The organism is Achromobacter sp. GW823-FHT04E03 (assembly GCF_058796095.1).
Genome location: NZ_JBXAIJ010000005.1, coordinates 1 through 224,466 on the forward strand (window position 1 = coordinate 1; position 224,466 = coordinate 224,466).

Sequence of the window (224,466 nt, forward strand, 5' to 3'; positions counted from 1 at the left end):
CACAAAATTTATGACACTCCCAGAGCCATCGGGCCGCAGCGCCAGCCAGCGTCGCCCTGCATCCGTCAGCCGGTATCGTTGTTTGCTGCTGCGCGGCTTGTCGGGCAGGGTCATTTCGACCAGTCCTGATGCAAGGGCCGGGAGCAGGTAGGCCTTGCGGAAATGATCCTCGTGCTTGAGCGCCAACCCCTCCTGCAACTGCTGCCGGGACATCTCTCCGGCCAGAATGCGTAGCAGGCGCTCAACTTCCCCGGTGACTTCCCCGGTGACTTCCGGGGTCGGAACAAGCGCCAGCGGATGCCTCGGCAGTCGGATCACGAACGAAAGCCGATCATCATCCGTCTCGAACAGTGGTGCGGGCGAGCCGTTGGCCGCCATTTCCTTCAGGATTTTCGGAATGCCGGTGGAGCGCCCCTCGGTCATGTCCAGCTCTTTGAGGAACTCGCCGATGCGGCCGGTTGCGGTAGCGCCGGCTGACCGCACGGCCCGCCTTCAGATCTTCCATCCGGATCGACCGATCCGGGCCTGGGATGCTGAGGACAGTTAGTTCATCGTTGCTGATGCGCACCTCGATGGGCTCGCGCTCCTCGTAGGAACGGTGATAGACCGCGTTGACCACGGCCTCTTCGATGGCGGCGAACGGGAAATTCCAGACCCGCGTGGCCTCGGCACGGTCGGGATGCTTGATGACCGTCTCGCGCAGAAAGTTGCGCTGGATGTAGCCCAGCGCCTCGCGCGTCATCCGCGCCACCGGCCCCTTGAAGATCTTCTCGTCGAAGCGGTCGCCGCCCGCGCCTTCGGGGAACCAGACCACGTCGATCTGCAAGCTGGGGAAGAAGCGCTCCGGCGTTTCGTTGAAAAACAGCAGACCCACGTTCTTTGGCCAGGGCGATTCAGTAGGGCCGCCCGCCACGTTCATCTGACGTGCCAGCGCCTCGACGGAAAGCCCCGGTGCATCCGCCGCCAGTGCGCTGCCAACTTCCTGCAAGAACTCTTGCATCAAGGGTTTGGCAAGATCATCGACGCGCGCGAATTGATTGAAGCGGTCGTCGAATGGCACCTTGGCCGCCAGGCTCAACAATTCCTGTTCGGTGTCGCTCTTGGCCTCGACCGTGCTGCTGTAGCGACGGATGTAGTAGCGCCAAGTTTTCTTGTTGGCGGTGACGGCTTCGGGTGCCTTGTACGGTCGGGTCTGCCCGCCCGGCGCTTGCAGCACGATCAGGTTGCGACCTTCGACCACTTCGATGCTCAACACCGGGAAATACGGCGGCTGGATCAATTGGCAGTGCGCCAGCAGTTCACGCTGGATTTTGTCGAGCTGGTTGTCGGGCAGGCCAACCGGCGGAAAGACGGGCTGGCCGTTGGCATCGCAGTCCTGCCCGATCACCACATAGCCGCCGCCCAGGTTCTCGAAGTCATTGGCGAAGGCGCATAGGGTGCGGATGATCGCGTCCGGGTTCCAGCCGGCCTTGTACTCGATGCGTTCGCCCTCGACCGTGCGTTGGCGCAGCAGGTCGTCAAGGTTGATGGGGAGTTTGTTCATTTCAACCGCTCACCCGACCAGTCTGGAAAGTTGTGGATCATTGCGCACCAGCAGGCACCAGCGAGCGACCGCTGACAGCTCTGCAGCTGGATTCGTCATCTTGCGCACCTTCGTGCGAACCTCGGCTAGTTTTGCCTTGGCTGCTGGGTTATTGCCTGCGCCACATCGGGCCTTGGCTTTTGTAAAGTCGTCGATCAACCTATCCACTTGTTGCCATACCTTGCGGCGCGCTTCTGCCAACGGAGCATGCTCATTGAGTTTGAGCCGCTTAACTGTTTCGATGACACGCTCTTGTTCCCACGCAGAGGAACCTGGAATGGGAATAACCTTGCCCTCTTCGTCGAAAGCAATTAGCGCAACGTCATCATCATCAATCGGGTCGAGCAGATAGCGTGTTTCCGATTCCTCACAGCGAGCGGCGGCGGTGGAGCACAAAGAGCCGTCCTTGAGCGGAAACCATCCGCCTTTTTTGCGGTTACCGACATTGCCGCAGACGCGGAAGTTCATGTAGTCGAAGGCCAGCCACCAATAGCCATCGCGCAGGCTGGCATCCAGTGCCTTGGCTTCTTTCTTGGGACGAAAGTGTTCAACGTCATAGTGCGAGTACAACTCACGCACTTCCGAAAACCAGCATTTTCCCGCCGACAGAGCCAACAGCCATTCCTTCAAAGCGCCCCAGTGCGCACTATTCGCATCAATCAGTGCGTTGCGCTCGTCGCACTTGCCAGCTGTGTCCAGCGCAGCCAAATTCTCCACCAATTGGGCGGATTTCGCCATCCAGGCATCCCACTGCGCTTGAGTCCACGGTGTCCAGTTTGGGATGTCGGTATCGGTCGGCAACTTGTTTTCCAGATCAATGAAGATCACCGGCTATCCTCCTCGCGCAAGATTTCGTCGATGATGGAATCGGCAATTGCATCCTGCTCGGCCTGCTCCTGTGGCGTAAGGGTTGGTTTGCGGAAGCGGCGGTGCTGCGCCATTTTGCGTACAAAGAGCGCGTAGTCCGGGTCGCGGAAATCAGCGGTCGAAAATCCTAGATCAGCCAATTCAGCAGACAAACGACTCAGCTCCGCATCCTCCTCCGCAGTGCGTGGAGACTTCACGAATAGCTCATTGCGGCGGAACAAGCGCCGCTCGGTTTCTATGTCCAGTGTGGATGAAAGGCCGAACAGTTCGCTCTTAAGCAGCCCTGTCACGCCCATGCCTTGTGGGTGCTCATCGGGCACATCCACCACCGTGCGAGCACCATCGCGGCGCAAAATGTGAACCTGCTCGCGCTTGAGGCTGCCCACCATCATCGGGTCGTGGGTGGTGATGAGAATTTGCGATTGCCCAGCCGAGGCATCAAAGGCACTGCGATCAAACGCATCGCTATCGAATTCACCTTCACGAGCATCGCTCAGCACGCCTTCGATGTCGTCGAAATAGCGCAGCTTCCAGATCGGATTCAGGTGGGTGTCCGGCTCATCGAGCAAGAACAAGCAGTGGTCTTCGCGAGTGATGCGCATCAAGCCCAGAACGGTGAGCATTTGTAGCTCACCTTCCGACAAATGCGTGAAGCTCATCTTGCCGCCATGCTCATCGCGTTTCTTCACTGTGATGCGCACCTCGTCGATCAAGTCACCGATGTAGGCGCCTTCGGCGTAGCGGAAAAAACTGTCGGTGCTGCCGACCAGTTCGCCAAGTTGCTTGAGCTTGTCCTGATTCGGCACGAACAGATAAAGCTGCTTCTGCTTTTCGGTTCGGCCACGGAAGTCGATCTGTGTGGTGGCTTCCTGCTCGATCGGAGCCCAGGATACCTGCCAGAGCTTGTCGAGAAACTCGCTCACCACATTGCCGCGCGCGTACCAGAAACGCGGGTCGCCTTCGTTGAGTTCGTTTTCGTCAAACCTGCCACTCCGGCGCTTTTCGCGCAGGCGATGCGGCTCTTTCAATACAAACAAGGCGGATTCCAACGACTCAATATGCAGGTTCTTCAGCACCTTTTGAAACACCGGGTCGTCGGACAGCAAACACGCCAGCAGCACCAACTGGCTGTGGCCGCCTCGGCAGTAGAACAGACGGCGCAGGCGGTCGTCGCCGGCTTGCTTCAAGCGCGCTTCTCGGCGGCGTTTGGCTTCTTCCACCGCGCGGATATCTGCATCCGAGCCGGTAAAGTTTTCCAGAAGTTGTTCGGGGAGCACCTCGTCGGTGGTGATTTCCTGGCGTTGGTTGAATCGGCGCTGATGCTCTTGAAACAGCGCCTCGATGCGTTCATTGCGGCCAGAGTAATAGGCAAAAATGTGCGCGGGCAGCAGTTCGCGGTTCTTCAGCAAATAGCCCTGCGATTCGGTCTTGCCGTCCACCCACACATAGGGGCGCTTCTGCTTGGCGGTATCAGCTTCGATGCGCACCGTATGGTCACGGATGCTGTACTCCAGCGTGTAATCGAAGGCCGCTTCGCGATCCAGATCCACGTCGCGAAAGATGGTGATCAGCGCCTCGATCAGATTCGATTTTCCGGTGCCGTTTTGACCGATCAGCGCGTGGCTGCGAATGGGCTTGCGCGGCGCATCCGATGCTGCACCGGTAGCAGGTGGCAAGTGCGAGTCAAACGCAATGTCGAGATCGCGCAGGTTGCGAAAGGCGGGAATACGGATGCGCAGCAGTTGCATATCAGGCGCTCACCGTGTCGGCGGGCTTCTCGCGCACTTTGGCGGGCGCGGGTTCCTGAATCCAGCCATGTGCCACTTCGATTTTCAGTTGCGCGTAAAAAGCATCAATCTCGCCGCCGTAGCGCTGCCACAAGTCCTTTGCGCTCATTTCGCCACGGTGACGGACCAGAATGGTTGCCAGCGGAGCTTGCGCTTTGATGTCGGGGGTGGTGCCCAAGCGCAGCGGGGCAATCAACTCGGTTTGCGGGGCTTTCATGGGTTCCTCTTCTTGTTCGATGGCGATTCCGGTGAGACTGGCAACCGCGCTAGCAGCAAGATTGGTCGCTATGCGCTGTTTTCGGGAAAGTTGATCTGCGTAGTGATCACACATGCGGAAAAGCCCATCGACGATTGCAACAATTCGATCTTGTTCTGCCTTGGGTGGAACCGGAAGCACTAGATTTTCGACATCACCAACATTTATGTGCTTCACCGTCATGCCGATGGCCGATGCCTGCAATCGTTTTTGAAAGCTCGGGCTTTGAATTACGTAAATGAGGAATCTGTTGCTAAACAACTCGGTAAAAAGCCTGATGAGCATGAGCCGCTGGCCAAGGCAGACAACATGCCCATTAGGAACTATTGCAGCCTCACCCATCGGGGCTTCGCGCGTGAAAAATATGTCCCCAGCCTGCGGAGTTAATCGTCGCGAACGAGCAAGATAGCTTTCCCTGGAAACCTTTTTTGTGGCATCAAGCCGCATTTCACCATTGCGAATGTCAGTAGTGCGAATAAGGTGAATTCCGCTGTCAGAGTAGGCTGGTGTCTTGTGGTCACAGTCAATAATGACTTGTGAAACCTCAAGCAGTGACGCCCATGCCCAGTGCTCGGGCAATCGATCTTCTGGAATATTTACTTGCTGAATACGGAGCTTTTTCAGCATCGCTAAAGATTCTTTCTTCTCTTGTCCCTCTGGTTCCCGTGACCATTCAATGCGCTTCGCTGCGATGGCGTCGAGCAAGTTGGCACCCGTAGCAGCATGGCGATGCTCAACGTTCAGTAATTCGCCACTCACTGCTAAGTCAAGGACCAAGCCCTTGAACGTCGCCACATCCTCCGGTGCATGAAACAGTCCCCCGAAATTGTCGGCTAGGCGCGCCCAATTAGTTTGCAGCTCATGCGGGCTTTGGCTGTTAGCGACGGCTTGCAGGGTGAACTGGCGCAGCGCGTTTTGCAGTTTGCGGCGGGCTTGCTGTTGCGCTTCCAGCTTGTCGCACAGGGCCATCAGCTCATCGACTTTGGCGACGATGCGGGTTTGTTCTTTGACTGGCGGCAACACAGCGGGCAACGCCAATAACTGATCCTGCTTGATACCAGAAACTGTTGTTCCAGTGCCTGTTACCTGACGAGTCCGATAAAGAATCAAGAAGAAATCGGCGTTTACTTCCTTCGGCAATTCCAATGCCTTCAGGTCTTGGTTGATTGCAATTGCAACACGGTTAATTGCAACCTTGCCAAGACCCATACGCGTGCAAACGATTACTCGGCCAGGTGGAATCAGGTTTGAAGAGCTGTTCTCTAGCCCTTCTTTCGTGATGTGGTCTTCTGTGTCATCCAGGAACTTCAGCTCCTTCAAATCCTTCACGCTCGCCCAAGGAATATCCCCCCCCCAATAAGCGGGGTTATTTTTGGACGGTGTTCCACCACCAGTTACAGTCAATGCCAAGTCGCCCAAGCGGCAAACAGCCCAGTGGGGCGGAGCTTTGACAACCTCACGCGAAATAGAAGATTGCTTTGAAATGACTTTTTTCTTTTCCCTGTGACCTTGTTTCTGCCTTGCAATAGAGTCGAGTAAAGGTGCTGCATCAACGGGTGATTCCGTAACTGTCAGATCGCCTGATACAGCAAGATGCAGCACCAACTCCCGCAACCTCTCTACGCCCCCCGGCGCATTGGCAATATGCCCGAACTCCGCCAAAAACTGCTGCGCATCCATCAGGCATCCTCACTGACGAAGTGATGCGCCAGTGCGGCAGCCAGTTCGCTTTTGAGTTGGTTTTCGGTCTCTTCGATTTCACCCAGCAGTTTTTTGTACTTCTCCAGCAGCAGGTCCGGGTCGTGGGTTTCTTCTTCCGGCGCATTCGGGTTTTTCAGATCGAGATTGAAAATAGGCCAGTAGAGGCGATCACCTGCCGCCTGCGCATCGCGTGCTTGCAGGCGCAGGGATTCGGCTTGGGTGCGCAGATCGGCAATCTGCGCCTCGACTTTTTCGCGGTAGGCTGCGTCGGTGCTACCGATCAGACTACTGCGCAACTCCTTGGTCTCGGCCTCCAGTGCAACAGCCTGGTTGTTCAGTTCTTCGGCGCGTTGCCAATGCGGTTGTGCAGCGGCTTCAGCCTGTTCACGCTTGGCCTTGAAATCGACCTTCCAGGCGAATTCGTTTTCCACCCGGTCGGCGAAGTCGTTTGCCTCATCTCCCCACCAGTCTTGCTCGGACTTGAATTCCTCCAGCCGGATGGGCTTGGTTTTGGAGTAGCTCTTGTAGCCCGGTGGGTAGGGGTGCTCGTAGAACCAAATGGTGTCGGTGTGGAAGTGCTCGGTACCGTCATCCACCGTGCTGCCCTTGGTAAAGAACAGCAGGTTGGTCTTAATGGTGGTGTACGGCGCGAACACGCCCTTGGGCAGGCGGATGATGGTGTGCAGCTTGCAGTCACGCAGCAGCAGTTTTTTGAGCGTACCTTTGATGCCATCACCAAACAAAAAGCCATCTGGCAGCACCACGGCAGCGCGGCCATTTGCTTTCAGCAGCTTTTTGATGATGAGCGCCATAAACATGTCGGCTGTTTCGCGGGTGCGCAGGTCCGCCGGGTAGTCACTACCGACGCCATCGTCCTCATAACCGCCAAACGGCGGATTGGTGACGATGCAATCGACCTTGTCGTTGGCGCTCCATTCGTTCCAGCCGATGCCCAGCGTGTTTTTGTGCTCAATCTGGCTGGGCACGTCGATGCCATGCAACAACATGTTGGTGGTGCACAGCAGGTGGGGCAACTGCTTCTTCTCGATGCCGTGGATCAGGTCTTCAATGGCACGCTTGTCTTCGGCGCTGGACTTGGTGGTGAGCTGGTTGCGAAAGTGGTCGATGGCGGCGGTCAAAAAGCCGCCCGTGCCGCAGGCGGGGTCCATCACGGTTTCGCGCTTGTCCAGGCGTGGGTTGACGCGACCAGCCATGAAGGCGGTGATGGCGCGTGGGGTGTAGAACTCGCCCGCATTGCCCGCGCCGCGCAGGTCGTTGAGCATTTGCTCGTAGACATCGCCCAGGTTGGCGCGGGTTTTGAAGTCGTGGAAGTTGATGGCGTCTTCCAGCTTTTCGATCACGGCCAGCATTTGCGGGCCGGATTTCATGTAGTTGTTGGCATCGCGGAACACTTCGCGGATGACCTTGTGCTGGGGGCTGCGGTCAGCGTCGATCTGGTCTTTGAGTGCGGGAAACAGGTCGTTATTGACGAAGCTGATCAACTCGCTGCCTGCAATCTGCGGCTTTTTCTTGCCATCGGCATCGGCTTTGTATGCCGCCCAGTTGCGCCAGCGGAAGCGCTCGGGCAGCGGCGACTGGTAGTCGGCATTGTCGTCTTCCCATTCTTCTTCGCGTTGGTCGAATACCTTGAGGAAGAGCATCCAGGTGAGCTGGCCGAGGCGTTGGGCGTCGCCGTCAACGCCATCATCCTTGCGCATGATGTCCTGAATGGATTTGATGGTGCTGCTGAGATTCATCTTGTCGTTCTCGATGTACGTGGCCTGAGGCGCGATCAGGCTTGTTTCAATTCGTTCTGGTCGTAGAGCGCGTGCTCAAGTTCTTGCACGGCTTGGGTGTATTGCTCGATGCTGCCGAAAATGCCACGCCGGATCTGGGTTTTGCTGCCGAACTGGTCAAACGGCGGCAACTCCAGCACCTTGGCGTCTTCGATGTCTTGCACGCCGTGGTCGGCGAATTTGTCGAGCAGGGCATCGAGCACGGCGCGGGCCTGTTCGCCGTATTTGCCGAACACATCACGCTTTTTGACGTTGTTGGCGCGTTCGCGGCGGGTGAGGGGTTTTTGGTCGAAAGCGACGTGGACCACCAGATCGAATACATCTAGTTCGCTGCCGTTGGCCACGGCCTGCTGCAGGATTTCGAGCGGCACGCCGTGATCTGCAAGTTCTTCCAAGACGGCCTGCTTGCGTTCGGCACTGTTCCAGCGGCGCAGGAAGTCGGTCATGCTACCGAATTCTGCCTGCAGCGCTTTCTTGATGTCGTCTTTCAGCAATACGCGGTAGTCCTCAGTGATGAGTTTGCCGTCGGCGTCCAGATACTGGGAGCGCTCTACCGCCACGCGCACGTTGACGTCGTCGATCACATATTTGACGCGGCCTTCACCACCACCTCCGCCACCTCCCGTATCGCCACCAGATGGCGTGTCGTCACCACCGGTTGGGTCCGAGCCATAAGGTGGCGGTTCGGGTTCGCCAATGCCTGGCGGGTTGGCGCCTTCTGGCAGCTCGGTGTCGGGCGGTACCACAGGCTCGTCAGGGTTGGGCTCGTAAATCACCACGGGTTCGCCATCGAAGTCAGGATCGGCGAACAGGCGCGTGGCACCCTTGAAATCCATGATGGTGAAGTACAGCTTCTGGTAGTCCTCACGCAGACGGGTGCCACGACCGATGATCTGCTTGAACTCGGTCATCGAATTGATGTTCTGGTCTAGCACAATGAGCTTGCAAGTCTTTGCATCCACGCCGGTGGTGAGCAGCTTGGACGTGGTGGCGATGACCGGATAGGGTTCGTCGTTGTCGATGAAGTAGGAAAGCTGCGCCTTGCCTTCGTTGTCATCACCTGTGATGCGCATGACATAGCGGCGGTTGCTCGCAGCGGCTGGAATGAGCTTGACCAACTCTTGGCGCATGCGTTCGGCGTGATCCTGATCGTCACAAAAAACGATGGTTTTGGCCATTGGGTCGGTTGCCCTGAGGTATTCCCATACCTTGCTGGCGACGAGCTTGGTGCGTTTTTCCAGCACCAGATTGCGGTCGAAATCCTTGGTGTTGTACTGGCGCTGTTCCACCGTTTGGCCCAACTTGTCGACCTTGCCCTTCTCTGGGGTGTAGCCCACGGCATCGACATCGGTGGCGATGCGGATCACCTTGTAGGGTGCGAGGAAGCCGTCTTCAATGCCTTGCTTCAGTGAGTAGGTATAGACCGGATCGCCAAAATAGGTGATGTTGCTGACGTCCTTGGTTTCCTTCGGCGTAGCGGTCAAGCCCAGGTGCGTAGCACTGCTGAAATAGTCGAGCACATCGCGCCAGGCGGAATCATCGGCGGCACTGCCTCGATGGCATTCGTCGATCACAACCAAGTCGAAAAAATCCGCAGGGAACTGGCGGTAGATCTGCTTCCACTCCTCACGACCTGTCACTGCCTGATAGAGCGCCAGATAGATTTCGTAATTCTTCTTCACCTCTCGGTTGGTGACCTTGTGCATCACTTCGCCGAACGGCGCGAAATCTTGCTGCATGGTCTGATCAACAAGGATGTTGCGGTCGGCCAGGAAAAGGATGCGTTTTTTAGCCTTGGCCTTCCATAAGCGCCAGATGATCTGGAAAGCGGTGTAGGTTTTGCCAGTGCCGGTGGCCATGACCAGAAGTACGCGCTGCTGCCCTTTGGCGATTGCTTCAATGGCGCGGTTGATGGCGACGCGCTGGTAATAGCGCGGCTCTTTGCCACTGCCATCGGAATAGAACGGCTGTTCAACCAGTTTTACGGCGGAGGCTTCGGCCAAGCCTTTCCACTGCTGGTACAGCGGCCACAAGTCGTTCAGCGTGGGAAACTCGGTGAGCGGGAGCTCGCGCTCAATGCGCTGTGTCAAACCCGTGCGGTCATGCAGCAGAAAGCCATCGCCGTTGCTGCTGATGGCGAATGGGGCATCGAGCATTTCGGCGTAGGCCAGCGCCTGTTGCATCCCGTGGCCGACCGAGAACTTGGCTTGTTTGGCTTCTACGACGGCAATGGGAACGTTGGGGCGGCCGTAAAGTACGAAGTCAGCCCGCTTGGGGCCACCTTTGGCATCGGGATTCTTGATACGAGACGCCAGCTTGCCACGCACCATCACGCGGCCATCGGTGAGGCTCACCTCTTCACGGAACTGGTGCTGTTGCCACCCCGCCTGCTGAATAGCCGGTGTGATGAACTTAGTGCAGATGTCGCGCTCGCTGAGCTGGTATTTGTCCATTGGCCCCTCTTAACTGCGGCGCGAGGTTGCTGATTTTTCGTATTGTGCGGCACCTTCATCCGCACCCCCGGCGCGCACCCATTCGTCCACCTCCGACACCTGGAACTTCCACAGCCGCCCCACGCGATGCGCAGGCAGGCTCTTGCGGTCGATCCAGCGATAGATGGAATCGCGCGTCACGCCCAAGTGTTCGGCGACCTGTTCAACGGATACCCAAGGCTCGGTCACGGCTGCTCCAGCGCCAATGAAGTGGCGGCACAAAGTCGTATTAAATCGCAAAGACGCAATCTAGCATGTAAATATAGAGCTGGCCATGGAATGCTTGGCTTCCGCCCCGAACAGCTTGCTGCCCGTGGCAGGCACGCACTTTCGTCAATGCCCACGCGGCATTTCGTGCCCTCGCAGCACGATGCCCCGGTTTGAGCGTGCCGCACCAACCCCATGTGCAGACCCGCTTTCCTCGCGGCGACGTGCCGCGACCTTTTATCTTGTCTTCCGCCGCCTTGTGCCTGACGGCACGCAGTTGGCGGCGCAGCGCCCTCGGGCGCTGATGGTGGACGGAACATAGCCTGGCACGAGTTGGACATGGGGGATGGCATCGCCCGGTGCAGCGGCATTGCATCGGACATTGCACGGATTCGTGCAACCAGGCCGTCGTGCTTTATGCACGCCCGCGTGCATAAAGCACGGCGGAACCCATGCGCAACGCTGTGCAATGGCGGTGCCGTAGCGTGACGGTTGGAGGTGACGGGTTTTGATGTAGCTCGGCAACAGAGTATGCGCACGGTACATAACTCTATCTGCCACCCCTGCGTACAATCGGATTTAGCCACGGATGCAGCTGGCCATGTGATGTTTAGACTGGCCGAAAGGTCAACACATCCGCGCCGATGCTGGTTGCAAACTCGATGCCAAGCACGTAGCCGGGCAGGGATTGCTTAGCGACCAGGACGCGCAGATCGGCTGCAAAATCATAGTAGCGAGCGATGCTGCCCGATTTGCGATAAAGCTGCGCGAACGTGAACCGCCAGCCGTCGGGCTGATGACCGCCGTGCTTGCGTATCACGCGGTATAGCCAGCGCTCGATGCCGCCGCTGAGCCGGAAGTATGCTGGGTCAATCGTGAGCACCAGACCGGCGTCGAGTACGACCGCATAAAACCACTCGGGCAGGATTAACTCGATGCCTTGCGGGATGCCGCGCGCATCGCTGACGGCATGCCATTCGCTGATCCACGAAAAGCGTTGTAATCGCCCGCCCGTTGCACAGCGGAGGGATGTTTCGATGGTCGTCGATTGCAGGCGATCGAGCGCGGCTTTCAGCCGCTGATAGTCACGCTGCGAGACACCGCGCCCGATGAAACGCAGAATCTCGTAAGGCGTGCCCTGGATCAGGCGCGAGGGAGATAGGCCTGCATCGCGGGCGGCAACGATCTGTGACGCCGCCCAGATCAAAATGTCCGCATCCCAGATGGTCGCGATGCCGTACTTGTGCGTACCTTCGACGTTGACCGAGACATCGCCACTGCGAAAGTCGATGGGTGCGGTGCGCCGGGATTTGGAGAGCGAGAAAAAGGGATACGCCATCAGGTCCTGCGCATCGCGCGGAGCCATGTCGCTGGGCAGTGCCCGAACAGCGCCAGTTGCATGCGCTCGGACGGTGCTGCGGCTGCCGGCACACGCGTTGGTTCCACCACCATCGACGCGATGCCGATAGGCGCAGACGGCGGTCGTCGCGACGGCTGTGGCGCGGGCAGGCGGTTGGCGTGATCGGGGTGCGCCATGAGGCGTGACGGCGCAAGTCTGAGCCGCCCTGGACTCCGGTTGCAGGACTACCTGCCAGGGTCGCGGCGCACACGCCGACACACAACCCGCCTCAGCGCGCCAGGGCGCAGCCGGTGGGATTGAGCGGGAATTTCTGCTGAAAATTGCCTGGGGATGCGGCCTGTCTGCCCATATCAAGGGATCGGACTGGATCGGAAAGCTGTCCACACGGCCTGTGCATAACCCTGTGGATATACTGTGAATAGACTCGTGCTATCAGGCAACTCCGGTATCGTGCTGTCAGGCAACGAACTATCGTGCTATCAGGCAACAAAATCGGCCGCAGAGCCAGTATTCATGCGGGTCGGCATCCTCCGTAACTTATTAACTTAAATTCTTAACTTAGTTATAAGAGAACGCCGATTCTGGGGATAACTGGCCAAACCCAGGGAAATCAAGGCAAACCCGGGTTCAGCAATAGTCATCAGCCGGTCGCCGCCCGGTCTTCGTGGTAACGGGGAGATTTGCCCTGAACCACCGATTTGCGCCGCAAAGCCACGACCTCGGCGGCCTGGCGAACCGGATCATCTTCGGTATGCACGTAGCGCATGAACATCGCCACGGTCTTGTGCGCCGTCAACGCCATGCCCACCTTGATCGGAATGCCCGAATTGGCAATGTCGGTCGCGGAGCGATGCCGAATGCCGTGGGTGCCCACGTGAACGGCACCAGCGGCCTTCAACGCCCGGCACCAGCCACCGTAGTATTCGCCCTCGGTCAGATGCTGGCCTTCGTGCATGGGCGACGGCAGGACGTAGGGACAACCTTCCCGCCTGGGCGGGGTCGAAAGCAGCCGGTACGCCTCCTCGCTCATGGGTTTGGACATACCGCCCGTTTTGCTGTCAGGCCAGACCACGCGGCGGTTTTCCAGATCGACCCAATCCCATTGCAGGGTAATGATTTCCGAGCGGCGGGCGGCAAACTCGAACTGCAAACGGATCGCCAGGGGAATGACGTAGTTCTCCAGCCCTTCGGCCTCGATGGTCGCCAGGTGCCGGAACAGCTTGCCCATGTCCTCGTCGCTGATGAGGTGGGTGGATTTGCCATTGGGGTACATCGGCACATGGCGGCACGGATTGGTGCCGTCGGGCCGGTAGCCCCAGACTTCGGCCATGTTGAACATCTTGTGCATGACGCCGAACGTGCGATTGGCCTCGGCGGGCTTATAGGCCATTTTCTTCATCATGGCCGCGATATCCGCGCGTTTGACGTCCTGCACCTTGATGCGGCCCAACATCGGGATGATGTTGCGGTTGATGTTCCCCAGGTAGCCCCGCTGCGTGCTGGGCTTGTTGCGCAGCTTGGAGTAGTCCTCCATGAACTTCTTGCACAGTTCGCTGACCGTGGGGGCCTTGCGAGCGGCCGCCTTGTCGGCGGCGGGGTCGCCACCCCGGCGAACCTGGGCCAGCCACTCCTGCGCGAGCGAACGGGCCTGCTCGACGGTCAGTTCGCCATACTGCCCCAGGGCCGGTTTGCGGCGCTCGCCCGCGTTGGTGCGGTACTGGAGCATGAACACCTTGCGCCCGGCTGGGGTAACCTTGCACAAGAAACCGGGCACCAGCGTATCGCGCAACTCGACGGCCTGCGCCTGGGCTTGCGCGGCATCCACCGCGCTCTTGGTCAATTTGATCTTGGCCACGATGACTCCTCGGAAAGACCCGGATTCCAAGAGCCAGCCAGGGGCCACCAGAGAGAGAACCGGGTCAGGGTTGAGAAAGCACCGTCATATGCTGAACTCGCCTAAGTGATTGATAAACCTGCTATATCGGGTTTGAGCAAAGTGCAGCGGAGGACGGTGTGGATGTCATCGTGAAATAAAAAACCCGCCGTGATTGCGGCGGGTTTGTCTTCAAGCGGAAACGGATCAGGCGGCTTCGCCTTCCTCGCCTTCCTTCTTGACCGGCTTGACCAGGTCTTCGCGCTTGACGCCCAGCCACATGGCCAGGGCCGCGGCTACGAACACCGACGAGTAGATGCCGAACCAGATGCCGATGGTCAGGGCCATGGCGAAGTAGTGCAGGGTGGGGCCGCCGAAGAACAGCATGGCCAGCACCATCATCTGCGTGGAACCGTGGGTGATGATGGTCCGGGAGATGGTCTGCGTGATGGCGCTGTTGATGACTTCATGCACGTCCGCCTTGCGGTACTTGCGGAAGTTCTCGCGGATCCGGTCCATGATGACCACGGATTCGTTCACGGAGTAGCCCAGCACCGCCAGCACGCCCGCCAGCACCGACAGCGAAAATTCCCACTGGAAGAAGGCGAAGAAGCCCAGGATGATCACCACGTCGTGCAGGTTGGCGATCACGCCGGCGACGGCGAACTTCCATTCGAAGCGGAAGCCCAGGTAGACCATGATGCCGATGACCACGACCAGCAGGGCCATCAGGCCGTTGTGCAGCAGCTCCTGGCCCACCTGCGGGCCCACGAACTCGACGCGGCGCAGTTCGACGCCGGAGTCGGCGGTCTTCAGCGCGGCCATGACGGTTTCGCTCTGCGTGGCCGAGGTCTGGCCTTCCTGCAACGGCAGGCGGATCATGACGTCGTGCGAGGTGCCGAAGTTCTGCACCTGGAAGTCGGTGTAGCCCAGCTTGGAGACCACGCCGCGCACGTTTTCAAGCTGCGCCGTCTGGGCGTAGTTGACTTCCATGACCGTGCCGCCGGTGAATTCGATCGACAGGTGGAAGCCGCGCGTGACGATGAAGAAAACAGCCGCCAGGAATGTGACGAGGCTGATGATGTTCAGCACCAGCGCGTGGCGCATGAACGGGATGGTGCGGTGAATACGGAAAAATTCCATTTTTCGCCTTAGGCTTTATCTGTGGCGGGCGGCCGGGCCGCCCGCGCTCATGTTCAGTTGGTCTTCGGTTTCCAGACTTCACCGATGGAGATCGACGTGAGCTTCTTCTTGCGGCCGTACCAGAGGTTGGCCAGCGCGCGCACACCCACCACCGACGAGAACATCGAGGTCAGGATGCCCAGCACGTGCACCACGGCGAAGCCCCGGATCGGGCCGGAACCGAAGGCCAGCAGCGCCAGGCCCACGATCAGCGTGGTGAGGTTCGAGTCGAGAATGGTGCCCCAGGCGCGTTCGAAGCCGTGATGGATGGCTTGCTGCGGACTTGCGCCTGCGCGCAGTTCCTCGCGTATCCGCTCGTTGATCAGCACGTTCGAGTCGATGGCCATGCCCAGCGTCAGCGCGATTGCCGCGATGCCCGGCAGGGTCAGCGTGGCCTGCAGCATGGACAGCAGCGCCAGCAGCAGCAGCACGTTCATGGTCAGGCCGATCGTGGAGAACACGCCGAACAGGTGGTAGTACAGGATGATGAAGGCAGCGATGGCCAGGAAGCCGTACAGCGTCGAGTAGAAGCCCTTGGCGATGTTGTCCGCGCCCAGGCTCGGGCCGATGGTGCGTTCCTCGATGATGGACATGGGCGCAGCCAGGGCGCCGGCGCGCAGCAGCAGCGCGGTGTCGGCGGCCTCTTCGGAGCTCATGCTGCCCGAGATCTGCACCTGGCCGCCGGCGATTTCGCCGCGGATGACCGGGGCCGTGACCACTTCGCCCTTGCCGTTTTCGAACAACAGGATGGCCATGCGCTTGCCGATGTTGTCGCGGGTGACGTCGCGGAAAATGCGGGCGCCCTTGGAGTCCAGGGTCAGGTGGACGGCGGCCTGCTGGGTCTGCGAGTCGCGGCCGGGCTGGGCGTCCTGCAGGTTTTCACCGGTCAGGATGACCTGGCGGCGGACCAGGATGGGACGGCCGTCGCGGTCGTTGTAGCGTTCAAGGCCGAAAGGCACGCTGCCGCCTAGCAACGCGGCCTGCGCGGCGGGGGAGTCGTCGACCATGCGGATTTCCAGCGTGGCGGTGCGGCCCAGCAGTTCCTTGGCCTTGGCCACGTCCTGCACGCCGGGCAGCTGTACCACGATGCGGTCGGCGCCTTGCTGCTGGATGACCGGTTCGGCCACGCCCAGTTCGTTGATCCGGTTGTGCAGCGTGTTGATGTTCTGCTTGAGCGCGGAATCCTGCACGCGGGTGACGGCGGCCGGGTTCAGCGCAGCCATCAGCAGCGGCTTGCCGTTTTCCATGCGCTCGGTGAATTCCAGGTCGGGCAGGCGGCTGCGCAGCGTGGAAATGGCGCGGTCGCGGTCATCCGTATTGGCGAAGGTGGCGGCAATGGCCATGCCCGAGCGTTCGACGCCGGCCACGTTGACCTTCTGGTCGCGCAGCACGGAGCGCACGTCGGCGGCCAGGGAGTCGTAGCGGGCGGTCAGGGCGCCCTGCATGTCCACTTGCAGCAGGAAGTGCACGCCGCCGCGCAGGTCCAGGCCCAGGTACATCGGCTTGGGCGCGAACCAGCCCAGCGCGCGCATCCAGGCGGGCGAAGCGGGCAGCAGGTTCAGCGCGACCGTGTAGTGGGGGTCGCCGGCGACGGTGTTGAGGGATTTGTCGATCAGGTCGCGCGCCTGCAGCTGCAGGTCGGTCGACGTGAAGCGGGCGCGCACGGTGCCGAGCGTGCCGTTCTGTTCGTAATAGACCCCTTCATTGGGGATCTTGGCGTCGGTCAGGATCTGTTCGACCCGGCTCAGCATGGCGGGATCGACCTTGATCGTGGCCTTGGCGCTGGAAACCTGGACGGCCGGGGATTCGCCGTAGAAGTTGGGAAGCGTGTACAGCAGGCCGATGATGACCGCGACCAGGACCGTAATGTACTTCCAAAGGGGATAGCGGTTCATTGCCGGCTACTTCATGTAAAAGTGATGAAAGGGCCGCCCGGGCGGCAAGCGCGGCGGGCGGCGACAGGGCCATCAAGCAACAGGAGCCCGATGGGGGCTCCTGTGGGACGCTTACAGGGCCTTGATGGTTCCCTTGGGCAGCACGGTCGAGACCGAGGACTTCTGCATGATCACTTCGACCGGCTTGTCGGCCAGTTCGGAGACTTCGACGGTGACGTAGCTGTCGTTGACCTTGGTGACCTTGCCGAGCATGCCGCCGGCGGTGACCACTTCGTCGCCCTTGGCCAGGGCGGCGATCAGGTTGCGGTGTTCCTTCTGGCGCTTCATCTGGGGACGGATCATCAGGAAGTAGAGGATCACGAACATCAGGATGATGGGCAGCATGCCCATCAGCGCGTTACCCTCGGGGGCGGCGGCCTGAGCCACGACGAGGCTGGCGGTATCGATAACGGACATTGAATTCTCCTGCGTTTAGTCTGTTTGGGTGTTTGTATCTAGTGTTTTTCTGCGCCCATCCCCGCGCGAGCCATGGATAGGGCAAGCCGACTATTGTATATAGGTCCTGAAATTCTAATCCACCCCCCGCGCCCGGTCTGCCGCGAACTGCGCGCGCCAGGCGTCGAAGCGGCCTTCGGCTATGGCTTCGCGCATTTCCTTCATGATGGTCAGATAGAAATGCAGGTTGTGCAGGGTGTTCAGGCGCGCCCCGGTGATTTCGTTGGCGCGCTGCAGGTGGTGCAGGTAGGCCCGCGAGAAATTCGCGCAGGTATGGCAGCTGCAGCTGGGGTCCAGCGGTCGGGTGTCGTCGCGGTACTTGGCGTTGCGGATCTTGACGTCGCCAAAGCGCGTGAACAACCAGCCATTGCGGGCGTTGCGGGTCGGCATGACGCAGTCGAACATGTCGACGCCGCGGCTCACGCCTTCGACCAGGTCTTCCGGCGTGCCCACGCCCATCAGGTAGCGCGGCGCCTGGGCCGGCAGCTTGGGCGTGACATGCGCCAGGATGCGCATCATGTCTTCCTTGGGCTCGCCGACCGACAGGCCGCCGATGGCGTACCCGTGGAAGCCGATCTCCTGCAGCCCGGCCAGGGATTCGTCGCGCAGGGCTTCGTACATGCCGCCCTGGACGATGCCGAACAGGGCGTTGGGGTTCTGCAGGCGGTCGAACTCCTCGCGTGAGCGGCGCGCCCAGCGCAGCGACATGCGCATGGAGCGGGCGGCCTCTTCGACGGTGGCGGGGCGGCCGTCGATTTCATAGGGCGTGCACTCGTCGAACACCATGACGATGTCGGAATTCAGCGAGCGCTGGATGCGCATGGATTCTTCCGGCGTCAGGAACAGCCGCGCGCCGTCGATCGGGGACGCGAACTTGACGCCTTCCTCGGTGATCTTGCGCATGCCTTGCAGGCTGAACACCTGGAAGCCGCCGGAATCGGTCAGGATGGGCTTGTCCCACTGCATGAAGCCATGCAGGCCGCCATGCTTTTCCATGATTTCCGTGCCCGGGCGCAGCCACAGGTGGAAAGTGTTGCCCAGCACGATCTGCGAGCCGATCTCTTTCAGTTCGTGCGGCATCATGGCCTTGACGCTGCCATAGGTGCCCACAGGCATGAAGATGGGCGTCTCGACCACGCCGTGGTTCAGCGTGATGCGGCCGCGGCGGGCGCCGCCGTCGGTGGCGAGCAGTTCGAAATTCAGTCCGGTCATGGGGCGGGGGACTCGATAAACATGGCGTCGCCATAGCTGAAGAAGCGGTAGCGCTCGGCAACGGCGTGGGCGTAGGCGCGGCGTATCGGTTCTACGCCGGCCAGCGCCGACACCAGCATCAGCAGGGTCGACTGGGGCAGGTGGAAGTTGGTGACCAGGGCGTCGATGACGCGGTACCGGTAACCGGGGGTGATGAAGAGGCGGGTATCGCCCTGGGCGGCGGCCAGCGGCAGGCCGGGGGCGGTGCGCCCTTCGGTCTGGGCGGCGGCGGATTCCAGGGCGCGTACGCTGGTGGTGCCGACGGCGATGACCCGGCCGCCGCGGCTGCGGGCGGCGGCGATCGCGTCGACCGTGGCTTGCGGCACGGTGAACCATTCGGCGTGCATGACGTGGTCGGCCAGGTTGTCCACGCGCACCGGCTGGAAGGTGCCCGCGCCCACGTGCAGCGTGACGAAGGCGCGTTCCACGCCCATCGCGGCCAGGCGGTCCAGCGTGGGTTGGTCGAAATGCAGGCCGGCGGTGGGCGCGGCCACGGCGCCGGGCTCGCGGGCGTAGACCGTTTGGTAGCGCTCGTCGTCGCCGGTGTCGGCTTCGTGCGTGATGTAGGGCGGCAGCGGGGTGGCGCCGTGCGCGTCCAGCAGGTCCAGCACGGGGCCTGGGAAGCGGATGTCGAAGAGTTCGCCTTCGCGGCCCAGCACGGTGGCTTCGAAGGCGTCGGCCAGGCGCAGCACCATGCCCGGACCGGGCGACTTGCTGGCGCGCACATGGGCCAGGACGCGGTCGGGTTCGGTGATGCGTTCGACCAGCACCTCGATCTTGCCGCCGGTGATCTTGTGGCCGTTCAGCCGCGCCTTGATGACGCGGGTGTCGTTGAAGATAAGCAGGTCTTGCGGGCGCAGCAGCGAGGCCAGGTCGGCGAACTGCCGGTCGTGCAGCTGGCCCGCGCCGTCCAGGTGCAGCAGGCGGCTGCCGGTGCGTTCGGCGGCGGGCGCCTGGGCGATGAGCTCGGGCGGCAGTTCGTAATTGAAATCGGCGACGGTGAGGGGCTGGGACACGCGGCTATCCGTCCGGCAAGGGCGGCAAAAAGAGGGCGGAAACGGGCCAGGCAGGCCCGGGGCAACCCTGTATTGTAAAGCGCCCGCAAGATCGGGCTGCCGGTCCTGGGGACGGATGGGCCTCCCGGCTGGGTTCAGCGCGCCGGGCTCCAGCCCAGCCGGCGCGAGCAATCCGCGGCCGCCGCCGTCAGCGCCCGCACAGGTTCGCCGTCGGCCGACAGGTCGAATCCCCCGTGCAGTCCCAGGCTGGTGATGGCGCCGGCCAGATGACCCTGGGCATCCAGCACCGGCACCGAGGCCGAATTGATGCCGTGCAGCAGGTGACCGCTGACGCTGGCGTAGCCTCGCTTGCGGGTCGCCTGCCACTGGCGGCGCAGCGCGGCGGCGAGATCGGCGGGCGGTTCAGTCGCATCCAGCTTGCGGGCGGCCTCGGGATCATGCGCCTGCAGCGCCTCCCATTCGGACAGCGCCCGCGGCAGGGCCAGGGCTTCGGGCAGCCACGCGGCGAAGACCCGGCCGGTGGCGCTGTTGAGCAGCGGCAGCACCGAGCCCACCCGCACGTTGACGGTCACCGGCAGCCGCGCGTCGCGCCATTGCACGATGGTGGGACCGTGCTGGCCCCAGACCGAGATGAACACGGTCTGGCCGATGGCGGCGCTCAGGCCGTCCAGGCTGCCGGCCGCCAGCTTCACGAAATCCACTTCGGCCAGCGCCGCCAGTCCGGTGTGCAGCGCCTGCGGGCCCAGCCGGTAGCGGGCGCTGGCCGCGTCCTGCTCCACATAGCCGCGCCGCTCCAGCGACACCAGGTAACGGTGCACCTTGGCGCGCGGCATGTCCAGGCTGCGGCCGAGCTCGGACACGGACAGGGCGCCGCCCAATTCGGCCAGCCGCGTCAGCACGTCCAGGGCGATTTCGGCTGATTGGATCCCCGTGCTGCTATCTGTTGACATGAGTTTGTCTCTTATTAGAATACGTGTATCACTAAAAAATACAGCGCTTGCCAGTCACTGGCAACGTGGAGACCAGCAAGAACGCAGCCGCGCCGCGCTGCGAGGCCGTTCGGACAAACCCGCAGCGGGCCACCGAGGCGCCCGCCAGCCGGGTTCCCCGCCGTATAAACAGAGTTCCACGCCGTAGCGGATCGGCGCAAAGCATAAGACATCCGCGTATCCAAGGAGACTCCGCATGACCCCTCGTCGTACCCTCATGGCCGCCGCGCTGGCCGCCCTGCTGGCAGCGGGTGCCGCGCCCGCGCTGGCCCAGGTGAAAATCGGCGCCACCCTGTCCACCACCGGTCCCCAGGCCTCGCTGGGCATCCCCGAACGCAACACGATCAGCCTGCTGCCCACCGAGATCGGGGGCGTCAAGGTCGAGTACGTGGTGCTGGACGACGCTTCCGACACCACTCGCGCCGTCAGCAATTCCCACAAGCTGATCTCGGAGAACAAGGTGGACCTGATCGTCGGGTCCACCACCACGCCCAACACCATGGCCATGCTGGACACCGTGGCCAGCGGCGCCACGCCGGTGATTACGCTGGCCTCGTCGGCGCGGCTGATCGAGCCCATGGACGACAAGCGCCGCTGGGTGTTCAAGACTCCGCACTCCGATTCGCTGATGGCCGAGGGCATCGCGCGGCATGCGGCGGCCAACGGCGTGAAGAAGCTGGCCTTCATCGGTTTCAACAACGCGCTGGGCGAAACCTTCTGGGTGGAAATCGAGAAGGCGGCCAAGAAGCATGGCATCGAGGTGGTGGGCAAGGAAGCCTTCGCGCCCACCGACACGTCCGCCGTGGCCCAGACCCTGAAGGTGATCGGCGCGGCGCCTGACGCCGTGGTGGTCGGCGCCTCCGGCACGCCCGCCGCGATGCCGGCGCGGGCGCTGCGCGAACGCGGCTACAAGGGCAAGATCTATTTCAACCACGGCGTGGCCAACAACGACTTCCTGCGGGTCTGCGGCGATGCCTGCGAGGGCGCCTGGGTGCCGGTGGGACCGGTGATGGTGGCCGACCTGCTGCCGGATACCAACCCCGTCAAGTCCGCCGCCCAGGCCTTCGCCAAGAAGTATGAAGCGGCCAACGGCGCGGGCAGCGTGTCCCTGTTCGCCGCCTATACCTGGGACGTCGGCCTCTTGCTGCAGCAGGCCATCCCGGTGGCACTGAAGACCGCGAAGCCCGGCACGCCCGAATTCAGGGCGGCGCTGCGCGATGCGCTGGAGAACGTCAAGAACCTGCCCACCGCGACCGGCGTGGTCAACATGAGTCCCACCGACCACAACGGGTTGGATGAGCGGGCGCTGGTGATGGCGACCGTGGCTTCCGGCAAGTGGAGGCTGCAGAAATAAGGAGGAAGGCCCCGGCGTTGCGCATGCAATATGTATCTGCCGCGTCCTCAAGAGGCCTTTTTTGCTTGTTCGGGGCTGACGGTGGGAGGGCCTCCCACGCCGCAATTCGTCCAGGTTTTGTATGCTCTCGGTTTTGCAGGACGAGCAACCGGGTGGGCGTGGCATGACGGGACAAGCGTATAAGCGTAGGGGCGGGCTGAAGCGATGGCTGGCCGGCGGGCTGCTGGCCGCGGTGGCGGGCGCGGCCTGGGCGCAGGTGCCCGGCCTGCCGCCCAACGTGGTGAACGCCTGGAAAGCCAGCAAGCTGCCCGACAGTTCCCTGTCCCTGGTGGTGCAGGAGGTGGGCGGGCCGCGCCTGGTGGCGCTGAACGCCAAGGAGTCGCGCAATCCCGCCTCGGTGATGAAGCTGGTCACGACCTGGGCCGCGTTGTCCGAGCTGGGGCCCAACTACGTCTGGCGCACCGAATTCATGACGGCGCCGGGCGCGCGTCCCGACGCCAAGGGTGTGCTGAGCGGCCCGCTGTACCTGCGGGCTGGCGGCGATCCGCAATTCCTGCTGCAGGACCTGTGGGTGCTGCTGCGCGAACTGCGCCTGCGCGGCGTCAAGCAGATCAATGACCTGGTCATCGACCGCAGCATCTTCGGCCAGGTCGCGACCGACCCGGGTGCCTTCGACGGCGCCCCGGACCGGGCCTACAACGCCAGTCCGGACGCCCTGATGGTGGGTTTTGGCGCGATGCGGCTGCTCTTCACGCCGGACCCCGCCGCCAATAAATGGGTGCCACTGATCGATCCGCCGCTGCCGGGCCTGAAGATCGAGGGCCGCGTCGAATGGAGCGATGCCCGGTGCCCGGGCCCCCCGGTGGTGACGACCGAGCCGGTGATCACCCAGCAGGGCGTGACCATCCGCGTGAACGGCAAGGTGGCCGGCTCCTGCGGCGAATTCAGCCTGTATCGCCTGGCGCTGTCCCAGCCCGAGTACGCCACCGAAGTGTTCCGCATGCTCTGGAAGGAGCTGGGCGGCACGTTCAAGGGCCAGGTCCGTTCCGGCATGGTGCCGCCCGACGCGGTGGTGCTGGCCTCGCATGATTCGCCCACGCTGGCCGAGGCGATCCGCCAGATCAACAAGCGCAGCAACAACGTCATGGCGCGCACCTTGCTGCTGACCTTGGGCGCCGAGCGCGGCCGCCGGCCCGCCACGGTCTCCAGCAGCGAAGCCGTGGCCAAGGGGCTGCTGGCCAGGCAGGGCCTGGACATGCCCGAGCTGGTCATCGACAACGGCGCCGGCCTGTCGCGCGACGCGCGGGTGTCGGCCGACAGCCTGGCGTCGATGCTGACCGTGGCCTGGAACTCGCCGGTCATGCCCGAGTACATTTCATCCTTTGCAATCGCGGGAGTGGATGGCACGGTACGTCGTCGCCTCAAGGGCGACGGCACGGCGGGCATGGCCCACCTGAAGACAGGCTCGCTGCGCGACGTGCGTTCCATCGCGGGCTACGTGCTGGGCGCCAGCGGCAAGCGCTATGTGGTGGTCAGCATCGTCAACCATGAACAGGCGGGCGCCGTGCGGGCCTTCGACGACGCCCTGATCGCCTGGCTCACTGAACAATAAACATGCCTCCGCCTCGCCGGCGAGTATCTTCGGATCATCCTGCGGGCGGTCAATAACAATTCCCTTCCAAACCGATTACGATCCTCAAATGTGGCTCGACGGCTGGGCGATGCAAAGCGCGCCGCGCCGTCATGGTTCCGCCTGAGGCGAATACCCTGTCTATCAATACTCTGGAGAGTTACGCACATGCCCGTGCACGAAATCCGCCATCCGCTGATCCGCCACAAGCTCGGGATCATGCGCCGCGCCGACCTCAGCACCAAGAGCTTCCGTGAGCTGTCCCAGGAAGTGGGCGCGCTGCTCACTTATGAAGCGTCCAAGGACCTGCCGCTGGCGCCGGCCACCGTCGAAGGTTGGTGCGGTTCGGTGCAAGTCGAAAAGATCGCAGGCAAGAAAGTCACCGTGGTGCCCATCCTGCGCGCCGGCATCGGCATGCTGGACGGCGTGCTCAGCCTGATTCCAGGCGCCAAGGTCAGCGTGGTGGGCGTGGCCCGCAATGAAGAAACGCTGGAAGCGCATACCTACCTGGAACGCCTGGTGGGCGAACTGGACCAGCGCCTGGCGCTGATCGTCGACCCGATGCTGGCCACCGGCGGCTCGATGGTCGCCGCGATTGACCTGCTCAAGCGCGCGGGCTGCAAGGAAATCCGCGCCCTGGTGCTGGTCGCCGCGCCCGTGGGCATCGATACCGTGCTGGCCAAGCACCCCGACGTGCACATCTACACCGCGTCGATCGACGACGGCCTGAATGAACACGGCTACATCATGCCTGGCCTGGGCGACGCCGGCGACCGCATCTTCGGCACCACGCAGAAGACGGAATAGCGGCCGGGGTACGGCCACGAACAAAAACGCCAGCCCGCAGGCTGGCGTTTTGCATTGGGCCCCCGGCCCCTCAGGCTGCCAGACGCTCCAGGCGTCCGTCCAGGTGCTGGCCGAACCACTGCAATTGCGAAGCCAATCCCGCCACTTCGCCCACGATCAAGAGCGCGGGTGAGCGGATCGCGTGTTCGGCGGCCAGGGCCGGCAGCTGTTCCAGCGTGCCCGAGAGCACGCGTTGCTCGGGCCGGCTGCCGTTCTCGATCAGCGCGAACGGCGTGTCGGGCGAACGGCCGTGGGCCAGCAGGCGGCCGGTCAGCAGATCCAGTTGCCCCACGCCCATGTAGAAAGCCAGGGTTTGCTTTTCACGGGCCAGGGCAGGCCAATCCAGGTTGTCCTCGTCTTCGCGGCAATGCGCGGTGACCAGGCGGACGGACTGGGCGTGTTCCCGGTGCGTCAGCGGGATGCCGGCATAGGCCGCACAGGCCAGCGCGGCGGTGATGCCGGGCACCACTTCATAACGCACGCCGTGCGCGCGCAGGTATTCCAGTTCCTCTCCGCCCCGGCCGAAGATGAAGGCGTCGCCGCCCTTGAGCCGCACCACGCGGCGGCCGGCGCGCGCGTGCTCGACCATCAGCCTGTGGATGCGGGCCTGGGTGGCGTTATGGTCTTCGCCGGGCAGCTTGCCGACCGATACGCGCTCGGCGTCGCGGCGCGCCAGCGACATGACGTCGGCGCTGACCAGACGGTCGTGCAGGACGACGTCGGCCTCGTTCAGCGCGCGCAATGCCTTCAGCGTCAGCAGGCCGGGGTCGCCGGGGCCGGCGCCCACCAGCACTACGCTGCCGGCGTCGGGCGTTCGCGGCGCCTCCAAGGCCCCCGCCAACGCGGCTTCGGCCTGGGCCGGCTGCTGCTGGCGCAGCAAGCCGGCCACCGGGCCGTCCAGCAGCCAGTCGTAGAAGCGGCGGCGCGCGCCCAGGTCGGGATGGCTGGCGCGGATGCGCTTGCGGTAGCTGGCGGCCAGTCCGGCCAACTGGCCCAGGGTATGGTCGAACAGCGATTCGATGCGTTCCCGGATGCGCCGCGCCAGCACCGGCGCCACGCCGGACGAGGAAATGGCGACGATCACGGGCGAGCGGTCGACGATGGAGGGCACCTGGAAGGACGACAGCTCAGGATCGTCCACCACGTTGCTGAAGATGCGCCGGGCGCCGGCAGCCTCCGAGACGGCGGCGTTGGTCTCGCGGTCGTCGGTGGCGGCGACCGCCAGCCAGACTTCGTCGAGCCAGGCGGGATCGAATCGGCCGGACAAATGGCGGATGCGGCCTTCGGCGGCCAGCGCGGCCAGGGTGGGCGTCAGTTCCGGCGCTCCCACCAGCACGTCGGCGGAGGCTTCCAGCAGGGACAGCGTCTTGCGTTCGGCGACGGCGCCGCCGCCCACCACCAGGACCAGCCTGTCTTTCAAATCGGCAAAAATCGGGAAAAGCTTCATGAATGCCAGCCTCGGGCGTACCCGGCATAGTGTCGTTGGATCATAGGAAGGGGGCTTCATCCCCACAACTTTTGATTTCTTTGTTCCATATAACCAAAGCTTATTAAGTGGCCTTGCCCAGCCACGCGCTCATTTCCACGACCTCCCGCGCGACTTCGCCCAGCCGCTTCTGGCTTTGCATGGCGCGCTGGCGCAACAGGCCGTGGGCCTCATCCTCGGAAATCGCCCGCGCCTTCATCAGGATGCCCTTGGCCTTTTCCACCCATTGGCGGTCGGCCAGGCGCAATTGCGCTTCGCGCAGTTCTTCGCGCCGCGACTTCTCCATGGCGAAGCGCTCGATCGCCACCGTCAGCAGCGGCTCGATGCGTCCGGCAGGCACGTCGCCGACCACGTAGGCCGCGACGCCTGCGCGCAAGGCGCTGCGTATGGTTTCGCGATTGCCGTTGTCGGTGAACATCACGACCGGGCGGTCGCTGTGTTCGCTGGCCACGCATACGTTCTCCAGCGTGTCGCGGCCGGGGGCGTCGCTGTCTATCAACACCACATCGGGTGCAGCTTGGGCGATGGCGGCGGCCAGATCCATGTCCGGCGCCATTTCGGCCACGACATGTACGCCCGCTGCGGCCAGCGTTTGCCGCAGCGACGCCGCGCGTCCCTCGCCATCGTTGAGCAGCATGACCTTGAGCATGAGATTCCCCCTGATGCTTTCAGTCATGCAAGTTCCATGCCATCGTGTTGCGCCGCGCGGGCCGCCAGTCGCGCACAGCCGCGGAGCGCACTCCGCACGCGGATGGTGCACTGCCGCAACCGGAGGTGCACCAAGTTGGGTCGCACCCTGTTTTCCGTCAACGCGGAGCGCGCGCCGATTGGCGAGGCAGCCTCAGCGGGGGCGCGGGCTGGCGGCCTTTCAGGCCATGTTTTTTTCTTTCTGGCACAGCGTTTGCTTCAGTGAAAGCGGGCGGCCAACGAAGGTTGCCCGACGCAACGCGCCGCGACCTGCGGCAAGGGACAACGACGTTCCGCAGCGCCACCGGATGGGAATCCGGGGCGCGCGGGACGTTTTTTTTTGCCAGGAGCCATGCATGACGCCATCGACCCGTAGCCCCTCCACAGAAGCCGCCGCGGCCGGGGATCTCAGCGCCAACGCCGCACGCCGTAAATGGCTTTGCGGCACGGCGCGCGCGGTGGCCGGCGCCAGCCTGCTGTCGCTGGTCGATCCGCTGGTGCGTGCCGGCGCCTGGGCCGCCGGCACCGACGCGCCCGAGAAGACCGAGGTCAAGATCGGCTTCATTCCGCTGACCGACTGCGCCTCGGTCGTGATGGCTTCGGTGCTGGGCCTGGACAAGAAGCACGGCGTGACGATCACGCCGTCCAAGGAAGCGTCCTGGGCTGCCGTGCGCGACAAGCTCATGAACGGCGAGCTGGACATGGCCCACGTGCTGTACGGCCTGGTCTACGGCGTGCACCTGGGCATAGGCGGGCCGAAGAAGGGCATGGCCGTGCTGATGAGCCTGAACCAGAACGGCCAGGCCATCACGCTGTCGAACAAGCTGCTGGCGGCGGGTGTGCGCGACGGCGAATCGCTGGCCAAGCTGATGGCGTCCGACAAGCGCGAGTACACGTTTGCGCAGACCTTTCCCACCGGCACGCACGCGATGTGGCTTTACTACTGGCTGGCGACCTACGGCATCCATCCCATGAAGGACGCCAAGGTCATCACCGTGCCGCCGCCGCAGATGGTCGCCAACATGCGCGTGGGCAACATGGACGGCTACTGCGTGGGCGAACCCTGGGGGGCGCGCGCCATCCTGGACAAGATCGGCTACACCGCCGTCACTTCGCAGGGCATCTGGACCGACCATCCCGAAAAGGTGCTGGGCACGAGCGCGGACTTCGTGTCGCGCCACCCGAACACCGCGCGCGCAGTCACGGCCGCCATCCTGGAGGCCAGCAAATGGATCGACGCCTCGCCCGCCAACCGCCAGAAAACCGCCGAGACCATCGCGGCCAAGTCCTATGTCAACACGGACGCGAGCGGCATCGTCGATCGCATGCTGGGCCGCTATGACGATGGGCTGGGGAAAAGCTGGACGGACGAGCACGCCATGCGCTTCTACGCCGACGGCGCCGCCAATTTCCCGTACCTGAGCGACGGCATGTGGTTCCTGACGCAGCACAAGCGCTGGGGGTTGCTGAAGGAGCATCCCGATTATCTGGCGATGGCGAAACAGATCAACCGGATAGACCTCTACAAGCAGGCCGCGCAGGCCGCTGGCGCGGCGTTGCCGGCCAGCGAGATGCGCAGTTCGAAACTCATCGACGGCGTGGTCTGGGACGGCAGCAACCCTGCCGCCTACGCCGACGGATTCAAGGTCAAGGCCTGAGCGCCGATACGAAAGGGGCATGCAATGTCTGACGCAACGAGTATGAGCCGCGGCGATGAACTCCTCGCCCTCTGGCGCGAGCGCCTGGAATCCGCGTTGCGGGCCGTGGTGGGGCCCGTGGCGGGCTTCGCGCTGTTTGTGCTGGTGTGGCAGGTGGTGGCGATGCGGATACCGGAGATTCCCACGCCAGGCGTGACCTGGCGCGCCGCCGTCGAGCTGTTTTCCGATCCGTTCTACGACAACGGCCCCAATGACAAAGGCATAGGCTGGAACCTGCTGGCATCGTTGCAGCGCGTGGCGGTGGGCTTCGGCCTGGCCGCGCTGGTCGGCATCCCCGCGGGTTTCGCCATCGGCCGCTATGCGGCGGTGCGGGCAATGTTCTCGCCCATCGTCAGCCTGCTGCGGCCGGTGTCGCCGCTGGCCTGGCTGCCTCTGGGGCTGCTGCTGTTCAAGGCGGCCAACCCGGCCGCCATCTGGGCCATCTTCATCTGTTCGATCTGGCCGATGATCATCAACACCGCGGTCGGCGTGGCGCGCGTGCCGCAGGATTACCTGAACGTGGCGCGGGTGCTGAACCTGTCCGAATGGAAGGTGACCACCAAGGTGCTGCTGCCCGCCGTGCTGCCCTACATGCTGACCGGCGTGCGCCTGTCGATCGGCACCGCGTGGCTGGTGATCGTGGCGGCGGAAATGTTGACCGGCGGCACGGGCATCGGCTTCTGGCTTTGGGACGAATGGAACAACCTGAAGGTGGAGCACATCGTCATCGCCATTTTCGTGATCGGCATCGTCGGGCTGCTGCTGGAAACCCTGCTGGTCGCCCTGGCCCGCCGCTACACCTATACCGAGGAATAGCGCCATGAAGAAATACGTACGCATCGAGCGCGTGGGCCAGACGTTCAACACCCGCAAGGGCGCTTTCGTGGCACTGCGCGACATCGACCTGACCGTGGAGCAGGGCGAGTTCATTACGCTGATCGGCCATTCCGGTTGCGGCAAATCGACCTTGCTCAATCTCATCGCCGGCCTGACCCGCCCCACCAGCGGCGTGCTGCTGTGCGCGGAGCGCGAGATCACGGGCCCCGGCCCGGACCGCGCCGTGGTGTTCCAGAACCATTCGCTGCTGCCCTGGCTGAGCTGCTTCCAGAACGTGTACCTGGCGGTGGAGCGGGTGTTCGGCGGCCAGGAGAAGCGCCCGCAGCTGGTCGAGCGCACACGCGCGGCGCTGGACCTGGTGGGCCTGCTGCCAGCGCAGAACAAGCTGCCGCGCGAGATTTCCGGCGGCATGAAGCAGCGCGTCGGCATCGCGCGTGCGCTGGCGATCGAGCCGGGCGTGCTGCTGATGGACGAGCCCTTTGGCGCGCTCGACGCGCTGACCCGTGCGCACCTGCAGGACGAATTGCTGAAGATCGTCGCCAAGACGCACACCACCACCGTCATGGTCACGCACGACGTCGACGAAGCCGTACTGTTGTCCGACCGCATCGTGATGCTGACCAACGGCCCGGCCGCGACCATCGGCGAAATCCTGCCTGTGCCTTTGTCCCGCCCGCGCGACCGCGTACGGCTGGCCAATGACGCGGCCTATCTGGCGTGCCGGGCCGCGGTGGTCGACTTCCTGCATCGCCGCCATGGCAATCCCGAGCGCTCGCAGGCGGCGCTCCAGGCCAACGCGGCGCTGGATGCGGACCCGCAGCCGCTGGCCGAGGCCGGGGCGTCGCGCGCCGCCGCGTAGGGACCGCCATGGATGCGAAGCAGAAGCTGGTGGTGGTCGGCAACGGCATGGCGGGCATACGCACGCTGGAAGAGCTGCTGAAGCTGACGCCCGACCTGTACGAGATCACGGTATTCGGCGCCGAGCCGCATCCCAACTACAACCGCATCCTGCTGTCGCCGGTGCTGACCGGCGAACAGAGCTTGCGGGATATCGTGCTCAACGATGAGGACTGGTACGTCCGCCACGGCATCCGCCTGTTGTTGAACCGCAAGGTCGTGGGCGTCAACCGCGCCCGTCGTACCGTGCTGGCGGACGATGGGTCAGAGACGCCCTATGACCGGCTGTTGCTGGCCACGGGCTCGAATCCGTTCATTCTGCCGGTGCCCGGTAGTGATCTGGACGGCGTCGTCGCCTTTCGCGATATTGGCGACGTGAACCGGATGATAGAGGCGTCCTCGCGCTACCGGCACGCAGTGGTGATAGGAGGCGGCCTGCTGGGCCTGGAGGCCGCCAACGGCCTGGCCGCGCGCGGCATGGACGTGGCCGTGGTGCATCTGGGGGAAGCGCTGCTGGACAGGCAGCTGGACGGCGGCGCCGCGGCCATGCTGCGCCGCGGCCTGGAGGCGCGCGGCCTGAAGTTCCTGCTGGGGCGCCAGACCCGCGAGATCCTGGGCGGGGCCGACGGGCGGGTGCGTGCGCTGCGCTTCGCGGACGGCGCAGAAATTCCGGCGGACCTGGTGGTGATGGCGGTGGGCGTCAGACCCAACACGGAACTGGCCGAACGTTGCGGGCTGCATGTGAACCGCGGCGTGGTGGTCAGCGACACCTTGCAGACCTATGACCCGCGCATTTACGCGGTGGGTGAGTGCGTGAGCCATCGCGGCACCGCCTATGGGTTGGTCGCGCCGTTGTATGAGCAGGCGAAGGTGGCGGCCAACCATCTGGCGCTGCACGGCATTGGCCGCTACGAAGGCAGCGTGACGTCGACCCGGCTCAAGGTCACCGGCATCGACCTGTTTTCCGCCGGCGATTTCGCCGGAGGGCAACAGACCGAGTCGATCACGCTGGCCGATACGCCTGGCGGCGTCTACAAGAAACTGGTGATCCGCGACGACAAGCTGGTGGGCGCCTGCCTGTACGGCGACACGGCGGATAGCGCCTGGTATGTGCGCTTGATCCGCGAGGGCCGGCGCATCGGCGCATTGCGCGAGCGGCTCATGCACGGCGAAGGCGCGGCGGAGGAATAAGGGATGGACGCGCCCATGATTCGCCGGATCGATATCGCGGACGCAGCGCCGCAAGGCGTGCGCGAAGTGGCGTCGGTATGCTGCTATTGCGGCACCGGCTGCGGCGTGCGGGTGCAAGCGCGCGATGGCGCGGTGCTGCGCGTGCGCGGCGACGAGCAGCATCCCGCCAACCATGGCCGGCTCTGCAGCAAGGGCCTGGCGCTGGCGGAAACGGTGCGGCGCGATGGCGCGCGTGTGCTGTCGGCGCAATGGCGCGAGACGCGTGCCCACCCCCGGCGCGCCATCGCGCTGGACCGGGCGCTGGATATCGCCGCGGCCAGGCTGGCCGACGCCATCGCGCAGCATGGCCCGGACGCGGTGGGCTTCTACCTGTCGGGGCAGTTGCTGACCGAGGATTACGCGGTCTTCAACAAGCTGGCTCGCGCGCTGGCCGGCACCAACAACATCGACACCAATTCGCGCCTGTGCATGTCCAGCGCGGTCTCGGGCTACAAGCGCACGCTCGGCGCGGATGCGCCACCGGCCTGCTACGAGGACCTGGACCTGGCGGACACGGTGCTGATCGCCGGCTCCAACATGGCCTATGCGCATCCCGTGCTGTTCCGGCGGCTGGAGGCCGCGCGGGCGCGGCGTCCTGGCATCAAGGTGATCGTCGCGGATCCGCGGCGCACCGATACCGCGGCCTTCGCCGATCTGCACCTGCAGCTGGCGCCGGGTACGGATGTGGCCTTGTTCCACGCCATGCTCAATGTCATGGAGCAGGAGGGGTTGCTGGACCACGGCTACATCCAGCGGCATACGGAAGGCTTCGAGCCTTTGATGGCGCGCGCGCGGCGGTACACGCCGCAAGCGGCGCAAGAGATCTGCGGCGTGCCGGCGGAGGACATCGTCCAGGCGGCGCGCTGGTTCGGCACGGCCGGCGCGGCGCTGTCGCTCTACACCATGGGCTTGAACCAGTCGACCAGCGGCACCGACAAGAACGCCGCCCTGATACATCTGCATCTGGCGACCGGGCAGATCGGCAAGCCGGGGGCGGGGCCGTTTTCGCTGACGGGGCAGCCCAACGCGATGGGCGGGCGCGAGGCGGGCGGCATGGCCACGCTGCTGCCGGGCCACCGCGATCCCGCGTCGGCGGCCGACCGTGAGGCGACGGCCGCACTGTGGGGCGTGGACGCCTTGCCGCAGGCGCCGGGCGTCACCGCGCTGGAGATGTTCGACGCGGCGCTGGATGGGCGCATCAAGGTGCTGTGGATCGCGGCCACCAACCCGGCGCAGTCCCTGCCGGACCAGGCCCGGGTGCGCGCGGCGCTGGAGCGCGCCGACTTCGTCATCGTGCAGGAGGCGTATGCAGGCACCGAGACCCTGGCCTACGCCGACCTGGTGCTGCCCGCCGCGACCTGGCCCGAGAAGTCCGGCACCGTGACCAATTCGGAACGGCGCATCAGCCGGGTGCACGCCGCGATCGATCCGCCTGGCGACGCGCTGCCGGACTGGCGGCTGGCACAGGAGGTCGCGCTGCGCCTGGCCGCCCGCATGGCCCCGCCCAAGGCGGCGCTATTCGCCTATCGGGATGAAAGCGAGGTCTTTGCCGAACATGCCCGCACAACCGCGGGCCGGGACCTGGATTACAGCGGGCTGGATTACGCGGCGCTGCATGCGCACGGACCGCAGCAATGGCCGTATCGGCAAGGGCAGGGTACTGCGCGCCTGTATGCCGATGGCATGTTCCCCACCGCCAGCGGACGCGCCCGTTTCTGCGATGTGGATTACCGCCCTGTCGCCGAAGCCGCTACGCCGGAATATCCGCTGCGGCTCACCACCGGCCGCTTGCGCGACCACTGGCACACCATGGCGCGCACATCCCTGGCCCGCGCGCTGACGCAGCATGTCGAGGAACCCTGGGTGTCCATGCATCCCGAGGACATGCGCCGGCTCAAGCTCGAAGCCGGCGCGCTGGCCAGGCTGGCATCGCGCCGGGGTAGTGTGGTGCTACCCGTGCAGGAAGACGACTCGCTGGCAGAGGGACTGGTGTTCCTGCCCATGCATTGGGGCAGCGCCTACATGGCGGGACATGGGGTCAACGCGCTGACCAATCCGGCTGCCGATCCCCTGTCGCGCCAGCCGGAACTCAAGCACAGCGCCGTGTCCGCCGAACCGGCCGGCCTGGCGTGGCAGGCTGCGGGCTGGCTGCAGGGCGACAGCGTCGTGTTGCGCGCGCGGCTGGCGCCCTGGCTGCGGCGCTTCGACTACGCGGTCGTGCTGCCGGCGGGCGCGGGTGGCGTGCGGATGCGTCTGGCAGCCCCCGCCGCGCCGTCGGCAGAGGTCCTGGATGCGATGGCGGATGCGCTGGACCTGCGCCTGCCCGACGTGGCTTTCGACGATCCCGCGCGCGGCCAGATGCGCAGGGTGAAGGTGGAGCAAGGCGCCTTGCGCGGCTTTCTGCTGGCAGGCGATCTGCGGGCGCAGGATGCGCTGTTGTCCTGGGCCGGCGGCGGCGATGCGCCGGCCAGCGTGGCGGCGCTGCTGACCGGACGGATTGCGGGCGCGGTCCGCTCGCGCACGGTCTGTGTCTGCAATGGCGTGAGCGAGGCCGCGATCCTTGCCGGCATCGCCCGGGGCTGCGATCTGGCGGCCTTGAAGACTGCGCTGGGTTGCGGCACCGGCTGCGGTTCCTGCGTGCCGGAGATCCAGGCCCTGATCGGCCGCGCCGCGCGCGCCGCCGCACCGGCATAGCCGCCGCCAGCTTGGCTGCGGCCGACACGTTCCGACACGCGCCGCGTCTCGCAACCGGTGTAGTATCAAGCCAGCCATGCGCCAGGCGCGGGCGGTTTTTATCCGGATTCATGGAGTGGCTTGTGACGATGCGAAAAATGGCATCCCTGGTTTTTACGGTGGGCGCGCTGGGCGCGGCCGCTGCGGCGCAGGCCGGCGTGTGCGATGCGCAGTTCATGCATGACGGCGGCGCGGTGCAACTGACCGGCAGCGGCAATCTGGCGCTGGGCGCCGACCTTACTTTCGCCGAAGTTACAAAAAGCAATGGCGACAACTGCCGCGCGCGCGTGCAGGGCGTGGCCACGTTCAGCTATGCGGGCCTGCCCCCGGGCAAGTCCAAGCTGGATTACCTGATGACGGTCAAGGGCGGCCAGGCTACCTTCCTGCGCTATGCCTCCGCGGGCGAAGCGCCCAAGCCTTCCGAAGGCCAGTTCGACCTGCGCATGCTGGGTCTCTTCGCCTATGACGGCAAACTCAGCGCCGGCCAGAAATTGCCTGGCTCGTCGTTCCGCCTGAAGATTGGCAAGGAGGCGCCCGTCGGCGGCCAGCCCAGCACCACGGTGCGCATCGGCGAGAAAACCGTGGGGCAGAAGACTTCGGTGAGCACCGCGCTGGGCGCGCAGTCCTGCCATCCGATTACCTACACCCGCAATTCGGATCCCACCATGGCCACGTTCCAGGGCCTGACCATTCCCATCCCCGGCATGAACACCACCGTGACGGACTGGTACTGTCCGGCGATCAATCTGGTGATGAAGCAGGACATCGATCAGGGCGGCGTCAAATCCGCCGTTGAGATTACGCAAATCAAGTAGCACACCGTAGCAAGCGCGCCGTGTCTCCCGCATGGCGGCTGGTATGATGGTTCCGTCATTGACACACAACAGGAGCTCAAATAATGGCCACGAGAAAATCCGAAGAAGTCGCAAAAGAAAAACTCATCGACAGTGTCAAGTCCAGCCTGAATGACGCCGAAAGCCTGCTGCGCGAAGCTGCCAGCAGCACGGGCGACAAGGCCAACGAATTGCGCGACCGTGCGCTGACGTCCCTGAAGCGCACGCGTGAAGCCCTGTACGAAGCGCAGGACGCCGTGCTGGAACGCGGCCGCAAGGCTGCCCGCGCGACCGATGACTACGTGCACGACAATCCCTGGCAAGCCATCGGCATCGCAGGCGTGACCGGCCTGCTGCTCGGCTTGCTGATCAGCCGCCGCTGATAGGGCAGGACGTCCGGGCGGGCGGCGCGGGCGCAAGGCCGCGCTTCCCGCCCGGCGTCCTTCTCAGCCATGGGTCTACGAAAATCTGTTTTCGGCGTTGCCTCCAGCGTGGTCGGGCTGTTGCGCACGCGCCTGGAATTGCTGGCTCTGGAAGCAGCGGACGAAAAGGCGCGCCTGCTCAAGCTCTTGGGCATGGCGTTTGCTGCGCTGCTGTTCCTGACGCTGGCGGTGCTGGTCTTCACCGTCACGGTCGCGGTGGCGTTCTGGCCCACTGAAGACCGCTATCTGGCCCTGGGCCTGTTGGCGGGTTTCTACGGTCTGGTTGGCGTGGCCTTGCTGGTGGCGGTGCGCCGCGGGCTGGTCTACGGCGCGCCGCCGTTCGCGGCCACGCTCGAAGAGCTTGGGCGCGACGCTGAATTGCTGGATCGGGTGCGCGACGCGCAGGACGACGACGAAGCGCAGGCGCGCCGGCGCGAGGAGGGCTGAAGCATGACGAAAAGGTCTCCCACCGTCGACCGCGCCGTGCGCATCGAACTGCTGCGCGCCCGCGCCGCCATCGAACGCGAATCGCTGGCGCAGAGCATCGCGTCCACCGGACGCAAGCTGGAACCGGCCGCGCTCCTCAAGGGGCTGCTGCCGGGTCTGGCTTCCGGAGGCGCATCGCGCTGGGCCTTGCAGGCAATCAGCCTGGCGCGTCGCTATCCCATCGTCAGTTCATCGCTGTCCGCCATGATCATGCGCGGCGGCAAGCGCTCCAAGCTTCTGAAGATCGCCGGCGGCGCCTTTGTCGGCTGGCAATTGTTCAAGGCCTGGCAGAACTCGCGCCGTGATGATGATCTGGACGCTGGCAAGCGCTGAGGCTGCGGCTTCGCCCAACAAAAAAACCCGCCATTGTTTTTGGCGGGTTTTTTTATGCTGGGGCTGGCGCAACGTTCTGCTTGCCGATTCGGGCCAGCCAGAAAGCAAAAGCCCCGGCTCCAGGCCGGGGTGGGTATCAGGTCTTACATGATGGGTCGTAGGCTTGCGCCCATTGGAAGCCATCACCAACCTTACGAAGATTGTATGTATTTCCATCGGCCACCGTCAACGGCGACGGCCTGACCCTTCTTCCAGGTTCGGCGATATGCCCCATACATTGCAGTACCGTCCACTGCTGATCGATACGCTCATCACCAACGAACGCATCGGCAGCTATCAGAGCGTATTCCAGCCGGCGAATGACATGGAGCTGGTGGGGGCGTATCTATGGAATGCGCATGCCTGCGGTGCCCTGTACCCCCTGATGGGCGCGGTAGAGGTCACCCTGCGCAACGCCATCGACCAGGCGCTGGTGGCCGACCTGGGAGTTTCTGCTGGACGGGGAGTTCATGGGGCGCGGACTGATCTGGCCCAAGCATTTGTCCGCCGTGTTTCGTGGAAAATGGCCGCTACGCCAGGCTGGCGCGATGCTTGCTCATGTGCACGATCTGGTCGCCACGCTGCGCGACTTCCGCAATCGCCTGTTTCACCATGAGCCGGCTTGGAAGCGCTACGGCGTGCTGACCGAGACGGATGCCGTGCAGCACTTGGAGGAAAAGGCGGCAAAGGCAGAAAGTCTGCTGGAACTGATCCACCCGGAAAACCTGCGGCTATTGCAGGCCAATGGCCTATTGCGGAATGCGCGACGGGCTTGCTCGTCGGCTGAAATCAGACGCTTTCAGCATCTGGCGCAGACGCATCGGGTCAATTCGTTGGCCGTGCTGACGGGATTGGTTGCGCGCAGTGCGCAGGAGAACAGTGCCTTGGTCGCCCGGCTGGATCCAGGGCAGGATCAGCATTTTCTGATCCTGCCCCGCTGAAATCCAGGTTGCATATCGGAGGGGCGCTGCGCCCGCCCGCTGTTTACAGCCCCAGCTGCCCCCACATCTCATCCACCCGCTTCTTGACGTCCGCATCCATGGTGATGGGGGTGCCCCATTCCCGATTGGTCTCGCCGGGCCATTTGTTGGTGGCGTCCATGCCCATCTTGCCACCCAGGCCGGAGACCGGCGAGGCGAAGTCCAGGTAGTCGATGGGCGTGTTTTCCACCAGCAAGGTGTCGCGCACCGGGTCCATGCGGGTGGTCATCGCCCAGACCACTTCCTTCCAGTCGCGCGGATTGATGTCCTCGTCCACCACCACGATGAACTTGGTGTACATGAACTGGCGCAGGATGCTCCACAGGCCGAACATGACGCGCTTGGCGTGGCCGGCATACTGCTTGCGGATCGACACCACTGCCAGGCGGTAGCTGCAGCCTTCCGGCGGCAGGTAGAAGTCCACGATCTCGGGCAACTGGCGGCGCAGCAGCGGCACGAAGACCTCGTTGAGCGCCACGCCCAGCACGGCGGGCTCGTCGGGCGGCTTGCCGGTGTAGGTGGAGTGGTAGATGGGATTGCGCCGCATCGTGATCCGCTCCACCGTGAAGACGGGGAACCAGTCCTGCTCGTTGTAGTAGCCGGTGTGGTCGCCGTAGGGACCTTCCAGCGCCATTTCGTAATCGGTGTTCGGCGGCGGGTTGACGCCTTCGGGCACGACGGGCGCGATGGCGCGCGGGTCGGATGACGGCAGCAGGTGGCCTTCCAGCACGATCTCGGCCCAGGCCGGCACGGACAGGTCGCTGCCCAGCGCCTTGGCAACCTCGGTGCGGGATCCGCGCAAGAGGCCGGCGAACTGATATTCGGACAGGCTGTCGGGCACCGGCGTGACCGCGCCCAGCGTGGTGGCCGGGTCGGCGCCCAGGGCCACGGCGATGGGGAAGGGCGTGCCGGGATGCGCCAGGGCGTGGTCGCGGAAATCCAGCGCCCCGCCGCGGTGCGACAGCCAGCGCATGATCAGCTTGTTGGGGCCCAGCAATTGCTGCCGGTAGATGCCCAGGTTCTGGCGGCGGGCGTTGGGGCCACGCGTGATCACCAGGCCCCAGGTCAACAGCGGCGCCACGTCGCCGGGCCAGCAGGTCTGGATCGGCAGGCGGTTCAGGTCGACGTCCTTGCCTTCCCAGACGATTTCCTGGCAGGCGGGGCTTTTGACGTTCTTGGGGCTCATGTCCCACAGCGCGGACTTCAGCATCGAGACCTTGGCCAACGCATCGCGCAGGCCCTTGGGCGCTTCGGGCTCGCGCAGCGAAGCGAGCAGTTCGCCAATGTCGCGCAGGGCGCTGACGTCGTCGGCGCCCATGCCGCGGGCGACGCGGGCCGGGGTGCCGAACAGGTTGGCCAGCACCGGCATCTGCGCCGTCTGGCCATTGTGCTGCGCGTTTTCGAACAGCAGGGCAGGGCCCTCCGCACGCAGGACGCGGTCGGATATTTCAGTCATTTCCAGCCGGGTGGACACCGGCGCAGCGATGCGTCTGAGCTCGCCCATGCGTTCAAGTTGGGCGATGAAGTCTCTAAGGTCGCGGTATTTCACTACAGATCCCAGCTATTTGGTTACATATTGGGTAGACAGAGAGGTTAACATTGACTCCCTCTTTTTAACGCAGGAGGTTTTATGCCCGATGCGTCAGTGGCCAGCCTGTTCCGAAGCCTGGCCCAAGGAGTGCACCAATATCTTGCCGAGTCCCTGCGCATTTGCTCCGTTTATCTGGGCATTGCGGTCATTGTGACGGTAAGCATGGGATTCGCCCTGCCTGGTTTGCGCGACCAGGCATTGCAAGTGCACAAAGCCTTGTTGACCGCCCTAGCGCCTACATCCATGCAAACCGGCACCGAATCCGAAGCCGGTTCCGAACTGGGTTCCGACATGTCGTCGGCAATTGCCATGGCCGTTCCTTCTGCTCCCGCCAGCAATGCCACCGGCATGCTGGGGCCCGCCCGTGTCGCGCCTGCGGCGCCCAAGCCCGTTGCGATGAGCGCCACTGGCCCGCAGGCAGAAGCCTTGCGCAACTATATTTCGCGCAAGTACAAGGTCGCGTATGACGCCACCGGCCCGCTGCTGAATACCGTGTACAAGGTAAGCCGCGAAAAGAAGCTGGACCCGCTGCTGGTGCTGGCCGTGATCGCCATCGAGTCCCGCTACAACCCGCTGGCCGAAAGCCACGTGGGCGCCCAGGGACTGATGCAGGTGATGACCAGCGTGCACCAGGACAAATTCGACGCGGTCGGCAAGACCGCGCTGGACCCGGCCGCAAATATTGGGGTCGGAGCCACGATCCTGCGCGATTGCATCAATCGCCGCGGCTCGGTCGATGGCGGCCTGGCATGCTACGTCGGCGCCACGGGACCGGACGACAACGGCTACGGCGCCAAGGTGCAGGCGGAACGCCGCCGCCTGGCGCTGGCCTCCGGGATCGCGCTGGCGCGCGACTGATTCCCGTCCTGGCCTGAATGCAAAGCGCGTCCCTAGGGACGCGCTTTGTTTTTCGCGGTTTGGCTGTCGGACTCAGCCCTGCAGCAGCCGGCCGATGCGGGCGACGGCCTCTTCCAGACGGTCCAGGCCCGTGGCATAGGAAAAGCGCATGGTGTGCTTGCCGTGGGCCGGACCGAAGTCCAGGCCCGGCACCGCGGCCACGCCGGCCTCCAGCAGCAGGCGCTGTGAGAACGCGGCGCTATCCATGCCCAGGTTGGCGATGTCGGCATAAATATAGAAGGCGCCGTCGGGCTTCACCGGCACCTGGATCCCCATGCGCTCGAATTCCGGCAGCAGGTAGTCGCGGCGCTGCTTGAAGGCCTCGCGGCGGTGTTCGAAGGTCTTCATTGCTCCTGGCTGGAAGCAGGCCAGCGCGGCATGCTGGGCCAGCGTGGGCGCGCAGATCGCCAGGCTGGCGGCGATTTTCTCCACCGGCGCCACCATGTCCTCGGGCACGATCATCCAGCCCAGGCGCCAGCCCGTCATGTGGAAGTACTTCGAGAAGCTGTTGATGACGATGACGTCGTCGTCCAGCGTCAGGGCCGAGCGCGGCTGGCCTTCATAGGACAGTCCCAGGTAGATTTCATCGACGATGGCGAAGCCGTCGCGGGCGCGGACCTGCGCCAGCAGCTCGGCCAGCTCGCCATGGTCGATGGAGGTGCCGGTAGGGTTGCTGGGCGAGGCGACCAGCACGCCCTGGGTGGCGGGCGTCCAGTGGCTGGCCACGTCCTGCGCCGACAGCTGGAAGCGCTTGGCCGCCGTGCTGGGGATCAGGCGCGGCACGCCGCCCGCCGCCAGCACGAAATTGCTGTTTGCGGGGTAGGACGGATCCGGCATCAGCACTTCTCCGCCCTGGTTGACGAGCGCCGCGCAGGCCAGCGTCAGGGCGCCGGAGGCGCCCGCGGTGACGATCACGCGAGCCGGGTTGATCCTGGCGCCGAACTGCTCGTGGTAGAACTGGGCAATGGCCTCGCGCAGCGGCGTCAGGCCGGCCGAGGGGCTGTAGCCGCTGAGGCCGGCGCGCGCCGCGCGCTCCAGCGCTTCCACGACCTGGGGGGGCGCGGTAAAGTCCGGTTCGCCGATGCCCAGGCTGATAATGTCCTTGCCGGCCGCCTGCAGCGCTTGCGCCTGCTTGAATAGTTCCATTACCTGGAAGGTCAGGAAGTCATTGGTGCGATGGGCAAGGCGGGGCATCGGATTCTCGAAGGCGTTTGTAGCGAAAAAGGAATTGTAGTCATGCAGCCATCCCGGCGCGCTTTCCTCCTGGGCCGTCGTCCGGCCCGCAGCCCGTGGTCGGCCTTCATGGAGCGGTTGAGCCTGCTCTGTCAGGGATCTGTCCGAGACTCGGGCGAGGCGGGAGAGGGCGGCCCGCGGGGCCTGCTGACGCCGGCGCGCGACGCGGATGTGGCGCACGCGCGCACGCTGTGCGCCGAGTACCGCGTGACGCTGGCGCTGGCGGGCGCCGAAGGGCCTTTCGAGACCGTCCATGGTCCGCTCCTCACGGTGGACCCGTCCGCCATGACCGGCCTGGTGCGCCTGTCCGGCGAAACCGGGCGCTGGCGCGCGCAGCCGGGCACGCCGCTGGCGATGTTGGCGCAGGCCGGGCTGCGCCAGTTCGCCGGCCTGCCCGGGGGCTTGACGCTGGCTGCATGGCTGGCGGCCAAGGCCCACTGGCCCGCCGGGCGCTGCGCCGACTCCGGCGTGGTGGCGCTGGAGGTGATGCTGGCTGACGGCATAGAGGAAACGTTGGGGCCGTTCGGCGAGTCGGACGTCCAGCCCTTGCGTTCCGCCACCGTGCAGCGCCTGGTGCCGGCGCTGTTCCAGCTGGCGTCGGGGGGGGACGCCTTCGCCACCCGGGACGGCGAGCATTGGCTGGGCCGCTACCGGCTGGACGCGCTCAAGCCGGAAGCGCCCGCCACCGTCAACCTGGCGCATCTGCTACTGGGGCATGGCGGCACGCTGGCCTGGGTGCAGTCGGTGACACTGGCAGACGCCGGGCCGGCGCCGCACGCTCCTGCCTGCCCGAACGAGCCGCCGGGGCTGGCTACCACCCGCCTGGACTCTCGGGTGAAGGCCCTGTTCGATCCCGATGGACGTTTTCTCTCATTCCACATCGCGGAATAGCGACAATTTGTAAGCCAGCGCTAACATGGGACGAGCCCGCTTATCCAAGGGGCAGGCGGGCATTGCCGAGGTATCGCGGCGCCCGCCATCGGAATAGAATTCCCCCCTTTCGTGTCACACACTCTAGCCAGTAGCCGCCCCTATGGATGCCAATCTCCGCAAAGCCGCCCTTGAATATCATGAGCTTGGACGCCCCGGCAAAATCTCGGTCACGCCGACCAAGCAGCTCACCAACCAGCGGGACCTGGCCCTGGCGTACTCGCCTGGCGTGGCGGCGGCCTGCGAAGAAATCGTGGCCGATCCGGCCAATGTGTACCGCTACACGGCGCGCGGCAACCTGGTGGGCGTGATCACCAACGGCACCGCGGTGCTGGGCCTGGGCAACATCGGCGCATTGGCTTCCAAGCCGGTGATGGAAGGCAAGGCGGTGCTGTTCAAGAAGTTCGCCGGCCTGGACGTCTTCGATATCGAAATCAATGAGACCGACCCGGACAAGCTGGTCGAGATCATCGCGGGCCTGGAAGCCACCTTCGGCGGCATCAACCTCGAAGACATCAAGGCCCCGGAGTGCTTCACCGTCGAGCGCAAGCTGCGCGAGCGCATGAAGATCCCCGTCTTCCACGACGACCAGCACGGCACCGCGATCTGTGTGTCCGCCGCCTTCATCAACGGCCTGAAGGTCGTGGGCAAGGACATCAAGCAGGTGAAGGTGGTGACCTCGGGCGCAGGCGCCGCCGCGCTGGCCTGCCTGGACCTGATGGTGGACCTGGGCCTGCCGCTGGAAAACATCTGGGTCACCGACATCGAAGGCGTGGTCTACGAAGGCCGCACGGTGCTGATGGATCCGGACAAGGCGCGCTTCGCGCAAAAGACCGACGCCCGCAAGCTGGCCGAAGTGATCCAGGGCGCCGACGTGTTCCTGGGCCTGTCGGCGGGCGGCGTGCTCAAGCCGGAAATGGTCGCGGCCATGGGTCCGCGCCCGCTGATCCTGGCGCTGGCCAATCCCACGCCCGAGATCCTGCCGGAACTGGCGCAATCGGTGCGCGACGACGTGGTCATGGCGACCGGCCGTTCGGACTATCCGAACCAGGTCAACAACGTGCTGTGCTTCCCGTACATTTTCCGCGGCGCGCTGGACGTGGGCGCCACCACCATCACCCGTGAAATGGAAAAGGCGGCGGTGTACGCCATCGCCGAGCTGGCGGAAGAAGAACAGAACGAAGTCGTGGCCGCGGCCTACGGCACCTTCGATATTTCGTTCGGCCCTGAATACCTGATCCCCAAGCCTTTCGATCCGCGCCTGATCGTGCGCATTGCGCCGGCGGTGGCCAAGGCCGCGATGGAAGGCGGCGTGGCCACGCGTCCGCTGGCGGACCTGGAAGCCTACGAAGAGCAGCTGCAGCAGTTCGTGTACCACTCGGGCGCCTTCATGAAGCCGCTGTTCTCGGCGTCCAAGCGCATCGTGCGCGAGGGCGGCCCAGCGCGCATCGTGTTCGCTGAAGGCGAAGACGAGCGCGTGCTGCGCGCGGTGCAGGTGATCGTCGATGAAGGCCTGGCCCGTCCCATCCTGGTGGGCCGTCCGTCGGTACTGCTGACCCGCATCGAAAAGCTGGGCCTGCGGTTGCGCCTCGGAGAAGACGTCGAAGTCACCAATCCCGAATACGATGAACGCTTCCACCAGTACTGGACCACGTACTGGGAGCTGATGTGCCGCCGCGGCATCACCAAGGAAATGGCGCGTGTGGAAATGCGCCGCCGCATGACCTTGATCGGCGCCATGATGGTGCGCCTGGGCGACGCCGACGGCATGGTCTGCGGTTCGGTCGGCGCCTACCATGATCACCTGCGCTTCGTGGACGAGGTCATCGGCCGCCGCCCCGGCCACAACGTGTATGCCGCCATGAACATCCTGCTGCTCAACGAGCGCACGGTGGTGCTGGTGGACACGCACGTCAACGATGAACCTTCGGCCGAGCAGATCGCCGAATTCACCATCGCCGCCGCCAACGAGATGCGCCGCATGTACCTGGCGCCCAAGGTCGCGCTGCTGTCGCGCTCGAACTTCGGTTCGGGCAGTTCGGCCTCGGGCGCGAAGATGCGCCGCGCGCTGGAACTGGTGCGCCAGGCCGCGCCGGAACTCGAGATCGACGGTGAAATGCACGGCGACTGCGCGCTGGACGAAGCGCTGCGCATGCGCATCCTGCCGTCGTCCACGCTCAAGGGTCAGGCCAATCTGCTGGTGTGCCCGAACGTGGACTCGGGCAACATCGCCTACAACCTGTTGAAGACCGCCGCAGGCAGCAACGTTGCGGTGGGTCCGTTCCTGCTGGGCGCCAACGCACCGGTGCACATCCTGACCTCCAGCTCCACCGTGCGCCGCATCGTCAACATGACCGCGATGACGGTGGTCGATGTCAATACGCCGCGTTGACGTGACGCCACCCGGTCCGGCGTGCCCGCGCACGCCGACCGGCCTGGTCCTGACCGGAGGCGGCGCTCGCGCCGCCTATCAGGTGGGCGTGCTCAGCGCCATCATGGAATTGCTGGATCCGGACTGGCATTCGCGTTTCCAGAATCCCTTTCACATCATCTGCGGCACGTCCGCCGGCGCCATCAATGCCGCCGCGCTGGCCTGCCGCGCCGACCGGCCCCATCTGGGCGTGCGCCGCATCCGCCGGCTGTGGTCTTCCCTGAATACCGACATGATCTACCGGGCCGACGCGCCCGGCCTGATCCGTACCGGCGTGCGCTGGCTGGGCCTGCTGTCGCTGGGGTGGATGTACTCGGGCCTGACGCGCAAGCGGCCCCATTCGCTGCTGGACAACAGTCCCATGCAGGCTCTGCTGGAGCGGGTGCTGGACTTCCAGCATCTGCGCACCAACCTGGAAACCGGCGCGCTGTCGGCGTTGGCGATCACGGCCTCGGGCTACACCAGTGGCGAGCACCTGACCTTCTACCAGGCGCACACGCCCATCGAGCCCTGGCACCGCTATCTGCGCCTGGCGTTGCCCACGCCCATCGGCATCGATCACCTGATGGCTTCGTCCGCCATCCCCTTCGTCTTTCCGGCCCGGCAGGTGCAGGTGCACGGCAAGGGGGAGTGGTGCGGCGACGGTTCGATGCGCCAGCTCGCGCCCATCAGTCCGGCCATTCACCTGGGCGCGCATCGCGTGCTGGTGATCGGCACGGGTTTCCGCGACGAAACCCACCCGGAAAACCGCGAAGACTCGCCGCCTTACCCGTCGCTGGCCCAGGTCGGCGGGCATGCGCTGGCCAGCATCTTCCTGGACGGCCTGTCGGCCGACGTCGAGCGCCTGGAGCGCATCAACTTCCTGATGGATCAGTCCGGCCCGGAAGGCGCGCAGCACGGGCATGCGCGCCGCATCGAGGTCCTGACGATCACGCCCAGCCAGTCGCTGGACGTCATGGCGCTGGAACATTTGCAGGATATGCCGGCCCAGGCCCGTGCTCTTTTCCGCGTACTCGGTGTATCGTCCGATCCAGACCGTCCCGGCGGCGGTTCGCTGATGTCCTACCTCTTATTTGAATCCAGCTACACCAAGCGATTGATTGAACTGGGTTATGCCGATACGATGCAGCGTAACGACGAAGTGATCGCCTTTTTCAAGGGGGCTCAGGCATGACGCGCAATGGCCAATCTACTCTGCAGCGGCAACTGATGCGCGGCGGTGCGCTGGCCCATGACGGGCTGGACAAGAAGGCCGTGGTGGACGCCGCCCATGAGCTTGGCCTGGCCCTGTTCGTCGCCAATTGCGATCCTGCCCGCAGCCGTTCCGCGGTGCTGCGCGCCATCGTCAAGGCAGTGGATTTCCCCGAATACTTCGGCGGCAACCTGGACGCCCTCTACGACTGCCTGTGCGATACCGTGCTGGACCACAAGACCGGCGTGGTGCTGTGGCTGTACAAGCTGCATTCGGGCGATCCGGCACTGGAAGAAGACTCGGGCCGCATCGAAACCGTCTGCTCCGACGCGGCCGATTTCGCCCGCGAAAACGGCCGCGTTTTTTCGTATGTCATCGAACACGCCGGACGCCATCCGGACCCCGAGCCCGGGGTAGCGGCAGCGCCCTACGGCGAAGACCACTGACCCGGCCGTTCTACCAGGCCATTAGCGCGCTGGCCGCTGACAGCAGCGCCAGCCCCGCGGTTTCGGTGCGCAGCACCCGGGGGCCGAATCGCACCGCCTGCACGCCCGCCTCGCGGGCCTGGGCCAATTCCTTGTCCGACCATCCTCCTTCCGGCCCCACCAGCAGGGTCAGCGCCTGCAGGCCGGGGGCGGCCCGCAGCGCGCCGGCAAGATCGTCCTGCGCTTCCGGGTGGCACAGCAGGCGCAGGCCCTCGGCGGGCTGTTGCAGCCATTCGGCCAGGGTCAGCGGCGCGTCCACCGTCATCAGCCGGTTGCGGCCGCATTGTTCGCTGGCGGACTGCGCGATGCGCTGCCAATGCGCCACGCGCTTGTCGAGCCGGGCGCCCGACAGCTGCAGCACGCTGCGTTGGGCGGCGATGGGGCTGACGCGCGCGGCGCCCAGCTCCACGGCCTTTTCCACCACCCAGTCCATCTTGTCCCCGGAAGGCAGGCCCTGCACCAGGGTGACGCGTCCGTCCAGTTCGGCCTCGCGCGGCAGGAATTCACCCAACTGGGCAAAACCAGCCTTGCCTTCGACTTCGAGCGTGGCGGGATACTCGCCGCCCTGGCCGTTGAACAGCGCGACGGCCTCGCCCGCGCGCAGGCGCAGCACGCGCAGCGCGTGGTGCGCCAGGGCTTCGGGAAGCGCCACGCGGGCGCCGGTACTCAGGGGGATATCGCAGAAGAAGCGGGGGGCTGACATGGACATCTATGGTTCTTTTATTCAGAAAGGAAGCCTAGCACGGGCCGCCTTATGGCCGATGGCGTCGGGGAAACCCCTGGATGCTAAAATCCCATGCTTCGCAACCTACTCAACTGGCCCCTATTTTGACCGTAGGCCCGCCAGCTTCAAAGAGCCTTCCGAATGAGCAATCCGACCGCCCCTAAACTTGCCTTGGCGGATGCCATCCGCGCCCTCGCGATGGACGCCGTGCAACAAGCGAACTCCGGGCACCCGGGTGCTCCCATGGGCATGGCGGAAATCGCCCAAGCCCTGTGGGCCGGCAACCTGCGTCACAATCCCAAGGATCCCGCCTGGGCCAACCGCGACCGCTTCGTGCTGTCCAACGGCCACGGCTCGATGCTGATCTACGCCTTGCTGCACCTGACCGGCTACGACCTGCCGATCGAAGAACTGAAGAATTTCCGCCAGCTGCATTCCAAGACGCCGGGCCACCCCGAAGTGGGCATCACCCCGGGCGTGGAAACGACCACCGGTCCGCTGGGCCAGGGCCTGGGCAATGCCGTGGGCATGGCGCTGGCCGAAGCGCTGCTGGCTGCTGAATTCAACAAGCCCGGCCACACCATCGTCGACCACCACACCTACGCCTTCACCGGCGACGGCTGCCTGATGGAAGGCATCTCGCACGAAGTCTGCTCGCTGGCTGGCACGCTGAAGCTGGGCAAGCTGGTCGTGCTGTATGACGACAACGGCATTTCCATCGACGGCCACGTGGAACACTGGTTTGCCGACGACACCGCCAAGCGCTTCGAAGGCTACGGCTGGAACGTGATCCGCGGCATCGACGGCCATGACGTCGCCGCCGTGGACGCCGCCATCAAGGCCGCGCGTTCGCAATCGGAAAAACCCACGCTGATCGTCTGCCGCACCGTCATCGGCAAGGGTTCGCCCAACATGGCCGGCACGCACAACGTGCACGGCGCGCCGCTGGGCAAGGACGAGATCGCCGCCACCCGCGCCGCGCTGGGCTGGTCGTCGGAACCGTTCCAGATTCCGCAAGACATCTACGACGGCTGGGATGGCCGCAAGCAGGGCGCCGCCGCCCAGGCTGAATGGCAGTCGGCGTTCGACGCCTACGCCGCCGAATTCCCCGCCGAAGCCGCTGAATTCAAGCGCCGCATGAAGGGCGAAATGCCCGCCGGCTACGCCGAACAGTTCAAGGCGTTCCTGGACGCCACGCTGGAAAAGGCCGAAACCGTCGCCACCCGCAAGGCGTCGCAGTTCGCCATCACCGCGCTGGCGCCGCTGCTGCCGGAAATGCTGGGCGGCTCGGCCGACCTGACCGGTTCCAACTTCACCGACTGGAAGGGCGTTGCCGCCGTCCGCGCCGGCGACAAGGGCATCCAGTTCGGCCGCCACATCAACTACGGCGTGCGCGAATTCGGCATGGCCGCCATCATGAACGGCGTGGCCCTGCACGGCGGCTACCTGCCGTTCGGCGGCACGTTCCTGACGTTCTCCGACTACTCGCGCAACGCCATCCGCATGGCCGCGCTGATGAAGCAGCGCGTGGTCCACGTGTTCACCCACGATTCCATCGGCCTGGGCGAAGACGGCCCGACCCACCAGTCGATCGAACACGCAGCCAGCCTGCGCCTGATCCCCAACCTGTCGCTGTGGCGTCCTTGCGATACGGCTGAAACCGCCGTGGCCTGGAACGCGGCCGTGACGCGCCCGACCAGCATCGGCATGGACGTGCACGACGGCGGCCCGACGGCCCTGTTGCTGTCGCGCCAGAACCTGCCGTTCGTGCAGCGCGACGCCGCCACCGTCGAGGCCATCGCCCGCGGCGGCTATGTGCTGCGCGATGCCGAAGGCGCCCGCGCAGTCATCATTGCCACCGGCTCGGAAGTCGCCATCGCGCTGGACGCGCAGGCGCAGCTGGCCAAGGACGGCATCGCCGTGCGCGTGGTCTCCATGCCCAGCACCGACGTGTTCGACCGCCAGGACGCCGCCTGGAAGCAATCCGTGCTGCCCAAGGGCCTGCCGCGGGTGGCCGTCGAAGCCGGGGTTACCGCCTTCTGGCACAAGTACGTGGGCCTGGAAGGCGCCGTCGTCGGCATCGACCGCTACGGTGAATCCGCGCCGGCCGGCGCACTGTTCAAGTTCTTCGGGCTGACCGCCGACAAGGTGGCCGAGACCGTCAAGCAAGTTTTGTAAAAAGGAGCTTAGTCATGACCATTCGCGTCGCCATCAACGGTTACGGTCGCATCGGCCGCAACATCCTGCGTGCCCACTACGAAGGTGGCAAGAAGCACGATATCGAAATCGTCGCCATCAATGACCTGGGCGATCCCAAGACCAACGCGCACCTGACGCGCTACGACACCGCCCACGGCAAGTTCCCGGGCACCGTCGAAGTCGACGGCGACTTCATGGTCGTCAACGGCGACAAGATCCGCGTGCTGGCCAACCGCAACCCGGCCGAGCTGCCCTGGGGCGAGCTGAAGGTCGACGTGGTGCTGGAGTGCACGGGCTTCTTCACGACCAAGGAAAAGGCCGGCGCGCACATCAAGGGCGGCGCCAAGAAAGTCATCATCTCGGCCCCCGGCGGCAAGGACGTTGACGCCACCATCGTGTACGGCGTGAACCACGGCGTGCTGAAGGCCACCGACACCGTCATCTCCAACGCTTCGTGCACCACCAACTGCCTGGCCCCCCTGGTCAAGCCGCTGAACGACAAGCTGGGCCTGGAAAACGGCCTGATGACCACCGTCCACGCCTACACCAACGACCAGGTCCTGACCGACGTCTACCACGAAGACCTGCGCCGCGCGCGTTCGGCCACCATGAGCATGATCCCCACGAAGACCGGCGCTGCCGCCGCCGTGGGCCTGGTGCTGCCGGAACTGAACGGCAAGCTGGACGGCTACGCCATCCGCGTCCCGACCATCAACGTGTCGCTGGTCGACCTGTCGTTCGTGGCCAGCCGCGACACGACCGCCGAAGAAGTGAACGGCATCCTGAAGGCCGCCTCGGAAGGCGAGCTCAAGGGCATCCTGGACTACAACACCGAGCCCCTGGTTTCGGTCGACTACAACCACAACCCGGCCTCCAGCACCGTTGACGCGTCGCTGACCAAGGTTTCGGGCCGCCTGGTCAAGGTCTCGTCCTGGTACGACAACGAGTGGGGCTTCTCGAACCGCATGCTCGACACCACCGTCGCGCTGATGTCGGCCAAGTAAGCAACACGGCTAGATAGAGGGGACGGATTTGTTTTCCGCGTATGCGGAAAATGGGTTCGTCCCCTTTGTACGCCCATCGTAGGAATCCAAATATGTCCAAGGTCAACACTCTGTCCGCGCTGGCCAAGTCCGGCGCCCTGTCCGGCAAGCGCGTGTTCATCCGCGCCGATCTCAACGTGCCGTTCGACGACGCCGGCCGCATCAGCGAAGACACCCGCATCCGCGCCTCGGTGCCCGGCATCCGCATGGCGCTGGACGCCGGCGCCGCCGTCATGGTCACCTCCCACCTGGGCCGTCCCAAGGAAGGCGTGCTGACCGAAGCCGATTCGCTGGCCAAGGTCGGCCAGCGCCTGTCCGAACTGCTGGGCATGCCTGTGCAGCTGGTGCGCGACTGGGTCGACGGCGTCCAGGTCGATCACGGCCAGGTCGTGCTGCTGGAAAACTGCCGCGTCAACGTCGGCGAAAAGAAAGACGACGAAACGCTGTCCAAGAAGATGGCCGCGCTGTGCGACGTCTACGTCAACGATGCGTTCGGCACCGCCCACCGCGCCGAAGCCACCACCCACGGCATCGCGCGTTTCGCACCCGTGGCCTGCGCCGGCCCGCTGCTGGCCGCCGAACTGGAAGCCCTGGGCCGCGCGTTGCACGAGCCCAAGCGTCCGCTGGTCGCCATCGTGGGCGGCTCCAAGGTGTCGACCAAGCTGTCGATCCTGCAATCGCTGGCCGACAAGGTCGACCAGCTGGTCGTGGGCGGCGGCATCGCCAACACCTTCATGCTGGCTGCCGGCCTGTCCATCGGCAAGTCGCTGGCTGAACCCGATCAGGTCGACCAGGCGCGCGCCGTGATCGACATCATGAAGCAGCGCGGCGCGGCCGTGCCGATTCCGGTGGACGTGGTGTGCGCCAAGTCCTTTGGCGCCGACGCCGAAGCCACCGTCAAGGCGGCCGAAGACGTAGCCGACGACGACATGATCCTGGACATCGGTCCCAAGACCGCGGCGCAACTGGCCGAGATCCTGAAGCAGGCCGGCACGATCGTGTGGAACGGCCCGGTCGGCGTGTTCGAATTCGACCAGTTCGCCAACGGCACCGAAGTGGTGGCGCGGGCGATCGCCGAATCGGAAGGCTTCTCGATCGCCGGCGGCGGCGACACCCTGGCCGCCATTGCCAAGTACGGCATCGGCGAGCAGGTGGGCTATATCTCGACCGGCGGCGGCGCTTTCCTGGAATTCCTGGAAGGCAAGACCCTGCCTGCCGTGGCCGTGCTGGAAGCCCGCTACGCCAAGTAATACGTCTTGCCATGCAAGGCCGAAGCCGCCCCGATGGGGCGGCTTTTTTTATGCCGGCGCCTTGATCCAGGCTGCCCAGGTTTGGCTGGCTTGGTGTAGCCTTGGCGCAAACCGGCGCGCCCCGGGCTCGCTTCATCCCCGATTTCTCCGCAGCACCATGAACCTACGCTTCATTCCCGGCCTCAACAATTTCCGCGGCATCACCCGGGAATCGGCGCGGCGTGACATCACCGCCGGCCTGAGCGTGGCGGCGGTGGCGCTCCCGGTGGGCCTGGCCTATGCCGCCATGATGGGCGTGCCGCCGGTGGCGGGCCTGTGGGCGGCGATCGCCGGGATGCTGGGCTATGCCTTGTTCGGCTCGTCGCGCACCTTGATCGTCGGGCCCGATACTGCCACCTGCACCCTGATCGCCGCCACCCTGACCGGCATGGCGCTGACCACGCCGGAAGACCGGCTGGTGGCCGCCACTGGCATCGCCCTGACGGTGGGGGTGGGCTGCCTGATCGCGCGCGCCCTGCGGCTGGGCGTGCTGGCCAACCTGCTGTCGCGGCCAGTGCTGATCGGTTACATGGCGGGCGTGGCGATCACGCTGGCGTTGTCGCAGTTGAGCGGCCTGACTGGCGTGGGCCTGCGCAACAGCGGACTGGTGCATCCGTTCCTGGAGCTGTCGCGGCGCCTGCCGGAAATCCAGATTCCCACCCTGATCCTGGGCCTGACGTCCTGCGCCTTGCTGGTGGCGGTCAAGCGCTGGCGGCCGAACTGGCCCGGCCCCATCCTGCTGGTGGTGCTGGCCTGCGTGCTGTCCTGGCTGTTCAACTTCCCCGGCCTGGGCATCGCCGTCGTGGGAGAAGTGCCTGCCGGCTTGCCGGCCCTGAGCCTGCCGGTGCGCCTGGAGGGCGTGGACGGCATCCTGCTGGGCGCGGCGGGTGTGCTGGTGGTGAGCTTCTCCAGCGGCATCGTGACGGCGCGCAGCTTCGCCGCACGCACGGGCGAACACGTGGATCCCAACCGCGAGCTGGTGGGCTTTGGCGCGGCCAATATGGCGGCGGGCCTGTTCCAGGGCTTCGTGGTGACGGGCGCGGACTCGCGCACGGCGGTGGGACTGGTGGCTGGTGGTTCTTCGCCGCTGGTCAGCGTCACCGCGGCGCTGGCGCTGGCGGTGGTGGTGAGCCTTTTGAGCGGGCCGCTGTTCTGGCTGCCGCAGGCCGTGCTGTCGGCCATCCTGCTGCTGGCCGCCATCAGCTTGTTCGATGGGCACGCCTTCATGCGCCTGGCGCGCATCTCGCGCATCGAGCTGGCGTTCGGCATCCTTGCCGCGGTGGGCGTGGTGGGCTTTGGCGTGTTGCAGGGCGTGGCCGTGTCGGTGGGCGCCACGCTGCTGTATGCGATGTACGTGTCGGGCAATCCGCGCGACGCCTTGCTGGGCCGTTTGCCCGGCGAAACGGTGTTGGGCAAGCTGCACCTGAATCCCGAGGCCCAGCCGGTACCGGGCACGGTGATCTGGCTGTTCGAGTCTTCGGTGTGGTTCTTCAACGCCGACGCCTTCCGCCGGCGTGCGCGCGAGGTCATCGAGCAGGCAGGCGACGTGCGCTGGTTCGTGCTGGACGCCGAAGCCATGACCCAGGCCGATGCCGACGCAGTCGAGGCGCTGTATGAACTGAAGCATGTGCTGGACGAGCGCGGCATCACGCTGCTGGTGGCGGGCGGACACGGCCAGTTCCGCACCGCGCTGGAACGCTCCGGCCTGGTCAAGAAGATCGGCCGCGACAAGATCTTCGGCAGCCCCGAGCAGGCCGTGGAAGCGATCGAACGCTGGCGCCAGGCACCGCCCGCGGCGCTGGGCTAAGGCGCCCCGGCTGGGCGCCTTGGCTTAATCGATGATGTGGTAGCCGCCGTCGATGTATATCGTCTGCCCCGTCATGCGGCGGGCGGCGTCGGTCGCGAGCCAGGCGGTGGCTTCGCCCACGTCGTCGATGGACACCAGGCTGCGCGCGGGAGCCTTGGACTGGGCGCGGTCCAGCAGCGTATCGAATTCGGCGATGCCCGAGGCGGCGCGCGTCTTCAGCGGCCCTGGTGATATCGCGTGCACGCGTATGCCCTGCGGGCCCAGTTCCGCCGCCAGGTAGCGGGTGGCGGACTCCAGCGCGGCCTTTACCGGCCCCATCATGTTGTAGTGCTCGACCACCATCTGCGACCCGTAGTAGCTCATGCAGAACAACGCGCCGCCGTTGCGCATCAGCGGCTCGGCCAGCTTGGCCATGCGGATGAAGGACCAGCAGGACACATCCATGGCCTGCAAAAAGCCCTCGCGCGAGCAGTCGGCCACGCGGCCATGCAGGTCGTCGCGCGGGGCGAAGGCGATGGAATGCAGCACGAAATCCAGCTGGCCCCATTCGGCGGCGACGCTGTCGAACACGGCTTCGAGCTGGCCCTCGCGCATCAGGTCCAGCGGCAAGAGCAGCGGCGCCTCCACCTGGCGGGCCAGCGGCTCCACGTGGCGCAGGGCCTTGTCGTTCAGGTAGGTCACGGCCAGCTCCGCGCCCAGGGCGCGGAAGGCCTTGGCGCAGCCCCAGGCGATCGAATCCGCATTCGCGATGCCCGTCACCAGGCCGCGCTTGCCCGCCAGCGGCAGCAGCGCGCTCATCGCTGCCTCACCAGTTCCAGCGTGTGCTGGGCGATGATCAGTTCTTCGTTGGTGCGCACCACGTAGACGCCGATGCGGCTGTCGTCGGCCGAGATGCGGGGGCCATGGCGGGCGTTGCGTTCGGGATCCAGCTTGATGCCCAGCCAGCCCCAGTGCTCGCTGATGGCCTGGCGGATCTCGGCGGAATTCTCGCCCACGCCGGCGGTGAAGACGATGCCGTCCACGCCGTTCATGGCGCAGGCCAGGCCTATCATGCCTTCGGCCACGCGCCAGGCGAAGTACTGCAGCGCCAGCTTGGCCGAGGGCGCGTCGCTGGCCAGCAGTTCGCGCATGTCGTTGCTGATGCCGGACAGGCCCTTCATGCCGCAGTCGTGATAGAGCAGGTGCTCGATCTCGTCATGGGTCATGCCGCGTTCCATCATCCACAGCACCACGCCCGGATCCAGGCGGCCGGGGCGGGTGCCCATGGGCAGGCCTTCCAGCGCGGTGAAGCCCATGGTGCTGTCCACGCTCTTGCCGTGATGCATGGCGCAGGCGGAAACGCCCGAGCCCAGATGGGCCGCAATGATCTTGCCGTCGGCGATGTCCGGCAGCGCTTTCTTCAGGCGCTGCGCGATGTACTCGTAGGACAGGCCATGGAAGCCGTAGCGGCGCACGCCTTCCTGGTACAGCCGTTCCGGCAGCGCGTAGCGGTCGGCCACGTCGGAGTGGCTGCGGTGGAACGCGGTGTCGAAGCAGGCGACCTGCGGAATCCAGGGCCGGCGCTCGCGGATCACGCGGATGGGCGCCAGGTTGTTCGGCTGGTGCAGCGGCGCCAGCGGCGTGAAGGTGTCGAGCTTGGCCAGGATGGCGTCGTCGATCAGCACCGGCTCGGACAGCTCGGGGCCGCCGTGCACCACGCGGTGGCCTACCGCCAGCGGGGCGCCGCCCAGGTGGCCGCTGAGCCAGGTGCCGACGACTTCCTGGCCGTTGGGCACGTCGGGCGCGTGGCTGGGCGCGATTTCGCGTTCGACCAGGGTCTGGCCGGCGGCGTCGCGCACCTTCAGCTTCGGGTGCGAGGTGCCTATGCCTTCGAGCTGGCCGCCCAGGCGCGGGGCCAGCTCCTGCGCCCCGTCGATGTCGTACAGGTAGAACTTGATGCTGGAACTGCCGGCGTTGATGACGAGGATGGTGTCGGTCATGGCGCTGTGATTCCGGATTCCGAGGGGCGCTTCAAGCGAGCGGGCGGGCCTGTTGCTGGGCCAAGTGGTGGGCGTAGATGGCGGCCACCGCGCAGGACGCGAGGCGCGAGCGCGGGCTGTCGGCGCGGCTGGTCAGGATGATGGGCACGCGCGCGCCCAGCACGATGCCGGCTGCCTCGGCATTGGCCAGGAAGGTCAGGTTCTTGGCCAGCATGTTGCCGGCTTCCAGGTCGGGCACCACCAGCACCTGGGCCACGCCGGCCACCGGCGAGCGTATGCCCTTGATGCGCGCGGCGTCGGGGCTGATGGCGTTGTCCAGCGCCAGCGGGCCGTCCAGCAGGCCGCCCTCGATCTGGCCGCGGTCGGCCATCTTGCACAGCGCCGCGGCTTCGATGGTGCTGGGGATGCTGGGGTTGACCTGTTCGACCGCCGACAGGATCGCCACGCGCGGCTCGCCGAGGCCCAGGCCGTGGTGCAGGTCGATCACGTTGCGGATGATGTCGGCCTTGGTTTCCAGGTCCGGAAAGATGTTGATCGCCGCATCGGTGATGAAGAGCGGTTCGGCGTAGGTCGGCACTTCCATGATGAAGACGTGGCTGATGCGCCGGCTGCTGCGCAGCCCGGTGTTGCGCGCCACCACTTCGTGCATGAGTTCGTCCGTGTGCAGGCTGCCCTTCATCAGCAGTTCGGCTTCGCCGCTGCGCACCAGGGCGACCGCGCATTCGGCTGCCGCGTGGCTGTGCGGCGCGTCGACGATGCGCGCATCGCCCAGGTCGAACTTGTGCTCGGCAGCGACGGCGCGGATCTTCTGCTCGGGGCCCACCAGGATGGGCTTGAGCAGGCCCAGGTCGCGGGCTTCGAGCGCGGCCGACAGCGAGGGTTCGTCGCAGGGGTGGGCGATGGCGCAATGCGCCGGCGCCAGCGTCTGCGCGCGCGCGATGAGCCTGTCGTAGTGGGAGGTGGGAGGCAGCGTCATGCGGATTTCGCCTTGGCGGATTTGCGCGCGGGACGCGCGGCGGGTTTGGCGGAGGCGCTACGCTTCTTGGCGCGCACCGGGACGGCAGGCTCGGCCGCGGCCGAGGCCGCTTCGGGCCTGGCCGCCGCAGCGCGCACCGATTTGCGTGCAACGGTCGCCGTTTTCCTGGGCGCCGGCTGTTGAGCCTCCTCACGCTTCTGCGCACGGCGTTCGGCGTACTCGAAGATGCGTTCCATTTCGTCCAGGCTGATGCGGGCGGCCTCGCTCAGGGGCTCGGCGGCTTCCAGCACATGCTTCATGGTGTCCAGCGTTTCGCGGATTGCGGCGGCGGGCGCGTTGTCCAGCAGGTGCGGTATGGCCTGGATGGCGCCGGCGGCGTCCAGGGTCATCATCAACGCCTGGTCGCGGATGATGTCCTTGAATTCCTGCAACGACAGCGCGGTGTCCGATTCGGCGCGCATCTTGCGGATCAGCGCGTAGCTGCGTTCGTCCAGGCCGCCTTCGGCGCCCGACACATACAGCAGCATGCGGATCGCGGCAACGCGCAGGCCGCCTTCCAGCATCAGCGAACGCAGCTCGGCGGCGCGCTCTTCCATGAAGCGGCGGTGCTCGGGCGACACGCCCGGATGCTTGCGCGGCGGGCCGGAGCGCGCGCCCAGGCCGGCCAGGTCCTGCACCAGCGGCGAACCGTAAACGCCCATGAAGGTGCGTTCGTCGGCGGAATCGCGCAGTTCCTGCCAGATGTTCAGGCTGGTCTCGATCAGGTTCGAGAACATTTCCTGGGCCATCAGGAAGGGGTTGTCGGCCGACACCGGCTGGCGGTGTTCGCGCACCTGTTCGGCGACTTGGGCAATCGGCGCGATGGCCGGATTGCGGTCGGAGATCAGTTCATAGGGCAGGCGCAGCGGATGCAGGCGCTGCGACCATTCCGCCGATTGCGGCGTCACCAGGGCGCGCAGCCAGGGTTGCATGAAGCTGCGGTACATGCCGAGGTTGATGTCGGAAATGCGGGCGACGGCGGCGAAGCGGCGGTCGTCCTCTTCGTTGCGCTCGACGATGGCGCGCACGTCATCCAGCGTGCGCTGCTCGAACGACAGCACGTAGTTGCCATAGGCCAGGTCGGCGTTGGGCGTGTCGGGCGTCTTGTCGGCGATCTCCGCCTGGTAGATGCCCGGCGGCAGCACGTCGATCATGTCGATGTTGGACGTGAATTCCTGGTGCTCCTTGCGCGCCACGCTGCCGGACACGAAGATGCCCAGATGGCCGATGCTTTCGTGCACCGCATAGACGATGGTCTGGCCGTGCGCCAGCACTTCGGATTCGTCCTGGTACAGATCGGGGATCCAGCCCAGCGCCTGCGGCGGGGGCGTGATGTTGTCGCCCTTGGAGCAGAACACCACGATGGGCGAGCGGATGTTGCGCAGGTCGATGCGGATGCCGTCCGAGGTCACCAGGCCGGCGGTGGCCAGGCGGTTGCCGACGAACAGGTTGTCGACGATGTACTGGATTTCCGGGCCGTTCAGGAAGACGTGGCCGCCCCACCATTTTTCGAAGCTGAGGTAGCGCTTGGCCTCGGTGTCGACGTTGGAGTACAGGTTGTACTGCTTGGACCACAGGGTGTTGGCCGGATTCAGGTTCTCGAAGTTCTGCACCAGCCAGGCGCCATCGAACTTGCCGTCGCCCAGGTCGCTGGTCAGGGCGGTGAGCCAGCTGCCGCCCAGCAGGCCGCCGGCATAGCGCATGGGATTCATGCCGCGCCAGCCCGCCCAGTAGGACAGCGGCGCGCCCGCCACGATGATGGGGCCGAACAGTTCGGGACGGACCGCGGCGGTCATCATGATCTGCCAGCCGGCCTGGCAATTGGCGACCACCACCGGCTTGCCTTCGGCGTTGGGGTGCAGCGCGATGATCTCTTCCAGGAAGCGCGCCTCGGCCATCATCACGTCCTCGACGGTCTGGGTCGGCATGGGCTGCGGCAGGAAGGTGGCGAAGTAGCAGGGGTGGCCGGCGCGCAGCGCCACGCCGATCTCGCTTTCAGGCTTGAAGCCGCCGATGCCGGGGCCGTGCCCGGCGCGCGGATCGACCACCAGGAAGGGCCGTTTGATGGGGTCGGTTTCCACGCCTTCCGGCGGCTTGATGCGCAGCAGGCCGTAATTGACGGGGCGCGGCAGACAGCGGCCGTCCATGACCAGTTCGGACTCCATGCTCAGCACGTTGGGCGCGCGCTTGGCCATGTGCTCGTGGTACTGGTTGCCACGCTGGCGCATCACATCGGCGTACAGCACGCCGCGCTGCCAGGCGTCCACCGCGTATTCGTAGGCGGCAGTCCAGGGGTTGAAGGGCGGGGCGGGTACGCGATCGTTGCCAGATCCGGCCATGGCGATCTCCTGTAGGTTGCTTGCGGCGGCGGGCCGCCGCGCCGATTCAGAGTGGAACCGGCCGAGTTGACCTCCCCATTACACCGCAACTGATGTTGCGGTGCAACATCAAGTGTCTTGATGCAGGTCAAGCAGTGGCCGATATATCCGTCCCCTTTAGGACTGGTCAGCCGGGCAGCGGTTCAGTCAGGGTCGTGGCACACCGCTTCGATGCGGTTGCCGGAAGGGTCCAGCAGGAAGGCCGCGTAATACTGCGGGTGGTAGTGCTCGCGCAAGCCCGGGGCGCCGTCGTCGCGTCCGCCGTGGGCCATGCCGCCGGCATGGAAAGCGTCGACGGCGGCGCGGCTGGGCGCCTTGAAGCACCAGTGCCGGCGCGCCGCGGGGGCGGCTGCGTCATCGGCGAACACGGAGAGATAGCTGTGCTGGCTGCTGCCTGCCCGGCAGCGCTCGCCGTAGCCTAGCGCGTCGGGGCGGTCATAGACCTTGGCCGCGCCCAAGGCCTGCATGACGGCGTCATAGAAAGGGCGGGCGGCGTCCAGGCGGGAAACGGTGATGGAGACGTGATCCAGCAGTTGCATCGCGGCTCCCGGGCGGTTCAGGCGCGCGCGGCGGCGTTGTGCTCCAGCCATTTCTGGACGGAGGGGCGCTGCCACTGGGCGTCGGCGTAGGCGCGCAGGGCGTCGGGCAGGTCGTCCTGGAACAAGCGCTTGATCATGACCGCGAGGTCGGTATCGGCGATGCACCATTCATCGAACAGCGAGGTCCGGTCCGCGCCCAGCAGATGGGCGCCCACGTGGATGAGCTTGGCCGCGGCGGCATGGGCGGCGTCCGACAACGGCAGGCCGGCGGCGCCGTAGAACACGGTTTCCGTGGGGCGTTCCTGACGCAGCGCTCCCAGGTCGCTGCGCAGCCAGGCCTGCAGTTGGCGGGCGCGGGCGCGCTGGCGCAGGTCGCGCGGATACAGCGCCGGGTGCTCGGGGGCGGGGAAGGCGTCTTCCAGGTATTCGGTGATGGCGCTGGATTCGGTCAGGCTGAAATCCGCGTGGGTCAATGCCGGCACCCGCGAGGTCAGCGCGCGGCTTTGGTAGGGCTGCATGCGCTGCTCGCCCGCTTCCAGATCGATGGGGCGCACCTCGAACGGCAGCTGTTTTTCAGTCAGCGCCACATAGGCCGACATGGCGTAGGGGCTGAGGAACAGGGAATCGACGAATAGCGTAAGCGGGGCGCCCAAAATCTAGTCTCCGGTTTGACGGGTAACGGCATGTGCCGCGGCGGCGGGCCGCGGATACGTCAAAGCGTAACGCATCTGCGGCCGGGCTGTCGCGCCGGGGGGCTTCAGTCGACGATGAAGAGCTTGGCGCCGGTCGCGGTGGATGAGCGGTGCGGTTCGGCCTGGTCGGCGACCTGGTAGCTCATGCCCGGCGTCAGCACGAATTGCCGGCCGTCTTCCAGCTCGGTGTGCAGTTCGCCTTCCAGACAGAACAGGATGTGGCCCTTGCTGCACCAGTGGTCGGCCAGGTAGCCGGCCGTGTACTCGACCATGCGCACGCGCAGGTCGCCGAACTGCCGGGTGCGCCAATAGGCCATGCCGGTCTCGCCAGCGTGTTCGGTGCGCTCGACCTCGGACCAGTCGGTGGTGCCGAAGGGGATGTTGCTCATCTTCATGGTGATTCCTGCGTTGTGACGCGGACGCAATGGCGTCCGCCAAAGAATGGAGACTACGCCAGCGCGGGCAGTTTCTTGTGCCAGAACATCGCGCGGCCGGTGGTATCGTCCAGGGCATAGCCTTCGAAACCGAGCTTGCGGTACAGCCCCTGGGCGACCGCGTTGCCTTCCAGCACTTCCAGGGTGATCTTGCAGCAGCCCAGGTCACGCGCCCGCTCTTCCAGCGCCGACAGCAGGGCCTTGCCCACGCCGCGGCCCTGGAATTTTTCCGCGACGCCCAGGTCGTGCAGATTGAGCAGCGGGCGACAGGCGAAGGTGGAGAAGCCTTCGAGATAGACCGCGACGCCGGCGGCTTCGCCGTCGATGCGGGCCAGCAGCGCCCGCGCCGTCGGGCGGCGGGCCAGTTCGGCGATCAGGTTCTGCTGTGCGTAGGCGGGCAGGGGAGCGTTGCCCCCCATGGGGCCGCTGGCGTACTCGTTCAGCATGGCCAGCACCTGGCGGCCGTGTTCGGGATTGTTGAAGTCTGCGTCGATGATTTCCAGCACGATCTGTTCCTGTGGGCCTGTCGTGGTCGGGGCTGGCGCATCCGGGCGCCAACCGGACATTATGCGCGATGCCCGACGCCTGACAAGGCGCATTGAAAAATCGCCCCATAACCCCTATCTTCTTGATATCCCAGGCCGGACCCGGCGCAACCGGAAGCGGCCGCAACGCTTTGCCAAGGGCTGCACATGGAGTTCAAGGACTACTACAGCATGCTGGGCGTGGAGCGGGACGCCTCCGAAGACGACATCCGGCGCGCCTACCGCAAGCTCGCCCGCAAATACCATCCCGACGTCAGCAAGGAAAGCGACGCCGAAACGCGCATGCGCGACGTCAACGAAGCCTATGACGTGCTGCGCGACAAGGAAAAGCGCCAGGCCTACGACAATCTGGCCGCAGGCGTCTCGCCCGAGGGCAGCTTCCAGCCGCCGCCCGGCTGGGACGAAGGCTTCGAGTTCCACCGCGGCGCCGCGCCCGGCGACGAGGCCCAGTTCAGCGAGTTCTTCTCTTCGCTGTTCGGCGGCCGCAACCGGCGCGGCGGGGCGCAGCAGCAACAGGAATTCCGCGCGCGCGGCGAGGACCACCACGCCGCGATCGAGGTGGACCTCGAAGACGCGCTCAAGGGCGCCACGCGCGACATCAGCCTGCGTTCCATGCAGATGGACGAGCAGGGCCGCCCCCACATGCAGACCCGCACGCTCAGCGTGCGCATCCCCGCCGGCGTGCGCGAAGGCCAGTACATCCGGCTGGCCGGGCAGGGCATGCCCGGCTACGGCGGCGGCGAGAACGGCGATCTCTATCTGGAAGTCCGCTTCAAGCCGCATCCGCGCTACCGCGCCGACGGCCGCGACCTCTACATGACGCTGCCGGTGGCGCCGTGGGAAGCGGCACTCGGCGCCAGCGTGCATGCGCCCACGCCGGGCGGCACGGTCGAAGTGTCGATCCCCGCGGGGTCCGCCAACGGCCGCAAGCTGCGCCTGCGCGGCCGCGGCATTCCGGGCGATCCGCCCGGAGACCTCTACCTGGTGCTGGACCTGGTGTTGCCGCCCGCCGATAGCGAAGCGGCCAAGGAGGCCTACCGCAAGCTGCAGCAGGACCTGCCCTTCAATCCGCGGCGCCACCTGGGGGTATGACCATGAAAAAAATAGTCGTCACCACCGCCACGGTCGTGGGCAAGTCCCGGCCGCTTTCCGCCGACGACCTGGCCCGCGCCTGCGGCGAGGAGGTCGAATGGGTCGTCAGGCTGGTCGAGGTCGGCATCGTCAATGCCAGCGGTCCCAGGCCCGCCGAATGGCGCTTCTACAGCGCCGACCTGCAACGCGCGCTGGACGCCCGCCGCCTGGTGCGGGATTACGGCGCCGGCCTGGACGCTGCGGCGCTGATCCTGGACCTGAGCCAGGAAGTCCGTCGCCTGAAGGCGCAACTGCGCGCGCTGGGCCTGGAGGACAAGTAGGCCGTGCGCGGGTGGGTAAACTAGCTGGTTGTTGAAGAGACCAGCGGAACACCTTGCAGACCCCTCCAGCCCATGCGCCCGCTCTGGCGGGCAGCGCCCGCATCGACGGCCTGAAATCCTGCCTGCCCGTCATGATCGGCTACTTCCCGGTGGCCGTGACCTTCGGCATCGCGGGCGTGGCCGCGGGCCTGTCTCCGCTGCAGGTGGTGCTGATTTCCGTGCTGGTCTATGCCGGCGCCAGCCAGTTCCTGCTGCTCGCTTCCATCAAGGCCGGCACCCCGTGGCTGTGGGTGGTGGCGCTGTGCTCGCTGCTCAACGCCCGCCATCTGCTGTACGGCCCGCTGTTGTCGCGGTTCCTGCCGGCGGGACTGAATGAGCGCCTGAAGGTCGCCTTCCTGCTCACCGATGAAGTCTTCGCCACGGCTTTCAATCGTTTGCAGACCGTGGAGCCCGCGGGCCGCCAGCGCTGGATGATCGCGCTGGGGCTGGGCGCTTGGCTGACCTGGATCGCCGGCACGGCCGTCGGCGTCTATGCGGGAGACGGCCTGGAGCGCCACTACCCCATGCTGTCACAGGTGATGCGCTTTGCGCTGCCGGCGCTGTTCATGGCCCTGGTGTGCCAGAGCGCGAAGCGCGGCATGGGCCTGCCCATCGTTGCGGCGGTGGCCGGAGCCGGGGCCGTGGCCGCGCTGGGCCATACCAGCCTGGCCATCCTGGCCGGCGCGATCATCGGCTGCGTGGCGTATCGAATGAGGAGGCCCGCATGAACACCGACGGACTGGGTTTCTGGGGCGCGGTGATCGCCATGGCGGCCATCACCTATCTGACGCGCGCCTTGCCCTTCATGCTGTCCGAGCGCAGCCGCCTGCTGCGCCACCTGTCGCGCGAAGGCTCGGCGCTGGCCGCCCTGGGGCCGTCGCTGCTGGCTGGGATCGCGGCGGCGGTGATCGTGCCCGACCTGCTGGCCGCCGGCGACCAGGCGGCGAACCTCGGCCCCTACGCAGGCGGCCTGGTCGTGACCGCCGTGGCGGCCCGCCTGGTCAGCAATGCCGGCGTCGCGGTGCTGCTGGGCATGGCGGGATACGGGGTGTTGCTGGCCTTGGCGGCGTAAGACCCGCGGGGCAAAATGGTCGGACTTCCACGGAGACCGACCATGCTTACGCTTTATCATGCGCCGCGTTCGCGCTCGTTCCGGATACTTTGGCTGCTCGAGGAACTAGGCGTGCCTTACGACACCGAAATGGTGTCCATCCGCGGCACCGACAGCGCGGGCCACATGCCCTCGGACTACATCGACATCCACCCGCATCGCAAGGTGCCGGCCCTGGTGCACGACGGCGTGCCCGTGTTCGAGACGCCGGCAATCGCCCTTTACCTGACCGACCTGTTCCCCCAAGCGGGGCTGGGTCCGGTGGTGGGCGACCCGCTGCGCGGGCCCTACCTGACCTGGCTGGCCTATTCCACCGGCGTGTTCGAACCGGCCATGGCCGAGCGCGCCTTCAAGACGCCGCATCCGGGCGGCGCGCTGGGCTGGGGTTCGGCCGAGGAGGTCGAGCAGGTGCTGACCCGGGTCTTGCAGGCGCGGCCGTTCTTCCTGGGCGACAAGTTCTCGGCCGCGGACATCGTGCTGGGCGGCACCCTGCAATACATGATGCAGGTGAAGGTTCTGCCCGAGACCCCTGTGTTCACCGCTTACGCGGAGCGGCTGGGCGACCGTCCGGCCATGCACCGCGCCTTGCAGCGCGACGGGGACATCGAGGAAGCCTGACGCGGGGGGCCGCCTTCAAGCGCGGCCGATGCGCGCGCCGAGGTCCGCCTGCCATTCCTGCGGACGGCCCAGGTAGCGGCTGGGCTCCAGCATCTCGTAGACGCCATCTCGCTCCAGTGCCAGGGTGGGAAAACCGCTGCCGCCGACCTGCGCCAGCAGCCTGCGGCTGGCGGCGATGTGCGTGGCGGTTTCGGCGCCCTGGGCTGCGTCATAGGCCGCGCGGAAGGCTGCCGGGTCCAGGCCGATGTCGGCCGCCAGGGAGGCCAGTACGGCCGGATCGGCGATGCGCAGCCCCTGTACGTAGTGGGCGCGCTGGATGCGCTTGAGCAGGTCGAGGCCTCGACCGGCCAGCGTCTGCGCGGCCAGGATGGCAGTGGTGGGCGGCTCGGAATCGAACACCGCGCCCTCATCGCGCAACAGGCCGTTGAAATAGTCTTCGCCGAAGGGCTGGCCGGTCAGGCCGGCGATGCGCTCGTCATGCGGCATGACGTAGCGGCGCAGTCTGTCGGTGACCGGCTGGCGGTTGCCGCCCGTCATCATGCCGCCGCCATGCAGCGCGATGTCCAGCCCGGAGACGGCTCGAGCCGCCTCCACCAGCGGCGCGGCGCCATAGCACCAGCCGCAGAGCGGGTCGAAAATGTAATGCAGGGTGGGATTTGAGGTAGCCATGGCGCCATGGTAGACGCGGGCACGGCTGGCAGGAAGCCTGGCGGGATAGCCAGAGTGTTGCATCGGCCGTGCAGATTGCCTGCACGGCCGCGAATCATCAGCCGGCGATCTGCACGCCGATCCAGAACAGGCCGGCGGCCAGCAGCATCGAGGCGGGCAGGGTCAGCACCCAGGCCATCAGGATGTTGCGTACGGTGCTGCCTTGCAGGCCGCTCTTGTTGGCGATCATGGTCCCGGCCACGCCCGAGGACAGCACGTGGGTGGTGGAAACAGGCAGGCTGAAGACGTTGGCGATGCCGATGGCGCCCATGGCGGTGACTTGTGCGGACATGCCCTGCGCATAGGTCATGCCCTGCTTGCCGATCTTCTCGCCCACCGTCAGCACCACGCGGCGCCAGCCGACCATGGTGCCCGCGCCCAGCGCCAGGGCGACTGCCACGATCACCCAGAAGGGGGCGTATTCGGTGGTGGCTGTCAGGTCGGCGCGCAGGCGTTGCAGGTCGGCGCGTTCGCGGGCCGGCAGCCCTTCGATGCGCGCGACCTTCTTGGCCGTGTCGTCCAGGCAGAGCAGGTAGCGGCGCACGGAGATGCGCTTCTCGGCCGACAGGTCGGCGTAGTTGGACACGCCGTGCAGATCGGCCTGCAGCGCGGCGATGGTCGGCATGGTCAGTTCGGGGTCGCAGCGGAAGTTGCGCGGCAGTTCGGTGGTCGCGTCCACGCGCTTGAGCGCCAGGTATTCGCCCAGCATGGCTTCATTGCGCTGGTAGAACACGTTCAGGTGGTTGGCGGCGTCGCGGGTGCGCTCGATCTGGTAGGTGGTGCTGTTGGTGTCCAGCACGAAGTTGGCGGGCACGATGCCGATCAGCACCAGCATGATCAGGCCAATCCCTTTCTGTCCGTCGTTGGAGCCGTGCACGAAGCTCACGCCCATGGCGGACAGCACCAGCACCAGGCGGTTCCAGAAGGGCGGATGCTTTTTATTGTCGATGGCGCGGCGCTGTTCCGGCGTCTTGTGCATCTTGGACAGCGGCAGCCAGCGCTTGAGCGCCAGCAGCAGGCCGCCCGCCACCAGGAAGCCGGCCACCGGCGACACCACCAGCGACAGGCCGATGTCGATGGCCTTGCCCCAGTTGACGCCGTCCGCCAGCGGCAGGTCGGTGATCAGCGCGTTGGCCAGGCCCACGCCCAGGATCGAGCCGATCAGCGTGTGCGAGCTGGACGCCGGAATGCCGAAGTACCAAGTGCCCAGGTTCCAGGCGATGGCCGCGGCCAGCATGGCGAACACCATGGCCAGCCCGCGGCCCGTGTCCACGTTGATCAGCAGCTCCACCGGCAGCAGGTGCACGATGGCATAGGCCACGCCCACCCCGCCCAGCAGCACGCCCAGGAAGTTGAATATGCCGGAAAGCACCACCGCCAGATGCGGCGGCATGGCCTTGGTGTAGATGACCGTGGCCACGGCGTTCGCCGTGTCATGGAATCCGTTGATGAATTCGAAGGCCAGGACGAATGTCAGGGCCAGCGCAAGGCTGAGGCCGACCCAGAGGTCTAGGCCGTGGAAGAGGTCGAACATGGAGGCGGGGGAGGTTCCGGCGAGAGGAGCCGATTATTGCAGATTTGTGACCTGTCACTGGTTGCTTGCGGCTACCAAGTGCGGCCAGCCGACCCCGCCCGGGGTCAGAATTTCGAATACTGGAACTCGATTTCCATCGGTTTGCCCAGGTTCGCCGAGGTATCCGCCTGGATCACCATCACCGCCAGGACGCCCAGGTAGAGCAGGCACAGCCACAGGGTTCGTTTCATTGCCGGCCATCCTTCATGGGTAGAACACTTCAGCGATCTTCTGGTTCACGCGCAGCCAGCCCAGTTCCCCCAGGTGCTGTACGTCCCGCAGCATCCCCACCTCGAAGGGGGCGCTGTACATGTCCATGCAGCGCATGGCATAGCGCTGGCACAGCGCCGCGACTTCCCGCTGCACCGGCCCGAAGCGGTCCAGGTCCTTGAACACCAGCGGATGCAGCGGCTGCATGACGAACAGGGCATTGACGCCGCGCTGCCGCAGCAGCGCCATCAGCGCGTCCAGTTCGCGCAGCTCGTCCCGGCCGGTCAGCGGCTGGGGCAGATAGGCGGTCTTGCCGCCCTCGGGAATGCTGCGCAGGTATTTATTGAAGAATTCATCGCGCACGGCGTAGCGGTTGCCGCCCATCAGGGCCTGTTCTGCGCCCTGGGCGTCGGCAGCCAGCGCCTCCCAGTCCACCACCCGGGCGGCCGCGGGCGGCCCCTCGCGCTCGCGCTCGGGGGCAGGCGCTGCGTGGACGGGCGCCCACAGGTTGACCAGCCGCTGGCGGAAGACGTAGGCCTGCTCGGCCGCCATGGACCAGGCGACGCCCGCGTCGCCCTTGGCCTGCAGCCAGCGGACCACCTCCGCCCGGCCCTCGGGCTGCCGCAGCAGGCGGGGCAGCAGCGGATTGGCGTGTTCCTTGAATTCGTCCGGACCCAGCCCGCCGTCGCCGTCGAACCAGCCCGGCGACAGCATCACCACCACGCGCGAGGCCGGCGACAGGTCCTCGGCCATCGCCGCCAGCACCAGCTGCATGCCCAGAGACTGGAATCCTGAATGGCCATAGGCCAGCACCGGCATCTGCAATTCGTCGGCCAGGTAGCGGTACGGCACGAAGCGCAGGTCGTTGCTGGTCAGCTCCGACGAACCCAGGATCACCAGCCTGTCGCCCGTGCGCAAGGCCTGGCTCATGCGGGACAGGTTGCGCGTCTGTTCCTCCAGCGTATTGCCCAGGTTGGGGATGTAGATGCCCGGAGCGGCCGCCGGCACGGGTTCCGTCTTCAGCGCCAGGGAGTGCAGGGCGCCCCATCCGGCGGCCGCCGCCGCGGCCAGGGCCAGCGCCGCCGCCAGCGCATGCTGCCGTAGTGTGCGTTTGAACATGGGGAACCAATGCCGCTCGGGGCCCTCTTTATTGGGATAGGTTTGTTAGCGGATGTTATCGAGCGGACATGTCCGGAACAAGCGCGGGAAAGCGGGGCCAAAGCCGATTCGCCTTTTTGCGACAGGGGCCGCCGCCGGCGCGCTGCCTGCTGACGCGATTCCCGCAGGGAAGGAATGCGATAGCATCGCTCTGGCGGGCCTCTTCTGGATTTCCATGATTGACCTCGCCCACGGCCGCATCCGCGCCGCCCGACAGTTTCTTACCAAGATTGCGCAGCCCATGACCGCCACTACCCGTATCGCCCGCAAGCATCCCGACGAACTGATCGTGGGCCTGGTGTCCATTTCCGATCGCGCCTCCAGCGGCACCTATCAGGACCTGGGGCTGCCCGCGCTGCGCGAATGGCTGGGCGGCGCCCTGGCCTCGCCCTGGCAGGCGGTGGACCGCCTGATCCCCGACGAACCCGCACGCATTTCCCAGACGCTGATCGAACTGGTGGACGGCTGCGGCTGCGACCTGGTCCTGACCACCGGCGGCACCGGTCCGGCGCGCCGCGACGTCACGCCCGAGGCCACGCTCGCCGTCGGCACCAAGGAAATGCCCGGCTTCGGCGAACAGATGCGCCAGATCAGCCTGCGCTTCGTGCCCACGGCCATCCTGTCGCGCCAGGTGGCGGTCATCCGGGAAACGCCCGCGCACGCCGCCCTTATCGTGAACCTGCCCGGCCAGCCGAAATCCATCCGCGAAACGCTGGAAGGACTGAAGGGCGAGGACGGCGCCGTGCTGGTGCCGGGGATTTTCGCCGCCATTCCCTATTGCATCGATCTTATCGGCGGCCCATACGCCGAAACCCGGCCGGAAGTCATTGCGGCCTTCCGTCCCAAATCGGCCCGGCGCGCGCCGCAGGCTTGACCTGGCGCTGCGTTATATTGGCCGCCCCATCCACCTCCAACCGCTCGAGAGTTCCATCGCCATGAAGGTCCGCACCGCTTTGTCCCTTACTGTCCTGGCAGCCTTGTCGGCCTGCGCCAACGTCAAAGACGTGCGCGACCGCGATCCGGTCTTCTACGGTTCCACCCAACGTACGCCCGAGGACTACACGGCTTGCGTCGCCGAATCCTGGAAGAACCTGGGCATCAATTTCCAGCAGAAGGCGGTGCGCAACGGCTTTGAATTGATCCAGGAGGACAGCCTGGGTGTCGAAGCCGTGCTGACGACCACGCACTGGAAGGGCAAGACCGAAGCGCGCCTGTCCACGCGCATCGCCCGCCGCGACCAAAGCATCATCGAACCCGCCAACCTGTGCCTGTGAACGCCATGCAGCATCGTCGCGACGTCCTGCGGCTGGGCCTGGCCGCGGCCGCCCTTTGCCTGGGCCTGCCGGCCCGCGCGCAGCAGCAGAGCGGTTTCATCAGCCGCAAGCTCAACGTTCCCGTGCCTGGCGGCGTCGCCGTCCTGGGCCTGGGCAATGCCGAACGCGCGCCCGAGGTCAGCTTCCTGGGCCGGCGCGTGCTGGTCGTGCGTGAAGAAGGCAAGCAGTGGATCGCCGTGGTCGGCATCCCGCTCAGCGTGAAGCCGGGCGAGCAGCAGGTGGATATCAAGGACGCGCAAGGCAAGCGTTCAGTGTCCTTCAAGGTCGGCGCCAAGGAATACAAGGCCCAGCACATCACGCTGAAGAATCCGCGCCAGGTCAATCCGGATCCGGACGACATGAAGCGCATCGAACGCGAGCAGGCCGAGCAGGCCGCCGCCAACCGCGCCTACCGCGCTGGCATCACGCCCAGCAACCTGCTGCTGGATCGCCCGGTGAACGGCGGCCGCCTGTCCAGTCCCTTCGGCCTGCGCCGCTTCTTCAATGGCGAAGAGCGCAATCCGCATTCGGGCCTGGATTTCGCCGTGCCCTCGGGCACGCCGATCAAGGCGCCGGCCGCTGGCGTGGTCGTGCTGGTGGGGGATTACTTCTTCAATGGCAAGACGGTGTTCCTGGACCATGGCCAGGGCTTCGTCAGCATGTTCTGCCACATGTCGGCGATCGACGTGAAGGTCGGCGACGAAGTGCCGCGCGGCGGATTGGTGGGCAAGGTGGGCGCCACCGGCCGCGCCACTGGCCCGCACCTGCACTGGAACGTCAGCCTGAACGACGCGCGCGTCGATCCGGCCATCTTCATCGGGGCGTTCAAGCCCTGATCCTGTCCCGGGATGGGGGCGCGGACCCGCGCCCTCAGGCCGTTGCGGCCTGCTGCGCGATCAGTTGCAGCACGTGCTGATGCACGCGCTCGGCATAGTCCATCTGCTGCCGCACTTCGAGCTGCTCGGCTTCCTGCTCGTCCAGGCAGTTGTCGTACTTGGTCTTGGCCTCGGCGTAGGTCAGGCCGGTATTGCGCAGGCTGTTGATGAAGGCCTCGCGCGACTGATGCAGCAGGCGCAGGCCTTCCTCGCCCTTGACGAATTTTCTTCGCGCCAGGGCAAGCTGGTCAGCGGCGGCTTGCAGATCTTGTGTCAGGTCCATCTTGCTTCATGCTCATCCTGCCGGGCGTCGCGCCGGGCAGAGGGCGCCATTCTTTCATGAACGGGCGCTCCACGCATTACGGCATCGCGCGGCCCAGGTTTAAGGCTGGCGCGAAAAGGGAGCCGGCGCGGGGCCGGCCCTGTCGCCCTGGCTTAGCGGCGGAATTGCTGGGGACGCTGCGGCGCGGGACCGCGCTCGTCCTTGTGGCGGAAGTTGATGCGGCCCTTGGTCAGGTCATACGGCGACATTTCCAGGGTGACGCGGTCGCCGGCCAGGATGCGGATGCGGTGCTTGCGGATGCGGCCGGAGGCGTAGGCGCCGACTTCGATGCCGTTGTCCAGCTTCACACGGTAGCGGCTATCGGGCAGCACTTCGTCAACGATGCCGTCCAGTTCGATGAGTTCTTCTTTAGCCATTCTTTTCTCCTATCAAAACGCGCAGCCATACCGACGGCATGGCGCGCCGCGCGAGGCGGCAAGCGCGTCGGACCCGAACGGGCGGGTCCAGCGGTTTGAACGTAAAACGTCCGGGCAAGCGCGGGTAAGGGCCACGGCATCCGAAGCGGATGTCTGAAATGACGGATACTCGCGCCGCGTGGGCAGTGTGCGCGCGGTGCGCGGCTTGGTCGCGGCGGCGCGTTTTGCGCAAATCGCCGGAAGAAGCGGGGTGGAGCTTGTGCTGCCAGGCCGCGCAACTATGGAGGTGGAGGCGCGCCCGGTGGCGGAGGGGTTTTTCCGGAAAAATCAGGCACGTCCTGGGTTGCCCCGGAGCATTGCCCGCAGGCGGTACAGGTTGGCACGCAGAGTGACCGAAGCCCGGTTTTTGCGGAAAAATCACGGACTTATGGTACTGCAAAGCGCAATATTTAGCCAGTATTTATCTGTAGCCGCGCTGCGATAGTTGCTGTTCAACGACTCTAGCGAGCCGGGATCCGTTCACGGTATTCGGCTTCCACCCGGTTAAGCACGGACCAGAACGGACCGGGGGCACGGCCGGCCAGGCGAGCTTCGAGCACGCCCAGGTGCACATGCCAGCCGCCAGCTACGTCCACCATGCCGTCACGCGAGGACAGCTTGCGGTGGGTCAGCACCAGGCGCGTTTCCTCGCCCTGAGGCGACAGCTCGAAGGTGACCTCGGAAGGATGGCCGGGGGAGCCGCCCCAGGTGAAAGCCAGCAAATGCGGCGGTTCGCAGCGGGTGATGACGCCTTGCGTGGTGACGCCGCCTTCGTACGGCTTGTAGGCGTCAGGCACCGGTTCTGCCACCGAGGACAGGTCCGCATGCACGAAGCGCAGCGTCACGCCGCCGCCTTCGCGCAGTTCCATGTCGCCGGATGCCAGCCAGCGCCCGCGTTTTTCGGATTCGGTGAGAAAAGCCCAGACCTCGTCGACGCTGGCGGGCAGTATCCGCGTGAAGCGGATGGAGGTGGGGTCCAGAACGACGCCGTGATCACTCATGTGGTTCTCCAGAAGACGCGGCCGGGGACCGGCTGGCGGCGAGCGCGGCTTCCAGCGCGCCCAGCTTGCCCGACCAGAATTGCTCATAGAAGCGCAGCCACTGCATGGCCTCGGCCATGGGTTCGGGATTGAGGCTGCATACGTGCGTGCGGCCGCGGATGGAGCGCCGCACCAGACCGGCGCGTTCCAGGGCCTGCACATGCTTGGAGGCGCCCGCGAAACTCATGCTGTGGGGCGCCGCCAGTTCGCCGATGGTCTGCTCGCCACCGGCCAGGCTGCGCAGCATGTCGCGGCGCGTGGGGTCGGCCAGCGCGCGAAAGACGGCATCGAGGACGGGGGAGGGAATAGATTCAACCATGAGGTTGAATATAGTCTGGCCTCGCCAAAAAATTCAACTACTCGGTTGAATTTTTATGTAACCGCCTGCGGATGGTCTTCTTCCATCGCCCCATACGCATCGGGGTACTGCGGCAGGCCGTCGGTGATGTCGAACCAGGGCGCCTTGCTGGCCACGTGGCAGTGGGCTGCCGGCTTGATGCCCGGGTCGTCGTCCAGCGGACCTAGAGGCAGGCCGTAGACGTCCGGCGTCTGGTCGAAGCGGGTCAGGAGGGGCGTGCCGCAGGCTTCGCAAAAGCCGCGGTAGCTGCCCGGGGACGAGCAGTACCAGGTGACGTGGTTTTCTCCGCGGGTCCAGGCGAAGTCCTTGACCTGGACCGTCGCCCGGCTGCGGAATGCCGCGCCATGCGCCTTGCGGCAGATCGTGCAATGGCAGTTGAGGGCGTCGGTGAGCGGACCCGTGATCTCGTAGGCGACGCGGCTGCACAGGCAGGAACCTTTGATCATGATGAACGCCAGGCTGGTGGGGAATATCCCCAATATACCTGCGGCGCGCCGGGCCGGAGACGGCCTTTGTGACGAACGTCTTTCAGATCGTTCCAGTGTCCCTATTTTCAGCCAAATGAATCGATTCCCAGGTCATCGTGCTGTCATGCCGCGAAAACAGAATGCCGCCATGAACACATCCAAGGGGATTCAACGATGACCTACGCCATCGAAGTACAAGGGCTCAGCAAGAGCTTCCACGCCGGCGCCAAGGCGCTGGACGCCGTGAACCTGCAAGTGGCCGACGGCGAGATGGTGGCCTTGCTCGGCGCCTCGGGTTCGGGCAAGTCGACGCTGCTGCGCCATCTGTCGGGTTTCGTGGCCGGCGACTCGGGCAGCGTGGCCGTAAACGGCCGCATGATCCAGCGCGATGGCCGCCTGAGCCGCGACGTGCGCTCCGCGCGCGCCGGCATCGGTTTCGTGTTCCAGCAATTCAATCTGGTCGGTCGCCTGCCGGTCATCACCAACGTGCTGACCGGGCTGCTGCCGCGCGTGCCGTTGTGGCGCAGCCTGACGCGCTGGTTCCTGCGCGGCGAAGTGCAGCAAGGCCTCGAAGCGCTTGCCCAGGTTGGTATAGACGACTACGCATTTCAGCGCGCCTCGACGCTGTCCGGCGGCCAGCAGCAGCGCGCGGCCATCGCCCGCACGCTGGTGCAGAACGCCCGCGTCATCCTGGCCGACGAACCCATCGCCTCGCTGGATCCGGAATCCTCGCGCCGCGTGATGGACACGCTGGCCCAGATCAACCGCGGCCGCAAGGTGGCCGTAGTGGTGTCGCTGCACCAGGTGGACGTGGCCCTGCGCTACTGCCCGCGGGTGGTGGCGCTGCGCCATGGCAAGGTCGTCTATGACGGCCCCTCCGCCGCGCTCACGCCTTCGATGCTGAGCGACCTGTATGGCTCCGAATTGAGCGAACTCCTTCCCGAATATGCGCCGCAAGCGCCGGCCATGCCCGGCATGGCGCCGCTGTCCCGCCTGGCGCAAGCCGCCTGATATCCCGACCCATTTCCCCCCGGAGCCTTCCATGCTACGCAGAACCTTTGTCACCCTGATCGCCGCCGCGGCCCTGTCCGCGCAGGCCTACGCGCAAGACGCCAAGACCCTGAACTTCGGCATCATCTCGACGGAATCGTCGACCAACCTGAAGTCCGTATGGCAGCCGGTCATCGACGACCTGAGCCGCGCGATCGGCGTACCGGTCAAGCCCTTCTTCGCGTCCGACTATGCCGGCATCATCGAAGGCATGCGCTTCAACAAGGTGCAGATGGGCTGGTTCGGCAACAAGTCCGCAATCGAGGCGGTGGACCGCGCCAAGGGCGAGGTGTTCGCCTCCGTCATCGACAAGGACGGCAACCCCGGCTACTGGTCGCTGCTGATCGTCAACAAGGACAGCAACCTGAAGACCCTGGACGACGTGCTCAAGCGCGGCGGCACGCTGAGCTACGGCGCGGGCGATCCCAATTCGACCTCGGGTACGGCTGTGCCCGGCTACTACCTGTGGGCCGCCAACAAGATCGAACCCAAGACCTTCTTCAAGACGGTGCGCGCCAGCAACCACGAAACCAATCTGCTGTCGGTCATCAACAAGCAGGTCGACGTGGCCGTCAACAACACCGAGGCGCTGGAGCGCTATCGCCTGAACACGGGCAAGGATGCCAACGACAGCGTGCGCGTGCTGTGGAAGTCGCCGCTGATCCCCGCCGATCCGCTGGTCATGCGCACCGACCTGCCGGCAGACCTGAAGGTCCGCATCCGCGACTTCTTCGTCAACTATGGCAAGGGCAAGGACGCCGAGCGCGAATTGGCCAACCTGAAGGCGCTGACCTACCAGGGCTTCCGCGCCTCCGACAACCAGCAGCTGGTGCCGATCCGCCAGATCGAACTGGCGCGCGAGAAGGCCAAGGTCGAAGCCGACGCCACGCTGGGCCAGGCCGAAAAGCAGAAACAGCTGGCCGAGCTGGACAGCAAGCTGGCCAGCCTGGGCCAGCCCGCCGCCAAGCAATAAGCCTGCAAGCGGCAAGCCGGCGCGCCGCGGGGCGCGCCGGCTTGCCCGCAACTGAAACCCAACTAGCGGATCGCCTTTTCTATGAACGTAGCCATGCAGACCTCCCGCCTTTCCGCCGCGCCGCGCTCCTCGCTGCCAGTCCTGCTCGTATGGGCCGTCGTGCTGGCGTTGCTGGTCATGTCGTGGAAGGGCGCCGACATGCGGCCCCTGGACCTGCTGCGCGATTCGGGCAATATGGCCCAGTTCGCCGCCGACTTCTTTCCGCCCAATTTCCGCGACTGGCGCATGTACCTGGACGAGATGATCGTCACCGTGCAGATCGCGGTCTGGGGCACCTTCCTGGCCATCGTGGTCGCCGTGCCGCTGGGGCTGCTGTGCTCGTCGAACATGGTGCCGGCCTGGGTGTACCAGCCCATGCGACGCCTGATGGACGCGTGCCGCGCCATCAACGAAATGGTGTTCGCCATGCTGTTCATCGTGGCGGTCGGGCTGGGCCCGTTCGCCGGCGTGCTGGCGCTGTGGGTGCACACCACCGGCGTGCTGGCCAAGCTGTTCTCGGAAGCCGTCGAGGCTATCGATCCGCGTCCGGTGGAAGGCGTGCGCGCCACCGGCGCGAACGCGCTGGAGGAAATCGTCTACGGCGTGATTCCGCAGGTGCTGCCGCTGTGGATCTCGTATTCGCTGTACCGCTTCGAATCCAACGTGCGTTCGGCCTCGGTGGTCGGCATCGTCGGCGCGGGCGGCATCGGCACCGTGCTGTGGGAGATCATCCGCAGTTTCCGCTACGCCGAAACCTGCGCCGTGATGATCATCATCGTGGCTTTCGTGGTCATCATCGACATGGCGTCGGCGCGCATCCGGCGCGCGCTCATCTGAGCATGCGCGGGGCCCGGGCGGGCCCCGCGGCCTCAGGCCTGCGGAAGCAGCGCCTGGAACGCAGGCAGCGCCAGCAGGCCCGCCAGCTGCGCGGCCTGCACATCGGCATCCGAAACCGCCGCGCGCGGCATCAGGAAGTTGACGGTGCCCAGGCAGACCCCGCCGTACACGACCGGCACATTGATGACCGAGCGCAGGCCCAGACGCTGGATCGCGTCATGGTCGTCGAAGAATGCGCGGATCGCGTCCTCGCCTTCGCCGACGAACAGCTTTTGCTCCAGCAGGACGTGGCGGCCCCAGGCGGTGCCGCTCTTGTCCTTGCTGCCGCCGGGCGGATAGGCCTCGGGGTTGGAGCTATACAGCCGCAGCACCCGCATGGCCTGCGCGTCATAGCGGTTGACCGTGCACAGCGTGTGCGCCAGCGCGGCGTGCGCATGGGCGTCGATGGCGCGCAAGGCCGCGACCGGATCGGCGGCCGCGTAGGCCCGGGCGATGGCGGCCACGCCGGCCTGTGCCGGCGCGGTGGATTGGATGCTCACGGTCATTCGGCGGTGATTCCCAGTTCTTTGATCAGCTTGCCGTACTTGTCGGCGTCGCGCGCCAGGATCTGGCCGAATTGCTCCGGCGTGGTCTCGGTCAGCAGCACGCCCATGTCGCCCATTTTCTTGATGACTTCGGGACGCTTGAGGATCAGGTTGATCTCGCGGTTCAGGCGTGCGGTCAGTTCGGGCGGCATGCCTGCCGGGCCGAAGGCGCCGTACCAGACCGACAGCTCGTAGCCCGGCAAGGTCTCGGCTACCGTGGGCACCTCGGGCAACAGCGGCGAACGCGCTTCCTCGGTGACGGCCAGCAGCTTCAGCTTGTTGTTCTGCACATGCGGCAGGGTCTGCGTGCCGGCGCTGAACAGCACCTGCGTGCGGCCGGCCACGGTGTCCAGCACCGCGGGCGCGCCGCCGCGATAGGGGATGTGCATCATCTTCACGCCGGCGGCCTTCTCGAACAGCGCGGCGCTCAGATGGTTGGTGGAGCCCTGGCCGGCGGAGGCATAGGCCACGGTGCCGGGATTGGCCTTCAGGTAGGCGATGAACTCCTTCACGTTGGACGCGGGGACCGACGGGTTCACCACCAGGGTGTTGGTGACCAGCGCGAGCTCGGCGATGGGCGTGAAGTCCTTCACACCGTCGAACGGCATGCTGGAGTAGAGCGCCTGGTTCATCGTGTGCGTGCTCATCGAGCCCACCAGCAAGGTGTAGCCGTCCGGCTTGGCGCGCGCCACGAAGGTGGTGCCGATGTTGCCGGACGCGCCCGAGCGGTTTTCCACGATGACGGGCTGGCCCAGCGACTGGGTCAATCCTTCGGACAGCACGCGCGCCAGGATGTCGGTGGAGCCGCCCGCAGCCCACGGCACGATCAGCGTGATGGGTTTTTCGGGCCACGCGGCGTGGGTGAGCGCGGGCGCGGCCAGCGCCAACCCCAGCGCGAACGAGCGCAGCAGTCGTTTGAATTGCAGTTTCATGGTGTTTACCCCTTTGCTTGATATCCGGTCTGCATGCCGGTTGAATGAAACAGGTTCAGCGGCCGGCGGCATAGCCCTGCATGCCGCGCGGGTTGGCGCCGGCGCGCAGCAGCAGGCCGCCGCCCGCGGCAGGCTCGCGGGTGCAGGCGCTGATGCGGCCTTCGGACCAGTCCGGCCCCACCTTGACCTCGTGGCCCGCCGCGCGCAGCGCCTCCAGCGTGGCGGCCGGCATGCGCGATTCCACGGTCAGCCGGTTCAAGGTAAGGCTGCGCGGCCAGAACGAGCCCGGGAAGTGATCGATATGCCAGGAGGGCGCTTCGATCGCCTCCTGCAGATTCATGCCCATGACATGGCGCAGGAAGAATGCCACCGTCCATTGGTCCTGCTGGTCGCCGCCCGGCGTGCCGAATGCCATGTAAGGCTGCCCGTCGCGCAGCGCGAGGCCGGGCGACAGCGTAGTGCAGGGACGCTTGCCCGGTTGCAGTTGGCCCGGCACGCCTTCGTCCAGCCAGGTCATCTGCAGGCGCGTGGTCAGCGGGAAGCCCAGGCCGGGCACGACGGGGCTGGACGACAGCCAGCCGCCCGACGGCGTGGCGGCCACCATATTGCCGTCGCGGTCGATGACGTCGATCTGGCAGGTATCGCCCACGAAGATCTCGCGCGCCGCCCATTCGGCTACCGGCGGCAGTGCGGCGAAGGTCGGTTCGCCCACGCCGAAGCGGGTGTCGGAGGCAGCCAGGGTGCGCACGGCTGCGTCCAGGTCGGGCAGGCGCGGTGTCTGGCCGCCTGGGCTGCCCGGCAGGAACTCGGACGAAGCGTGCGCGCCGATGCCTGCCGCGCGGGAGCGGGCGTACTCATCGCTGAGCAAAGCGGCCAGCGGCACCTGCGTGCAGGCAGGGTCGCCGTACCAGGCGGTGCGGTCGGCGAAGGCCAGCTTGGCCGCCTCGGCCACGTAGTGCACGAATTGCGGCGAGGTCGGCTCCAGCCCGTCCAGGCCCAGGTGCCGCAGTATCGCCAGTTGCTGCAGGTGGACCGGGCCTTGCGACCAGACCCCGCACTTGGCCACGGTGTAGCGGCCGTATTGGACAGTCAGAGGCTCGTCGTAGGTGGCGCGCCAATCGGCCAGATCGGATTTGCGCAGCAGGCCGCGGTTGCGCTGGCCCGTGGTATCGCGTACCTCGGCCTGCGTGTAATAGTCGTCGATCGCGTCGGCCACGAAACCGCGGTACCAGACCTCCAGCGCAGCGTCGATGCGGCCGCGCCGGTCGGTGCTGCGGGCGTGCGCCTCGTCCAGGATGCGGGTATAGGTGGCGGCGATGGCGGGCGTGCGGAACAGCGCGTCGGGCGCAGGTACGCGGCCGTCCGGCAGCCAGACCTCGCGCGAACTGGTCCATTCGTCGCGGAACAGCGCCTGCACCGCCAGAATGGCCTGCGAAATGCGCGGCACCAGCGGAAAGCCGTTGCGCGCATAGTCGATCGCCGGGCGCAGCACATCGGCCAGTTCGCAGGTGCCGTAGTCGCGCAGCAGGGTCAGCCAGGCGCCGAAGGCGCCGGGCACCGTGGCGGGCAGCAGGCCGATGCCGGGCACCAGGTCCAGGCCCAGGCCGCGGAAATAGGCGGGCGTGGCCAGCGCGGGCGCGGGGCCCTGGCCGCAGAGCGCGCGCATGCGCTGTTCCCGTTCGCTCCAGAGCAGGATGGGCACTTCGCCGCCCGGACCGTTCAGGTGCGGTTCCACGATCTGCAGCGCGAAGCCGCCCGCGACCGCCGCGTCATAGGCATTGCCGCCGCGCTCCAGCACGCTCATGGCCACTTGCGAGGCCAGCCAATGGGTGGAAGAGACCACGCCGAAAGTGCCGCGTATTTCGGGGCGGGTGGTGAAGGATGCGCTCATGAGGCCGGTCCGGGCAGCAGGGGATGCTTGCAGTATAGGGTCATGAAATAACTGATTTTTCCTTTGTTGGCATAATTGAATAACCAATTGGTTATAGGAAAGATCGTGACCTGGGATGCCGCCCGTCTCGCCAACCGTCTCAAGCATCGCCACCTGGCGCTGCTGATCGAAATCGCCAGGCACGGCTCGCTCACGCGCGTGGCCGCCGCGGCCGGCATCAGCCAGCCCGCCGTCACCAAGGCGCTCACGGAGATCGAGGACATCTTCGGCGCGCCGCTGTTCACGCGCACCGGTCGCGGCCTGCAACCCACGCCGCTGGGCGACCTGGCCCTGGTGCGCGCGCGCCACATGCTCAGCGACCTGGACCTGTGGGCGCGCGAGGTCGAGGCCCTGCACGCCGGCCGTTCCGCGCATCTGCAGGTGGGCGTGGTGCCCTACGTGTCCAGCGCCTTGCTGACGGCGGCCATCAGCCGCCTGCACCAGCGCCACGGCGTGACGCTCAGCCTGCACCGCGCCACCACCGACCATCTGGTGCCCATGCTGCGCCGGCACGAACTGGACTGCATCATCAGCCGCGCCACCTCGACCGTGGCGCCGGAGGATCTGATCCACCGCGTGCTGTACCGCCAGCGGCCGCGCCTGATCGCGCATGGCCGGCTTGCGCAGCGGCTGGCGCGGCGCAAGCCGGACTGGGCCGCTGTGGCGGCGATGGACTGGGTGCTGCCGGCGGCCAACACGCCGACGCGGCAACTGATCGTGGAGCATTTCATCCGCGCCGAATTGCAGCCGCCATCGCCGGTGCTGGAGGCGTACTCCACCGACGTGATCGAAGGCATGCTGACGATGAACGAGACCCTCATCTCCGTGGTGCCGGAAGACATCGCGCGCGAACTCTGCCAGCGCGGCAAGCTGGGCATGGTGCCCTGGGACTTCGGCTGGGAACTGCCGCCGATCAACCTGATACGGCGCAAGCGCGAACAGCCGCTCGCAGCGGAGGAATGCTTTTCGGAGATCCTGCTGGATCTGTGCGGAGACGCCGCCGCGCCCTGGGGCCAGGGCGACCCGCGTTGAACGGCGGCGCTAGGCGTTGAGCTTGTCGCGGGCGATGTTCAACAGTGCGGCGGCAGCGGTTTCCGGGGCGGCATCGTTGCTGACGCGCAGCAAGCGGCATTGTGGCGGTACGGGGAATGCCTGCGTCGCCCGCGCCAGGCGCTGCGCGATCTGTTCCGCGCTTTCCCGTCCGCGTCCCGCCAGGCGACTGACGAGCTGGCCGGGATCAACCGTGACTTCCACGGCGGTCAAGGCCGGGTAGCGCGAGTGCGCCTGTTCCAGGTGCGCGCGCGAGCCGTTGATGATGACCGCGGCGCCGCATGACAGCCAGGCGTCTATTTCGATGCCGATGCCGTAGTGCAGGCCGTGGCTGGCCCAGCGCAGGGCAAAGCAGCCCAGGGCGGCGCGGCGTCCGAACTCGTCTTCGGTCAGGCTTAGCGCGTCTTCGGTGGCGCCGCTGTCGCGGGTGATGTAGCGATGCGCGACCAGCACGGGCTCATCGCCGCGCAGCTCGGCGCGCAGCAGGCGCAGCAAGGTGTCCTTGCCGCTGCCCGAAGCGCCCATCAGGTAGATCAGCCTGGCGCCGTCGGCGGGAACCGAGGCGCTCATGCCGCCGCCGGTCCTTGCAGATAGCCGGCTCCGGCCGCATCGATGCTGGAACCATCAAAACCGTAGTGCCTCGCCGCGACGAAGTCCGCGCCCGGCGCGGGCTGCACGTAGACGCTGACTCCGGGCACGGCCATGGGCTGCCCGCGCAAGGGATCGGCGAACGCGGCGATTTCGGCCTGCGCTTGCGACAGCGCCTCGCCTTGCAGCTTGCCGGTCAACGTAATGTGGAAGACGTAGGTATCGAATACGTACGGATAGCCCCAGCGCGCCAGCATGGTTTGCTGCGCCGGACTGAGCGATTGCGGTTGGCGGCGCGCGGTTTCCTCGGGCGTGGGCGGCGCGCGCAAGGGATCCAGGTCGCGCACGGCGGCTTCGGCCAGGGCCTGGATCCGCACGCGTCCCTGCGTGTCGGACGCAGCGATGCGCCAGGCCAGGAAGCCGCGCAGCGGTTCGCATTCCAGTTCCAACGAGAACGGCGTGCCGCCTGCGGCCAACTGGCGGGCGGCCGCGTCGACCTGTTCGGGGCTTGCGCCCGGGTTCAGGCGGAAGGGCGGCTTCAGCGTGGCGTGCAAGCCATAGTGGCGCGGCGCTTCGGTCCAGTTACGCGCTTCCGCGTTCTGGCCCGGCCGCGGCGGCAGCGCCAGGCCGGTGTCGGCGCAACGGCCCAGCCAGCGGCTGCCGTGTTCGCGCCAGGGGCCGGTGGGCGCCAGGTACAGGGCGTAGCGATGGGCGAGGGGCATGGTCAGGCCGCCATGCGCTGGCTGTGGCTGTCGTCGAAGGCGCGCGTGGCGTAACGCAGTTCGCCGCCCACGATCGCGGCGCAGACGCGGGGCAGCCCCGGCACCTGGTCATCCACCACGATGGCGTCGGCGATCAGTCCGGGCGCGAGCGCGCCGCGATCCTTCAGGCCGGCGGCGCGGGCCGGATTCAAGGACACCAGATCCCAGGCTTGCGCCAGCGGCAGCACGCCGTCGTTGGCCAGCTTCATCACCGCGGCCAGCGGGGCGGGGTAGTAATAGTCGGACGTCAGGATGTCGCACAGGCCCGCGCGGACCATTTCGGTGGCGTTGGGCGCGCCGGTGTGGCTGCCCCCGCGCACGACGTTGGGCGCGCCGAAGACCACGGAATCGCCCAGGTCGCGGGCCACGCCGGCGGCCTCGCGGGTCAGCGGAAACTCCGCCACGCCGCAGCCCAGCTGGTGGTAGTAGCGGCGGGTGGCGGCGTCCGGATCGTCGTGCGAGGCCACCTTCAAGCCCGCTTCCTGCGCGCAGCCGGTCAGCTCGCGCATGGCGTCCGCCACCGAATCGGCGGCTGCCATGGCGGCGCGGATCCGGTCCTGGAAGACGTCGAGGTCGCACTCGGCGCGGTTGGCGTACTGCATCAGTTTGCGCTCGTCGCCCAGGCGGCGCGCCATGCTGGGCAGGTGGTCGTTCAGCGCCAGGAAGCGCACGCGGCCGTCGCGTATCCATTGCTGGGCAATATCCAGGCCGCCCACGTGATGGGTTTCGAAGCGCAGGTGCACATAGTGCCGCGCGCCCATGAGATAGCGCATTCTTTCCAGCGCGTCGAACATGCGTTCGGCGTAAGCCTCGCCGCGCAGCCCGCCTTCCCAGGACAGGGTCACGCCATGGAACTCGGTGGTGATGCCGTTGGCCAGCAGCTGGCGGTCCACGTCGAACAGGGCGCTGTCGTACGGAAAGGTCACGCTGGGCCGCGGCATGACTGCGCGCTCGAAGGCGTCGCCGTGCAGGTCCACGATGCCGGGCAACACCAGCAGATCGCCGGCGTCGAACCAGGGCGCGCCCCGCGGCGCCGCGGAGGCGGAGCCTTCGATCAGTCCGCCATGGAACCGCAGGCTGGCCTGTTCGACGCCGCGCGGCGTCAGGATGCGTTGGCCTGTGACACCGGCCAAGGGCGAGGGGGCGTGCGTGTGTGTGTTCATGGCGTGACGTTAGCGGGATTGCATTACAACCAGATGTCTAGATGAGTTAATCCGTTGGCCGGAGTCTTCCGCGCCGCCTGCGCGCGCAGGCGGCGGCCTTGCGTCAGCTGTCGTCCGTCACCATCAGCTGGACCATGTCGCCCACGAAGCGCGCCACGCTATATTGCAGCGGCGAGCCTTCCTGGTCCACATTCAAGGCCTCCACCTGAAGAATGGGGCGGGTCTTGGGCTGGCCCAGCAGGCGGGCGATTTCGGGCGTGGGCAGGGCGGCGGTGATGCGCGACCACTTGCGCGTGTAGTCGCCGATGCCATAGTGGGCATAGACCTTGGAGATCGAGCGCAGCGACGCCAGGCGGTCGGCGAAGTCGGGGAAGCGCTTTTCGTCGAAGAAATGTTCCGAGACGCTGATCGGGCGGTTCTCGGCTTTGCCTACGATCTGCACGCGCAACAGCGGCGCGGTACGCGTCAGGCCCAGGTGCTTGGCGATGTCGCCGGCGCGCAGGCTCTGGCTGCCCAGGACTTCCTGGTGGCCCAGCATGCCCTGGCTGCGCAGGTTCTCGGAAAAGCGCGTGCGCTTGCCGATGGCGTAGTCGATCGCGTGTTCCTGGACGAAGGTGCCGCGGCCTTGTTCGATGCGGACCAGGCCGCCTTGTTCGAGTTCGCCCATCGCGCGGCGGATGGTGTGGCGGTTGACGGAAAACTTGGCGGCCAGCTCGGGCTCGGACGGCAGCTGTTCGCCTGCCGCATAGAGCTTGTTGCGGATATCGTCCGCCAGCGCTTCGCCGATTTGCCGCCAGACGGCGATGCCGGAACCTCTTTCGACCATAGGGTGTGCTCGTGCTGTCACATCAGCTTCATGAAGAATGGCAGTGATTGTGCACCATGCGGCGGCGGCCGCAAAGGCGCTGCGGACGCGCTGCAACTGTCATCAAAAATTCACGCCAGGCTGTTGAACTTCCATTTCGGAGCGATCATACTCCATCCGGTCGTCTAGACGTTTAGAGGAAAAAGATGGATCACCCCAAGACAGGGCAGGATGCGGCGGGCGCGCAACGCGCCGCCTGGATGCGCGTGCTGGCGCTGGCCGATCCGGCCGCGCTGGATGGCGCTTTTTGCGCGCTGGCGGGCAAGCCGGAACACCAGACGTTGCGCCCCGCGCAAACCGGCATGGCCATGGTGCGCGCCCGCAGCGGCGGCACTGGGGCCCGCTTCAACCTGGGCGAAATGAGCGTGACACGTTGCGCGGTGACGATGGGCGAGGGCGTGGTGGGCGTGGCTTATGTGCAGGGCCGCTCGCAGCGCCATGCCGAGCAGGCCGCCGTGGCCGACGCCCTGCTGCAACTGCCGGAATGGCATGACACGGTGCAGGCCCAGCTGATCCAGCCGCTGGCCCGCCTGCATGCCGAACGGGTCGAGCGCCAGGCCCGCGTGGCGGCGCAGACCAAGGTGGAATTCTTCACGATGGTGCGAGGCGAGGACTGACATGCAGCAACAGATACAAGCCGCCGCGGCCTCGGGCCGGGCGCTGCTCCCCGGATTCGCGGATCCCGTCGGCGACGCGCAGGCCACGTTCCGCGCCGCGCTGGACGCTATGGCCCACCCGGGCCGCATCCATGAAATCCTGATCGAAACCGACGTGCCGGCGGGCCTGTCGCCTGCCATGACCGCGCTGCTGCTGACGTTGGTGGACGTGGACACGCCGCTCTGGCTGCCTGAAACCGTCAGCGCGGACGCGATCGCGTTTCTGCGATTTCATTGCGCCTGCCCCATCGTGCCATCGCCCTCGCTCGCGCGTTTTGCCGCGGTGCCGGCTGGCAGCAAGGCGCCGGCGCTTTCGGCTTGCCACCAGGGCGATCCGGCCTATCCCGATCTGTCTACTACCTTGCTGATCGAGGTCGAATCCTTGTCGGGCGGGGAACCCGCCATCCTCAGCGGCCCGGGTATCAAGAGCCAGCAGCTGCTGCATGCGGCAGGGCTGCCCGAGGGTTTCTGGCGCGAGTGGCGTCTCAATCATCAACGGTTTCCGCTCGGTGTCGACGTGTTCCTGACGCACGAGCGCCGGATCTGCGCACTGCCGCGCAGCACGCGCAAGGAGAACTGACATGTACGTAGCCGTAAAAGGAGGCGAACGCGCCATCCTCAATTCCTACCGCATGCTGGACGACTACCGGCGCGGCGACCGCGAAGTGCCCGAGCTGAGCCTGGACCAGATCCGCGAACAGATGCCGCTGGCGGTATCGCGGGTCATGGCGGAGGGCTCGCTCTACGATCCGCAACTGGCGGCGCTGGCCATCAAGCAGGCCGCGGGCGACCTGATCGAAGCGGTGTTCCTGCTGCGCGCCTACCGCACCACCTTGTCGCGCTTTGGCTATACCCAGCCCATCGACACCGGCCGCATGCGCCTGCAGCGCCGCATCTCGTCCACCTTCAAGGACGTGCCTGGCGGCCAGATCCTGGGTCCGACCTACGACTACACCCAGCGTCTGCTGGACTTCTCGCTCGAAGCGCAGCGCGAAGCCGACGCCTTGCCGCCGGGCGGCGAGGCGCTGGACAGCGCGATGCCGCGCGTCACCGACCTGCTGGCGCATGACGACCTGATCGACGCGGAAGCCGTGCCCGAAGGCGATCCCGAACCCTTCGACCTGACCCGGCAGCCGCTGGATTTCCCGGCCTCGCGCGCGGCCCGCCTGCAGAACCTGGCGCGCGCAGACGAAGGTTTCCTGCTGTCCATGGGCTATTCGACCCAGCGCGGCTACGGCAATACCCACCCCTTCGCCGCCGAGATCCGCTACGGCGCGCTCGAGGTGGAAATGCACATCGAGGAATTGGGATTCGCCGTCACCGTGGGCGAGATCGAGATCACCGAATGCCAGATGGTCAGCCAGTTCGCGGGCAGCGCCGAGGAAGGCCCGAAGTTCACCCGGGGCTATGGGCTGACCTTTGGCTATGGCGAACGCAAGTCCATGTCGATGGCGCTGGTGGACCGCGCGCTGAAGGCGCGCGACCTGGGCGAACGCGCCGATTCGCCTGCCAATGATCACGAGTTCGTGCTCTATCACAGCGACAACGTCGAAGCCTCCGGTTTCGTGCAGCACTTGAAACTGCCGCACTACGTGGACTTCCAGGCCAATCTTGAACTGTTGCGGCGCATGCGCGCCGAACGCGCCGCGCCCGAGGCCGCGCGCAACGATCTGATGGACGAGGCGGTTTCCCCATGACTACGCAACACGCAACGGTCGAACGCGACGACCACTACAACTTCGCCTATCTGGACGAATCCACCAAGCGCATGCTGCGCCGCGCCTTGCTCAAGGCCGTCGCCATCCCCGGCTACCAGGTGCCTTTCGGCAGCCGCGAAATGCCGCTGCCCTATGGCTGGGGCACTGGAGGCATCCAGGTCACGGCGTCCATCATTGGCGCAAACGACGTGCTGAAGGTGATCGACCAGGGTTCGGACGACACCACCAACGCGATCAACATCCGCCGCTTCTTCGGCCGTGTCACGGGCGTGGCGACGACGGAATCCACTTCTGCCGCCACCATCGTCCAGACCCGCCACCGCATCCCCGAGACGCCGCTGGCGGAAGGGCAGATCATGGTGTTCCAGGTGCCCATTCCTGAACCGCTGCGCTGGCTGGAGCCTTCCGAAACCGAGACGCGCACCATGCACGCGCTGGCCGAATATGGCGGCATGCACGTCAAGCTGTACGAGGACATCGCGCAGCACGGCCATATCGCCACCACCTATGACTATCCTGTCATCGTGAACGGACGCTACATGATGCGGCCTTCGCCCATCCCCAAGTTCGACAACCCCAAGCTGGACCGCAGTCCTGCGCTGATGCTGTTCGGCGCGGGCCGCGAAAAGCGCGTCTACGCGGTGCCGCCTTACACGCAGGTGAAGAGCCTGGACTTCGAGGACCACCCGTTCAAGGTCGAGACCTGGAACGAATGCTGCGACCTGTGCGGATCGCGCGAGAGCTATCTGGATGAAATCATCCTGGACGACGCCGGCACGCGCCGCTTCGTCTGCTCCGACACCGAGTACTGCAACGACCGGCAGGCGCAACAGCAAGCCAACCAGGAGACCGCGGCATGAACGCCCAACCTTTGCTTTCAGTGCGCAACATGACGCGCACCTGGGACGGCGTGCACGGCTGCCGCAACGTCAACTTCGATCTGTATCCGGGCGAAGTCTTGTGCGTGGTCGGCGAGTCCGGTTCCGGCAAGAGCACGCTGCTGTCGGCCGTGTCGTACCAGACCAGGCCGGACGCGGGCAGCGTCTGGTACGACACCCGCGACCAGGGCTTTACCGACCTGGCCGCGCTGCCCGGCGCACGCCTGCGCCTGCTGTCGCGCACCGACTGGGGCTTCGTGCGGCAGAACGCCCGCGACGGCCTGCGCATGCAGGTCAGCGCGGGCGCCAACATCGCGGAGCGGTTGATGGCCGTGGGCGACAGGCATTACGGTGACTTGCGTCAGGCCGCTGGCAACTGGCTTCAGAAAATGGAGATCGACGCGGGACGGCTGGATGACAGGCCCACCTCGTTTTCGGGCGGCATGCAGCAGCGCCTGCAGATCGCCCGCAACCTCGTTACGCACCCGCGCCTGGTGTTCATGGACGAACCCACGGCTTCGCTGGACGTGTCGGTGCAGGCGCGCTTGCTGGACCTGCTGCGTCAGCTGGTGGCCGATCTGGGTTTGGCTGCGATCGTCGTGACCCACGACCTGGCCGTGGCGCGCCTGCTGGCGCATCGGACCCTGGTGATGCGCGGCGGCGAAGTGGTCGAAAGCGGCCTGACCGACCAGATCCTCGACGATCCGCAGCATCCCTACACCCAGTTGCTGGTGTCCTCCATTTTGCAGAGCTGACCATGCCTGAAAAGACTCCCATGATCGAGGTGCGGGGCCTCGGAAAGATGTTCACCCTGCATAACCAGGGGGGCATGCGCCTGCCCGTGCTGGAGTCGGTCGACTTCGACGCGGCGGCGGGCGACTGCCTGGTGCTGGCGGGACCGTCCGGCACCGGCAAGAGCACCCTGCTACGCTGCCTGTACGGCAATTATCTGGCGACCGAAGGCAGCATCCGGGTGCGCTGGAACGACGAATGGGTGGAGCTGGCCGGCGCCCCCGAACAACGCATTCTGGCCTTGCGGCGCGAGGTGATCGGCTACGTCAGCCAGTTCCTGCGCGTGATTCCGCGCGTGTCGGCGCTGGACGTGGTGGCCGAACCCCTGCGCGCAGCGGGCGTGGAGGCCGACGAAGCCCGCTCCCGCGCAGCAGCCCTGCTGCAACGCTTGAACGTGCCGCCGCGCCTGTGGGGACTGGCGCCCGCCACGTTCTCGGGCGGCGAGCAGCAGCGCGTGAATATCGCACGCGGTTTCATCGCGCGCCATCCCATCCTGCTGCTGGATGAACCCACCGCGTCGCTGGACGCGGACAACCGCCAGGTCGTGATCGCGCTGATCCGCGAGGCCATGGCAGAAGGCCGCTGCCTGCTGGGCATCTTCCACGACGCCGAAGTGCGCGATGCAGTCGCCACGCAGACGCTGGCCTTGCGTCCCGCCCAACCCGCCCTGGCCGACCTGGAGCAATGATGCAGAGCACCTATCTCACCCATGCCCGCGTGGTACTGCAGGACCGCATCCTGGAGGACAGCGCCGTGCTGATCGACGATGGCCGCATCGTCGCCATCGAACCTGCCGGCGCGCGCGCGGACCGCGAGATCGATCTCCGTGGCCAGACCTTGCTGCCTGGTTTGATCGACCTGCATTGCGATGCCATCGAAAAGGAAGCCGAGCCGCGTTCGCGAGTGTTGTTTCCGCTGGATTTTGCCGTGGCCCAGGTGGACCGCCGCAATGCCGCGGCCGGCATCACCACGCCGTATCACGCGCTGTCCTTCGCCAACAGCGAGTGGGGCGTGCGCAACAACCAGACGGCGGCGGAAGTGGTGCGCACGGTGCGCGCCTTCGGCCAGCACAGCCTGGTCGACAACCGCGTCCACTGCCGCTACGAAGTCACCGACGCGTCCTCGGTGGACGTGCTGCGCGCGCTGATGGACGAGGGCGCGGTGGACCTGCTGTCGGTGATGGACCATTCTCCGGGGCAGGGCCAGTTCAAGACGCTGGAGTCCTATCTGCAGTACATGATGGGCAACCATGCCATGAGCCGCGAGCAGGCCGAGGAGGCCGCGCAGGCCAAGACGCGCGCCAAGGATGGCGCGGTGGCGCGGGTGGAGGCGCTGCTGTCGCATGCGCAGGGACTGGGCATCCCCACCGCCAGCCACGACGACGATTCGATCCAGCGCATCGCCACCATGCGCAACCTGGGCGTCGCGATGAGCGAATTCCCGATCACCCTGGATACCGCGCGCGCCGCGGTGTCCTGCGGACTGCCCACCATACTGGGCGCGCCCAACGTGCTGCGCGGCCAGAGCCAGAGCGGTTCCATGCGCGCCATCGATGCCATACGCGCGGGCGTGGCCAGCTGCCTGTGTTCGGACTACCAGCCGTCGGCGTTGATCGCCGCCGCCTACACGGTGGCGGCTCAGACCGACCTGACGCTGCCACAGGCGGTCGCGCTGGTGACGCTGAATCCGGCGCAGGCTTGCGGCCTGTCCGACCGCGGGCGCATCGCGCCGGGGCTGCGCGCGGACCTGGTGGCGGTGGCGCAAGTGGGCACGCAGCCGCTGATCAGCCATACCTGGTCGGCGGGGCGGCTGGTATTCTCGGCGCACTATCCGCCCGTGCGCGCCAGCGAGCAGCGGGCGTCCGAAAAGCAGGCCGTGGCGGCCTGAACCGGTTCCTGGAGAGAGATGTGTTGCATCCCATCGTGACAGCCGTGGCCTGCAGCCCGACGCACGGGTTCAGCAAGCCGGTGGTGCCGGCCATCATGTTGCTGAAAGGGCTGGGCGTGGAAGGCGACGCCCACATGGGCGTTACGGTCAAGCACCGCTCCCGCGTCAAGGCGGATCCCGCCCAGCCCAATCTGCGGCAGGTCCACCTGATCCACGGCGAGCTGCACGACGAGCTGCAGCTTGCCGGTTTCAACGTGGCCGAAGGCACCATGGGCGAGAACATCACCACCCGTGGCATCGACCTGCTGGGCCTGCCGCGCGGGGCGCGCCTGCATATCGGCGCGGATGCGGTGGTCGAGATCACCGGCCTGCGCAATCCCTGCTCCCAGCTCGACAACTACCAGCAGGGCCTGACCGCCGCTGTGCTGGGCCGCCATCCGGACGGCAGCCTGATGCGCCGCGCCGGCATCATGGGCATCGTGATCGAAGGCGGCACGGTGAGCGCCGGCGATCCCATCCTCGTGGCGCTGCCCGACCTGCCGCACCTGCCGCTGGAGCGTGTCTGAACGCCGTCCGCGCAAGGCCGGCCTGTCGCAAAAACATCGCCGATATGCGCAGCCGGGAGGCCGTGCATCTGGTTAAATGACGGGAAAGGCGCGGCCGCGATTTCCGCGGCGCGCCGGCCCTTTTTCCGGAGTTTGCGATGGCACGATTCAATTTCACCCAGGATCCCGAGGAACCCGATCTGTGGGCCGCGGAGAACGTCGCCGCCGGCAAGGGCCGTCCGCCCATCCACGTGATGATCCAGACTGACGGCGAAGAACCCGACAGCAGCGCGTCCAAGGTGGTCAAGGCCATCATCGACGACCTCGATGACCAGATCCTGGCCGCGGCCGAATTCCTGCTGGAAAACTACTCCTACGAGCACTACAAGAAGCTCGGCCTGGACGACAACCAGCTGCTGCAGGAAGAAACCCCCGAAGCCATGGCCCAGCATGCCGTGCTGCGCGCGCTGTGGCTGTTCGACGAAGACGGCGACGGCTATGAACTGTGGTTCACGCTGCCCTGGGATCCGGTGCACACCTACGACGTGGAATTCGAGGACGGCGCGCCCGTCTCGTGCTCGGTCAACGACTAGGGCGTACAGCGCCTAGGGCCGGTCCAGCTCGAACTTCGTCGCCTGGCTCTGGCCCAGCGAATCGTCGTAGCGGTACAGCATCTTCAGGGTCTTGCCCTTGCGGACCGTGTTGGCGGCGGTGTTCTCCAGCACCACGTCGATCTCGCGGCCGACGAATTCGGTGCAGTCGGTATCGGCGCGGGCGCCATCGGGGATGTCCGCGTTCCTGACCTTCAAGCGAAACATCAGTTGCGTCAGTTCCGTACCGTCGGTGCGGTACTGGCGCATCACCACGGGCAGGTTGGCCACGGTGCCGCCCAGCTCGCAGGAAATGCGGGTCCAGGCGTGGGAGGCGGGCGCGGCGGACATCAGGGCCGCGGCTGCCAGGGCGCAGCGCAGGCTAAGGCGTTTCATGGCATGAGGACTGAGCGTGGCGCCCATGCGCGCCGCGCCGGGATGGGAAGCGAAGGGCTTATATGTTGCTCCCCGCCATGGCGCCGGTCAAGCTGGCGCTAGCCATGAAAAAAAACGGGCCATGCGGCCCGTTTTTCATTGCCCGCTGCGTCAGGCGTTCTGGCGTGCGGCCTGGCCCGCGGGGGCTTCCTCGGCCGCGGCGGACTCGGTATCGGCCGTGTCCTCGCGATTGCCTTCCAGCTTGGAGATCACGGCGGTGGCCAGGCTGTTGCCGACCACGTTGGTGGCGGTGCGGCCCATGTCGAAGAACTGGTCGATGCCCATGATCAGCAGCAGGCCCGCTTCCGGCAGATGGAACATCGGCAGGGTCGCGGCCACCACCACGAGCGAGGCGCGCGCCACGCCGGCCATGCCTTTGCTGGTCACCATCAACACCAGCAGCAGGGTCAGCTGCTGCGTAAAGCTCATCTGGATGTTGTAGGCCTGGGCGATGAACAGTACCGCGAAGGACTGGTACATCATCGAGCCGTCCAGGTTGAAGGAGTAGCCCAGCGGCAGCACGAAGCCCGAGATGCGCTTGGGCACGCCGAAACGCGTCAGCGCCTCGATGGTCTTGGGGTAGGCCGATTCGCTGCTGGCCGTGGAAAACGCCAGCAGCGTGGGCTCTTTGATCAAACCGCCCAGGCGGAAGGTCGACTTGCCCAGGAACAGATAGCCCACGGCGAACAGAATGGCCCACAGCAGCGCCAGGCCCAGGTAGAACTCGCCTATCAGCTTGCCGTAGCTCACCAGCACGCCCAGGCCCTCGGTGGTGATGGCGGCGGCCATGGCGGCGAACACGCCCAGGGGCGCAAAGCGCATCACGTAGTCCGTCACACGGAACATGATCTTGGCCAGCTCGTCGATCAGGTTGTAGATGGTGTTGTGGCCCTTGCCGCGGATGAAGGACAGGGCGGCGCCGAAGAACAGCGAGAACACCAGGATCTGCAGGATCTCGTTGTTGGCCATGGCCTCGGCGATGCTGCGCGGGAATACGTGCGTGATGAAGGCCTTGAGCGTGAAGTCGCCCGTCTTCAGGCCTGAGGTCAGGTTCGCGTCCGGCAGCGCCAGGTTCATGTGCGCGCCGGGCTGGAAGATGTTGACCAGCGCCAGGCCCAGCAGCAGCGACAGGGCCGAGGCGGCGATGAACCAGACCATGGCGCGCATGCCGATGCGGCCCACGGCGCTGGCGTCGCTCATGCTGGCCAGGCCGGTCACCAGGGTGGCGAAGACCAGCGGCGCGATGATCATCTTGATCATGCGCAGGAAGATGTCGGTGACGAGACTGAAGTACGAGGCGATCTGCAAGGCCTCTTTCTCGTTCTGCGCGTAGTTGTGGCAGAAATAGCCCACCACGATGCCCAGCACCATGGCGATGCCGATGTAACGCGTCAGCTTCTTAGTGTTCATGATCAAAACGGAAAACAGGGATCGTTTGCCTGGCCCGGCAGGGCGGGCGCGCCGGCAAGAGGCGGGCAAGAGGATCCGGAGAGGGAATGCCAGGGTAGGCCGAGAGGCCCGGGTTTACCCTTGGGGCGCGATCTTAACGCCGCGCACCTGACACGTAGTTGTCAGATCGGGGACGGATAAGGCGGCTTACCCGGGAGCGGCTTCGGGACCGGCGATGTCGAAGTTGTATCAATTTGGAACTGCTGCGCTATCGCTCGCGCTCATGCCAGAATGGGCCGATCCCGGCGTGCGCGGCAGCGGCGCAGGGCAACACGAACAACAGGCCCCTGCGCGGGGCCGCACAAGGAGACCAGGCAATGCCGAAACGCGAATTGTCCGTGCTGGCGTCCGGATACACCTATCTGGAGGGGCTGCGCTGGCACGAAAACCGCTTGTGGGCGTCGGACTTCTATACCGAGCAGGTCATCGCCGTGGACCTGGATGGCACGGTCGAGCAGATCTGCAAGGTGCCGCAGCAGCCGTCCGGGCTGGGCTGGCTGCCGGACGGCCGCCTGCTGATCGCGTCCATGAAGGACCGCAAGCTCTTGCGGCGCGAGACGGACGGCACGCTGGCCGTGCACGCCGACCTGTCGGCGTACACCGGAGGCCCGGTCAACGACATGGTGGTGGATGCGCAGGGTCGGGCCTATGTGGGCAATTTCGGTTTCGACCTGATGGCGGGCGAGCCGGTCCGCAATACCGGCATCGTGCGCGTCGATCCCGACGGCTCGGCGCGCCAGGTGGCCGGCGGACTGTGCTTTCCCAACGGTTCGTTCATCACGCCGGACGGCAAGACCATGATCGTCAACGAAACCTTCGGCAACCGCATTTCCGAGTTCGACATCCTGGCCGATGGCGGGCTGGGGCCGCGCCGCGACTGGGCCGATTTCGGCCCCTTGCCGGCCAGCGACGACCTGGGCGTGTTGATCGCCGCCTCCGCCATCGGACCGGACGGCGGCGCGCTGGACGCGGAAGGGGCCTTGTGGGTGGCTGACGCCATCGGCAAGCGCATCGTGCGCGTGGCGCGCGGCGGCAAGATCCTGGAGCAGATCGACACCGGCGAATTCGGCATCTTCGCCGCCGCCCTGGGCGGGCCGGACGGCCGGACCCTGTTCATGGCGGCCGCGCCCGACTTCATCGAGGCCAACCGCCGGGCCAGGCACGAAGGCTGCATCCTGATGACCCGGGTGGACGTGCCGCACGCCGGTCGGCCGTAGGCGCTGCGGTTTCTGGCGCGGCGCAAGCCGCCGCGCCATCGGTCCTTCGGGGGAGCCGAAGGCTGGCCTGAGCCTTTCGTGCTCATCTGAATGGACCGGATACGGGCGGTTGCAAGACCTTTCGTCGAATCCCCCGTAAAATCACCCCATTCAGCAAGTCTTCAATCATCTTTCAATAGACAGTACCTAAGGAGGACCACTCATGGCCCTAGTCTCCATGCGCCAGTTGCTCGACCACGCCGCCGAGCACGGCTACGGCATTCCCGCTTTCAACGTCAACAACCTGGAGCAGGTCCAGGCCATCATGGAAGCCGCTGCGGAGACCGACAGCCCGGTGATCATGCAGGCCTCGGCCGGCGCGCGCAAATACGCGGGCGAAGGCTTCCTGAAGTACCTGATCCAGGCCGCCGTGGAAACCTATCCCCACATCCCCGTGGTCATGCACCAGGATCACGGCCAGTCGCCCAAGATCTGCCAAGGCGCCATCGACCTGGGCTTCTCCAGCGTCATGATGGACGGCTCGCTCAAGGAAGACGGCAAGACCATCGCCGACTACGACTACAACGTCGAAGTGACCAAGAAGGTCGTGGACACCGCCCACAAGCTGGGCGTGACGGTCGAAGGCGAACTGGGCTGCCTGGGCTCCCTGGAAACCATGGAAGGCGACAAGGAAGACGGCCACGGCGCCGACGGCAAGCTGACCATGGATCAGCTGCTGACCGACCCGGAACAAGCCGCCGACTTCGTGCGCCGCACGCAGCTGGACGCCCTGGCCATCGCCATCGGCACCAGCCATGGCGCCTACAAGTTCACGCGCAAGCCCACCGGCGATATCCTGTCGATCTCCCGCATCAAGGAAATCCACGCCCGCCTGCCCAACACCCACCTGGTGATGCACGGCAGCTCCAGCGTGCCGCAGGAACTGCTGGCCGAGATCCGCGAATTCGGCGGCAACATGAAGGAAACCTACGGCGTGCCCGTCGAGGAAATCCAGGAAGCCATCAAGTACGGCGTGCGCAAGATCAATATCGACACCGATATCCGTCTGGCCATGACCGGCGCGATCCGCCGCTTCTTCGCTGAAAACCCGGAAAAGTTCGACCCGCGCGAATACCTGAAGCCGGCCCGCGCCGCCGCCAAGGCGATCTGTGTGGCTCGCTACACTGAATTCGGCACCGCCGGCAACGCCAGCAAGATCAAGGCCCTGCCGCTGACCGAAATCGCCGCGCAATACGCGTCGGGCAAGCTGGCTCAAGTGGTGCAGTAAGCATCTGCCGCAGGCGCGTGACGCCAAAAGGCGTCTGGCGCCAAAGCGCAAAAAAGGGCGGTCCACCCAGGCGGACCGCCCTTTTTTTGTCTGCGCCGCCGCTAGGGCGCCGGCGAGTTGCGGGGAAAGTGCGGCACGGTACGGTCCACGTGGTGCCAGGACGGGGCCGACTCGGTCCAGAGGGTGGCGCGGGCGCGGAAGGCTTCCGGATCGTCCAGCGAACCGGCCCGCACGATGTCATAGCCCATGCCCGCCGAATTGCCGAACAGCGGAGTGCCGCAGTCCGCACAGAAGCTACGCATCACGGTATGGCCGGATTCGCCGCGGTAGCGGTGCTCTTTGGGGCTGCCGCGCAACAGCGTGATGGAGCCGGTCGGGAAGATCAGGGCATGGGCGGGGGCGCCGCCGCTGGAGTACTGGCAGTCCCGGCAATGACAGGTTGCCGCCATGATTGGTTCATCGGTGATGGCGTAGCGGACAGCGCCGCACTGGCAACCGCCGGTCAGGTGTACCTGCGCGTCGGCGTGGGCGCTGCGTTTTAGGGAAGCATCCTGCATACGGCTTTGTCTCCGGCTTGGGGTCAGCGCCGTGACGCGAGAGGCGGCCGGCGCGCATCATAGGGGAGGCAAGAGCCTAACCCGGCCGCCGGGCGGCGTCGAGGGGAGGGCCGGCAAAACCTGCCCATTTGCAGTAACCTATGCGCTTCGCAGGACCCGCGCGCGCCGCGCCGGCCTTGCCCGCAGTTCCCGGATTCCGTTCTACTTCCCGCCCTGGCGCTTGCCCGAGGCGGGAATCTTCATTATTGCCATAGGCCATTCCCGTGACTTCTGCTTTGCATCAATCCAGCATCAAGTCCTTGCCGCTGCTGGGCCGCGGTAAGGTGCGCGACATGTACGCGGTGGGCGACGACAAGTTGCTGATCGTCGCATCGGATCGCATCTCCGCGTTTGACGTGATTCTTGACGACCCCATCCCCGGCAAGGGACAGGTGCTGACCGAACTGACCGAGTTCTGGCTGCAGAAGCTGGCCCACATCCTGCCGAACCACTCCACCGGCATCAAGCCCGAAGACGTGGTCGCGCCGGACGAAGTCGACCAGGTGCGCGGCCGCGCCGTGGTGGTCAAGCGCTTGAAGCCTATCCTGGTGGAAGCGGTCGCCCGCGGCTACCTGATCGGCTCGGGCTGGAAGGACTACCAGGCCACCGGCGCCGTCTGCGGCATCAAGCTGCCCGCCGGCCTGCAACAGGCAAGCCAGCTGCCCGAACCGATCTTCACGCCCGCCGCCAAGGCCGAGTTCGGCATGCACGACGAGAACGTGGACTTTGCCCACGTGGTCAAGGAAGTCGGCCAGGAAATGGCCGAGCGCATCCGCGACGTGACCCTCAAACTGTATGCCGAAGCCGCCAAGTTCGCGGCCACCAAGGGCATCATCATCGCCGACACCAAGTTCGAATTCGGGCTGGACGACGACGGCACGCTGTATCTGATGGACGAAGTGCTGACGCCGGATTCCTCGCGCTTCTGGCCTGCCGACGGCTACCGCGTGGGCATCAGCCCCCCGTCGTTCGACAAGCAATTCGTGCGTGACTGGCTGGAAACCCAGACCTGGGACAAGACCCCGCCCGCGCCGCGCCTGCCGCAGGACGTGCTGGAAAAGACCGCCGCCAAGTACCGCGAAGCCTTGGACCGCCTGGTCGCCTGAACGCTGCCGGGTAAGGAAAGCCCGCTCCCAAGGCGTCTGGATGAAGAAAATCCGGATCGCACTTCGGTTTTGTGGGGCGGGGTTCTTGAGTCGCCAGCGTCCGGACTGCGGGATTCCGATGCTCGCCCCGGTGGGGCTGCGCTTCGGATCCCTCCGCCCGGCCGCGGGCTCACGGCATCTGCCCCTGAACGGGGTCCAAAACCAACGCATTAGGCGACTGTAGCCGAGGCGGCCCGGAGCCATCCGAAGCGCAGCCCCATTGGGGCGAGCATCGGAATGGCGCAGGGCAGCCTCGGCGGCTAAAGAACTCCGACATCCGCAAGCGCGAAGCCCTGCCGCTTCGGTGTTGTGAGGCGGGGTTCTTGAGTCGCCAGCGTCCGGACTGCGGGATTCCGATGCTCGCCCCGGTGGGGCTGCGCTTCGGATCCCTCCGCCCGGCCGCCGGCTCACGGCATCTGCCCCTGAACGGGGTCCAAAACCAACGCATTAGGCGACTGTAGCCGATGCGGCCCGGAGCCATCCGAAGCGCAGCCCCATTGGGGCGAGCATCGGAATGGCGCAGGGCAGCCTCGGCGGCTAAAGAACTCCTACATCCGCAAGCGCGAAGCCCTGCCGCTTCGGTGTTGTGAGGCGGGGTTCTTGAGTCGCCGGCGTCCGGACTGCGGGATTCCGATGCTCGCCCCGGTGGGGCTGCGCTTCGGATCCCTCCGCCCGGACACCGGCTTACAGCATCTACCTATGAACGGGGTCTGAGGCCAACGCATTAGGCGACTGCCAGCCGAGGACCCCGAAGCCATCCGAAGCGCAGCCCCACCGGGGCGAGCATCGGAATGGCGCAGGGCAGCCTCGGCGGCTAAAGAACCCTGACGCCCGCAAGCTCGAAGCCCTACCGCTTCGCCCCCAGCAAGTTGGATTTACGTCCAACTTACCGCGGGCGGTCCAGATGGAGCGGTTTTTTCGACCCGAAAAGCGCTTGCCCTGCAAGTGTTATCAGGGCTTTCGATAGGATTTATTGCGAATTGTGACGTTATAATTCCCGGCTGCTTGCATGGGGACGTTCCCCAGAAAGGAGCTCCCAGCATGGTAATGATGTTGCCTTTCCTGACTGGCCTGATCGCGGTGTGGTTCGGCATGCTAGGCAGGCGCCGCCCCTGCGTGACCTTCTGGCTGCTGACGCTGGCGCTGTTCGCCGGCTGGTGCCAGTACCACATGACCAGCCCTCTGGCCTTGTCGTTCTGAGGGCGGGGCAATGATCTTCTCCCGCAATCCCGCGCGCGGCTCGCGCGTCCTCAATGGCCTGGCGCTGCTGGGCGTCACCAGCGCCCTGGGCATGGCCTTCTTCTGGCAGATCGCCTACGACGAGCTGCCTTGTCCGCTGTGCCTGTTGCAGCGCGTGGCGCTGCTGCTTGCGGGCGTGGGCTTCTTGCTGAACATGCGGTTGGGGCCTTCGCCCATGCACTATGCGATGAGCATCGCGGCCGCATTGGGCGGCATGCTGGCCGCCGGCCGGCAAGTGCTGCTGCACATCGCGCCGGGCGATCCGGGCTACGGCTCGCCCTTCCTGGGCCTGCACTTCTACACCTGGGCGTTCATCGCCTTTGCCGCCATCATCGTGTTCTGCGCCGTGATGCTGGCCGTCGACCGCAAATGGGGCGACAACATGCTGCGCAAGCCGGTGTCTGTGCTGGGCGTGCTGGTCATGGCCCTGTTTTTCCTGGTGGCGCTGGCCAATGTGGGCAGCACCACGCTGGAGTGCGGTTTCGGGCCTTGTCCGGACAACCCCGCCAGCTACCAATGGCTGGATTCCGCCTCCGCGACATAGCCCTTGCCGGCGCCGGGTAAAATACCGGGTTTCGCGGCATCCGTCCGCGGTCCTTTGACTTTCCGCGGCCCTGCGCCGCGGTCTCAACTCTACGACACCGGTTATGACAGCCAAGACTTCCGCAGCGGCAGAGGCCACCCCCGTGGTGGGCGTGATTATGGGTTCTTCCAGCGATTGGGAGGTCATGAAGCACGCGGTCACGATGCTGGAGGATTTTGGCGTTCCCCATGAGGCGCGCGTGATCTCCGCGCACCGCATGCCGCAGGACATGGCCGAGTACGGCGCGGCGGCGCATGCCCGCGGCCTGCGCGGCATCATCGCCGGCGCCGGCGGCGCGGCGCACCTGCCGGGCATGATGGCCGCCCTGACCGAAGTGCCGGTGTTCGGCGTGCCGGTGCCGTCCAAGTACCTGCGCGGCGAGGATTCGCTGCTGTCCATCGTGCAAATGCCCAAGGGCGTGCCGGTGGCCACTTTCGCGATCGGCGAAGCCGGCGCGGCCAATGCCGCGCTGCACCTGATCGCTACCCTGGCCGGCACGGACGCGGGCTTGCACAAGAAGCTGGTGGCGTTCCGCGCCCGCCAGACGCAAGCCGCGCGCGACATGAAGGTTCCGCCTGAGGCCTGATCAGAATGACTCAATCGACTGCTTTCATGATTGCTCCCGGCGGCTGGCTGGGATTGCTGGGCGGCGGCCAACTGGGCCGCATGTTCTGCCACGCGGCCCAGAGCCTGGGCTACAAGGTCGCGGTGCTGGATCCGGCCGCCGAATGCCCGGCGGGCATGGTGGCCGACCTGCACATCCAGGCCGCCTATGACGACGAGGCCGGCCTCGAGCGCCTGGCCCAGACCTGTCAGGCCGTCACCACCGAGTTCGAGAACGTGCCCGCGGACAGCCTGCGCACGCTGGCCACGCGCTGCCGCGTCAGCCCGGCCGGAGACGCCGTGGCCATCGTGCAGGACCGCATCGCCGAAAAGACGTTCATTGCCTCGCAAGGCATTGCTGTCGCGCCGCACGCCGCGATCCGCAGCGAAGCCGACCTGCGCGCAGCGCCCCAAGGGCTGTTTCCGGGCATCCTGAAAGTCGCGCGCCTGGGTTACGACGGCAAGGGCCAGGCCCGCATCAACACGCGCGAGGAAGCGCTGGCGGCCTTCGCCGAATTCGGCGGCGTGGCCTGCGTGCTGGAAGCGCTGATGCCGCTGGACTACGAAATTTCCGTGGTGCTGGCGCGCGGCTTCGATGGCGCGAGCGTGGTGTTCCCGGTGGCGCGTAACGTGCACCGCGACGGCATCCTGGCGGTGTCGACCGCGGCGCCGGTGCAGCAGGACGCAGCCCATGCCGAAAGGCAGGCCCGCGCCACGCAGGCCGCGCAAGCCATCGCGCAGGGGTTGGGCTACCACGGCGTGCTGTGCGTGGAATTCTTCGTGCTCAAGGACGGCAGCCTGATCGTCAACGAGATCGCGCCGCGCCCGCACAACAGCGGCCACTACACCATGGATGCCTGCCTCAGCAGCCAGTTCGAGCAGCAGGCGCGCGCCATGGCCGGCCTGCCGCTGGGCGGCTCCGACCTGCTGGCGCCCGCCGTCATGCTGAACATCCTGGGCGACATCTGGTATCCGTCGGCCACCGCCACGGCGCAGCGCGAACCCGATTGGGCCGCCGCGCTGGCCGTGCCAACCGCCAAGCTGCACCTGTACGGCAAGCGCGAAGCGCGCCGTGGCCGCAAGATGGGCCACATCACGATCGTGGCGCCCACCCTGCAGCAGGCTCGCGACGACGCCGCCCGCGTGGCGGCGGCGCTGGGCATGCAGGCTCCCGAGTAAAGCGCGGATTCCATGACTTCCTTGTCCCCGTCAGCATCCGCCACCGCCGCGGAGATCGCCCACGCCGCCCAGCGCATGCTGGACGGCGAGCTGGCCGCATTTCCCACCGAGACCGTCTACGGCCTGGGCGCGGACGCGGAAAACCCGCAAGCGGTCGCCAAGATCTACGCCGCCAAGGGCCGGCCTTCCAACCATCCCGTCATTGTGCACATCGCGCCGCAAGGCGATCTGTCGTACTGGGCGGCGGAAGTGCCGCAAGAGGCGCGCCTGCTGATCGACGCTTTCTGGCCCGGTCCGCTCACGTTGATTCTCAAGCGCGCGCCGCACATCGTCGACACGGTCAGCGGCGGCCAGGACAGCATCGGCATCCGCTGCCCCTCGCATCCGGTGGCGCAGGCGCTGCTGGAGGCTTTTGCCGCGGGCAAGCCCAACGGGCAGGGCGGCGTCGCGGCGCCATCTGCCAACAAGTTCGGCCAGGTGTCGCCGACGCGCGCCGAGCACGTGCGCAGCGAGTTCCCCGAGGAAGTCGCGGCCGGCATGCCGGTGCTGGAAGGGGGCGCCTCGGAAGTGGGCATCGAGTCCACCATCCTTGACCTGTCGCGCCTGGACCGCGGCGCCGGCCCCGTGCTGCTGCGTCCCGGCCACATCAGCGCCGCGCAGATCGAGGCCGTGCTGGGCGTGCAGGTCTTCGCGCCCGACGCCGCCGCGCCCAGGGCATCGGGCACGCTGAAGGCGCACTACGCGCCGCGCACGGCGCTGGAACTGGCTTCCGACGCACGCCTGCGGGACGTGGTGCAGGGGCAGGGCCTGCCCGAAGGCAAGGTCGTGGTGGTCGCCTACGGCGAGCGCCCCGATGTGCTCGACGCCCGGGTGCAGTGGCAGGGCGTGCCAGCCGATCCGGCGCGCTATGCGCAGGCCCTTTACGGCCTGCTGCGCGACCTGGACAAGCAGGGTTATGCGCGCATCATCGTGCAGGCGCCGCCTGCCACCGATGACTGGCACGCGGTCAACGACCGCATCGGCCGCGCCGCCGCTGCCTTCACGCTGGATACGACGGACCTGTAGGCCTTGCGCCTCAGGCCGCCAGGAACTCCCCGATCCGCTCCACCGCCTGCCGCAACGGCGGCAGGAACTCCTCCGTCAGCCGGTTCAGCGGCACCCGCGCCGCCTTGACACTGACGTTGACCGCGCCGCAGGCCTTGCCGCTGGCCGAGCGCACCGCCACGGAGATGGCGCGCACGTTCAGTTCCAGTTCCTGGTCGACGACGGCGTAGTCCTGCTCGCGGATGCGCGCGAGTTCGGCGCGCAGCTTGTCCTCGGTGACCAGCGTGAATTCCGTGTACGGCTGAAGCTCGGTCGCGGCGAAGTAGCGGGCCAGCGCGGGTTCGGGCAATTGCGCCAGCAGCACCCGGCCGATCGAGGTGCAGTACGCCGGCAGCCTGCTGCCCAGCCCCATCGAGGTCGCCAGCAGGCGGGTCACCTCGGAACGCGCCAGGTACAGCATCTCGTGGCCTTCCATGATGGCGAGCGCGCAGGTCTCGTTGATCGTGGCGCTGAGTTCTTCCAGCACCGGCTGCGCCAGCGACACAAAGGGCGTGGACGAGAAATAGGCGTAGCCCAGGCCCAGGATGCGCGGGGTCAGTACATAGAGCCTGCCGTGCTGTTCGGCGATGCCCAACAGGATCAGCGTGTGCAGGCAGCGCTGTACCACGGCGCGCGGCAAGCCGGCGCGGCGGCTCAGTTCGGCCGCGGTCTGCGGATGGCGGCGGGTGCCGAAGGCGCGGATCACATGCAGCCCGCGCGCCAGCGTCAGCATGTAATCCGGATCGCCGCGCAGCTGGTCGGGGTGGTCTTCCGCCGCGAGCGGCGCGGCGTAGCCGGGCGGCGGAAGATTGGGCCGCATCAGGCTGCGCGCAATGGCGCGCCGGTGCGCGCCTGGAGGGCTGAGAGGGTCATGCCGTCGATCATATCCCGAACCACCAGCCCGTCCGGCGTGACCTCGATGACGGCCAGGTCGGTATAGATGCGGTCCACCACGCCGGCGCCTGTCAGCGGATAGGTGCAGCGTTCGACGATCTTGGATTCGCCGCTTTTGCTGTTGTGCTCCATCATGATGTAGACGCTGCGCGCGCCCACCGCCAGGTCCATTGCGCCGCCCACGGCCGGCGCTTCCCCCGGCTTTGCCAGCGACCAGTTGGCCAGGTCGCCGTTGGCGGCGACCTGCATGCCGCCCATGACGCAGATGTCCAGGTGGCCGCCGCGCATCATCGCGAACGAATCGGCGTGATGGAAATACGCGCCGCCTTCCAGCAGGGTCACGGGCTGCTTGCCGGCGTTGATCAGGTCCAGGTTGATGTCGGCTTCGGCGGGCGGCGGACCCATGCCCAGGATGCCGTTTTCGCTGTGCAGCACGATCTCGCGGCCGGCCGGCAGATGCGCGGCCACCAGCACAGGCATGCCGATGCCCAGATTGACATAGCTGCCGTCGGGTATGTCCTGGGCCAGGCGGCGCGCCATGGCCTCGCGGGTCAAGGGTTGGAACATGCGGACTCCTTGGGATTCGGCCAGCCCTAGCTGGAAAAGGCGGCGTTGGCGACCTGGGTGACGCGCTTGACGAAGATGCCTGGCGTCACCACGGCTTCGGGCGAGAGTTCGCCCAAGGCGACCTTGGCGCGCACCTGCACGATGGCGGTCCTGGCCGCCATGCACATGACGGGACCGAAGTTGCGCGCGCTTTTGTTGTAGGTGAGGTTGCCCCAGCGATCAGCCAGGTCGGCCTTCACCAGCGCGAAGTCGCCATGCAAGGGATGTTCGAAGACGTGGCCGCGGCCGTTGATCATGCGCGTTTCCTTCCCGCGCGCCAGTTCGGTGCCATAGGCCGTGGGCGTGTAGAACCCGCCGAGGCCCGCGCCGGCCGCCCGCAGGCGTTCGGCGATGGTGCCTTGCGGCACGCATTCCAGTTCGATGCGGCCCTGGCGGTAGAACTCGTCGAAGACCCAGGAGTGCGACGCCTTGGGAAACGAGCAGATCACCTTGCGCACGCGCCCGGCCTTGATCAATGCCGCCAGGCCGGTTTCGTGGTTGCCGGCGTTGTTGCTGACCACGGTGAGCTCGCGCGCGCCCTGCGCGATCAGTGCGTGGATCAGTTCGGTGGGCATGCCGGCGCCGCCGAAGCCGCTGATCAGCACGGTGGCGCCGTCGTGCACGTCCGCAACGGCGGTCTCGGGAGTGTCGTAGAACTTGTCGATCATGCGGGGCTCCTGCGCTTTCAGTCCACGGTGATACGCGCCTGCTTGATGATCCCGGCGTAGCGCGTCGAGTCCGTCTTCATCAGGTCGGCGAATTGCGCGCTGGTGCCGCTGACCGGCAGGAAGCCCGCGTCCAGGAATTTCTGCCTGACGTCGGGCTCCTTGACGATCTCGCTGATCTCGCGCGCGATGCGGTCGATGACCGGCGTGGGCGTGCCGGCCGGCGCCATCAGGCCCGCCCACGAACCGGTGACGAAGCCGGGCAGGCCGGCTTCTTCCATGGTCGGGATCGAGGGCTCGGTCGGCCAGCGCTGCTTGCCGGTGAACGCCAGCGCCTTCAGCCGGTTCTGCTTGACGTACTGCATGGGCACGAGGATCGGATCGAAGACCATGGACACGCGGCCGCCCAGCAGGTCCGCCAGGATGGGGGCGCTGCCTTTGTAGGCCACGTGCGTCATGGTGATCTTGCTTTGAAGCGCGAAGTCCGCGCCGGTCAGGTGCGCGCTGGAACCGTTGCCGCTGGAGGCATAGGTGAGCTTGTCCGGATTCTTGCGGGCATAGTCGACCAGTTCGGCCACCGTCTTCACGGGAATGTCTTCGGCCACGAACAGGAACAGGGGCAGGTCCGCCATCTGCACCACGGGCGTCAGGTCGGCGGGCTTGTAGCCCAGTTTGTATAGATGGAAATTGATGATGTAGGCGGGCAGGATGGAAAGAAAGGTGTAGCCGTCCGGCTCCGCCTTCGCGGCGATGGCGGCCCCCACGCTGCTGTTGGCGCCGGGGCGGTTCTCGATGATGATGGTCTGCTTCAGGCGCGGGCCGAGCTTGTCCATCACGATGCGCGTGACGATATCGGTCGAGCCACCCGGCGTGTACGGCACGATGACTTTGATCGGCTTGCTGGGCCAGTCGTCTGCGGCGTGAACGCCAGCGCCGGCGGCCAGGCCGGCGGCCGCCAGGGCCGTGCCCAGCAGGGATTTGAGGGTGCTGCGGCGGGACTGCAAGTGGCTTGCATGGGTCATGGGTTGGGTCTCCTCCATGAATCGGCCGCTCGCGTAGTCGCGGCCGTTATTTTTTGAGAGATCGCGGCGCCGGCAGCGGCGGGCCCGGGACGCGAAAAAAGTATGGCACCAAGGCAAGCGGCCATCGCGGTCTGGCGGGCGGATAAAGTTCGTTCACCGGACAGGTCTGCAACCTTCAGGAATCGCGCCCGGTCCTCCGGGTTTCCACTAGGCGCCTTCGCGTTGTTCACGCCGTGGACATGGCTTAATCTGGCGGCCGGCCCAGTAAGGCAGGGCTCGGTTTCAACCGCAGTCGGCTTACAAGCCGGCGCGGCATCCATACTCAGGAGAAGTGATCATGAAGCGGTCCATCTTGTTTGCAGCCGGCGCCTTGGCCCTGGCTTGCGCATCCCAGGCGGCGGTGGCGGGGCCCACCCTCGATGCCGTGAAGAAAAAAGGATTCGTGCAGTGCGGCCTGACCGACGGCGTATCCGGCTTTTCGGCGACCAACAGCAAGGGCGAATGGGAAGGCATGGACGTGGACATCTGCCGCGCGGTCGCGGCGGCGGTGTTCGGTGATCCGACCAAATTCAAGGGCACGCCGCTGTCCACCCAGCAACGCTTCACGGCGCTGCAATCGGGCGAGGTGGACGTGCTGCTGCGCACCGTCACGCTGACGCAGACCCGCGACACGTCGCTGGGCCTGGCGGCCGTGGCGGCCAGCTTCTACGACGGCCAGGGCATCCTGGTGAGCAAGAAGCTGGGCGTCAAGAGCGCCAAGGAACTCAACGGCGCCACGGTCTGCGTGCAGCCCGGCACCACCACCGAGCTCAACCTGGCCGACTGGTTCCGCACCAACAACATCGAATTCAAGCCGGTGGTGATCGACAAGGTGACCGAGGTCGTGCGCGCCTTCGAATCGGGCCGCTGCGACGCCTTCACCGACGACGCCTCGCAACTGGCCGCGGTGCGCGCCACCCAGGTCGCCAAGCCGGACGACTACGAGATCCTGCCGGAACGCTTCTCCAAGGAGCCGCTGGGTCCGATGGTGCGCCAGGGCGACGAGAACTGGCTGGGCATCGTGCGTTGGACGCTGTTCGCGCTGATGGAGGCCGAGGAATACGGCATCACCCAGAAGAACGTCGACGAAATGTTGAAGAGCAACAACCCCAACATCGCCCGCATCCTGGGCGTGACGCCGGGGGCGGGCAAGAACATGGGGCTGGATGAGAAGTGGGCCTACAACGCCATCAAGGCAGTGGGCAACTACAGCGAAGTGTTCGAGCGCAACGTGGGCAAGGACAGCAAGCTCGGCTTGCAGCGCGGCACCAATGCGTTGTGGAACAAGGGCGGCGCCATGTATCCCTGGCCGATCCGCTAAGGTTCGCGCCAGCCAGGACGGCCCGGATTTCCGGGCCGTTTTTTTATGGCATCGCCACGCGATACGTCTGCACCGTATTGCGGTACGCTATGCGCTTTCCACTGGACGGCCCACGCGCCATGACGCAGACCCGAAACGCCGAGGATTCCCCACTGTTCATCGCCGCGCTGGCGCGCGGCGTCTCCGTCCTGCGGGCCTTCAGCGAGGGGCAGCCCGCCATGACCTTGCCGGAGCTGGCCGAAGCGACCGGACTGAGCAAGAGTTCGGTGCAGCGCTTCACCCACACGCTGTGGACGCTGGGCTATCTGCGCAAGGACCCCTTGAGCAAGAAGTTCTCGCTGGGGCCCTGGTCGCTGGAGCTGGGCATGAAGTACGTGCAGACCAGCCCGCTGGTGCTGGGCGGCAATCCCTTCCTGCACACGCTCAACCGCAACAGCCAGGAAACCTGCAGCCTGGCCGAGCCCGACGGTCTGGACATGGTGTACGTGGCGCGCTTTGCCACCCACAAGGAAATGTTCGTGAACATGCCGGTGGGCATGCGCCTGCCGCTGTACTGCACGGCGGCGGGCCGGGCGGTGCTGGCCAGGCTGGATCCCGCGGTCGCGCGTGGTCTCCTGGAACGGTGCGACCGCAAGGCCTACACGGCCGCCACCATCACAAGCATGGACGAGCTCCTGGCCGAGCTGGAGTTTGCCCGCAGGCACGGCTATGCGCGCTCCAACGGCGAGTTCTATCCGGGCGACATCACGGTCAGCGCCGCGGTGCTGGATGCCGGTGGCACGCCGGTAGGCGCGGTCAACGTATCGGTGCCGTCCAGCCGCTGGTCGTTCGAGCAGGCGCAGGCTGTGTTCGGTCCGCAAGTGGTGGAAACGGCGCACGCCATCAGCGCGTCGCGCACGCTGGGGCGGTCGCGCCCCTTCTATGAAATGGAGCCGCCGGGCGGCGCCCTGCGCGACGCGATGCCGTTCGCGGGCGACGAGGCCTGATTCCAGGAGGCCCGGGTCCCGGACGCGCCGACCACGCGCGTTCGTTATTCATACTAATTTAGTCGGATATAAAACTGCTGATTAGGGGAAACTCCCTAATTGGCCGGATGCTTGTACGCACGCTACTCTTATTTCGACACGATCATATCGCACAGCGATTTGATTGAATCTAAATAGTGATCCCAGCCTTATCCAGGGCAGCGGTCGTCACCCAGGAGCCGAGTTGTGCAGCAGCCAGCCGAAGTCTGTTTTCATCCCGTCGCCGGGTTCATGGGCCTGCCTGCCGTCCGCGCCGCGGGCATGGGCGCGGCGCGCGCCTGCGTGGTCGGCATTCCCTTCGATTGCGGCACGCATCCGTTCCGGGTCGGATCGCGCCAGGGGCCGGACGCGATCCGCGAGCAGTCCAGGCTGCTGCGGCCGGTGGATATCTTCCGGCGCCACGGCATCGACAACCCGCCGGAGTTCCTGCGCGCCATCGACGTGGGCAATGTGGCCTGCCATCCGGGCGATCCGGACGCCTCCTATCCGCTGATCGAGGCCGGCATAGGCGCCATCCTGGATTCGGGCGCCATACCGATTTCCATGGGAGGCGATGGCGCGGTCACCTTGCCGCAGCTGCGCGCCGTGGCGCGCCGCCACCCGGATTTCGTGGTGCTGCATTTCGATTCGCACACCGACACCTATCCCATCCCCGGCTACAACACCGCCACCACCTTCACGCGTGCCGCCGAAGAAGGGCTGCTGGACGTGGCGTCCAGCTTTCACATCGGCACGCGCGGCAGTTCCTTCATGCCGGGCGTGCTGGAATTCGGCCGCGAGGTCGGCTACACGATCCTGCCCTATGACGACTTTGACCAGGACCAGAAGGGCGCGCTGGCCAACATCAAGCAGCGCATCGGCCAGCGGCCCGTGTACCTGTGCTTCGACATGGACATCTTCGATCCTTCCTGCGCGCCGGGCGTGTGCACGCCGGAGTGGGGCGGACTTACGGCCAAGGAAGGGCTGGCGCTGCTGCGCCAGCTCGCGGGCCTGAACTTCGTGGCGTTCGACGTGAACACCGTGTCGCCGCCGCAAGACGTGCAGGGGGCCACGGCCTTCCTGGCAGCCACCGTCATGCAGGAATTCTGCGCGCTGGCGGCGGTAGCGGTGCAGCAGTATCCGCAGGGGCGTCCGGCCTGAGCCGGCAGCGCCACGCCAACCAATTCATCCAAGGGGAAAACGATGAAACTCAAATCCATTCTGCTGGGCCTGGCTGTAGCCGGCCTGCTGGCCCAGGGCGGCGCGCAGGCGCGCACGCTGGACGAGATCCGCGCGGACCAGAGCCTGAACGTCGTCACCACGGCGTCCGCGCCGCCGCACGGCTTCAAGAATCCGAAGTCGAACCAGCTGGAGGGCATCATGGTGGACGTGGCCGCGGCCGTGGCCAAGCACCTGAAGGTGTCGGACAAGCTGTCCGACGTGCCGTTCTCCGGCCTGATTCCCACGCTGACCTCGGGCCGCGCCGACGTGATGTCCGCGCCGCTCTTCATCACCGAGGAACGCGCCCGCGCCATCGATTTCTCGGCGCCGGTCTATGAATGGGGCGAGGGCATCGTGGTCAGCGACAAGGCCGACAAGAAGTACGCCAAGTTCGAAGACATGAAGGGCCAGCGCGTAGGCGTGCTGGTGGACTCGGTGCAGTTCAACATGATCAAGGACATGCCCGGCACCAAGGTGTCGACGTACCAAGACTATTCCACGCTGCTGGCCGACGTGCGCGCCGGCCGCATCGACCTGGGCATCGTGGATCCGCCCAGCATCATCTACCAGATCAAGACCAAGAACATCCCCGGCGTGAAGCTGGACACGGGCTATCAGCCGCAGCGCAAGTGGCAGGTGGGCATGGCGGTGCAGAAGGGCAACGCCGCGTTGCTGGAGGCGGTCAACGGCGCGCTGGCGCAGATGAAACAGAACGGCGAGCTCGCCGCCATCGGGCAGAAGTGGGGCGTGGCCGACCTGATGAGCAAGTGACGCCGTACCGGCACGGATAAGGAGTACGACTTGGATCTCGCGACCCTGCGCATGTACCTGACCCCCCTCGCCGAGGGCACGGTCTGGACCCTGGCGCTGTTTTTCTCTTCGGCATTCCTGGCGGTGGCCCTGGGCCTGGTCGTCTGTCTGTGCCGCCTGTCGCCGTCGCGGCTGCTCAGCCGCGGCGCGCGTTTCTACATCGACGTGATACGCGGCACGCCGCTGCTGCTGCAGCTGTTCTACATCTACTACGGCCTGCCTGAGATGGGCGTGGTCATCAACGGTTTCGTTGCCGGCGTGTTGGGCCTGACGCTGAACTTCGGCGCCTATCTGGCCGAACTCTTCCGCAGCGGCATCCAGTCGGTGGACAGCGGCCAGTACGAGGCGGCGCGCGCGCTGGGCCTGGGCAAGATGCAGCGGCTGCGCCGCATCGTGCTGCCGCAGGCCTTGCGCACGGTGTTCCCGGCGCTGGGCAACTACGCGCTGGTGCTGATCAAGGAAACCTCGCTGGTGGCCGTCATCAGCGTTTACGAATTGATGCGCGCGGGCGAAATGCTGGCGGGCGCCACCTTCCAGGCGCTGACCGTCTACACCATGGTGGGCGTCATCTACTTCGCCATGTGCAGCGTGCTGTCCTACGTGTTCCGCCGTTCCGAAAAGCGCCTGACCGTGCCGGGCTACTGGAGCGGCGCGGGCGAAAACCATGACATTTCCAAGGCCTGATGCGATGGATGGATTGAACTACGCCGCCCCTATCATCACGATGCAGGGCGTATGCAAATGGTATGGCGACTTCAAGGTGCTGGACGAGCTGGCGCTGGAGGTGTTGCCAGGCGAAAAGCTGATCCTGTGCGGGCCGTCCGGCTCCGGCAAGTCCACCACCATCCGGCTCTTGAACCGGCTCGAGGAACACCAGCAAGGCCGCATCGTCGTCGACGGCATCGAGCTGAACGACGACCTGAAGAACATCGAGCGCATCCGCGCCGAGGTCGGCATGGTGTTCCAGCACTTCAACCTGTTTCCGCACCTGACCGTGCTGGACAATTGCACGCTGGCGCCGATGCTGGTGAAGGGCGTGCCGCGCGAGGAAGCCGAGGCCCGCGCCATGGAATACCTGGAGCGCGTCAAGATTCCGCAGCACGCCTCCAAGTACCCGGGCCAGCTGTCCGGCGGCCAGAAGCAGCGCGTGGCGATTGCACGGGCGCTGTGCATGCGGCCCAAGATCATGCTGTTCGACGAGCCCACATCCGCGCTGGACCCCGAGATGGTCAAGGAAGTGCTGGACACCATGGTGGCGCTGGCGCGCGACGGCATGACCATGGTGTGCGTGACGCATGAAATGGGTTTCGCGCGCGAGGTCGGCGACCGCGTGGTCTTCATGGACCAGGGCGCCATCGTCGAGGCCGACACGCCGGACAATTTCTTCCGCGCGCCGCGCACCGAACGCGCGCAGGCCTTCCTGGGGCAGATACTGGGCTGATCGGGCCTTTCAAATTCCGTTTGGCGGAACCTGTGGAATGGTTCCATGACGGCGGCCTGAAATGGCTCTAGCCGGTTTCGGCTACGCTACCTATCATGCATGTCACGCGGGCGCGCATGCGCCCATGCACCGCCAATGGAAAATGATCAGGGAAAAACGATGAACGGCGCTGATAGTCTTTGCGATACCTTGCTGGCCAACGACGTGGATGTTTGCTTCGCGAACCCCGGCACATCCGAAATGCACTTTGTCGCGGCATTGGATCGCAAGCCGAAGATGCGCTGCGTGCTGGGCCTGTTCGAAGGCGTGGTGACCGGCGCGGCCGACGGCTACGCGCGCATGGCCGACAAGCCTGCCGCGACGCTGCTGCACCTGGGCCCGGGCCTGGGCAACGGGCTGGCCAACCTGCACAACGCCAAGCGCGCCCGCACGCCCATGGTCAACATCGTGGGCGACCACGCCACCTATCACGTCCAGTACGACGCGCCGCTGACCAGCGACGTCGAAGGCGTCGCGCGCCCGATGTCGCATTGGGTCAAGCGCACCACCAAGGCCGCCGACCTGTCCGCCGACGCCGCTGAGGCCGTGGGCGTGGCGCGCCGCTCGCCGGGCAACATCGCCACGCTGATCCTGCCCGCCGACGCGGCCTGGACGGACTTGCCGGAAAACACCGCGCCGGTGCTGGCCAAGAGCGAGGCCTTGGCCCAGACCTCGGCCGACGCGGTGCGCGCGGCGGTTGCCGCGATCCGCTCGGGCGAAGTCACGACGCTGATGCTGGGCGGTTCCGCGCTGCGTGAACGCGCGCTGAACGCCGCCGGCCGTATCGCGCGCGCCACCGGCGTGCGGCTGGTGTCGGAAACCTCCAACCGCCGCATCGAGCGCGGCGGCTCGCGCACGCCGGTGGACCGCCTGCCGTATCCGATCGACCTGGCGGTGGCCAAGCTGAAGGACGTGCGCCATCTGGTGCTGGTGGGCGCGAAAGCGCCGGTCGGCTTCTTTGCCTATCCCGGCAAGCCCAGCCTGCTGGCGCCGCCCGACTGCAAGCAGGTGGTGCTGGGCACGCCCGAGCAGGACCTGGCGCATGCGCTGGAGTGGCTGGCCGATGAGCTAGGCATCGCCCAGGACGCGCCGCGCCTGGCCGCTGCCCCCGCCAACTACGAGGTGCCGCAGTCCGGCAAGTTGACTGGCGCCGCCGTCAACATCCTGGTCGCGCACCATCTGCCGGAGCAGGCCATCGTCTGCGACGAGTCCATCACCCAGGGCCGCGAATTCCCGCTCTACAGCGTCAACAGCGCGCCGCACGATTGGCTCATGCTGACGGGCGGCGCCATCGGCATCGGCCTGCCGCTGGCGACCGGCGCTGCCGTCGCCTGCCCGGACCGCAAGGTCGTCACCCTGCAGGCAGACGGCAGCGGCATGTACACCTTGCAGGCGCTATGGACGCAGGCGCGCGAGAACCTGGATTGCCTGACCGTGATCCTGGCCAACCGTTCCTACGCCACCCTGCACGGCGAGATGAAGAACGTGGGCGTACAGGAACCCGGGCGCAACGCCCGCCGCATGCTGGATCTGGAAGAACCGTACCTGGACTGGACGCATCTGGCGCGCGGCATGGGCGTGGAAGCGGTCAGCGTGGATACGGTGGAAGGCTTCGCGCGCGCGCTGCAGGAAGGCCTGAAGCGCCGCGGCCCGTTCCTGATTGAAGCGGTGATCTGAGCGGCCTGCGCGCCTCAGTCCAGGAAATAGGCGGGCTGGGGCGCGGCAATGACCGCGCGGTATTCGTCGAGCAGCAGTTCGGCGTGCCGCGTCAGCGGCCGTATGCGCGAGCGCACGATGCGCGAGTGGATCAGCAGGCTGGGACGGAAAGGCCTGACGACGAATTGGTCTTCGGGGAAAGGCACGATGGCGGCGGGCTCAACCAGGCCCACGCCCACGCCCGCGCGTATCAGTGCCAACAGCGCAGCCGAGGAGGTCACTTCGACTGACACGGGCATGTGCAAGCCAGCCTCGGAGAAGGCGAGCTCGACGAAACTGCCGAAATTCGTTTGCGGGCCGTACGACAGGAATGTCTCGGATTTCAAGTCCTGCGCCGTGACATGGTCCAGGTCCGTGTAGCGATGGCCGCGCGCGGCAACGCAGACCAGGTGTTGCGGCCCGAGGTCCTCGTTGTGCGTGTCGGGCGAGGCGGTGATGTCATGCACCAGTCCGAAATCCGCCTGGCCGTTCAGCACACGGTCGACCACCGGCTGGTTGGCCAGGATTTCCAGCGTGACGGTGATGCCGGGATGGCGTTCGCGTAGGCGCTTGACCGCTTGCGGAATGAAGGTTGCCGCTTGCGTGGGTATGGCGGCCACGGTGACGTTGCCATGGTCCGGATTGGCCAGGCTGCCGATCAAACGCTGCACCACGCCATAGGATCCGTATAGGTGCTCCACGCTTTCCTGCAAACGTAGCGCCTGCGGCGTCGGCACCAGGCGCTGATGCGCGCGTTCGAAGAGCAGCAGGCCCGTGTCGTCCTCGAGCTGGCGCAGCATCTTGCTGGCCGCCGATTGCGTCATGCCCAGCAGCTTGGCCGCACGCGACACGGAGCCCGAAATCATGATGGCGTTGAACACGCCCAGCTGCGCGAAGCTTGGTTCGCGTGGTTCATGGGACCTGGTCAGTCCGAGATGCGAGCGAGGGCTCATAAGCGGGGCTTAGGGGAAGTACGGATAGGTGCAAAGCTCATATATTGCATGAAAGAAATGGCCCCGTCATCATGCCCGCTCCCCCTCTCCCCATCAGGAGCAAGCCGATGAAGACGCCTATGCAAGACCCTTGCCTGACCGATGCGGCGCACCTTGCGCTGAGCGATCCCTCGCTGACTTCCGCACGCCGCCGTCAGTTATTGGCGCTATTGGGCGCAGCCGGCATGTCGGCCATGTTGCCGCTGGGCCGGGCGCATGCCGACGCAGGCAAGATCGTGGTCTGCAATTGGGGCGGAGACGCCATCAAGCATCAGCCCACGGTATGGGGCAAGCCTTTTGAAAAGGCCTCCGGCACCAAGGTCGAATTCGATGGAACCGGTCCGTCTTTCGGCAAGATCCGCACCATGGTGGAATCGAAGAACGTGGTGTGGGACGTCTGCGATGCCAATTTGGCCGCAGCGCATTCGCTGGGCAAGCGAGGCTACCTGGAGCCCATCGACTACACGATCGTCGACCGCAGCAAGGTGCGGCCGGGCTTCAGCAGCGAATACGGGGTTTCGCACTTCATCTACAGCTTTGTGCTGGCGTACGACAAGAAGGCCTTCGGGGACCGCGTGCCCAGGACTTGGGCTGACTTCTGGAACACTGAGGATTTCCCTGGCACCCGCATCTTGCCGGATCGCGTGCTGGCCTCGCTGGAGGCCGCGCTGATGGCGGATGGCGTACCTGCGGACGCGTCCAAGCTCTATCCCATCGACGAGAAGCGCGCGCTGGACAAGATCGCGGCGATCAAGGAACACGCGATTTTCTGGAAGACTGGCGCCGAGAGCCAGCAATTGCTGCGGCAAGGCGAGGCCACGATGGGGCTGGTATGGCACACCCGGGCGACCGTGATGCGGCGGGAACCGGGTTCGACCATCGATTTCACCTGGAACCAGGGCATTCTGATTCCCGCCGGCTGGCTGGTACCCAAGGGCAATCCGGCGGGACGCAAGGTGTTCGATTTCATCGCGTCGACGCAATCGCCGGAAAGCCAGATCGAGTTGTTGCGGCTGATGGGCAATGGCCCCGCCAACCCCGCGGCCAATGCGCTGGTGCCGCCGGAATTGCGCAAGGACAATCCTACGGACGAAGAGAATTTCCGCCTGCAGATCGTGGCGGATGCGACCTGGCATGGCGAGAACCAGGACCGCATCTACAACGAGTACGTCAAAGTCATCACGGGTTGAGCCGCCAGCATGAGCGCATACGCGGATATGGTGTTGCATGGCGGCCGCATCGCCACGCTGGATGAAACGCTGGGCGTCGTGCCGGCGCTGGCGATACGGCATGGCCGCGTGGTCGGCGCGGGCACGGATGCGGACTGCCTGGCGCTGGCCGGACCCGCCACGGCGAAGATCGACCTGGACGGCGCCTTCGCCATGCCGGGCATCAACGACAGCCATTGCCATCCGGACGGGCAGGCGGTCAAGGCGGGGCGATGGGAGGACCTTTCCGGCATCGGTTCGCCAGCGGCGCTGCTGTGGCGCGTCGCGGCATTCCACGGTAGCGCTCCAGCCGGCGCCTGGTACCTGGGTTTCCGCCTGGACGAGAACGATATCGGCGGCTACCCCTCGCGCGCGGCGCTGGACGCTGCGGCGCCGGGACGGCCGGTGTTCCTGTTGCGGCGGGATGCGCAGGTGGGTGTGGCCAGCAAGGCCGCGTTCGACGCTCTCGCGGCCAGCGGCCTGGCGCGCACCGTTCCGGACCATTGCCTGAGCCAGGGCGAGGGCATGGCGCGCGGCCGCGGCGTTTTCGCCTTCACCACGCATATCGCGGCGGGTGACCAGGTGGAAGACTATCTCGAGGGCTATCCCGCGATTTTCGGCGAGATGGCCAGGGTGGGCATCACCAGCGTGCACAACGCCCTGACCAGCGCCTTGGCGATGCAGGCATACCGCCAGCTGCATGCGGCGGGCAGGCTGCCGGTGCGCGTGGGCATGATGCTCAACGGGCGCGACGAGGCTCTGGTCGAGGATGTCATCGGGTCGGGCCTGCGTTTCGGCTTTGGCGATGAATACCTGCACCTGCTTGGCGTGGAGTATGGATCGGATGGCAGCACCAGCGGCCGCACGGCCGCGTACTACCAGCCCTATGCCGTCCAGGCGGGCAAGACGGATGCCCCGAAGGAGTACGGCGACGTCAATTTCTCTGCCGAGGAACTCGCCTTCAAGGTAGGCCGAGTCATGGCAGCGGGCTTGCAGGCGGCAGCTACTGGCAATGGCGACCGCGGTATCGACTTCGCGCTGGATGCGTTCGAGCAGGCGCTTGCCGCGCATCCCGGCGCGGTGCCGCCGCGCATCGAGCATTGCTGCTGCGCGCCGCCCGCGATCCAGGAACGCATGGCGCGGTTGGGCGTGATCGATTCCTCGGCGGCGGGCTTTGCCTACAACCTGGGCGATGCGTATTTGCGCAACCGGCCCGAGTCCGACTGGCCCTGGCTCTGGCCGCACCGAGACATGTTGGACCGGGGCGTGCTGGTCTGCGGGCATTCGGACGCGCCGGTATGCGACCGCAATCCCTTCCTGGGCATGTGGTCGATGGTCAATCGCAAGACCGCCTCGGGGGCCGTGATCGGCGCCTCTCAGGCGATTTCGGTGGACGAGGCCATGCGCTGCTACACCGTCAATCCGGCGCGGGCCGAGCGCCAGGACGCGAGCAAGGGCACGCTGGCGCCGGGCAAGCTGGCCGACCTGATTGTGCTGGATCGCGACCTGTACCGCATTCCCTCTGACCAGATCAAGGAGGCCGCGGTGCGCGCCACGCTGGTCGGCGGCCGCGCCGTATTCCGCTCGCCGCTCTCATCATGGGCGGATCAACTGCACGAGGAGGATTGACCCCATGCAGCGTTCCTTACCGCCGTGCTGGTTCTGCCCGTGGTGTTGCTGGTGGGAGGCCTGTTCCTGCTGCCGGTCTTGCACATCCTGGCGATCAGCTTCACCGAGCCCGTCGCGGGCATCGGCAACTATGTGGCGCTGTTCACGCAGCCGCTCTACCTGAAGATCATGGCCACGACCGCCAGGGTATGCCTCTGGACCACGGTCATTGCATTGGTGCTGGGCTATCTGGTGGCCTATGTCATGGCGAACGTGCCTGAGCATGTGCGCAGCTGGATGACGATCTGCCTGCTGGTGCCGTTCTGGCTGTCGGTGCTAGTGCGCGCGTTCGCGTGGGTGCTGCTGCTGTCCAAGGAGGGAGTGGTCAATGCGACGCTGATGGCCTTGGGCCTGGTCGACCGGCCGCTGGCGTTGCTGCGCAATGAGACCGGCGTGCTGATCGGCATGGTGCACTACATGATTCCCTACGCCGTGCTGCCGATGCTGACCAACATGCTGGGCATGGACCGGTCGCTGATGGCGGCGTCGCGCGCGCTGGGCGCTGGACCCGTACGCACCTTTCTGCGCGTATACCTGCCGCTGTCCCTGCCGGGCGTGCTGGCCGCGGCCGTGCTGGTGTTCATCTTCTGCCTGGGCTTCTTCATCACGCCGGCGCTGTTGGGCGGAGGCAAGACCGTGATGGTGGCTCAGTACATCGAGTTCGGCATCAGCGAGACCATGAACTGGGGGATTTCGACCGCATTCGCCAGCGCCTTGCTGGTCACTGTGGTTCTGAGCCTGATCCTGATGTCGCGCTGCGTGCGTGTTCCTTCCCTGTTCGGTGCGCCATGACGATACGTCCTTCCTTGTGGTTCGCCCTGGCGGCGTTGGGCGCGGGGCTGGTGCTGGCCTACCTGTTCCTGCCAGCGCTGGTGGTCGTGCCGGTTTCGTTCACTGACCGCAGCTATCTGTCGTTTCCGTCGGAGTCCTGGTCGCTGCAGCACTACCGGCAACTAGTGGAGAGTCCGGTATGGCGCGACAGCCTGTTGCAGAGCGTCGCCGTCTCCGCGGTCTCCACCTGCGCCGCCACCGTGCTGGGGTGCGCGGCCGCCATCGGCGCATGGAAGCTGGGCGCGAGGCTGGGCGGCCTGGTGCGCATGCTGGCCCTGTTGCCGCTGATCGTGCCCACCATCGTGGGTGCGCTGGCGTACTACCGGTTGTACATCGACCTGGGGCTGCTCGATACCTACACCGGCGTGGTGCTGGCGCACGTGGTGGCGGCCACGCCGTTCGTCTTTGTGTCGGTGGGCTCGGCCCTCGCCAACTTCGACCCGCGCCTGGAGCAGGCCGCCCGTTCCATGGGGGCGCGGCCCTTGCAGGTGCTGCGGCGGGTGACGCTGCCCGGCATCCGGCCCGGCATCGTTTCGGGCGCGATCTTCGCGTTCATCGTGTCATGGGACGAGCTGGTTGTGTTGTTGTTCATCACCACTCGCAACGTCTATCTGCTGCCGCGCGCGATGTGGGACGGCATCAACGAAAACGTCGACCCCACGATAGCGGCCGTGGCCACCCTGATGATCTTGATCACCTTCATCTGCCTGTGCGTCGAGCGCCTGCTCGCGCATCGGAAAGGAAAGCGGGAATCCTCATGAACTCGTCTCACTCTTTATCCGAACCCTTGCTGCGCGTGCAGGGGCTGCGCAAACTCTTTGGTGCGACGGTGGCGCTGGATGGCGTCGATTTCTCGCTGGCGCCGGGCGAATTCCTGACGCTACTGGGCCCGTCGGGATCCGGCAAGACGACCACCTTGATGTCGATTGCGGGCTTCGTCGCGCCGAGCGCCGGCGAGATCTTCCACAAGGGCGAATCCATTACGCGCCGGCCGCCCGAGGACCGCGGTTTCGGCATGGTGTTCCAGGGCTATGCGCTGTTTCCCCACATGACGGTGGAGCAGAACGTGAGGTTTCCTCTGTCGATACGCGGGGTCTCGGGCGCCGAAGCGCGAACTCGCGCCCGCGCCGCGCTGGAACAGGTGCAGCTGGGCGCCTATGCCGGCAGGTATCCCAGGCAGCTGTCCGGCGGGCAGCAGCAGCGCGTGGCGCTGGCGCGCGCGCTGGTGTACCGGCCCGATGCGTTGCTGCTGGACGAGCCGCTATCCGCGCTGGACAAAAAGCTGCGCGCGGATTTGCAATGGGAACTGCGCAAGCTGAACAAGGAGTCCGGCGCGTCGTTCCTGTACGTGACGCATGACCAGGAAGAAGCCCTGTCCATGTCGGACCGCATCGTTATTTTCAACCAGGGGCGGATTGCGCAGATCGGCACGCCGTCCGAGCTCTATGAGCGGCCGGCGAACCTGTTCGTGGCCGAGTTCCTGGGCCGCAGCAACGTGCTCGAGGGCACGGTGCGATCCACGGGGCAGGAGGGCGTGGCGGTGGACTACGAGGGGGGAACGATCCAGGTGGGCGGCGCCTCGCGCGCCTACGCCGCGGGCGAGAGCGTGAGCCTGGTGGTGCGGCCGCACAAACTGCGGCTGGCCTTGGCGGGTGATGGCGGCCTGCAGGCCAGGGTCGAGGCGGTCAGCTATGCCGGCAACCTGCTCAACTATCTGTTGCGCACGCCCCGCGGCACGCCCTTGTACCTGGAGTTGGTCGCCGGCTCGCAAGGCGCTCCGGATCTGCGGCAGGGCGCCGAGGTCGGGGTGGTGCTGGACGCCGCGGTCGTTAGCGTCCTGGACGCCGCCGGGGCGGCCTGATCTAAACCCCCAGATAGCGCGTCAACTGCTCGGGCTGCCGGGCCAGCGACGCGCTGTCGCCGTCCTGCACGATCTGGCCTTTTTCCATCACCAGGCAGCGGTCGGTGTGTTCCAGCACCGCCCGGTAATTGCGGTCCACGATCAGCGTGGACATGCCGCTGGAGCGGATCTGGCGGATGATTTTCCAGATCTCGGCCACGATCAGCGGGGCCAGGCCCTCGGTGGCTTCGTCCAGGATCAGCAGTTCGGGATTGGTCATCAGCGCCCGGCCGATGGCCAGCATCTGCTGCTCGCCCCCCGATAGCTGCTGGCCGCCATGGCCCAGGCGTTCCCGCAGGCGCGGAAACACCTCCAGCACGCGCGCGTAGGTCCAGTCCTGGCGGCCGTCGCGGCCGGCGCGCGCTGCCACCTGCAGGTTCTCGCGCACGTTCAGGTTGGGAAAGATGGCGCGCCCTTCGGGTACATAGGCCACGCCCATGCGGGCGATGGCGTGGGGCTGCGCACGGGTGCAGTCACGCCCGTCCACGCGCACGCTGCCCTGGGCGCTTCTGACGTGGCCCATCAGGCTGCGGATCAGCGTGGTCTTGCCCATGCCGTTGCGCCCCACCAGGCCTACGGATTCTCCGGGCGCGATATGCATGTCGATGCCGCGCAGCACATGGCTGGCGCCGTAGTAAACGTGCAGGCCGCCTGCTTCGATCAATGCGGTCATACGCTGGCTCCATGGCTGTCTTCGCCCAGGTAGGCAGTGCGCACGTCGGGGTTGGCGCGGATCGCGTCTGGCGTGCCGCTGGCGATGGCGGCGCCGTTGACCATGACGGTAATGGTTTCGGCGACGCGGAAGACCGCGTCCATGTCGTGTTCCACCAGCAGGATTGCGTGGCCGGGCTTGAGCGCTTCCAGCAGCTCCAGGATGCGGTCGGTTTCCTCGGGGCCCATGCCGGCCAGGGGTTCGTCCAACAGCAGCACCTGCGGTTCGCCAGCCAGGCACATGGCGATCTCAAGCTGGCGCTTGCGGCCATGCGGCAGCAGCCCGGCGTCGCGCGCGGCGTCGTCCGCCAGGCCGGTGCGCTCCAGCGCGTGACGCGCAAGCTCCGCGCTGTGGCGGCATTCGGCGGCGGACCGCCACCAGTGCCAGAAGCGCTGGCGGCGAGCCTGGGCGGCCAGCCTGCAGTTTTCGAACACGCTCAGTTCGGGAAAGATGGTGGACCGCTGGTAGCTGCGGCCCAGGCCCGCGCGCGCCCGGTCGGGCTGGCGCCAGGCCGTGATGTCGCGGCCGCCCAGCATGACTTGGCCGCTGCTGGGCGCGAGTTCGCCCGACAGGATGTTGATCAGCGTGGACTTGCCCGCGCCGTTGGTGCCGATGACGGCGTGGACCTGGCCGCGCTGCAATTCCAGCGACACGCCGTTCACCGCCGTCAGGCCGCCGAAGCGGCGCGTGACCGCGCTTGCGGCCAGCAGGACATCAGACATGGGGCTCTCCCTGGATGGGCAGGCGGGCGGGGGCCTGCTGACGGCTGGAATGCGCGGCATCCGGTTTGGGCGCGGCGCGGGCGGTGTCGGCGTCCAGGCTGGGGGCGGCAACGTGCGCCGCGCGGCGCTGGCGCAGCTGAGCCGGCAGCCCGGCCAGGCCGTTGGGCAGCAAGGCCACCAGCGCGATGATGGCCACGCCCAGCGGCAGGTGCCAGTGGCGCGCGTATTCGCCAAAAATCTCCTGCGACTGGAACAGTTCCTGCATCAGCACCAGCGCCACAGTGCCCAGCACCGCTCCGCCCAGGCTGCCCATGCCGCCCAGGATCACCATCAGCAGCACCAGGCCCGATTGTTCCCAGGCCAGCAGCTCGGGCGTGACGAAGCCGTCCTTCAGCGCGAACAGAAAGCCCGCCAGGCTGGCCAGCGTGGCGCCGATGACATAGGCGGCCAGCTTGTAGGGATAGGTCGAGTAGCCGGCCGCGCGCATGCGCTGTTCGTTGATGCGGATGCCGGCGAGCGCGGCGCCGAAAGGCGAGCGCCGCAGCAGCGCCAGGAAGCCCCAGGTCAGCGCCAGGCAGGCGAGCACGAAGAAGTAGAAGGTCCGGGCATCGCCCAGGTCGAACGGCAGCCAGCCGCCCAGGGACAGTTCGGGCCGGAAGTACAGGTAGATGCCGTCGCTGCCGCCGCCGATCTTGGTGTCGTGGAACACGTAGTAGGCCATCTGCGAGAAGGCCAGCGTGACCATGATGAAGTACACGCCGCGGGTGCGCAGCGCCAGCGCGCCGGTCGCCAACGCATAGGCCGCGGCGGCGAGCAGGGCGGCCGGCAGCAGCCACCACAGGCCGGCGGCTTCGGATTCCGGCGACAGCAGCGCCGCGACGTAGGCGCCGATGCCGAAGAAGGCGGCGTGGCCCAGGCTGACCAGTCCCGCGCCGCCCACCAGCAGCTGCAGGCTGAGCGCGAAGATTCCATAGATCATGATCTTGATCGCCAGGCCGGTGTAGTAGTCGCTGCCGCTCCAGGAGAAAGCGGCCAGCGCCAGCAGCGCCGCAATGGGCAAGAGTCGGTTCAACATGGTCAGCCCTGCTTGAACAGCCCTTCGGGCTTGCAAAGAAGTATGAAGGCCATCAGCAGGTACACCAGCACGCCCGCCGCGGACGGGAACAGCACCTGGCCGAAGGTTTCCACCACGCCCACCAGCATCGCGGCCAGGAAGGCGCCACGGATCGAGCCGATGCCGCCGATCACCACCACCACGAAGCAGATGATGAGCACGCCGTTGCCCATGCCGGGATAGACCGAGGACACCGGTGCGGCGATGCTGCCTGCCAGCGCCGCCAGCGCAACGCCTGCCGCGAACACCAGGCGATAGAGCTTGTTGATGTCTATGCCCAGCGATCCGATCATCTCGCGGTTGCTAGCGCCGGCCCGCAGCATCATGCCCAGCCGCGTGCGCGTGATGACCCAGTACAGCAACAGCGCCACCGCGATGCCGACGGCGGAAATGAACAGCCGGTAGACCGGATAGGTCATGACGTCGCCCAGCGCGATGCTGCCCTGCAGCCAGGCAGGCAGGGGCACGCCGTGCACGTCGTTGCCCACCAGGATGCTGCGCAGTTCTTCGAAGACCAGGATCAGGCCGTAGGTCATCAGCACCTGCTGCAAGTGGTTGCGCTTGTACAGGTAGCTGAAAAAGGCGGCCTCCAGCAGATAGCCCAGGGCGCCGGCGGCCAGCACGCAGACCGCCAGCGTGGCCAGGAAGCCGCCGCCCAGCCAGCGGTCGACGGCCGGTCCCAGCGCGAACGCCATGTAGGCGCCGATCATGTAGAAACTGCCGTGGGCAAGATTGATGATGCCCATGATGCCGAAGATCAGCGTGAGTCCGCTGGCCACCAGGAACAGCAGCAAGCCGTACTGGAAAGCGTTCAGGCTCTGGATGAGCAGGATGCTGATGTCCATGGGGCCTCCCTGTGGCGGATTGCGGTCAGAGCTTGCAGCCGCGGGCCGGGTCGGCCAGCTTCTTCACGGCGATATCCACGACCTTGTTCTGCAGCCCGTCGACGCGGCGCAGGTAGATGTCCTGCACCGGGTTGCCCGCGCTGGACAGCGTGAAGGGGCCGCGCGGGCTGTCCACCGTGGCGCCGCGCATGGCCTTGCGGAAGTCTTCCTTCTTGGCGAAGTCGCCCTTGACCGCGGCCAGGCCCGACTGCATCAGCTGCGCGGCGTCATAGCCCTGCACCGCGTAGACGTCGGGCTGTGCCTTGTAGGCTTTGCTGTAGTCGGCGCGGAAGGCGTTGTCGCGCGGCGTGTTCAGGCCGTCTGCATAGTGCAGCGTCGTCAGCAGGCCTTGCGCCGAAGCGCCCTGGGCCTCCAGCGTGCCATCGGTCAGGAAGCCCGAACCGTACAGCGGGATGGTCTTGCCCAGGCCCGCGGCGTAATAGTCCTGCACGAACTTCACGGCGCCGCCGCCTGCAAAGAACGTGAACACCATGTCGGGCTTGAGCGCCGCGATCTCGGTCAGCAGCGGCTGGAATTCCACGTTGGGAAACGGCAGGCTCAGTTCCTTCACGACCTTGCCGCCGGCCTTCTCGAAGCCTTCCTTGAAGCCGCCGATGGCCTCGTCGCCGGCCGCGTATTTCCAGGTGATGGTGACGGCCGTCTTGTGGCCCTTGGCAAAGGCCACCGGACCCATGGCGTACGCCGGCTGCCAATTGGTGAACGAGGTGCGGAAGATGCCCGGGCCGCACAGCGGGCCGGTGATGGCGTTGGCGCCCGCGTTGGTCACGATCAGCGTGGTGTCGGCGTCCTTGGCGGCCTTGGCCAGGGCCATCGCCACGCCCGAGTGCACGGTGCCGATCAACACGTCCACCTGGTCGCGCTTGATCAGGCGGTTGGCATTTTCGGCGGCCTTGGCGGGGTTGGACTCGTCGTCCACCTTGAAGTATTCGATCTCGCGTCCGCCCAGCTTGCCGCCTTGTTCCGCGACATACAGCTTGAAGCCGTTCTCGATGGCGTTGCCCAGCGCGGCGTAGGTGCCGCTGTAGGGCAGCATGAAGCCGACCTTGATCTTGTCGGCGGCCTGGGCGCCGGTGGCGGCGAGCGTCAGAGCCGCGGCGAGCGCAGCCCGGGTCAGGGCGTGGTTCATGGTTAGTCTCCGTGCTTGTTATGGGCCGACGTGAGGTCAGCGGGGTTGTGCCAGGCCGCCGACGAAAGCGGCGACGGCCTGGATGACTAGCGCCGGCTGATCCTTGTGCGCAGAGTGGCCGCAGTCGGGCAGTTCCAGCAGTTCGGTCTGGGGCGCGAGCCGGCGTATGCCGCGTATCTGCGCCAAGCTGCCGTATTCGTCGTCCACGCCCTGGATGGCAAGCACGGGGCAGGCGATGCGGGGCAGGTATTCGTCCAGGTTCCAGCGGCGGAAAGCCGGGTCCAGCCAGATGTCGTTCCAGCCCCAGAACGCCGAATCCGGGTCCGCGTGATAGCGCCCCAGCCGGGCGCGCAGGTCCGTGTCCAGATAGGCCTGGCGCGCCTGCGCGATGCTGGCGACCGACACGTCTTCGACCAGGATATGGGGCGCGGCGGCGACCACGCCGGCCACCGCGTCGGGATGCATGGCCGCATACAGCAGGGCGATGGAGCCGCCGTCGCTGTGGCCGAGCAGCACCGGCTTGTAGCGCCGGGCGTCCACGCCCAGCGCGATCAACAGCGCGGGCAGCACCTCGCGCGCCTCGATGTGCATGAAATCCACCGGCCGCTTTTCTGCTGGCGGCCGGGGCGTCGATTGCCCGTAGCCGTAGCGCGAATACACCAGTCCGCGGCACCCGGCTGCTGCACAGACGCGCTCGGGCCAGTCCTTCCACATGGATACGGACCCCAGTCCTTCGTGCAGGAAGACCAGCAACGGGGCGCCGGGGCTGTCGGACCCTATCCACTGGTATTCCAGGCGCAGATCCCGGCCGCCGGCATGAAACTCGGCAAACACGGTCTCGGCCACGGCGCAGGCGCTCATAGCGTGGCCTCTTCCAATTGGCGCAGGCGGAAGCGCTGTATCTTCCCGGTGGCCGTCTTGGGCAGTTCTTCCGTGAAATTGATCTGGCGCGGATACTTGAACGGCGCCAGATGCTGCTTCACGTAATTCTGCAGCGCAGCCCCGGTCTGCGCGTCGGGCTCGAAGCCGGGACGCAGCACCACGTATGCCTTGGTCTTGACCAGCCCGTCGTGGTCCGGCACGCCGATCACGGCCGCTTCCAGCACAGCCTCGTGCTGCACCAGGATGTTCTCGACCTCCACTGGCGACACGTACTGGCCGCTGACCTTGATCATGTCGTCGCTGCGCCCGGCATAGGTGTAGTAGCCGTCCGCGTCGCAGGTGTACTTGTCGCCGCTCTTGAGCCAGTCGCCCAGGAAGCACTGGCGCGTCTTGTCGCGGTTGTTCCAGTACATCAGGGCTGCGCTGGGGCCTTTGATGTAGAGGTCGCCGATGGCGCCGGGCGGCACCGGGGCGCCGTTCTCGTCGCGCAACTGCACCTCATAGCCCGGCACGGGCTTGCCGGTGGTGCCGTAGCGCAGCTGCCCGGTCTGGTTGGAGATGAAGATGTGCAGCATCTCGGTGGAGCCGATGCCGTCCAGGATCTCGCAGCCGAAGTGGCGCGTGTAGCGTTCGCCGATGTCGCGCGGCAACGCTTCGCCGGCGGACGTGCAGATGCGCATGGCGACCTGTTCGCGCGCCGGCAGGTCGGGCGAGGCCAGCATGCTGGCGTACAGCGTGGGCACGCCGTAGAACACGGTAGGCCGATGCTGCGTCAGGCGTTTGAAGACCGCTTGCGGCGTGGGGCGTTCGCCCATCAGGATGACGGTCGCGCCCACGGACAGGGGGAAGGTCAGGCCATTGCCCAGGCCATAGGCGAAGAACAGCTTGGCGGCCGAGAACACCACGTCGTCCTCGCGGATGCCGAGCACGGGCTTGGCATAGAGTTCGGCCGTGTGCCACAGGTTGCCATGGGTGTGGACCACGCCCTTGGGTTTGCCGGTGGAGCCGGACGAATACAGCCAGAAAGCGATCTCGTCGGACAGGGTGCGCGCCGCTGGCGCGAGCGGGGCGGCGGCCAGCAGCGATTCGAATTCGCGCCCGCCTTCGGGCAAGGCGCCGGCCGGCTGGGAAACTACCAGGTGTTCGACATCGGCGGCGGCCTGCCCCAGCGCGGTCTGCACCACCGGCAGCAAGGCGCCCGATACGAACACGGCGCGCACGCGGCTGTGGCCAATGATGTAAGCGTAGTCATCGGCGGTAAGCAGGGTGTTCACGGCCACCGGCACCACGCCCGCATGCAGCGCGCCCAGAAATACCACCGGCCAGTCGACAGTGTCCTGCATCAGCAGCAGGATGCGCTCCTCGCGCCGCAGGCCCAGCTGGCGCAGCGCGCCGGCCATGCGCGCCACCCGCTCCGCCAGTTCGCCGTAGCTGATCTGGCGCGTGTCGTCGATGTAGGCCGGCTTGGCGGCGCGCGGCGCATTGAGCGCCGCCAGGTGGCTGGCGAAGTTGAGTTCGTCGGGACAGGCGTTCACGGTTGTCTCCTGATGTCCTGTGGGGGGAGCCGCGCTTTGTGTGTTTTTCTGGCGGCGGGTGGGGCGGGGCCTCTCAGGTGCGCGTGAATTCGATGGCGCCGCCCGGCAGCAGATACAGCACCAGCGCGCGGCCGCCGCTCACGGTCGGGCTGTGCGCGCTGCCGGGGCCGTAGACCAGCCAGCCGGCGCCGTGGCCGTCGAAGCGGGCGCCCTCGGTCAGCGGCATGATCATGTCGATCTCGCCATTGGGGTGCGCGTGGTGCGGGCCGGCAAGATTGTTCATGTCCACTACGTCCACCGAGCAGTCCGCCAGGTCTGGCGCGGGCTTGATGACGCGGCCGTAGCGGATGCCGCCGCCTTCCCGGCTGCACATCCAGCCTTCGGCCACGCCCTGCCTACAGGTGGCGTAGATCTCCTGGAACAGGGCGCTTTGCGGGCCGGCCTCGCGGTTCAGGCTTTCCTGCAGCGCCGCGTCCAGCGGCTGGCCTTGCGTCAGGCGCGTGACCTCGCGCATCAGGGCATGGAATTGATCAGGCGTACTCACCGGGCTCCTCCTTTACACTGTCGGCGCTTCAGAATCGACATGAAATCGACTGCTGCTTTTTTGCACATGAGGCGCTTTGGACTGATTGAATGGAAAAATAGTGCTTCCATTGATTATGGTCAAGCACTATAGTGCATAAAACGTGGTAATCAGGGTTTTTGCGGAGTCACGTAAACATGAATCAAGCGCTAGATGCGGCGCCATCCGAACCCAGGCGGGAAGCGTTCCTGGTGGCCTTGGGCGAGCGGGTGCGCCGCCTGCGGGCCATACGCGGCATGACCCGCAAGAGCCTGTCGCAGGTGACTGGCGTATCGGAGCGCCATCTGGCCAATCTGGAACATGGGGTGGGCAATGCCTCCATCCTGGTGTTGCTGCAGATCGCACGCGCCTTCAACTGCGCGCTGGCCGAATTGGTGGGCGACGTCACCACCGAATCGCCCGACTGGCTGCTGATCCGCGAGCTGCTCAGCGGCCGCACGGAATCCGACCTGCAGCGCGCGCGCGAGGCCCTGACCCAGCTGTTCGGCGTAGGGGCGGGGGCGCAGCGCCCCAACCGCACCCAGCGCGTGGCGCTGATCGGCCTGCGCGGCGCGGGCAAGTCCACGCTGGGCCAGATGCTGGCTGATGACCTGGGTTATCCGTTCGTGGAGTTGAACCGCGAGATCGAGCGCGTGGCCGGCTGCAGCATCCTGGAAATCCACAATCTGTACGGCCCCAATGCCTACCGCCGCTACGAACGGCGGGCGCTGGAAGAGGCCGTGCAGATCTACCCGGAAATGGTACTGGCCACGCCGGGCGGGCTGGTGTCCGAGCCCGCCACCCTCAATCTGCTGCTGGCGCACTGCTACACGGTATGGCTGCGCGCCACGCCCGAGGAGCACATGGGCCGGGTCATGGCGCAGGGGGATTTCCGTCCCATGTCGGGCAACAACGAGGCCATGGCGGATCTCAAGCGCATCCTGGCCGGACGCGAAGCCTTCTACGCCAAGGCCGACCTCACCTGGGTCACCAGCAACCTGGACGTGCAGGAAAGCTTTGCCGGCCTGCGCACCCAGGTGCGTAAGGCTTGCGGCCTGCCGCTATAGCTGGATTCGATGCCGGCAGCGCCGGCAATATGCATTTTTGTGCATGCCCCGCTTGACGGGGCTTTTTTTGTCCTCTAATCTGCACAATAATTCATGTGGTGCAGTATTTTTCCTGTTTTGGCAGGCGTACGAGGAGACACACTATGAGCAGCACCCTCAACCGGGTTGATTTCCGGACCGACCCCGAGCAGTACCGCCACTGGCGCTTGAGCTTCGACGGCCCGGTCGCCACGCTGGCCATGGATGTTGCCGAGGACGGTGGCCTGCGTCCGGGCTACAAGCTCAAGCTGAATTCCTACGACCTGGGGGTGGACATCGAACTGCATGACGCCTTGCAGCGCATCCGCTTCGAACACCCGGAAGTGCGCACCGTGGTCGTGACCAGCATGAAGGACCGCATCTTCTGTTCCGGCGCCAATATCTTCATGCTGGGTCTGTCCTCGCACGCCTGGAAGGTGAACTTCTGCAAGTTCACCAACGAAACCCGCAACGGCATTGAAGATTCCAGCCGCCACAGCGGCCTGAAGTTCATCGCCGCGCTCAACGGCGCCTGCGCCGGGGGTGGCTACGAGCTGGCGCTGGCCTGCGACGAGATCATGCTGATCGACGACCGCTCGTCCGCGGTCGCACTGCCCGAGGTGCCGCTGCTGGGCGTGCTGCCCGGCACCGGCGGCCTGACCCGCGTGACCGACAAGCGCCGGGTGCGCCACGACCATGCCGACATTTTCTGCACCTTGGTCGAGGGCGTGCGCGGCCAGCGCGCCAAGGATTGGCGCCTGGTGGACGAAGTGGTCAAGCCGGCCCGCTTCGAGGAGGCCGTGCGTGAGCGCGCGCAGGCGCTGGCGCAGGGCAGCGACCGCCCGGCAGGCGAGCAAGGCATCGCGTTGACGCCGGTGCAGCGCACGGAAAGCGCCGATGGCCTGTCCTACCGCTATGTGGACATCAAGTTGGACCGCGAGAAGCGCCAGGCCACCTGGACGGTGCGCGCGCCCGAGGGCGCGGTGCAAACCGAGCTGCAGGACATCGTCGCGGCCGGCGCGGCCTGGTGGCCGCTGCAGATGGCGCGCGAACTGGACGATGCCATCCTGTCGATGCGCACCAACGAACTGGACATCGGCACCTGGATCATCAAGACCGAAGGCGACGCCGCGCTGGTGTTGGCCGCGGATGCCGCGCTCCAACAGCATGCGGACCACTGGTTCGTGCGCGAAACCGCCGGCATGCTGCGCCGCACCTTGGCGCGCCTGGACGTGACCTCGCGCAGCCTGTTCGCGCTGATCGAACCCGGCTCCTGCTTTGCAGGCACCTTGCTCGAACTGGCGCTGGCTGCCGACCGCAGCTACATGCTGGACAACGAAGACGAATCCGCGCCCGCGCAGATCGTGGTGGGCGAGCGCAATTTCGGCGCGTATCCGCTGGTCAACGGCCAGAGCCGCCTGCAGCGCCGCTTCTATGAAGAGGAAGCGCCCCTGGAAGCGGTGCGCGCGCGAGCCGGCCAGCAACTGTCCGCCACCGACGCGCTGGAGCTGGGCCTGGTCACCTATGCGCCGGACAACATCGATTGGGACGACGAAGTGCGCATGATGCTGGAAGAGCGCCGCGCGCTGTCGCCCGACGCCCTGACCGGACTGGAAGCCAACCTGCGCTTCGGCGGACAGGAAACGATGGAGACCCGCATCTTCGGCCGCCTCACGGCCTGGCAGAACTGGATCTTCAACCGCCCCAACGCTGCCGGCGACAAGGGCGCGCTCAAGCTCTACGGCAAGGGCGAGCAAGCCGCATTCGACTGGAACCGGGTCTGATGGCCCCGCGTCACCGCGCCGCGTGAACGCGGCCACCCCAAAGGAACAGGAGCGAGACATGTCTGGAATCAACTACACCGATAAGATCCCCAACAACGTCAATCTGTCCGGCGACCGCACCTTGCAGCGCGCGCTGGAGCATTGGCAGCCCAACTACCTGCAGTGGTGGCAGGACATGGGGCCCGACGGCTCCCACGGCTTCGACGTCTATCTGCGCACGGCGGTCAGTGTGCAGCCCGACGGCTGGGCGCACTTCGACCACGTCAAGATGCCGGACTACCGCTGGGGTATCTTCCTGGCGCCGCAGGACGGGCAGCGCAAGATCCATTTCGGCGAGAACATGGGCCGTGACGTCTGGCAGGATGTGCCCGGCGAGCACCGCGCCAACCTGCGCCGCATCATCGTCACGCAGGGCGACACCGAACCGGCCTCGATCGAGCAGCAGCGCCACCTGGGCCTGACCGCGCCCTCGCAGTACGACTTGCGCAACCTGTTCCAGATCAACGTCGAGGAAGGCCGCCACCTGTGGGCCATGGTCTACCTGCTGCACCGCTATTTCGGCCGCGATGGCCGCGAAGAGGCGGACGCGCTCCTGCAGCGCAGCTCGGGGGATTCCGACAATCCGCGCATCCTGGGCGCGTTCAACGAGAAGACGCCCGATTGGCTGGCCTTCTACATGTTCACCTATTTCACCGACCGCGACGGCAAGTTCCAGCTGTGCGCGCTGGCGGAGTCCAGCTTCGATCCGCTGGCGCGCACCACGAAGTTCATGCTGACCGAGGAAGCGCACCACATGTTCGTGGGCGAATCCGGCATCTCGCGCGTCATCCAGCGCACCTGCGAGGTCATGAACCAGCTCAAGACCGATGACCCGCAAGCGGTGCGCGCGGCCGGCGTGATCGACCTGCCCACCATCCAGCGCTACCTCAACTTCCACTACAGCGTCACCATCGACCTGTTCGGCGCAGATCAGTCCTCCAATGCGGCCATTTTCTACGGCTCGGGCCTGAAGGGCCGCTACGAGGAAAGCAAGCGCACCGACGACCACCAGCTGAAGAACGACACCTACCGCGTGCTGACCGTGGAAAACGGCAGGCTGCGCGAGATCGAGGTGCCGATGCTGAACGCCCTGAACGAAGTGCTGCGCGACGACTTCATCCGCGATTCGGTCGCTGGCATCGGGCGCTGGAACAAGGTCATCGAAAAGAGCGGCCTGCCGTTCCGGCTGCAAGTGCCGCACAAGGCCTTCAACCGCCAGATCGGCACGCTGGCAGGCATCCGCATGTCGCCCGAAGGCGAGATCCTGTCCGAATCGCAATGGCAGGCCAACAGTCACAAATGGCTGCCGACGCCCGAGGACCGCGCCTTCGTTGCATCGCTGATGGGCCGCGTCACCGAGCCGGGCAAGTTCGCCAACTGGATCGCGCCGCCCGTCATGGGCGTCAACCGCCAGCCGGTGAATTTCGAGTACGTCCGTTTCAACTAAAGCGGGGCGGCGGCTGTTTCCACGGCCGCCTACCGGAGCATGGGGAAGACCGAGATGAACGCTCCCTTACCAGCAGAAGTCCTGAAGCAGCACCTGATCGATCCCGAGATCTGCATCCGCTGCAATACCTGCGAAGAAACCTGTCCGATCAAGGCGATCACCCACGACTCGAACAATTACGTGGTGGATCCCGAGATCTGCAACGGCTGCATGGCCTGCGTGCCGCCTTGCCCCACGGGGGCGATCGACAACTGGCGGCTGATGGTACGCGCCGAAGCCTATGGCGTGCAGGAACAACTGGGCTGGGAAGAACTGCCGGGCGAGAAGGCGCTGCCGGAAACGGCTGCCGCCGCGCCGGCCGGCGATGAGCCGGATACGCCGCAGCCTGCCGCGCCCGCGCCGTCCACCGCGCCCGGCGCAACGGTCCCGCCCTGGTCCGCCGCCCATCCATACGTCAACCTGTACACGCACAAGACGCCGATGACGGCCACCGTGGTCGGCAACTACCGCGTGACCGGCGCCGACACGGAAAGCGACATCCACCATATCGTGCTCGACTTCGGCGAGCTGCCGTTTCCCGTGCTGGAAGGGCAGTCCATCGGCATCCTGCCGCCCGGCGTGGACGCGCAGGGCCGGGCGCACCACGCGCGCCAGTACTCGCTGGCCAGTCCGCGCGACGGCGAGCGGGCCGGCTACAACAATCTTTCGCTGACCGTAAAGCGCGTCACCGAGGACCATGCGGGCGCCGCCGCGCATGGCGTGTGCTCGAACTACCTGTGCGACCTGGCCAAGAACGACAAGGTGCAGGTGATCGGGCCGTTCGGCCACACCTTCCTGATGCCCAATCACCCCCGCGCCAATCTCATCATGATCTGCACCGGCACGGGTTCGGCGCCCATGCGCGCGATGACGGAGCGCTACCGCCGCCGCATCGAGACCGGCGAAAACGGCAAGCTGCTGCTGTTCTTCGGCGCGCGCACCGAGCGTGAACTGCCGTACTTCGGGCCGCTAATGAAGCTGCCGCGAGATTTCATCGACATCAACCTGGCGCTGTCGCGCGAAGCCGGGCAACCCAAGCGCTACGTGCAGGACCTGATCCGCGACCGCGCAGGCGCGGTGCGGGAACTGCTGGCGGACCGCAATACCTGCATCTACGTGTGCGGGCTGAAGGGCATGGAAGTAGGCGTGCTGGACGCCCTGCGCGATGTGACGGTGCAAGCGGGCCAGGATTGGTCTATCCTGCATGATGCATTGCGCCGCGAAGGGCGCCTGCATTTCGAAACGTACTGAATCCACAAACATGCGTGGCAATCGGCGCGCGCTGGCGCGCCGATTGCATTTGCGGGGGGAATCCACAAAATGAAGTTCGCCGAGTTCAAGGACGGCATGGTCATCAAGGGCGGTCCGGTCACCCTGACGGAAGCCGAGATCCTGGAGTTCGCACGCAAGTTCGATCCCCAGTGGTTCCACACCGATCCCAAGCGTGCCTCCGAAGGGCGCTGGGGCGGCCTGATCGCCAGCGGCTGGCATACCTGCGCGCTGGCGATGCGCATGGCCGTGGACGCGGCGCTGCACGATTCCGAATCCTTCGGCTCGCCCGGCCTGGGCGAGGTGCGCTGGCGCACGCCGGTGCGTCCGGGCGACACCCTGCGCCTCGAAGCGCGCGTGCAGGGCGTGCGCACCTCGTCGTCGCGTCCCGACCTGGGCATCATTACCTGGGCCTGGACGGTCCTGAACCAGCACGACGAAGGCGTGCTGGAGCTGGACGCGACCAGCCTGTTCGATCTGTCCGGCGAAAACTGAGGCTGGCCGTCTAGCGCTTGCCTGTCTGCTTCAGGATGGCGGCGGCTTCAGGACCGGCTGCTGCCTTCCAGTTCTTGACCGAGTCTGCCGCGGCATCCTTTAGCGCGCGCTGCACGGGCAGCGGCACCGACGTATTGATCGCCACGCCGTTCTTGCGCATGTTGGCGTAGTTCTGCTGCAGGCGGCCGTCGATGCGCTTCCATTGTTCGGTTTCGGTCTGCGCCGCCGCCTGGTCGATGGCGCGGCGCGTGCGCGCATCCAGCGCCTGATACGCCTGCAGGTTCATCGTCGCCACCGAGATCGGCATCGCGTAGTTGATTTCCGCGAAGTTGGGCAGGTGCTCCCAGAGCTTGCGGCCCGCGCCGCCGTCGCCTGACGACAGTACCGCGTTCACCTCGCCCGAGGCGATCAGCGGCATCGCATCCGCGAAGGAAATGTTCTGCGCGCGGGCGCCGGCTTTCTGCATGACGTCCTGCGACGTGGCGTCGTAGGTGCGGATGCTCAGCTTCTTCAGCGCGGCGACGCTGTCCAGCTTCTGCTTGGACCAGATGCCGGACGCCGGCCACGGCGTGGTGTACAGCAGCTTCTGTCCATGAGCCGCCAGCAGCTTCTCGTAGGCGGGGCGGGCAGCCTTGTTCAGGTTGCGGGCCTTGGACAGCGAGTCCGCCAGAAACGGCAGGGACGACACGCCGAACAAGGGATACTTGGCCGCCAGCGCGCCGGCGAAGGCGTCGCCCGCATCCACCTTGCGCGCTTGCACCGCATCGATCATGTCGGCCGACTTGATCCCCTTGGCCGCGTCATAGCTGGCGTCGATGACCACGTTGCCCGCGGTCTTGGCGCGGACCAGTTCGGCAAACGTGGATACGCCTTGTCCGGGCATGGAGGTGGCCGGATACTCGGTGGCCATCGTGAGGGTGGTGACGGCGTAGGCGCCATGGGCCATGAACGCCATGGCAATGCCTGTCATCAGGCGGAGGGTGGGACAGCCTTGCATGCGCGGCTCCTGGGCTCGGGGGGAAACCTGGTCGGGACACGCGGCAGGGCGCGGGAGCGCCCGGCCCTGTGCCTGGCCGATGCTGCAAAGCGTACGGCGAGTGCAAGGGCTCGCCTATACGGGCTTTCGGCAATGCGCGGGTTGTTGCGGGGACGAGAGCGGCCTGGCGGCAATTACTGGATGGGCAGGCCGTGCATCTTCAAGAAGGACAGCTTGTCCCAGTAACCCCGCTGGAACACGATCCTGCCGCCGCGCACCGTAAAGAATCCGCAGCCGCGCAGTCCCAGGGGATCGCGCCATTCCAGGGCAGCAACCTCGCCGGCTTCATGGATCGTCTCCACGATGCAGGTCATGTCGGCCTGGGCGAACTCCCGTTCAAACATCGCGCGTATGGCCTCGCGTCCGACGATGGGCTCCTGGGTGACCTGATGGTTCACCGCCGCTTCATCGTAAAGCTCCGCCAGGCCTGCGGCATCGGCGGCATTGAACTGTAGGACCCATTCTTCGACCAGTTGCCGCGGAGTCATGTGTGCTTCCTTTTTTTGGGGGGACTTACGTTGTAAACGAAATTTGGGTGGCGCGGCCACAGCCGTCTCGGCCTAGCAAAAACTGCGCATTAATGCATGGATATTGCTACGTAATATGCTGTAATTACTAGAAGAATTGCCAGTTATAAAGTACAGTGACCTTATGGAATTCAATGCTCCGTCGGAGGTAAAGTATGAAGCTGGAAGACCGCATGAGTCGCTCGATCAAGCAGCGCGCAGGGGTTGTCGTTTTGCGCTCGGACTTTGCTGATATGGCGAGCGACTCACAGGTCGGGCGAGTCTTGGCCCGCTTCGTCGATGACGGGATGCTTGTACGCATCAGCAAAGGGGCTTTTGCCAAGACCCGCGTCAACCAGTTCACGGGCAAGCCGACCGCTGCAGGAACGCTGGAAATGATTGCTGCGGAGCTTTTTCGCAAGCTCAAGATCTCTGTGAAACCTAGCGCGTTCGTAGCCGAATACAACTGCGGCAAATCGACCCAGATTCCCATGGGGGCGACTGTCAGTACGGGACGCCGGCGCATCACTCGAAAAGTGACTGTAGGGAGCAGCACGCTGACGTATGAAAAGGATCTCAGACGAACAGAAGTCTGATATTGAAGACGCCGCCACGGCAGGCCTGCTGGGCGCCTTGCCGCCTGCCGTCGTTGAGAAAGACCTGCACATCACTGATGTGCTACGAATTCTGGCCCAGATCGAGGTCACGCACATTGCGCATCAGAAAGGCCGCAAGAAGGGGGATCCCAGGCCGGCGTCCATCCCCGTGGCTACGCGCTTGGTCTTCGCCGGCGGGACCTGCCTTTCGAAAGCGCATGGTCTGGTTGAGCGGATGTCCGAGGACATAGACATCAAGGTTGTGCTGGACAATGTGCCGGAAGGCTATGTGCTGCAAGACGGTCACACAGACCGGGCTCGGCTAGGCAATCTGCATCGGCAGGTGGAGCGGCTTCTCACGGATATCGGCTTCCAACTTGTGACCCGTGACGATGAGGATAACCCCGTTGCGCGGGACAGCCGTCGTTACTACTGTCTTTCGATTTCATATGCGGCGCATTTTCAGGACGTATCTGGTGCGCTGCGTCCCGAGCTCAAGCTTGAGCTGATACATCGTTCTACCGTGTTGGCGGCTGAAATGCGCGACATGGGCTACATGTTCGACGGCCTTGTTCAGCGCGTAGCGCCCCTGCGTTTTTCGATGGCATGCATCACGGTCGCGGAGACGCTCGCGGAGAAGGTGTTGTCACTGCTGCGGCGCTGCGCTTGGAATTGGGATGGGCATCAGCGCGGGGAGTACGACGCCGCCTTGGTGCGCCATGTCTATGACGTCTGGCGTATTGCAGAAATCCGGCCCGATGCCTTGGCGGCAGCCCGTCAGATCTTTGCGGAACTGGTCCGAAAAGAGGTAGAGGAATTCCGCGGCCAGCATCCTGGGTTTGATCAAGACGCATACTCGGTGCTGAGGCGCACATTGGCGTCTGCTGCCGTTCATGAAGGATTGAAGACGAACTTCGAGCAACGTCTGAAGCCACTGCTCTACGCTGCGCGGAAGCCGGAATTCGAGACCTGCTATGCGGTCTTTGCGCGTGCTGCAGAACAGTTGCTGAATCCCCCCGTCTGACTAACGACTTTTCAACGGCACCGGTATCTGGAAGGCGGGCGCGGCGCTCGCTGTCCAGGGGCAGCAGGCGCCGCCCTGTGTTGAGTCGCGCGAAAAAAAACCGCCCCGTAGGGCGGTTTCGTCGGAACCGAACAAGCGATCAATAGAACGCCTGGATGCCGGTCTGCGCGCGGCCCAGGATCAGGGCGTGCACGTCGTGGGTGCCTTCGTAGGTGTTGACCACTTCCAGGTTCACCAGGTGGCGGGCCACGCCGAACTCGTCGGAGATGCCGTTGCCGCCGAGCATGTCGCGCGCCAGACGGGCGATGTCCAGTGCCTTGCCGCAGGAGTTGCGCTTCATGATGGAGGTGATTTCGACGGCGGCGGTGCCTTCGTCCTTCATGCGGCCCAGGCGCAGGCAGCCTTGCAGGGCCAGCGTGATTTCGGTCTGCATGTCGGCCAGCTTCTTCTGGATCAGCTGGTTGGCGGCCAGGGGGCGGCCGAATTGCTTGCGGTCCAGCGTGTACTGGCGGGCGGTGTGCCAGCAGGCTTCAGCGGCGCCGACGGCGCCCCAGGCGATGCCGTAGCGGGCGGAGTTCAGGCAGGTGAACGGACCCTTCAGGCCGGACACGCCGGGCATCATCTGGTCGGCGGACACTTCCACTTCGTCCATGACGATTTCGCCGGTGATCGAGGCGCGCAGGCCGACCTTGCCGTGGATGGCCGGGGCCGACAGGCCCTTCATGCCCTTTTCCAGGATGAAGCCGCGGATCTTGCCGTCGAAGTCGCCGCCGACGCACTTGGCCCACACCACGAAGACATCGGCGATGGGGGAGTTGGTGATCCACATCTTGTTGCCGGAAATCTTGTAGCCGTCGGACGTCTTGACGGCGCGGGTTTCCATGCCGCCGGGATCGGAGCCGTGGTTGGGTTCGGTCAGGCCGAAGCAGCCGATCCATTCGCCGCGAGCCAGCTTGGGCAGGTACTTCTGCTTTTGCGCTTCGCTGCCGAATTCGTTGATGGGCACCATCACCAGGGACGACTGCACGCTCATCATGGAGCGGTAGCCGGAGTCGATGCGTTCGACTTCGCGGGCGATCAGGCCGTAGCTGACGTAGTTCAGGCCGGCGCCGCCGTATTCGACGGGGATGGTGGCGCCCAGCAGGCCCAGTTCGCCCATTTCGGAGAAGATGGCCGGGTCGGTCTGTTCGTTGCGGAACGCGTTCAGAACGCGCGGGGCGAGCTTGTCCTGCGCATAGGCGTAGGCTGCGTCACGCACCATGCGTTCTTCTTCGGTCAGTTGCTGGTCCAGCAACAGGGGGTCTTGCCAGTGAAAGGAAGGATTCGAGGACATGCTGGGTCTCCGCTATGGATTTCGGAATGCTAGAAAGTTTAAACCTAAAATAATTCAGGCGGCAAGCGGCGAATGGAACGGCGGGCGCGCGGCGGCGCCGTTCCGTCCCGCCTTCAGTGCTGCGCCTTGAGCGCTGCGTCGCGGATTTTTTCCAGGGTCGTGCCCGGGGTGATGGTTTCCGGATCGATGAAGCAGTGCAGGATGGCCGGCTTGCCGCTGGCCAGGGCGCGTTCGAAGGCCGGGCCGAACTGCTCGGTGGTTTCGACGCGTTCGCCGTGGCCGCCAAAGGCGCGCGCGTAGTCGGCGAAATCCGGATTCTTCAGCTCGGTCGCGGAAATGCGGCCGGGGTAGTGCTTTTCCTGGTGCATGCGGATCGTGCCGTACATGCCGTTGTCCACCAGCACCACGACGATGGGCAGGTCGTACTGCACCGCGGTCGCGAATTCCTGGCCGTGCATCAGGAAGCAGCCGTCGCCGGCGAAGCAGACCACGGTCTTGTCCGGCGACACGCGCTTGGCGCCCACGGCGGCGGGCAGGCCGTAGCCCATGGAGCCCGACGTCGGCGCCAGCTGCGTGCCGTAGCGGGTGAAACGATGGAAGCGGTGCAGCCAGGTGGCGTAGTTGCCGGCGCCGTTGGTCATGATGGCGTCTGCCGGCAGCGTCTTTTCCAGGTAGGCCATGACCTGGCCCATCTGCAGCGCGCCAGGCGTCGTGATGGCGCTGGGGTCGCTCCATTTCAGGTACGACTCGCGCATGGCCTGCGTGCCGGCGGCCCACGCGGGCTGAGCCGGCGCCTTCAGGCCGGCCAGCGCCTGCGCGAAGGCGGCGGGCGAGGTATTGATGGCCAGGGTGGGGCGGTAGACGCGGCCCAGCTCGGCGGTATCGGGGTGCACGTGCACCAGCTTCTGCTTGGGTACCGGAATGTCCAGCAGCGTGTAGGCCTGGCTGGGGTTTTCCGACATGCGGCCGCCCACCAGCAGGATCAGGTCCGCGTCGGCGACGCGCTTGAGCAGCGCGGGATTGATGCCCAGGCCCACGTCGCCGATGAAGCAGGGGTGGTCGGCCGGGAACAGCATCTGGCGGCGGAAAGACACGGCCGTGGGCAGCGCATGGCGCTGCGCAAAATCGGCGAACTGCTGCACCGCGCGGGCGTCCCAGCGCGTGCCGCCCAGGATGGCGACCGGATTCTTGGCTTCGGCCAGCAGCTTTTCCAGGTCGGCCAGTTGGCCGGCCGTGGGGGCGGAATCAATGATTTCGTAACGCGGCGCGTCGGCGACCTTGGCGGTTTCGACCAGCATGTCCTCGGGCAGCGCGATCACGACCGGGCCGGGACGGCCCGAGGTGGCGATGTGGAAGGCGCGCGACACCAGTTCGGGAATGCGTTCGACCTGGTCGATCTCGGTGACCCACTTGGCTTGCGTGCCGAACACGGCGCGGTAATCCATTTCCTGGAAGGCTTCACGTTCGCGCATGCCGCGCTCGATCTGGCCGACGAACAGGATCAGGGGGGTGGAGTCCTGCTTGGCGATGTGCACGCCGGCCAGCGCGTTGGACGCGCCCGGGCCACGGGTCACCATGCAGATGCCGGGTTCGCCGGTCAGCTTGCCGTGGGCGTCGGCCATCATGGCCGCGCCGCCTTCCTGGCGGCACACCGTGACCTTGATGTCCGCATCGTGCAGGCCGTCCAGCACTGCCAGATAGCTTTCGCCGGGGACGCAGAAAACATGTTTGACGCCCTGCGCAACCAGCTGGTCGACCAGGATGTGACCGCCAAGGCGGGATTCTTGCTGGGACATGGGGGTGGTAGTCATGATGAGCCGAGGTTAGGACATCCGAGCATAATGTTCCTTGATCGCACAATGCAATTGATAAAATTGCACAATCTATTGACCCACCGGCACGACCTGCCATGCTGCGCCGCGGCAAGATCCGCGCGGCCGAGCGGCGGGGACGCCCGCCGGCACCTGGCGGTTCCCTCGATATGAGAAACGGCATTCCCAACCTGAGCGCCCTGCAGGCGTTTGAAGCGTCAGCCCGTCTGGGCAGCTTTTCCCGCGCGGCCGAGGAACTGTCCCTGACGCACAGCGCCGTCTATCGCCAGGTGGCCAGCCTGGAGGCGCGCCTGGGCGTGCAGCTGTTCACCCGGGTACGCCGGCGCATCGTGCTGACCGACCATGGGGCCGAGTACGCCGGCCGCATCCGCCACCATCTGGACCAGATCGAAAAAGACACCTTCGGCCTGGTCAGCCGCACCGGCATGGGCCGCAGCATCCATATCGCCGTGGTGCCCACCCTGGCGACGACCTGGCTGATCCCGCGCCTGGCGGATTTCCAGCGCGAGCATGGCGACATCACGGTCAGCCTGTCCGTGCGCACGTTGCCATTCCAGTTCAAGGACCAGCCCTTCGACGGAGCGCTGTATCACGGGGACGGATTGTGGCCAGGCACCCAGGGCGTGCTGCTGTTCCCCGAGCGCGAACTCGTGCCCGTGTGCGCGCCGCAGCTGGCGGCGCGCACGCCGGAGCCGGGCGCCAGCGCCTTGTCCGGCATGACCCATTTGCACCTGGCATCACGGCCCGACGCCTGGCGCCAGTGGTATGCGGCCAATAGCCATCTTTATGGTCCGCACGCCGCCGGCGGCCCGCGCTACGAACTCTTCACCATGGTGATGGCGGCGGTGCAGGCCGGCCTGGGCGTCGGGCTGATGCCGCGCTTCCTGGCCCAGCCCGCGCTGGACCAGGGCACGTTGGCAATGCCCGTGCCGCAATCGCTGTCGGTCAGCCAGGGCTACTACTTCGGCTATCCGCAGCGCAGCGAACGCTCCGAGGCGCTCAAGCTCTTCGAGAGCTGGCTGAAGTCCGCCGCCGCGGGCGTGGGCGGACGCTGAGCCGTAGAATCCTGGCATGCCCGCGACCCGCCCCCCGCTTGAATCCCAGGCCGATATCGACGCCTTCATCGACGCCGTCTGGCTGGAAGACGGCCTGTCGGCCAACACCCTGGCTGCCTACCGGCGCGACCTGACGGGCTTTGCCCGCTGGCTGGAAGACCCCGAAGCCTATGCGCGCGAAATGGCCGACCGCCATGGCGATGCGGCACAGGCCCACGCGCTGCCTGCTGGACCCGCCAAGCCCTTGCGCGATGCCGGCAAGGCTGATATCGAAGCCTGGTTCGCCTTCCGCCACGAGGAAACCCGCGCCACCACCGCCAACCGCAGGCTGGCCGCGCTGCGCCGCTTCTACGCCTGGGCCTTGCGCGAGCACCGCGCCGAACGCGATCCCTGCCTGACGCTGATCGCGGCCAAGCAGCCGCCGCGCATGCCCAAGACGCTGTCCGAGCAGCAGGTGGATGCCTTGCTGCGCGCGCCCGACCTGGAGCAGGCCCGTGGCCTGCGCGACCGCGCGATGCTGGAAACGCTGTATGCCACGGGCTTGCGCGTGTCCGAGCTGGTGGGCATGCGCACGCTGGACGTGAGCCTGAACGAAGGCGTGGTGCGGGTGGTGCTGGGCAAGGGCGGCAAGGACCGACTGGTGCCGTTGGGCGCCGAGGCCGCGCATTGGATCGACCGCTACCTGAAGTCCGCGCGGCCAGAGCTGGCGGCCGGGCGCGTGAGCGATGCGCTCTTCATCACAGGCCGGGCCGAAGCGATGTCGCGCCAGGCGTTCTGGCAACTGGTGAAGAAGTACGCCTTGCTGGCGGACGTGCGCGCGCCGCTGTCGCCCCACGTGCTGCGGCACGCCTTCGCCACGCACCTGCTGAACCACGGCGCCGACCTGCGCGTGGTGCAGATGCTGCTGGGGCATGCCGACATTTCCACTACGCAGATCTACACGCACGTCGCGCGCGAACGCCTGAAGGCGCTGCACGCGACCCACCATCCCCGCGGCTAGCCGGCGCGCGCCGCTTCGAAATTCTTCTTTCACGCATAACCATGAGCAAAGCCCGCCACGTTTCCGAAACGCCCGCCACCCAGTTCCTCAAGCAGAACAAGGTGACGTACACGGAACATACCTATGACTACATCGACCATGGCGGCGCGGGCGAAGCCGCGCGCCAGTTGGGCCTGGATCCGCATGCGGTGGTGAAGACCCTGGTGATGGAGGACGAATCCGCCAAACCCCTCATCGTGGTCATGCACGGCGACCGCGAAGTTTCCACCAAGAACCTGGCGCGCCAGGCCGGGCTCAAGCGCGTCGAGCCCTGCAAACCCGAGGTCGCGCAGCGCCATTCGGGCTATCAGGTGGGTGGCACCTCGCCCTTCGGCACGCGCAAGAAGATGCCGGTGTGGGTCGAGGCCGAAGTGCTGGACTACCCGGTGGTCTACATCAACGGCGGGCGGCGCGGGTATCTGATCGGCATAGACCCCAAGGTACTGGTCACGCTGCTGGGCGCCAAGGGCGTAACCGTCGCGCTGGAATAGGGCGGGCTGGCGTGGGCGTGGTATTCCCATACCACCACCCAAGCCGATGGCGGCGTCACAATAGGGGCGTAGATCAAGAACCGGAGCCCGGCCACGGGCGCTGAACCGGCTTTCCGCCATCCCTAGGAGACAAACATGAGCAAGCGACTGTTGATGCTGGTCGGCGACTACGCCGAGGACTACGAGACCATGGTGCCGTACCAGACCCTGCTGACGGTGGGGCACACGGTGCATGCGGTATGCCCGGACAAGAAGGCGGGCGACACCATCGCGACTGCGATCCATGACTTCGAAGGCGCACAGACCTACACCGAAAAGCGCGGCCACAATTTCGCGCTGAACTATGACTTCGATCGCGTCGAGCCGTCGTCCTACGACGGCCTGGTGATTCCGGGCGGCCGCGCGCCGGAGTATCTGCGCCTGAACGAAAAGGTGCTGGACATCGTGCGCGCCTTCGACAAGGCGGGCAAGCCCATCGCGGCGGTCTGCCACGGCGCGCAACTGCTGGCCGCGGCCGGCATCCTGAAGGGCCGCACCTGCTCCGCCTATCCGGCGTGCGCACCGGAAGTGCGCCTGGCAGGCGGCACCTATGCCGAGATCGGCATCGACCAGGCCTACACCGACGGCAATCTGGTGACGGCGCCGGCCTGGCCCGCGCATCCGGCCTGGATGTCGCAATTCCTGGCGGTGTTGGGCACGAAGATCACGCCCTGATCTTCAACGCCACAAAGCGCCAGGGCCGCAAACATGCGGCCCTGGCGCTCTTCCTTTACGGCTTGGAAATCAGGCGAAATCGAGCACGATGCGGCCTTCGATCTGGCCGCGCCGCATGCGGTCGAACACGTCGTTGATGTTCTCCAGGCTTTCGGTGGCGACAGTGGCGTGCACCTTTCCCTCTTCGGCGAACTGCAGCGATTCCTGCAGGTCCAGGCGCGAACCCACGATGGAGCCGCGCACGGTGACGCCGTTGAGCACCATGTCGAAGATCGACAGCGGGAAGTCGCCCGGCGGCAGGCCGTTGAGCGCCACGGTGCCGCCGCGGCGCACCATGCCCAGCGCCTGCTCGAAGGCCTTGGGCGATACCGCCGTGATCAGCGCGCCGTGCGCGCCGCCGATCTCGCGCTTGAGGTAGGCGGCCGGGTCGGTAGTCTTGGCGTTGACCGTGACCTCGGCGCCCAGGCGGCGGGCGAAGTCCAGCTTGGCGTCGTCGATGTCCACCGCGGCCACGTTCAGGCCCATGGCCTTGGCGTACTGCACCGCCATGTGGCCCAATCCGCCAATGCCCGAGATCACCACCCAGTTGCCCGGACGGGTGTCCGTCATCTTCAGGCCCTTGTAGACGGTCACGCCGGCGCACAGCACGGGCGCGACCTCGACGAAACCGACGTTCTTGGGCAGCAGGCCCACGTAGTTGGCGTCAGCCAGCGCGTATTCGGCGAAGCCGCCGTTCACGGAGTAACCGGCGTTCTTCTGTGTTTCGCACAGCGTTTCCCAGCCGCCCAGGCAATGCTCGCAATGCCCGCAGGCGGAATACAGCCAGGGTATGCCGACGCGGTCGCCTTCCTTCACATGGGTCACGCCCGCGCCCACCGCGACCACATGGCCGACGCCCTCGTGACCGGGAATGAAGGGCGGGTTGGGCTTGACGGGCCAGTCGCCTTCGACCGCGTGCAGGTCGGTGTGGCAGACCCCGCAGGCTTCAATCTTTACCAGCAATTCGCCCGGACCCGGGCGCGGCACCGCGACTTCTTCGATTGCCAGGGGCTTGCCGAATGCTCGTGCAACCGCTGCTTTCATGGTTTTATCCATCACTGCCTCCGAAGTCTGATCAAGATTCCTTATGCTCGAACGTGGACGCTTTCCCGACCATGATTTATATCAACCGAGCGGGCTGCCCGCCGATGCCGGAAACGTGTGGTTGCAGAAAGAGGCCGGCCGCCGCGCCCTTGCCCGGGCCGCGGCAAACGGCGTACAGTCAGCCGTAGGCCTCCCGGCCCAGGCCTCGCGCCCAGTCCCGAGTTCCAGGAGCTCCCATGTGTGAAATCTTCATCCGCGCCAGCGAACAGTCCTACGCGCCCGAAACCCGTTCGCTGCGGCTGCATGGCGTGGCTACCAGCCTGAGGCTGGAACAGTTGTTCTGGCAGGTATTGGAAGAAATCGCCGGCCGGGACGGCATGCGCGTGACGCAGCTGATCGAACGTTTGTACGACGAACTGATCGAGTATCGCGGCGAGGCCGCCAATTTCACGTCGTTCCTGCGCGTATGCTGCCTGCGCTACCAACTGTTGCAGGCGGAGGGCCGCATTCCGTTGGACGCAGCCGTGCCGATCCGTTCGCTCAACCCCCAGGCCGTGCTGGAAGGCTTGCCGCCCACGCTGTACGACGCCCAGCCTCTGCGCCCGAAACGCAAGGCCGCCTAATCGGTCAACACTGGCGCCGCCGCCACGGCAAAAAGCAAAGGGCCCGAATTCTCGGGCCCTTTGTTCATGTGACGGTAGCGCAGCAGGCGTTCAGCCGCCAGACTGGATCGACGCCATCGCCACTTCGTTCTGCACGATGCGGCGGATGCGCACCGCATCGCCGATGCGGGAGAGTTTGCCTTGCGAATCCAGCAGCACGATGGCCAGATCGCGGCCGTTGATGCGGGCCAGCATGACCAGGCATTCGCCGGCTTCGTTGATGTAGCCGGTCTTGGACACCTTGATGTCCCAGTCGGGCTTGCGCACCAGCAGGTTGGTGTTGCGGAAGGTCTGCGTGCGGTTGTTGACCTCGACGTCGTACTCGGTATCGGTGGAGTAGCGGTGGATCAGCGGGCGCTGGGAGGCAGCGCGCAGCAGTCGGGCCAGATCGTGCGGCGACGAGACGTTGTCGCTGGACAGGCCGGTGGGTTCGATGAAGCGGGTGCTGGTCATGCCCAGCGCCTGCGCCTTGGCGTTCATGGCGGCCACGAAAGCCGGCAGGCCGCCCGGATAGTGGCGGCCCAGCGCGTTGGCGGCGCGGTTCTCGGACGACATCAGAGCCAGGTGCAGCATGTCGCCGCGCGACAGCTTGGTGCCCACGCGCAGACGGGAGGTGGTGTGCTTGAGGCCGTCGACGTCTTCGTCGGTGATCTCCAGCATTTCGTCCATGGGCAGGTTGGCGTCGACCACGACGACGGCCGTCATCAGCTTCGAGATCGAAGCGATGGGGCGCACTACGTTTTCGTTCTTGGCGAAGATGACCGTGGACGTTTCCAGATCCTGCACATAGGCGGTGCTGGAACGCAGGGCGGCGGCTTCGGCGCGCACCGAGGAGGCGGGCGGCGGCATGGCGGCCGAACCGACTGCGGCGGCAGCGGCGGCCCGTTGCGCGCGCGACGGCTTGTTTGGCTTGCCGTTCTTGCCGGCGGCCGCGCCCTTCTTGGGCGGCGTGCCCTTGGCTGCGACCTGCTTGCCGCCTTTGGGGGCGGCGGCTTTCTTGCCGGAGGAGGATTTGGGGGGAGCTTTCTTGGCGGAGGAGGCGGCTTGTTTGCCGGAGGCGCTCTTGCCGGAGCTGGCTTTGGGGGCCGGAGCCTTCTTTGCTTGTTGCGCCTTGCAGGCCGACGACTTGGCGTTGGTCTTGCAAGGGTCCGTATTCTTCGCGGCTTGGGCGGCGGGGGGCAGGAGCGCGCACACCGCCAGCGCCACAGGCGCTATCGCGTTCGCAATCGCACGTTTCCAGGGAAATGCCATGGTTTGAGCTGGCTTGTCAGTCTGTCAGTAAATGTTTCTTAAGCCGGCGTTTCGTCGGGCCAGAAAAAGTCCAGATGAATTAGAGGCTTACGCGTCGAATTTAAACAGCAATTTCAAGTTGCGCGCAAGGCGATTCGCTATCATCGTCCAAAAAAATAATAGTGACGTATTGACGCAGCTTCAATTCGTCACAAGACAAGTGCGAGAAGCTAACGGCAGGCCGCGCGTGAGCGTAGCCCGGATTAACCCTCATCCGGCTGAACGCGCGAGGTTTTTGTCCATGCCGGAGCAGGCAAACCGCGCTCACAAAAGCGCAGGGCTTCGGGCGCGTAGGGGGATGCAGGGAAGGGGAGCGTCGGAACCGACGCCAGAGATGGCCTCGCCGGGTGGAATCGAACCACCAATTGACCCTTAGGAGGGGCCGGTTATATCCATTTAACTACGGCGAGACTATTGCTGATCAGGCGGCAGCGTCGGTCGAGTGATCGCGCTTGCTTGCTAAGGCCTTGATATCGCTACGATTCTGTCGGCCCTGAGTTTATCACTGGGGGCACGGGTTTCGGCGCAGGACGCAAGTCTATCAGCAGGCGGCGCAAGCCCCAAATCCGTTGCCCTGCAACCCGGCTCGCTGGACCCGACGCCCAACGTGGCTATTGCCGGAGCGCGGAGGCTATTTGTATATGATGACCGGGTCCCGCGCTGCGCGCGGGACCGTCCCGTGGAGGGGGCGACGAACAAAACAACGAAAAACGGGTTTCATGTCTAACCAAACCGATACGAATTTCATCCGTACCCTGATCGTGGGTACGCTGGTGGTGCTGCTCGCGATGGGGGTGCGCGCCACCTTCGGGCTCTTCATGCAGCCGATGGGGCTGGCGCAAGGCTGGGGACGCGAAGTGTTCTCCATGGCCTTCGCTTTGCAGAACCTGGTGTGGGGCGTGGCCTGTATCTTCATGGGCATCATGGCCGACCGCTACGGTTCGGGCCGCACCATCGCGCTGGGCGCGCTGCTGTACATGCTGGGCATGATAGGCACGCGCTTCGCCACGGATGAAGCCACGCTCTATCTGACGGCCGGCGTGCTGGTCGGATTGGGCCAGGCCGGCACGACCTTTCCGGTGATCCTGCCCGTGGTGGCCCGCGCGGTTCCTCCCGCCTACCGCAGCACGGCGATGGGCATCGCCAGCGCTGGCGGCTCGCTCGGTCAGTTTGCCGTGGTGCCCACGGGACAGGTGCTGATCAGCGGCCTGGACTGGACGGGCGCATTGTGGGTGCTGTCGCTGTTCGTCGCTTGCGGCGCGCCCCTGGCGTATTTCCTGCGCGGACGTCCGCAGGCCCACACCGGGCCGCAGCAATCGCTGGCCTCGGCGGTCAAGCAGGCGGTACGCCACCCCTCGTTCCATTTCCTGTTCTGGAGCTACTTCGTCTGCGGCTTCCACACCGCCTTCATCACGCTGCACTTGCCCGCCTATGTCACGGACGGCGGCCTGAGCGCGGGGCAGGGCGCGACCGCCATTGCGCTGATCGGCCTGTTCAACGTGCTGGGCTCGTTCTATGCCGGCAAGCTGGGCGGCAAGTACAGCAAGAAACGGCTCCTCGCCGTGGTGTACGGCATGCGCGCCTTCGGCATTCTGCTGCTGCTCTGGATGCCGTTGTCGCCATGGGTGCTGTACGCCTTCGCCGCGTGGATGGGTTTGTTCTGGCTGGGGACCGTGCCGCTCACGCAAGGCCTGATCGGCCAGATCTACGGCCTGCGCTATGCGGCCACGCTGTCGGGCATCGTCTTCCTGGGGCACCAGCTGGGCAGTTTCATCGGCGTATGGCTGGGCGGATATGCCTATGCCAAGACCGGCAATTACGACGCCGTCTGGTGGCTGGGCGTGGCCCTGGCCGTCATCGCGGCGCTGTTGTGCCTGCCGGTGCGCGAACAGCCGGTTGCCCAGCCGGCCGCGGCCTGAGACGTTCATGAACCCTGCCAATCGTTCCGCGCCCGCCGCCCGCCGCCATCGCGGCTGGCGCGCGATTGGCGCGCTGGCCCTGGTTGCCGTCCTGGGCCTGGCTTTCTGGGGCTACACCACGCCGGAAATGCAGATCCACTGGGAAAACCTGGCCGCGCTCTGCGGCTTCTAGGCGCTTTTTCCGCTCGGCCTCGCGGTATCCTACGGCGGTATTTCTCTCCTCATCGCGCGCCGCCTGCGGGCGGGCGCTACGGATGCCCATGCAGGACTCATCGCCCTCCTATCCCGATCTATCGCTGCCGGACATCGGCGGCATGCCTGCCGCCGACACGCTGGTGCTGACGGTGAACAACCGCCTGTCGCGCCGGCTTACGCTGGAGCTGGCGGGCCTGCTGCGCCAGGAGCGCCAGGTCAGCGAGTTGCCGCGCATATTGCCGCTGTCCGCCTGGCTGGCCGATGCCGCCAATGAACTCGCGTTCGAGACGGATGGCGATGTGCCTGCCTATCGGCTGGACAGTTTCGCCACGCAACTGGTGTGGACCGAGGCGATCCGCGCTGAAGAAGCCGAGCGCGTGCTGTTGGATGCGAGCCAGGCCGCGCGCTTGTCGATGGATGCAGACCTGCTGATGGACGAATGGCAACTGCACGTGCCTTCGGGCGCGGATACCGACGAATACCGCGGCTTCGCGAAATGGCGGGTTCGCTACCGCCAGGCGCTGGCCGGCATCGATGCCGAGGATGCCAACCAGGGCTATGCGCGCGTATTGCGGGCGCTGGAGGACGGACGCCTGCCCGTGCCGCGCCAACTTGTGCTGGCCGGATTCACGGACATGTCGCCGCGCTTTCGCCGGCTGCTGCAGGCGTTTGAAGAGCAGGGCGCGGCCGTTGCGCAGTGGCGCGACGCGCAGCGCATTGAAACGCCGGCGCGCAGGTTCGAGGCCGCCGATCAAGGCGCGGAATGGCGCGCTGCCGCGGCCTGGGCGGCCGAGCGCTTGAAAATGCATCCCCATGGCCGCTACGCCATCGTCTCGCCCCAGCTGGAGGTGGAATCGCCGTTCGCGCGGCGGGTGCTCAGCCAGGCCCTGGCCGGGCGTGGCGGCGAAGCCGCGTACGCCTTCAACGTGGCGGTGGGGCGGCCGTTGAACGAATGGCCGATGGCGCGCGCCGCGCTCGCTTGGTTGCGCGCCCTGGCCGAATGCGCGCCGGGCAAGGGCTGTGGCGTGGAGGTGCTGGGCGCGGCCCTGTTGGGCGGGCATTGCGCGGGCGACGTGCGCGACCGCGCGCGGCTGGCCTCGATCGACGCGCGCTGGCGGCGCCAGGCGCAACTGCATGTCGGCCCGCAGGATTGGCGCAAGCTGCTGGCGGACTTGCCAGCGTTGGCGCAGGCCTGGAATCAGGCCATGGAAATCTGGACGCAGGGCGGCCGCCAGGCCACTTGCGACGTGTGGATGTTGCGCATGAAGGCCGCGCTGATGGCGCTGGGCTTTCCCGGCGAAGGCGTGCTGGACAGCGTCGGCTATCAGGTGATGGGCGCCTTGGGCGATGCGCTGGGCAGTTTTTCGGCGCTGGCGCCGGCCGCCGGGCGCCTGGGCGGCGTGGCCGCCGTGAACCTGCTGGAAAGCGTGGCGCGTTCCGCCTCGTTCCAGCCGCAACGCGATCCGCAGGTGCGCCTGGACGTGCTGGGTTTGCTGGAAGCCGAGGGCGGCTATTGGGACGGCGTCTGGGTGTTGGGCCTGACCGATGACGTGTTGCCGGCCTCGCCCAAGCCCAATCCGCTGTTGCCGCTGGCAGTGTTGCGCCAGGCCAAGGCGCCGCGCGCCACGCCCGAGCGCGAACGCGAATGGGCCGAAGGCATGTACGCGGCATTGTGTCGCTGCGCGCCCGAGATCATCGTCAGCCACGCGCACATGGACGGCGAACGCGAGCTGCGTCCGTCGCCGCTGATCGCGGCGGCAGCGCTGACGGACTGGACGCCCGCGGCGGCGCAAGCGTTGCCGGCCTTGCCGCAGGAATCGCTGGACGACGCGCAAGGGCCCGCTCTGGCGGCCGGCAATCGTGGCGGCGGCGGCCTGGACGTGCTGGACACGCAGGCGCGCAATCCGCTGTGGGCCTTCGTGCGGCATCGCCTGGGCGGCCGCGAAATGGCGCCCTATGCGGATGCGGCCACGGTCAACGTGCGCGGCCAGTTTTTGCACAAGGCGCTGGAACTGGTGTGGGGCATGATGCCCGACCAGGACGCGCTACACGAGGTCATGGCCACGGGCCGCCTGCCTGCCTTGCTGGAGCAGGCAGTGGCGCAAGCCGCGGACGAGGAACTGAAAGACTACGCGCCCGCCTTGCGCACGCTGGAATGCCAGCGCGCCCAGGCCGTGCTGGCGTCCTGGCTGGATATGGAAGCGCAGCGCCTGCCCTTCGCGGTGGCGCAGGTGGAAAAGAACCATCAATGGCAGCGCGGCGCGCTCAACCTGAAGCTGCGGCTGGACCGCATCGATACCCTCGGCGATGGCCGCAATGTCATCGTCGATTACAAGACCGGCGTGGCGGCGGCCAAGCCCGAACCCGACTGGTCGCGCAGTCGCCCCGTGAACGTGCAGTTGCCGTTCTATGCCTCGGTGCTGGCGGACGCCGCGGGCGGCGAAGTGGCGGGCCTGGTGCTGGCGCAGATCCATGCGCGGCAGGTCGCCGCACAAGGCCTGGCCGACGAGGACCTGGGCGTGCCCGGCGTTACGCTGGCCAGCGACAGCAAGTACTTCGACGGGCTGTCCTGGCCGGAGATCCGGCAGCGCTGGCGCAGTGCCATCGAAGCGCTGGCCGACGAGTACGCCGCGGGCTACGCGGCCAACGTCGCGTATCGCCGCGACGACCTGAAATACTGCGATGCATTGCCGTTCCTGCGTTTGCATCTGGACGACGAGGACGCATGAGCCATGGCTGAACAAGAACGCTTGCCGCATGACCATATGGCGCGCGCCGACGCGCTGGATCCGACCCGTTCGTTTCTGGTGCAGGCGCCCGCCGGCTCGGGCAAGACCGAGCTGCTGACGGATCGCATCCTGGCGCTGCTGGCCACTGTGAACCGTCCGGAAGAAATCGTCGCCATCACCTTCACGCGCAAGGCCGCGTCGGAGATGCACGCGCGCGTGCTGAGCAAGCTGCGCCGCGGACTGGATGCGCCGCCCGAAGCCATGCACGAGCGCCGCAGCTGGGAACTCGCGCGCGCCGCATTGGCGCGCAACGACGAGCAGGGCTGGCATCTGCTGGACCATCCCGCGCGCCTGGCCATCCGCACCATCGACTCCTTCTGCGCGGGCCTGGTGCGCAGCATGCCTTGGTTGTCGGAGCTGGGCGGCATGCCCGAGATCACGGATGATGCGCGCACCCACTACGAGGCGGCGGCGCGCGCCACCCTGGACCTTGCCGACGACTACGAGGCCGTGCGCATCCTCCTCAAGCATCTGGACGTGGACGTGCAGGCCGCCAAGGAGGCCATCGCCGACATGCTGGGTCAACGTGACCAGTGGCTGCCACTGCTGCGCCACGGCTCCGACCGCGAGGGCATGGAAGCCATGCTGGCCGAGGCCATCGGCGAAGACCTGGACGCGCTCAGCGAGGCCATGCCCTATGGCTGGGCCGAAGCGCTATGCGGCCCGGCGCGGCTGGCTGCCGCCAATCTGCAGGATGGAGAGGCCGAAAACAAGCTGCTGGCCTTGCTGGACTGGACAGAAGAGCCGCCGCCTGACGCCGAAGCGCTGGAGCTCTGGCAAGCCGTGGCGCATCTGCTGCTGACGGGCACCGGCACCTTGCGCAAGACCGTCAACAAGAACCTGGGCTTTCCTGCCAAGTGCGCGCACAAGGACCCGTTCGTGGCGTGGCTGGAAGCCGCCGACCCGGACGCAGTCTGGGTGCGCCGCCTGCATGCGGTGCGCGACGTGCCCGCGCCACATTTCACCGATGCGCAATGGGAGGTGCTGGGCGCGCAGCTGATGACGCTGGCGCTGGCGGTGGCGCAGTTGCGGCTGCGCTTCGCCGACACGGGCGAGGTGGATTTCATCGAAATCTCGCAGCGCGCCGCGGCCGCGCTGGGCAGCGCCGACGATCCGGGCGAACTGCTGCTGAAGCTGGACGCCTCGATCCGCCATCTGCTCATCGACGAATTCCAGGACACCAGCCAGACCCAGCTGGACCTGCTGCGCACGCTGACCTCGGGCTGGCAGCAGGGCGACGGCCGCAGCCTGTTCCTGGTGGGCGACCCGATGCAGTCCATCTACCGTTTCCGCAAGGCGGAAGTGGGCCTGTTCCTGGAAGTCGCCGACATCGGCGTAGGCGAACTGCAGCCGGATTTCCTCAACCTTACCGACAACTTCCGCTCGCAGGCGGGCATCGTCGAATGGGTCAACCAGTCGTTTGCGCAGTTGCTGCCCCGGCGCAGCGATGCGGCGGCGGGAGCCATCGCCTACAGCCCGTCCACCGCTTTCCATGAAGCGCTGCCGGAACCCGCTGTGCGCTTTCACCCGGCCTGGTCGCGCGAGGGCGCGGCCCCCGCGGAAGCGCAGGCTGAAGACATTGCGGTGGACCTGGTACGCCAGGCGCTGATCGACCACAAGGGGGCCAAGCATCCCGTCGCCGTGCTGGTGCGGGCACGCAGCCATCTGGGCAACCTGACCCGCCGCCTGGCGCAGGAAGGCATACGCTGCCGCGCGGTGGACCTGGTGCCGCTGGCGCTGCGGCCGGTGGTGGCAGACCTGGTGCAACTGGTGCGGGCCTTGTCGCATGCAGGCGACCGTCTGGCCTGGCTGTCGGTGCTGCGCGCGCCGTACTGCGGCTTGACGCTGACATCCCTGCAGCGCTTATTCGGCGACGACCACATCACGCCGGTGCCGGTGCTGCTGGAGCGCGCCCTGCGCATCGCGCCGCAGACCGTACCTTCATCCGCCACCAGCGCGCCTCAGGGGTCATTGTTCGACGCGGCGCCCGCAGCGCCGGACACGCCATCGGCGCAAAGCGTGCTCGGCGCCGACGAGTTCGAGCGCTTGCGTCAGGTGGCGGGCATCCTGCTCGACAAGCGCAACGCCTCGGGCGCCATGCCTTTCGCGGCGTGGGTGGAGTCGCTGTGGCGCCGCCTGGGCGGCCCGGCGTTGTACGCCGGCCTGTCTGTCGCCAACGATGCGGAAAGCCTGTTCCAGCTGGTCGAGCGCCTGGCGCCGCACGGCGCCATCGACGTCGCGGCCCTGGACGCCGGCATCGCGCGCTTGTTCGCCGCGCCGGACGCGGCGGACGAAGACACGGGCGCGGTCGAAATCATGACCATGCACAAGTCCAAGGGACTGCAGTTCGAAACCGTCATCCTGTACGGCCTGCACCGCGCGCCGCGCGGCGATCAGGCGCCGCTCGTGCGCTTTGAGCAGAGCGGCGGCCGCGTGCTGTTCGGTCCGGTAAAGCCGCGCGCCGAAACCGAGGCCGACCCCCTGTCGCGCTACCTGGGCGCGCGCGAGGCGCGCCGCGCATCCTACGAAATCGATCGCCTGCTGTATGTGGCAGCGACGCGGGCGCGCAAGCGCCTGCACCTCGTGGGCCACGTGTCGGTGGACGAAGCCAGCGGCCAGGTCAAGACGCCGTCCTCCGCCAGCCTGCTGGGCCGCTTGTGGCCCTGCCTGGCCACACCGACACCGCCGTCGCTGGATGGCGAAACGGTGGTGCAGGAAGCCGACGGTCCCGAGTGGCAGGGCGAACCCTTGCGGCGCGTGGACCGCGCGGGCCTGGCGCAATTGGCGCGCGTGGCGGACGTGGCGGTCAGCCCCGGCTTTGGCGCCGCAGCGCGCGGCGCCTGGGGCGATGGCGGCGAACATCCCGCCTGGCAACTGGAGGCCGGCTACGACGCTGCCATCGGCACCTTGTCGCATGCCTGGCTGGCGCGCATCGGCCAGGACGGCGTTCAGGCCTGGTCCGCCGACGCGCTGGCCGAACGCTTGCCCGCCATGCGCCGCCAACTCACGCGCGCCGGCATCCCCGCCAGCCAGGCCGACGCCGCCTCCGAGGCCGTGCTCGAAACCCTGCAAGCCACCCTGGCCGACGAACGTGGCCTGTGGCTTTTGTCCCAATCCGGCGCCCGCCGCGAATGGCCCCTGATCGACGCCGCCGGCAAGGTGTCCGTCATCGACCTGGCCCTCAGCACCGAAGACGGCTGGCTCATCGTCGACTACAAGACCGGCCGCCCGCACCCCGGCGAAACCCCCACCGCCTTCGCCGCTCGCATGCGCCAACGCCACGGCGACCAACTGTTGCGCTATTGCGCGCAGGTCACGGCGCTGGACGGCCGCGCAGCGCGCGCCGCCCTCTACTTTCCGCGGGCCCGCGCCTGGATCGACCTGTTGTAGCGCGGGCCGCCGGCCCGGTGGCCGTCAGGTAAACGAGCGCACCGAATTGTTGATGCCGCGGGCGCAGTCGAACACTAGCGGACCCAGTCGCGCCAGCGCCTCTTCAAGGGTCCAGCGGCTGGTTGGCGCCACTATGTGCACGGCGGCAACGGGCGTGCCGCGCTGGCCCATGATGGGCGCGGCAATCGTCATGTCGCCCAGGAACAGCTCTTCCTTGTTGTACGCGATGCCTTCGCGCCGCGCTTGGCGGACGATCTCCATCAACCTGGTTGGATCGGTCTCGGTCCATTGCGTATGGCGCTGCAGCGGCGATGCATCGAGTATGGCCTGGGCGGCGTCTTCCGGCAGCGCTCCCAGGTAGGCGCGGCCGCTGGCCGTGCAGTACATCGGGATGCGGCTGCCGATGGGCATGTGGATGGGAATGAACTTCGCTGCCACGACCCGGGACACGTAGACCATTTCGTGGTCCAGGGGTTCGGTCAGGTTGACTGTTTCCCCGGTGATGTTGGACAGTTCGGCCAGAAATGGATTGGCGGCTTCGACCAGCGGGTCGGCCGCGATGTAGTTGTAGCCGAGTTCCAGCACTCGCAGCGTGGGGCTGAACTTGCGCGTCTTGGGCGATTTGCTGATGAGGCCCAGTTTTTCCAGCGTGTACACGGTGCGCTGGGCCGTGCTGACGCTGGTGCCCACGGCTTGCGCCACTTCCGACAAGGACATTGCGCTTTGCGCGCCGCGGAACGCGAACAGCACTTTCAGCCCTCTCGCGAACGAGTGATTGAACATGCCATCGTCGACTTCCAGTTCGGCCTGTTCCAGCATTTTGGGCTCCTCGTTTTCCCGAATTTTGGGTGTTAATTATCGCCTAGCGGTAATATTAAATCTTCATGCGGGATTTTACTATTGCCCAAAGCATATTCGTTCCAATATTCTGCGCTCATTCATCTGTTTTGCCGGAGTGTGTGAGCATGGGGCAGGGTCAGAAAACAGCGGGGACGCCGATCCTCCAGGTCCAGAACGTCAGCAAGACGTTTGGCGCGTCGGCGGCATTGAAGGGCGTCAGCCTCGATGTGCGCGAAGGCGAGTTTCTGACGCTGCTGGGCCCGAGCGGCTGCGGCAAGACCACGCTCATCCGGATCATCGCCGGCTTCGAAACACCCACCTCCGGCGAGGTGCGGATCGACGGGCTGTCGATCCTGTCCGCGCCGCCATACCGCCGTCCCCTCGGGATGGTTTTCCAGAACCTTGCCTTGTTTCCGCACCTCACCGTCGCGGAGAACATCGGCTACGGCCTGAGGATGCGTCGCGAAACGCCTGCCGCCATCCGCAGCAAGGTGGAGCGCTCGCTGGCGATGGTGGGCCTGGAGGGTTATGGCGCGCGCTACATCGGCCAAATCTCCGGCGGACAGAAGCAGCGCGTGGCGCTGGCGCGCGCCATCGTCATGGAGCCGCGGGTGCTGCTACTGGACGAGCCACTCGGCGCCCTGGATATGAAAATCCGCCGCCAGATGCAGACCGAGCTGAAGCTGATCCAGGAAAAGCTCGGCACCACTTTCATCTTCGTGACGCACGACCAGGAAGAAGCCCTGACCATGTCCGACCGCGTTGCCGTGTTCCGCAACGGTCTGATCGACCAAGTCAGCGATCCCGCCACCATCTACGAAAAGCCGCAGACCCGCTTCGTTGCGGAGTTCGTGGGCGACACGAACTTCTTCGAAGGCGTGGTGCAGACCGGCGCGGCGCGCGTGGACTGCGCCGAACTCCGCTGTGCCTTTGATCTGCCGGAGCCGCGTTTCGCCGCGGGCAGTGCCGTGGGTGTGTCGCTGCGCCCCCAGCACCTGAAGCTGACGCCGATGGCCGGCGCGCGCCTGCAGGCCCGCGTGGAACGCCGCGTCTACGCCGGACAGAACACCCGCGTCTGGCTACAGGCCGGCGCCCGCACCTTGATCGCCGACTGGCCTGCACAGGACGGACTGCCCCTGCCCGAACAGGGCGCAGCCGTTGGACTGACCTGGGACGACAGCCGCATTTCGGTCGTTTCCCTCTAGCGCTGTTCACTCTTACTGGAGTCGCACAATGAGCATCCATCGATTCGCCAACTGGACCACCGCCGCGTTCATGGCCGTTTGCGGCGCAGCCGGCGCGCAGGAAATCACCATGGCCACCTGGGGCGGCGGCGTCGGTGCGGCGTGGCGCGAGGCCTACGCCGAGCCCTTCACCAAAGAGACCGGAATCGGCGTGAAGATCGTCGAAGTGCCCACGCCCGAGGCCCAGGTGCGCGCGCAGAAGGACGCACCCAAATTCAACGCGGCATTGTCGTCATTCTTCGAGGCCTCGCAGATGTACAGCGACGGTCTGCTCGAAGATTTCGACATGAGCGAGGTGCCGGCGCTGAAGAACGTGCCTGAGAAGTACCTGCTCAAGACGCCCGGCGGGCGCCTGATCGGCGTCAGCACCTATTTCGCCTACTACGGTATCGCGGTCAACAAGGACCTGGCCAAACCCTCCGATTTTTCGTCGTGGAAAGCGCTCGGCGATCCCAAATGGGCGGGCAAGCTATCCGTTACCCGCCCGGTCTACAGCTCGGCCTATGACCTGACCATCATGTCGGTGGCCGAAGGCGGCAATGAGCGCGACACCGCCAAGGGTTTGGCCCTGCTGACCGCGCTGGGCAAGAACTCGCTGGCGATGTACAGCTCGATGGCGCAGATGAACCAACTGCTGCAGCGCGGCGAGGTCACGGCGGCTCCCTATTACTCGACCCGCGTCTGGCAGATGAAGCGCGACGGGCAGACCAATATCGAGATGGTCATCCCCAAGGAGGGCGCGCTGATCCTGCCCTACATCGTGGTTGTGCCCAAGAAGGCGCAGGGCCGCGCCAGCTACCTGAAGTGGCTGAACTACGTGGCGCAGCCGGAAGGGCAGTCGCGCATCGCCGACGTCGCCGGCTATCTGCCGCTGAACAGCATGGCCAAGTTGTCTGCGGCCACTGAAAAAGAACTGGGACAACCGCTGAAAGCCCTGCGCGACCAGCTCTACCAGCCGGACTGGAACTACATCGCCGAATCCCGCAAGTCGCGCATCGAGCTGGTCGAGCGCGCCATGGCGGGCGCTGGCCGGTAAGCCCGGAGCCGCCTCGATGAAATCGACCCGGCCGCCGCTGATACTGCTGCTTCCTCCAGCGATCCTGATCCTCATGTTCGTCACGGGAATCGCCTATCTCGTCGTCGAATCGCTGCGCACCGGGGAAGGTTTCGGCTTGGGCAACTTCGCCAGCTTCTTCGCTCGGGCCGACTACGTCGCGGTGCTGTTGCGCACGATAGGGATCGCGCTGGTTGTCACGCTGTTCTCCGTGCTGGTCGGTTATCCCATCGCCTATGCTATCTCGCGCTACCGGGGCAATCGGAATCTCCTGATGATGCTGGTCATCACGCCGTGGCTGGTCAGCGTGGTGGTGCGCACCTACGGCTGGGTGGTGATCCTGGGCCCCAAGGGCACCTTGAACTCGCTGCTATTGTCGCTCGGTCTGATCGATACGCCCATGCGGTTGATCTTCAACATGACCGGCGTCGTAATCGGCCTGGTGCATGTCTTCTGTCCATTCTTCATCGTTTCGGTGTTGGCGGTGCTGCTGCACCTGGACCGCGCGCTGGACGAGGCGTCGCAAACCTTGTCGGCTGGCCCGGTGAAGACCTTTATGCACGTCACCTTGCCGCTGAGTCTGCCGGGCGTTATTACCGGGGCCATGCTGGTCTACCTGCTGTCCACCGGCGCCATCGTCACGCCGCTGCTGCTGGGCGGCGTGCGCGACGGCATGCTGGCCACGCAGATCTACCAGGACGTGTTGCAGGTCTTCGACTACCCGAAGGCCGCCAGCATGGCGATCGTCCTGCTGTTCGCGGCGTTCTCGCTGGTCATCCCGCTGCAATGGCTTGAACGCCGCGTCGCCGCGCGCGTGTCCGGAATGGGAGTTTGATATGCGCTGGCTCTACCGCTTGCTGCTGGTGCTGCTGTTCGGCTTCCTGCCTTTGCCCATCCTGGTGGTGGCGGTGTCGTCGTTCACCTCCACGGGTTATTTCACCTTGCCTCTGGCCTCGCTGTCGTGGCGCTGGTACCTGGAATTCTTTACCGACGCGCAGTGGCTGGGCCTGCTGGCCGTCAGCGCCGTCATCGCCTTGCTGGTGGCGTTCATCAGCACCTCGGCGGCCCTGTTGGCCGCGTTGGTGCTGGACCGCAGCCGCATCAGGGGTAGCGGCCTGATGGAGTCCCTGATCATGCTGCCGCTGGTGTTTCCCAACGCGGCGCTGGGCGTGGCCTTCCTCGGACTGCTCGGCTTGCTGGGCGTCAGCGGCTCGTACCTGGGCATCGTGCTGGCGCATTGCATCATTACGCTGCCGTTCGCCTATCGCCCCATCCTGAACTCCTTGCGCAAGCTGGACCCCGCGCTGGGAGAAGCCAGCATGAGCCTGGGTGCGCGGCCCGCGCAGGTGCTGCGCACTGTAACCCTGCCCATGCTCAAGCCCGGCTTGATCACTGCGTTCCTGTTTTGCTTCATCGTGTCGTTCGACGAGGCGACGATCACCGTTTTCCTGGTCGCCCCCGATGTCAACACCTTGCCCGTGCGCATCCTCACGCAGATACAGGAAAGCGCCAGCCCGGTGATCGCCGCCATCGCCACGTCCCTGATCGTCTTCACGCTTGCGCTGGTGCTGCTGCTGGAGCGCACGGTCGGGCTGGAGATGTTCGCCGCGCCGGAGCGCGACCACTGAACCCCTTTTTATGTCCGGAGCCCGATATGTATGAGATCCAGCCCGAAGATGCGGAATTGCTCAAGCACTTCAGGACGACCACCACCAAGAACCGGCCGTTGAAGCTGAACCGCCTGCTCAACCGCTTGCGGATGGAGCCCATGGCCGGCAAGCAGGTCATCGTCTGCACCAAGCCCTATTCGGAATATGCCATTGGCACGCTGGGCGAGGGGCGGGGCGATCCGGTCGAGCTGGCGCCGCAGCGCTACGCCAAGTTGGCCGATGCGCAGTGGGCTTTGCTGAAGATCCGCTGGGCCATTCATTCCCCTTATCCCTGGCCGTCCGACCTGGACTGAACGCCGGCCGCCACGCCGTGTGGCCTGAACCCAATCGACGGAGCCTGTATGTACGAGATCCTGGGGTACCCCAGCACCTGGACGATCGCGCCGGGAGAGACCATAGAATTCAAAGTCAGCTGTGCGCAGGCACTGCGCTACGACGCCGATCTGGTGCGCATCCGCAGCGGCGACGTGTCGCCGGGCGCGCCGGGGCTGAAGGAAACCGTGGTGTTGTCTGGTATCGCCACCGGTATCGCCGGACGTCCGCAAGGCACGGAAACCGGCTCGCGCGCGGTGGCGCCGGCGTTCAGCGAGCCTGTCTCGGGCTGCAAGAGCTGGATCCTGGCGGTGATGCCGACCTTGCCCTGCAACGGCGGCGATCAGGCGATCCTGTCGCGCTGGGACGAGGCCGCGCACGTCGGCTACGCGCTGGGCCTGGACAGAGACGGCCGTCTGTTCTGGGAGCAGGGCAGTGGGGGCAAGAGCGAGCGTCTCACGCTGGCGTTGCCCATGGCCGCGAGACAGTGGTACCTGGTGGCGGTGAACATGGACCTGGATGCGGGAACGGTCGCGCTGCGGCAGACTCCCGCCAATCCCTTGCTGGCCGTGGATTCCCATGCGCAGGCTAGTGGCCGGCTGACAGCGGTGGATCCGGCTGCGCTGGCGAGCCTGCCGCTGACGATGGGCGCGGCCGCCACCGGCAAGCCGTTTCCACGCTATGCCCGGCACTATAACGGGCGGCTCGATTCGCCCACGTTGCTGCCGTATGCCGCGGGCGATGCCGACCTGGCGCAGCTACGCGTCGAGGCCGCGGCGCGCCGCCATGCCGCGCCGCCTCTGGCCGCATGGGATTTTTCGCAACGCATCGACACCGACGTCATCGTCGACGCAGCCCGGCCCTGGTCCGAGGGGCGCATCGAGAACCTGCCCGCGCGCGGCGTGCCCGGCCTGCGCTGGGATTCCAGCGTCATGTTCTGGCGCGAACGCCCAGACCATTTCGCCGCGCTGCACTTCCATGACGACACGCTGGAAGACGCGGGCTGGGAAACCGACTTCAGCCTGGCCGTGCCGGATGACCTGCCCAGCGGCCTGTATGCGGCGCGCCTTACCGGCGCGGCGGGAGAGCAGGAGCGCATCACCTTCATCGTGCGCCCGAAGGCGGGCGGCCCACGCAAGCGGATCGCGTTCCTGGCGTCGACGGCCACCTACATGGCGTACTCGAACTCGCACTACCGCCTGGATGAAGAGGGCATGGAAATGAAGTCCGGCAACTTCATGGTCCTGTATCCATGGGAGACCTATCTGGGCGAGCATCGCGAGCTCGGCCTGTCCATGTACGACACGCATTCGGATGGCTACGGCGTCTACTACGCCTCGCGCCTGCGACCGGTTTTCAGCATGCACCTGCAATGCCGCACCTGGTCGCTCAATGGCGACACGCATTTCCTGGACTGGCTGGATGAAAAGGGTTTCGACTACGACGTCATCACGGACGACATGCTGCACGCGGAGGGTCTGCAGGCACTGGATGGCTACAAGGTCGTCATGACCGGCGCGCACCCCGAGTACTGGACCACGCGCATGTGGCAGGCAATGGTGGCATACCAGGGGCAGGGCGGTCGCCTCATGTACATGGGCGGCAACGGCTTCTACTGGCGTTGCGCCTACCATCCCGAGAAGCCCTGGCTGATGGAACTGCGCCGGACCGAGACCGGCGCCCGCTACAGCGAGACGCCGGCGGGCGAGAGCTACCACAGCTATACCGGCGAATACGGCGGCACCTGGCGCCGCATCGGGATCGCGCCGCAGACGCTGACCGGTATCGGCACGACCGCGACCGGGTTCGACGCCTCATCCTATTACCGCCGGCGGCCCGAAAGCCATGATCCGCGCGTCGCCTTCATGTTCGACGGCGTGGAGGACGAGATCATCGGCGATTTCGGCAGCAGCGGGGGCGGCGCCGCGGGCGACGAGATCGACCGCGTCGACTACCGCCTGGGCACGCCGCCGCACACCTTGATCGTGGCCCGCTCGGAAAAGCACACGCGCTACTACAACGTGGTGCCCGAAGAGACCACCTATCACCATCCCACCATCAACGGCGAGGAAGCCAAGCACTGCTATGCGGACCTGGTGTTCTACGAATGCCTGAACGGCGGCGCCGTGTTCTCCACGGGCTCGATCACGTGGGGCGCGTCGCTGGCCTGGAACGGCTACGACAACAACGTGTCGCGCATCACCGCGAACGTGCTTGCCCGGTTCGCCGACGCCACGCCCTTCGTGTTTCCCCAGGCCAGCGGACGCTGATACCCACCATGCGCGCACCAGACTCGGCCGATGCCCGGCAATCCTTGTGGCAGCAGACCGCGGGACAGGCGCCCGCGACGCCGGCCCTGACCGGTTCCGTCCAATACGACGTCGTCATCGTCGGCGCGGGCATTACCGGCCTGTCCACGGCCTTGCATCTGAGCGAATCGGGGCTGCGCGTCTGCGTGCTCGATGCCCAGGACCCAGGCTGGGGTGCCTCCGGCCGCAACGGCGGGCAGGTCATTCCGGGCATCAAGCACGACCCGCGGGCGATCTTGGCCCGTTATGGGAAGGAACGGGGGGAGCCGCTGTTGAGCATGGTGGGGTCGGCCGCCGACGCGGTGTTCGAACTTATCGATAGGCACGCCATCGCCTGCCATGCCACGCGCGCCGGCTGGATACAGCCGGCCCACTCGGCCCGGGCCCTGGAGACGGTGTCGGATCGGGCGCGGCAGTGGCTGGAGCGCGGCGCGCCGGTGGAAATCCTGGACCGGGAAACGGTCAGCGCGCGTCTGGGCACTGACCGGTTCCTGGGCGGCTGGATAGACCGGCGCGCCGGCAGCATCCAGCCGTTGCTCTACACACGCGGCCTGCTGGCGGCGGCGCAAGCCGCCGGGGCTGCCGTGCACGGCCATACCCGCGTCAAGGCGCTGGAGCGTTCAGGCCAGCATTGGCTGGCACGCACGGAGCAGGGCGCCACGGTCCGGGCAGACCACGCGCTGATCGCCACCAACGGCTATACCAACGGCTTGTGGCCAGGCCTGCAGCGCAGCGTCATCGCGGCCAACAGCTTCATCGTCGCTACGGGGCCGCTGGACGCGCAGGCTTGCGGTCACATCATGCCCGGCGGCGTCGTGGCCTCGGACTCCCGCCGCCTGCTGCTGTACTTCCGCCGCGACCATGAGGGCCGTTTCGTCCTGGGCGGCCGGGGCCAGTTCGCTGACCCCGTCGCGCAGCAAGACTGGGATCACCTGGTGCGGGGGGCGCGCATGCTGTTTCCCGAGCTGGCCCGGATTCCGTTTACCTACCGCTGGGCCGGCCGCATCGCCCTGACGCGCGACTTCGTGCCGCACGTGCACCAGCCTTCGCCCAACCTGCACATCCTGCTGGGCTACAACGGTCGCGGCGTTGCGCTGGCGACGCAGATGGGCCGCTACCTCGCCCGCACCATCGCCGCCGGCGAACCCATGCCATACCCGGTCACTCCGATCACGCCGCTGCCGTTCCACGGCCTTAAGCGTTTCTACATCGCCCTCGGCGTTGCCTACTACGGCCTGTGCGACAAGCTCTCGTAGAGGCGCCAACCCCAACCCCGGAGCACCCATGTCCATCCAGCACATCCCCCAGACCGGCGACTCCGCCCAGCTCGACGAGCTCGGCCCCGTCGGCATCCCGCTCAGCGACCCCGCCTGCACGCTGCGCGCAAGCAAGATAGTGATCCCCGGCGCCGAAGCCACCAGCGCCGGCATCTGGGAATGCACCCCCGGTCAGTTCCGCCGCGAGGTCCAGGAAGGCGAGATCATGCACATCCTTGCCGGCTCCGGCACCTTTACGCCCGACGGCCAGCCCCCCCTGCAATTCCGCGCAGGCGACACCCTGGCCATGCCCCCCGGCACCCAAGGCGTCTGGCACATCCACGCCACTGTCCGCAAACTCTATGTTCTGGCCGCCGCCACGTCCAAATAAGAAGCCATCGCCCGGCCAACCCTGCAACCCGTCACCCCTCCCATTCGCGATCAGGCATATCAAGAAAAGCGCAGCCCAGTGGAGATAGCCAAACGAGGGGGAAAGGCGCGCAAAAGCAGTCCAAGCCAGGCAAAGCGAAGCGAGCCAAAAGGACCAGCGAAGCGACGTCCCAACCCCCTCCCCCTCGGGGGGAGGGCCGGGGAGGGGGCGCACATTCAGCCCCCCGGGGCCCGCCAGCCGAGAGGCTAGCAAGCAAGCGAAGCGCAGCTCTGCTAGAATCTCGGCTGGCGGGCCCCTCCGCATGGTTCGGCGGTGAACCTGGTCAGGTCGGGAACGAAGCAGCCATAGTCGTTTAGGGTCAGTGCCGGAGTAAGGCTCGCCAACCGGATTCTTCAAAGCAGCGCGTCATGACTATCCATGATGTCGCCGCTTTCAAGGGGGACGGGGTTATTTTCCAAGGATACGTTCCACGGGAATAAGCCCGTCCCCTTTGCGTTTCAGGCCGCGCTGAGCATGGATGCCATGCTCAGCGCCGAACCCCGGCAGCTGGACCGGCCATTTCGGGCCAGCTTGCGAAACAGGCTCTACAATCCACCCATGACTTATCTGGTACTGGCCCGCAAGTGGCGGCCGAGATCGTTCGATACCCTCGTGGGACAGGATCACGTGGTGCGCGCGCTGACGCATGCGCTCGACACCCAACGCCTGCATCACGCCTGGCTGTTCACGGGAACCCGCGGCGTCGGCAAGACCACGCTCTCGCGCATCCTGGCGAAGTCCCTCAACTGCGAAACAGGCATCACGTCCAAGCCTTGCGGCGTCTGTCGCGCCTGCACGGAGATCGATGCCGGGCGTTTCGTCGACTACCTCGAGCTGGACGCGGCCTCGAACCGCGGCGTCGAGGAAATGACGCAGTTGCTGGAGCAGGCGGTGTACGCGCCGGGAGCAGGGCGCTTCAAGGTCTACATGATCGACGAAGTCCACATGCTGACCGGGCATGCGTTCAACGCCATGCTCAAGACACTGGAAGAGCCGCCGCCGCACGTCAAATTCATCCTCGCGACCACCGACCCGCAGAAGATTCCGGTGACGGTGCTGTCGCGCTGCCTGCAGTTCAACCTGAAGCAGATGCCGGCCGATTCCATCGTCGGCCATCTGCAGGCCGTGCTCGGCCAGGAAGCGGTGGGCTTCGACGTGCCGGCCTTGCGGCTGATCGGGCAGGCGGCCGCGGGGTCCATGCGCGACGCGCTGTCGCTGACCGACCAGGCCATTGCCTATAGCGCCGGCAACCTGACCGAGGACGCCGTGCGCGGCATGCTCGGCACCATCGACCAGCGGCATCTGGTGCGCCTGCTGGATGCGCTGTCCGCTGGCGACGCCAAGGGCGTGCTGGCGGTGGCGGATGAACTGGCCATCCGCGGCCTGTCCTATGCTGGCGCCTTGGCCGACCTGGCCGTGCTGCTGTCGCGCGTCGCCATCGAGCAGCGCGTGCGCGGCGTGACCCCCGCCGAGGATCCGCTGGCCGGCGACATTGCCCGGCTGGCGCTGGCTCTGCACCCGGACGCGGTGCAGCTGTTCTATTCCGTGGCGGTGCACAGCCGCAGCGAACTGACCCTGGCACCCGACGAGTACGCGGGCTTCATCATGGCCTGCCTGCGCATGCTGGCGCTCAATGGCGACGCCGGCCCGCAGACCGCGCTCGAAGCGCCCGCCGCGCCGGCCCGTCAGACTGCCGATGCGGCCGCAGCGCCGGCGGCAGTTGCCGCGCCTGCGCCCGCCGCGGCGCAGCCCCAGCCCGCGCCGGCAGCCGTTCAGCCCGCAGCCGCACCAGCGGTTGCGGAGCCTGCACCGGTCGCCGCGATTCCGGCGCCGCCCGTGGCCGCGCAGGCTCCTGCTCCGGCTGAGTCCGCGGCTCCCGCAGCCGTCGCGCAGAAGGCTGAACCGGCGCCTGCCGCGGCGGAACCCGAACCTGCCGCGTTGGAACAAACTTCGCAAGCCACCCGGCCCGGCAGCGTGCCGCCCTGGGAAGAACTGCCTGCCGATGCGCCGGCCATGTCCGAGTCCGAAGCTGGCAAGACCGCTGGTTCGGCCGCGCTGGCGATCACGCCCGCGACCGCCGCAGCCATCGCGCCCGCGCCCGCGCCCCAAACCGATGATGGCGAAGGCCCGCCCGCCTGGGTCGACGAAGAAATCCCGTTCGAAGCCGAAGGCGGCTTTGCGCCGGACAACGGCTTTACGTCGGATCCCGACGACGATGATTTCGAAACCCTGGCCAGCGCGCCCTCGGCTGCGCCGCCGCCAGCGGCCCGCCGCGAAGGTCCGGCGCCCGCGCGCAAGCGGCAGTCGTCGCGCGCCCGCCTGACGGACATGACGTCGGAAACCTGGCCCGAGCTGGCTGCGCGCCTGCCGGTCACCGGCTTGGCGGCGGAACTGGCGCGCCAGAGCGCATGGGCCGGCGTGCAGGGCGATGCCGTCATCCTGCGCGTGGCCGTCAAGACGCTGGCCGAAAGCGAAAGCCGCGTCCGTCTGCAGACGGTGTTGTGCGAACATTTCGGCCAAGGCATACGGCTGGACGTCGAGGTCGGCGTGACTGGCGAGGCGACGGCGCATGCCGTGGCCCAGGCCGAACGCGCCGCCCGCCAGCAGGCCGCCGAAGAGGCGGTCGCGGTCGACCCGTTCGTACAGGCGCTCGTCGCCGATTTCGGCGGCCAGGTCGTCGCCGGCTCGATCCGCCACGTAGATTCCCCCGCCGCCGCTGCCTGAAGCGGCGGCCATCTCTCATTCCCCTCGTTCAAGGAAGCATCGATCATGATGAAAGGACAACTGGCCGGCCTGATGCGCCAGGCGCAGCAAATGCAGGAAAACATGAAGAAGGCGCAGGACGCGCTGGCCGAGATCCAGGTCGAAGGCGCCTCCGGCGGCGGCCTGGTCAAGGTCACCATGACCTGCCGCCACGACGTCAAGCGCGTGGCCATCGATCCGTCGCTGCTGGGCGATGACAAGGACATGCTGGAAGACCTGGTCGCCGCCGCGTTCAACGACGCGCTGCGCAAGGCCGAAGCCACCTCGCAGGAAAAAATGGCCTCGGTCACCGCCGGCATGCCGCTGCCCCCGGGCATGAAGCTGCCGTTCTGAACGCAGCCCCAAGGCCGCAATGGACCCGCTACTGCCTGAACCCGAGCCGCTCGTCTCGCTGATCGAGGCGCTGCGGCGCCTGCCCGGCGTGGGCGTGCGTTCTGCCCGGCGCATGGCCTATCACCTGCTGCAGCATGACCCGCAAGGCGCGGACATGCTGGGGCAGGCGTTGGCGGGCGCGGTGCGGGACCTGAAGCATTGCGCCCGCTGCAACAGTTTCTCGGAAGAGGAAGTCTGCGGCACCTGCATCAATCCCAAGCGCGATCCCTCGCTGCTGTGCATCGTCGAGACGCCGGCCGATCAGAACATGATCGAGTCCAGCCACGGCTATCGCGGCCTGTATTACGTGCTGATGGGCCGCGTCGCGCCGCTCGAAGGGATCGGTCCGCGCGAGCTGGATTTCGAGCGGGTGATCAAGCGCGCGACCGACGGCGTGGTGCAGGAGGTCATCCTGGCCACCAACTTCACCGCCGAAGGCGAAACCACCGCCCACTTCCTGGGCGAAGCGCTGGGCGAGCGCGGCCTGCGGGTCACGCGGCTGGCGCGCGGCGTGCCTGCCGGCAGCGAGCTGGAATACGTCGACGCCGGGACCATCGCCTGGGCCCTGATGGAGCGCAAGACCACCTGATTCCGCAGTGCCAGAACGCCTTGCCGGCAACGTATCGGCAACGGCAAAAACCGTGAGGAAGACAAGCCATGTCAGCGCTGACCGGACTGAAGGTCCTGGAACTCGGCACGCTCATTGCCGGCCCGTTCGCTGCGCGCATCTTCGGCGAATTCGGCGCCGATGTCATCAAGGTGGAAACGCCCCACGGGCCTGACGGCACGGGCGGCGGCGACCCCATCCGCAGCTGGCGCCATCTGCACGAGGGCAATTCCCTTTGGTGGACGGTGCAGGCCCGCAACAAGCAATCCATCGCACTCAACCTGAAAGATCCACGCGCGCGGGAGATCGCCCGCAAGCTGGCGCTGGACGCCGACGTGGTGGTCGAGAACTACCGGCCGGGCGTGCTGGAGAAGTGGGGGCTGGGCTACGAGCAGCTGCGCGCCATCAACCCCGCGCTCATCATGGTGCGCCTGTCCGGCTATGGGCAGACCGGGCCCATGAAGGACCAGCCGGGCTTTGGCGCCATAGGCGAATCCATGGGCGGGCTGCGCTACGTGTCGGGCCATCCCGACCGGCCGCCCCTGCGCGTGGGCATCTCCATCGGCGATTCCATCGCCGCCTTGCACGGCGTGATCGGCGCGATGATGGCGCTGCGGCACCGCGACGCCACCGGCGGGCGCTGGAACGGCAAGCAGGGCGCGGAGTGCCAGGCGGGGCAGGGCCAGATGGTGGACGTGGCGCTGTACGAGGCCGTGTTCAACATGATGGAAAGCCTGGTGCCCGAGTACGACGTGGCCGGCGTGGTGCGCGAGCGTACTGGCGGCGCGCTGCCCGGCATCGTGCCTTCGAATACCTACACCACCCGCGATGGCCAGAACATCGTCATCGCCGGCAACGGCGACGCGATCTTCCACCGGCTGATGCGCGCCATCGGCCGTGACGATCTGGCCACGGATCCGGGGCTGGTGCGCAACGACGGCCGCGCCAAGCGCGTGGACGAGATCGACGGCGCCATCCAGCAGTGGTGCGGCGCGCGCGGCATCGAAGAGGCGCTGGGCGCGCTGAAGGGCGCCGACGTGCCGGTGGGCAAGATCTACAGCGTGGCCGACATGTTCAGCGATCCGCAGTTCCTGGCGCGCCGCATGATAGAGCAGCACCGCTTCCCTGACGGCACGCCGGTCAAGCTGCCGGCCGTCGTGCCCAAGCTGTCGGAGACGCCCGGCGAGACGCGCTGGGTGGGGCCCGTATTAGGGGAACATACCGAGGAAGTCCTGAAATCGCTGGGGTATGATTCAGCGGCTATAGAAGAGCTGGCAAAGACCGGCGCTATCGGTCTGCCCGACAACTAGGAGACAAGCACATGTCAGTCACTCGCCGTGATCTGCTCAAGATGGCCGGCGCCGCCGGCGTCATGGGCATGGCGCCCGCCATCGTGCGCGCGCAGAAGCTGGAGAAGACCAAGGTCCAGATCGCAGTCGGCGGCAAGCCGCTGATCTACTATCTCCCCCTGTCCATCGCGGAAGCCCGCGGCTACTTCAAGGACGAAGGGCTGGACGTCAGCATTGCCGACTTCGCGGGTGGCTCCAAGGCCTTGCAGGCCGTGGTGGGCGGCAGCGCCGACATCGTGTCGGGCGCGTTCGAACACACTTTGTCCATGCAATCCAAGGGCCAGGCCTACCGCGCCTTCGTGCTGCAGGGCCGCGCGCCGATGATAGGCGTGGGCGTGTCCAAGAAGAACCTGCCCAACTACAAGAGCGCCGCCGACCTGAAGGGCAAGAAGATCGGCGTGACCGCGCCGGGCTCGTCCACCAACATGGTGGTCAGCTTCTTCCTCGCCAAGCACGGCCTGAAGGCCTCGGATGTGTCCATCATCGGCGTGGGCGCCGGCGCCGGCGCAGTGACCGCGCTGCGCAGCGGCCAGATCGACGCCATCTCCAACACCGACCCCGTGGTGTCGATGCTGGAAATGCCGGGCGACATCCAGATCATCGTCGATACGCGCACGCTCAAGGACACCAAGGAAATCTTCGGCGGCAACATGCCGGCGGGCTGCCTGTACGCCCCGCAGGCCTTCCTTGACGCCAATCCCAACACCACCCAGGCCCTGGCCAACGCGCTGGTGCGCGCCGACAAGTGGATCCAGAAGGCCGGCGCCGACGAAATCGCCAAGGTCGTGCCGGAAACCTATCTGCTGGGCGATCCGGCCGTCTACAAGGCCGCCATCGCCAAGAGCCTGGAAGGCCTGTCGCCGGACGGCCTGATCCCCGAGGATGGCGCCGCCACTGCGCTCAAGGCGCTGGCTGCCTACCAGGCGGATTTCGACGGCTCCAAGATCGACCCGTCCAAGGTCTGGACCAACGACTACGCGCGCCGCGCCAACGAGAAGTACCCCAATGGCTGAAGCCGCGCTGTCGCTGGAAAACATCAGCTGCACCTTTGTCTCCCGCGACGACCGCTCGCAGCGCTACACCGCCGTCAGCGACACGACCCTGGCCATCGCGCCAGGGGAGTTCGTGTCGGTGGTGGGTCCGACCGGATGCGGCAAGTCCACCCTGCTCAACGTCAGCGCCGGCTTGCTGGCGCCGTCCTCGGGCAGCGTGAAGGTGTTCGGGCAGCCCCTGTCCGGCATCAATGAGCGGGCCGGCTACATGTTCCAGGGCGAGGCCCTGCTGCCCTGGCGCAGCGCGCTGGACAACGTGGTGGCGGGCCTGGACTTTGCCGGCGTGCCTCGGCAACAGGCGCTGGAGCGCGGCCGCGAATGGATGCGCCGCGTGGGCCTGGGCGGCTTCGAGGGCCGTTATCCGCATCAGATGTCGGGCGGCATGCGCAAGCGCACGATGCTGGCGCAGACGTTGATCCGCGATCCCGACATCATCCTGATGGACGAGCCGTTCTCGGCGCTGGACATCCAGACGCGCCAGCTCATGGAGAACGAGGTCCTGGACCTGTGGATGGCCAAGCGCAAGGCCGTGCTCTTCATCACGCACGACCTGGACGAGGCCATCGCCATGAGCGATCGCGTGGTGGTGCTGTCGGCAGGGCCCGGCACGCACCCCATCGGCGAATTCGCCATCGACCTGCCGCGTCCGCGCGACGTGGCCGAAGTGCGCACGCATCCGCGCTTCGTGGAGCTGCACTCCGCCATCTGGGGCGTGCTGCGCGAAGAAGTTCTTAAGGGCTACGCCCAACAGAAGCGAGCCTAGGCCATGTCCAAGCTGATCAAACCCGGTTCGGCCAGCCTGCGCTTCTGGCAGTTGCTGCTGCTCGTCATCATTCTTCTCGTTTGGCATTTCGCGTCGCGCGATCCCAAGGTGGCCTTCTTTTTCGGCGAACCGCTGAAAGTGTGGGGCCGCATCTGGGCCTGGTTCGTGACCAACGCGGACATCTATACCCACCTGGGCGTGACGCTGACCGAAACCGTGCTGGCGTTTTTCATCGGCACCATCGCCGGCCTGGCCTTTGGCTTGTGGCTGGGTCTGTCGCCCGGCGCAAGCGCGATCCTCGATCCCTACATCAAGGCCGCCAACTCGATGCCGCGCGTCATCCTGGCGCCCATCTTCGGCATGTGGTTCGGCCTGGGCATCTGGTCCAAGGTGGCGCTGGCCGTGACGCTGGTGTTCTTCATCGTGTTCTTCAATGTCTACCAGGGCGTGCGCGAAGTCAGCCCCACCTTGCTGGACAACGCCAGGATGCTGGGCGCGCGCCGCCGCCAGCTGTTGCGGCACGTTTACCTGCCGTCTGCCACCAGCTGGGTGTTTTCCAGCCTGCATACCTCCGTGGGCCTGGCCTTCGTGGGCGCGGTGGTGGGCGAGTATCTGGGCTCGGCCAGCGGCGTGGGCTACCTGATCCTGCAGGCCGAAGGCACCTTCGACGTCAACACCGTGTTCGCGGGCATCATCGTGCTCACGGCTTTTGCGCTGGTGCTGGACGCCATCGTCGGCATGGGCGAAAAGCGGCTGATGAAATGGCAGCCCAGGTCCGGCGAAACCGAAAAGATCTGACCGGAGTTTCCCATGGCCCGTCTACCCTACGCCGACCTGACCCATCCCGAAGCCAAGCCTCTGGTCGACCGCATCGTCGCCGAACGCGGCAGCGTCCTGCACCTGTACCAGATGCTGCTGCACAGCCCCGCGGTGGCCGGCGGCTGGCTCAATTACCTGACCTCGATCCGCCAGCTCAGCACCTTGCCTGGCGATCTGCGCGAGCTGGTCATCATGCGCGTGGCGGCCATCAACGGCGCGCCCTACGAGGCCGACCAGCATGCGCCGATCGCGCTGAAGGAAGGCGTTTCGCAAGCGCAGCTGGACGCGCTCAATGATTGGGAAGCGTCAGACCTGTTCGATGAACGCGAAAGGGCGGTGCTGGCCTACACCGATGCCATGACGCGACAGGTGCAGGTGCCGGAACCGGTGTTCCAGGCGGCGAAGGCGGCGATGGGCTCCGAAAAGCTCATCGTGGAGCTGACCGCGACGGTGGCGGCCTACAACATGGTGTCGCGCTTCCTGGAAGCGCTGCAGGTGCATTCACACGATCACCGCTGACGCACGCGCGCGGCCGCAAGGGCCGCGCGCATGCTTGCGCATGTGGCAGCGGAAAGTCGCGCTCAGGCGCGCTGCGCCTCGATCAACGCATCCAGCTTGACCGCGTCCGCCACGAACAGGCGGATGCCTTCCGACAGTTTTTCGCTGGCCATCGCATCCTCGTTGAGCAGGGTGCGGAAGGTGACCTCGTCCGCGCCGATGCGGGCGATGTTGGCGGGCACGTCGTCGGCGCGCAATTGCGCGGGCGCGTCGCCCTCGGTGCCGGCCAGCTTGGTCAGCAGCTCGGGGCTGATGGTCAGCAGGTCGCAGCCCGACAGCGCCAGGATCTGGCCCACGTTGCGGAAGCTCGCACCCATGATTTCCGTGGGGATGTCGAAGTGCTTATAGTACTGGTAGATCCGCGTGACGGACAGCACGCCGGGATCGCGCGCGCCGGCATTGTCGGCCTCGACCCAGTTGGCGCCGGCGGACTTCTTGTGCCAGTCGTAGATGCGGCCGACGAAGGGCGAGATCAGCTGCACGCGGGCATCGGCGCAGGCCACGGCCTGCGGCAGCGAGAACAGCAGGGTCAGGTTGCAGCGCACGCCTTCCGATTGCAGGGCGCGGGCCGCCTGGATGCCTTCCCAGGTGGAGGCGATCTTGATCAGCACGCGCTCGCGCGGCACGCCAGCGGCTTCGTACAGGGCGATCAGGCTGCGGGCGCGTTCGATGGTGGCGCGGGTGTCGAAGGACAGGCGGGCGTCGACTTCAGTCGACACGCGGCCGGGCACGATGTCCAGGATGGCGCGGCCAAAGGCCACCAGCAGGCGATCCATGAGTTCGGCAGTGGGCGCGCCGCGGTGTTCGCGCGCGGTCTTTTCCAGCAGGGGACGGTAGGCGTCCTGCTGGACGGCCTTAAGAATTAGGGACGGGTTTGTGGTGGCGTCGGTGGGACGCAACGCCTTCATCGCTTCGAAATCCCCCGTGTCGGCGACGACGGTGGTGTGGTTGCGCAGGGCGTCAAGTTGGCTGGGCATGGACGGTACGGCTCGCTGCAGGCTAGGGTTGAAGGTGTCCTAGCGTATCACCGAGGCCGCAGGCGCGCTGCCGGCCGGACGGCGGAGGGGGACGGCTGGACGCGGAAAAACAGGCGAAAACCCCGTTTCCGGCCTTATTTGGCGCGGTTCCCCGAGAAAAACGGCCGCTCAAGGTATAATCCGAAGGTTTGATTATCGATTCTAAAACCGGGGTTTACTGTGCTGCCGCAACTCTTTCCCGAGGGGATCAACCGCTTCCCTCCTGCAATTCTGGCTCTGGCGGACGGTACCATTTTTCGAGGCGTGTCGATCGGTGCGCCTGGGCATACCGTTGCCGAAGTGGTGTTCAACACCGCGATGACCGGGTACCAGGAAATTCTCACCGATCCCAGCTATAGCGGCCAGATCGTCACGCTGACCTATCCGCACATCGGCAATACCGGCGTCAACGCCGAAGACGTGGAAGCCAAGCGCGTCTTTGCCGCCGGCCTGGTGGTCCGCGACTGTCCCGCCCGCGTGTCGAACTTCCGTTCCACGCAATCGTTGCCTGAGTACCTCTCCGAGCAAGGCGTCGTCGCCATTTCCGGCATCGACACCCGCAAGCTCACCCGCATCCTGCGTGAAAAGGGCGCCCAGGGCGCCTGCATCTTCGTCGGCACCGACGCCGAGCGCGCCGTCGAGCTGGCCCGCGGTTTTGCCGGCATGGCCGGCCAGGACCTGGCCAAGGTGGTGTCGCTCAAGGATCGCGCCGAATGGACCGAAGGCACCTGGCAACTGGGCGAGGGCTTCTCCAAGCCCGACCAGTCCAAGTTCCACGTCGTGGCCTACGACTTCGGCATCAAGACCAACATCCTGCGCCTGCTGGCCGACCGCGGCTGCCGCCTGACGGTGGTGCCGGCCCAGACCAGCGCCGAGGAAGTCTTGAAGCTCAATCCCGACGGCGTGTTCCTGTCCAACGGCCCTGGCGACCCCGAGCCCTGCGACTACGCGATCGAAGCCACGCGCGCCTTCCTGGACAAGAAGCTGCCGGTGTTCGGCATCTGCCTGGGCCACCAGATCATGGGCCTGGCGCTGGGCGGCAAGACGCTCAAGATGAAGACCGGCCACCACGGCGCCAACCACCCCGTGCAGGACCTCCAGTCCAAGCGCGTGTTCATCACCAGCCAGAACCACGGTTTCGCTGTCGACGCGACCAGCCTGCCGGCCAACGCGCGCGTGACGCACGTCTCGCTGTTCGACGGCACGCTGCAGGGCTTCGAGCTCACCGACCGCCCGGCCTTCTGCTTCCAGGGTCACCCCGAAGCCAGCCCGGGTCCGCACGACATCCTTGAACTGTTCGACAAGTTCATCGTCCTGATGTCCGGCCAAAAGTAAAGATTGCATCATGCCCAAGCGTACAGACCTAAAAAGCATACTCATCATCGGCGCCGGCCCCATCATCATCGGGCAGGCCTGCGAATTCGACTATTCCGGCGCACAGGCGTGCAAGGCGCTCAAGGCAGAGGGCTACCGCACCATCCTGGTGAACAGCAACCCGGCCACGATCATGACGGACCCGGAAACGGCCGACGTCACCTACATCGAGCCCATCACCTGGCAAGCCGTCGAAAAGATCATCGAGCGTGAAAAGCCCGATGCGCTGCTGCCCACCATGGGCGGCCAGACCGCGCTGAACTGCGCCCTGGACCTGGCCCACCACGGCGTGCTGAAGAAGCACAACGTCGAGCTGATCGGCGCCAACGAGCACGCCATCGAAAAGGCCGAAGACCGCCAGAAGTTCAAGCAGGCCATGACCGACATCGGCCTGGAATCGGCCAAGTCGGGCGTCGCCCACAGCATGGACGAAGCCTGGGAAGTGCAGCGCCGCATCGCGGCCGAAGTCGGCACCTCCGGTTTCCCCGCCGTGATCCGCCCCAGCTTCACCATGGGCGGTTCGGGCGGCGGCATCGCCTACAACGCCGAAGAATTCGAAACCATCTGCCGCCGCGGCCTGGAAGCTTCGCCCACCAGCGAACTGCTGATCGAAGAGTCGCTGCTGGGCTGGAAGGAATTCGAGATGGAAGTGGTCCGCGACAAGGCGGACAACTGCATCATCGTCTGCTCCATCGAAAACCTGGACCCGATGGGCGTGCACACGGGCGACTCCATCACCGTGGCGCCGGCTCAGACGCTGACCGACAAGGAATACCAGATCATGCGTAACGCATCGATCGCGGTGTTGCGCGAGATCGGCGTGGATACGGGCGGCTCGAACGTGCAGTTCGCCGTCAATCCCAAGAACGGCCGCATGATCGTCATCGAGATGAACCCGCGCGTGTCGCGTTCGTCGGCGCTGGCGTCCAAGGCTACCGGCTTCCCCATCGCCAAGGTCGCCGCGCGCCTGGCCGTGGGCTACACGCTGGACGAGCTCAAGAACGAAATCACCGGCGGCGCCACGCCCGCCTCGTTCGAGCCCTCGATCGACTACGTGGTCACCAAGGTGCCGCGTTTCGCCTTCGAAAAATTCCCCACTGCCGACGCGCGCCTGACCACCCAGATGAAGTCCGTGGGTGAAGTCATGGCAATTGGCCGCACCTTCCAGGAATCCTTCCAGAAGGCGCTGCGCGGCCTGGAAGTGGGCGTGGACGGCCTGAACCAGAAGACCACCGACCGCGAAAAGCTGCAGGTCGAACTGGGCGAACCCGGTCCGGAACGCATCTGGTACGTGGGCGATGCCTTCGCGCAGGGTTTCACGCTGGACGAAGTGCACAACATCACGCACATCGATCCGTGGTTCCTGTCGCAGATCAAGGAAATCGTCGACATCGAGCTGGCGCTGGAACAGAAGACGCTGGCTGACCTGGACTATGCCACGCTGTGGGAACTCAAGCGCCGCGGTTTCTCCGACCGCCGCCTGGCCTTCCTGCTGGATTCCTCGGAATCCGAAGTGCGCAAGCTGCGCCACCAGTTGAACGTGCGTCCGGTCTACAAGCGCGTCGACACCTGCGCCGCCGAATTCGCCACCCGCACGGCCTACATGTACTCGACCTACGAGGAAGAGTGCGAAGCCGCGCCCACCGACCGCAAGAAGATCGTGGTGCTGGGCGGCGGTCCGAACCGCATCGGCCAGGGCATTGAGTTCGATTATTGCTGCGTGCACGCCGCGCTGGCGCTGCGCGATGACGGGTACGAGACCATCATGGTCAACTGCAACCCGGAAACCGTGTCCACCGACTACGACACCTCGGATCGCCTGTACTTCGAGCCGCTGACGCTCGAAGACGTGCTCGAGATCGTCCACAAGGAAAACCCGGTCGGCATGATCGTCCAGTACGGCGGCCAGACCCCGCTGAAGCTGGCGCGCGCCCTGGAAGCCAACGGCGTGCCCATCATCGGCACCAGCCCTGAATCCATCGACGTGGCCGAAGACCGCGAGCGCTTCCAGAAGCTGCTCAACAAGCTCGGCCTGCGCCAGCCGCCCAACCGCACTGCGCGCACCGAAGGCGAGGCCCTGGCCCACGCCGCCGAAATCGGCTATCCCCTGGTCGTGCGTCCCAGCTATGTGCTGGGCGGCCGCGCCATGGAAATCGTGCACGAGCAGCAGGACCTCGAGCGCTACATGCGCGAGGCCGTGAAGGTCAGCAATGACTCGCCGGTGCTGCTGGACCGCTTCCTGAACAACGCCACCGAAGTGGACGTGGACTGCCTGGCCGACGGCGAAACCGTCTTCATCGGCGGCGTCATGGAACACATCGAGCAGGCCGGCGTGCACTCGGGCGACTCGGCTTGCAGCCTGCCCCCGTACTCGCTGTCGGCGGAAGTCATCGCCGAGATCAAGCGCCAGACCACGATGATGGCCAAGGCATTGAACGTCAGCGGCCTGATGAACGTGCAGTTCGCGATCCAGGGCGGCGACGTCTACGTGCTGGAAGTGAACCCGCGCGCTTCGCGCACGGTGCCCTACGTTTCCAAGGCCACCGGCCTGCAACTGGCCAAGATCGCCGCGCGCGCCATGGCCGGCCAGACCCTGGCTGCGCAAGGCATCACCAAGGAAGTCGTGCCGCCTTACTTCTCGGTCAAGGAAGCCGTGTTCCCGTTCGTGAAGTTCCCGGGCGTGGACACCATCCTGGGTCCGGAAATGAAGTCGACCGGCGAGGTGATGGGCGTAGGCACGAGCTTCGGCGAAGCCTTCGTCAAGTCGCAGCTGGCCGCGGGTGTGCGCCTGCCGGAATCCGGCACGGTGTTCATCAGCGTCAAGAACCAGGACAAGCCCCTGGCGGTGGAAGTGGCGCGCGGCCTGCACGCGCTCGGCTTCAAGCTGGTCGCCACGCGTGGCACGGCTGCCGAGATCGAAGCCGCCGGCATTCCGGTTCAACTGGTGAACAAGGTCACCGAAGGCCGTCCGCACATCGTCGACATGGTGAAGAACGGCGAGATCTCGCTGGTCATCAACACCGTCGAAGAGCGCCGTAACGCCATCGCTGATTCGCGCACCATCCGCACCCAGGCGCTGGCCGCCCGCGTGACCTTCTTCACGACCATCGCCGGCGCCCGAGCCGCGGTCGAAGGCATGCAATACCTGCGCCAAGGCCTGGGCCTGCAGGTGTATCCGCTGCAGGAGCTGCACGCTTCCTTGCAAGGCTAAGCCGGCAAGCGACACAATAGGGCACGCGAAAGCGTGCCCTATTTTTTTGCAACGCGATTCCGCAACGCTACGACAGGCATCAGGCACACATGGAAAGAGTCTTCATCACCGGCGCCAGCAGCGGCCTGGGACGCGCCTTGGCGCAGCAATACGCGTCTACGGGCGCCACGCTGGGCCTGCTGGGCCGGCGCGAGGACGCGCTGCGCGAACTGGCCGACAGCCTGCCCGGCGAGCACCGCTGCTATGCAGTGGACGTGCGCGACCGCCAGGCGCTGCATGCCGCGGCACAGGATTTCATTGCCTTTTGCCAGGGCCGGGTGGACGTGGTCATCGCCAGCGCCGGCATCAGCGCCGGCACCCTGACCGAGCATGGCGAGGACTACGACGTCTTCAAGGCCATCGTCGACACCAATCTGCTGGCCACCGTGGCAACCTTCGAACCCTTCATCGCGTCCATGCGCCAGGCCGGGTCGGGCAGGCTGGTGGGCATCGCCAGCGTGGCAGGGGTGCGGGGGCTGCCGGGCGCGGGCGCCTACAGCGCGTCCAAGTCGGCGGTGGTGACCTATTGCGAAAGCCTGCGGCTGGAGCTGGCCGCCGAAGGCATAGACGTGGTGACGATCGCGCCCGGCTACATCAAGACGGCGATGACGGCCCACAACCCGTATTCCATGCCTTTCCTGATGGAAGCAGACGCCTTCGCCCGCCGCGCGCGCAGCGCGATCGGGCGGGGCGCGTCCTATGTGGTGATTCCGTGGCAGATGGGCATCGTGGCCAAGCTGATGCGCTTGTTGCCCAATGCCGTCTACGACAGGCTGGCGCGCAACGCGCCGCGCAAGCCGCGCCGCGCGCGCTAAGCGTTCACGGCACCACGTCGTTGCCGACTTCGTCGGTCACGTGGCCCACGTCGCCCCAGTCCAGCACCTGCCATTTACGGCCCTGCACGCCGACGCGGTTGATGCTGACGTTCAGCAGCGAGGCGTCGCGCGGCCCGTTCAACGGCACGCCCGAGGCATGGCGCCAGATGATGTCCAGCACGCCGCCGTGCGTGAACATCAGGATGCGTTCGTCGTCGTGGCGGCTGGCGATGTCGTCCACGGTGGAAATGACGCGGGACTGGAATTGGCCCAGCGTTTCGCCGCCGTCCAGCGGGCGCAGCGGGTCGCGGCTCTTCCAGGCGGCAGCGGCTTCGGGGGCCAGCACATCGATGCGTTCATGGTCCAGGCCTTCAAGCACGCCGAAGCCGCGCTCGCGGATGCCCGGCTCCACGCGCACGCGCAGGCCCAGCTGTTCGGACACGGGCACGGCGGTGGCGTGGGCGCGCTGCAGGTCGCTGCTGTAAATGGCGTGGATGGGCGTGTGGCGGGCCTCTTCGCGCATGCGCGCGGCCAGCAGGCTGGCCTGGTTGACGCCGAATTCGTTCAGGGGGATGTCTTGCCAGCCTTGCAGGCGGCGCTGGCGGTTCCAGTCGGTTTCGCCGTGGCGGATGAACCAGATTTCAGTCATTACGGTCTTGATGCGGATTTAGAGCTGGCCGGACGCGAGGGGCGCGCGCGGTTTCCAGATGGTTTGAATGATCGAGCTTAACGCGACCAGCGCGGGCTCGCTAGCGCGCTCATAGGGCAGGATGAATCCCAGCATGGCGTCCACGCGCGCCTGGCCCCAGACGATGAAGTCGTTCGAGGCCGCGCCGGCCAGCGCGGCTTCCTCGCGCAGCAGGGCGCAGCCGGCGCCCGCGCGCACCAGCGCGTCCAGGTTGGCCTGGTCGTCATTCTGCATCACGATGCGCGGCGACAGGCCATGGCGTTCGAACATGTCGCGCAACAGCAGGTGCGTATGGCTGCCGGCGGGGCCGTCCAGCCAGGGCAATTGCGCCACCTCGCGCCAGCCGCCGCGCTTGAGCACGGCGGCGTGCTCCTTGGGCATGGCGATGCGGTAGCGCACGCTGCGCAGGGGCTGCCAAAGCACGCCGCGCGGCGGATTGGCGGCGATGATCAGCGCCGCCGGCAGGCGGCCGGTGCTGACCTGTTCCGCCAACGCGGCGGCAGGCAGGGTCTGGGTCTTCAGCTCGACCAGCGGCAGGCGTTGGGTGACCGCCGAGGCCAGTTCGCCCAGGCGCAGGAAATCCGGCTTTTCGCTGGGCACGCCCAGCTCGACCGCGCCATGCAGGCTGCCTTGCAGCTGCTGGGCTTCGGATTTGAACTGCGCGCCCAGCACCAGCAGCGATTCGGCGGTGGGCAGCAGCACCTCGCCGGCCTTGGCCAAGGCCAGCCTGCCGCCGCTGCGGTCGAACAAGGCCACGCCCAGGCTTTGTTCCAGCGCCTTGATCTGCGCGGTCACGGCGGGTTGGGTCAGCGACAGCGCCTCGGCCGCCTTCGTCAGATTGCCCAGCCGGGCGACGGTGACGAAGGCGCGGATCTGATAGATTTCCATGGCCCCGAGTTTAGGCCGCCAGGAGCCGCACTTGGGTAGGTTCGAGACCGATGGAAACCGGAGCGCCGATGGGGAAGGGCGACAGCCCGGCCAGATGCGATTGGTCCGCCGTCAGCCGCTGCTCGCCGATCTGCACCTGATAGCGGGTGAACTCGCCCAGGAACTCGCTGCTTTCCACGATGCCCGGCAGCCACACATAGCGCGCGTCGCCCAGCCCGTCCGCCATTTCGATCTGTACCGTGTGCGGGCGGAAGCTGGCCGCCAGCCGGGTAGCGGCGGGCGCTTCGCCCGTGAGCGGCAGGTGCAGGTCGCCCACGCCTTCCACCGCCAGCACCACGCTGCCGCTGGTGCGTTCGCGCACGTCGCCTTCCAGCACGTTCATCGTGCCCACGAAGTTGGCGACGAAACGGTTCACCGGATAGTCGAACAAGGTGCTGGGCGCGCCGATCTGCTGGACCACGCCATGGTCCAGCACCGCCATGCGGTCGGCGGTGGTCATGGCCTCTTCCTGGTCGTGGGTGACGAAGATGGTGGTGATGCCAAGCCGGCGCTGCAGGCTGAGCAGGTCCTGGCGCATCTGCACACGCAGCTTCTTGTCCAGGTTGGACAGAGGCTCGTCCAGCAGCAGCACCTGCGGCTCGATCACGATGGTGCGCGCCAGGGCCACGCGCTGCTGCTGCCCGCCGGAAAGCTGGTTGGGGCGGCGCTTGCCATACTGGGACAGGCCGACGAGGTCCAGCGCGGCCTCCACCTTGGCATGGATCTCGGCGCGCGGCAGCTTGCGTTCGACCAGGCCGAAGGCCACGTTGTCCCAGACCGTCATGTGCGGCCACAGCGCATAGTTCTGGAACACCATGCCGATGTTGCGGTTCCAGGGGGGCGTGCCGCTGATGTCCTTGCCGTCCACCAGCAACTGCCCGGCGCTGTGCCGGTTGAAGCCGGCGATCAGCCGCAGCAGCGTGGACTTGCCCGAGCCCGAGGGGCCCAGCAGCGCGAAGAACTCGCCGGGTTCGATGCTGATGTTGACGTCCTTGAGCACTTCCGTCTTGCCATAGGACAGCCGGATGTTGCGGCATTCGACGCTGACTTTCTTCATGCGGATTCCCCTTCATTGCGAGCCGGCCGCTGGCGCGACTGGGCGCGCTCCACCAGCAGGTGCGAGACATACGTGCCGATGGCCACCGCGGCCACCGCCAGGACGCCGAGCGCGGCGCCGGGACCCCGCCCCGCTGCGCTCTGCATGTACAGATAGATGCCGTAGCTCATGGGCGCCTGGCTATCCTTGGTCACCAGCATGATGGTGGCCGACAGTTCCACGGCCGCCGTCACGAAGCTGGTTACGAAGCCCGCCAGCATGCCGCCCGCCATGAGCGGCACCACCACGCGCCGTATGGTGCTCATGCGCGTCGCGCCCAGCGATTGCGCCGCCTCTTCCAGCGAGATGTTGATCTGCTGCAGCGAGGCCACGCAGGAACGCAGGGCGTAGGGCAGCCGGCGCACCGAGTACGCGATCATGATGATGATCCACGACGAGGTCAGCAGCGTGCCCGTGCCGGGCAGCTCTATGCCGCGGAAGGTGCGCAGAAAGCCGATGGCCAGCACGATGCCTGGAATCGCCAGCGCCGCGGAAGCCAGGAAGTCCAGCCACTGGCGCGCCGGCAAGCGGGTGCGCAGCATCAGGTAGGCAATGGCAGTCCCCAGGATCACGTCCACGCCGGCGGCCAGGCCGCAATAGAGCAGGGTGTTGGCGATCATGCCTTGCGACTCGGAGAACACCGCGGCGTAATGCGCCAGCGTGTAGCCGTCAGGTAGCGGCGCAAAGCTCCAGACGCTGGCCAGCGACAGCAGCAATACGCCCATGTGCGGCGACAGCACCAGCAGCAGCACCAGGATGATCCAGCCATAGGCCAGCACGCTCTCCATCGGGCGCAGTTTGCGCTTCTGGATGGAGCCGCCGCCCTTCTGCAGGGTGGAGTAATCGCGGCCCTTGAGGACCCGTGCCGACAGCCACAACGCCAGGATCGAGAAGCCCACCATGATCACGCTGATCACATAGCCCAACGGGTCCTCCAGGCCCACCTGCGTGATGCGCAGATAGGCTTGCGGCGCCAGCATGTTGGTGGTGCCCAGCACCAGCGGCGTGCCCAGGTCGTCGAACACCTTGACGAACACCAGCGAGGCGCCAGCCACGTAGCCGGGCAGGGCCAGCGGGAAGATCACGCGGCGGAACAGGCGAAAGCCCCGCGAACCCAGGTTGAAGGCCGCTTCTTCCATGGCGCCGTCGATGTTGCGCAGCGCCACCACCAGGTTCATCAGGATGAAGGGGAAGTAGTGCAGCGCTTCCACGAAGATGACGCCGTTCAGGCCTTCCATGAACGGAATGGTGAAGCCGAACCAGTCATTGAGCAGCAGGTTCACGCTGCCCGAGCGGCCGAAGATCAGCTGCATCGCGACCGCGCCCACGAAGGGCGGCATGATCAGCGGCAGCACGCCCAGCGTCTGGATCAGCAGCGCGCCGCGGAAATCGAAGCGCACCGTGAAGTACGCCAGCGGCACGGCGATCAGGGACGCCAGCAGCGCCGACCAGCCCGCCACGTACAGGCTGTTGAAGAAGGCTTCCTTCATCAGCGGCTGGTTGAAGAAGGCGCCGAAGTGGCCCATGGTGAAGCTGCCGTCGGCGTTCACGAAGGCGCTGTAGAACACCGTGCCCACCGGCACGGCCAGGAACAGCAGCAGAAAACCGAACACCAGTAGCGCCGTCAGCAGGGGGCCGACGGGCAGGCGCGAGTGGCCCGAAGAATTCATCGAGATTCCCGAAATCGTTGCCAGGGGAAAACCGCGGTAGCGGACGGGACCGGCCCGTCCACTGCGCGTCCTGCGGGTGTGGCGGCCTAGAGCGCGGCGGCCTGCTTGGCGAGCTTCACGGCTTCTTCGTAGTTCGCCTTGGAACGGCCGTTCCATTCGCCTTCCAGCTGGGTGATCTGCTGGTTCACGGCGGCGTCCTTCTTGTTGCCGGCGAATATCGCCAGGAAGGCCGGGTCGGCGGCCTTCTTTCCGTCGATCAGCGGCGCCCAGGTCAGCTTGCGGGCCTGCGCCAGCAGTTCGGCAGCCTTGCCGCTCTTGGCCTTGTCGCCCAGCTTGGCTTCGGCGTCGTAGATGGCCTTGGTGGCGGCCTGCAGTTCCTTCAGGCGGAACGTGACCGTCTGGTCATACAGCGACTGCACCACGTAATAGCGCGACTGCGACAGGTCGGCGTTGAATTGCACCTTGCTGCGCTTGGCGATTTCAGCGGGGTCGGGGTAGCCCTGGGGGATCTTGCCGGCCAGCGCCGTGTAGGGCAGCACTGGCAGGCGCGAGATCTTGGGCTCCAGCAGCAGTTCCTGCCCGGCCTGGCTGAGGGTGAAGGCGATGAACTTCTTGCCTTCCTCAGAGTTCTTCGCGCCGGCGATCAGCGCGATGTTGGCCGGCACGATGGCGGTTTCGGAGGGGTAGACGAATTCGACCGGGAACTTGGAATACTTGCTGGACAGGCCGAAGAAGTCGATCACCGGGCCGGCGCCGAACTGGCCGTTGTTCACGCCGTCGGGTACGCCGAACGAACGCTCGGTCACGGCGCTGCTGTTGCCCGACATGCGCAGCAAGGTGCTCCAACCTTCGTCCCAGCCTTCGCCCTGGAGGATGGTTTCCACCGTCAGGTGCATGGTGCCCGAGCGCGACGGCGAGGTGATCCCGACATGGCCGAACCACTGCGGCGACAGCAGGTCCTTCCATTCCACCGGCGCAGGGATCTTGTGCGCCGCGATGTAGCGGGTGTTGTAGATGATGCCGTAGCCGGCCAGGGCCTGGCCCAAATACATGCCGCCCGGATCGTTGATGGGATAGTTGCCGATCTTGTCAGGCACCTGCTTGTTGGCGACGTCGGTGGAACTTGCCAGCAGTTTGTCGCGGCCCAGCACTTCGAAGGCGTCGGGCGCGCTGGCCCAGAACACCTCGGGGCGCTGGCCGGCGGGCGTTTCGCGCACATAGGCGATGCCCGATACCGTGTTCTTGTTCAGGACTTCCAGCGTGATGCCCGGATTGGCCTTTTCGAAGGCCGTCTTGTAGGCCTGGGTGAGATCTTTGGGGAACGACGTGATCACCGTGACGGTGCCTGCCAGGGCAGGGGCCGCGCAAACGGCCAGCACCGCACCTGCAAGGGCTGTGCGCATTGCATGCATGGTTTGTCTCCGTAGTTTTAGATTTGTCCGGAGACAGTACTGGCCGGCCTGGGCAGCGTCCAATCACAAATTTTGATGCGCGCCATCAATGCGGGCGCCCCGGCCGGGCGGGGCGCCGAGCCTTGCCCGCTAGGCCGTGGCGGATATGCCGCCTTGCATGGCCCGGGCCTGCTTGTCCATCACTGCGGTGATCTGCTGCTGGATCTGCATCGCCTGGGCGTTGAGCGCCATCAGTTGCTGGGCCTTCATTTCGGCCGGCATGCTGCTGGCCTTGACCTTGGCGATCTGGTCCATCACGCGCTTGAGCTGCTTCTGCAGTTCCTTGATCTGGCGTGTGTAGGCGTCGTCGTTGCTGGAGTCTTCGGTTTCCTTGGCTTCCTGCACGTTGCCCATTTTCAGGCCGCCTGGGTTGTTGACGCGGATCTTGCCGTCCGCGGACACCGTGCTCGCTTCCGCGTCCGAGGCGCTCTTGGCTTCCTTGTTGGCCTGGATCTTCTGGGCCCAGAGGTCGGCCAGGCTGTTGATTCGGGAACTGCCGCTGATGGGATCGATCGCCATGATTGCTCCTGCCGCCTATGAGGATTTCGGGGTTTTCACTAGTACGGCATTCTGACGGTGAACTTAAGCATTGCCCCCTGTTTGCGGCCCCCTTTACACTGGCGCCCGCTCACACCCAACACCTACTTTGGGATATCCATGTCCAATTCCTACTTTCCGCGCTGGCGCCTGGCGGACGACGCCGAGCCCGGCGTCATCATCGCGCCCGACGAAAGGCTGTCCTGGCCCAAGAACGTGGCCATGGGCGCCCAGCACGTGGTTGCCATGTTCGGCTCCACCGTGCTGGCGCCGCTGCTCATGGGCTTTGACCCGAACGTTGCCATCCTGATGTCAGGCATCGGCACGCTGATCTTCTTCCTGTTCGTGGGCGGACGCGTTCCCAGCTACCTGGGTTCCAGCTTCGCCTTCATCGGCGGCGTGATCGCGGTGACCGGCTATGCCGGCGGCGGGGCGAACGCCAATATCGGCGTCGCGCTGGGCGCCATCATCGCCTGCGGCCTGGCCTACACGCTGATCGGCCTGATCGTCTGGTTCGTCAACGCGCGCGCCGGCGGCGGCGCGAACTGGATCGACACCCTGATGCCGCCCGTCGTCACGGGCGCGGTGGTTGCGGTCATTGGCCTGAACCTGGCCCCGATCGCCGCCAAGGGCGCGATGGGCGCATCCGGTTTCGACAGCGTGATGTCCATGGTCACCATCCTCTGCGTGGGCGGCATCGCCGTGTTCACCAGGGGCATGGTGCAGCGCCTGCTGATCCTGGTCGGCATGATCCTGGCCTGCGTGGTGTACGGCATCCTGGCCAACGGCATGGGGCTGGGCAAGCCCATCGACTTTTCGGGCGTGGCCGCCGCGGCCTGGTTCGGCTTGCCGCATTTCGCCGCGCCGGTGTTCAAGGCCGAGGCCATGGGCCTGATCGTGCCTGTCGCCATCATCCTGGTGGCCGAGAACCTGGGCCACGTGAAGGCCGTCAGCGCCATGACCGGACAGGACCTGGACCGCTATCTGGGCCGCGCCTTCGTCGGCGACGGGGTCGCCACCATGGTGTCCGGCGCCGTGGGCGGCACGGGCGTCACCACCTACGCCGAGAACATCGGGGTGATGGCGGTCACGCGCATCTATTCCACCCTGGTGTTCGTGGTCGCCGCCCTGATCGCCATCGTGCTGGGCTTCTCGCCCAAGTTCGGCGCGCTGATCCAGATGATCCCGGGGCCCGTGCTGGGCGGCATGTCGGTGGTGGTGTTCGGCCTGATCGCCATTGCCGGCGCCCGTATCTGGGTGGTCAACCAAGTGGACTTCAGCGACAACCGCAACCTCATCGTGGCTGCGGTCACGCTGGTGCTGGGCGCGGGCGACTTCACGGTCAAGTTGGGTAACTTCACGCTGGGTGGCATCGGCACCGCCACCTTCGGCGCCATCATCCTGTATGCCTTGCTGCGCCGCAGGAAGTAAGCGGCGCGACCACGCGCGGACCCGGCGTCGCGCGCGTGGCCGGCCAGCGCGCCTAGGTGCCCGACAGCCTCGTGGCAGAGGCCGTGGCGGTCACGGCCACCGGCACCGCCTCGATCACCTGTCCGGATTGCGTCTTGAATACCGCGGTGGCTTCCGCCAGGCGCCGCGCCTGTTCCTCCATCGCGGCTGCCGCCGCTGACGCTTCCTCGACCAGCGCGGCGTTCTGCTGGGTCACCTCGTCCATTTGCGAAATTGCCAGGCTGACCTGGTCTATGCCGCCGGCTTGCTGCGTCGAAGCGGCCGAGATCTCGGCCATGATCGCCGCCACCCGCTGCACGGAATCCACAATTTCCTGCATGGTCTGCCCGGCTGCGGCGACCTGGGCCGAACCGGCGGCGACCGTGTCCACCGAAGCTTCGATCAGCGTCTTGATCTCCTTGGCGGCCTGCGCCGCGCGCTGGGCCAGGGTGCGGACTTCGCCCGCGACCACGGCAAAGCCCTTGCCCTGCTCGCCGGCGCGCGCGGCTTCCACCGCCGCATTCAGCGCCAGGATGTTGGTCTGGAAGGCGATGCCATCGATCACGGACACGATGTCCGCGATCCGCCGCGAACTGTCCGAGATGCCGTGCATGGTGGCCACCACCTGCTCCACGTTCTGGCCGCCGCGCTGCGCCACGTCCATGCTGACCGCGGCCAACTGATTGGCCTGGGCGGCGTTTTCCGCATTCTGCTTGACGGTCACCGCCAGCTCTTCCATGGTGGATGCGGTTTCTTCGAGCGCCGCGGCCTGTTCTTCGGTACGCACTGACAGGTTGGAGTTGCCGGCAGCGATTTCCGCCGCGCCCACATTGATCTCATCCACGCCCTGGCGCACGGACGTCACCGTGCGGGTGAGGCCCTCCTGCATGCGTTTGAGCGAAGCGAACAGGACGCCGATCTCATTGTTGGAGCGGGTTTCCACGCGGTTCGTCAGGTCGCCGGCCGCGATGCGGTCAAAATGCCTGCCAGCCTCCTGCAGCGGACGCAGCACGGCGCGCCGGATGAAGGTCCAGCACAATGCCGTCAGCAGCAGGGCGGCGGATATCAGCGCGACCGCCGAGATCCGGGCGGTGGAGTAGGTTTGCTCCGAGCTTGCCAGCACGCCGTCGCTGCGCTCCTGGACCCGGGCCAGGAAGGCTTGCATGTCTTTCATGAAGTAGGCGTCTGCCTGGGGCAGCCGCCCCTCGTCCTGGCGGTACTTGGCAGGCGAGCGTGCCTTGAGGTCGGATTCCAGTGTGTCCAGGATGGCGGCGTACTCGGTGAAGCGTCCCTGCAGCGTCTGGGCCAGCTCCTGACCGCGAGGACTCTTGGGGACGGCCATGTAGCGGGCGAAGCGCTCGCGCGCCTGCTTCAGATGGCTGGCGGCTTCGTCCCCGGCCAGCCCGGCCTGGTCCATGCCGCCGGCCTGCATGGCAGCCATGCCCGCGCCGAGCGCCAGTCGCGCGCGCAGCAGGGCGGCGTTGGCTTCGTAGAGCGGGTCGACCTGATGGACCGCGACATTGTTCAGGTCCTTGATCTCGGTCACGCTTTTTTCGGCGTTCATCCAGCTCAAGCCGCAAGCCAGCGCCAGGGCGACGACGAAGCAGCCCAGCACCAACAGCATTCCAGTACGGACTTTCAATTTTTCCAGCATGAGAGCTCCTCGTTCTTGAACGCGATCCGCCGTGCGAAGGAACGGCCCAGGCCGCCTGCCGAGCGGCGGAATGGCGAACGTCGCGCCGGGTGGCTGCGATGCGTCCGCCTCCACTGCAACTACCCGCAAAAACAAGACTCCTGCGCCTGGCACGTGCTTGCGATCAGCAGCCCGGCCCATCGGCAGTGATTTCAATGTATTAAATTGTCATGAATGACACAATTTGTTGTTTTATACTGATTCAGTCCGTTTTTGCTGGCGTTTTTGAGAGGTAAGCCTCGGCTGTTGCAAAAAACTATCCAAGAGTAGTTTTTACGCCACACCTGCGCTGCGGAGCGCGATTGCGGCCTGCCCCATCCGGCTTTCGGGCGGATCAGGAAAAACTGAAAAAAATGACGGGTTTTAGCGGGTTACAGCGGCGAAATGCGGCGAAAACAGCGGTTTCTCCGGCGGCTTGCAATTCCCGTGGACTTTGACCACAATATGACCTTGATTGCCCCGGTTCCGACCCGAGCCGGGGTTTTGTTTTGGTCGTCCGCGCCGCTCGCCAGTTTTTGCTTTTACCCGGCTGCCTGCGCGCGCCAGGATTCCGACCTTCACCGAGAACGCTCCGTCCGGGGCGTTTTCTACTTTTGTTTGGGAAACGACATGTCTGCCATTCCTTTGACCGTGCGCGGGGCCGAGCGCTTGCAAGAAGAGCTCCAGCGGCTGAAAACCGTGGAACGTCCTGCCGTTATCAACGCGATCGCTGAAGCGCGTGCGCAGGGTGATCTGTCGGAAAATGCCGAGTACGACGCTGCTCGCGAGCGCCAAGGCTTTATCGAGGGCCGGATTGCCGAGCTTGAAGGCACGCTTTCCAACGCCCACCTGATCGATCCTACCGCCCTGGATGCCGAAGGCCGCGCCGTATTTGGCGCCACCGTCGACATCGAGGACCTGGACTCGGGCGATCGTGTGACGTACCAAATCGTCGGCGACGTTGAAGCCGACATCAAGTCGAACCTGATTTCCGTGTCCAGCCCGGTGGCGCGCGCGTTGATCGGCAAAAGCGAAGGCGATGTGGTCGAGGTCAAGGCCCCGGCTGGCGTTCGCGAGTATGAAGTCCTGGGCGTGCGCTACATCTGACGCCAACGTAGTAAGCTGGAAGTTGTCAAAACACCATAGTCCGAACCGTGCGTTCGACTGAATTCCGCGGTTTAATGCGGATCGCTATGGTGGACCGGGCGCGTAAAGCGCCCGTTTTTGTGCCTGCACTTACCTTTTCGTCGACTTGCGGCTGGTGCCGCTGCGTGCTCCGGCCCGCAGGCTGAGCGCGCTGCCGGCGCGGCGGGGAATGCCGTGACCGCTGGCGGTGGTCTTCCTGGTGCCAGGGCGCATGGGCTTGCCGTTCTTGTTGAGCTGGTCCTGGGGCACGAAGCGCGTCTTCGGCTTGGGCTCTTCGGATTCGCTGCGGCGCGGACGCTTGGCCAGGGTCTTGCCTTCGGCGGCCAGCTTCTTGGGCGTGTGCGGCTCAGAGGCGCGGCGCTTGGCAGGGCGCTCGGGTTCCATGGCGGCCAGCGCGACGGGCTTGATGTTGCCGGCCAGCGGGCGGAACAGGATCAGCGTCTTGCCCAGGTGGTGCACCGGGGCGCAGGAAAGCGTGTCGCAGATGGTCGACAGCATTGCGTCGCGGGCCTCGCGGTCGTCGCCGCCGGCGCGCACCTTGATGAGGCCATGCGAAGTCAGCGCCAGGTCGATTTCCTTGAGCACGGCTTCGGTCAGGCCATTGTCGCCAATCAGGACGACGGGGCGCAAAGGGTGAGCGGCGGACCGAAGGTCGCTGCGCTCACGAGAGGTAAGTTCTAATATAGGCATGCGTGGAATTGTACGGTAATGGCCAAGAATAAATTCTCTAAAGACTGGATTCACCAGCACATCAACGATCCCTATGTGAAGCTGGCGCAACAGAAGGGCTACAGGGCCCGCGCCGCCTTCAAGCTGATCGAGATCCTGGATACCGAGAAGCTGATGCGCCGGGGCGACCTCGTGGTCGACCTGGGTTCGGCGCCCGGCAGCTGGTCCCAAGTGGCGCGCGAGCGCCTGGCGGGGCCGGGCGGGGTCGTGGACGGACGCATCATCGCGCTCGATATCCTGCCCATGGAACCCGTGGCGGGCGTTGAATTCATCCAGGGCGACTTCCGCGAAGATGAAGTTTTGAAACAATTGGAAGACATGGTCGGATCGCGCGCGGTGGACCTTGTTATTTCCGACATGGCCCCCAACTTGTCAGGGGTGGGTATTGCCGACTCCGCGCGCATCCAGCATGTGTGCGAGTTGGCGATGGAATTCTCCTGCGCCCACCTCAAGCCCAACGGGGCGCTGATCGTCAAGGCTTTCCACGGCAGCGGCTTTTCGCAGATCGTGGAATCCTTCAAGCAGCGCTTCAAGCGGGTGGTCGAACGCAAGCCGAAGGCATCGCGGGACAAATCCTCCGAAACCTTTCTGGTTGCGCGCGATCTGAAGTAGCCCGGGTCCGGGGCGCGCCGCCTCGGATTCGAAAAACCTACAGCCTGCCGGGACAACGACCAGAAAATTCGCGAATAAGACAAAACTCAGAGGGGCTCAGGCATCCCGGGACGCAATCTGGTCTGACAGGGTAGAATGAGCTATTGACATACTTGTGACTGTGCCATATGCGGGTGCGCGGTCGCCGGTCGGAATCGAAAGCAGGAGATCGACCTTGAATAATTCATTTTCGAAAGTCGCTGTCTGGATGGTGATAGCCCTCGTGCTGTTCACTGTCTTCAAACAGTTCGACGGACGCGCTCAGACCCAGGACGGCGTGACCTACACGCAGTTCATGGACGACGCCAAGGCGGGACGTATCCGCAAGGTCGACGTCCAGGGCGACGTGCTGTACGTCACCCCTGACGCGGGCCGCGCCTACACGCTGACTTCGCCGGGCGACCTCTGGATGGTCTCCGATCTGCTGAAGTATGGCGTCCAGGTGTCGGGCAAGCCGCGCGAAGAGCAGTCGTTGCTGATGAGCATCTTCGTGTCGTGGTTCCCCATGCTGTTGCTGATCGGCGTCTGGGTGTTCTTCATGCGCCAGATGCAGGGCGGCGGCAGGGGCGGAGCGTTCAGCTTCGGCAAATCGCGCGCCCGCATGCTTGACGAGAACACCAACCAGATCACCTTCGCCGACGTTGCCGGCTGCGACGAAGCCAAGGAAGACGTCCAGGAACTGGTCGATTTCCTGCGCGACCCCAGCAAGTTCCAGAAGCTGGGCGGCCGCATTCCGCGCGGCGTGCTGATGGTCGGCTCGCCGGGTACCGGCAAGACGCTGCTGGCCAAGGCCATCGCGGGCGAAGCCAAGGTGCCGTTCTTCAGCATCTCGGGTTCCGACTTCGTTGAAATGTTCGTCGGCGTGGGCGCGGCCCGCGTGCGCGACATGTTCGAAAACGCCAAGAAGCACGCTCCCTGCATCATCTTCATCGACGAAATCGATGCGGTCGGCCGCCAGCGTGGCGCCGGCCTGGGCGGCGGCAACGACGAACGCGAACAGACGCTGAACCAGATGCTGGTGGAAATGGACGGCTTCGAGTCCGGCCAGGGCGTCATCGTCATCGCCGCGACCAACCGTCCCGACGTGCTGGATCCCGCGCTGCTGCGCCCGGGCCGCTTCGACCGCCAGGTCGTGGTGCCGCTGCCCGATATCCGCGGCCGCGAGCAGATCCTGAAGGTCCATATGCGCAAGGTTCCGCTGTCGCCCAACGTCGATGCGACCGTGCTGGCGCGCGGCACCCCGGGCTTCTCGGGCGCCGATCTGGCCAACCTGGTCAACGAAGCCGCGCTGTTCGCCGCCCGCCGCAATGGCCGCACGGTCGACATGTCCGACTTCGAAAAGGCCAAGGACAAGATCATCATGGGAGCGGAACGCCGCTCCATCGTGATGCCCGAAGAGGAACGCAAGAACACCGCGTACCATGAGTCCGGCCACGCGATCGTCGCCCGCCTGCTGCCCAAGACCGATCCGGTCCACAAGGTCACCATCATCCCGCGCGGCCGTGCGCTGGGCGTGACCATGCAGCTGCCTGAGACCGACCGCTACAGCATGGACAAGGGTCGTCTGCTGTCCACCATTGCCGTGCTGTTCGGCGGCCGCATCGCCGAAGAAATCTTCATGGACCAGATGACGACGGGAGCCTCGAACGACTTCGAACGCGCCACCGCCATCGCCCGCGACATCGTCACGCGCTACGGCATGACCGACGAGCTGGGCCCGATGGTCTATGCCGAGAACGAAGGCGAAGTGTTCCTGGGCCGCAGCGTCACCAAGACCACGCACATGTCGGAAGCCACCATGCAGAAGGTGGACACCGAGATCCGCCGCATCATCGACGAGCAGTACAGCGTTGCGCGCAAGATCCTGGAAGACAACCGCGACAAGGTCGAAGTCATGACCTCCGCGCTGCTCGAATGGGAAACCATCGACGCCGACCAGATCAACGACATCATCGAGGGCCGTCCTCCGCGTCCCCCGAAGACGCCTCAGGGCCCGTCGGATACGTCCGATACGCCGCCCACGGGCCTGGCGGCAGGTGGCAATACGGCTGCCGCTGTCTGAGGCTGCTCATCCTGAGTTATGGCAAATAACTTCCTTTGCGGGCGCTTCGAGTTTGATCTCGAGCGCCCGCTTGTCATGGGTATCGTCAACGTCACGCCGGACTCCTTTTCCGACGGCGGCCAGCATGACGATACGGATTCCGCAGTGGCGCATGCGCGCCAATTGATCGCCGAAGGCGCCCAGATCCTGGACCTGGGCGGCGAATCCACGCGCCCCGGGGCCGATCCGGTGTCCGTGGCCGACGAACTGGCTCGGCTGCTGCCGGTGGTGGAGGCGCTGCGCGATTGCGGCGTGCCCCTGTCCATCGACACCTTCAAGCCGGAAGTCATGCGCGCCGTGCTGGATGCCGGCGCGGACATGATCAACGACATCTATGGCTTCAGGCAGCCCGGCGCCGTCGAGGCGGTGGCGCATTCGCGCTGCGGGCTTTGCGTGATGCACATGAAGGGCGAACCTCGCACCATGCAGGCCGCCCCGCCCGAGTACACCGACTTGATCGGTGAAATCGGACTCTTCCTGGGGGCTCGCGCGCACAAGCTGCGCGCGGCCTGGATCGATCCTCGCCGCATCGTGCTGGACCCGGGCTTCGGCTTCGGCAAGACGGGCGACCAGAATTTCCAACTGTTGCGCCGGCTGTCCAGCCTGCGCAGCGCCGGTTATCCATTGCTGATCGGCCTCTCGCGCAAAACCATGATCGGCCAGGCTACCGGCCGGCCCGTGGGCGACAGGTTGCCCGGCAGCATCGCCGCGGCGCTTGCCTGCGTGGCGCGTGGCGCTTCCATCGTGCGGGTGCACGATGTGGCGGCCACGGTCGACGCGCTCAAGGTATGGCACGCGGCAGAACAAGGAGCACTCAGTTCATGATTCGACGCAAATATTTCGGTACCGACGGTGTCCGCGGCGAAGTCGGCGGTCCGGTGATCAACGCCGAATTCGCGCTGCGTCTGGGTTACGCGGCCGGCCGCGTCCTGGCGCGTGAGCACGCCGTGCGCGGCGGCAGCCGTCCGCAGGTCGTGATCGGCAAGGACACGCGGATCTCCGGCTACATGCTGGAATCCGCGTTGGAAGCCGGCCTGTCGGCGGCAGGCATCGACGTGCTGCTGGCCGGTCCGATTCCGACCCCCGCGGTGGCCTACCTGACCCGGGCGCTGCGACTGGTGGCGGGGATTGTCATCAGCGCTTCGCACAATCCGTACCAGGACAACGGCATCAAGTTCTTCTCGGCGCAGGGCATGAAGCTGCCCGACGAGATCGAGGCCGACATCGAAACCGCCCTGGACGAGCCGCTGGGCTGCGTCGCCTCGGAAGCGCTGGGACGCGCGCGCCGCATGGGCGACGCGCAGGGCCGCTACATCGAGTTCTGCAAGAGCACCTTCCCCAACGATCTGGACCTGAACGGCATGACGATCGTGGTGGACGCCGCCCATGGCGCCGCCTACAACATCGCGCCGCACGTGTTCCGCGAACTGGGCGCCGAAGTGCACGCCATCGGCGTCAATCCGGATGGCTTCAACATCAATAAGGGCGTGGGCGCGCTGCATCCCGAGCTGCTGGCCAAGGAAGTGCACGCTCGCGGCGCCCAGTTGGGCATCGCGCTGGACGGCGACGCCGACCGCCTGCAGATGGTCGATGGCGAAGGCCGCATCTACAACGGCGACGAACTCATGTACGCCATCGTCCGCGAACGCATGCAGCGCGGCAAGGTGGACGGCGTGGTCGGCACGCTGATGACCAACTTCGGCTTCGAACGCGAAATGCAGCGGCTGGGCGTGGGCTTCGAGCGCGCCAATGTCGGCGACCGCTACGTGCTGGAGCAGATGCAGGCGCGCGGCTGGCTGTATGGCGGCGAAAGCTCCGGCCATCTGCTGTGCCTGGACTGCCATTCGACGGGCGACGGCATCGTCGCCGCGCTGCAGGTCCTGACTGCGCTGCGCCGCAACTCGGTCGGGCTGGCGGAGTGGGTGAGCGATCTGCGCATGTATCCGCAGAAGATGATCAATGTGCCGCTGACCCCGGGCCAGGACTGGAAGACGCATGCCGGCTTGAGCGCGGCGCGCAAGGCCGTCGAAGCCGAGCTGGACGGTCGCGGCCGCATCCTGATCCGCGCTTCGGGCACCGAGCCGAAGCTGCGCCTCATGGTCGAGGCCGAGGATGAAGCCCTGGCCGTCTCCTGCGCCGAGAAGCTTGCGGCCAGCCTGGGATAAACGCTGCCTTACGATTTCGAGCAAGGCCACCCGGCGCGTGACGGGTGGCCTTTGTTTGTTCAAGGGTTGTATAGATTTGTAAAGTTTTGTCGATTTGGGCGGAGGATTGATTTATTCGCTCCAGACTAAACTTCATAGTCACGTAACATATTGGTCAAGTCTTTGACATACAGGGCGTCCACACTGGCTGGACTCTCTAGGAGCTTCGCGCAATGCTGGAATTAGCACGCATCAATCCGAGCCGTAATGCCGCGGAACCTTGGACCGGCGCCGCCGCCAAGGTGCTGGTGGTGGGCTTGGCGCGCACCGCTGAAGAAATCGAGCAGATTCAACGCCTGCGCTACGACGTCTTCACCGAGGACATGGGCGCGGTGTTCCCCGACGCCCAGGACGGCATCGAGCATGATCGCTTCGATCCGTTCTGCGAACATCTGATGGTCCGCGAGCTGGATACGGGCCGCGTGGTCGGCACCTACCGGATCCTGACGCCGGAAAAGGCGCGAGAGGCTGGCGGGTATTACTCGCAGTCCGAGTTCGACCTGTCCGGGCTGGGCTCCATCCAGGACGAGCTGGTCGAAGTCGGCCGCTCTTGCACCCACCCCGACTACCGCAGCGGCGGCGTGATCATGCTGTTGTGGTCTGGCCTGGCCGAATACCTGCGCCGGGGCGGCTACCAGTACGTACTGGGCTGCGCCAGCGTCAGCCTGCGCGACGACGGCGTCACCGCCGCTGAAGTGTGGCGCACCATTTCCAAGCAGCTGCCGCAGGGCGATGAGCCGCGCGTGACGCCGCTGCACCGCTATCCGGTGGAAAAGCTCAACAGCACCTTGCCGGCGCGCGTGCCGCCGCTGATCAAGGGTTACCTGAAGCTGGGTGCCAAGGTCTGTGGCGAGCCCGCCTGGGACCCCGATTTCAACGCCGCGGATTTCCCGGTCCTGCTGAAGATGGACCGCATGGACGAGCGCTACCGCCGCCATTTCGGGCTGGATCAGCCCGCAACCGCCGCTGTCCAGCGCTGAGACCCCCATGCGCCGCCTGTTCCGCCGCATGAAGATCAGGTTGATACGGCGGGCCACCAGGCCCTTGCGCATGGAGCTCAAGCGGCTGGATCGCGAAACCGATCTGTCGCCGTTCTAGCGCACCGGCCCCGCAGCGCGGGGCCGGAACAGGGCGGCGCGAGCGCGCCGCCCGGCTGGTTCCTCAGAACTCCAGCAGTTCGAACGAAAAGCCCACCTTGTTCCACTCGGCTTCTTCCGCGCGCAGCGTGAAGTCGCTCAGTGGGTGCTGCGCCAGCCATTCGCGGTTGACCCGCACCACGATCGAGTTGTCGCGCACCGACGCGGTCAGCGGCAGCGGTTCGATTTCATTGCGGCGGCGGAACAGCAGCACCGCCAGGCGCAGGCTGAGGATGGCCTTCCATTGCGGGCGCGAGCGCACCAGCGGTTCCAGCTTGGTCAGCTTGCCCTGATGGCCGAGCGCAAGCAGCGCCAGCAACTGCTGGTCGGCGCGCGAGAACCCGGGCATGTCGGCGTTTTCCAGCACGTAGGCGGTGTGCTTGTGATACGCGTTGTGGGCGATGGACAGACCCACTTCGTGCAGATCGGCCGCCCAGCCCAGCGCGGGGCGCAGCTCCGCGCGTTCCGGACCGTCCGGGAACATGGCGTCGAACAGCGTCAGCGCAGCGTGGTGCACGCGACGCGCCTGGTTGACGTCGACGTGGTAGCGCTTCATGAACTGGCGCACCGATTCATCGCGCTTGTCATGCTCGTCATCGCGGCCTAGCAGGTCGTACAGCACGCCCAGGCGCAGCGCGCCGTCGCCGGTGTGCATGACATCGATGCCCAGCTCGTCGAACAGGGCGCTCATGATGGCCAGGCCGCCGGGCAGCACGTCCGAGCGTTCGATCTTGATGCCGGGCAGTTCGGACGGGATGACGCGGCCCGAGCGGATGATGCGGTCCTTCAGCTTGTTCAGGCCGGCGCGCGTGATGCCTCGGTCCGAGAAGCGGCATTCGGTCAGGATGGCGAACAGCGCCTTGGCCGTGCCGGAGGAGCCGTAGGCTTCCTTCCAGCCCATCTTGCGGTACTGCTTGGCGATGACTTCGATCTCGCGGCGCGCGGCCAGTTCGGCCTGCTTCATCTGATGCGCGTCCACCACGCCGTCCGAGAAGAACTGGCGGCTGTAGCTGACGCAGCCCATGTAGAGCGAGGACATCAGGCCGGGCTCGTGCCCTTTGCCGATGATGACTTCGGTCGAGCCGCCGCCGATGTCGATGACCAGGCGCTTGTTGGGCGAGGGGGGCAGGGTGTGGACCACGCCGGAGAAGATCAGGCGGGCCTCTTCGCGGCCGGCGATGACTTCGATGGGAAAGCCCAGCGCGGCTTCGGCGCGCGGCAGGAAATCCCGGGTGTTTCGGGCGACGCGGAACGTATTGGTGGCGACGGCGCGGACCCGGTTGGGATGGAAGCTGCGCAGGCGGTCGCCGAAGCGCTCCAGCACGGCGATGGCCCTGTCGATGGCCTCGTCGCCCAGCCTCTTTTCGGAGTCCAGGCCGGCCGCAAGCCGGACGGTTTCCTTGAGGCGGTCGATCTGATAGATCTGGGGCGTACCGTCCTGTTGAACGATGCGTCCGATGGAGAGGCGGAAGCTGTTGGACCCGAGGTCCACCGCGGCCAGAAGTTGATCCATGCGGCTCGTAAATATTGTCTGAGAGGTGGCCCGATTATAGAGATCCCATGTGACAGCGCCCCCGCCCACGTTTTTTTTCTTATGGAACAGGGATTTGCGGCATCTGATCCGCCTGCTATGCGTCCCGGTTTTGGCGTACGCTACGTATTTGCTGCTGTGTCATGGAACCGTCACTTTTTTGCAGTAAAACTCCACGCTCTCCCTACGTATGGAATCCGGTATGCCCTCACGCCCTCCTGCCGAGCCCTTGCTTCTGAACCGCGAGTTGTCGCTGCTGAAATTCAACGAACGCGTGCTGGCGATGGCGGAGAATCCCAAGACTCCCTTGCTGGAACGCCTGCGCTACGTCTGCATCGTCAGTTCCAACCTGGATGAGTTCTTCGAGATCCGGATTTCCAGCCTGAAGGAGCAGCAGCGCCAGTCGCCGAATCTGGTGGGGCCCGACGGCATGACGCCCGACCAGGCGTTCGACAATGTGCAGCAGGCGGTGCACGAACTGGTCAACCGCCAGTACAACCTGCTCAACGACGAGATCCTGCCGGCCATGCACGCCGAGGGTATTTCGTTGCACCACGCGTCCGAATGGAATCCGCAGCAGCAGGAATGGGCGCGCGATGTCTTCAATCGCGACGTGATGCCGCTGCTGACCCCGATCGGACTGGATCCGGCGCATCCGTTTCCGCGGGTCTACAACAAGAGCCTGAACTTCATCGTGTCGCTGTCGGGCGCCGACGCCTTTGGCCGGCAGGCCTCGATCGCCGTGGTGCAGGCGCCGCGCGCCTTGCCGCGCCTGATCAAGATGCCGCAGGAGCTGTCGGGCCAGCCCGAGGGCTACATCCTGCTGACCTCGCTGCTGCGCGCCTTTGTCGGCGAGCTCTTCCCGGGCCTGGAAATGCTGGGCTGCTATCAGTGGCGGGTCACGCGCAACAGCGACCTGTTCGTGGACGAGGAAGAAGTCACCAACCTGCGCCACGCCTTGCAGGGCGAGTTGTCGCAGCGCAACTTCGGCGCCGCCGTGCGCCTGGAGATCGACAAGCTGACGCCGGTCGAACTGGAACACTTCCTGCAGCGCGAGTTCTCGCTCAAGGCCGAGGACACGTACCGCGTGCCGGGGCCGGTGAACCTGTCGCGCCTGATGCAGCTGTGCAACTCGGATTCGCGCCCGGATCTGTTGTTCCCGGATTACCGCGCGCCCGTGCCGGCGCCGTTCGACCGCGTGGGCGACAAGCCGGCCGAACTGTTCGAGGCCGTGGCCGAGCAGGACCGCCTGCTGCACCATCCCTACCAGTCGTTCCAACCCGTCATCGACTTCCTGACCGCCGCCGCGCTGGATCCGGACGTCATGGCGATCAAGCAGACCATCTACCGCACCGGCGAGGACTCCGAGCTGATGAAGATCCTGCTGGCCGCCGCGCGCGCCGGCAAGGAAGTGACGGTGGTGGTGGAGCTGATGGCCCGCTTCGACGAGCAGACCAACATCAACTGGGCTTCCAAGCTGGAAGAGGTGGGGGCGCACGTCGTGTACGGCGTGGTGGCGCACAAGACGCACGCCAAGATGGCCGTGGTGTTGCGTCGCGAAAAAGGGCGGCTGCGCCGCTATGCTCACCTGGGCACCGGCAACTATCACCCGCGCACGGCGCGCCTGTACACCGACTTCGGCCTGCTGACCGCCGATCCTAAGCTGTGCGAGGACATGGACAAGGTGTTCGCGCAGTTGACCGGGCTGGGCGCGCGCCGTTCGCTCAAGGCGCTGATGCAGTCGCCCTTCACCATGCACGACGGCATGGTGGCGCTGATCCGCGCCGAGGCCCGCGCGGCCAAGGCCGGCAAGCGTTCGCGCATCATGGCCAAGATGAACTCGCTCTTGGAAGAACAGATCATCGAAGAGCTTTACAAGGCCGGTCAGGCCGGCGTGAAGATCGACCTGATCGTGCGCGGCGTATGCGCATTGCGCGCTGGCGTGCCAGGGTTGTCGGAGAACATCCGGGTGCGTTCCATCGTCGGCCGCTTCCTGGAGCATTCGCGGGTCTTCTACTTCTACGCCGAGGGCGAAGAAACCGTGTACCTGTCGTCGGCCGACTGGATGGACCGCAACTTCTTCCGCCGGGTAGAGATCGCTTTCCCGATCTACGACAAGACCCTGAAGAAGCGCGTCATCGACGAAGCCTTCACCTACGCCCTGCGCGACAACCAGCTGGCCTGGCAGCAACTGCCCGACGGCGACTACACCCGCGTCAAGAGCCGTCGCGAGCCCTTCAACGTGCACCAGTACCTGATGCAGAAGCTGGGCGTGTAACGCCAGCCGCCCCGACCGGGGCGGTTTTCGAAGCAAGGCCTCCCATATGTTCCGCCCCCTTTTTGGGGTGGCGGTGTTCGAGGCGAATCCTCCCCAGATCCAGGCCGCGCGGATCCGGCTCCGCGCCGGTCCGCCACCGGCGCCCCCTGGGAGGGAGGCGCGCAGCGCCTCGGGGGGATCATGACTGTCACTATCCTGTCATGTGGGACTTCTATTATTCGAGGGTCGCTGAAAGACAGGCAGTTTTCCAAGCCTGCCAGACTCCTCCAACGAGCACAGAAGGAACCCTGATGTTCAAACGTGTCTTCAAACAAGTTTCCCTGGGCGTCGCGCTGAGCGCCGCCGTATTTGCCGTCCAGGCCGCCGACGTGACCGGCGCCGGCGCTTCGTTCCCGTACCCGATCTACGCCAAGTGGGCCTCCGACTACAAGGCCGCCACTAATAGCGCCGTCAACTACCAGTCCATCGGTTCGGGCGGCGGTCAGCAACAAATCATCGCCAAGACCGTCGATTTCGGCGCTTCGGACGATCCCATGAAGGCTGCCGATCTGGAAAAGAACGGCCTGCTGCAATTCCCGGCCGTCATCGGCGGCACGGTTGCCGTGGTGAACATCGACGGCGTCGAACCCGGCAAGCTGAAGCTGTCGGGCAAGGTCCTGGCCGACATCTTCCTGGGCAAGATCAAGAAGTGGGACGACGCTGCCATCAAGGCGCTGAACCCCGACCTGAAGCTGCCGGCCGCCGACATCATCGTCGTGCACCGCTCGGACGGCTCGGGCACCACCTTCGGCTGGACCAACTACCTGTCCAAGGTGTCGCCGGACTGGAAGTCGACCGTGGGCGAAGGCAAGGCCGTCAAGTGGCCCGTGGGTCAGGGCGGCAAGGGCAACGAAGGCGTCGCCGCCTACGTCGGCCAGCTGAAGAACTCGATCGGCTACGTGGAATACGCCTACGCCAAGCAGAACAAGCTGGCCTGGACGCAACTGCAGAACAAGGACGGCAAGTTCGTCCAGCCGGAACAGAAGGCGTTCGCAGCCGCGGCCGCCAACGCCGACTGGAAGAGCGCGCCGGGCATGGGCGTGGTCCTGACCGACGAGCCGGGCGCCGATTCCTGGCCCGTCACCGCCGCCACCTTCATCCTGGTCCACAAGTCGCAAGACAAGCCGGCGCAGGGCAAGGCCGTGCTGGAATTCTTCGACTGGGCCTTCAAGAACGGCGCCAAGTCGGCTGAAGCCATGGACTACGTGCCGCTGCCGGAAGCCGTGACCAAGGAAATCCGCGCCGCCTGGGGCGAAGTCAAGGCCGCCGACGGAAAGGCCGTCTGGCAATAAAGGCTTGAGCGCGAGGGAGGCCGGCTGACAATGCCAATCTCCATCGCGCGCAATCCACAGCGGCCGCCGCTGGCGTTCCGGATACGGGATGCTGGCGGCGGTCCGCCGCAAGACCTTCGAAGTTTCTCCCCTGGTTTCCTAAGGAAAGTCCATCCATGAGCGCGGTAATGGATAATAGTGTGCCGCTTTCGCCCAGCGTGGCGGACTCCGTGACTACCGGCACGCCTTCGCCTATGAAGCAAAACAAAAACGCGCTGATGGATGCGCTATTCAAGAACCTGACCCGCCTGTTCGCCTTCCTGGTGTTCATCCTGCTGGCGGCGATTCTTGTTTCCCTGATCTACGGCAGCCGCGAATCGCTGGCCAAGTACGGCCTGTCGTTCCTCTGGCTCAACGACTGGGATCCGGTCAATTCGAACTACGGCGCCGTGGTGCCCATCATCGGTACGCTGCTGACCTCGGCCATCGCCCTGATCATCGCCGTGCCCGTGTCCTTCGGCATCGCCATCTTCCTGACCGAACTGTCGCCCACCTGGCTGCGCCGCCCCCTGGGCACAGCGGTCGAAATGCTGGCGGCGATTCCGTCCATCATCTACGGCATGTGGGGCCTGTTCGTCTTCGTCCCCGTGTTCCAGCAGTATGTGCAGCCTTTCATGATCGCCACATTAGGCAGCCTGCCCGTGATCGGCGGCATCTTCGCGGGGCCGCCCTTCGGCATCGGCATCTTCACGGCCGGCCTGATCCTCTCGATCATGATCATCCCGTTCATCGCCGCGGTGATGCGCGACGTGTTCGAACTGGTGCCGGCGATGCTCAAGGAATCCGCCTACGGCCTGGGCAGCACGACCTGGGAAGTAATGTGGCGCGTGGTGCTGCCCTACACCAAGTCGGGCGTCATCGGCGGCATCATGCTGGGCCTGGGCCGCGCGCTTGGCGAAACCATGGCGGTGACCTTCGTCATCGGCAACGCCTTCAAGTGGTCCGGTTCGCTGTTCTCGCCGGGCAACTCGATCGCTTCGGCGCTGGCCAACGAATTCAATGAAGCGGGCGGCATACAGAAGTCGGCGCTGCTGGAACTGGGCCTGATCCTGTTCCTGATCACGACCATCGTGCTCGCCCTGGCCAAGATGCTGCTGGTTCGCTTGTCCGCCAGTGAAGGCAAGAAAACCTGACGCGCCGCGAGCACAAGGAAAAGATCATGGCTGTATCCGTACTCAATATGCAGAACGGCACCTATCGCCGGCGCCGCGTAGTCAACCGCATCATGCTGACCGTGTCGCTGGGCACCCTGGTGTTCGGGCTGTTCTGGCTGTTCTGGATCATTCTGACGCTGTTGATGAAGGGCGCGCCCGCGCTGTCGTACACGCTCTTCACCGAGATCACGCCGCCGCCCGGGCAGACCGGCGGTCTCATCAACGCCATCTTCGGCAGCGTGATGATGGCTGGCGTGGGCACGCTCATCGGCACGCCCGTCGGCATCCTGGCCGGCACCTACCTGGCCGAATACGGCCAGCGCGGCTGGCTGGCGCCGGCCACGCGCTTCCTGAACGACGTGCTGTTGTCGGCCCCGTCCATCATCATCGGCCTGTTCATCTACGCCGTGTACGTGGCCCAGGTGGGGCACTACTCGGGCTGGGCCGGCGCCATCGCGCTGTCCATCCTGGTGATTCCGGTGGTGGTGCGCACCACCGACAACATGCTGCTGCTGGTGCCCAACAGCCTGCGCGAAGCCGCTGCCGCGCTGGGCTGCCCCAAGTGGCGCATGATCACCATGGTGTGCTATCGCGCCGCCAAGACCGGCATCATCACCGGCGTGCTGCTGGCCATCGCCCGGATCTCCGGCGAAACCGCGCCGCTGCTGTTCACCGCGCTGTCGAACCAGTTCATGTCCTTGAACATGAACGGCCCGATGGCCAACCTGCCGGTCGTGATCTACCAGTACGCCGCCAGCCCCTTCAAGGACTGGAACAACCTGGCCTGGGCCGGCGCCACCCTGATTACGCTGCTGGTGCTGGGCATCAACATCATCGCCCGCAACATGTTCCGCAAGTAAAGATCGCTATGCCGGCGCGCCGGGCGCGCCGGAGCCAAGGGAAACCAAATGGAAAACACCGCTACCGCCGTCAAGAACAAGATCGAGGTCAAGAACCTGAACTTCTACTACGGCAAGTTCCATGCGATCCGCAATGTGAACATGTCGATCCAGGAGAAGAAGGTCACCGCCTTCATCGGCCCGTCGGGCTGCGGCAAGTCCACGCTGCTGCGCACGTTCAACCGCATGTTCGAGCTCTATCCCGGCCAGCGCGCCGAGGGCGAAATCATCCTGGACGGCGAAAACTTGCTGACGGCCAAGACCGACATCTCGCTGATCCGCGCCAAGGTCGGCATGGTGTTCCAGAAGCCCACGCCGTTCCCCATGAGCATCTACGACAACATCGCCTTCGGCGTGCGCTTGTTCGAGCGCCTGTCCAAGGGGGAAATGGACGAGCGCGTGGAATGGGCCCTGAGCAAGGCCGCGCTGTGGAACGAAGTGAAGGACAAGCTGCACCAGAGCGGCAACAGCCTGTCGGGCGGCCAGCAACAGCGCCTGTGCATCGCGCGCGGCGTGGCCATCAAGCCGGAAGTGCTGCTGCTGGACGAGCCGTGCTCGGCGCTGGATCCGATCTCGACCGCCAAGATCGAAGAGCTGATCGCCGAACTGAAGAACGACTACACCGTCGTCATCGTGACGCACAACATGCAGCAGGCCGCGCGCTGCTCGGACTACACCGCCTATATGTACCTGGGCGAGCTGATGGAATTCGGCCAGACCGACCAGATCTTCGTGAAGCCTTCGCGCAAGGAAACGGAAGACTACATCACGGGCCGCTTCGGCTGACCGCTGCGTTTCGGCTCTGCAAATGGCGGCGCGCTGTTCGGACAGCGCGCCGTTTTTCATTTGCTGTTACAGCAGCACCTGCTCGGAGCCCGCCGGGGCTGCTCCTGGACCTTGCCCGCATGGCGGCCGGGAATCAGCACCATGAACACCCCCGCCAGCGCGTAACAGCCCCGCAGGCCCAGCCGCATAGGCCAACCGGGCCGGGATCTGGTATAGTTGCCACCCTTCGGGGCGTAGCGCAGCCTGGTAGCGCATCTGCTTTGGGAGCAGAGGGTCGTGAGTTCGAATCCCACCGCCCCGACCAATGAAGAAAGGCCGTCAGCGATATGTCGCTGACGGCCTTTTGCCATTTCCGGGCCGACCCTCAGGTCAAGCGCAGCATCCGCCGCATCCTTTCCGTCAGCAGCTGCTTGATTGCATCATCCGGGAGGCGCATTGGACCCGGGTCCGTCAGCATCATGGCACTGAGCGTTCCCAGCAGCATCTGCATGGCGATCTGGATTTCCAATTCTGTGTCCACGCCCGCCTGGACCGGCATTTTTCGAGCCAAGGCCGGCACGAACAGGGCATGCATATGGCGATTCAAGATGACCAACGGACTCGATTCTCGTTCGGCCATCGAGAAATCCTGTAGCACGGCCTTGAAAGTCCCCTGGCTTTCGCGGCAGCCATCGACGTAAAAATCCACCATGGCTGCGACGATATCCGAGGCGGTGCCTTCGGTCCAGACGGCGTCTTGGCGGACAAGATTATCGGCTTGCGCTTTGCTTTCCGTGACGGCAGCGTCCAGGACTGCCGCAAGAAAGGTCTCTTTGTCCTGGAAACGGCCATAGAACGCGCCGATGGATGTGTCCGCGAGACGTATCACGTCACCAATCAGTACCAGGTCCAGGTTGGCGTGCCGTTCTATCAATTCGCGGCCGGCGCGGATCATCCTGGCCAGGGACTCCTCGCTGCGTAACTGACGGGGAGGGCGCGGAACGCCCGGTGATTGCGCGACCGGGCGAGCGGCTTTCCGCTCCCTGGAAGCGCGCGTTGTCTTGGTAGTTGTTTTCTGCGATGGAGGGGCTGCCATGACAACATCTATCCAAACCTGAAGTGCCACATTATGCCGTAGCAGATGCGCTCTCTTATCGATCAAGCGCCTGTTGCTGCCACGTCATAACGGGGAGGTTGTTTGCAGGACGAACGGCGGTCACAGGTGCTTGGCCCAGCGCTGATCTCGGCCTAGGGAAACCTCGCGTTGAAGGGCCTCAAGTACCTTCCAATAATAGAATTAGAATTCTAATTATTGTGTGACAACGAAATATGGCCGTGGGTTGGTCCTCCTGCCAGCTCTGCCGTATCCCACGGATCAGTCCGCGACTTGCGTGGATGCAACGGCAGGTCATGCGCACGGCGGCGATGCGGCATGGCGCGGCTCCTCGCATAGCGGCATTGGAGAAGAGAATCATGAGCGATTACATCTCAGGCAAGACCATTGTCATTACCGGGGCAGGCGGCGGCTTTGGACGCCAAGTCGCGCAGCAGGCCGCCGCCCGTGGCGCGCTGGTGACGTGCGGCGATATCGACGCGGACGCTGCGGTGGAAACCGTCGCGCGCATTACCGCGGCGGGCGGCCGGGCGCAGGCCCTAGCCGCGGATGTCCGCATTCTGGATGACCTGAGAGGCCTCGTCGGCGCCAGCGTGCAGCGCTATGGTTCGATTGACGTAATGCTCAACAATGCAGGCATCATGCCGCTGGCTTTTGTCGCGGATCACTCGCGTGCCTACGATGCCTGGATGCGTTGTATCGACATCAATATGAGGGGCGTGTTCAATGGCATGATTGCCGCCCACGATGCGATGATCTTTCAGGGGCGGGGCCACTTCATCAACATCTCGTCCATCTATGGGGACTTCCCCGCAGTGGGCGCGGCAATCTACGGCGCCACCAAAGCCGCAGTCGATTTCATGTCGGAAGCCGTGAGGACGGAGGCGCGCGGGAAGATCAAGATTACGACCATCAGCCCCACCGGAGTGCCCAACACCGGACTTGGCGGGTCCGTAGCCAACCACGCTGCCGCCGTCGGGAGAGTCGGGAACAACATGGAGCAATTCATGGCAATGGTAAAGGGCCTGCAGGAAGGGGCCCTGCCGCCTGATCTCCGCGATCCGGAGAGCCTGTCGCATATGCCGGTGGAGCCTGACTCGATCGCCGACGCGATCCTGCTGGCCATCGATCAACCGTGGGGCGTTTCGGTCAGCGACATGACGGTGCGCGCTTCGGCGGATTGCTTCGTGCTGTGATGGATCCGTGGTTTGTCGGCCAGGCGCCGCCAGCCTGCCAATTGATGGCGTGGCCGGGAACCTGAATCAGGCCGACCAATCTGCCACGAACTCATCACGAAACCGCCGTATCCAGTCCAGCCGCGTTGCTGCAAGCGCGCGGCCGCCATCCGTCTGCATGGTTCCCGCGATACGTGCGAGCTTCAATTCGATGTGATCCAGCGCGTAGGCGCCGTCGTCCAGTTGCCGATGCATGCCCATGGGGTCGGTGGGGTGCGCAAGCGCCCGCCCCAGTTGCCCGCCGACATGGAACATGCGGGCCAGTCCCACCGGTCCAAGCGCATCCAGGCGGTCGGCATCCTGCACGATGCGGGCCTCGATGGTCCGGGGCGGGATGTTGGCGGAGTAGCTGTGGGCCTCGATGGCGTGATGGACGGCTGCGAGCTTGGTTGAGGGATAGCCGGCGGCCTGCAGCTCACGCACGGCCTCGTCAGCCGCCATGGCCGATGCGTGCGCCCGGTCGGGATGGTTCTTGGGCAGGTTGACAAGGTCATGCAGGTAACTGGCGGCCATGACCACCATGGCGTCGGCTTCGGGGTGGTGCGCCAGCATGCTGTTGGCGGCCTTCCATACGCGTTCCAGATGGCTCAGGTCATGGGCGCCGTCACCGGTATCCGCGCTCTGGGCGATCAGTATGAGCTGCGGCCGCAATGCCGCCAAATCTTCGCGCATCTTCATTTTCTTCCGCCAGCTTCGGGACCAGCGGAAAGTGTACACAGGACGTTTTCGGGCCAGGCGTTTTGCCGCGCGGCCCGCAGCGCGGCCTTAGCCGCCCTGCGCCTGCATCCGTGCCGCCGCCATGGAGCAGATCCGGTACACCAGCGCCGACACCACGAAGCTGGCCGGCGCGGCCAGCGTCGCCGCGAAACCCTCCGTGTGCATCAGCGCCAGGCCGCAAATCGCGCCTGCGAACCAGCCGGCCAGGCCTGCGCGGTTGAATGCGGCCCCGCCATGTTGCGGCGCGGACTCCTGGTCGCCCAGAATGTGCACCAGCGCCACCGCCACCCACGACACCACGAAGATGCCCTGGTAGGCGAGCGCCTGCAGCAGATACGAGAACACGTCCAGCAGCATCAGCGCATACGTCACCGCGCCCACGATGACCGCCCACATCGCCTTGGGCCAGCGCATGCCCGGCCAGCGCGCGAAGAATGCCTGCATGTTGATGGTGGCCAGGTAGTAGTTGGCGGTGTTGATGCGGGTCTGCGTGATCCACACGAACAGCAATCCGCCCAGGCCCATCAGCTTGAGCAGCGCCAGCACCACCGACACTTCCGACAGCGCGGCGTCGCTGGGGATGGTGCTGACCAGATAGATGCCGGCCACCCCGTTGAGCAGGAAGGTCACCAGATAGAAGGGCATGCCGAAGTTGTAGCGGCTATGGTAGGTCTGGTCTTCGCGCTTGCCGAAGCGGGCATAGTCGAAGGTGAACATCATCAGGACCCATACGCCCATGTAGTACACGAAGGCGTCCCACCAACCGCCGGGGACCGGGCCTTCGGGCGGACCGAATGACAGCCAGGCATCGCTGTAGCCGTATTCCTGCGTCGCCATCACCACGGCCAGCAACAACCCCAGCAAATAGAAGGGCAGCAGCACGCCGTTGAACTTGTCGAGCCATGTTTGCACGCTGCCGAAGATCAACAGCACGCTGTAGATGACCACCACCAGCGCCACCAGCCAGTACGGCACGGCAGGATAAAGATGATGCGCCGCGACCGACATCACCGCGCCTTCGAACACCGCGTAGTAGATGGCGGTGGCGAAGAAGATCAGGGTGGCCAGCGCCGCGCCCGAGGTGCCGAAGAGCCGGCGCGAGAACAGCGCCACCGACAGGCCGCTGCGGATGGCGTAGCGGCTGATGACGCCGTTGATCAGCCCGTAGCTGATCACCGACAGCACCATGCCGATGATGGCGTTGCGGGCACCGTATTTCAGCGCCAGCGTGGCGCCGACGACGATGTAGAACACGGCGCTGCACACGGCCCACCAGGCCATGGTGAGGGCGTAGCGGGGCATGCGGTCGCTGTTGGCGACGGCATGCAGCGAGTTGTCCGTCTCATCGGACGGTTTGCGTGGGGTCATGTTGGCCATGTCGGATCTCCTGGCGGGATCGGATGCTGCGGTTCGACTGCGGAACGGGCGCGTGTCGCCCACCGGCCTTGCCAGGGGGCAAGGCCGGGATATAAGAAAAACCGGGAGAAGGGCGCGGACCGGCCGCGCCCCGGGGATCAGCCGCTGAGCGCCTGATGCAGCCGCTCGAAGCGGGCGCGGTAGTCGCGCCTTGCGGCCACCGCCTGCTCCAGCGTCACCCGCTCGAAATGGGCGCTCTGGTTGGGCTGCATCTGACCGACCTTGTCCAGGTCGGCGCTGATGACCGTGCCTATCATGGCGTAGCCGCCGCCGGACACCGCATCGCGATGCAGGATGATGGGTTCCACGCCCGCAGGCACCTGGATGGAGCCGATGGGATAGCAGGCGTCGACGATGTTCGACGGATCGGCGCCCGCGCCGAAAGGTTGCTCGCGGGCGCGAAAGCGTAGCGGGCGGCCCTGCTTGTAGCGGTAGCCGATGCGATCGGCCTCGGAGGTCACGGTCCAGGCGTCTTCATAGAAAGTGGCGGCGGATTCTGGCTCCAGGCGGTGATCGTATAGACCCGGAAGCACGCGCAGCGTCTGCGTCTTGGGCGGGGCCTCGGCCAACGCGGTCGGCAGTTCGCGGCCCACGCGCGTGCGGATGGACGCCCGGCCCACCGCCAGCCGGTCGCCGGCCTGCAGCTTGCGGCCTTCGTGCCCGCCGATAGCGCCCAGCGCGTAGGTCGAGCGGCTGCCCAGGACCACAGGGACGTCGATGCCGCCCGCGACCGCCAGGCAAGCGCGGGCGCCGGCCTGCACGAAGTCGAACGACAGCCGGCTGCCGGCCTGCACCGCCAGCGCCACATTGCAGGCCTGCGCCACGCCGTCGATCTTGGGGATCATGCTGGCGCCCGTCACGGCAATCACGGCGGTGCGGTGGAACAACAGCTCCGGGCCGAGCAGCGTGCATTCCAGCACCGCGTCGCCGGCGGCATTGCCCACCAGCAGGTTGGCGGCGGCCAGCGCGTACTGATCGAGCGCGCCGGACGGCGGTATGCCCAGGTGGTAGTGGCCTAGGCGGCCCGTGTCCTGCACCGAAGTGGCCAGGCCGGGCTTGATGACTTCGATGATGGGATCGTTAGGCATGGAGCGTCTCCAGCAGTTGGGCGTTGCAGGCATCGGGCGCGCGCTGGAACTCGGCCAGCGAGAACGACACGGGCCGGATGCGCAGGTCGAAGCTGCCGGCCTCGACCTGCGCCGTGGCCTGGTCGTACTCGTCGCGGGTGATGGGCTTGAACTTCACGATGTCGCCCGGGCGGAAGAACACCATCGAATCGCGCAGATGCGCCTGGCGCTGGGCAGGTTCGAAGATGGGTGCTGGCGTGACGCCGAACATCTGGTAGCCGCCCGCGCCGCGTACCGAATAGATGCAGCCGAAGCAGCCGCCGTGTCCCACCGTGTGTTTGGGAGTATCGGTGCGGGGGCGCAGGTATTTGGGAACCTGCAGCTGGCGCTCGCGTTCCACCATCTGGTACATGAAGGGCAACCCGGCCACGAAGCCCACCATGGACACGAACCAGGGCGAACCGGAGTGGGCGTCGATGAAGCCCTGCACCGAGTCGTGGCCGTTGATGCGGGCCGCGTACTCCAGGTCGGTGGATTCCGGATCCTGGTGCCTTTCGCGAAACCGCATCAGGGTCTCGTGGGTCCAGGGGTCGTTGTAGTACACCGGCACTTCGATGATGCGGGTGGCCAGCGTCAGGTTGGCCAGGTCTATGCCCGCCTCCAGTTCGCGCAGCAGGGCCAGCAGGGCGTCCGGCGCGATGCGGTCGGGGTCGTACCGTACTTGATAGGACGCGTTGGCCGGGCATATCTCGGTCACGCCGTCGACCGCGCGTTCGCGCAGCGCCCGCGTGATCGCCATGCCCTTGAAGAAGGATTCCAGCGACATGTCCTCGCTGATCTCGACGAAGATGAACTCGTCGCCGCCATGGGTGTAGCGCAAGCTCATTGGTTTTCCTCCCGGTCCCTTTGCATCCAGGCTTCAAGATAATTGGTGTGGTAGCGGCCCGCCAGCACGTCCGCATCCTCCAGCAGTTCGCGGTGCAGGGCCAGCGTTGAATGCACGCCCGTCAGTTCCACTTCGTCGAGCGCGCGCGCCATGCGCGCCAGCGCCGCCGCGCGGCTCTCGTCCCAGACGATCAGCTTGGCCAGCAGCGAGTCATAGTAGGGCGGCACGGAGCAGCCCGGATACAGCATCGAGTCCACGCGCACGCCGGGCCCGCCGGGCCAGCGCACGTGTTCCACCCGGCCAGGGCTGGGCGCGAAGTTGCGCTTGGGGTCTTCGGCGTTGATGCGGCATTCGATCGCTGCGCCGCGGATGGCGATGTCCTGCTGGCGTAAGCGCAGGGGTTCGCCGTCGGCGATGCGCAGCATTTCGCGCACCAGGTCCACGCCCGTGATGGCTTCGGTGATGGGGTGCTCGACCTGGATGCGGGTGTTCATCTCGATGAAGTAGAACTCGCCGGCGCCGCGGCTGTCGTCGTACAGATACTCCAGCGTGCCCGCTCCCCGGTACCCGACCGAGCGCGCCAGTTGCGCCGCCGATTCGCACAGCTTCTGCCGGGTGGCGGGGTTCAGGGCGGGAGAGGGCGCTTCTTCCAATACCTTCTGCCGGCGCCGTTGCAGGGAGCATTCGCGTTCATACAGGTGGACGGCGTTGCTGCCGTCGCCCAGAACCTGCACTTCGATGTGCCGCGCGCGCGGCAGATAGCGCTCCAGGTATACACCGGCTTCGCCGAAGGCCGCCTGCGCCTCGGCCTGGGCCTGCGGCATCTGCGCGCGCAGTTCGGCTTCGTCGCGCACCACGCGTATGCCGCGCCCGCCGCCGCCCGCGGCTGCCTTGATCATGAGCGGGTAGCCGATGATGGCGGCATGGGTCAGGGCTTCGTCCAGCGATGACAGCACGCCTTCGCTGCCAGGCACCGTCGGCACGCCGGCCGCCTGGGCGCAGGCGCGCGCCGCCGCCTTGTCGCCCATCGTGCGGATGGTGGCGGCATCGGGCCCGACGAAGATCAGGCCGGCGTCGCTCACGGCCTGCGCGAATGCCGCGTTTTCCGACAGGAAGCCGTAGCCGGGATGTACTGCCTGGGCGCCGGTGCTGCGGGCGGCCTCCAGCAGCGCTTCGGTGTTCAGATAGCTGCGCGTCGCGTGCGAGGGGCCGATGAGCACCGCTTCGTCGGCCATACGCGTGGCCAGCGCGTCTCGGTCCGCTTCGCTGTATACGGCCACGGTGCGCATGCTCAGTTCGCGGGCGGCGCGGATGATGCGCAAGGCGATTTCGCCGCGGTTGGCCACCAGCACCTTGTGGATGTTGCGCGGCCGGTAGGGAAGATGGGTATCGGACATGGCGCGGCCTATCCCTCGATGCGCAGCAGGGGCTGTCCGGCTTCCACCGGCTCGCCGTCTTCCACCAGGATCTCGGCCACCACGCCGCCGGTGGGCGTTTCGATCTGGTTGAACTGCTTCATGACCTCGACGATGCCGATCACGGCGCCGGCGGCGACCGTGGCGCCCCGCTCCACGAAGGGGGCAGCGTCGGGGCTGGGGCGGCGGTAGAAGGTTCCGGGCAGGGGGCTGGGAATATCGTGCAACGGCATGGTTTTCTCCTTGGAATGTCGTTCGGGCGGCAGGGGGTCAGGGGCCGGTCACGCTGGGCGGCGCGATCCGGATACCGTGGGCTTCCAGCTTCTCGCGGGTGGCGCGCACCAGGGACAGGGCGCCGGGCGTGTCGCTGTGTATGCAGACGGAATCGAAGTCGATGGGGATGTCCTTGCCTTCGACCGTGCGCACGCGGCCCTCGGTGCAGGCGCGCAGCACTTTTTCGGCGACCTGGGCGGGGTCCAGCGGCTGGGTGTAGCGGGTGAAGACGATGGAGCCGCTGGCGTCGTAGTCGCGGTCGGCGTAGAACTCGCGCACCACGGGCTGGTTCAGTTCGCGCGCCAGACGGTAGGTGACCGAGCTTTCCATGCAGTACAGCGCCAGCGTGGGCTCCAGCTCCTGCAGCGTTTCGATCAAACGGCGCGACAAGGCTTCGTCGCGGGCGGCCTGCATGTACAGCGCGCCATGCGGCTTCACGTGCTGCAGGCGCAGTCCGTGCAGCCGGGCGAATTCGCGCAGCGCGCCCAGTTGATAGACGATGTCGTGCACCAGCGCTTCGGCGCTTTCGCGCATGTCCCGCCGGCCGAAGCCGACCAGGTCGCGAAAGCCGGGATGGGCGCCGATGCAGACGCCGTGTTCGCGGGCCTGCAACACCGTGCGGTTCATGATCCGCGGGTCGCCTGCATGGAATCCCGTGGCGATGTTGGCCGAACTGATCAAGGGCATGATCGCTTCGTCCACGCCGTCCCCGATGGTCCACGGGCCGAATCCTTCCCCCATGTCCGAGTTGAGGTCGATGCTGCGTTTGCTCATTGCCGGAGGCTCCTTGGCGTTGCTCGCCGCATTCGACGCGGCGTGTGACGTGAACATTAGCCAAGGCCGAGGGGGATAAAAAGACCTTTTTATTGATCGATCAATATCTGTTTTTTAGATAACTATCCGTCGAATTGGCAGCATCGTTCCGACGTTTTTCCTATGAAAAATAAGGGATACCCCTGATAAGACGCATCGGATCGCAGAGAGAATATTCAGATATTCTGAGGCAAAGATATCGATTAAAAAGATAAGACCAGACATGTCGATTACCCTACGTCAGCTCAAATACTTCATCGCCGCAGCCGAACTGGGCCAGATTTCGCAGGCGGCAATCCAGCTGGCGATATCCCAGTCGGCCATCACCAGCGCCATCCGCGAACTGGAGGAGACAGTGGGCACGGCGCTGTTCCTGCGGGGCGCCCACGGCGTGACGCTGACTCACAGCGGCCGCACCTTCTTGAACCACGCCTACAACATCCTGTCGTCGGTCGACGAGGCCCTGCGCATGCCGGCGACGGCGGAAGAGGTCTCGGGCCGCCTGTTGCTGGCGGCGTCCTATACGGTGATCGGCTACTTCCTGCCGTATCACCTGCAGCGGCTGTCTCAGCTGTATCCGCGCCTGGACATCCAGCTGCACGAACTGAACCGCAGCGCAATCGAGGAAGGCCTGATCGCAAACCGCTATGACATGGCGGTGCTGCTGACCTCGAACGTCGCCAATCCGGATCTGGCGGTGGAGCATTTCTTCGGCTCGCCGCGACGCCTGTGGCTGCCGGCCAGGCATCCCTTGCTTGCGGCGGACGCCGTGACTCTGGAGGACGTCTCGCGCGAACCCTTCATCATGCTGACCGTGGACGAGGCGGCCTACACCGCCTTGCGTTACTGGAACGAAACCCCCTTCAAGCCCGACGTGCGGCTGCGCACCTCATCCGTCGAGGCGGTGCGCAGCATGGTGGCCAACGGCAGCGGCGTGGCCCTGCTGTCGGACATGGTCTACCGGCCCTGGTCGCTGGAGGGGCGGCGGATTGAAACGGTACAGCTCAAGGACCCGATTCCGCCCATGAACGTCGGGTTGGCCTGGCGCCGGGGCGCGGAAGTGTCGCCCGCCATGCAGGCGGTGCGGGACTATTTCCGGCATGCGTACATGGCGCAGCGGGGCGGGGCGGGCTGAACGCGGACCGGCGCTACGCCCGCTTGCCGGGATGTATGCCCATGGTCTTCGCGATGACTTCCAGCATGATCTCGTTGGCGCCGCCGCCGATGGCCGTCTGCCTCAGGTCGCGATAGGCGCGAGAGATCCAGTTCTCGTTCATGACGCCCTGGCCGCCCCAGAACTGCAGGCATTCGTTGGGAATCTTCATGGACAGCTTGCCAGCGTAGTACTTCGCCATGGAGGCGAACTGCGCGATGTCCTGGCCGTCCAGGTATTGCTCGATGGCACGGTACAGCAGAGAGCGCAGTGCCTGGATCTCGGTCTGCATTTCGGCGAGCTTGTGGTAGACCACCTGATTGGACAGGATTGTGCCGCCGAACACTTGCCTCTGGCCGGCGTATTCGATGGTCTCTTCGATGGCCCGCTCCATCGACCGCATGCTGCGCGCCGCGACGAACATGCGTTCTTCCTGGAACTGCTCCATCTGGTAGATGAAGCCCATGTTCTCTTCGCCGATGCGGTTGCTGACTGGTACCCGCACGTCGTCGAAGAACAGTTCGGCCGTATCGGAGGCGCGCAGCACCAGCTTGTCCAGCTTGCGCGACACGCTGACGCCGGGAGCGTTCAATGGCACGATGATGAGCGATTTGTTCTTGTGCGGTCCGCCGTCCTGCGAGGTATTGCACAGCAGGCAGATCCAGTCGCCCTGCACGCCATTGGTGATCCACATCTTCGATCCGTTGATGACGTAGTCGTCGCCGTCGCGCCGCGCCCAGGTCTTTATCTGCGACACGTCCGAGCCTGCCGAGGCTTCGCTTACGCCGATGCAGCCGACCAGATCTCCCGCGATGGTGGGCGCCAGGTAGGCGCGCTTGAGCGCATCGCTGCCATGATGCGCCAAGGCCGGAGTGCACATCGTGCTTTGCACGCCGATGGCCGAGGTCAGCCCGCTGGACCGGACTTCGCCCAGGGTCTCGGCGAAGACCATTTCGTAGCTGAAATCCAGCTCCATGCCGCCATACTCTGCCGCCTTTCCTATGCCCAGCAGCCCGGCGGATCCGAAGGCCTTCATCACGCGGTGCGCAGGGAAAATCTGCTCGGCCTCCCACTCGTCCAGATAGGGGTCCAGGTGTTCGGCGATGATGCGGCGGGTGGTCCGTTCGAGTTCGCGATGCTCGTGGGTCAGGTGCATGGCTGTTTCCGGTTGGTTCAGTTGGCTGCCGGTGCGCCGGCGTCGGCTAGCGTGACGTGGCCGGCGATCAGCGCGACGCCGCCGGCATCTCTTACCCAGACGTCATATCTCCCTGGTGCATCGGCCACGCATTGGCCGCCTGCGGTGATGAGGCCGCCGGCATGCAGCGGCTTGAGAAAGCGGATGTCCAGGTCGAATCGTTCCAGCGCCGCGGCACCGAAGCTGCGCGCCAGCGATTGCCAGATCAGGTTGACCGACAGCGTGCCGTGGGCGATGGTGCCGCCCATGGGCGTGGCCGAGGCGAATGCCGGATCTACGTGCAGGGGATTGAAGTCGTTGGTCAGTTCGGCATAAAGATCGATGTCCGCCTGAGTGACCTTCATGGATACTTCTTCCAGTGTAGGCGTCATGGTGTGTCCTAGGCGGCCCAGATCAGATTCATTCGGCCGGTATAGAGGGGGCGTCCAGTTGCGCCCTCGCCAGCGACTTCAAGTCGTAGATAGCGACGTTCGCCCCGCATTTCCTTGTCCAGGCAGCGCACCGTGGAACGTACGCGTTCGCCAGAGCGCGGCAGCCCTTGGACGCAAAGCGCTTGCCGCGCATGGATGTTGCCGGGCGGGCGCGGCGTCACCACGTTCAGGTAGGCGCGCATCATCAGCGCGACGGCCAGGCCGGCCTGCCTGGCCGGTGCGTCCTGCGCGTGCTGGCCGAACAGGCGTTCCCAGAGCGCCAGCAGCCTCGCGTCGAGCGGCTCTTCCCATTCGCCCAGCACGGAACCAGGGGTAAAGCTGTCATAGGTATACAGCGCGCTCATGGCGTCTCCGGTTCGGCAATCGGGAGCAGGTGGTCGCCGCGGGGCTCGAATCCGATCCGCACCCGCTGGCCGATGGCGAGCGGCGAGTTGGCGTCATTGCGGGTGTTGACCATCAAGCGGAATCCCTCGTCCAGGTCGACCAGGGCGATTACATAGGGCGCTTCGGCCTTGAAGGCCGCGTTCGGTGCACGATGCACCGTGGTATGGCTGAGCACGGTGCCCAGTCCGGCAGATTCGTTCCACTTCAGCTGCTGTCCGTGGCAATTAGTGCAGACACTGCGCGGAATGCGCTGCACCGCGCCGCATTCGCCGCAGGTCTGGTAGCGCAGCTTGCGGTCGCGGCAACCTTGCCAGAAAGGCTGCGTTTCCGCGGTGGGGCGTATGGAGGGCTTTTCCATTTCAGGCGGCTCCCAGGATGAGTGAGCAGTGGGCGGAAAGGATGCCGCCGTCTCCGTGCACGAAGGCCAGGTTGGCGTCATCCACCTGGCGGGCATCCGCCTGGCCGCGCAATTGATGGACGGCCTCGACCGCATGGAACATGCCGCCGGCCGCGCCGGAGTGGCCATAGGACAGCAGGCCGCCATGGGTATTGCAGGGCAGGGCGCCGCCCAGGCCCAACTGGCCTTGCAGGGCGGCGGGCCCGGCTTCGCCGCGCGCAAAGAATCCAATGGATTCAAGTTCGACCAGCAAGGTGATGGTGAACGAGTCGTAGATGAGAGCGACGTCGATGTCGGCGGGCTTCAGGCCGGCCGCCGCGAACGCGCGTGCCGACGAGGCCTTGCAGCCGAAATCGACCAGGCTGGGTGCGGACACGATATGTTCGTGCGTATGGCCCTGGCCCGCACCCAGGATCTCCACGGCACGGTGGCTGGTGTTGGTGGCAGGGCGGCGGCTGACCACCAGCGCCGCGCCGCCGTCGGAAACCAGGCAGCAGTCCAGCATGCGCAGGGGCGCGCTGATCTCGCGCGAGTTCAACACGTCCTCAATGGAGATCGGCTCGCGCTTGTGGGCCTTGGGATGCCGGCCGGCATGGCGGCGGTGCTCCACGGCGATTGCTGCCAGGTGCTCGGATGTCACACCGTAATCGTGCATGTAGCGTTGCGCAACCAGCGCATAGGAAGCGGGCACGCTGATGCCGAAGGGGCGCTCGAACTGCGGGTGGCCGACCTCGGCCAGCGCCGCCACCGCGCCGTCGCGGGACAGCCCCGTCAGACGGTTGTCGCCCGCGACGACCAGGACGTGGTTGCACTGGCCGCTGGCCACCAGGGCGGCCGCCTGCATGACCATGATGCAGGCGCTGGCGCCGCCGGCCTGTATCGCGGTGCAGAAGTTCGGATTCAGGCCCGCGTATTCGCAGAACACGGAACCGAGCATCAGGTGCGGCTCGGTAAAGGAATAGGCGCACAACACGCCGTCGATGTCGCCGGGGTCCAGGCCCGCGTCGCGTATCGCGCCGAATGCCGCTTCCGCGTGCAGGCCCATGCAACTGGAACCTGGCAGTTCGCCGACGCGCGTGTCGCAGGCGCCAGTGATGTAGGCGTTCATGCTCATGCGGCGCCGTCCTTGCCGGGCTTGGCGGACCAGTTGAATGCGAGGGGCTGCTTGTCCAGGAAGCGCGCCACGGCGTCGTCGTGGTAGACCGTGTGCAGAGCCAGCGCCTGGGCATGGGCCTCCAGTTCGGCCAGCGTGTTCTGGTCCAGGTTGAAGGAGCGGTTGAGTATGTTCTTCGACATGCCCAGCGCTTCGGTCGATGCGGCATGGAATCGGGCGGCAAGCGCCAATGCCTCGTCCAGCAGGGATTGCGGCGGGACGATGCGGTACAGGATGCCGAGGGCGCGCGCTTCTTCGGCGTCCACTTCGCGTGCCGAGAACACGAGTTCCTTGGCGCGCTGAAGGCCGACGATGCGCGGCAACAGGAAAAAGCCGCCCAGGTCCGGCACTAGGCCGATGCGTCCGAAAACGGCACAGAACCGCGCGCCCGGCGTGCCCAGGATGAAATCGCAGGCCAATGCCAGATTGAAGCCCGCGCCAAAGGCGGGGCCGTCCACCGCGGCAATGACGGGCTTTTCCAGATTGACCAGCTCATGGAACCAGGTGTGCAGACGGCGTATGCGATCCCGGTCCTTGTACACAGGCCGTTTGGCCTCGGACAGCGATTTCAGATCGCCGCCCGCACAGAACACGCCCTGGGCGCCCGTGATGACCACGGCTTTGACCGTGTCGTCGTCGCGCGCTTGAAGCACGGCTTCGGCCAGGCTTTGGCGCACCTCGAGATCGAAGGCGTTGCGTCGTTCGGGACGGTTCAGGGTGATGAGGAGTGTCGCGCCGCGGCGCTCGCGCAGGACATAGTCGTTCATGGCTTGAATCCCAGGCTGTTGGCGATGATGTTCTTCTGGATCTCGCTGGTGCCTTCGCCGATGATGTAGACCAGCGCGTCGCGGTGGATGCGGCCGACCGGATACTCGCGCATGATGCCGGCGCCGCCGAAGATACGGATGGCTTGCTCGCTGACCGAAACGGCGGTTTCGCTGGCGACCAGCTTGACGCGCGCGGCCGTGGCCGCGTCCAGGGTTCCCTGATCCACGCGCCAGGCGCCGTAATAGACCAGCCAGCGGGCCGCTTCGATCTGCGCCGACATCTCGGCGAGCTTGTGGCCGATGGCCTGATACTGGCCGATGCGCTTGCCGGCCACCAGACGGTCGTTGGCGTAGGCGGTGGCGGCATCGAAGGCCGCGCGCGCCATGCCCAGGGCATTGGCCGCCACGCCGACCCGGTTTTCGCTGAGCGATTCCAGGATCAGCGGATACGTGCCTTCGGTTTCGCCGAGCAGGCAATCGTCGGGCACGAAGGCGTTGTCGATGTGGATCAGCGCCGTTTCCGACGCGCGTATCCCTTCCTTCTTGAGCTTGGAAATTTCGAAGCCAGGATTGGGCAGTTCGACGATGAACAGGCTGATCGAGTCAGGACGGAGGTCGGGACTGGTGCGCGCGGCTACCAGCAGGAAGTCGGCGAAGGGTGCATTCGTGATGTAAAGCTTGCTGCCATGCAGGCGCCAACCGCCTTCAACGCGTTCGGCCCGGGTCTTCATGGCGCGCACGTTGGAGCCGCCGTCCGGTTCGCTCAGGCCGAAGCCGGCCACTTTCCGGCCGGCCAGCGCGGGCGCCAGGAAACGCGCCTTCTGCGCCGGCGTGCCTGCTTTCCATATGGGCCAGATGCCCAGATGCGTATGGGCCGACCAGGTGGAGGCGAACGCCTGGGACAGGTAACTCAGCTCTTCGCGCACGATGCAGTCGCTGATTTTGTCCAGGCCGCTGCCGCCATCGGCTTCCGGATAACGCACGCCCAGCAGGCCCAGATCGCCCCAGCGTTCAAAGACGTGCTTCGGAAAGGTTTCCTGTTCTTCAGCATCGAAGACCAGGGGGGCGAGTTCATCCTGGCAAAGCCGCCGCACGGTATCGCGGACGGCTTCGTGTTCACTGGAAAACGCAAAGCTCAAGCTCACGGATATGCTCCTTTTGTCTCCGCTGGCGATGCCCGTCACCCTTGGCGTGTCGGGCATCTTTAAATTCTTTATAGAGAATAATATTCTCGTTAAAAAATATAATAGCCAGCGTTCATTGATGCGTCAATCATCGGATCAGGCGGTTTTGTCCTTGACAAGCCGGAGGGTCAATCCTAGACTTTATTCGCTATAAAGATAAATATTCGCTATACAGAATAAAGGAGACAACATGAAGACCGGATTACCCCTGCTTCAATCCTCATTCTCGTCGCGGGCGGCCAGCCTGGCTGCGGCTGCCTTTATGGCTTTGGGCTCAGGGTCGGCCCGTGCCGAGCCTGTCTACCCGTCCAAACCGATAGAGGTGATCGTGGCGTCCTCGGCGGGCGGCATCCTGGACACTATCGCGCGCACGGCCGCGCACGGCATCGAACGCCTGGGCCAGCCTGCCGTGGTCAAGAACCTGCCGGGAGGCGGCGGCACCATCGGCACGCAGGCAGTGGCGCGCGCGCCGGGAGACGGCTACACCTTGGGGGCGGTAGCGACCAGCCACGCCATCAATCCCAGCATGTATTCCAAGCTGCAGTACGACACCGCGCGCGGATTCAGCAACATTACGCAAATGGTGGAGCTGACCAACTTCCTGGTCGCCAATCCTGCGGTCCCCGCGTCCAACCTCAAGGAGTTCATCGCGCTGGCAAAGTCCAAGCCAGGCACCCTGACATACGGCTCTGCGGGCGTCGGACAATCCAATCATCTTTCAGGCGAGTTGCTGCAGCAGGCCGCCGGCATCAAGCTGGTGCACGTGCCTTACCGGGGCAGCGCACAGGCGTTGACGGATCTGCTCGGCGGGTCGCTTTCGGTGATGTTCGTCGACGCGCTTTCGGCCGAACCCTATGTAAAGTCAGGAAAGCTGAAGCTGATCGCGATTACCGGATTGGAGCGGTCGCCGGCCTATCCCGACTATCCCACGCTGAATGAATCCGGCTTGCCGGGGTTCAACGGCAATACCTGGCTCGGCCTGGTTGCGCCTGCCGGCGTGCCCAAGAACATCGTCGACAAATTGCAGGGAGCGGTGCGCGCGGAGTTCGAGGATCCCGTCGTGCGCAAGCGTCTGCTGGGGCAGGGCGTCATTCCGGTAGCTTCCGCGCCGAAGGCTTTCAGCGAGTTCCTGGACGGCGAGATGAAGCGCTGGGACCAGGTCATCAAGACGGCGGGCATCGATGCGAACTGAAATGATGGAAGACATGAACATCGTGGGCGGCGCGTCACCGCAGGCGCTGGCAGGGGCGGCGCGCGCGGCCGCCGTGCTGGAGGCGCGCAGCGTGGCCATCGTGGGCGCTTCAGCCGATCCGGGGAAGATCGCCGGCCGACCTTTGGCCTACATGCTGTCGCGCGGCTTTGTCGGCAAACTGTTTCCGGTCAATCCGACGCGCGATCAGGTGCAGGGTCTCAAGAGCTATCCCTCGTTGGCCGCGATAGGCGAGCCGGTGGATCTGGCCATAGTCGGTACGCCGGCGGGGCTGGTCGAGGATGTGATCCGCGAGGGCGCGGCCGCGGGCGTCAAGGCGTTCGTCGTGTTTTCTTCGGGCTTTTCCGAAACGGGCGAAGAAGGCGCGGCGCTGCAACGCAGGCTGGGCGAACTAGCGCGGGCCCAAGGCGTCACGATACTCGGCCCCAACTGCCTGGGCGTGGCCAATAGCGCCACCGGACTCATCGCCTCGTTCACCACCGCACTGGAGGAAACGCCAATCAAGCAGGGCGGCTTCGCCTTCGTCAGCCAGAGTGGCGCGTTGGGCGCGTACTGGATGGACATCTGCCTGCGTTCTGGCCTGGGATTCAGCAAATGGATCACCACCGGCAATGAGTGCGACATGGATGCGGCGTCGGCCATTGCCTATCTTGCCGACGATCCGCAGACGCGCGTCATCGGACTTTACGTCGAGGATATCCGCGATTCCCTGGCGTTCCGACGGGCGCTGCTGCGCGCGGCGGCAGCCGGGAAGCCGGTCATCGCGATCAAGGCGGGCCGCTCGCAGGCGGGCGCGGCGGCGGCTGCTTCGCATACGGGAGCGCTGGCCGGCGACGATGCCCTGTATGACGCCTGCCTGCGTCAGCATGGCGCGCTGCGGGTGGATTCGCTGGGCCAGATGATGGATGTGGCCCGGCTGTTCCTGTTCGACAGCGTGCCGCAGGGCAAGCGCTTGGCCGTCATGTCCGTGTCGGGAGGCGCGGGCGTGCTCATCGCGGACGAAGCCGAACGCTGGGCGCTGGAGCTGCCCGCGCTTGCGCCGCAGACGGCCCAGGCGCTGGCGCCGGTGTTGCCTTCCTTCGTCAAGGCGGCCAATCCGCTGGACCTGACCGGCAATGTGGTGCAGGACACCGCCAGCATTTCAAGGGCGCTGGAGGCCGTGGCGCGAGACCCGGGCAACGACGCCATCGTGCTGTTCGTTGGCCTGATGCACAGCATCGCCACGGCGTTTACCGACGCCATCGCCCAGGCGCGCCAGCGTACCCATCGTCCCATCGTGGTGATCTGGATCGGCGCCAAGGAAGAGTCGGTGAGTGTGCTGGAGCAGGCGCGCATACCCGTGTTCCGCGATATCCCGCCCGCGGTTGCAGCCCTGGGCGCTGCTGTGCGTCTGAACGGCTTGCGCCATGCGGCGCTTACGGCGCCGGCGTTGCCGGCACTCCGGTGCGATGCGATGCCGGCCGCTAGTATCGCGTTTCTGCTTGAGTGGGACAGCAAGGCGCTATTGCGCGAACTCGGAACCGCCGGCATCCCCGACGGCGTGCTGGTGGACGGCGATATGCCCGACCGCTTGCCCGCGCCCTTGGCTTACCCCGTCGTCGCCAAGCTGCAGGCCAGTACTGTCCTGCACAAGAGCGACATAGGCGGCGTGGTACTCGGCATCATGGACGACGAGCAATTGCGAGCAGCCCTGCTGCGCCTGCGCGCAATCGCCAGCGACAGGGGCATCGACGCGAGGGGCATCCTGCTCGAATCCATGCAGCGCTTCGACCACGAATTGCTGCTGGGCCTACGCCGCGACGTCCGATTCGGCCCCACCTTGACGCTGGGCCGCGGCGGGGTGGAAGTGGAGCTCGATCCCGACGTGGTCTGCCGTTTGCTGCCGCTGGACGCACAAGGCATCCAGGAAATGATCGAGGGCCTGCGCTCGGCCAAGCTGCTGCAGGGGTTTCGGGGGCGCGGCGCCGTTGACCTGCCAGCTCTGGCTCGGCAGATTGCGGGGTTGTGCGAAGCATTCCTGGCGCGGCCGGACCTGGCGGAAATCGAGATCAATCCGCTGGCAGTGGGCGAGGGGCAGGCCTGGGTGCTCGATGCGGTCGTGAGCAGGTTCGAATGACGGCATCCTCGCACCATGTGCTGGTTCACGACGCCGCTGGCGTCCGTACGCTGATCCTGGACCGTGCGGCCAAGGCCAACGCCCTGAACGTGGAAATGCTCGACGTGTTGCGGCGCGCGATTGAAAGCGCCCCGGCCGCAGGGATTGGGCTGATCGTTCTCCGCAGCGCTTCGCCCTCCCTGTTCTGTGCCGGCGGCGATATCGAGGAGTTCGTCCGCAGTGCGGCGTTGTTGCAAGCGCAGGGGCAGGGCCTGCGTGAACTGATGGCCGCCATGGCGCGCTCGCCGGCTCCCGTCCTGGCTGTCGCCCGAGGCAAGGCGGCGGGGGCCGGCGTCATCCTGCTGGCGATGACGGACATCGTCATTGCCTCGGCGGACCTCACGCTCGCGTGCCCGGAAATCGCTTTCAACATGTACCCAGTCATGGTCCAGACCGCGCTGGAAACCAAGATCAGCGGCGCGCGGGCCCGCCAGTTGTGCCTCAGCGGCCAACTGCTGAAGGCCGAGCCCGCCCGCGACCTGGGACTGGTGACCGATGTGTTGCCGGCCGAGGACTTCGAGCGGCTTTCCGCCGAGCGCCTGGCGTTCTACATCGCGCGCCGCGAGGCGCTGGTCATTGCCCGCAAGGCGCGTTTGTTGCTGGAGCCGCCCGATTGCGCCGTCGGACGCATCGAAGCGCTCGAGCCCCTGATGCACGAAAACTTCGCCAGGCCCGGCGTGCAGGAAACCATACGCGGCTATCTTTCCAGCATGCGCGCCAGGCGCTCCGGTTGATATGCCCGCCGGGTTTGTGCGGGCAGGCGCTCTATGCCACAATTTTTGCTCTTTTCTATCCAGAGAAATTCTCTGTCTTCAGAATGACGACCGAACAACCGGAAAAACTCGTAGGTGCTCTCGTGGGCGGATTACGCGTCCTGCGCTACCTGAGCGCGGCGCCCTCGGGCGTGGGGGTCACCCGCGTGGCGCGCGACCTGCAACTCAATTCCAGCACTTGCTACAACTTCCTCAAGACGCTGGTATATGAAGGCCTGGTGTCGTTCGATGAAGCCACGAAAACCTATTCCATCGCGTTGGGGCTGGTCGAGCTCGCCAAGGGCGCGCTGGAGCAGGGATCCTACGTGCGGCTGGTGCATCCGCATTTGCGCGATATCGCGCGCAGCCACGGCGTGACTGCGACGCTCTGGCAGCGCACGTCCAATGAGCGCGTAGTGCTGGTGGACCGTGCCGACACCGACAGTTCGGTGCGCGTGCACATGAGCGTGGGCCAGCGACTGCCCATGTACATCGCGGCGCTGGGCCGCTGCATGGCGGCCCATTCCGGGCTGGATGACAAGGAATTGCGGCAACGTTTCGACAACCTGAGGTGGGACGACAAGCCGCCTTTCAAGGACTATATGGAAGGCGTGCGCGAGGCCCGTGAAAAGGGTTACGCGGTGGACGCCGGCAACTACGTCAAAGGCGTCAGCACGGTTTCCGCCGCGGTGCTCGACGAATTCGGCAAAGCCGCCATGGCCATCAGCGCCGTTGGCTTCAGCGCCCAGGTTTCGGGCGAGGCGCTCGAGCGCCTGGGCGTTGACCTGCGCGACCGCGCCGCGCTGATCTCCCGCGCACTCTCGGGCGGCCGCGCCTGATTCCCCACCGCTGACGCCGCGCTGCCCGTGTCGCCGTGCGGGCAGCGCGGCCGCTGCCCCTTCCAGCGCGGGAAACTCCCTGAAAAACCCGATTGACGTTCTCGAGAACCTTTGCTTATGATTCATCTAACCGTACGGTTAGTAAATTAACTGACCGATAACTTATATGTAACAGCATGGCGCCAAGGCAGGCGGCATGGAATCAAAAATAGCGGTTGTTACGAGGAGGCAATGGTGGCTAGCGCCAACAAAGAGCAGTTGCTGGACGCATACCGGCGCATGTTGCGCATCCGGCTGGCCGAGCTCAGGCTCGGACGCTTGTTCGCGGACGGGGAGGTGCCCGGCTTCATCCATCTGAGCATCGGCCAGGAGGCCGTCGCCGCTGCGATGGGTATGGTGCTGCGGGCGGACGATACCGTCGCCTCGACCCACCGTGGCCATGGTCATGCCCTGGCCAAGGGCATCGACATCGAAGATTTCTTCCTGGAGCTGATGGCGCGCGAAGAGGGTATCTGCAAGGGCCGTGGCGGTTCGATGCATGTCGCCAACCTGTCCATCGGCATGCTGGGCGCCAACGCCATCGTCGGCGCCAGCATACCGATAGCCCTGGGCAGCGCACTGGCCCATCAGGTGCAGAAAAAGGACTGCGTGGCGGTGGCCTTCTTTGGCGACGGCGCCATGGCCGAAGGCGTGCTGCATGAAAGCCTCAACCTGGCTGCGCTGTGGCGCCTGCCGTTGCTGTTCCTGTGCGAGAACAATGGTTGGGCCGAGTTTTCTCCCACCCACAAACAGTTCGTGGCGCCGCTGGACAAGCTATCGGCCGCCTTTTCCATACCCCACGAAAAAATCGACGGCAACGACGTGTTGGGGGTGGCCGACGCCGCCAGCGCGGCCGTGGCGCGCATACGCGCCGGTGAAGGTCCGCGGGTGCTGGAGTGCATCACTCACCGTTGGCGCGGCCACTATGAAGGGGATCCCCAGAAGTACCGCCCTTCCGAAGAGATCGAGGGCCTGGGCGAGCATGATCCGGTAGCGCGCTTCGAAGCGGTGCTGGATCAGAACGGGGTCGCCAAGGCGCAGCGCGAACAGGCGTTCGAGGAGGTCCAGGCTCAGGTCGAACGCGCGGTCGAACGCGCGCGCATGGGGCGCCAGCCCGTGTGGGAGGACGCGCGCAATGATGTCTACACCATGAACGAGGCGAACTGAGATGGCTGAACTACGTTTTGCCCATGCCATCAACCGCGCGTTGGCCGAGTGCATGGAGGAGGATCCCACGGTGTTCCTGTTCGGCGAAGACATCGCCGAAGCCGGAGGGCCGTTCGGCGTCACGCGCGGGCTGCATGCCCGTTTTGGCCCGGACCGCATCCGCGATACGCCGATTTCCGAAGCCGCCATGGCCAACGCGGCAGTGGGAGCGGCTCTGTCCGGTCTGCGTCCCGTGCTTGAAATCATGTTCATGGACTTCATGACGCTGACCATGGACGCGCTGGTCAACCAGGCGGCCAAGGCTCGCTACATGTTTGGCGGGCAGGCCAGCGTGCCCATGGTGGTGCGCACCCCGCATGGCGGCGGCATCAGCGCGGGGCCGCAGCATTCCCAATGCCTGGAAGCATGGTTTGCCCACATTCCGGGTCTGAAAGTGGTGTGCCCCAGCAACCCCGCCGATGCTTATGGCCTGCTG

The 224,466-nt window shown here is 65.8% G+C and carries 209 protein-coding genes, 2 tRNA genes, 1 other RNA gene and 2 pseudogenes (1 of these 214 only partly in view); 120 read left to right on the forward strand and 94 right to left on the reverse strand.

Annotation, left to right across the window (positions count from 1 at the left end):
* From AC1RHV_RS27455 to AC1RHV_RS27530, 16 genes and pseudogenes are all read right to left on the reverse strand, one after another.
* Window positions 1-423 (reverse strand): Fic family protein (locus AC1RHV_RS27455; protein WP_492302311.1); only part of this gene is annotated, 423 nt, incomplete at its 3' end.
* On the reverse strand, window positions 335-1,543 hold the full coding sequence (locus tag AC1RHV_RS27460; protein WP_225588905.1) for an AlbA family DNA-binding domain-containing protein: 1,209 nt from the start codon (window positions 1,541-1,543) through the stop codon (window positions 335-337). The genes AC1RHV_RS27460 and AC1RHV_RS27455, both read right to left, overlap by 89 nt.
* Before the next feature lie 9 nt (window positions 1,544-1,552).
* Window positions 1,553-2,410, reverse strand: coding sequence for an HNH endonuclease family protein (locus AC1RHV_RS27465; protein WP_192492461.1), 858 nt, complete (start codon window positions 2,408-2,410; stop codon window positions 1,553-1,555).
* The gene (locus tag AC1RHV_RS27470) at window positions 2,407-4,197 is read right to left on the reverse strand and encodes an AAA family ATPase (protein WP_192492462.1); all 1,791 of its coding nucleotides are present in this window, start codon (window positions 4,195-4,197) and stop codon (window positions 2,407-2,409) included. Before AC1RHV_RS27470 ends, AC1RHV_RS27465 begins: the two co-directional genes overlap by 4 nt.
* 1 nt (window position 4,198) lies before the next feature.
* The gene (locus tag AC1RHV_RS27475; RefSeq protein ID WP_492302312.1) at window positions 4,199-6,172 is read right to left on the reverse strand and encodes a restriction endonuclease subunit S; all 1,974 of its coding nucleotides are present in this window, start codon (window positions 6,170-6,172) and stop codon (window positions 4,199-4,201) included.
* Window positions 6,172-7,950 (reverse strand): class I SAM-dependent DNA methyltransferase, encoded by a 1,779-nt coding sequence (locus AC1RHV_RS27480; RefSeq protein WP_192492464.1) that lies wholly within the window; start codon window positions 7,948-7,950, stop codon window positions 6,172-6,174. The genes AC1RHV_RS27475 and AC1RHV_RS27480 overlap by 1 nt, the downstream gene beginning before the upstream one ends.
* Before the next feature lie 35 nt (window positions 7,951-7,985).
* Window positions 7,986-10,442, reverse strand: coding sequence for an EcoAI/FtnUII family type I restriction enzme subunit R (gene hsdR, locus AC1RHV_RS27485; protein WP_192492465.1), 2,457 nt, complete (start codon window positions 10,440-10,442; stop codon window positions 7,986-7,988).
* A gap of 9 nt (window positions 10,443-10,451) precedes the next feature.
* Window positions 10,452-10,670 (reverse strand): helix-turn-helix domain-containing protein, encoded by a 219-nt coding sequence (locus AC1RHV_RS27490; protein WP_192492466.1) that lies wholly within the window; start codon window positions 10,668-10,670, stop codon window positions 10,452-10,454.
* A gap of 628 nt (window positions 10,671-11,298) precedes the next feature.
* Window positions 11,299-12,140 (reverse strand): annotated as a pseudogene (locus AC1RHV_RS27495) (replication initiator protein A).
* A gap of 548 nt (window positions 12,141-12,688) precedes the next feature.
* Window positions 12,689-13,903 carry a tyrosine-type recombinase/integrase gene (locus AC1RHV_RS27500; RefSeq protein WP_192492467.1) on the reverse strand — a complete coding sequence of 405 codons (1,215 nt, stop codon included), beginning with the start codon at window positions 13,901-13,903 and terminating at the stop codon, window positions 12,689-12,691.
* Window positions 13,904-14,128: 225 nt separating this feature from the next.
* Window positions 14,129-15,064, reverse strand: coding sequence for a protein translocase subunit SecF (gene secF, locus AC1RHV_RS27505; RefSeq protein ID WP_054451555.1), 936 nt, complete (start codon window positions 15,062-15,064; stop codon window positions 14,129-14,131).
* A gap of 53 nt (window positions 15,065-15,117) precedes the next feature.
* Window positions 15,118-16,998 (reverse strand): protein translocase subunit SecD, encoded by a 1,881-nt coding sequence (gene secD / locus AC1RHV_RS27510; RefSeq protein WP_054451554.1) that lies wholly within the window; start codon window positions 16,996-16,998, stop codon window positions 15,118-15,120.
* Window positions 16,999-17,109: 111 nt separating this feature from the next.
* Complete coding sequence (gene yajC, locus AC1RHV_RS27515; RefSeq protein ID WP_054451553.1) at window positions 17,110-17,454, reverse strand: preprotein translocase subunit YajC; 345 nt, start codon at window positions 17,452-17,454, stop codon at window positions 17,110-17,112.
* A 114-nt stretch (window positions 17,455-17,568) separates the two neighbouring features.
* A complete protein-coding gene (gene tgt, locus AC1RHV_RS27520) occupies window positions 17,569-18,705 on the reverse strand; it encodes a tRNA guanosine(34) transglycosylase Tgt (protein WP_054451552.1) in 1,137 nt (378 codons plus the stop codon).
* Window positions 18,702-19,760, reverse strand: coding sequence for a tRNA preQ1(34) S-adenosylmethionine ribosyltransferase-isomerase QueA (gene queA, locus AC1RHV_RS27525; RefSeq protein WP_054451551.1), 1,059 nt, complete (start codon window positions 19,758-19,760; stop codon window positions 18,702-18,704). The genes tgt and queA overlap by 4 nt, the downstream gene beginning before the upstream one ends.
* A 134-nt stretch (window positions 19,761-19,894) precedes the next feature.
* The gene (locus tag AC1RHV_RS27530) at window positions 19,895-20,710 is read right to left on the reverse strand and encodes an IclR family transcriptional regulator (protein ID WP_054451550.1); all 816 of its coding nucleotides are present in this window, start codon (window positions 20,708-20,710) and stop codon (window positions 19,895-19,897) included.
* A 235-nt stretch (window positions 20,711-20,945) separates the two neighbouring features.
* On the opposite strand from AC1RHV_RS27530, the gene AC1RHV_RS27535 reads away from it, so the two are divergent.
* From AC1RHV_RS27535 to upp, 3 genes are all read left to right on the forward strand, one after another.
* Window positions 20,946-22,103 carry an ABC transporter substrate-binding protein gene (locus AC1RHV_RS27535; protein WP_192492469.1) on the forward strand — a complete coding sequence of 386 codons (1,158 nt, stop codon included), beginning with the start codon at window positions 20,946-20,948 and terminating at the stop codon, window positions 22,101-22,103.
* A 163-nt stretch (window positions 22,104-22,266) separates the two neighbouring features.
* Window positions 22,267-23,715: a D-alanyl-D-alanine carboxypeptidase/D-alanyl-D-alanine endopeptidase gene (dacB, locus tag AC1RHV_RS27540; RefSeq protein WP_192353372.1), complete on the forward strand. Its 1,449-nt coding sequence runs from the start codon at window positions 22,267-22,269 to the stop codon at window positions 23,713-23,715.
* 186 nt (window positions 23,716-23,901) lie between these two features.
* On the forward strand, window positions 23,902-24,540 hold the full coding sequence (gene upp / locus AC1RHV_RS27545; protein ID WP_054451547.1) for a uracil phosphoribosyltransferase: 639 nt from the start codon (window positions 23,902-23,904) through the stop codon (window positions 24,538-24,540).
* Between the two features lie 70 nt (window positions 24,541-24,610).
* Here the strand turns inward: upp and cysG are convergent, their stop codons facing one another.
* Window positions 24,611-26,026 (reverse strand): siroheme synthase CysG, encoded by a 1,416-nt coding sequence (cysG, locus tag AC1RHV_RS27550; RefSeq protein ID WP_492302313.1) that lies wholly within the window; start codon window positions 26,024-26,026, stop codon window positions 24,611-24,613.
* Window positions 26,027-26,129: 103 nt separating this feature from the next.
* Window positions 26,130-26,741 (reverse strand): ANTAR domain-containing response regulator, encoded by a 612-nt coding sequence (locus tag AC1RHV_RS27555; protein ID WP_225588907.1) that lies wholly within the window; start codon window positions 26,739-26,741, stop codon window positions 26,130-26,132.
* Window positions 26,742-27,108: 367 nt separating this feature from the next.
* Here AC1RHV_RS27555 and AC1RHV_RS27560 point away from each other — a divergent pair, with 367 nt between their 5' ends.
* From AC1RHV_RS27560 to AC1RHV_RS27605, 10 genes and pseudogenes are all read left to right on the forward strand, one after another.
* On the forward strand, window positions 27,109-28,410 hold the full coding sequence (locus AC1RHV_RS27560) for a CmpA/NrtA family ABC transporter substrate-binding protein (RefSeq protein ID WP_492302314.1): 1,302 nt from the start codon (window positions 27,109-27,111) through the stop codon (window positions 28,408-28,410).
* A 24-nt stretch (window positions 28,411-28,434) separates the two neighbouring features.
* Window positions 28,435-29,265 (forward strand): nitrate ABC transporter permease, encoded by an 831-nt coding sequence (gene ntrB, locus AC1RHV_RS27565; RefSeq protein ID WP_054451543.1) that lies wholly within the window; start codon window positions 28,435-28,437, stop codon window positions 29,263-29,265.
* Window positions 29,266-29,269: 4 nt separating this feature from the next.
* A complete protein-coding gene (locus AC1RHV_RS27570) occupies window positions 29,270-30,145 on the forward strand; it encodes an ABC transporter ATP-binding protein (protein ID WP_054451542.1) in 876 nt (291 codons plus the stop codon).
* Between the two features lie 8 nt (window positions 30,146-30,153).
* Window positions 30,154-31,356: pseudogene (locus AC1RHV_RS27575) on the forward strand (NAD(P)/FAD-dependent oxidoreductase); the annotation flags it as partial.
* Window positions 31,357-31,377: 21 nt separating this feature from the next.
* Window positions 31,378-34,107, forward strand: coding sequence for a nitrate reductase (locus AC1RHV_RS27580; protein ID WP_492302315.1), 2,730 nt, complete (start codon window positions 31,378-31,380; stop codon window positions 34,105-34,107).
* A gap of 128 nt (window positions 34,108-34,235) precedes the next feature.
* The gene (locus AC1RHV_RS27585) at window positions 34,236-34,961 is read left to right on the forward strand and encodes a hypothetical protein (protein ID WP_082400762.1); all 726 of its coding nucleotides are present in this window, start codon (window positions 34,236-34,238) and stop codon (window positions 34,959-34,961) included.
* A gap of 83 nt (window positions 34,962-35,044) precedes the next feature.
* Window positions 35,045-35,362, forward strand: a complete 318-nt coding sequence (locus tag AC1RHV_RS27590) for an ElaB/YgaM/YqjD family protein (RefSeq protein ID WP_013395739.1) — start codon at window positions 35,045-35,047, stop codon at window positions 35,360-35,362.
* Window positions 35,363-35,431: 69 nt separating this feature from the next.
* Complete coding sequence (locus AC1RHV_RS27595; RefSeq protein ID WP_054451540.1) at window positions 35,432-35,848, forward strand: phage holin family protein; 417 nt, start codon at window positions 35,432-35,434, stop codon at window positions 35,846-35,848.
* A gap of 3 nt (window positions 35,849-35,851) precedes the next feature.
* Window positions 35,852-36,220: a hypothetical protein gene (locus AC1RHV_RS27600; protein WP_346547257.1), complete on the forward strand. Its 369-nt coding sequence runs from the start codon at window positions 35,852-35,854 to the stop codon at window positions 36,218-36,220.
* Between the two features lie 509 nt (window positions 36,221-36,729).
* A complete protein-coding gene (locus AC1RHV_RS27605) occupies window positions 36,730-37,200 on the forward strand; it encodes a hypothetical protein (RefSeq protein ID WP_492302316.1) in 471 nt (156 codons plus the stop codon).
* A 43-nt stretch (window positions 37,201-37,243) separates the two neighbouring features.
* Here the strand turns inward: AC1RHV_RS27605 and ubiD are convergent, their stop codons facing one another.
* The gene (gene ubiD, locus AC1RHV_RS27610) at window positions 37,244-38,788 is read right to left on the reverse strand and encodes a 4-hydroxy-3-polyprenylbenzoate decarboxylase (protein ID WP_054451538.1); all 1,545 of its coding nucleotides are present in this window, start codon (window positions 38,786-38,788) and stop codon (window positions 37,244-37,246) included.
* A gap of 81 nt (window positions 38,789-38,869) precedes the next feature.
* On the opposite strand from ubiD, the gene AC1RHV_RS27615 reads away from it, so the two are divergent.
* Entirely contained in the window at window positions 38,870-39,688 is an 819-nt protein-coding gene (locus AC1RHV_RS27615; RefSeq protein ID WP_054451537.1) for a lytic transglycosylase domain-containing protein, read from the forward strand.
* A gap of 72 nt (window positions 39,689-39,760) precedes the next feature.
* Here AC1RHV_RS27615 and AC1RHV_RS27620 read toward each other — a convergent pair whose 3' ends face one another.
* On the reverse strand, window positions 39,761-40,921 hold the full coding sequence (locus tag AC1RHV_RS27620) for a pyridoxal phosphate-dependent aminotransferase (protein WP_054451536.1): 1,161 nt from the start codon (window positions 40,919-40,921) through the stop codon (window positions 39,761-39,763).
* Window positions 40,922-40,963: 42 nt separating this feature from the next.
* Between AC1RHV_RS27620 and AC1RHV_RS27625 the strand changes: the two genes are divergently transcribed.
* From AC1RHV_RS27625 to AC1RHV_RS27640, 4 genes are all read left to right on the forward strand, one after another.
* Window positions 40,964-41,851: an FAD-binding protein gene (locus AC1RHV_RS27625; protein WP_492302319.1), complete on the forward strand. Its 888-nt coding sequence runs from the start codon at window positions 40,964-40,966 to the stop codon at window positions 41,849-41,851.
* Window positions 41,852-41,993: 142 nt separating this feature from the next.
* Window positions 41,994-44,282: an NADP-dependent malic enzyme gene (locus AC1RHV_RS27630; protein ID WP_175162117.1), complete on the forward strand. Its 2,289-nt coding sequence runs from the start codon at window positions 41,994-41,996 to the stop codon at window positions 44,280-44,282.
* Window positions 44,263-45,495, forward strand: coding sequence for a patatin-like phospholipase family protein (locus AC1RHV_RS27635; protein ID WP_082400761.1), 1,233 nt, complete (start codon window positions 44,263-44,265; stop codon window positions 45,493-45,495). Before AC1RHV_RS27630 ends, AC1RHV_RS27635 begins: the two co-directional genes overlap by 20 nt.
* Complete coding sequence (locus AC1RHV_RS27640; protein WP_054451534.1) at window positions 45,492-45,959, forward strand: barstar family protein; 468 nt, start codon at window positions 45,492-45,494, stop codon at window positions 45,957-45,959. The genes AC1RHV_RS27635 and AC1RHV_RS27640 overlap by 4 nt, the downstream gene beginning before the upstream one ends.
* Window positions 45,960-45,969: 10 nt before the next feature.
* Here the strand turns inward: AC1RHV_RS27640 and AC1RHV_RS27645 are convergent, their stop codons facing one another.
* Window positions 45,970-46,701: a 16S rRNA (uracil(1498)-N(3))-methyltransferase gene (locus AC1RHV_RS27645; protein WP_492302321.1), complete on the reverse strand. Its 732-nt coding sequence runs from the start codon at window positions 46,699-46,701 to the stop codon at window positions 45,970-45,972.
* A gap of 162 nt (window positions 46,702-46,863) precedes the next feature.
* On the opposite strand from AC1RHV_RS27645, the gene tkt reads away from it, so the two are divergent.
* From tkt to AC1RHV_RS27665, 4 genes are all read left to right on the forward strand, one after another.
* Window positions 46,864-48,900: a transketolase gene (gene tkt / locus AC1RHV_RS27650; protein ID WP_054451532.1), complete on the forward strand. Its 2,037-nt coding sequence runs from the start codon at window positions 46,864-46,866 to the stop codon at window positions 48,898-48,900.
* 14 nt (window positions 48,901-48,914) lie between these two features.
* The gene (gene gap / locus AC1RHV_RS27655) at window positions 48,915-49,925 is read left to right on the forward strand and encodes a type I glyceraldehyde-3-phosphate dehydrogenase (RefSeq protein WP_013395726.1); all 1,011 of its coding nucleotides are present in this window, start codon (window positions 48,915-48,917) and stop codon (window positions 49,923-49,925) included.
* Between the two features lie 92 nt (window positions 49,926-50,017).
* On the forward strand, window positions 50,018-51,214 hold the full coding sequence (locus AC1RHV_RS27660) for a phosphoglycerate kinase (protein ID WP_119451049.1): 1,197 nt from the start codon (window positions 50,018-50,020) through the stop codon (window positions 51,212-51,214).
* A 157-nt stretch (window positions 51,215-51,371) separates the two neighbouring features.
* Complete coding sequence (locus AC1RHV_RS27665; RefSeq protein ID WP_082400760.1) at window positions 51,372-53,060, forward strand: SulP family inorganic anion transporter; 1,689 nt, start codon at window positions 51,372-51,374, stop codon at window positions 53,058-53,060.
* Window positions 53,061-53,084: 24 nt separating this feature from the next.
* Here AC1RHV_RS27665 and fabI read toward each other — a convergent pair whose 3' ends face one another.
* The 8 genes from fabI to AC1RHV_RS27705 all read right to left on the reverse strand — a co-directional run bounded on the left by fabI (window position 53,085) and on the right by AC1RHV_RS27705 (window position 60,603).
* Window positions 53,085-53,858, reverse strand: a complete 774-nt coding sequence (gene fabI, locus AC1RHV_RS27670; protein WP_492302324.1) for an enoyl-ACP reductase FabI — start codon at window positions 53,856-53,858, stop codon at window positions 53,085-53,087.
* The gene (locus tag AC1RHV_RS27675) at window positions 53,855-55,039 is read right to left on the reverse strand and encodes an acetate/propionate family kinase (RefSeq protein ID WP_054451528.1); all 1,185 of its coding nucleotides are present in this window, start codon (window positions 55,037-55,039) and stop codon (window positions 53,855-53,857) included. Before AC1RHV_RS27675 ends, fabI begins: the two co-directional genes overlap by 4 nt.
* A 31-nt stretch (window positions 55,040-55,070) precedes the next feature.
* Window positions 55,071-56,015 carry a phosphate acetyltransferase gene (locus tag AC1RHV_RS27680; RefSeq protein ID WP_054451527.1) on the reverse strand — a complete coding sequence of 315 codons (945 nt, stop codon included), beginning with the start codon at window positions 56,013-56,015 and terminating at the stop codon, window positions 55,071-55,073.
* The gene (locus AC1RHV_RS27685; protein WP_492302326.1) at window positions 56,012-58,393 is read right to left on the reverse strand and encodes a DUF3141 domain-containing protein; all 2,382 of its coding nucleotides are present in this window, start codon (window positions 58,391-58,393) and stop codon (window positions 56,012-56,014) included. Before AC1RHV_RS27685 ends, AC1RHV_RS27680 begins: the two co-directional genes overlap by 4 nt.
* Window positions 58,394-58,575: 182 nt before the next feature.
* Window positions 58,576-58,971 carry a VOC family protein gene (locus AC1RHV_RS27690; RefSeq protein ID WP_460360854.1) on the reverse strand — a complete coding sequence of 132 codons (396 nt, stop codon included), beginning with the start codon at window positions 58,969-58,971 and terminating at the stop codon, window positions 58,576-58,578.
* A gap of 17 nt (window positions 58,972-58,988) precedes the next feature.
* A complete protein-coding gene (yfcF, locus tag AC1RHV_RS27695) occupies window positions 58,989-59,624 on the reverse strand; it encodes a glutathione transferase (RefSeq protein WP_054451524.1) in 636 nt (211 codons plus the stop codon).
* 104 nt (window positions 59,625-59,728) lie between these two features.
* A complete protein-coding gene (locus AC1RHV_RS27700; protein ID WP_054451523.1) occupies window positions 59,729-60,058 on the reverse strand; it encodes a DHCW motif cupin fold protein in 330 nt (109 codons plus the stop codon).
* 53 nt (window positions 60,059-60,111) lie between these two features.
* Window positions 60,112-60,603, reverse strand: a complete 492-nt coding sequence (locus AC1RHV_RS27705; RefSeq protein WP_054451522.1) for a GNAT family N-acetyltransferase — start codon at window positions 60,601-60,603, stop codon at window positions 60,112-60,114.
* A 186-nt stretch (window positions 60,604-60,789) separates the two neighbouring features.
* On the opposite strand from AC1RHV_RS27705, the gene AC1RHV_RS27710 reads away from it, so the two are divergent.
* The 5 genes from AC1RHV_RS27710 to AC1RHV_RS27730 are packed head-to-tail and all read left to right on the forward strand — an operon-like array spanning window position 60,790 to window position 63,822.
* Window positions 60,790-61,734 (forward strand): DnaJ C-terminal domain-containing protein, encoded by a 945-nt coding sequence (locus AC1RHV_RS27710; RefSeq protein WP_119451053.1) that lies wholly within the window; start codon window positions 60,790-60,792, stop codon window positions 61,732-61,734.
* 2 nt (window positions 61,735-61,736) lie between these two features.
* A complete protein-coding gene (locus AC1RHV_RS27715) occupies window positions 61,737-62,054 on the forward strand; it encodes a chaperone modulator CbpM (protein WP_054452227.1) in 318 nt (105 codons plus the stop codon).
* A gap of 53 nt (window positions 62,055-62,107) precedes the next feature.
* Window positions 62,108-62,821 carry an AzlC family ABC transporter permease gene (locus AC1RHV_RS27720; protein ID WP_119451054.1) on the forward strand — a complete coding sequence of 238 codons (714 nt, stop codon included), beginning with the start codon at window positions 62,108-62,110 and terminating at the stop codon, window positions 62,819-62,821.
* Window positions 62,818-63,165 (forward strand): AzlD domain-containing protein, encoded by a 348-nt coding sequence (locus AC1RHV_RS27725; RefSeq protein WP_054451519.1) that lies wholly within the window; start codon window positions 62,818-62,820, stop codon window positions 63,163-63,165. Before AC1RHV_RS27720 ends, AC1RHV_RS27725 begins: the two co-directional genes overlap by 4 nt.
* Before the next feature lie 42 nt (window positions 63,166-63,207).
* Window positions 63,208-63,822, forward strand: coding sequence for a glutathione S-transferase family protein (locus AC1RHV_RS27730; protein WP_054451518.1), 615 nt, complete (start codon window positions 63,208-63,210; stop codon window positions 63,820-63,822).
* Between the two features lie 15 nt (window positions 63,823-63,837).
* Here the strand turns inward: AC1RHV_RS27730 and AC1RHV_RS27735 are convergent, their stop codons facing one another.
* The 4 genes from AC1RHV_RS27735 to AC1RHV_RS27750 form a co-directional block, all read right to left on the reverse strand.
* Window positions 63,838-64,491, reverse strand: coding sequence for a DsbA family protein (locus tag AC1RHV_RS27735; protein WP_119451067.1), 654 nt, complete (start codon window positions 64,489-64,491; stop codon window positions 63,838-63,840).
* 97 nt (window positions 64,492-64,588) lie between these two features.
* Window positions 64,589-66,064 carry an inorganic phosphate transporter gene (locus AC1RHV_RS27740; protein WP_054451517.1) on the reverse strand — a complete coding sequence of 492 codons (1,476 nt, stop codon included), beginning with the start codon at window positions 66,062-66,064 and terminating at the stop codon, window positions 64,589-64,591.
* Between the two features lie 104 nt (window positions 66,065-66,168).
* Window positions 66,169-66,294 (reverse strand): hypothetical protein, encoded by a 126-nt coding sequence (locus AC1RHV_RS27745; RefSeq protein WP_008162923.1) that lies wholly within the window; start codon window positions 66,292-66,294, stop codon window positions 66,169-66,171.
* 13 nt (window positions 66,295-66,307) lie between these two features.
* Window positions 66,308-67,432, reverse strand: a complete 1,125-nt coding sequence (locus AC1RHV_RS27750) for a D-alanyl-lipoteichoic acid biosynthesis protein DltD (protein WP_346547252.1) — start codon at window positions 67,430-67,432, stop codon at window positions 66,308-66,310.
* A gap of 280 nt (window positions 67,433-67,712) precedes the next feature.
* Here AC1RHV_RS27750 and mog point away from each other — a divergent pair, with 280 nt between their 5' ends.
* The 3 genes from mog (at window position 67,713) to AC1RHV_RS27765 (ending at window position 69,620) form a co-directional block, all read left to right on the forward strand.
* The gene (gene mog, locus AC1RHV_RS27755) at window positions 67,713-68,345 is read left to right on the forward strand and encodes a molybdopterin adenylyltransferase (RefSeq protein WP_119451068.1); all 633 of its coding nucleotides are present in this window, start codon (window positions 67,713-67,715) and stop codon (window positions 68,343-68,345) included.
* 61 nt (window positions 68,346-68,406) lie between these two features.
* Window positions 68,407-68,745: a hypothetical protein gene (locus AC1RHV_RS27760; protein WP_054451515.1), complete on the forward strand. Its 339-nt coding sequence runs from the start codon at window positions 68,407-68,409 to the stop codon at window positions 68,743-68,745.
* Between the two features lie 5 nt (window positions 68,746-68,750).
* Complete coding sequence (locus AC1RHV_RS27765) at window positions 68,751-69,620, forward strand: peptidoglycan DD-metalloendopeptidase family protein (protein ID WP_054452221.1); 870 nt, start codon at window positions 68,751-68,753, stop codon at window positions 69,618-69,620.
* A 34-nt stretch (window positions 69,621-69,654) separates the two neighbouring features.
* On the opposite strand, the gene AC1RHV_RS27770 is transcribed toward AC1RHV_RS27765, so the two are convergent.
* The 5 genes from AC1RHV_RS27770 to AC1RHV_RS27790 all read right to left on the reverse strand — a co-directional run bounded on the left by AC1RHV_RS27770 (window position 69,655) and on the right by AC1RHV_RS27790 (window position 72,241).
* Window positions 69,655-69,942 carry a hypothetical protein gene (locus tag AC1RHV_RS27770; protein ID WP_054451514.1) on the reverse strand — a complete coding sequence of 96 codons (288 nt, stop codon included), beginning with the start codon at window positions 69,940-69,942 and terminating at the stop codon, window positions 69,655-69,657.
* A 152-nt stretch (window positions 69,943-70,094) separates the two neighbouring features.
* Window positions 70,095-70,358 carry a translation initiation factor IF-1 gene (gene infA, locus AC1RHV_RS27775; RefSeq protein ID WP_013395703.1) on the reverse strand — a complete coding sequence of 88 codons (264 nt, stop codon included), beginning with the start codon at window positions 70,356-70,358 and terminating at the stop codon, window positions 70,095-70,097.
* Window positions 70,359-70,858: 500 nt separating this feature from the next.
* Entirely contained in the window at window positions 70,859-71,398 is a 540-nt protein-coding gene (locus AC1RHV_RS27780) for an SRPBCC family protein (protein WP_054451513.1), read from the reverse strand.
* On the reverse strand, window positions 71,391-71,756 hold the full coding sequence (locus AC1RHV_RS27785; protein WP_054451512.1) for an ArsR/SmtB family transcription factor: 366 nt from the start codon (window positions 71,754-71,756) through the stop codon (window positions 71,391-71,393). Before AC1RHV_RS27785 ends, AC1RHV_RS27780 begins: the two co-directional genes overlap by 8 nt.
* A 53-nt stretch (window positions 71,757-71,809) precedes the next feature.
* Entirely contained in the window at window positions 71,810-72,241 is a 432-nt protein-coding gene (locus AC1RHV_RS27790) for a GFA family protein (protein ID WP_054452219.1), read from the reverse strand.
* A 195-nt stretch (window positions 72,242-72,436) separates the two neighbouring features.
* Here AC1RHV_RS27790 and phnC point away from each other — a divergent pair, with 195 nt between their 5' ends.
* The 3 genes from phnC (at window position 72,437) to phnE (ending at window position 75,161) form a co-directional block, all read left to right on the forward strand.
* On the forward strand, window positions 72,437-73,273 hold the full coding sequence (gene phnC, locus AC1RHV_RS27795) for a phosphonate ABC transporter ATP-binding protein (RefSeq protein ID WP_192492479.1): 837 nt from the start codon (window positions 72,437-72,439) through the stop codon (window positions 73,271-73,273).
* Between the two features lie 31 nt (window positions 73,274-73,304).
* The gene (gene phnD, locus AC1RHV_RS27800) at window positions 73,305-74,285 is read left to right on the forward strand and encodes a phosphonate ABC transporter substrate-binding protein (protein WP_054451508.1); all 981 of its coding nucleotides are present in this window, start codon (window positions 73,305-73,307) and stop codon (window positions 74,283-74,285) included.
* A gap of 81 nt (window positions 74,286-74,366) precedes the next feature.
* Window positions 74,367-75,161, forward strand: a complete 795-nt coding sequence (phnE, locus tag AC1RHV_RS27805; protein WP_054451506.1) for a phosphonate ABC transporter, permease protein PhnE — start codon at window positions 74,367-74,369, stop codon at window positions 75,159-75,161.
* Between the two features lie 32 nt (window positions 75,162-75,193).
* On the opposite strand, the gene AC1RHV_RS27810 is transcribed toward phnE, so the two are convergent.
* From AC1RHV_RS27810 to AC1RHV_RS27820, 3 genes are read right to left on the reverse strand one after another with little or no spacing between them, the layout of a single operon-like run.
* Window positions 75,194-75,706, reverse strand: coding sequence for a GAF domain-containing protein (locus AC1RHV_RS27810; protein WP_119451059.1), 513 nt, complete (start codon window positions 75,704-75,706; stop codon window positions 75,194-75,196).
* The gene (locus AC1RHV_RS27815; RefSeq protein WP_054451502.1) at window positions 75,703-76,677 is read right to left on the reverse strand and encodes a Bug family tripartite tricarboxylate transporter substrate binding protein; all 975 of its coding nucleotides are present in this window, start codon (window positions 76,675-76,677) and stop codon (window positions 75,703-75,705) included. The genes AC1RHV_RS27810 and AC1RHV_RS27815 overlap by 4 nt, the downstream gene beginning before the upstream one ends.
* A gap of 55 nt (window positions 76,678-76,732) precedes the next feature.
* Window positions 76,733-78,568, reverse strand: coding sequence for a gamma-glutamyltransferase family protein (locus AC1RHV_RS27820; RefSeq protein ID WP_492302335.1), 1,836 nt, complete (start codon window positions 78,566-78,568; stop codon window positions 76,733-76,735).
* A gap of 105 nt (window positions 78,569-78,673) precedes the next feature.
* Here AC1RHV_RS27820 and AC1RHV_RS27825 point away from each other — a divergent pair, with 105 nt between their 5' ends.
* Entirely contained in the window at window positions 78,674-79,639 is a 966-nt protein-coding gene (locus AC1RHV_RS27825; RefSeq protein ID WP_175181917.1) for a LysR family transcriptional regulator, read from the forward strand.
* A gap of 9 nt (window positions 79,640-79,648) precedes the next feature.
* On the opposite strand, the gene phnN is transcribed toward AC1RHV_RS27825, so the two are convergent.
* The 4 genes from phnN to phnF all read right to left on the reverse strand — a co-directional run bounded on the left by phnN (window position 79,649) and on the right by phnF (window position 82,995).
* Window positions 79,649-80,227, reverse strand: a complete 579-nt coding sequence (phnN, locus tag AC1RHV_RS27830; protein ID WP_192329104.1) for a phosphonate metabolism protein/1,5-bisphosphokinase (PRPP-forming) PhnN — start codon at window positions 80,225-80,227, stop codon at window positions 79,649-79,651.
* Window positions 80,224-80,967: a DUF1045 domain-containing protein gene (locus tag AC1RHV_RS27835; protein ID WP_192329103.1), complete on the reverse strand. Its 744-nt coding sequence runs from the start codon at window positions 80,965-80,967 to the stop codon at window positions 80,224-80,226. Before AC1RHV_RS27835 ends, phnN begins: the two co-directional genes overlap by 4 nt.
* 2 nt (window positions 80,968-80,969) lie before the next feature.
* Window positions 80,970-82,169: an alpha-D-ribose 1-methylphosphonate 5-triphosphate diphosphatase gene (locus AC1RHV_RS27840; RefSeq protein WP_492302338.1), complete on the reverse strand. Its 1,200-nt coding sequence runs from the start codon at window positions 82,167-82,169 to the stop codon at window positions 80,970-80,972.
* Between the two features lie 103 nt (window positions 82,170-82,272).
* Window positions 82,273-82,995 (reverse strand): phosphonate metabolism transcriptional regulator PhnF, encoded by a 723-nt coding sequence (phnF, locus tag AC1RHV_RS27845; protein WP_054451488.1) that lies wholly within the window; start codon window positions 82,993-82,995, stop codon window positions 82,273-82,275.
* A gap of 185 nt (window positions 82,996-83,180) precedes the next feature.
* Between phnF and phnG the strand changes: the two genes are divergently transcribed.
* The 9 genes from phnG to AC1RHV_RS27890 all read left to right on the forward strand — a co-directional run bounded on the left by phnG (window position 83,181) and on the right by AC1RHV_RS27890 (window position 90,103).
* On the forward strand, window positions 83,181-83,651 hold the full coding sequence (gene phnG, locus AC1RHV_RS27850; RefSeq protein WP_088142251.1) for a phosphonate C-P lyase system protein PhnG: 471 nt from the start codon (window positions 83,181-83,183) through the stop codon (window positions 83,649-83,651).
* 1 nt (window position 83,652) lies between these two features.
* A complete protein-coding gene (gene phnH, locus AC1RHV_RS27855) occupies window positions 83,653-84,270 on the forward strand; it encodes a phosphonate C-P lyase system protein PhnH (RefSeq protein WP_492302341.1) in 618 nt (205 codons plus the stop codon).
* Window position 84,271: 1 nt separating this feature from the next.
* A complete protein-coding gene (locus tag AC1RHV_RS27860; protein WP_054451483.1) occupies window positions 84,272-85,387 on the forward strand; it encodes a carbon-phosphorus lyase complex subunit in 1,116 nt (371 codons plus the stop codon).
* On the forward strand, window positions 85,384-86,268 hold the full coding sequence (locus AC1RHV_RS27865) for an alpha-D-ribose 1-methylphosphonate 5-phosphate C-P-lyase PhnJ (protein WP_054451481.1): 885 nt from the start codon (window positions 85,384-85,386) through the stop codon (window positions 86,266-86,268). The genes AC1RHV_RS27860 and AC1RHV_RS27865 overlap by 4 nt, the downstream gene beginning before the upstream one ends.
* Entirely contained in the window at window positions 86,265-87,041 is a 777-nt protein-coding gene (phnK, locus tag AC1RHV_RS27870) for a phosphonate C-P lyase system protein PhnK (protein WP_013395684.1), read from the forward strand. Before AC1RHV_RS27865 ends, phnK begins: the two co-directional genes overlap by 4 nt.
* A gap of 2 nt (window positions 87,042-87,043) precedes the next feature.
* Entirely contained in the window at window positions 87,044-87,766 is a 723-nt protein-coding gene (gene phnL / locus AC1RHV_RS27875) for a phosphonate C-P lyase system protein PhnL (RefSeq protein WP_054451479.1), read from the forward strand.
* Entirely contained in the window at window positions 87,766-88,965 is a 1,200-nt protein-coding gene (locus AC1RHV_RS27880; protein WP_054451477.1) for an alpha-D-ribose 1-methylphosphonate 5-triphosphate diphosphatase, read from the forward strand. Before phnL ends, AC1RHV_RS27880 begins: the two co-directional genes overlap by 1 nt.
* A gap of 23 nt (window positions 88,966-88,988) precedes the next feature.
* Window positions 88,989-89,531, forward strand: coding sequence for an MOSC domain-containing protein (locus AC1RHV_RS27885; RefSeq protein ID WP_119450665.1), 543 nt, complete (start codon window positions 88,989-88,991; stop codon window positions 89,529-89,531).
* A 137-nt stretch (window positions 89,532-89,668) separates the two neighbouring features.
* Window positions 89,669-90,103 carry a hypothetical protein gene (locus tag AC1RHV_RS27890; protein WP_054451475.1) on the forward strand — a complete coding sequence of 145 codons (435 nt, stop codon included), beginning with the start codon at window positions 89,669-89,671 and terminating at the stop codon, window positions 90,101-90,103.
* A 12-nt stretch (window positions 90,104-90,115) separates the two neighbouring features.
* On the opposite strand, the gene AC1RHV_RS27895 is transcribed toward AC1RHV_RS27890, so the two are convergent.
* Both AC1RHV_RS27895 and AC1RHV_RS27900 read right to left on the reverse strand, forming a co-directional pair.
* Complete coding sequence (locus AC1RHV_RS27895) at window positions 90,116-90,496, reverse strand: hypothetical protein (RefSeq protein WP_125470418.1); 381 nt, start codon at window positions 90,494-90,496, stop codon at window positions 90,116-90,118.
* 150 nt (window positions 90,497-90,646) lie between these two features.
* Window positions 90,647-91,945, reverse strand: a complete 1,299-nt coding sequence (locus AC1RHV_RS27900) for a dicarboxylate/amino acid:cation symporter (RefSeq protein ID WP_119450666.1) — start codon at window positions 91,943-91,945, stop codon at window positions 90,647-90,649.
* A gap of 356 nt (window positions 91,946-92,301) precedes the next feature.
* Here AC1RHV_RS27900 and AC1RHV_RS27905 point away from each other — a divergent pair, with 356 nt between their 5' ends.
* Window positions 92,302-93,201 (forward strand): SMP-30/gluconolactonase/LRE family protein, encoded by a 900-nt coding sequence (locus AC1RHV_RS27905; protein WP_492302345.1) that lies wholly within the window; start codon window positions 92,302-92,304, stop codon window positions 93,199-93,201.
* Between the two features lie 202 nt (window positions 93,202-93,403).
* On the forward strand, window positions 93,404-94,468 hold the full coding sequence (gene fba / locus AC1RHV_RS27910) for a class II fructose-bisphosphate aldolase (RefSeq protein ID WP_013395676.1): 1,065 nt from the start codon (window positions 93,404-93,406) through the stop codon (window positions 94,466-94,468).
* Window positions 94,469-94,569: 101 nt separating this feature from the next.
* Here fba and AC1RHV_RS27915 read toward each other — a convergent pair whose 3' ends face one another.
* Window positions 94,570-95,025, reverse strand: coding sequence for a GFA family protein (locus tag AC1RHV_RS27915; RefSeq protein ID WP_054451472.1), 456 nt, complete (start codon window positions 95,023-95,025; stop codon window positions 94,570-94,572).
* Window positions 95,026-95,288: 263 nt separating this feature from the next.
* On the opposite strand from AC1RHV_RS27915, the gene AC1RHV_RS27920 reads away from it, so the two are divergent.
* The 6 genes from AC1RHV_RS27920 to AC1RHV_RS27945 all read left to right on the forward strand — a co-directional run bounded on the left by AC1RHV_RS27920 (window position 95,289) and on the right by AC1RHV_RS27945 (window position 100,878).
* Window positions 95,289-96,170, forward strand: a complete 882-nt coding sequence (locus AC1RHV_RS27920) for a phosphoribosylaminoimidazolesuccinocarboxamide synthase (protein WP_049075485.1) — start codon at window positions 95,289-95,291, stop codon at window positions 96,168-96,170.
* 1,080 nt (window positions 96,171-97,250) lie between these two features.
* Window positions 97,251-97,409, forward strand: a complete 159-nt coding sequence (locus tag AC1RHV_RS27925) for a DUF5993 family protein (RefSeq protein ID WP_367648236.1) — start codon at window positions 97,251-97,253, stop codon at window positions 97,407-97,409.
* Between the two features lie 10 nt (window positions 97,410-97,419).
* A complete protein-coding gene (locus AC1RHV_RS27930; protein ID WP_119450582.1) occupies window positions 97,420-97,992 on the forward strand; it encodes a disulfide bond formation protein B in 573 nt (190 codons plus the stop codon).
* Between the two features lie 103 nt (window positions 97,993-98,095).
* On the forward strand, window positions 98,096-98,617 hold the full coding sequence (gene purE / locus AC1RHV_RS27935) for a 5-(carboxyamino)imidazole ribonucleotide mutase (RefSeq protein ID WP_054451468.1): 522 nt from the start codon (window positions 98,096-98,098) through the stop codon (window positions 98,615-98,617).
* Between the two features lie 5 nt (window positions 98,618-98,622).
* Entirely contained in the window at window positions 98,623-99,813 is a 1,191-nt protein-coding gene (locus tag AC1RHV_RS27940; RefSeq protein WP_054451466.1) for a 5-(carboxyamino)imidazole ribonucleotide synthase, read from the forward strand.
* Window positions 99,814-99,825: 12 nt separating this feature from the next.
* On the forward strand, window positions 99,826-100,878 hold the full coding sequence (locus tag AC1RHV_RS27945) for an L-threonylcarbamoyladenylate synthase (protein WP_492302348.1): 1,053 nt from the start codon (window positions 99,826-99,828) through the stop codon (window positions 100,876-100,878).
* Between the two features lie 10 nt (window positions 100,879-100,888).
* Here AC1RHV_RS27945 and AC1RHV_RS27950 read toward each other — a convergent pair whose 3' ends face one another.
* From AC1RHV_RS27950 to AC1RHV_RS27965, 4 genes are read right to left on the reverse strand one after another with little or no spacing between them, the layout of a single operon-like run.
* On the reverse strand, window positions 100,889-101,716 hold the full coding sequence (locus AC1RHV_RS27950; RefSeq protein ID WP_054451462.1) for an IclR family transcriptional regulator domain-containing protein: 828 nt from the start codon (window positions 101,714-101,716) through the stop codon (window positions 100,889-100,891).
* Entirely contained in the window at window positions 101,716-102,357 is a 642-nt protein-coding gene (locus AC1RHV_RS27955) for a 3-oxoacid CoA-transferase subunit B (RefSeq protein WP_492302349.1), read from the reverse strand. Before AC1RHV_RS27955 ends, AC1RHV_RS27950 begins: the two co-directional genes overlap by 1 nt.
* Before the next feature lie 26 nt (window positions 102,358-102,383).
* Window positions 102,384-103,064: a 3-oxoacid CoA-transferase subunit A gene (locus tag AC1RHV_RS27960; RefSeq protein WP_306652665.1), complete on the reverse strand. Its 681-nt coding sequence runs from the start codon at window positions 103,062-103,064 to the stop codon at window positions 102,384-102,386.
* Window positions 103,065-103,081: 17 nt separating this feature from the next.
* Window positions 103,082-104,083, reverse strand: a complete 1,002-nt coding sequence (locus tag AC1RHV_RS27965) for a Bug family tripartite tricarboxylate transporter substrate binding protein (protein WP_492302351.1) — start codon at window positions 104,081-104,083, stop codon at window positions 103,082-103,084.
* Between the two features lie 337 nt (window positions 104,084-104,420).
* Here AC1RHV_RS27965 and AC1RHV_RS27970 point away from each other — a divergent pair, with 337 nt between their 5' ends.
* The 7 genes from AC1RHV_RS27970 (at window position 104,421) to AC1RHV_RS28000 (ending at window position 111,635) form a co-directional block, all read left to right on the forward strand.
* The gene (locus AC1RHV_RS27970) at window positions 104,421-105,443 is read left to right on the forward strand and encodes an amino acid ABC transporter substrate-binding protein (protein ID WP_054451454.1); all 1,023 of its coding nucleotides are present in this window, start codon (window positions 104,421-104,423) and stop codon (window positions 105,441-105,443) included.
* Window positions 105,444-105,562: 119 nt separating this feature from the next.
* Entirely contained in the window at window positions 105,563-106,429 is an 867-nt protein-coding gene (locus AC1RHV_RS27975) for an IclR family transcriptional regulator (RefSeq protein ID WP_119450585.1), read from the forward strand.
* Between the two features lie 270 nt (window positions 106,430-106,699).
* Window positions 106,700-107,608, forward strand: a complete 909-nt coding sequence (locus tag AC1RHV_RS27980) for an arginase family protein (RefSeq protein ID WP_054452208.1) — start codon at window positions 106,700-106,702, stop codon at window positions 107,606-107,608.
* 42 nt (window positions 107,609-107,650) lie between these two features.
* Entirely contained in the window at window positions 107,651-108,439 is a 789-nt protein-coding gene (locus AC1RHV_RS27985) for an ABC transporter substrate-binding protein (RefSeq protein WP_054451452.1), read from the forward strand.
* A 30-nt stretch (window positions 108,440-108,469) separates the two neighbouring features.
* Window positions 108,470-109,162 (forward strand): amino acid ABC transporter permease, encoded by a 693-nt coding sequence (locus AC1RHV_RS27990; protein WP_175162083.1) that lies wholly within the window; start codon window positions 108,470-108,472, stop codon window positions 109,160-109,162.
* Between the two features lie 4 nt (window positions 109,163-109,166).
* Window positions 109,167-109,919 (forward strand): amino acid ABC transporter ATP-binding protein, encoded by a 753-nt coding sequence (locus AC1RHV_RS27995; RefSeq protein WP_054451448.1) that lies wholly within the window; start codon window positions 109,167-109,169, stop codon window positions 109,917-109,919.
* Between the two features lie 159 nt (window positions 109,920-110,078).
* Complete coding sequence (locus AC1RHV_RS28000; RefSeq protein WP_054451445.1) at window positions 110,079-111,635, forward strand: acetolactate synthase large subunit; 1,557 nt, start codon at window positions 110,079-110,081, stop codon at window positions 111,633-111,635.
* Between the two features lie 14 nt (window positions 111,636-111,649).
* Here the strand turns inward: AC1RHV_RS28000 and AC1RHV_RS28005 are convergent, their stop codons facing one another.
* Window positions 111,650-112,606 (reverse strand): LysR family transcriptional regulator, encoded by a 957-nt coding sequence (locus tag AC1RHV_RS28005; RefSeq protein WP_192492485.1) that lies wholly within the window; start codon window positions 112,604-112,606, stop codon window positions 111,650-111,652.
* 107 nt (window positions 112,607-112,713) lie between these two features.
* Here AC1RHV_RS28005 and AC1RHV_RS28010 point away from each other — a divergent pair, with 107 nt between their 5' ends.
* From AC1RHV_RS28010 to AC1RHV_RS28030, 5 genes are read left to right on the forward strand one after another with little or no spacing between them, the layout of a single operon-like run.
* Window positions 112,714-113,835: an ABC transporter substrate-binding protein gene (locus AC1RHV_RS28010; RefSeq protein WP_192492486.1), complete on the forward strand. Its 1,122-nt coding sequence runs from the start codon at window positions 112,714-112,716 to the stop codon at window positions 113,833-113,835.
* Between the two features lie 9 nt (window positions 113,836-113,844).
* Window positions 113,845-115,482 (forward strand): amidohydrolase, encoded by a 1,638-nt coding sequence (locus tag AC1RHV_RS28015; RefSeq protein WP_492302355.1) that lies wholly within the window; start codon window positions 113,845-113,847, stop codon window positions 115,480-115,482.
* Window positions 115,483-115,506: 24 nt separating this feature from the next.
* On the forward strand, window positions 115,507-116,313 hold the full coding sequence (locus tag AC1RHV_RS28020) for an ABC transporter permease (RefSeq protein WP_492302357.1): 807 nt from the start codon (window positions 115,507-115,509) through the stop codon (window positions 116,311-116,313).
* Window positions 116,310-117,113, forward strand: a complete 804-nt coding sequence (locus AC1RHV_RS28025) for an ABC transporter permease (protein ID WP_460360870.1) — start codon at window positions 116,310-116,312, stop codon at window positions 117,111-117,113. Before AC1RHV_RS28020 ends, AC1RHV_RS28025 begins: the two co-directional genes overlap by 4 nt.
* A complete protein-coding gene (locus AC1RHV_RS28030) occupies window positions 117,110-118,213 on the forward strand; it encodes an ABC transporter ATP-binding protein (RefSeq protein WP_192492490.1) in 1,104 nt (367 codons plus the stop codon). Before AC1RHV_RS28025 ends, AC1RHV_RS28030 begins: the two co-directional genes overlap by 4 nt.
* A gap of 1 nt (window position 118,214) precedes the next feature.
* Here AC1RHV_RS28030 and AC1RHV_RS28035 read toward each other — a convergent pair whose 3' ends face one another.
* The 8 genes from AC1RHV_RS28035 to AC1RHV_RS28070 all read right to left on the reverse strand — a co-directional run bounded on the left by AC1RHV_RS28035 (window position 118,215) and on the right by AC1RHV_RS28070 (window position 125,792).
* A complete protein-coding gene (locus AC1RHV_RS28035; protein WP_492302359.1) occupies window positions 118,215-118,925 on the reverse strand; it encodes an ABC transporter ATP-binding protein in 711 nt (236 codons plus the stop codon).
* Window positions 118,922-119,686 (reverse strand): ABC transporter ATP-binding protein, encoded by a 765-nt coding sequence (locus tag AC1RHV_RS28040; RefSeq protein ID WP_175214357.1) that lies wholly within the window; start codon window positions 119,684-119,686, stop codon window positions 118,922-118,924. Before AC1RHV_RS28040 ends, AC1RHV_RS28035 begins: the two co-directional genes overlap by 4 nt.
* Window positions 119,679-120,761, reverse strand: coding sequence for a branched-chain amino acid ABC transporter permease (locus AC1RHV_RS28045; protein ID WP_492302361.1), 1,083 nt, complete (start codon window positions 120,759-120,761; stop codon window positions 119,679-119,681). The genes AC1RHV_RS28040 and AC1RHV_RS28045 overlap by 8 nt, the downstream gene beginning before the upstream one ends.
* A gap of 2 nt (window positions 120,762-120,763) precedes the next feature.
* Entirely contained in the window at window positions 120,764-121,645 is an 882-nt protein-coding gene (locus tag AC1RHV_RS28050) for a branched-chain amino acid ABC transporter permease (RefSeq protein ID WP_042794742.1), read from the reverse strand.
* Between the two features lie 25 nt (window positions 121,646-121,670).
* Window positions 121,671-122,831: an ABC transporter substrate-binding protein gene (locus tag AC1RHV_RS28055; RefSeq protein WP_119450589.1), complete on the reverse strand. Its 1,161-nt coding sequence runs from the start codon at window positions 122,829-122,831 to the stop codon at window positions 121,671-121,673.
* A 36-nt stretch (window positions 122,832-122,867) separates the two neighbouring features.
* Complete coding sequence (locus AC1RHV_RS28060) at window positions 122,868-123,692, reverse strand: alpha/beta fold hydrolase (RefSeq protein ID WP_492302363.1); 825 nt, start codon at window positions 123,690-123,692, stop codon at window positions 122,868-122,870.
* Window positions 123,689-125,248 carry a benzoate-CoA ligase family protein gene (locus tag AC1RHV_RS28065; protein ID WP_192329093.1) on the reverse strand — a complete coding sequence of 520 codons (1,560 nt, stop codon included), beginning with the start codon at window positions 125,246-125,248 and terminating at the stop codon, window positions 123,689-123,691. Before AC1RHV_RS28065 ends, AC1RHV_RS28060 begins: the two co-directional genes overlap by 4 nt.
* A gap of 73 nt (window positions 125,249-125,321) precedes the next feature.
* Complete coding sequence (locus AC1RHV_RS28070) at window positions 125,322-125,792, reverse strand: DUF4863 family protein (protein WP_192353353.1); 471 nt, start codon at window positions 125,790-125,792, stop codon at window positions 125,322-125,324.
* Window positions 125,793-125,968: 176 nt separating this feature from the next.
* Here AC1RHV_RS28070 and AC1RHV_RS28075 point away from each other — a divergent pair, with 176 nt between their 5' ends.
* The 5 genes from AC1RHV_RS28075 (at window position 125,969) to AC1RHV_RS28095 (ending at window position 131,968) form a co-directional block, all read left to right on the forward strand.
* Window positions 125,969-126,877, forward strand: coding sequence for a helix-turn-helix transcriptional regulator (locus tag AC1RHV_RS28075; RefSeq protein ID WP_042794737.1), 909 nt, complete (start codon window positions 125,969-125,971; stop codon window positions 126,875-126,877).
* Between the two features lie 143 nt (window positions 126,878-127,020).
* Entirely contained in the window at window positions 127,021-128,679 is a 1,659-nt protein-coding gene (gene boxC / locus AC1RHV_RS28080; protein WP_054451427.1) for a 2,3-epoxybenzoyl-CoA dihydrolase, read from the forward strand.
* Window positions 128,680-128,737: 58 nt separating this feature from the next.
* Window positions 128,738-130,165: a benzoyl-CoA 2,3-epoxidase subunit BoxB gene (gene boxB, locus AC1RHV_RS28085; protein ID WP_054451425.1), complete on the forward strand. Its 1,428-nt coding sequence runs from the start codon at window positions 128,738-128,740 to the stop codon at window positions 130,163-130,165.
* Between the two features lie 54 nt (window positions 130,166-130,219).
* Window positions 130,220-131,455: a benzoyl-CoA 2,3-epoxidase subunit BoxA gene (boxA, locus tag AC1RHV_RS28090; RefSeq protein WP_054452206.1), complete on the forward strand. Its 1,236-nt coding sequence runs from the start codon at window positions 130,220-130,222 to the stop codon at window positions 131,453-131,455.
* Between the two features lie 69 nt (window positions 131,456-131,524).
* Window positions 131,525-131,968, forward strand: coding sequence for a MaoC family dehydratase (locus AC1RHV_RS28095; protein WP_054451423.1), 444 nt, complete (start codon window positions 131,525-131,527; stop codon window positions 131,966-131,968).
* Between the two features lie 10 nt (window positions 131,969-131,978).
* Here the strand turns inward: AC1RHV_RS28095 and AC1RHV_RS28100 are convergent, their stop codons facing one another.
* Together AC1RHV_RS28100 and AC1RHV_RS28105 are read right to left on the reverse strand one after the other, a co-directional pair.
* Window positions 131,979-132,965, reverse strand: a complete 987-nt coding sequence (locus AC1RHV_RS28100) for a TRAP transporter substrate-binding protein (protein WP_125470437.1) — start codon at window positions 132,963-132,965, stop codon at window positions 131,979-131,981.
* A 173-nt stretch (window positions 132,966-133,138) separates the two neighbouring features.
* Window positions 133,139-133,492, reverse strand: coding sequence for a nuclear transport factor 2 family protein (locus tag AC1RHV_RS28105; protein ID WP_492302367.1), 354 nt, complete (start codon window positions 133,490-133,492; stop codon window positions 133,139-133,141).
* A 194-nt stretch (window positions 133,493-133,686) separates the two neighbouring features.
* Between AC1RHV_RS28105 and AC1RHV_RS28110 the strand changes: the two genes are divergently transcribed.
* Both AC1RHV_RS28110 and AC1RHV_RS28115 read left to right on the forward strand, forming a co-directional pair.
* A complete protein-coding gene (locus AC1RHV_RS28110; protein ID WP_054451416.1) occupies window positions 133,687-134,106 on the forward strand; it encodes a DUF6088 family protein in 420 nt (139 codons plus the stop codon).
* Entirely contained in the window at window positions 134,075-135,130 is a 1,056-nt protein-coding gene (locus tag AC1RHV_RS28115; protein ID WP_492302369.1) for a nucleotidyl transferase AbiEii/AbiGii toxin family protein, read from the forward strand. The genes AC1RHV_RS28110 and AC1RHV_RS28115 overlap by 32 nt, the downstream gene beginning before the upstream one ends.
* A gap of 139 nt (window positions 135,131-135,269) precedes the next feature.
* Here AC1RHV_RS28115 and AC1RHV_RS28120 read toward each other — a convergent pair whose 3' ends face one another.
* Complete coding sequence (locus tag AC1RHV_RS28120; protein ID WP_054451413.1) at window positions 135,270-136,463, reverse strand: acyl-CoA dehydrogenase; 1,194 nt, start codon at window positions 136,461-136,463, stop codon at window positions 135,270-135,272.
* A gap of 113 nt (window positions 136,464-136,576) precedes the next feature.
* On the reverse strand, window positions 136,577-138,259 hold the full coding sequence (locus AC1RHV_RS28125; protein WP_492302445.1) for a thiamine pyrophosphate-binding protein: 1,683 nt from the start codon (window positions 138,257-138,259) through the stop codon (window positions 136,577-136,579).
* Between the two features lie 185 nt (window positions 138,260-138,444).
* Here AC1RHV_RS28125 and AC1RHV_RS28130 point away from each other — a divergent pair, with 185 nt between their 5' ends.
* From AC1RHV_RS28130 to AC1RHV_RS28145, 4 genes are all read left to right on the forward strand, one after another.
* Window positions 138,445-139,350 (forward strand): LysR substrate-binding domain-containing protein, encoded by a 906-nt coding sequence (locus tag AC1RHV_RS28130; protein ID WP_306652678.1) that lies wholly within the window; start codon window positions 138,445-138,447, stop codon window positions 139,348-139,350.
* A 16-nt stretch (window positions 139,351-139,366) separates the two neighbouring features.
* Complete coding sequence (xerD, locus tag AC1RHV_RS28135; RefSeq protein ID WP_119450596.1) at window positions 139,367-140,350, forward strand: site-specific tyrosine recombinase XerD; 984 nt, start codon at window positions 139,367-139,369, stop codon at window positions 140,348-140,350.
* Between the two features lie 41 nt (window positions 140,351-140,391).
* Complete coding sequence (gene ybaK, locus AC1RHV_RS28140) at window positions 140,392-140,880, forward strand: Cys-tRNA(Pro) deacylase (RefSeq protein WP_054451406.1); 489 nt, start codon at window positions 140,392-140,394, stop codon at window positions 140,878-140,880.
* Between the two features lie 135 nt (window positions 140,881-141,015).
* Window positions 141,016-141,594 (forward strand): DJ-1/PfpI family protein, encoded by a 579-nt coding sequence (locus AC1RHV_RS28145; protein WP_054451405.1) that lies wholly within the window; start codon window positions 141,016-141,018, stop codon window positions 141,592-141,594.
* A gap of 69 nt (window positions 141,595-141,663) precedes the next feature.
* On the opposite strand, the gene adhP is transcribed toward AC1RHV_RS28145, so the two are convergent.
* On the reverse strand, window positions 141,664-142,689 hold the full coding sequence (adhP, locus tag AC1RHV_RS28150; protein WP_054451403.1) for an alcohol dehydrogenase AdhP: 1,026 nt from the start codon (window positions 142,687-142,689) through the stop codon (window positions 141,664-141,666).
* 224 nt (window positions 142,690-142,913) lie between these two features.
* On the opposite strand from adhP, the gene AC1RHV_RS28155 reads away from it, so the two are divergent.
* Window positions 142,914-143,300: a ribbon-helix-helix domain-containing protein gene (locus AC1RHV_RS28155; protein ID WP_054451398.1), complete on the forward strand. Its 387-nt coding sequence runs from the start codon at window positions 142,914-142,916 to the stop codon at window positions 143,298-143,300.
* A 90-nt stretch (window positions 143,301-143,390) separates the two neighbouring features.
* On the opposite strand, the gene pbpG is transcribed toward AC1RHV_RS28155, so the two are convergent.
* The gene (gene pbpG, locus AC1RHV_RS28160) at window positions 143,391-144,590 is read right to left on the reverse strand and encodes a D-alanyl-D-alanine endopeptidase (protein ID WP_225588909.1); all 1,200 of its coding nucleotides are present in this window, start codon (window positions 144,588-144,590) and stop codon (window positions 143,391-143,393) included.
* Between the two features lie 374 nt (window positions 144,591-144,964).
* Window positions 144,965-145,039 (reverse strand) — tRNA-Arg (locus tag AC1RHV_RS28165).
* 309 nt (window positions 145,040-145,348) lie between these two features.
* On the opposite strand from AC1RHV_RS28165, the gene AC1RHV_RS28170 reads away from it, so the two are divergent.
* The 4 genes from AC1RHV_RS28170 to AC1RHV_RS28185 all read left to right on the forward strand — a co-directional run bounded on the left by AC1RHV_RS28170 (window position 145,349) and on the right by AC1RHV_RS28185 (window position 152,922).
* On the forward strand, window positions 145,349-146,548 hold the full coding sequence (locus tag AC1RHV_RS28170) for an MFS transporter (protein WP_119450599.1): 1,200 nt from the start codon (window positions 145,349-145,351) through the stop codon (window positions 146,546-146,548).
* Between the two features lie 7 nt (window positions 146,549-146,555).
* Window positions 146,556-146,720, forward strand: coding sequence for a hypothetical protein (locus AC1RHV_RS28175; RefSeq protein WP_166738338.1), 165 nt, complete (start codon window positions 146,556-146,558; stop codon window positions 146,718-146,720).
* An 88-nt stretch (window positions 146,721-146,808) separates the two neighbouring features.
* Window positions 146,809-149,472, forward strand: a complete 2,664-nt coding sequence (locus AC1RHV_RS28180) for a PD-(D/E)XK nuclease family protein (RefSeq protein ID WP_175214350.1) — start codon at window positions 146,809-146,811, stop codon at window positions 149,470-149,472.
* A gap of 3 nt (window positions 149,473-149,475) precedes the next feature.
* Window positions 149,476-152,922, forward strand: coding sequence for a UvrD-helicase domain-containing protein (locus tag AC1RHV_RS28185; RefSeq protein ID WP_492302374.1), 3,447 nt, complete (start codon window positions 149,476-149,478; stop codon window positions 152,920-152,922).
* A 24-nt stretch (window positions 152,923-152,946) separates the two neighbouring features.
* Here AC1RHV_RS28185 and AC1RHV_RS28190 read toward each other — a convergent pair whose 3' ends face one another.
* Entirely contained in the window at window positions 152,947-153,741 is a 795-nt protein-coding gene (locus AC1RHV_RS28190) for an IclR family transcriptional regulator (protein ID WP_119450601.1), read from the reverse strand.
* A 146-nt stretch (window positions 153,742-153,887) separates the two neighbouring features.
* Here AC1RHV_RS28190 and AC1RHV_RS28195 point away from each other — a divergent pair, with 146 nt between their 5' ends.
* The 17 genes from AC1RHV_RS28195 to AC1RHV_RS28275 all read left to right on the forward strand — a co-directional run bounded on the left by AC1RHV_RS28195 (window position 153,888) and on the right by AC1RHV_RS28275 (window position 170,281).
* Window positions 153,888-154,967, forward strand: a complete 1,080-nt coding sequence (locus tag AC1RHV_RS28195) for an ABC transporter ATP-binding protein (protein WP_175162064.1) — start codon at window positions 153,888-153,890, stop codon at window positions 154,965-154,967.
* Between the two features lie 28 nt (window positions 154,968-154,995).
* Window positions 154,996-156,042: an extracellular solute-binding protein gene (locus AC1RHV_RS28200; protein WP_175162062.1), complete on the forward strand. Its 1,047-nt coding sequence runs from the start codon at window positions 154,996-154,998 to the stop codon at window positions 156,040-156,042.
* A gap of 16 nt (window positions 156,043-156,058) precedes the next feature.
* A complete protein-coding gene (locus tag AC1RHV_RS28205) occupies window positions 156,059-156,895 on the forward strand; it encodes an ABC transporter permease (protein WP_175162059.1) in 837 nt (278 codons plus the stop codon).
* A gap of 1 nt (window position 156,896) precedes the next feature.
* Window positions 156,897-157,688, forward strand: a complete 792-nt coding sequence (locus AC1RHV_RS28210; protein ID WP_492302377.1) for an ABC transporter permease — start codon at window positions 156,897-156,899, stop codon at window positions 157,686-157,688.
* Between the two features lie 26 nt (window positions 157,689-157,714).
* Window positions 157,715-158,023 carry a N,N-dimethylformamidase alpha subunit family protein gene (locus AC1RHV_RS28215; RefSeq protein ID WP_119450606.1) on the forward strand — a complete coding sequence of 103 codons (309 nt, stop codon included), beginning with the start codon at window positions 157,715-157,717 and terminating at the stop codon, window positions 158,021-158,023.
* Between the two features lie 48 nt (window positions 158,024-158,071).
* The gene (locus AC1RHV_RS28220) at window positions 158,072-160,312 is read left to right on the forward strand and encodes a N,N-dimethylformamidase beta subunit family domain-containing protein (protein WP_492302379.1); all 2,241 of its coding nucleotides are present in this window, start codon (window positions 158,072-158,074) and stop codon (window positions 160,310-160,312) included.
* Window positions 160,313-160,320: 8 nt separating this feature from the next.
* Window positions 160,321-161,607 carry an NAD(P)/FAD-dependent oxidoreductase gene (locus AC1RHV_RS28225; protein ID WP_175214347.1) on the forward strand — a complete coding sequence of 429 codons (1,287 nt, stop codon included), beginning with the start codon at window positions 160,321-160,323 and terminating at the stop codon, window positions 161,605-161,607.
* A gap of 28 nt (window positions 161,608-161,635) precedes the next feature.
* Complete coding sequence (locus AC1RHV_RS28230; protein WP_119450609.1) at window positions 161,636-161,998, forward strand: cupin domain-containing protein; 363 nt, start codon at window positions 161,636-161,638, stop codon at window positions 161,996-161,998.
* A gap of 286 nt (window positions 161,999-162,284) precedes the next feature.
* Window positions 162,285-162,382: signal recognition particle sRNA small type (ffs, locus tag AC1RHV_RS28235), an RNA gene on the forward strand.
* 213 nt (window positions 162,383-162,595) lie between these two features.
* A complete protein-coding gene (locus tag AC1RHV_RS28240; RefSeq protein WP_492302381.1) occupies window positions 162,596-164,761 on the forward strand; it encodes a DNA polymerase III subunit gamma/tau in 2,166 nt (721 codons plus the stop codon).
* A 45-nt stretch (window positions 164,762-164,806) separates the two neighbouring features.
* Entirely contained in the window at window positions 164,807-165,133 is a 327-nt protein-coding gene (locus tag AC1RHV_RS28245) for a YbaB/EbfC family nucleoid-associated protein (RefSeq protein WP_042794716.1), read from the forward strand.
* A gap of 19 nt (window positions 165,134-165,152) precedes the next feature.
* Window positions 165,153-165,761, forward strand: a complete 609-nt coding sequence (gene recR, locus AC1RHV_RS28250) for a recombination mediator RecR (protein WP_054451387.1) — start codon at window positions 165,153-165,155, stop codon at window positions 165,759-165,761.
* A 68-nt stretch (window positions 165,762-165,829) separates the two neighbouring features.
* Window positions 165,830-167,089, forward strand: a complete 1,260-nt coding sequence (locus AC1RHV_RS28255) for a CaiB/BaiF CoA transferase family protein (protein WP_054451385.1) — start codon at window positions 165,830-165,832, stop codon at window positions 167,087-167,089.
* Between the two features lie 11 nt (window positions 167,090-167,100).
* The gene (locus AC1RHV_RS28260) at window positions 167,101-168,141 is read left to right on the forward strand and encodes an ABC transporter substrate-binding protein (RefSeq protein WP_054451384.1); all 1,041 of its coding nucleotides are present in this window, start codon (window positions 167,101-167,103) and stop codon (window positions 168,139-168,141) included.
* On the forward strand, window positions 168,134-168,943 hold the full coding sequence (locus AC1RHV_RS28265; protein ID WP_054451383.1) for an ABC transporter ATP-binding protein: 810 nt from the start codon (window positions 168,134-168,136) through the stop codon (window positions 168,941-168,943). The genes AC1RHV_RS28260 and AC1RHV_RS28265 overlap by 8 nt, the downstream gene beginning before the upstream one ends.
* Window positions 168,944-168,946: 3 nt before the next feature.
* Complete coding sequence (locus AC1RHV_RS28270) at window positions 168,947-169,741, forward strand: ABC transporter permease (RefSeq protein ID WP_054451381.1); 795 nt, start codon at window positions 168,947-168,949, stop codon at window positions 169,739-169,741.
* A gap of 12 nt (window positions 169,742-169,753) precedes the next feature.
* Entirely contained in the window at window positions 169,754-170,281 is a 528-nt protein-coding gene (locus AC1RHV_RS28275) for a carboxymuconolactone decarboxylase family protein (protein WP_054451379.1), read from the forward strand.
* A 62-nt stretch (window positions 170,282-170,343) separates the two neighbouring features.
* On the opposite strand, the gene tal is transcribed toward AC1RHV_RS28275, so the two are convergent.
* The gene (tal, locus tag AC1RHV_RS28280; protein WP_054451378.1) at window positions 170,344-171,297 is read right to left on the reverse strand and encodes a transaldolase; all 954 of its coding nucleotides are present in this window, start codon (window positions 171,295-171,297) and stop codon (window positions 170,344-170,346) included.
* A 219-nt stretch (window positions 171,298-171,516) separates the two neighbouring features.
* Here tal and carA point away from each other — a divergent pair, with 219 nt between their 5' ends.
* The 3 genes from carA (at window position 171,517) to AC1RHV_RS28295 (ending at window position 176,775) form a co-directional block, all read left to right on the forward strand.
* On the forward strand, window positions 171,517-172,671 hold the full coding sequence (gene carA, locus AC1RHV_RS28285) for a glutamine-hydrolyzing carbamoyl-phosphate synthase small subunit (protein WP_054451377.1): 1,155 nt from the start codon (window positions 171,517-171,519) through the stop codon (window positions 172,669-172,671).
* Window positions 172,672-172,681: 10 nt separating this feature from the next.
* Window positions 172,682-175,921 (forward strand): carbamoyl-phosphate synthase large subunit, encoded by a 3,240-nt coding sequence (gene carB / locus AC1RHV_RS28290; protein ID WP_054451376.1) that lies wholly within the window; start codon window positions 172,682-172,684, stop codon window positions 175,919-175,921.
* An 89-nt stretch (window positions 175,922-176,010) separates the two neighbouring features.
* Entirely contained in the window at window positions 176,011-176,775 is a 765-nt protein-coding gene (locus AC1RHV_RS28295) for an SDR family oxidoreductase (protein WP_054451375.1), read from the forward strand.
* A 4-nt stretch (window positions 176,776-176,779) separates the two neighbouring features.
* Here AC1RHV_RS28295 and AC1RHV_RS28300 read toward each other — a convergent pair whose 3' ends face one another.
* The 6 genes from AC1RHV_RS28300 to AC1RHV_RS28325 form a co-directional block, all read right to left on the reverse strand.
* Entirely contained in the window at window positions 176,780-177,424 is a 645-nt protein-coding gene (locus AC1RHV_RS28300; protein WP_013395601.1) for a histidine phosphatase family protein, read from the reverse strand.
* Window positions 177,425-177,442: 18 nt separating this feature from the next.
* Window positions 177,443-178,351, reverse strand: a complete 909-nt coding sequence (locus AC1RHV_RS28305) for a LysR family transcriptional regulator (RefSeq protein ID WP_175214343.1) — start codon at window positions 178,349-178,351, stop codon at window positions 177,443-177,445.
* A 10-nt stretch (window positions 178,352-178,361) separates the two neighbouring features.
* Window positions 178,362-179,447, reverse strand: coding sequence for an ABC transporter ATP-binding protein (locus AC1RHV_RS28310; RefSeq protein WP_054451372.1), 1,086 nt, complete (start codon window positions 179,445-179,447; stop codon window positions 178,362-178,364).
* The gene (locus AC1RHV_RS28315; protein WP_054451371.1) at window positions 179,444-181,156 is read right to left on the reverse strand and encodes an ABC transporter permease; all 1,713 of its coding nucleotides are present in this window, start codon (window positions 181,154-181,156) and stop codon (window positions 179,444-179,446) included. The genes AC1RHV_RS28310 and AC1RHV_RS28315 overlap by 4 nt, the downstream gene beginning before the upstream one ends.
* Before the next feature lie 86 nt (window positions 181,157-181,242).
* Window positions 181,243-182,568 (reverse strand): ABC transporter substrate-binding protein, encoded by a 1,326-nt coding sequence (locus AC1RHV_RS28320; protein ID WP_054451370.1) that lies wholly within the window; start codon window positions 182,566-182,568, stop codon window positions 181,243-181,245.
* A 129-nt stretch (window positions 182,569-182,697) separates the two neighbouring features.
* Entirely contained in the window at window positions 182,698-183,126 is a 429-nt protein-coding gene (locus AC1RHV_RS28325; RefSeq protein WP_054451369.1) for a hypothetical protein, read from the reverse strand.
* Window positions 183,127-183,264: 138 nt separating this feature from the next.
* Between AC1RHV_RS28325 and AC1RHV_RS28330 the strand changes: the two genes are divergently transcribed.
* On the forward strand, window positions 183,265-184,575 hold the full coding sequence (locus AC1RHV_RS28330) for a solute carrier family 23 protein (RefSeq protein WP_054451368.1): 1,311 nt from the start codon (window positions 183,265-183,267) through the stop codon (window positions 184,573-184,575).
* Between the two features lie 52 nt (window positions 184,576-184,627).
* Here the strand turns inward: AC1RHV_RS28330 and AC1RHV_RS28335 are convergent, their stop codons facing one another.
* Complete coding sequence (locus AC1RHV_RS28335; protein ID WP_054451367.1) at window positions 184,628-186,247, reverse strand: methyl-accepting chemotaxis protein; 1,620 nt, start codon at window positions 186,245-186,247, stop codon at window positions 184,628-184,630.
* A 648-nt stretch (window positions 186,248-186,895) separates the two neighbouring features.
* Between AC1RHV_RS28335 and greA the strand changes: the two genes are divergently transcribed.
* A complete protein-coding gene (gene greA, locus AC1RHV_RS28340) occupies window positions 186,896-187,372 on the forward strand; it encodes a transcription elongation factor GreA (protein WP_054451366.1) in 477 nt (158 codons plus the stop codon).
* A gap of 129 nt (window positions 187,373-187,501) precedes the next feature.
* On the opposite strand, the gene AC1RHV_RS28345 is transcribed toward greA, so the two are convergent.
* Window positions 187,502-188,101 carry a YhbY family RNA-binding protein gene (locus AC1RHV_RS28345; protein ID WP_492302388.1) on the reverse strand — a complete coding sequence of 200 codons (600 nt, stop codon included), beginning with the start codon at window positions 188,099-188,101 and terminating at the stop codon, window positions 187,502-187,504.
* An 18-nt stretch (window positions 188,102-188,119) separates the two neighbouring features.
* Between AC1RHV_RS28345 and AC1RHV_RS28350 the strand changes: the two genes are divergently transcribed.
* The 5 genes from AC1RHV_RS28350 to AC1RHV_RS28370 all read left to right on the forward strand — a co-directional run bounded on the left by AC1RHV_RS28350 (window position 188,120) and on the right by AC1RHV_RS28370 (window position 194,076).
* Window positions 188,120-188,752 carry an RlmE family RNA methyltransferase gene (locus AC1RHV_RS28350; protein ID WP_054451364.1) on the forward strand — a complete coding sequence of 211 codons (633 nt, stop codon included), beginning with the start codon at window positions 188,120-188,122 and terminating at the stop codon, window positions 188,750-188,752.
* A gap of 214 nt (window positions 188,753-188,966) precedes the next feature.
* Window positions 188,967-190,853 (forward strand): ATP-dependent zinc metalloprotease FtsH, encoded by a 1,887-nt coding sequence (gene ftsH / locus AC1RHV_RS28355; RefSeq protein ID WP_054451363.1) that lies wholly within the window; start codon window positions 188,967-188,969, stop codon window positions 190,851-190,853.
* An 18-nt stretch (window positions 190,854-190,871) separates the two neighbouring features.
* Window positions 190,872-191,717 carry a dihydropteroate synthase gene (gene folP / locus AC1RHV_RS28360; RefSeq protein ID WP_054451362.1) on the forward strand — a complete coding sequence of 282 codons (846 nt, stop codon included), beginning with the start codon at window positions 190,872-190,874 and terminating at the stop codon, window positions 191,715-191,717.
* Window positions 191,714-193,057, forward strand: coding sequence for a phosphoglucosamine mutase (glmM, locus tag AC1RHV_RS28365; RefSeq protein WP_119450615.1), 1,344 nt, complete (start codon window positions 191,714-191,716; stop codon window positions 193,055-193,057). Before folP ends, glmM begins: the two co-directional genes overlap by 4 nt.
* 212 nt (window positions 193,058-193,269) lie before the next feature.
* Entirely contained in the window at window positions 193,270-194,076 is an 807-nt protein-coding gene (locus AC1RHV_RS28370) for a GNAT family N-acetyltransferase (RefSeq protein ID WP_054451360.1), read from the forward strand.
* Between the two features lie 181 nt (window positions 194,077-194,257).
* Here the strand turns inward: AC1RHV_RS28370 and ppx are convergent, their stop codons facing one another.
* Window positions 194,258-195,745 (reverse strand): exopolyphosphatase, encoded by a 1,488-nt coding sequence (gene ppx, locus AC1RHV_RS28375; RefSeq protein WP_054451359.1) that lies wholly within the window; start codon window positions 195,743-195,745, stop codon window positions 194,258-194,260.
* Between the two features lie 220 nt (window positions 195,746-195,965).
* On the opposite strand from ppx, the gene ppk1 reads away from it, so the two are divergent.
* From ppk1 to AC1RHV_RS28405, 6 genes are all read left to right on the forward strand, one after another.
* Window positions 195,966-198,041, forward strand: a complete 2,076-nt coding sequence (gene ppk1 / locus AC1RHV_RS28380) for a polyphosphate kinase 1 (RefSeq protein WP_054451358.1) — start codon at window positions 195,966-195,968, stop codon at window positions 198,039-198,041.
* Window positions 198,042-198,331: 290 nt separating this feature from the next.
* On the forward strand, window positions 198,332-199,372 hold the full coding sequence (gene pstS, locus AC1RHV_RS28385) for a phosphate ABC transporter substrate-binding protein PstS (protein ID WP_054451357.1): 1,041 nt from the start codon (window positions 198,332-198,334) through the stop codon (window positions 199,370-199,372).
* A gap of 155 nt (window positions 199,373-199,527) precedes the next feature.
* Window positions 199,528-200,544: a phosphate ABC transporter permease subunit PstC gene (gene pstC, locus AC1RHV_RS28390; protein ID WP_054451356.1), complete on the forward strand. Its 1,017-nt coding sequence runs from the start codon at window positions 199,528-199,530 to the stop codon at window positions 200,542-200,544.
* A 26-nt stretch (window positions 200,545-200,570) separates the two neighbouring features.
* On the forward strand, window positions 200,571-201,425 hold the full coding sequence (gene pstA, locus AC1RHV_RS28395; protein WP_082400756.1) for a phosphate ABC transporter permease PstA: 855 nt from the start codon (window positions 200,571-200,573) through the stop codon (window positions 201,423-201,425).
* A 48-nt stretch (window positions 201,426-201,473) separates the two neighbouring features.
* Complete coding sequence (pstB, locus tag AC1RHV_RS28400) at window positions 201,474-202,250, forward strand: phosphate ABC transporter ATP-binding protein PstB (RefSeq protein WP_006221056.1); 777 nt, start codon at window positions 201,474-201,476, stop codon at window positions 202,248-202,250.
* A gap of 227 nt (window positions 202,251-202,477) precedes the next feature.
* Window positions 202,478-202,554, forward strand: a tRNA-Pro gene (locus AC1RHV_RS28405).
* A 60-nt stretch (window positions 202,555-202,614) separates the two neighbouring features.
* On the opposite strand, the gene AC1RHV_RS28410 is transcribed toward AC1RHV_RS28405, so the two are convergent.
* Entirely contained in the window at window positions 202,615-203,184 is a 570-nt protein-coding gene (locus tag AC1RHV_RS28410; RefSeq protein WP_254593355.1) for a TetR/AcrR family transcriptional regulator, read from the reverse strand.
* Window positions 203,185-203,702: 518 nt separating this feature from the next.
* Between AC1RHV_RS28410 and AC1RHV_RS28415 the strand changes: the two genes are divergently transcribed.
* Complete coding sequence (locus AC1RHV_RS28415; RefSeq protein WP_492302393.1) at window positions 203,703-204,539, forward strand: SDR family oxidoreductase; 837 nt, start codon at window positions 203,703-203,705, stop codon at window positions 204,537-204,539.
* A 66-nt stretch (window positions 204,540-204,605) separates the two neighbouring features.
* Here the strand turns inward: AC1RHV_RS28415 and AC1RHV_RS28420 are convergent, their stop codons facing one another.
* The 7 genes from AC1RHV_RS28420 to AC1RHV_RS28450 form a co-directional block, all read right to left on the reverse strand.
* On the reverse strand, window positions 204,606-205,256 hold the full coding sequence (locus AC1RHV_RS28420) for an HD domain-containing protein (protein WP_492302395.1): 651 nt from the start codon (window positions 205,254-205,256) through the stop codon (window positions 204,606-204,608).
* Between the two features lie 87 nt (window positions 205,257-205,343).
* Window positions 205,344-206,672 carry a purine-cytosine permease family protein gene (locus AC1RHV_RS28425; RefSeq protein WP_492302396.1) on the reverse strand — a complete coding sequence of 443 codons (1,329 nt, stop codon included), beginning with the start codon at window positions 206,670-206,672 and terminating at the stop codon, window positions 205,344-205,346.
* Window positions 206,673-206,809: 137 nt separating this feature from the next.
* Window positions 206,810-207,799: a 5-oxoprolinase subunit C family protein gene (locus AC1RHV_RS28430; RefSeq protein ID WP_492302398.1), complete on the reverse strand. Its 990-nt coding sequence runs from the start codon at window positions 207,797-207,799 to the stop codon at window positions 206,810-206,812.
* The gene (locus AC1RHV_RS28435) at window positions 207,792-208,664 is read right to left on the reverse strand and encodes a 5-oxoprolinase subunit B family protein (RefSeq protein WP_119450620.1); all 873 of its coding nucleotides are present in this window, start codon (window positions 208,662-208,664) and stop codon (window positions 207,792-207,794) included. Before AC1RHV_RS28435 ends, AC1RHV_RS28430 begins: the two co-directional genes overlap by 8 nt.
* A complete protein-coding gene (locus AC1RHV_RS28440; RefSeq protein WP_492302400.1) occupies window positions 208,661-210,061 on the reverse strand; it encodes an acetyl-CoA carboxylase biotin carboxylase subunit in 1,401 nt (466 codons plus the stop codon). The genes AC1RHV_RS28435 and AC1RHV_RS28440 overlap by 4 nt, the downstream gene beginning before the upstream one ends.
* Window positions 210,062-210,069: 8 nt before the next feature.
* Window positions 210,070-210,312 (reverse strand): acetyl-CoA carboxylase, encoded by a 243-nt coding sequence (locus tag AC1RHV_RS28445; RefSeq protein WP_119450622.1) that lies wholly within the window; start codon window positions 210,310-210,312, stop codon window positions 210,070-210,072.
* A gap of 37 nt (window positions 210,313-210,349) precedes the next feature.
* Window positions 210,350-211,126: a 5-oxoprolinase subunit PxpA gene (locus AC1RHV_RS28450; protein WP_054457867.1), complete on the reverse strand. Its 777-nt coding sequence runs from the start codon at window positions 211,124-211,126 to the stop codon at window positions 210,350-210,352.
* 262 nt (window positions 211,127-211,388) lie between these two features.
* Between AC1RHV_RS28450 and AC1RHV_RS28455 the strand changes: the two genes are divergently transcribed.
* Window positions 211,389-212,300 carry a LysR family transcriptional regulator gene (locus AC1RHV_RS28455; RefSeq protein ID WP_054457866.1) on the forward strand — a complete coding sequence of 304 codons (912 nt, stop codon included), beginning with the start codon at window positions 211,389-211,391 and terminating at the stop codon, window positions 212,298-212,300.
* A gap of 13 nt (window positions 212,301-212,313) precedes the next feature.
* Here AC1RHV_RS28455 and AC1RHV_RS28460 read toward each other — a convergent pair whose 3' ends face one another.
* Genes AC1RHV_RS28460 through AC1RHV_RS28490 form a run of 7 tightly spaced genes read right to left on the reverse strand, consistent with a single transcriptional unit; the run spans window position 212,314 to window position 217,790 of the window.
* Window positions 212,314-213,474, reverse strand: a complete 1,161-nt coding sequence (locus tag AC1RHV_RS28460; RefSeq protein WP_054457865.1) for an acyl-CoA dehydrogenase family protein — start codon at window positions 213,472-213,474, stop codon at window positions 212,314-212,316.
* Window positions 213,475-213,491: 17 nt separating this feature from the next.
* Window positions 213,492-213,884 carry a MaoC family dehydratase gene (locus AC1RHV_RS28465; protein WP_119450623.1) on the reverse strand — a complete coding sequence of 131 codons (393 nt, stop codon included), beginning with the start codon at window positions 213,882-213,884 and terminating at the stop codon, window positions 213,492-213,494.
* An 8-nt stretch (window positions 213,885-213,892) separates the two neighbouring features.
* Complete coding sequence (locus tag AC1RHV_RS28470; RefSeq protein ID WP_119450624.1) at window positions 213,893-214,288, reverse strand: hypothetical protein; 396 nt, start codon at window positions 214,286-214,288, stop codon at window positions 213,893-213,895.
* Window positions 214,285-214,686 carry a Zn-ribbon domain-containing OB-fold protein gene (locus AC1RHV_RS28475; protein ID WP_492302403.1) on the reverse strand — a complete coding sequence of 134 codons (402 nt, stop codon included), beginning with the start codon at window positions 214,684-214,686 and terminating at the stop codon, window positions 214,285-214,287. The genes AC1RHV_RS28470 and AC1RHV_RS28475 overlap by 4 nt, the downstream gene beginning before the upstream one ends.
* Before the next feature lies 1 nt (window position 214,687).
* Entirely contained in the window at window positions 214,688-215,839 is a 1,152-nt protein-coding gene (locus tag AC1RHV_RS28480; protein WP_192328978.1) for a thiolase family protein, read from the reverse strand.
* Window positions 215,836-216,645 carry an enoyl-CoA hydratase/isomerase family protein gene (locus AC1RHV_RS28485; protein ID WP_054457860.1) on the reverse strand — a complete coding sequence of 270 codons (810 nt, stop codon included), beginning with the start codon at window positions 216,643-216,645 and terminating at the stop codon, window positions 215,836-215,838. The genes AC1RHV_RS28480 and AC1RHV_RS28485 overlap by 4 nt, the downstream gene beginning before the upstream one ends.
* Window positions 216,642-217,790: an acyl-CoA dehydrogenase family protein gene (locus tag AC1RHV_RS28490; RefSeq protein ID WP_119450627.1), complete on the reverse strand. Its 1,149-nt coding sequence runs from the start codon at window positions 217,788-217,790 to the stop codon at window positions 216,642-216,644. The genes AC1RHV_RS28485 and AC1RHV_RS28490 overlap by 4 nt, the downstream gene beginning before the upstream one ends.
* Before the next feature lie 229 nt (window positions 217,791-218,019).
* Between AC1RHV_RS28490 and AC1RHV_RS28495 the strand changes: the two genes are divergently transcribed.
* The 6 genes from AC1RHV_RS28495 to AC1RHV_RS28520 form a co-directional block, all read left to right on the forward strand.
* The gene (locus tag AC1RHV_RS28495; RefSeq protein ID WP_054457858.1) at window positions 218,020-219,021 is read left to right on the forward strand and encodes a tripartite tricarboxylate transporter substrate binding protein; all 1,002 of its coding nucleotides are present in this window, start codon (window positions 218,020-218,022) and stop codon (window positions 219,019-219,021) included.
* A 1-nt stretch (window position 219,022) separates the two neighbouring features.
* Window positions 219,023-221,155 carry an acetate--CoA ligase family protein gene (locus AC1RHV_RS28500; RefSeq protein WP_054457857.1) on the forward strand — a complete coding sequence of 711 codons (2,133 nt, stop codon included), beginning with the start codon at window positions 219,023-219,025 and terminating at the stop codon, window positions 221,153-221,155.
* Entirely contained in the window at window positions 221,152-221,928 is a 777-nt protein-coding gene (locus AC1RHV_RS28505; RefSeq protein WP_054457856.1) for an enoyl-CoA hydratase/isomerase family protein, read from the forward strand. Before AC1RHV_RS28500 ends, AC1RHV_RS28505 begins: the two co-directional genes overlap by 4 nt.
* A gap of 83 nt (window positions 221,929-222,011) precedes the next feature.
* Window positions 222,012-222,785, forward strand: coding sequence for an IclR family transcriptional regulator (locus AC1RHV_RS28510; protein WP_125471425.1), 774 nt, complete (start codon window positions 222,012-222,014; stop codon window positions 222,783-222,785).
* Window positions 222,786-223,019: 234 nt separating this feature from the next.
* Window positions 223,020-223,991 (forward strand): thiamine pyrophosphate-dependent dehydrogenase E1 component subunit alpha, encoded by a 972-nt coding sequence (locus AC1RHV_RS28515; protein ID WP_119450671.1) that lies wholly within the window; start codon window positions 223,020-223,022, stop codon window positions 223,989-223,991.
* Window position 223,992: 1 nt separating this feature from the next.
* Window positions 223,993-224,466 carry the 5' portion of an alpha-ketoacid dehydrogenase subunit beta gene (locus tag AC1RHV_RS28520; RefSeq protein ID WP_125471424.1) on the forward strand. The gene runs 501 nt beyond the window's last position, so only the first 474 of its 975 coding nucleotides appear in the window; it begins with the start codon at window positions 223,993-223,995; its stop codon lies beyond the right edge, outside the window.

Bases quoted from the DNA above. Each gene is read 5' to 3' on its own strand.
- AC1RHV_RS28210 (WP_492302377.1), top strand. From the start codon at position 156,897: ATGCGCTGGCTCTACCGCTTGCTGCTGGTGCTGCTGTTCGGCTTCCTG.
- AC1RHV_RS27615 (WP_054451537.1), top strand. From the start codon at position 38,870: ATGCCCGATGCGTCAGTGGCCAGCCTGTTCCGAAGCCTGGCCCAAGGA.
- AC1RHV_RS27620 (WP_054451536.1), bottom strand. From the start codon at position 40,921: ATGCCCCGCCTTGCCCATCGCACCAATGACTTCCTGACCTTCCAGGTA.
- AC1RHV_RS28220 (WP_492302379.1), top strand. From the start codon at position 158,072: ATGTACGAGATCCTGGGGTACCCCAGCACCTGGACGATCGCGCCGGGA.
- adhP (WP_054451403.1), bottom strand. From the start codon at position 142,689: ATGGATAAAACCATGAAAGCAGCGGTTGCACGAGCATTCGGCAAGCCC.
- AC1RHV_RS27785 (WP_054451512.1), bottom strand. From the start codon at position 71,756: ATGGTTGAATCTATTCCCTCCCCCGTCCTCGATGCCGTCTTTCGCGCG.
- fba (WP_013395676.1), top strand. From the start codon at position 93,404: ATGGCCCTAGTCTCCATGCGCCAGTTGCTCGACCACGCCGCCGAGCAC.
- phnE (WP_054451506.1), top strand. From the start codon at position 74,367: ATGAACGTAGCCATGCAGACCTCCCGCCTTTCCGCCGCGCCGCGCTCC.
- AC1RHV_RS27740 (WP_054451517.1), bottom strand. From the start codon at position 66,064: ATGTTCGACCTCTTCCACGGCCTAGACCTCTGGGTCGGCCTCAGCCTT.
- AC1RHV_RS28305 (WP_175214343.1), bottom strand. From the start codon at position 178,351: ATGGAAATCTATCAGATCCGCGCCTTCGTCACCGTCGCCCGGCTGGGC.
- AC1RHV_RS27905 (WP_492302345.1), top strand. From the start codon at position 92,302: ATGCCGAAACGCGAATTGTCCGTGCTGGCGTCCGGATACACCTATCTG.
- AC1RHV_RS27470 (WP_192492462.1), bottom strand. From the start codon at position 4,197: ATGCAACTGCTGCGCATCCGTATTCCCGCCTTTCGCAACCTGCGCGAT.
- AC1RHV_RS28180 (WP_175214350.1), top strand. From the start codon at position 146,809: ATGCAGGACTCATCGCCCTCCTATCCCGATCTATCGCTGCCGGACATC.
- AC1RHV_RS27815 (WP_054451502.1), bottom strand. From the start codon at position 76,677: ATGAAACTGCAATTCAAACGACTGCTGCGCTCGTTCGCGCTGGGGTTG.
- AC1RHV_RS27675 (WP_054451528.1), bottom strand. From the start codon at position 55,039: ATGACCGACACCATCCTCGTCATCAACGCCGGCAGTTCCAGCATCAAG.
- AC1RHV_RS27570 (WP_054451542.1), top strand. From the start codon at position 29,270: ATGAAGAAATACGTACGCATCGAGCGCGTGGGCCAGACGTTCAACACC.
- AC1RHV_RS28155 (WP_054451398.1), top strand. From the start codon at position 142,914: ATGTGTGAAATCTTCATCCGCGCCAGCGAACAGTCCTACGCGCCCGAA.
- AC1RHV_RS28055 (WP_119450589.1), bottom strand. From the start codon at position 122,831: ATGAACCACGCCCTGACCCGGGCTGCGCTCGCCGCGGCTCTGACGCTC.
- folP (WP_054451362.1), top strand. From the start codon at position 190,872: ATGGCAAATAACTTCCTTTGCGGGCGCTTCGAGTTTGATCTCGAGCGC.
- AC1RHV_RS27535 (WP_192492469.1), top strand. From the start codon at position 20,946: ATGACCCCTCGTCGTACCCTCATGGCCGCCGCGCTGGCCGCCCTGCTG.
- ybaK (WP_054451406.1), top strand. From the start codon at position 140,392: ATGAGCAAAGCCCGCCACGTTTCCGAAACGCCCGCCACCCAGTTCCTC.
- AC1RHV_RS28475 (WP_492302403.1), bottom strand. From the start codon at position 214,686: ATGGAAAAGCCCTCCATACGCCCCACCGCGGAAACGCAGCCTTTCTGG.
- AC1RHV_RS27665 (WP_082400760.1), top strand. From the start codon at position 51,372: ATGAACCTACGCTTCATTCCCGGCCTCAACAATTTCCGCGGCATCACC.
- AC1RHV_RS27750 (WP_346547252.1), bottom strand. From the start codon at position 67,432: ATGTTCAAACGCACACTACGGCAGCATGCGCTGGCGGCGGCGCTGGCC.
- AC1RHV_RS27930 (WP_119450582.1), top strand. From the start codon at position 97,420: ATGATCTTCTCCCGCAATCCCGCGCGCGGCTCGCGCGTCCTCAATGGC.
- yajC (WP_054451553.1), bottom strand. From the start codon at position 17,454: ATGTCCGTTATCGATACCGCCAGCCTCGTCGTGGCTCAGGCCGCCGCC.
- purE (WP_054451468.1), top strand. From the start codon at position 98,096: ATGACAGCCAAGACTTCCGCAGCGGCAGAGGCCACCCCCGTGGTGGGC.
- AC1RHV_RS27760 (WP_054451515.1), top strand. From the start codon at position 68,407: ATGAAGGTCCGCACCGCTTTGTCCCTTACTGTCCTGGCAGCCTTGTCG.
- AC1RHV_RS27645 (WP_492302321.1), bottom strand. From the start codon at position 46,701: ATGTCAGCCCCCCGCTTCTTCTGCGATATCCCCCTGAGTACCGGCGCC.
- phnD (WP_054451508.1), top strand. From the start codon at position 73,305: ATGCTACGCAGAACCTTTGTCACCCTGATCGCCGCCGCGGCCCTGTCC.
- glmM (WP_119450615.1), top strand. From the start codon at position 191,714: ATGATTCGACGCAAATATTTCGGTACCGACGGTGTCCGCGGCGAAGTC.
- AC1RHV_RS28265 (WP_054451383.1), top strand. From the start codon at position 168,134: ATGGCTGAAGCCGCGCTGTCGCTGGAAAACATCAGCTGCACCTTTGTC.
- AC1RHV_RS27480 (WP_192492464.1), bottom strand. From the start codon at position 7,950: ATGAATCTCAGCAGCACCATCAAATCCATTCAGGACATCATGCGCAAG.
- AC1RHV_RS27865 (WP_054451481.1), top strand. From the start codon at position 85,384: ATGACTACGCAACACGCAACGGTCGAACGCGACGACCACTACAACTTC.
- AC1RHV_RS27975 (WP_119450585.1), top strand. From the start codon at position 105,563: ATGACGCAGACCCGAAACGCCGAGGATTCCCCACTGTTCATCGCCGCG.
- AC1RHV_RS28300 (WP_013395601.1), bottom strand. From the start codon at position 177,424: ATGACTGAAATCTGGTTCATCCGCCACGGCGAAACCGACTGGAACCGC.
- AC1RHV_RS27945 (WP_492302348.1), top strand. From the start codon at position 99,826: ATGACTTCCTTGTCCCCGTCAGCATCCGCCACCGCCGCGGAGATCGCC.
- AC1RHV_RS28430 (WP_492302398.1), bottom strand. From the start codon at position 207,799: ATGCCTAACGATCCCATCATCGAAGTCATCAAGCCCGGCCTGGCCACT.
- AC1RHV_RS28060 (WP_492302363.1), bottom strand. From the start codon at position 123,692: ATGAGCGCCTGCGCCGTGGCCGAGACCGTGTTTGCCGAGTTTCATGCC.
- AC1RHV_RS27595 (WP_054451540.1), top strand. From the start codon at position 35,432: ATGGGTCTACGAAAATCTGTTTTCGGCGTTGCCTCCAGCGTGGTCGGG.
- AC1RHV_RS28145 (WP_054451405.1), top strand. From the start codon at position 141,016: ATGAGCAAGCGACTGTTGATGCTGGTCGGCGACTACGCCGAGGACTAC.
- pstS (WP_054451357.1), top strand. From the start codon at position 198,332: ATGTTCAAACGTGTCTTCAAACAAGTTTCCCTGGGCGTCGCGCTGAGC.
- AC1RHV_RS28325 (WP_054451369.1), bottom strand. From the start codon at position 183,126: ATGGCGATCGATCCCATCAGCGGCAGTTCCCGAATCAACAGCCTGGCC.
- AC1RHV_RS28010 (WP_192492486.1), top strand. From the start codon at position 112,714: ATGAAGACGCCTATGCAAGACCCTTGCCTGACCGATGCGGCGCACCTT.
- AC1RHV_RS28415 (WP_492302393.1), top strand. From the start codon at position 203,703: ATGAGCGATTACATCTCAGGCAAGACCATTGTCATTACCGGGGCAGGC.
- AC1RHV_RS27925 (WP_367648236.1), top strand. From the start codon at position 97,251: ATGGTAATGATGTTGCCTTTCCTGACTGGCCTGATCGCGGTGTGGTTC.
- AC1RHV_RS27960 (WP_306652665.1), bottom strand. From the start codon at position 103,064: ATGATCGACAAGTTCTACGACACTCCCGAGACCGCCGTTGCGGACGTG.
- AC1RHV_RS28510 (WP_125471425.1), top strand. From the start codon at position 222,012: ATGACGACCGAACAACCGGAAAAACTCGTAGGTGCTCTCGTGGGCGGA.
- AC1RHV_RS27820 (WP_492302335.1), bottom strand. From the start codon at position 78,568: ATGAGCGCATCCTTCACCACCCGCCCCGAAATACGCGGCACTTTCGGC.
- upp (WP_054451547.1), top strand. From the start codon at position 23,902: ATGCCCGTGCACGAAATCCGCCATCCGCTGATCCGCCACAAGCTCGGG.
- AC1RHV_RS27940 (WP_054451466.1), top strand. From the start codon at position 98,623: ATGACTCAATCGACTGCTTTCATGATTGCTCCCGGCGGCTGGCTGGGA.
- AC1RHV_RS28465 (WP_119450623.1), bottom strand. From the start codon at position 213,884: ATGACGCCTACACTGGAAGAAGTATCCATGAAGGTCACTCAGGCGGAC.
- AC1RHV_RS28225 (WP_175214347.1), top strand. From the start codon at position 160,321: ATGCGCGCACCAGACTCGGCCGATGCCCGGCAATCCTTGTGGCAGCAG.
- hsdR (WP_192492465.1), bottom strand. From the start codon at position 10,442: ATGGACAAATACCAGCTCAGCGAGCGCGACATCTGCACTAAGTTCATC.
- AC1RHV_RS28000 (WP_054451445.1), top strand. From the start codon at position 110,079: ATGAACGGCGCTGATAGTCTTTGCGATACCTTGCTGGCCAACGACGTG.
- AC1RHV_RS27770 (WP_054451514.1), bottom strand. From the start codon at position 69,942: ATGGACCTGACACAAGATCTGCAAGCCGCCGCTGACCAGCTTGCCCTG.
- boxB (WP_054451425.1), top strand. From the start codon at position 128,738: ATGTCTGGAATCAACTACACCGATAAGATCCCCAACAACGTCAATCTG.
- AC1RHV_RS28095 (WP_054451423.1), top strand. From the start codon at position 131,525: ATGAAGTTCGCCGAGTTCAAGGACGGCATGGTCATCAAGGGCGGTCCG.
- AC1RHV_RS28120 (WP_054451413.1), bottom strand. From the start codon at position 136,463: ATGTCCTCGAATCCTTCCTTTCACTGGCAAGACCCCCTGTTGCTGGAC.
- AC1RHV_RS27605 (WP_492302316.1), top strand. From the start codon at position 36,730: ATGGGGCGCGGACTGATCTGGCCCAAGCATTTGTCCGCCGTGTTTCGT.
- pstA (WP_082400756.1), top strand. From the start codon at position 200,571: ATGGCTGTATCCGTACTCAATATGCAGAACGGCACCTATCGCCGGCGC.
- secD (WP_054451554.1), bottom strand. From the start codon at position 16,998: ATGAACCGCTATCCCCTTTGGAAGTACATTACGGTCCTGGTCGCGGTC.
- AC1RHV_RS27970 (WP_054451454.1), top strand. From the start codon at position 104,421: ATGAAGCGGTCCATCTTGTTTGCAGCCGGCGCCTTGGCCCTGGCTTGC.
- AC1RHV_RS27715 (WP_054452227.1), top strand. From the start codon at position 61,737: ATGAAAAAAATAGTCGTCACCACCGCCACGGTCGTGGGCAAGTCCCGG.
- AC1RHV_RS27730 (WP_054451518.1), top strand. From the start codon at position 63,208: ATGCTTACGCTTTATCATGCGCCGCGTTCGCGCTCGTTCCGGATACTT.
- AC1RHV_RS28035 (WP_492302359.1), bottom strand. From the start codon at position 118,925: ATGACCGCATTGATCGAAGCAGGCGGCCTGCACGTTTACTACGGCGCC.
- AC1RHV_RS27555 (WP_225588907.1), bottom strand. From the start codon at position 26,741: ATGACTGAAAGCATCAGGGGGAATCTCATGCTCAAGGTCATGCTGCTC.
- AC1RHV_RS28295 (WP_054451375.1), top strand. From the start codon at position 176,011: ATGGAAAGAGTCTTCATCACCGGCGCCAGCAGCGGCCTGGGACGCGCC.
- phnH (WP_492302341.1), top strand. From the start codon at position 83,653: ATGCAGCAACAGATACAAGCCGCCGCGGCCTCGGGCCGGGCGCTGCTC.
- AC1RHV_RS28255 (WP_054451385.1), top strand. From the start codon at position 165,830: ATGTCAGCGCTGACCGGACTGAAGGTCCTGGAACTCGGCACGCTCATT.
- AC1RHV_RS27590 (WP_013395739.1), top strand. From the start codon at position 35,045: ATGGCCACGAGAAAATCCGAAGAAGTCGCAAAAGAAAAACTCATCGAC.
- AC1RHV_RS28410 (WP_254593355.1), bottom strand. From the start codon at position 203,184: ATGATCCGCGCCGGCCGCGAATTGATAGAACGGCACGCCAACCTGGAC.
- AC1RHV_RS28200 (WP_175162062.1), top strand. From the start codon at position 154,996: ATGAGCATCCATCGATTCGCCAACTGGACCACCGCCGCGTTCATGGCC.
- AC1RHV_RS27965 (WP_492302351.1), bottom strand. From the start codon at position 104,083: ATGACCCATGCAAGCCACTTGCAGTCCCGCCGCAGCACCCTCAAATCC.
- AC1RHV_RS28170 (WP_119450599.1), top strand. From the start codon at position 145,349: ATGTCTAACCAAACCGATACGAATTTCATCCGTACCCTGATCGTGGGT.
- AC1RHV_RS27980 (WP_054452208.1), top strand. From the start codon at position 106,700: ATGGGCCTGCCTGCCGTCCGCGCCGCGGGCATGGGCGCGGCGCGCGCC.
- infA (WP_013395703.1), bottom strand. From the start codon at position 70,358: ATGGCTAAAGAAGAACTCATCGAACTGGACGGCATCGTTGACGAAGTG.
- recR (WP_054451387.1), top strand. From the start codon at position 165,153: ATGGACCCGCTACTGCCTGAACCCGAGCCGCTCGTCTCGCTGATCGAG.
- AC1RHV_RS27640 (WP_054451534.1), top strand. From the start codon at position 45,492: ATGACGCGCAATGGCCAATCTACTCTGCAGCGGCAACTGATGCGCGGC.
- AC1RHV_RS27985 (WP_054451452.1), top strand. From the start codon at position 107,651: ATGAAACTCAAATCCATTCTGCTGGGCCTGGCTGTAGCCGGCCTGCTG.
- AC1RHV_RS28450 (WP_054457867.1), bottom strand. From the start codon at position 211,126: ATGAGCAAACGCAGCATCGACCTCAACTCGGACATGGGGGAAGGATTC.
- AC1RHV_RS28495 (WP_054457858.1), top strand. From the start codon at position 218,020: ATGAAGACCGGATTACCCCTGCTTCAATCCTCATTCTCGTCGCGGGCG.
- AC1RHV_RS28075 (WP_042794737.1), top strand. From the start codon at position 125,969: ATGAATCAAGCGCTAGATGCGGCGCCATCCGAACCCAGGCGGGAAGCG.
- AC1RHV_RS28320 (WP_054451370.1), bottom strand. From the start codon at position 182,568: ATGCATGCAATGCGCACAGCCCTTGCAGGTGCGGTGCTGGCCGTTTGC.
- phnG (WP_088142251.1), top strand. From the start codon at position 83,181: ATGGATCACCCCAAGACAGGGCAGGATGCGGCGGGCGCGCAACGCGCC.
- ppx (WP_054451359.1), bottom strand. From the start codon at position 195,745: ATGGATCAACTTCTGGCCGCGGTGGACCTCGGGTCCAACAGCTTCCGC.
- AC1RHV_RS28125 (WP_492302445.1), bottom strand. From the start codon at position 138,259: ATGTCCCAGCAAGAATCCCGCCTTGGCGGTCACATCCTGGTCGACCAG.
- AC1RHV_RS28245 (WP_042794716.1), top strand. From the start codon at position 164,807: ATGATGAAAGGACAACTGGCCGGCCTGATGCGCCAGGCGCAGCAAATG.
- AC1RHV_RS28315 (WP_054451371.1), bottom strand. From the start codon at position 181,156: ATGAATTCTTCGGGCCACTCGCGCCTGCCCGTCGGCCCCCTGCTGACG.
- AC1RHV_RS27765 (WP_054452221.1), top strand. From the start codon at position 68,751: ATGCAGCATCGTCGCGACGTCCTGCGGCTGGGCCTGGCCGCGGCCGCC.
- AC1RHV_RS27810 (WP_119451059.1), bottom strand. From the start codon at position 75,706: ATGACCGTGAGCATCCAATCCACCGCGCCGGCACAGGCCGGCGTGGCC.
- AC1RHV_RS28460 (WP_054457865.1), bottom strand. From the start codon at position 213,474: ATGCACCTGACCCACGAGCATCGCGAACTCGAACGGACCACCCGCCGC.
- AC1RHV_RS28015 (WP_492302355.1), top strand. From the start codon at position 113,845: ATGAGCGCATACGCGGATATGGTGTTGCATGGCGGCCGCATCGCCACG.
- AC1RHV_RS28040 (WP_175214357.1), bottom strand. From the start codon at position 119,686: ATGTCTGATGTCCTGCTGGCCGCAAGCGCGGTCACGCGCCGCTTCGGC.
- AC1RHV_RS28185 (WP_492302374.1), top strand. From the start codon at position 149,476: ATGGCTGAACAAGAACGCTTGCCGCATGACCATATGGCGCGCGCCGAC.
- AC1RHV_RS28440 (WP_492302400.1), bottom strand. From the start codon at position 210,061: ATGTCCGATACCCATCTTCCCTACCGGCCGCGCAACATCCACAAGGTG.
- AC1RHV_RS27745 (WP_008162923.1), bottom strand. From the start codon at position 66,294: ATGAAACGAACCCTGTGGCTGTGCCTGCTCTACCTGGGCGTCCTGGCG.
- AC1RHV_RS28030 (WP_192492490.1), top strand. From the start codon at position 117,110: ATGAACTCGTCTCACTCTTTATCCGAACCCTTGCTGCGCGTGCAGGGG.
- xerD (WP_119450596.1), top strand. From the start codon at position 139,367: ATGCCCGCGACCCGCCCCCCGCTTGAATCCCAGGCCGATATCGACGCC.
- phnC (WP_192492479.1), top strand. From the start codon at position 72,437: ATGACCTACGCCATCGAAGTACAAGGGCTCAGCAAGAGCTTCCACGCC.
- AC1RHV_RS28455 (WP_054457866.1), top strand. From the start codon at position 211,389: ATGTCGATTACCCTACGTCAGCTCAAATACTTCATCGCCGCAGCCGAA.
- pbpG (WP_225588909.1), bottom strand. From the start codon at position 144,590: ATGGCATTTCCCTGGAAACGTGCGATTGCGAACGCGATAGCGCCTGTG.
- AC1RHV_RS27580 (WP_492302315.1), top strand. From the start codon at position 31,378: ATGGACGCGCCCATGATTCGCCGGATCGATATCGCGGACGCAGCGCCG.
- AC1RHV_RS27890 (WP_054451475.1), top strand. From the start codon at position 89,669: ATGGCACGATTCAATTTCACCCAGGATCCCGAGGAACCCGATCTGTGG.
- AC1RHV_RS27725 (WP_054451519.1), top strand. From the start codon at position 62,818: ATGAACACCGACGGACTGGGTTTCTGGGGCGCGGTGATCGCCATGGCG.
- AC1RHV_RS27700 (WP_054451523.1), bottom strand. From the start codon at position 60,058: ATGAAGATGAGCAACATCCCCTTCGGCACCACCGACTGGTCCGAGGTC.
- AC1RHV_RS28050 (WP_042794742.1), bottom strand. From the start codon at position 121,645: ATGGACATCAGCATCCTGCTCATCCAGAGCCTGAACGCTTTCCAGTAC.
- ntrB (WP_054451543.1), top strand. From the start codon at position 28,435: ATGTCTGACGCAACGAGTATGAGCCGCGGCGATGAACTCCTCGCCCTC.
- boxA (WP_054452206.1), top strand. From the start codon at position 130,220: ATGAACGCTCCCTTACCAGCAGAAGTCCTGAAGCAGCACCTGATCGAT.
- tal (WP_054451378.1), bottom strand. From the start codon at position 171,297: ATGCCCAGCCAACTTGACGCCCTGCGCAACCACACCACCGTCGTCGCC.
- AC1RHV_RS27630 (WP_175162117.1), top strand. From the start codon at position 41,994: ATGGATGCCAATCTCCGCAAAGCCGCCCTTGAATATCATGAGCTTGGA.
- AC1RHV_RS28240 (WP_492302381.1), top strand. From the start codon at position 162,596: ATGACTTATCTGGTACTGGCCCGCAAGTGGCGGCCGAGATCGTTCGAT.
- AC1RHV_RS27880 (WP_054451477.1), top strand. From the start codon at position 87,766: ATGCAGAGCACCTATCTCACCCATGCCCGCGTGGTACTGCAGGACCGC.
- boxC (WP_054451427.1), top strand. From the start codon at position 127,021: ATGAGCAGCACCCTCAACCGGGTTGATTTCCGGACCGACCCCGAGCAG.
- AC1RHV_RS27835 (WP_192329103.1), bottom strand. From the start codon at position 80,967: ATGCCCCTCGCCCATCGCTACGCCCTGTACCTGGCGCCCACCGGCCCC.
- AC1RHV_RS28330 (WP_054451368.1), top strand. From the start codon at position 183,265: ATGTCCAATTCCTACTTTCCGCGCTGGCGCCTGGCGGACGACGCCGAG.
- AC1RHV_RS28260 (WP_054451384.1), top strand. From the start codon at position 167,101: ATGTCAGTCACTCGCCGTGATCTGCTCAAGATGGCCGGCGCCGCCGGC.
- AC1RHV_RS27895 (WP_125470418.1), bottom strand. From the start codon at position 90,496: ATGAAACGCCTTAGCCTGCGCTGCGCCCTGGCAGCCGCGGCCCTGATG.
- AC1RHV_RS27660 (WP_119451049.1), top strand. From the start codon at position 50,018: ATGTCCAAGGTCAACACTCTGTCCGCGCTGGCCAAGTCCGGCGCCCTG.
- AC1RHV_RS27995 (WP_054451448.1), top strand. From the start codon at position 109,167: ATGGATGGATTGAACTACGCCGCCCCTATCATCACGATGCAGGGCGTA.
- AC1RHV_RS27680 (WP_054451527.1), bottom strand. From the start codon at position 56,015: ATGACGCTGCCTCCCACCTCCCACTACGACAGGCTCATCGCGCGCGCG.
- AC1RHV_RS28045 (WP_492302361.1), bottom strand. From the start codon at position 120,761: ATGTTGAACCGACTCTTGCCCATTGCGGCGCTGCTGGCGCTGGCCGCT.
- AC1RHV_RS27600 (WP_346547257.1), top strand. From the start codon at position 35,852: ATGACGAAAAGGTCTCCCACCGTCGACCGCGCCGTGCGCATCGAACTG.
- AC1RHV_RS28370 (WP_054451360.1), top strand. From the start codon at position 193,270: ATGCTGGAATTAGCACGCATCAATCCGAGCCGTAATGCCGCGGAACCT.
- AC1RHV_RS27710 (WP_119451053.1), top strand. From the start codon at position 60,790: ATGGAGTTCAAGGACTACTACAGCATGCTGGGCGTGGAGCGGGACGCC.
- ppk1 (WP_054451358.1), top strand. From the start codon at position 195,966: ATGCCCTCACGCCCTCCTGCCGAGCCCTTGCTTCTGAACCGCGAGTTG.
- phnL (WP_054451479.1), top strand. From the start codon at position 87,044: ATGCCTGAAAAGACTCCCATGATCGAGGTGCGGGGCCTCGGAAAGATG.
- AC1RHV_RS28100 (WP_125470437.1), bottom strand. From the start codon at position 132,965: ATGCAAGGCTGTCCCACCCTCCGCCTGATGACAGGCATTGCCATGGCG.
- AC1RHV_RS27475 (WP_492302312.1), bottom strand. From the start codon at position 6,172: ATGGATGCGCAGCAGTTTTTGGCGGAGTTCGGGCATATTGCCAATGCG.
- AC1RHV_RS27625 (WP_492302319.1), top strand. From the start codon at position 40,964: ATGCAGCCATCCCGGCGCGCTTTCCTCCTGGGCCGTCGTCCGGCCCGC.
- AC1RHV_RS27460 (WP_225588905.1), bottom strand. From the start codon at position 1,543: ATGAACAAACTCCCCATCAACCTTGACGACCTGCTGCGCCAACGCACG.
- AC1RHV_RS27900 (WP_119450666.1), bottom strand. From the start codon at position 91,945: ATGAACACTAAGAAGCTGACGCGTTACATCGGCATCGCCATGGTGCTG.
- AC1RHV_RS28175 (WP_166738338.1), top strand. From the start codon at position 146,556: ATGAACCCTGCCAATCGTTCCGCGCCCGCCGCCCGCCGCCATCGCGGC.
- AC1RHV_RS27735 (WP_119451067.1), bottom strand. From the start codon at position 64,491: ATGGCTACCTCAAATCCCACCCTGCATTACATTTTCGACCCGCTCTGC.
- fabI (WP_492302324.1), bottom strand. From the start codon at position 53,858: ATGAGCGCGCTGCTGCCGCTGGCGGGCAAGCGCGGCCTGGTGACGGGC.
- AC1RHV_RS28480 (WP_192328978.1), bottom strand. From the start codon at position 215,839: ATGAGCATGAACGCCTACATCACTGGCGCCTGCGACACGCGCGTCGGC.
- phnN (WP_192329104.1), bottom strand. From the start codon at position 80,227: ATGAGCGCCTCGGTTCCCGCCGACGGCGCCAGGCTGATCTACCTGATG.
- AC1RHV_RS28190 (WP_119450601.1), bottom strand. From the start codon at position 153,741: ATGCTGGAACAGGCCGAACTGGAAGTCGACGATGGCATGTTCAATCAC.
- AC1RHV_RS27780 (WP_054451513.1), bottom strand. From the start codon at position 71,398: ATGAGTGATCACGGCGTCGTTCTGGACCCCACCTCCATCCGCTTCACG.
- AC1RHV_RS27840 (WP_492302338.1), bottom strand. From the start codon at position 82,169: ATGAACACACACACGCACGCCCCCTCGCCCTTGGCCGGTGTCACAGGC.
- AC1RHV_RS28420 (WP_492302395.1), bottom strand. From the start codon at position 205,256: ATGAAGATGCGCGAAGATTTGGCGGCATTGCGGCCGCAGCTCATACTG.
- cysG (WP_492302313.1), bottom strand. From the start codon at position 26,026: ATGAAGCTTTTCCCGATTTTTGCCGATTTGAAAGACAGGCTGGTCCTG.
- AC1RHV_RS27530 (WP_054451550.1), bottom strand. From the start codon at position 20,710: ATGTCAACAGATAGCAGCACGGGGATCCAATCAGCCGAAATCGCCCTG.
- secF (WP_054451555.1), bottom strand. From the start codon at position 15,064: ATGGAATTTTTCCGTATTCACCGCACCATCCCGTTCATGCGCCACGCG.
- AC1RHV_RS28130 (WP_306652678.1), top strand. From the start codon at position 138,445: ATGAGAAACGGCATTCCCAACCTGAGCGCCCTGCAGGCGTTTGAAGCG.
- phnK (WP_013395684.1), top strand. From the start codon at position 86,265: ATGAACGCCCAACCTTTGCTTTCAGTGCGCAACATGACGCGCACCTGG.
- AC1RHV_RS28310 (WP_054451372.1), bottom strand. From the start codon at position 179,447: ATGAAGAAAGTCAGCGTCGAATGCCGCAACATCCGGCTGTCCTATGGC.
- AC1RHV_RS27915 (WP_054451472.1), bottom strand. From the start codon at position 95,025: ATGCAGGATGCTTCCCTAAAACGCAGCGCCCACGCCGACGCGCAGGTA.
- dacB (WP_192353372.1), top strand. From the start codon at position 22,267: ATGACGGGACAAGCGTATAAGCGTAGGGGCGGGCTGAAGCGATGGCTG.
- AC1RHV_RS28445 (WP_119450622.1), bottom strand. From the start codon at position 210,312: ATGCCGTTGCACGATATTCCCAGCCCCCTGCCCGGAACCTTCTACCGC.
- AC1RHV_RS28505 (WP_054457856.1), top strand. From the start codon at position 221,152: ATGACGGCATCCTCGCACCATGTGCTGGTTCACGACGCCGCTGGCGTC.
- pstB (WP_006221056.1), top strand. From the start codon at position 201,474: ATGGAAAACACCGCTACCGCCGTCAAGAACAAGATCGAGGTCAAGAAC.
- AC1RHV_RS27585 (WP_082400762.1), top strand. From the start codon at position 34,236: ATGCGAAAAATGGCATCCCTGGTTTTTACGGTGGGCGCGCTGGGCGCG.
- AC1RHV_RS28270 (WP_054451381.1), top strand. From the start codon at position 168,947: ATGTCCAAGCTGATCAAACCCGGTTCGGCCAGCCTGCGCTTCTGGCAG.
- AC1RHV_RS28215 (WP_119450606.1), top strand. From the start codon at position 157,715: ATGTATGAGATCCAGCCCGAAGATGCGGAATTGCTCAAGCACTTCAGG.
- AC1RHV_RS28110 (WP_054451416.1), top strand. From the start codon at position 133,687: ATGAAGCTGGAAGACCGCATGAGTCGCTCGATCAAGCAGCGCGCAGGG.
- AC1RHV_RS28230 (WP_119450609.1), top strand. From the start codon at position 161,636: ATGTCCATCCAGCACATCCCCCAGACCGGCGACTCCGCCCAGCTCGAC.
- gap (WP_013395726.1), top strand. From the start codon at position 48,915: ATGACCATTCGCGTCGCCATCAACGGTTACGGTCGCATCGGCCGCAAC.
- greA (WP_054451366.1), top strand. From the start codon at position 186,896: ATGTCTGCCATTCCTTTGACCGTGCGCGGGGCCGAGCGCTTGCAAGAA.
- AC1RHV_RS28345 (WP_492302388.1), bottom strand. From the start codon at position 188,101: ATGCCTATATTAGAACTTACCTCTCGTGAGCGCAGCGACCTTCGGTCC.
- AC1RHV_RS27690 (WP_460360854.1), bottom strand. From the start codon at position 58,971: ATGCAACTGCTGGATCACGTCTCCATCACCGTTTCCCGCCTGGACGCC.
- AC1RHV_RS27635 (WP_082400761.1), top strand. From the start codon at position 44,263: ATGTCAATACGCCGCGTTGACGTGACGCCACCCGGTCCGGCGTGCCCG.
- carB (WP_054451376.1), top strand. From the start codon at position 172,682: ATGCCCAAGCGTACAGACCTAAAAAGCATACTCATCATCGGCGCCGGC.
- AC1RHV_RS28115 (WP_492302369.1), top strand. From the start codon at position 134,075: ATGAAAAGGATCTCAGACGAACAGAAGTCTGATATTGAAGACGCCGCC.
- AC1RHV_RS28425 (WP_492302396.1), bottom strand. From the start codon at position 206,672: ATGGCCAACATGACCCCACGCAAACCGTCCGATGAGACGGACAACTCG.
- mog (WP_119451068.1), top strand. From the start codon at position 67,713: ATGACCGCCACTACCCGTATCGCCCGCAAGCATCCCGACGAACTGATC.
- AC1RHV_RS28005 (WP_192492485.1), bottom strand. From the start codon at position 112,606: ATGAGCCCTCGCTCGCATCTCGGACTGACCAGGTCCCATGAACCACGC.
- pstC (WP_054451356.1), top strand. From the start codon at position 199,528: ATGAGCGCGGTAATGGATAATAGTGTGCCGCTTTCGCCCAGCGTGGCG.
- AC1RHV_RS27790 (WP_054452219.1), bottom strand. From the start codon at position 72,241: ATGATCAAAGGTTCCTGCCTGTGCAGCCGCGTCGCCTACGAGATCACG.
- AC1RHV_RS28335 (WP_054451367.1), bottom strand. From the start codon at position 186,247: ATGCTGGAAAAATTGAAAGTCCGTACTGGAATGCTGTTGGTGCTGGGC.
- AC1RHV_RS27955 (WP_492302349.1), bottom strand. From the start codon at position 102,357: ATGTTCCAACCCTTGACCCGCGAGGCCATGGCGCGCCGCCTGGCCCAG.
- AC1RHV_RS28025 (WP_460360870.1), top strand. From the start codon at position 116,310: ATGACGATACGTCCTTCCTTGTGGTTCGCCCTGGCGGCGTTGGGCGCG.
- AC1RHV_RS28485 (WP_054457860.1), bottom strand. From the start codon at position 216,645: ATGAACGACTATGTCCTGCGCGAGCGCCGCGGCGCGACACTCCTCATC.
- tgt (WP_054451552.1), bottom strand. From the start codon at position 18,705: ATGACCGGACTGAATTTCGAACTGCTCGCCACCGACGGCGGCGCCCGC.
- AC1RHV_RS27950 (WP_054451462.1), bottom strand. From the start codon at position 101,716: ATGCGGCCCAATCTTCCGCCGCCCGGCTACGCCGCGCCGCTCGCGGCG.
- AC1RHV_RS27560 (WP_492302314.1), top strand. From the start codon at position 27,109: ATGACGCCATCGACCCGTAGCCCCTCCACAGAAGCCGCCGCGGCCGGG.
- AC1RHV_RS27685 (WP_492302326.1), bottom strand. From the start codon at position 58,393: ATGGCCGGATCTGGCAACGATCGCGTACCCGCCCCGCCCTTCAACCCC.
- AC1RHV_RS28435 (WP_119450620.1), bottom strand. From the start codon at position 208,664: ATGAGCTTGCGCTACACCCATGGCGGCGACGAGTTCATCTTCGTCGAG.
- AC1RHV_RS28275 (WP_054451379.1), top strand. From the start codon at position 169,754: ATGGCCCGTCTACCCTACGCCGACCTGACCCATCCCGAAGCCAAGCCT.
- AC1RHV_RS28350 (WP_054451364.1), top strand. From the start codon at position 188,120: ATGGCCAAGAATAAATTCTCTAAAGACTGGATTCACCAGCACATCAAC.
- AC1RHV_RS27860 (WP_054451483.1), top strand. From the start codon at position 84,272: ATGTACGTAGCCGTAAAAGGAGGCGAACGCGCCATCCTCAATTCCTAC.
- AC1RHV_RS28195 (WP_175162064.1), top strand. From the start codon at position 153,888: ATGGGGCAGGGTCAGAAAACAGCGGGGACGCCGATCCTCCAGGTCCAG.
- tkt (WP_054451532.1), top strand. From the start codon at position 46,864: ATGAGCAATCCGACCGCCCCTAAACTTGCCTTGGCGGATGCCATCCGC.
- AC1RHV_RS28500 (WP_054457857.1), top strand. From the start codon at position 219,023: ATGATGGAAGACATGAACATCGTGGGCGGCGCGTCACCGCAGGCGCTG.
- phnF (WP_054451488.1), bottom strand. From the start codon at position 82,995: ATGGTCGAAAGAGGTTCCGGCATCGCCGTCTGGCGGCAAATCGGCGAA.
- AC1RHV_RS28205 (WP_175162059.1), top strand. From the start codon at position 156,059: ATGAAATCGACCCGGCCGCCGCTGATACTGCTGCTTCCTCCAGCGATC.
- AC1RHV_RS28470 (WP_119450624.1), bottom strand. From the start codon at position 214,288: ATGAGCGCGCTGTATACCTATGACAGCTTTACCCCTGGTTCCGTGCTG.
- AC1RHV_RS28105 (WP_492302367.1), bottom strand. From the start codon at position 133,492: ATGACTCCGCGGCAACTGGTCGAAGAATGGGTCCTACAGTTCAATGCC.